Raw genomic sequence first — 230,686 nt, forward strand, 5'->3', positions numbered from 1 at the left:
ACAAGATAATGCGTTAATCATGGTGATTAATACTGACTAATCTCCAATTGTTAGGCTCAGCAGGTATGTTGAGCTTTTTTTTTCTTATTTTTTAACCTGGATAGCGTTATATAGCAGTGAAAGCGGTTGCTCAATAGTGAGTTCTGCGGTTAGATCATATCCATGGTTAAACTATGTCTATATACCCGTCATACTTCAAGTTGCATGTGCGTTGGCTGCACTCAATCACCCGAATCACTTACTCGTGTAAGCTCATCGGGATTTTCTCGCTTGCCGCCTTCCTGCTACTCGAATTATTTAGCGTACAGATATCTTAGTCTAACCTACAACATCACTTTACAGGGTAATAAGGGGTCAATGTGAAACTGGATGAAATCGCGCGCCTTGCGGGTGTTTCGCGCACTACGGCCAGTTATGTCATTAATGGCAAAGCGAAACAGTATCGGGTCAGCGATAAAACAGTAGACAAAGTTATGGCGGTTGTCAGGGAACATAACTATCACCCAAATGCTGTCGCGGCAGGGTTGCGCGCGGGCAGAACCCGTTCGATCGGCTTGGTTATCCCGGATCTGGAGAATACCAGCTACACCCGTATCGCCAATTATTTGGAGCGACAGGCTCGCCAGCGGGGTTATCAACTACTGATCGCCTGTTCTGAAGATCAACCAGATAATGAAATGCGCTGTATTGAGCACTTGTTACAGCGCCAGGTTGACGCCATCATTGTTTCGACCGCCTTGCCGCCGGAGCACCCGTTTTATCAGCGCTGGGCAAATGATCCATTACCGATAATTGCGCTGGATCGCGCACTTGATCGGGAGCATTTCATCAGTGTCGTCGGTGCGGATCAAGAAGATGCACAGATGTTGGCGCAAGAGCTGCGTTCTTTCCCGGCGGAGTCCGTCTTGTATCTGGGCGCACTGCCAGAACTGTCAGTCAGCTTCCTGCGGGAGATGGGGTTCCGTGAGGCGTGGAAAGATGATCCGCGGAAGGTCGATTTCTTGTATGCCAATAGCTACGAGCGCGACGCCGCGGGTGTGCTGTTCGCTGAATGGTTGAAGACCCATCCAATGCCACAGGCATTGTTTACCACCTCATTCCAGCTGTTACAGGGCGTTATGGATGTCACGTTAAAACAAAGTGGCCGTCTGCCTGCTAATCTGGCGATTGCTACTTTTGGTGATAATGAGCTATTGGATTTCCTCGAGTGCCCAGTATTGGCGGTGGCACAGCGCCACCGTGATGTTGCTGAGCGCGTGCTGGAGTTAGTATTAGCTAGCTTAGATGAACCTCATAAACCAAAACCGGGCTTAACCCGCATTCGCCGCAATCTGTTCCGCCGCGGCAGTTTAAGCCGCAAATAGTCTACATTTTAGCCAATCAGGGCCATCCTAGGCCCTGATTATTGTTTGCTTGTGTTATTCATCCCACTTTATACCCAATAGATTTCAAGATGCAGAAAAGCGGTAAGCAAGAAAATTCCGATGAGCTTACTGAAGTCGAGTGATTCTGGGCGCAAGCGCGACCAACACACCTGTAGCTTGAAAGATGACGGGGTTATCAGACATAGCCCGCGACACGGAATAACCTGCGGCAATACTCCAAAAAGTAACCATAAGCCACGCCCATTGCCATTGAAACCAAGGCGTTACTCGCAACCGCTGTGGTGATTTGCTCTAAATCAGCTCCGACCGACCATAAAATTATGGCATAAACCGGTGATTGGAAGCTGACATAGGCCAGTAAGTCGGCCAGACTTTTCGCCCAAAAATGCTCTCCCGCATGACTACGCGCAAAACGGATGAAAGCATCCCGATACACGCCGTAGGGCCAGGCAATAAGGATGTTGACTGGAATCGAAACCAGCCGCGAAGAGAGTGACTGCTGGAAAGTCATTCCCGAGATCACGATTTCAATTATCATGCCGATGACAAAACAATACACCACGAGTGCAAAAGTATCGGCTGCTGCACTACGCAGACGGGACTCAGTAGAAAACATTGTCATTAACTCCCTAATTGGGGGAAAAATCTGCCAGAATGGCAAACATTGAAATTAATAGCAGATTTTATATATTGCTCATCATGTAAAATGCAGGTGATTATGTTGCTATATTGCTTTTTGTGTAGTTTACAGTGCTATTACTGGTAATATAACCAGCTTAAAATTTTTATTTTTAACATTTGGCTGGTTTTTATACTTTGTACTGTGGAAAATTGGGCTTTTAGTGGTCTTTTAAATGGCGGGATACTCGTTTTTTGTTGAAAAACATAAGGTTAGCTATTTCATTGACTGGGAGGGAAACGCTATGCAGCAAGAGGCAAATTTAAAGTAATCGGAAGAAAGAAAATTTATTTACAGTCTTTTCCTAATTTAAGATTTATCTGTCTGAAGATATTCATATTTCATCAATACCTAAAAATAGGCACTAATAATTTATTTCAAAATAGATTAATCCCCATCGGTTAATTGAAGTAAAATGTCTGCCAGTTAACACTTGTTGTTATCAAGGATATTATTGTATTGCCGTCGGTTTTGCTGCTAACTTCCCTGCTTTTTCTCAGGAAACACCAGTGGCCGCGGGTTTTGTGCTCAAACTGTATAATATCAAACCGCACAATTTTTATACTAAAAATGAGACATTCCTTGCAGAAGGAAATAATGCGTCAATTAATTGACAATTTATTATTTATTTAAGTTGCTAGAATTACTGTTGGAAAAATAGCCCGTTTATCATGACGTTAATTTCTATTTCAACCCCGAAAATAGCCCCTTATACGAGATATATCTCAAAAATGACCCATAAATATTGTCAAAGCCCATCCTCTCTGGCTTGACAAGGTTTTCATACCATCCGTAAACTCTTTAATGTGGGGATTTGTGGGATAAAGTGGCGAATTAGGTCATGAGGGGGTAACTCAGTCATGTTTCGTGGGGCAACGATGGTTAACCTCGACAGCAAAGGGCGGCTTGCCGTACCTACCCGTTACCGGGATTTGCTGAATGAGGAATCGCAGGGCCAGATGGTCTGTACCATAGACCTTCACCAACCATGTCTGTTGCTTTATACACTCCCCGCATGGGAAGTCATTGAACAAAAATTATCTCGTCTGTCGAGCATGAACCCAGCTGAACGTCGAGTTCAGCGTTTGCTGTTAGGGCATGCCAGTGAATGTCAGATGGACGGAGCTGGGCGGTTACTGATTGCAGGAACATTGCGTCAGCACGCCGGGCTGAATAAAGAAGTGATGCTGGTTGGGCAGTTCAATAAGTTTGAACTGTGGGATGAACAGACCTGGTATCAACAAGTCAAGGATGACATCGACGCAGAACAGTCGACTCAGGAACCTCTTTCTGAGCGGCTACAGGACTTATCGCTATAAGCATGGTAGATAACAACAAAACTGTAGATAACAACTACAAGCATACAAGCGTATTACTGGATGAGGCGGTGAATGGCCTGAACATCCGTGATAACGGCATCTATATTGACGGAACTTTTGGCCGTGGTGGCCACTCGCGCCTGATTTTGTCCCAACTTGGGCCAGAAGGGCGTCTGATAGCAATTGATCGTGACCCACAAGCTATTGAAGCGGCAAAATCGATTACCGACCCCCGTTTTTCTATCGTGCACGGCCCGTTTTCTGATTTGGCCCATTATGTGCGGGAATTGGATTTAGTCGGCCGTATCGACGGTGTATTGCTGGACTTGGGCGTTTCTTCCCCCCAATTAGATGATCCAGAGCGCGGTTTCTCTTTCATGCGTGACGGGCCGTTAGACATGCGGATGGACCCAACTCGTGGGTTATCAGCGGCTGACTGGTTGATGAAAGCCGGTGCTGACGATATTGCTTGGGTGTTGAAAACCTTTGGTGAAGAGCGTTTTGCCAAGCGCTTAGCCAAGGCCATTGTTGAGCGTAACCTCACGCAGCCAATGACTCGCACCAAAGAGCTGGCTGATTTGATCGCTAATGCCAGCCCATTCCGCGAAAAGCATAAGCATCCAGCAACCCGCAGCTTCCAAGCTATCCGTATCTATATCAACAGTGAATTGGAAGAGATAGAGCGCGCATTGGATGGGGCGCTTGAAGTGCTAGCACCTGAAGGCCGCTTGTCCGTCATTAGCTTCCATTCTCTGGAAGACCGTATTGTGAAAAACTTTATCCGTCATCACAGCCGTGGGCCACAAGTGCCGGCGGGACTGCCATTGACGGAAGCACAGTTGCGCAGCATGGGTGGGCGCACCTTGAAATCCGCTGGCAAAATGATGCCTCCGGATGCCGAAGTGGCTGAAAACCCACGGGCGCGCAGCTCGGTATTACGTTTTGCCGAGAGGATTAAAGAGTGATAGGCAACGAACGCCACGGTTTAGTTGGGGTCATCGGCGGTGATTTAATCCGCAATGCGAAGATTCCATTAATTTTACTGATCGCGGTGTTAGTGTCTGCTGTTTTGGTTGTGACCACCGCCCACCGTACGCGCTTGCTCACTGCTGAGCGCGAGCAACTGGTGCTGGAGCGGGATGCGCTGGATATTGAGTGGCGTAACCTGATTCTGGAAGAGAATGCATTGGGTGATCACAGCCGAGTTGAAAGTATTGCGATTGACAAGCTTAAAATGCAACACGTTGATCCATCACAAGAAAACATTGTGGTTCAGTAATGGTTTTTTCCAATAAATAAAGGAATTTGTCGCCACCATGACTCTGAGTAGCCAAGGTAACGCATGAAAGCAGCGCGCCCCGGGAAGTTAAAGCGCCAGGAAGAACAAGCCAGCTTTATAAGCTGGCGTTTTGCGTTGTTGTGCGGCTGTATTTTGCTGGCATTAGTCGGCCTGATGTTGCGTACCGCTTATCTGCAAGTCATTAACCCCGATAAGTTGGTGCGCGAGGGCGACATGCGCTCATTGCGGGTACAGGAAGTTCCAACCGCCCGAGGGATGATAAGTGACCGCTCTGGCCGCCCATTGGCCGTTAGTGTCCCGGTTAACGCGGTTTGGGCGGATCCGAAAGAGTTAACCGAGCGCGGTGGCATTACGCTAGATACGCGCTGGAAAGCGTTGTCTGATGCGCTGGAAATCCCACTAGACCAACTGGCGACCCGCATTAATGCTAACCCGAAAGGGCGCTTTGTTTATCTGGCTCGTCAGGTTAATCCGGCGATTGGCGACTACATCCATAAGCTGAAATTACCCGGTATCTATTTGCGTCAAGAATCGCGCCGTTACTATCCAGCAGGCCAGGTGATGGCGCATATCATCGGTGTGACTAACATTGATAGCCAAGGTATTGAAGGCGTAGAGAAAAGTTTTGACCGGTGGCTCACCGGGCAGCCTGGCGAGCGTACCGTCCGTAAAGACCGCTATGGCCGGGTCATTGAGGATATTTCCTCTGTGGATAGCCAGGCGGCGCACAATCTGGTGTTGAGTGTTGATGAGCGCTTGCAGGCGCTGGTCTACCGCGAGCTGAATAATGCAGTGGCATTCAACAAAGCAGAGTCTGGTACCGCAGTGCTGGTGGATGTCAACACCGGCGAAGTGTTGGCGATGGCGAACAGCCCATCCTACAACCCAAATAACCTGACCGGTACGCCGAAAGATGCCATGCGTAACCGGGCAATAACCGATATTTTTGAACCCGGCTCGACAGTTAAGCCAATGGTAGTCATGACGGCATTGCAGCACGGCGTAGTGAAAGAAAATAGCGTGCTCAACACCTTGCCGTACTTTGTTAACGGTCACCAGATTAAAGACGTGGCCCGTTACGCAGAGCTATCCGTGACCGGGATCTTGCAGAAGTCGAGTAACGTCGGTGTTTCTAAACTGGCGTTAGCGATGCCATCCTCAGCTTTGGTAGATACTTACTCAAAGTTTGGGTTTGGGAAAGCGACCAATTTGGGGTTGGTCGGAGAAAGCAGTGGCTTATATCCTAAAAAACAACGGTGGTCTGACATAGAGAGGGCCACCTTCTCTTTCGGCTACGGGCTAATGGTAACGCCGTTACAACTAGCGCGAGTCTATGCAACCATCGGCAGCATGGGGGTTTATCGCCCACTGTCGATTACCAAAGTTGATCCGCCAGTGGCGGGTGAGCGTATCTTCCCTGAACCGCTGGTGCGTACCGTGGTTCATATGATGGAAAGCGTGGCACTACCTGGCGGCGGCGGCACTAAAGCCGCCATTAAAGGCTACCGTATCGCGATTAAAACCGGTACTGCCAAGAAAGTCGGCCCAGATGGTAAGTATATGGACCGATATCTCGCTTACACCGCTGGCGTTGCGCCCGCGAGTAACCCTAGATTTGCTCTGGTTGTGGTCATCAATGACCCGCAGGCAGGGAAATATTACGGTGGTGCGGTTTCTGCACCGGTGTTCGGTGCCATCATGGGCGGTGTCTTGCGAACCATGAACATTGAGCCAGATGCATTACCCACTGGTGATAAAAGCGAATTAGTGACTAATACAAAAGAGGGTTCAGGTGGCAGATCGTAACTTGCGCGACTTACTCGCTCCTTGGGGGCTAGACGTCCCGGAGCGTGCGCTACGGGAAATGACATTAGACAGCCGAGTTGCCGCTGCCGGGGATTTGTTTGTCGCCGTTGTCGGCCATCAGACGGACGGGCGTCGCTATATCCCGCAAGCTATCGCCCAAGGTGTGGCGGCGGTGGTCGCGGAAGCCGACGGTGTGGCACCGGATGCCAGTATGGTCGAGATGCATGGCGTTCCTGTTATTTATCTGCGTGATTTGAATCAGCACTTATCTAAGCTGGCGGGGCAATTTTACCATCAGCCGGGTGCCGCATTACGTTTGGTCGGTGTGACCGGAACCAACGGCAAAACCACGACCACCCAATTGTTGGCGCAATGGGCTCAGATGTTGGGCGAAACCAGTGCGGTGATGGGGACGGTTGGCAATGGCCTGTTAGGGCAAGTTATCCCCACTGAAAATACCACCGGCTCAGCGGTTGATATCCAGCATTTATTGCGCAACCTGGTGGAGCAAGGGGCGACTTTCGCCGCGATGGAGGTCTCTTCCCACGGTTTGATTCAAAACCGCGTAGCCGCATTGCCATTTGCTGCCGCAGTGTTCACTAACTTAAGCCGCGATCATCTGGATTACCACGGCAATATGGCGAGTTACGAAGCGGCCAAATGGCTGCTGTTCTCCACCCATCAATCCGAACACAAAATTATTAATGCTGATGACGAAGTCGGTCGCCGCTGGTTAGGGCAGTTGCCGCAAGCTGTCGCCGTCAGTATGGAAAACAATGTTCCTGCGGGCTGGAATGGCCCATGGTTGTCTGCCACTCAGGTTCAGTATCACGATAACGGCGCGAGCATCGCTTTTGATTCAAGCTGGGGCGTAGGCCAGTTAGAAAGCCGTCTGATGGGGGCATTTAACGTCAGTAACCTGCTGGTGGCGCTGTCAACGCTGCTCTCACTGGGTTATCCGTTAGCAGAATTATTAGCCGCAGCGCCTAATTTGCAACCGGTGTGCGGGCGGATGGAAGTATTTAACGCGCCAGGCAAACCGACGGTGGTGGTGGATTATGCCCACACGCCGGATGCATTGGAAAAAGCACTGGCGGCAGCCCGTTTGCATTGTAAAGGCCAACTGTGGTGTGTGTTCGGCTGCGGTGGCGATCGTGACAAAGGTAAGCGCCCACTTATGGGCGGTATTGCGGAGCAGCTTGCGGATAGAGTGGTCGTCACTGATGATAACCCGCGCAGTGAAGAGCCGCAGGCGATTGTCGCGGATATCCTCAGCGGTTTGCTGGATGCCGGACATGCGCAATCCATCCATGGCCGTGCTGAAGCGGTCACCAGCGCCATTATGCAAGCTAAAGCCGATGATGTAGTGCTGATCGCTGGCAAAGGACATGAAGATTATCAATTAGTTGGCAATCGCCGTCTGGACTACTCCGACCGTGTCACTGTCGCGCGCTTGTTGGGGGTGGTGGCATGATTAAGGTCTCACTGCATTTTCTGTCCACGCTGCTTAACGCTGAACTTATTGTCAGTGATAAACAGGGTGAAAACGTCGAGATAACCGAAGTGACCATTGATACCCGTCAGGTCACGCCGGGGTGTCTGTTTGTGGCGCTGAAAGGCGAACGTTTTGATGGACATGATTTTGCAGAAGATGCTGTTACCGCTGGTGCCGGAGCTTTGCTGGTAAGTAAACGCTTACTGGTGGGCGCGCCGCAATTAGTGGTTAAAGATACTCGCCTGGCTTTGGGGCAGCTTGCTGCCTGGGTTCGTGAACACGTTCCTGCCCGCGTGGTGGCGTTAACGGGGTCATCGGGTAAAACCTCGGTAAAAGAGATGGTTGCGGCCATTTTACGCCAATGCGGTAAGGTGCTGTATACCGCCGGTAACTTCAATAATGATATCGGCGTGCCGTTGACCTTGCTGCGTCTGACCCCCGAGTATGATTTTGCTGTCATTGAGCTTGGCGCTAATCATATCGGTGAAATTGCTTACACCGCCGATTTAAGCCGCCCAGAAAGTGCTTTGGTGAATAATTTAGCCGCCGCCCATTTGGAAGGTTTCGGCTCTCTGGCGGGTGTGGCGCAAGCTAAAGGGGAGATTTTTGCTGGGTTGCCTGCGAATGGCACTGCAATTATCAATGCTGACAGCAATGATTGGCCGCACTGGCAGGAAACTCTGCATAACAAACGGGTCTGGCGTTTTTCGCCTCATGGCGCAGAAGATATCGATTTTTTTGCCAGTGACGTGCGTATTACACCGAAAACGACCTATTTCACTTTGCATTCTCCCCTCGGTACTGTGGCTATCGAGTTACCGCTACCGGGGCGGCATAACATTGCCAATGCGTTGGCCGCCGCGGCATTAGCCATGTCGGTTGGCGCGGACTTAGCCGCCGTTCACGAAGGGCTGACACAGCTACAGGCCGTGCCGGGCCGCTTATTCCCCATAGAACTTGCCGCGGGTAAGTTGCTATTGGATGACAGCTACAACGCCAATGTCGGCTCCATGACCGCGGCTGCTCAAGTGCTGGCTGAAATGCCGGGCTACCGGGTGATGGTGGTCGGTGATATGGGCGAGTTGGGTGAAACCGCTGTCGATTGCCACCGTCAGGTTGGCGAAGCCGCGAAACAGGCGGGTGTCGATAAAGTGCTGAGTGTGGGCGTATTAAGCCAGGCGCTGAGTGACGCGAGTGAGTGTGGCGAGCATTTTCAGAATAAGGACACATTGGCAGCCCGAGTCAGTGAATTGCTGCTCGAACATCCGGTTATCACTGTTTTAATTAAAGGTTCACGTAGCGCCGCCATGGAAAATGTCGTGCGTGCGTTACAGGAGAAAGCATCATGTTAGTTTGGCTGGCTGAATACTTAGTAAAATTTTACTCGGGCTTTAACGTCTTTTCCTATTTGACGTTCCGCGCCATTGTCAGTCTGTTGACGGCATTATTTATCTCATTGTGGATGGGGCCGCACCTGATTGCCTATCTACAGAAGTTGCAAATTGGTCAGGTGGTGCGTAATGACGGGCCAGAGTCACATTTCAGCAAGCGCGGCACCCCCACCATGGGCGGGCTGTTGATCCTGTTCTCCATCACTATTTCGGTGCTGATGTGGGCTTATCCGTCTAACCCGTATGTCTGGTGTGTGCTGTTCATTCTTATTGGTTATGGGATTGTCGGTTTTATTGATGATTACCGCAAAGTGGTACGCAAAAACACCAAGGGCTTGATTGCCCGATGGAAATACTTCTGGCAGTCAATCATTGCGCTGGCTGCGGCTTTCACCATGTACAGCATCGGCAAAGATACGTCGGCCACCGAGTTGGTGGTGCCATTCTTTAAAGATGTCATGCCACAGCTTGGCCTGTTGTACATCCTGCTAGCTTATTTCGTGATTGTCGGCACCAGCAATGCAGTCAACCTGACCGATGGGTTGGATGGCTTGGCGATTATGCCAACAGTGTTTGTTGCCGCGGGTTTTGCATTGGTTGCCTGGGCGACCGGTAACATGAATTTCGCTGCATATCTGCATATTCCTTATCTGCGCCATGCCGGTGAGCTGGTGATTGTCTGCACCGCGATTGTCGGAGCCGGGCTGGGCTTTTTGTGGTTTAACACTTATCCGGCGCAAGTGTTTATGGGCGATGTCGGCTCCCTGGCATTGGGCGGCGCGCTGGGCACCATCGCGGTATTGCTGCGCCAAGAGTTCTTATTAGTGATTATGGGCGGGGTGTTCGTGGTTGAAACGCTGTCGGTCATCTTGCAAGTCGGTTCCTTTAAGTTACGTGGGCAGCGGATTTTCCGTATGGCCCCGATTCATCATCATTACGAACTTAAAGGCTGGCCGGAACCACGGGTGATCGTGCGCTTCTGGATTATTTCGCTGATGCTGGTGCTGATTGGCCTGGCGACGCTGAAGGTGCGGTAATTATGGTTGATTATCAGGGTAAAAAAGTGGTCATTATCGGGCTGGGGCTAACCGGCCTTTCCTGCGTTGATTTCTTTATGGCGCGCGGCGTTACGCCACGTGTTATGGATACCCGTATCAATCCGCCGGGTTTGGATAAATTACCCGAAAGTGTCGAGCACCATGTGGGTGACTTGAACCCACAGTGGTTATTGGATGCTGATTTGATTGTCGCCAGCCCCGGTATTGCGCTGGCACATCCTGCATTGAGTGAAGCGGCAGATGCGGGTGTCGAAATTGTCGGTGATATCGAACTGTTCTGCCGTGAAAATCAGGCACCAGTGGTGGCTATTACGGGATCTAACGGTAAAAGCACTGTGACCACGCTGGTTGGTGAAATGGCGAAAGCCGCCGGTTGGCAGGTTGGGGTCGGCGGTAATATTGGTGTTCCGGCGCTGACATTATTGCAACAGCTGACCACGCAAAAACAAGAAAATCAATTGGTGGTGTTGGAGTTATCCAGCTTCCAGTTAGAAACTACCGCCAGCCTGCGAGCTAGCGCTGCCACTATATTGAATGTCACGGAAGACCACACTGACCGTTATCCGTTCGGTTTGCAGCAATATCGCGCAGCTAAACTGCGAGTGTATGAAAACGCTAAAGTTTGTGTTGTGAATGCCGATGACGCGCTCACCATGCCAGTGCGTGGTGCGGATAGCCGCTGTATCAGCTTTGGGGTGGATGTCGGTGACTACCATCTGAATAAGCAGCAGGGCGAAATCTGGCTGCGGGTTCGCGGTGAGAAAGTGCTCAATACCCGAGAAATGAAATTGAGCGGGCGACATAACTACACCAATGCGCTGGCCGCACTGGCGCTGGCGGATGCTGTCGGTATTCCGCGCTCATCAAGTTTGACCGCGTTGACCACCTTCACCGGTCTGCCACACCGTTTCCAATTGGTGCTTGAGCGCAATGGCGTGCGTTGGATTAATGATTCCAAAGCCACCAATGTGGGCAGCACCGAAGCGGCACTGGATGGCCTACAAGTGGATGGCACTTTGCATCTGTTATTAGGTGGCGATGGGAAATCAGCGGATTTCTCTGGTTTAACTCGCTTCCTCCAGGGCGACCAGATCAAGATTTATTGCTTTGGCCGCGATGGTAAGCAACTGGCTGAGCTGCGCCCGGAAGTTTCTCAACTGACGGAGACCATGGAGCAGGCTATGGCACTGCTGGCGAAATCATTAGCACCGCGAGACATGGTGTTGTTGTCGCCCGCCTGCGCCAGTTTGGACCAATTCCGCAGTTTCGAGCAACGCGGTGATGAATTTGCTCGTCTGGCAGAGGAGTTGGGCTGATGCGTATGCCGGGGCTGGGGCTGTTCAATACCGTAAAACATTTTGTGATGGGGTCGCGCGAAAGCGATACCACCAGCATGGTGCTTTACGACAGAACCTTGCTGTGGCTGACATTTGGCTTGGCGATTATTGGTTTTGTGATGGTGACGTCGGCTTCGATGCCGATTGGTCAGCGTTTGGCCAGTGACCCCTTCCTGTTTGCTAAGCGCGATGCACTGTATCTTGTGCTGGCCTTCGGTTTATCGCTGGTGACTTTGCGCATCCCAATGGCGGTTTGGCAGCGCTACAGTAATATTATGTTATTGATTTCAATAGTGTTGCTGTTGGTGGTTTTGGTGGTGGGTAGCTCAGTCAACGGGGCATCACGCTGGATTTCACTGGGGCCGCTACGCATTCAGCCAGCTGAATTATCCAAACTGTCGCTGTTTTGTTATCTCGCCAGTTATCTGGTGCGTAAAGTTGAAGAGGTTCGCACTAACTTCTGGGGCTTCTGTAAGCCAATGGGCGTAATGGTTATTCTGGCGGTATTACTGCTGGCGCAGCCCGATTTAGGTACCGTGGTGGTGCTGTTTATCACCACGCTGGCCATGTTGTTTCTGGCTGGCGCAAAAATGTGGCAGTTCCTGGCGATTATCGGCTCGGGTATTTTTGCTGTTTGCCTGTTGATTGTGGCGGAACCTTACCGTATGCGCCGGGTAACTTCGTTCTGGAACCCATGGGAAGATCCTTTCGGCAGCGGTTACCAGCTGACCCAATCACTGATGGCTTTTGGTCGCGGTGAGTTTTGGGGGCAAGGGCTGGGGAATTCAGTGCAAAAACTGGAATATTTACCGGAAGCACATACTGACTTTATTTTCGCGATTTTAGGTGAGGAGCTCGGGTATTTCGGTGTGGTTCTTGCATTGTTAATGGTATTCTTCGTCGCTTTTCGTGCTATGTCCATTGGGCGTCGCGCTTTAGAGATAGATCAGCGATTTTCCGGCTTTTTGGCCTGCTCGATTGGCGTTTGGTTTAGCTTCCAGGCGCTGGTTAATGTTGGGGCTGCCGCTGGAATGTTGCCTACTAAAGGTTTGACTTTACCCCTGATAAGTTACGGTGGTTCGAGCCTGATTATTATGTCAACGGCCATCGTGTTGTTGTTACGCATTGATTTTGAAACACGTTTGGCTAAAGCCCAAGCGTTTGTAAGGAGTGCCCGATGAGTAGGGAAACCAAGCGTTTAATGGTGATGGCCGGTGGCACTGGGGGGCATGTCTTCCCCGGTTTGGCCGTGGCACATCATTTAATGGCGCAGGGCTGGCAGGTGCGTTGGTTAGGCACCGCAGATCGAATGGAAGCGTCATTGGTACCCAAAAACGGCATTGAGATTGATTTCATTGAGATTTCTGGTTTACGTGGCAAGGGGCTGATGGCCCAACTGACCGCCCCGGTGCGTATTTATCGCGCGGTGCGTCAGGCGAAGAAAATCATGCGTGATTACCAGCCAGATGTGGTGCTGGGAATGGGCGGTTATGTTTCTGGCCCCGGTGGTTTAGCTGCATGGCTGTGTGGCATCCCGGTGGTATTACATGAGCAAAACGGCATTGCGGGGTTGACCAACCGCTGGTTGGCCAGAATCGCGAAAAAAGTTTTACAGGCATTTCCAGGGGCATTTCCTCATGCCGATGTCGTGGGTAATCCGGTGCGCACCGATGTATTGGCGCTGCCATTACCGGCCGAGCGTTTGCATGGCCGTGAAGGGCCGATTCGGGTGTTAGTCATCGGGGGCAGCCAAGGTGCGCGGGTACTGAATCAAACCTTGCCGCAGGTTGCCGCGACATTGGGTGAGCAGATAACTGTTTGGCACCAAGTGGGTAAAGGCGCTTTGCCCGATGTCCTGCAAGCTTACCAGCAAGCAGGGCAGGGTGATAAGCACCAAGTTGTTGAGTTTATTGATGATATGGCCGCCGCCTATGCTTGGGCTGATGTGGTGGTTTGCCGTTCGGGCGCGTTGACGGTCAGCGAAGTGGCTGCGGCAGGGTTACCGGCGATTTTCGTCCCTTTCCAGCATAAAGACCGGCAGCAATATTGGAATGCATTGCCGTTGGAGAAAGCGGGGGCGGCGAAAATTATCGAGCAACCGCAATTTACAGCGCAAGTGGTCAGTGGCTTGTTGGCTGATTGGGATCGTGCAACTTTATTGACGATGGCCGAACGGGCAAGAACCGTGGCTATCCCAGATGCCACTGAGCGAGTGGCCGCCGAAGTGGTCGCTGCCAGTAAGTGATACTGAAAAGATAGTGACTAAAAAGATAGTTATCGCTCGCATTTATGCGGGCTGCGAATATGTAACAGACAAAAAAGTGAAGAAAAACGTGAATACACAACAATTAGCGAAACTACGAACTATCGTGCCCGAGATGCGTCGCGTCCGGCACATTCACTTTGTTGGCATCGGTGGTGCTGGCATGGGTGGTATCGCTGAAGTGTTGGCAAACGAAGGCTATCAGATTAGCGGTTCAGATTTGGCTCCCAACCCGGTAACTCAGCATTTGGCTTCATTGGGCGCACAAATTTATTTCCATCACCGTCCAGAAAATGTGCTGGATGCCAGTGTGGTGGTGGTTTCAACGGCAATTTCTGCGGATAACCCCGAGATTGTCGCAGCTCGCGAGGCGCGTATTCCGGTGATCCGCCGCGCAGAAATGTTGGCTGAACTGATGCGTTATCGCCATGGGATTGCTGTTGCTGGTACGCACGGTAAAACCACCACGACGGCGATGGTTTCCAGTATTTATGCCGAAGCGGGTCTGGACCCAACATTTGTCAATGGCGGTTTGGTTAAAGCGGCGGGCACCCATGCGCGTTTGGGCTCCAGCCGTTACTTGATTGCAGAAGCCGATGAGAGTGATGCGTCATTCCTGCATTTGCAGCCGATGGTCGCCATTGTTACCAATATCGAAGCCGACCATATGGATACTTATCAGGGCGACTTTGAGAACTTAAAGCAGACCTTTATTAACTTTTTGCACAACTTGCCATTCTATGGCCGTGCCGTGATGTGTATCGACGATCCCGTGGTGCGCGAGTTATTGCCGCGTGTTGGTCGCCATATTACCACTTATGGTTTCAGCGATGACGCCGATGTGCAGATTGCCAGTTATCGGCAAGAAGGCCCACAAGGGCACTTCACACTGAAACGTCAGGATAAACCGTTGATGACGGTGACCCTGAATGCACCGGGTCGTCATAACGCACTGAACGCTGCTGCAGCGGTTGCAGTAGCAACCGAAGAAGGCATCGAAGACGATGACATCCTGCGCGCGCTGGTCGGGTTCCAAGGGACAGGTCGCCGTTTTGATTTCCTCGGTAACTTCCCGCTGGCACCGGTCAACGGCAAAGAAGGCAGCGTTATGCTGGTGGATGACTATGGTCATCACCCAACAGAAGTGGATGCCACAGTTAAAGCGGCGCGTGCCGGTTGGCCGGATAAACGTATTGTGATGGTTTTCCAACCGCACCGTTATACCCGAACGCGTGATTTGTATGACGACTTTGCCAATGTGCTGTCGCAAGTTGATGTTTTACTGATGTTGGATGTGTACGCCGCCGGTGAACCACCGATCCCAGGTGCTGACAGCCGCTCGTTATGCCGTACTATCCGCAACCGTGGCAAACTGGACCCGATTTTGGTGTCAGACAGTGACACTGTCCCGGAAGTATTAGCGCAAGTGCTGAATGGCGATGACCTGATTCTGGTCCAAGGCGCTGGTAACATTGGTAAAATTGCTCGTAAATTGGCTGAGCTTAAATTGCAGCCACAGACAAAAGATGAGGAACATCATGGCTGATAAAGTTGCGGTACTGCTGGGTGGAACCTCTGCTGAACGTGAAGTTTCATTGCTATCGGGCCAGGCGGTTTTAGCCGGTTTGAGAGAAGCCGGTATCGACGCCCATGGGGTAGATACCAGAGACTTCCCGGTCACTCAATTGAAAGAACAGGGTTTTAATAAGGTCTTTATTGCTCTGCATGGCCGTGGTGGCGAAGACGGTACATTGCAAGGTGTGTTGGAGTTCCTGAAACTGCCTTATACCGGCAGCGGCGTGATGGCTTCGGCCCTGACCATGGACAAATTGCGCACCAAATTGGTGTGGCAAGCCTTAGGTTTGCCAATTTCGCCTTATGTGGCGCTGAACCGTCAACAGTTTGAAACACTTTCGTCAGAGGAATTAGCGGCATGTGTCGCTAAGCTTGGTCTGCCTTTAATCGTTAAACCAAGTCACGAAGGCTCTAGCGTGGGCATGAGTAAAGTTGACTGGGCTAGCGAATTGCATGCTGCTCTGGTTGAAGCTTTCCGTCATGACACCGATGTGCTGATTGAAAAATGGTTGAGCGGCCCGGAATTCACGGTCGCTATCCTTGGCGAGGATGTTTTACCGTCCATCAGGATTCAAGCACCCGGTGTGTTTTATGATTATGAAGCCAAGTATCTGTCTGATGAAACACAGTATTTCTGCCCAAGCGGTTTAAGTGTTGAGTTAGAGCAACAATTAGCAGAATTAGCATTACAGGCTTATCAGGCGCTAGGTTGCAGCGGTTGGGGCCGGGTTGATGTCATGCAAGACAGCGACGGCGGTTTTTATCTGCTGGAAGTGAATACTTCACCGGGGATGACCAGCCACAGTTTAGTGCCAATGGCAGCCCGCCAATATGGGTTGAGTTTTTCCCAGTTGGTGGCCCGAATTCTGACGTTGGCTGACTGATATGTCGCAAGCTGCTCTGAATGCGCGTGAACGCGCGGCTGAAAACAGCGCAGCCCGGCGCAGTAACGGAGGCCAATTAGCGGGGCTGATTTTCCTGCTGATGGTCTTGGGAACAATACTGTGGGGTGGTTGGGTCGTGGTGGGGTGGATGAAAGATGCCAGCCGATTACCCCTGTCGAAGCTGGTAGTGACGGGCGAGCGCCATTACACCACCAATGATGATATTCGCCAGGCGATTTTATCATTGGGCGCACCGGGTACCTTTATGACGCAGGATGTGAACATCATCCAGCAGCAGATTGAACGGTTACCCTGGATTCAGCAGGCCAGCGTACGCAAACAATGGCCGGATGAGCTGAAAATCCATCTGGTGGAGTATGTGCCTTTTGCCCGTTGGAATGATTTGCATATGGTTGATGAGCAGGGGCGGTCATTCAGTGTGCCGTCCGAGCGAGTCGGCAAACAGACATTGCCATTGCTGTATGGCCCGGAAGGCAGTGAACAGGATGTTCTGGAAGGCTACCGGGCAATAAATAAAGTATTAGCGGCCAATAAGTATCAGCTAAAAATGGTGGCGATGAGCGCCAGGCATTCTTGGCAGTTGGCCTTAGATAATGATGTTCGGCTGGAGCTGGGACGGGATAACCGGATGGGGCGTTTACAACGTTTTATTGAGTTATATCCGATGTTGCAACAGCAGCCAGATAAACGGGTCAGTTATGTTGATTTGCGATATGAGACAGGGGCAGCAATAGGTTGGGCTCCGGTATTTATCGGCAGTCAGGGTGGTGAGCCACCGGTAAATGGCCAGCAGAACAGTAATCCGCAACAGAATCAGGCACAGGCAAAACAACAATGATCAAGTCGACGGACAGAAAACTGGTAGTAGGTCTTGAGATCGGAACGGCAAAGGTCTCCGCATTGGTAGGGGAAGTTCTGCCCGATGGCATGGTCAATATTATTGGGGTAGGCAGTTGCCCATCCCGTGGCATGGATAAGGGTGGGGTTAACGACCTTGAATCGGTAGTGAAATGCGTACAGCGCGCTATCGATCAGGCAGAGTTAATGGCAGATTGCCAGATTTCATCTGTTTATTTGGCATTATCGGGTAAACATATCAGTTGTCAGAATGAAATAGGGATGGTTCCTATTTCAGAAGAGGAAGTAACTCAGGAAGATGTAGAGAACGTAGTGCATACCGCGAAGTCGGTACGTGTGCGTGATGAACATCGCATTCTGCACGTTATTCCGCAGGAATATGCCATCGATTATCAGGAAGGCATCAAAAATCCTGTCGGTCTTTCTGGCGTGCGGATGCAGGCCAAAGTGCACCTGATTACCTGCCATAACGATATGGCGAAGAATATTGTTAAAGCGGTGGAACGTTGTGGTCTGAAAGTGGACCAACTGATTTTCGCCGGTTTAGCCGCAAGTTATGCAGTATTGACCGAAGATGAGCGCGAGCTGGGTGTCTGTGTGGTCGACATCGGCGGTGGCACCATGGATATGGCGGTTTATACCGGTGGGGCGTTGCGCCACACCAAAGTTATCCCTTACGCCGGGAACGTGGTCACCAGTGATATTGCGTACGCTTTCGGGACACCGCCAACAGATGCGGAAGCGATTAAAGTTCGGCACGGCTGTGCGCTCGGGTCGATAGTCAGCAAGGACGAAAGTGTAGAAGTGCCAAGTGTTGGCGGACGTCCTCCTCGTAGTCTGCAAAGACAGACGCTCGCAGAGGTTATAGAACCACGCTACACCGAGTTGCTGAATTTAGTTAATGACGAGATTTTACAATTGCAGGAGCAACTGCGTCAGCAAGGCGTGAAGCATCATCTGGCAGCCGGTATCGTGCTGACGGGCGGAGCAGCACAAATTGATGGTCTGGCTGAATGCGCGCAACGGGTATTTCATGCCCAAGTGCGAATCGGCCAGCCGCTCAACATCACCGGGCTGACGGATTATGCACAGGAACCCTATTACTCCACTGCTGTTGGGTTATTGCATTACGGTAAAGAATCTCATCTCAGTGGTGAGTCAGAAGTAGAAAAACGTGCCTCAGTGGGCAATTGGTTTAAACGTATCAATAGCTGGCTGAGAAAAGAGTTTTAATGTTTCAACAAAGAGATCATGCTGAACATATTTTTTGATCTCGAAGCGACAGGCACAAAACGGAGAGAAACTATGTTTGAACCTATGGAACTAACCAATGACGCGGTGATTAAAGTCATCGGCGTCGGTGGTGGCGGTGGTAATGCCGTCGAACACATGGTGCGCGAGCGCATCGAAGGTGTTGAATTCTTCGCCGTTAATACAGACGCTCAAGCGCTGCGTAAGACGGCTGTTGGCCAAACCATCCAGATTGGTAGCGGTATTACCAAAGGTTTGGGTGCTGGCGCGAACCCAGAAGTGGGCCGCAATTCAGCTGAAGAAGACCGTGAAGCTCTGCGCGCAGCCCTTGAAGGCGCGGACATGGTCTTTATTGCAGCAGGTATGGGCGGTGGTACTGGTACTGGTGCTGCTCCTGTTGTTGCTGAAGTAGCAAAAGAACTGGGTATTCTGACAGTTGCCGTGGTTACTAAGCCTTTCAATTTCGAAGGCAAGAAGCGCATGGCATTCGCTGAGCAGGGTATTGCTGAATTGTCCAAGCATGTGGACTCACTGATCACTATTCCGAACGACAAGTTGTTAAAAGTTCTGGGTCGTGGCATCTCTTTACTGGATGCATTCGGTGCTGCTAACGACGTATTAAAAGGCGCTGTTCAGGGGATCGCCGAGCTGATTACCCGTCCAGGTCTGATGAACGTCGACTTTGCTGACGTGCGGACTGTGATGTCTGAAATGGGTTATGCCATGATGGGCTCCGGTGTGGCTTGCGGTGAAGATCGTGCGGAAGAAGCCGCAGAAATGGCGATTTCCAGCCCGTTGCTGGAAGATATCGACCTGTCTGGCGCCCGTGGCGTGTTGGTCAACATCACTGCTGGTTTCGATTTGCGTTTGGATGAATTCGAAACTGTGGGTAACACCATTCGTGCATTTGCGTCCGACAATGCGACCGTGGTTATCGGTACTTCGTTAGACCCAGAAATGAACGACGAACTGCGCGTAACTGTGGTTGCAACCGGTATCGGCATGGATAAACGCCCTGAAATTACGTTGGTTACCAACAAGCAGACTCAGCCTGTTATGGACCACCGTTACCAGCAGCATGGCATGTCACCTTTACCTCAGGAAGTTAAGCCTGCGGCTAAAGTGGTCAATGACCCAACTGCTCAAACCAATAAAGAGCCCGATTATTTGGATATTCCGGCGTTTTTGCGTAAGCAAGCCGACTAATTTCCGAAAAAATTGGAATCTCCGCTCTTTGTGCTAAACTGTCCCGCCGATCTTGTTATAAGCTTGGTCGGTAGGATGGATAACATTGCGAGATAAAACGATGATCAAACAAAGGACTTTAAAACGTATTGTTCAGGCGACAGGCGTCGGTTTGCACACCGGTAAGAAAGTCACACTGACAATGCGACCCGCGCCGGCTAACACCGGGGTCATCTATCGTCGCACTGACTTGAATCCACCGGTCGATTTTCCGGCAGATGCAAAATCCGTGCGTGATACCATGCTCTGTACTTGCCTGGTCAATGAGCATGACGTGCGTATTTCTACTGTTGAGCATCTCAACGCTGCTCTGGCAGGGTTAGGGATTGATAACATTATTATTGAAGTTAACGCTCCCGAAGTACCGATTATGGACGGTAGTGCCAGCCCATTCGTGTACTTGCTGCTGGATGCGGGTATCGAAGAGTTAAACTCTGCGAAGAAATTCCTGCGTCTGAAAGAGACTGTGCGGGTTGAAGACGGTGATAAATGGGCTGAATTGTCTCCATTCAATGGATTCCGTTTAGATTTTACCATTGATTTTAATCACCCGGCGATTGACTCCAGTACGCAGCGTTACCGTTTAGATTTCTCGGCCGATTCATTCGTCCGTCAAATCAGCCGTGCGCGTACTTTTGGTTTCATGCGCGATATCGAATATTTACAGTCCCGTGGTTTGTGCCTGGGCGGTAGTTTCGATTGTGCCATCGTGGTAGATGATTACCGCGTGCTGAACGAAGATGGCTTGCGCTTCGAAGATGAATTTGTTCGTCACAAAATGCTGGATGCCATCGGCGACCTGTTTATGTGCGGCCATAATATAATTGGCGCATTTACTGCGTACAAATCTGGTCATGCATTAAATAACAAGCTATTGCAGGCTGTTTTAGCTAAGCAAGAAGCATGGGAATTTGTGACGTTCCAAGACGAAGCCGAAATGCCATTGGCGTTCAAAGCTCCGTCTACGGTATTAGCTTACTAAAGCTACTTATCATTATCACTTTTGGTTGCGTTGGCACTCTCTCCGGCCAACGCAGCCAATCGTTCCAATATTGTCCTCAATTTCTCAGGGCTACGGCTCGCTAATCCTCTTAATTCCTTAGCGCTTTCCAAACTTAAATGACGTAATGGCGGCGATTTCTCAGGATTTTGCGATGACTTTGCGGCATCTTGCGTAATGTTATGGCCTTTGGCCATTAACGACGGATTAATCCTGATGTCGATTGAAGACAATGATGGTAGAATTTGTGCTCGTAGTGCGGAGAGTAAAGCGGGTTGTTCATAACGTAAGCGCATTAACCAGCTGGCGTTGGCGGTCTCTAGCACTAAAACACTCTGTCGATAGTTGGCAACACGGCACCACGGCTGCAATTGTGAAGGGAGCAATCCTTTTACCGCACGGTTAAGTTTTAACAGTGCAGTAGCGCGTTGTTGTACGTTATGCAGCGGCCCGTTTTCAGCTGCAATGGCATCATCGAACAGGACATCTAATAATTGTGGGCGGCTTTCACGCATTGACAAGGCTCCGGCGGATTTTAAACTCGTGATCGGTATTCTAAATCGTTGGCGACAATTTGGCAGACGTTATTTCTGGCCGCATCTCCTGTTGGGGATGGTCGCGGCGAGTCTTGGCGTGCCATCAAACCTGTCTGGCGTTCCAGATCAAGCAGCAATACCGAACACATCATCAAGCCAAAGCCGTCAGAATTACGGTGCGACAAACTTTAACAGTTTGGCATTGCTGCATGATATGCATCGTCGCCCTTCATTCAGCGTAGACTATTGGCAACAGCATGCACTGCGCACGGTTATTCGTCACCTTTCATTTGCATTGGCACCTCAAGCAGCCTACGCACGGGTACAAGAAGTAGCTGAAGCCGAACAAGTAGAACCATCACAAATTCAGCAGCTTGCACTATTGAATACGCTGAATGCGCTACTGACCCACGAGTTCAAACCTCCCACTATTATTCGCTATACTGAGCAGGTTAAACGGCCTGTTCTTTCGTTACATAAACCTGGGCTTTGGCTTGCGCAAGTGCAAGGTATCCGTGCCGGGCCTGCCAATCTAATTTATTTATCTTCTTGATTTATATAAATTTATACAACCTTTGGCCACCGGTTTGGTGGTCTTGTAAGAGATATTGAGAATCATGCTAATCAAATTATTAACCAAAGTTTTTGGCAGTCGTAACGATCGCACACTGCGCCGTATGCGCAAAGTGGTTGAGCTTATCAACCGCATGGAGCCTGAAGTTGAAAAACTGACAGATGCTGAATTACGCGCTAAAACTGATGAGTTTCGTGAGCGCTTGGCAAAAGGTGCCGTGCTGGAAACCCTCATCCCTGAGGCTTTTGCCGTTGTGCGCGAAGCCAGTAAACGTGTATTTGGCATGCGTCACTTCGACGTCCAGTTGCTCGGCGGTATGGTACTGAACGAACGATGCATCGCAGAAATGCGTACTGGTGAAGGTAAAACGCTGACTGCAACTCTGCCAGCTTACCTGAATGCATTGAGTGGCCGTGGCGTTCACGTGGTTACCGTCAACGACTATTTGGCTCAGCGCGACGCCGAAAATAACCGTCCATTGTTTGAGTTCTTGGGGCTGAGTGTAGGTATCAACTTGCCGAATATGGCAGCGCCAGCTAAGCGTGCTGCTTATGCCGCAGATATCACCTATGGCACAAACAACGAATTTGGTTTTGACTACCTGCGCGATAATATGGCCTTCAGTCCTGAAGAGCGCGTGCAACGCAAACTGCATTATGCGCTGGTGGATGAGGTCGACTCCATCTTGATCGATGAAGCCCGTACCCCACTGATTATCTCTGGCCCAGCTGAAGATAGTTCGGAGATGTATATTCGGGTTAACAAACTGATTCCAAAGCTGATTCGTCAGGAAAAAGAAGACTCAGATAGCTTCCAAGGTGAAGGCCATTTCTCTGTGGATGAAAAATCACGTCAGGTACATTTGACTGAACGCGGTTTGATAAAAATTGAAGAAATGCTGGTAGAAGCGGGCATTATGGAGGAAGGCGAATCTCTGTATTCACCGGCCAACATTATGTTGATGCACCATGTAACCGCCGCTTTGCGCGCCCACGTACTGTTTGCCCGTGATGTTGACTACATTGTGAAAGACGGTGAAGTTATCATTGTTGATGAACACACCGGCCGTACCATGCAAGGCCGCCGTTGGTCAGATGGTTTGCATCAGGCGGTTGAAGCAAAAGAAGGCGTGGAAATTCAGAACGAAAACCAGACGCTGGCTTCCATTACTTTCCAAAACTACTTCCGTCTCTATGAGAAACTGGCCGGTATGACCGGTACAGCGGATACCGAAGCATTCGAATTTAGCTCGATTTACAAACTCGATACCATTGTTGTGCCAACTAACCGCCCTATGATCCGTAAAGATCTGGCAGATTTGGTCTATATGACCGAACAAGAGAAAATCGGCGCAATTATCGAAGATATCCGTGAGCGGACTGCGAACGGCCAGCCGGTGTTGGTGGGTACCATCTCGATTGAAAAATCCGAAGTGGTCTCTGCTGAGTTAACTAAAGCGGGCATTGAGCATAAAGTTCTGAACGCCAAATTCCACGCAATGGAAGCGGAGATCGTTTCTCAAGCGGGTCAAGCGAGTGCAGTAACCATCGCCACTAACATGGCGGGTCGTGGTACCGATATCGTGTTGGGGGGGAGCTGGCAGAGTGAGATTGCTTTGCTGGAAGATCCAACTGAAGAGCAAATTACTGCTATCAAAGAGGCATGGCAGATTCGCCATGATGCGGTGCTGGCCTCAGGTGGCCTGCATATCATTGGTACCGAGCGCCATGAGTCACGCCGTATCGATAATCAGCTACGTGGTCGTGCGGGTCGTCAAGGTGATGCCGGTTCTTCACGCTTCTACCTGTCAATGGAAGATGCTCTGATGCGTATTTTTGCCTCTGACCGTGTGTCTGGCATGATGCGTAAATTAGGGATGAAGCCGGGCGAAGCTATTGAGCACCCATGGGTAACTAAAGCTATCGCCAATGCGCAACGTAAAGTTGAAAGCCGCAACTTCGATATTCGTAAGCAATTACTTGAATATGATGATGTCGCCAGCGACCAACGTCGGGCTATCTACAGCCAGCGTAATGAGCTGTTGGACGTGTCTGATGTGAGCGAAACCATCAATAGCATTCGTGAAGATGTATTCAAAACGGTTATCGACAGCTACATTCCAACCCAGTCACTGGAAGAAATGTGGGATATCGAAGGCTTGGAACAGCGTCTGAAAAATGATTTCGACCTGGATATGCCAATTGCTCAATGGTTGGAAGATGAGCCACAACTGCACGAAGAAACATTACGTGAACGTATTCTTCAAAGAGCAATTGAGGATTATCACCGTAAAGAAGAGGTTGTTGGCTTCGATATGATGCGCAGCTTCGAAAAGGGTGTGATGTTGCAAACGCTTGATTCCTTGTGGAAAGAACACTTGGCGGCGATGGATTATCTGCGTCAGGGGATCCATTTACGTGGCTACGCGCAGAAAGATCCTAAACAGGAATATAAGCGTGAATCTTTCGCAATGTTCGCGGCAATGTTGGAATCACTGAAATATGAAGTGATCAGCGTGTTGAGCAAAGTACAAGTGCGGATGCCTGAAGAAGTTGAAGCACTGGAAGTACAACGTCGCGAAGAAGCCGAACGTTTGGCTAAGCAGCAGCAACTCAGCCACGAATCTGATAACAGTGCGCTGATGTCGCAAGAAGAAGCCAGTGTTGCAGCTAGCCTTGAGCGCAAAGTTGGGCGTAATGATCCGTGCCCATGTGGTTCAGGTAAGAAATACAAACAGTGCCACGGTCGCCTGCAATAATATTTTAGGTAATGATTAGCATTGATGATGAGGGCGGCTTAAAAACCGCCCTTTATTTTGACCTTTTTTGTCCATCTATTTTAGGACGGATTATTTTAGAACAGATAAAAGAAGGGTGTTCCAGCCAGCATTTATGCACTGTTCAGGAGATAACAAATTGAAGCACTTACACATCGCGGTAGGGATTATTCGCAACGCCCAGCAAGAGATTTTTGTTACTCAGCGTGCTGCTGATTCCCATATGGCCGGTTTTTGGGAATTCCCTGGCGGCAAGATTGAGCAAGGTGAAACGCCGGAACTCGCCTTAAAACGTGAACTGTTAGAAGAAACTGGAATTGTGGTGAAAGAGGCTGTTTTGCTTAAAGTGTTGGAACACACTTTTACTGACCGTATCGTAACATTACATTTCTATATGGTCGAAATGTGGGATGGTGAACCCTTTGGTCGCGAAGGGCAGCCGATGCGTTGGGTGAAGCAATCTGAACTGTTGGCTGAGGAGTTTCCACCCGCGAATGTGGCTATTATTGAATTACTTACAGCATAGACCTTATGAATGAAGTGGAGCAAAACGCCGTTTGCTCCATCTGGTCAGGCCGTGATTATCAGTGCTGAAGAGGGTCTTCCTCACTCCATTCATCACTGTCAGATAATTCACCACTGCTGGAAATTCGTTTTTCTTCGTCTGCCCATTCACCTAAGTCAATAAGTTGACAGCGTTTGCAGCAAAATGGGCGATAAGGGCTTTGTTCACCCCAGATAACTAACTTCCCACAGGTGGGGCAGTTAACTTCAATAACTTCAGTTTCCATGTTTTCTCCTTATACCTTTCATCTTTCAAGTTGGCTGCACTCACTCACCCGAATCACTTACCGCTGTATGCTCATCGGGATTAATGAGCCTCATCCTTGAGGCTCACCCTAAGGGCTAGCATAAATGCTGTTCAAATCGGTTCCCGACCGATTTGTCTCTCGTTTGCCGCTTTCCTGCATCTTGAAATCTATTGGGTATAACAATTTTTATCTCAGCAACAGGCTAATTCAAACGATAAACGTGCCGGCACGGTACCATTTTCACTGTCGAGAGGTAAGAAGCGAATGGCATATCTGGTCTTATGACCGGAAATCTGGGGATAGAGCTGTGGGTCTAGCGGCAGACGTAATCTAAGTAAGTCCGCACCTTCTGCATTGTCTTGGAAGAAGCCATTCAAACTGATTTGTGCGCGCAGTGGGCCAGATTGGCGAATTAACTCCAAAATGATGGTCAGCGACTGATTGAGAGGCGTTAAGCTTTCAAGCAATTTACTAATATGCTGGTTACGCTGTTGCTCTGGCTGGTGCAGCCAGGTATGTAAAGTCGGTAAATCAAAGCTACAACAGCCGCCAGGAATACTCAGGCGTTGGCGAACAACACTGATTAAACGATCTTCTTTTAATGATTGCCCAATACGTGGCGCAGACATTAATACTGAGGCTCGGTTTTTTAACTGGCCGCGTAGAGAGTCCACCAGTGACATATCAACACCGGGCATATCACTCCATTGCTGTAACTTTTGTTGCTGGCGTTCAAGTTCTTTAAGTAAATCAGTGCGTACTTCACCGCGCTCAAGGACATCAATTAAATCAGATGCAGTACGGAAAAAGGTTAGTGCACTGGCAATATTATCTAACGAACGTTGGCTTTCTAATTGTTGTAGTAAAAACTCCATTCTCAGCCAGGTACGCATTTTTTCATTAAGCGGATGTTCAAAAAGTATTGTTGAGGTGAGGTCACTCATTGGTGTAGATCCTGTTGGGTCGCCGCTGCCAATTTTAAATACTGCTGGTGTAATGAAGCAACTTGCGGGGCGATAATTAATGGATCGCCGCTATTGTCAATAATATCATCAGCACAAGCCAGCCGTTGCTGCCGTGAAACCTGTGAAGCTAAAATATGTTCTGCCTGTTGGCGGGTAATACCATCTCTCGCCATCGTCCGGGCGAGTTGTATTTCAGGTGCAACATCTACTACTAACACACGATTGGCTCTGTGATGTAAACCATTTTCAACTAACAAGGGAACAACCCAAAGAACGTACGACTCATCAATACTGGCGAGTTGGCGTTGAGTTTCCTGTTGAATCAGTGGATGTAACAATGAATTTAACCATGCTTTTTCCTGCGGCTCACTGAAAATTTTCTCGCGCAATACAGCCCGGTTTAATGCGCCATCGGCCTGTAAAATCACTTCACCATAACGGGAAACAATAGCGGCTAATGCAGGCATGCCCGGTTCAACCACCTGACGGGCAATAATATCAGCATCAACACGAGGCACTCCGAGATTAGCGAATGCATCTGCTACAGTACTTTTGCCGCTGCCAATCCCGCCGGTGAGAGCCACAATATAGGTCATTGCCTAGCCTTGCATACTGTTAGTGAGTAGCAGAATTGTATCTGAAAGCAGGAGGAAAGGCATAGTAAGCTATGCATTCTGTTTGAGCTATATAGAAAAATAAGTGAAGTGAATACAGTGATAAAAAGAGTCATCGCTATTCTTCAGGTAATTTGTGGGATTGTAGCGTAAATAAAGGTGGATTCGCAGTCTTGTCGTAGAATTATTCATGCGTATGATAGCTTCACTGGGATGGCGTGATTTACGCCCGATCACATTTTGCGATCTATCGCCAATAACCAGGAAATAATAAGCCATGCGTATTGAAGAAGGTTTGAAGTTAGGCTTTAAAGATGTGTTAATCCGTCCTAAACGTTCAACACTGAAAAGCCGCTCGGAAGTGGAGCTGGAGCGCCAGTTTACTTTCAAACATTCAGGTTGGAATTGGTCCGGTGTACCTATTATCGCCGCTAATATGGACACTGTTGGCACCTTCCGCATGGCCGAAGTCCTGGCATCATTCGATGTTCTAACCGCAGTTCATAAACACTACACTGTTGAACAGTGGGGCGAGTTTGTGAAGCGTGTTCCTGAATCCGTGTTACGGCATGTCATGGTCTCTACCGGGACTTCCTCCGCCGACTTCGACAAAATGAAACAAATTTTAGCGTTATCACCCGCGTTGAAATTTATCTGCATTGATGTGGCTAATGGTTATTCAGAGCATTTTGTCTCTTTCTTGCAAAAAGCTCGAGAAGCTTGCCCTGATAAAGTGATTTGTGCCGGCAATGTTGTGACTGGTGAGATGGTAGAAGAGCTTATCCTCTCGGGCGCAGACATTGTTAAAGTTGGGATTGGGCCAGGTTCGGTTTGCACCACTCGCGTAAAAACAGGCGTCGGCTATCCACAGTTGTCAGCGGTTATCGAGTGTGCTGATGCAGCACATGGCTTGGGTGGACAGATTGTCAGTGATGGCGGTTGCTCAGTACCCGGTGATGTCGCGAAAGCGTTTGGCGGCGGTGCTGATTTTGTTATGTTGGGCGGTATGCTAGCTGGGCATGACGAGTGTGAAGGCCGAGTTGTTGAAGAGAATGGCGAGAAATTTATGCTGTTCTACGGTATGAGCTCTGAATCTGCTATGAAGCGTCATGTCGGCGGTGTTGCTGAGTACCGTGCCGCAGAAGGCAAAACGGTTAAATTGGCATTACGTGGCTCCGTTGATAACACCATTCGCGACATTATGGGTGGTTTGCGTTCTGCTTGTACTTATGTAGGGGCTTCGCATTTAAAAGAACTGACTAAACGCACCACTTTTATTCGTGTAGCTGAACAAGAAAACCGAGTGTTTGGCAGTAACTAATTCCGGGTTATTGAGCACAGCTAACGCATATTCAGCTTGAAGTATGACGGGCATATTTCTTGATATAAAAAGGGGTGTAAACCAACGCCTCTTTTTAATAAAATGACACTAGATAATCTTCTCTAATAGCATCATTTTACCCGATGACATCCCCTAACTGGAATATCGGTAAATACATCGCTATCACTAAAACCCCCACGATACTGCCAATAATTAGCATCAAAAGTGGTTCCAACATCTGAGTAAGATTGTCAGCCAAATCCTGTGTTTGCTGTTGGTGCCAACTGGCGAGTTTCTCTAACAGCACATCAAGTGCGCCAGATTCTTCACCTACACGAACCATTTGTTGGCATAGGGGGGGAAATAGAGAGTGCTGATAGAGGGTCAAATACAATGGAACTCCTTGATTGATTTGTTTTTGAATTCCTCTCAATGCTTGCTTATAACTGTCGTTATTGATGGCACGAAGTGCAGCATCTAATCCGGCCGTCAGTGGTAACCCTGCGTGTTGAGTAATAGCCAGTGTTTGGAAAATTTGGCTAAGACAACTGCCGCGTATCAATGCTGATATTAGCGGAAGGCGTAATAAAAGCTTTTGCTCCCATAGTTGGCAGTAAGTTCGATGTTTCCGTACATATAAATAGCTAATAAAAAATGATGTTAATAATATAGCGAGATATGGCCCATAAGCAGTAAGAAATGCCGATATTAACAGCAAGGTGGCAGTCAGCGCCGGTAATGGTGTGTCGAATGATTGATAGATTTGTGCAAACTCAGGGAGCACCAAAACTAGCATGATGATACTGACAGCTAATGCAATAACGCAGACAAACGCCGGATATTTAAGCGCTTTAATCACTTTCTTTTGTAATGCTTGTTGCTGTTCCTGATGCTGTACCAACTGAGTACAGCATTGTTCAAGATTACCCGTCAACTCCCCCATCGCAATGACGGGGGGATATAATTGAGGGAATGTGTGAGGATAATGCGCCATTGCTTCAGATAATGATTGCCCCTGTGAAACTTCCTGACTTATCTCCTGTAATAAACATTGCCAAGGTAAGGCATCCATTTCTTTCGCCAATAATTGCAAACAACTCACTAATGGTAAGCCCGCTTGCAACAACGTCGCTAATTGGCGAGTTACAGTGATCAGACGCTCTCCTCGCCAATAGCTCATCGATAACCGTTTCCCGCTTTTAATACCTAGTGGCTGTAATCCATGGCGGAACATATGTTCATAAACGATATTTTTTTCTGTTGCCAGTAATACACCTGTTTGCAACTGCCCCGAATTGTTAATTGCTTTCCAGCTAAATAAGCGTTGATAGTTCATGGCGTTGCCTCTGCTTCTGTCAAAAAACCGACAACACGATTAATTTCACTGAGAGTGGTCATGCCGCTTTCGACTAATGCCAAACCTGCCGAAAGTAATGTGATTTGTTTTTGTTCCTGTGCGATTTGGGCTAGCTCTGACGGGCTGACGTTATTGAGCAAAGCTTGTTGGATTGGTGGTGTTACATTTAACATTTCATAAATACCGATTCGGCCATAATAACCGGCGCAACAGTGTTCACAACCCACGGCAATATAGTGTTGCAGTGGGTTCTCCCACACATTTTTTGGAGCTTGGAAAGGGGCGGGTGATGTTTGGCGGCAATGTAGGCATAATTTGCGGACCAATCGCTGGGCGATGACTAATGTTAGGCTGGAGGCAATTAAATGGCGTGCTACGCCCATTTGTGTCAGACGTATCAGTGTTTCAGCCGTGGAATTGGTATGCAGTGTTGAAAGTACCAGATGCCCTGTTAGAGCCGCTTTAACCGCTATTTCTGCCGTTTCGTTATCCCGAATCTCACCTAGCATAATCACGTCGGGATCCTGTCGTAGCATCGCACGCAAGACACTGGAAAAATCTAACCCAATCTTACTGTTAGTTTGCGTTTGATTGATGCCATTAACCTGGATCTCAATAGGATCTTCAACACTACAGATATTTATCTGCGGCTGATTGAGTTGATCCAGGCTGCAGTAGAGGGTGACGGTTTTCCCGCTGCCAGTTGGCCCAGTGACCAAAATCAAACCCTGTGGGGCTGATAGCGCTTGGGTTAACTGTTGGTGGGCCGCGGGGGTTAGCCCCAACTTTTCCAGTGTAGGTTGTTGTTGCATATTGAGGATACGCAGCACGACTTTTTCACCGTATTGCACGGGGAGAGTCGCTATTCTCATCGAGTAGCGGATGCCGTCTAGCATTAGAGCCAATTGACCATCTTGTGCTAACCGTTTTTCAGCAATGTTCAGCTTGGACATAACCTTTAGGCAACTGCTAATACGACTGGATAATTCGACCGCTGGTGGCGGAGATTCATGTAATACACCATCAATTCTTAGGCGAATACGATAGTGATATTGGTAAGGTTCGAAATGGATATCTGATGCACGTTTCTGAATCGCTAGCCTAAGTGTTTGAGTTATAAATTGAACAACAGGTATATCACTTTCATTATCAAGTAATGTGTCATCCGAACCTTGTTGCTCTGGGTTTGGCGATAGTGATTTTTTCCGTTCTCTGTTTTGTTGGGATATGTCGTAATGGGCTTCTGTAGATTTTATTTTTTTACTTAAGCGGCCTTTTACTGATGGGGCCAAGTTTAATGATTGTTCAATCTTGGCTTCTGGCCAGTTTTCCACCTTGATTTTACGGCCACAAGCAAAACGCAACGCAGCTAATAACTCCTCATTTACGGGGCCAGATGACGCGATGGTTAGGCTTTTACCATCGAGTTTTAAGGCTATTGACCTATGGCGGCGGCAAAGCGTGTGTAATTCACTGTTTATTGTCTCAGATGGATACTTCATGAATTCAGTCATGAGTTAGTCCTTATCATTGAAACGAAACACTGCTTTGCAGTTATCAATAATACTGTCATTTGTTGCGGCACATGTTTTTGTCCAGACGATATTTCCACTCTTATTTATTGTTGGCGACATAACCAGAGTCAGATTGACGAGTGTTTGCTGGCCTGTAAATGTAATGATGCCTTTATCAATGGTCGTAGCGCTAATATAGCGGGATGATCCCCCCGTAGGAATGCCATGACTCCCGCCATTACAGCTATCAAGGCTGGCATGTTCCAGAGCACAAAGCTCTATTGCCATTTTGTAAGGAACCATGGTTTGTAACATATCGGTGAGCGCTGCTTTTTGGATATAACGCTGATAGGAAGGAATACCCACTCCACTGAGAACCGCAATAATGGCAATCGCAACCATCAATTCAATTAATGTAAAACCTCGTTGATTAGTCATTTGACACTCTCCATGTGTTTGAGAAAACGTGAGCAGAGTGCACTTTTTAAATGAGGGGCAATAGTGGGTTCAGCTCGATTTGCGAAGCATACTGTCGGATATTTAGGTTATTGCAGTGGAGTCACAGATAATTTCGGCGGTGCTCGCAGAACAGAATGATATTCTGCAATTGGTAGCTACCCGCCGAGAATAGTTTGATAGGATTATTTAAAGCGCATGGACAGGTCCAGGGCAGTAATATGTTTGGTGAGCGCACCGACTGAAATAAAGTCAATGCCTGTTTCAGCATAGCTACGCAAAGTTTCCAATGTTACGTTACCTGAAACCTCCAATTGTGCACTACTCTGGGTTTTGGCCAGTTCATCGCGCATTCTTACAGCATCACGCATCATTGGAATAGTGAAGTTATCTAGCATGATGATGTCGGCACCAGCTTCTAGTGCTTGCTGCAACTCATCAAGGGATTCAACTTCAACTTCTACAGGGACATCGGCATGGATCCAAAATGCTTTGGCTACAGCTTCTTTAATCGAACCGGCAGCAATAATATGATTTTCCTTAATAAGGAAGGCATCAGATAAACCCAGCCGATGATTATTGCCACCACCACAGAGGACGGCATATTTTAAGGCGGTACGCAGCCCAGGAACTGTTTTTCGGGTATCAAGTAATTGAGTATGCAATCCAGAAAGTTCGGCCACATAGTGGCTCACTTCGGTAGCGACACCCGATAAAGTTTGCAGGAAATTAAGTGCAGTACGTTCACCCGTCAACAGAATACGTGCGGGGCCAGTCAAATGGCAAAGAACCTGATCCGCTACCAGTTTATCTCCATCTTTAACTTTCCATGTGATAGATACCTGGGCACCAAGTTGAATAAACACTTCATTCAACCAGCGCTGACCACAAAAAATACCGGCTTCTCGGGTAATGATGGTGGCATCTGCCTGCTTATCCGCTGGCAGTAATTGTGCTGTAAGGTCGCGATCTGCATTGACCTCACCACCAAGGTCTTCACTCAAAGCCTGAGCAACAGTAGACGGGATATCGCGTTGAATTCGTTCCAATAGCTCGGCACGGCGGCTGTCGGCATTATAGCTGCGGGTCGGCATAGAAAACTCCGAAATGGCGGATAGATAGTTGTCCAAACATGCTACTCTGTTGCTGGTAGAAGTGCCATAAAAGAGCGGGTTGAAGTGTCACCATTAGGGGCTTAGGTAAACTATGCAGTTAGAAAATAGCGGACAGTTAGAAAATAACTGGCAGTTAAAGAATGGCTGGATTTCTGGGGTCAAACGGGTTGTGTCCCCACATTTTGATCAGCGGCCAGAAGGCGAAATTCCTTCTTTGTTGGTGATTCATAACATCAGTTTGCCTCCCGGTGAGTTTGGCGGCCCGTATATCGATCAATTATTCACTGGCACACTCAACGCCGATGAACACCCTTATTTTGCCGATATTGTTCATCTTAAAGTATCAGCCCATTGTCTGATTCGCAGGGATGGGGAAGTTATTCAATATGTTCCATTTGATAAACGGGCCTGGCATGCGGGAGTATCAACTTTTGCTGGGCGTGAGCGGTGTAACGATTTCTCTATTGGGATCGAGTTAGAAGGGACGGATGTGTTACCGTTTACGCCCGCACAATATTGCAGTTTGGCTGAAATTAGCGCGCTGCTATTTGCCGCTTATCCGATAACTGCAGAACTGGTTACGGGTCACAGTGATATTGCGCCAGGGCGTAAAACCGACCCAGGTCCCGCTTTTAATTGGGAATTGTATCAACAGAGTTTGGTGAAGTTATCTTTGCCATCGTAATACGAAAGTGATGCAATATTAACCTGAAGTCTATGGTAAGCGCGTATTAGCTTGTCACTTCGTCTGATATTGTCGTTCATGCATGCCGGGAGGCATATGCCCTGTTTCTGGGTGGGTTAAGTGCAAAGGGAGAGTAAGAGCTAATGACACTGTTTACGCTGTTGCTGGTGCTGGCATGGGAGCGCTTGTTTAAACTGGGCGAACATTGGCAGTTAGATCATCGTCTTGAAGTGGTATTTATGCGTTTACGCCACTTTTCATTGGTACAAACAATTTTACTGACCGCTGTGTGGATGCTGTTGGTATGGCTGATTTTACGGTTAGTGCAAAATATCTTGTTTGGCCTCCCTCTTTTACTGGTGTGGATACTTATTTGCCTGCTGTGCATTGGAGCGGGGGGAATACGCAAACATTATCGCGCCTACCTGAAAGCAGCACGTCAGGGTGATGCCCATGCTACCGATAAAATGGCCGAAGAATTAGCGCTCATCCATGGTTTACCGATGAATAGTGGTGAGAAAATCAGGCTGGAATCGCTGCAAAATGCATTGTTATGGATAAACTTCCGTTACTATTTAGCACCGATCTTCTGGTTTGTTGTATGTGTTAATTACGGCCCGGTAGCATTGGCGGGGTACGCAATGTTACGTGGATACCAGACGTGGCTAGCGCGACATAACACTCCGTTACAACGTTCTCAATCGGGTATTGACCGTATCTTGCATTGGTTGGACTGGATACCTGTGCGGTTAGTAGGTGTTGCTTACGCATTATTAGGACACGGTGAAAGAGCTTTACCAGCTTGGTTTGCTTCATTGGGTGACTTCCGTTCTTCGCAATACCAAGTGTTAACTCAGCTCGCGCAATATTCACTGGCGCGAGAACCTCATTTAGATCCAGTACAGACGCCAAGATCCGCCGTATCTTTAGCGCGAAAAGTGACGCTGACGGTGATTGTAGTGGTTGCTTTACTGACTATTTATGGCGCACTGGTATAGCGACTTTATTTATAGATCAGGTAGAGAAGCATAGCTCAGGTAGAGAAGCCCACTTCAGGTAAGAGCGGCCTCAATAACTCAGTCTCAATTCAATAAAATAAACGGGCCAGCACTGATGGCTGGCCCGTTAGCGACAATATTGTCAGCTTTCTAAAGATAATAAGATACTTTCTGCTATTAGGATTTTGCTCTTTGGTTGCGGTTTTTCAGGATATAACCGACAGCCAGTAGCACTAACCAGGCAGGAATCAACAGCACTGAGATCTGGATGCCCGGTGTCAGAGACATGATGACCAGAATGCCAGTCAAGAATAGCAAACACAGGTAGTTGCCGAACGGATACCAGAAAGCTTTGAATTGTGGAGTGACGCCCTGACGGTTTTTAGCAGCACGGAATTTAAGGTGTGCCAAGCTGATCATCGCCCAGTTGATCACCAGCGCTGAAACCACTAATGCCATTAATAATTCAAAAGCACGGCCGGGTATCAGATAGTTAATCAATACACAGAAAGCAGTCGCAAATGCGGAAACGGCGATAGCAAGAACCGGCACCCCGCGACCATCGACTTTCAGCAGTATTTTCGGGCCATTACCTTGCTTGGCTAAACCGAACAACATGCGGCTGTTACAGTAAACACAGCTGTTGTAGACCGATAATGCCGCGGTTAGCACCACAATGTTTAATACGGTGGCCACGACATTACTGTTCAATGCATGGAAGATCAGGACGAAGGGACTACCGCCTTCAACCACTTTGCCCCACGGGTAAAGTGACAGTAAAATTGCCAGCGAACCGATATAGAACAACAAGATACGATAGATAACCTGATTGGTTGCTTTCGGGATGCTTTTGGCTGGGTTTTCTGCTTCTGCCGCAGTGATGCCGACTAATTCAAGCCCACCGAATGAGAACATGATTACCGCCATTGCCATCACTAACCCCATGATGCCATTAGGGAAGAATCCGCCCTGAGCCCATAAGTTAGTAACCGTGGCTTCTGGGCCGCCTTGTCCGCTGAGTAATAACCACCCACCGAATAGAATCATGGCGATGATAGCGACTACTTTAATGATGGCAAACCAGAACTCCATCTCGCCATACACTTTCACGTTAGCCAGATTGATGGCGTTGATGGCGAGGAAGAAGACGGCGGCTGATACCCATGTTGGGATCTCCGGCCACCAATACTGTACATAGATACCCACGGCGGTGAGTTCCGCCATAGCGACTAACACGTACAGAACCCAGTAATTCCAGCCGGAAGCAAAGCCGGCAAAATTACCCCAGTATTTATAGGCAAAGTGACTGAAAGAACCGGCTACTGGCTCCTCGACCACCATTTCCCCTAACTGGCGCATAATCAGAAATGCAATAAAACCGCCGATGGCATACCCCAGTAACACTGAAGGCCCCGCCATTTGAATAGTCTGCGCGATACCCAGAAACAGTCCGGTACCAATAGCGCCACCTAAGGCAATAAGCTGGATGTGGCGGTTTTTAAGCCCCCGCTTTAGCTCCGCACCTTCCTGTTGAACACTCATTATTGCATCCTCTGTCGTTGTCACTTCTAGCTAGCAAACCCGTTGTCCTTACAATAAATCTATTGGGTATAAACGGGCGCCACATGCTATGCGTAAGATTTTGATTACATTATTTGTATTATTTTGTTTACGGTTGCTTTTTATGGAATTTTCTCCATTGGCTACCGTTTAAAAGAGAATAGTGCTAGGCAATAATTATTGCATCTGCTTTTTATTTTATCCGCTGAATTTTTAGGCAAAATGCCAATAAAAATGTTGATGCGTGATCAAGCTGTTGTTTTCAGAAAAAGCAGTAATAGGTGTTTGTTGCACAAAAATTCACCAGTCGACTATTTTTATTGTGGTCAAACCAGTATTTGGCTGGAAGGAGAGAGATAGACAGATTTTTCTTGTTTTGAGTTGAATTTAAATTCACAAAAATAGGATTTAAATTCACTAATAAAATAACTATAACGCTTCAGCTTGCCTAAATACGCGTTTCATAAAAGTTAAAACTCGCTGGCGTCAAGTAATGGTATTACCACCACTAGGTTATCACTTTGCATTGCTATATCAGTGAAGTTGTTAAAATGTGCTGGGTTTCATGATTTTGGTCAAGGTCCGTATGGACAGGTAGTGAATACTTTGTTACTTTATCGTCACGTTTTTGAAATTGGTATTACCAATTGACTCCGCGCTACTCGCAGAGACGATTCACTCAATACGGCACAGCGCAACTTACAACAAATTATGGCCTACAACAAAATACGTCAGCCCAAATTGTCAGATGTTATCGAGCAGCAGCTCGAGTACCTGATCTTGGAAGGGACGCTGCGTCCGGGAGAGAAGTTATTGCCTGAGCGCGAGTTGGCGAAGCAATTTGATGTTTCCCGACCTTCTCTGCGAGAAGCAATCCAGCGGTTAGAGGCTAAGGGGCTGCTGTTGCGCCGTCAGGGCGGTGGTACTTTCGTGCAAACCAATCTGTGGCAAAGCTTTAGCGATCCGCTGGCTGAACTGCTGGCCGACCATCCAGAATCACAATTCGATCTGTTAGAGACCCGTCATGCCCTCGAAGGTGTAGCAGCCTATTATGCTGCACTGCGCGGTACTGACGAAGATCTACAACGCATTCGTGAATGCCATACTGTTATTCAGCAAGCACAAGACCGCGGTGATTTGGATGCCGAGGCCGATGCTGTCATGCAGTATCAAGTTGCTGTCACAGAGGCTGCGCATAATGTGGTTTTACTGCATTTACTGCGCTGCATGGGGCCAATGCTGGAACAAAACGTTAAACAAAACTTTGAATTGCTTTACTCGCGCCGCGAAATGCTGGCAACGGTGAGCAGTCACCGCGCCGGGATTTTTGAGGCGATTGTGGCTCGTGAGCCAGAGAAAGCTCGCGAAGCCTCACACCGTCACTTGGCGTTTATCGAGGAAATTCTGTTGGACCTCAGTCGGGAGCACAGTCGCCGTGAGCGATCTTTGCGTCGGCTCCAGCAGCGCAAGGACTAAGAACTTATCCTGCATTTGGGTCGGTTCTATATGCTTATTTTGAGCACGAAACGCGGCAACTAAACCCAAAATAATTCGAGTTGCAGGTAGGCGGCAAGGGAGTGAATCCCCAAGAGCTTACTTGAGTAAGTGACTGGGGGGCAAGAGTGCAGCCAACACCCCAGCAGCTTGAAGTATGACGGGGAAAAACTGATGGGCCTATCTTCCGGTGTTTTCACCAGGGCACGTGCTTTAGCCTGAGGTTAAAGCACAGGAAGATAGGCTCCAAATAAACCATTAGAAACAGATAAGGAATACCACCATGTCAGAACGTTTAAATAATGACGTGGATCCGATCGAAACCCGCGACTGGCTACAGGCGATCGAATCGGTCATCCGTGAAGAGGGTGTTGAGCGTGCTCAGTATCTGATTGATCAGGTCTTGGGCGAAGCCCGTAAAGGTGGTGTGAGTGTTGCAGCTGGTTCAGCCAGCCGTGATTACATCAACACTATCCCGGTAGAAGACGAACCCGCTTACCCTGGCAACCTGGAGCTGGAGCGTCGTATTCGTTCAGCCATCCGTTGGAATGCCGTGATGACCGTGTTGCGTGCGTCGAAGAAAGATCTGGATTTGGGCGGCCATATGGCATCCTTCCAATCTTCCGCTACTTTCTACGAGGTTTGCTTCAACCACTTCTTCCGTGCTCGTAACCAAAAAGACGGCGGCGATCTGGTTTACTTCCAGGGCCACATCTCTCCGGGCGTTTACGCGCGTGCTTTCCTTGAAGGCCGCCTGACGCAAGAACAGATGGATAACTTCCGTCAGGAAGTTGACGGTAAAGGTTTGTCTTCTTACCCGCACCCGAAACTGATGCCTGAGTTCTGGCAGTTCCCGACGGTCTCTATGGGCCTTGGCCCAATCAGTGCAATCTATCAGGCTAAGTTCCTGAAATACCTGTCTCACCGTGGTCTGAAAGACACTTCAGCACAGACCGTGTACGCCTTCTTGGGCGACGGCGAGATGGATGAGCCAGAATCTAAAGGTGCGATCACCATCGCGACCCGTGAAAAACTGGATAACTTGGTCTTCGTTATCAACTGTAACTTGCAGCGCCTCGATGGCCCGGTTACAGGTAACGGCAAAATCATTAATGAACTGGAAGGCATCTTCAGCGGTGCTGGCTGGCAGGTTCTGAAAGTTATTTGGGGTAGTCGTTGGGATGAACTGCTGCGTAAAGATACCAGCGGTAAACTGATCCAACTGATGAACGAGACTCTGGATGGCGACTACCAGACTTTCAAATCCAAAGACGGCGCTTATGTGCGCGAACACTTCTTTGGTCGTTTCCCAGAAACTGCTGCATTAGTGAAAGACATGAGCGACGACGAGATCTGGTCTCTGAATCGTGGCGGTCATGATCCGAAGAAAGTCTTTGCTGCACTGAAAAAAGCACAAGAAACTACCGGTAAACCAACTGTTATCCTGGCCCACACCATCAAAGGTTACGGCATGGGCGAAACAGCTGAGGGTAAAAACATCGCCCACCAGGTGAAGAAAATGAACATGGAAGGGGTTCACCACTTCCGCGATCGTTTCAATGTGCCGGTTGCTGATGCTGATATCGAAAAACTGCCATACATCACTTTCGAGAAAGATTCCGAAGAGTCTAAGTATCTGCACGAACGCCGCCAGGCGCTGGAAGGCTACGTGCCAACTCGCTTGCCTAAGTTCACTGAAAAGCTGGAAATGCCAGCGTTGTCAGATTTCAGCTCTTTGCTGGAAGAGCAGAACAAAGAAATCTCTACCACTATCGCTTTCGTGCGTGTGCTGAACGTGATGCTGAAGAACAAGTCTATCAAAGACAGAATTGTTCCAATCATCGCCGACGAAGCCCGTACCTTCGGTATGGAAGGTTTGTTCCGTCAGATTGGTATTTACAGCCCGAATGGTCAGCAGTATACCCCGCAAGACCGTGAACAGGTTGCTTACTACAAAGAAGACGAAAAAGGCCAGATCCTGCAAGAAGGGATCAACGAGTTGGGTGCCGCTTCTTCTTGGCTGGCTGCTGCGACTTCTTACAGCACCAACGATCTGCCAATGATCCCGTTCTACATCTACTACTCCATGTTCGGTTTCCAACGTATCGGCGATCTGTGCTGGGCTGCGGGTGACCAACAGGCACGTGGCTTCTTGATCGGCGGTACTTCAGGTCGAACCACACTGAACGGCGAAGGTCTGCAACATGAAGATGGTCATAGCCATATTCAGTCACTGACTATCCCGAACTGTATCTCTTACGATCCAGCTTATGCATACGAAGTAGCCGTCATCATGCATGATGGTCTGCAACGTATGTATGGCGACGCGCAGGAAAACGTTTATTACTACCTGACCACGCTGAACGAAAACTATCACATGCCAGCAATGCCGCAGGGCGCAGAAGAAGGTATCCGTAAAGGTATCTACAAACTGGAAACTGTTGCAGGTAGCAAAGGCAAAGTGCAGTTGATGAGCTCAGGGGCAATTCTGCGTCACGTTCGCGAAGCAGCTCAGATTTTGGCTAACGACTACGGCGTAGGTTCTGATGTGTACAGTGTAACTTCATTCACTGAACTGGCGCGCGATGGCCAGGATTGTGAGCGCTGGAACATGTTGCACCCAACAGAAACTCCACGTGTACCTTATGTTGCTCAGGTTATGAATGACGCGCCAGCGGTTGCTTCTACTGACTACATGAAGTTGTTTGCTGAACAGATTCGTAACTTCATTCCTGCCAGCGAGTTCCGCGTTCTGGGTACAGATGGTTTCGGCCGCTCTGACAGCCGTGAGAACCTGCGTCACCACTTCGAAGTTGATGCTTCTTACGTGGTGGTTGCAGCTCTGGGTGAATTGGCTAAACGCGGTGATATCGACACCAGCGTAGTTGCAGAAGCAATTACTAAGTTTGGTATCGACGCCGATAAAGTTAACCCGCGTCTGGCATAAGAGGTAAAGAACAAATGTCTATCGAAATCAATGTACCTGACATCGGTGCGGATGAAGTTGAAGTCACCGAAATTATGGTGAAAGTGGGCGATACTGTTGAAGTTGAACAATCGCTGATCACCGTTGAAGGTGATAAAGCTTCTATGGAAGTCCCTTCACCGCAGGCGGGTGTCGTTAAAGAAATCAAAATTGCGGTCGGCGATACTGTGGCGACTGGCAAGCTGATGATGATCTTCGAAGCTACGGGTGCCGCTGCGGCACCTGCTCAAGCTGAAGAGAAACCAGCAGCTCCTGCTCAGGCAGCGGCTCCTGCGGCATCAGCGGCGAAAAATGTTGAAGTGCCAGATATCGGTGATGATGAAGTTGAAGTCACTGAAGTGATGGTTAAAGTGGGTGACACTGTTGCCGCGGAACAATCTCTTATCACTGTAGAGGGCGATAAAGCCTCTATGGAAGTACCTGCACCCTTCGCCGGTATCGTGAAAGAGATCAAAATCAGCACCGGCGACAAAGTGAAAACCGGTTCTCTGATCATGGTATTTGAAGTTGCAGGTGCAGCACCGGCGGCAGCTTCGGCTCCAGCACCACAAACTGAAGCTCCAGCCCAGCAAGCCGCTCCTGCTGCTGCGCCAGCTAAAGTTGCTGCGGCTCCAGCTGCAAGCAAAGGTGAGTTTGCTGAGAATGATGCCTATGTGCATGCCACGCCGGTTATCCGCCGTCTGGCGCGTGAATTTGGCGTTAACCTGGCGAAAGTGAAAGGAACTGGCCGTAAGGGCCGTATCCTGCGCGAAGACGTTCAGACTTACGTGAAAGATGCGGTCAAACGTGCTGAAACTGCCCCTGCTGCTGGCGGTGGTCTGCCAGGCATGCTGCCGTGGCCGAAAGTTGATTTCAGCAAGTTCGGTGAAATCGAAGAAGTGGAATTGGGCCGTATCCAGAAAATCTCTGGTGCTAACCTGAGCCGCAACTGGGTCATGATCCCGCATGTGACACACTTCGACAAAACCGATATCACCGATCTGGAAGCGTTCCGTAAGCTGCAGAATGACGAAGCTGCCAAGCGTAAGCTGGACGTGAAGTTCACCCCAGTGGTGTTCATCATGAAAGCGGTTGCTGCTGCTCTCGAGCAGATGCCACGTTTCAACAGCTCACTGTCAGAAGATGGTCAGAAGCTGACGCTGAAAAAGTACATCAACATCGGTGTCGCGGTAGATACGCCAAATGGTCTGGTAGTTCCGGTATTCAAGGATGTGAACAAGAAAAGCATCACTGAACTGTCCCGTGAACTGATGGCTATCTCCAAGAAAGCTCGTGATGGCAAGCTGACCGCTGGCGAAATGCAGGGCGGTTGCTTCACCATCTCCAGCCTGGGCGGTATCGGGACAACTCACTTCGCACCTATTGTTAATGCGCCGGAAGTGGCTATCTTGGGTGTCTCCAAGTCTGCGATAGAACCAGTCTGGAACGGTAAAGAGTTCCAACCGCGTCTGATGATGCCGATGTCACTCTCTTTCGACCACCGTGTGATTGACGGTGCTGATGGTGCACGCTTTATCACCATCATCAATAACATGCTGGCTGATATTCGCCGTTTGGTGATGTAATTGCTAAGGCCGGCTTCGCGCCGGCCTTGTTTTTACATAAGTCGACAAGGTTGTTGAGACCCTCGTCACGCGATGCGGCTTTTCAGGTTATTAACAATTCTGTAAACTGCACGCGGTGCAAGCGTCACGGTGGATGCGGGCGTTATGAGATTAATTAGCCAAAAAAATGGTGTCTGATCCGCCGGACAAACAATTAAGAGGTCATGATGAGTACTGAAATTAAAACTCAGGTCGTGGTACTTGGGGCAGGCCCAGCAGGGTACTCTGCTGCTTTTCGTTGCGCGGATTTAGGTTTAGAAACTATTCTGGTTGAGCGTTATGCCACTCTGGGTGGTGTTTGCTTGAATGTCGGTTGTATCCCGTCCAAGGCGTTGTTGCACGTTGCTAAAGTTATCGAAGAAGCCAAAGCATTGGCTGAACACGGTATCGTGTTTGGCGAGCCTAAAACTGACATTGATAAAGTACGTGTTTGGAAAGAGAAAGTTATCAATCAGTTAACCGGTGGTTTGGCAGGTATGGCTAAAGGCCGTAAAGTCAAAGTGGTTAACGGTCTTGGTAAATTTACTGGCGCGAACACTCTGGTTGTTGAGGGTGAAAACGGCCCAACCACAATTACTTTCGATAACGCGATTATCGCCGCAGGTTCTCGTCCAATCCAACTGCCATTTATTCCTCATGAAGACCCACGTGTTTGGGACTCAACTGATGCGCTGGCACTGAAAACTGTCCCAGAACGTCTGTTGGTAATGGGCGGCGGCATTATCGGTCTGGAAATGGGTACGGTTTACCATGCACTGGGTTCGAAGATTGATGTAGTCGAAATGGCTGACCAGGTTATTCCGGCGGCCGACAAAGACGTAGTGAAAGTATTCACCAAGCGCATCAGCAAGCAATTCAACCTGATGCTTGAAACCAAAGTGACGGCGGTAGAAGCCAAAGAAGACGGCATCTATGTCACCATGGAAGGCAAAAAAGCCCCAGCAGAACCACAGCGCTATGATGCAGTTCTGGTCGCTATCGGTCGCGTGCCTAACGGTAAGTTGCTGGATGCAGGTCAGGCTGGCGTTGAAGTTGACGAGCGTGGTTTTATCCATGTAGATAAACAACTGCGTACCAACGTGCCGCACATTTTTGCTATCGGTGACATCGTGGGTCAGCCAATGCTGGCACACAAAGGTGTTCACGAAGGCCATGTTGCTGCTGAAGTTATCTCCGGCATGAAACATTACTTCGATCCAAAAGTCATTCCATCTATTGCATACACTGAACCAGAAGTCGCATGGGTGGGTTTGACTGAGAAAGAAGCCAAAGAAAAAGGCATCAGCTACGAAACCTCCACCTTCCCGTGGGCGGCATCGGGCCGTGCTATTGCTTCTGATTGCGCAGACGGTATGACCAAACTGATTTTCGACAAAGAAACTCACCGCATCATTGGTGGCGCGATTGTCGGGACTAACGGTGGTGAACTGTTAGGTGAAATCGGTCTGGCCATTGAGATGGGTTGTGATGCTGAAGATATCGCCCTGACAATCCATGCTCACCCAACGCTGCATGAATCTGTTGGTCTGGCTGCGGAAATCTACGAAGGTAGCATTACTGACTTGCCTAACCCGAAAGCGAAAAAGAAATAATTTTCTGCTGACGCGGTATTTACAGATGCAACACTGAAGCGGCCCTTTTATCAGGGCCGTTTTTTATGGAAACAATAATTTTAATTAATGGTTACCGGTGGGGGGATAAATTCTGATTGCAAGCCTCTGAGAACGCGCATTTCTACTTCAATTGTTCCGTCGCCGATGACATCTATCTTAGTCACCAAAAAACGGCTGTGGGGCAGAAATATTCTGGTTTCTTCATTATTATCCAATAGGGCTGAAATATCGGTGCTGTAGGTCAAGCCTTTGGGGTAATGAATAGTGTATCTGACATTAACTTCGCCATCATTGAGATCGTCTGTATTAAAGTGTGTAATATATTCTTCATCTGAGGTGGTGCTAAAAAAACTATCATTATTGTAGATTTCTTCTTCTATTATTTGTGTTTCAAACTCAGCCTGGTTTCTGACTTCACCGCGATAAACCGTATCTGTATTTTCTGTGGTTAAATTTCTAAATGATTTATTCTTAAGTGAAGAGTTAACATCTGAATGACGCATGAGTGCATTGGTTAATTGATCTATTTCTATTTTAATATCTGGCGTAATATTTTTTCTTCGTATGGAATTATTAATTCTTTCGTATCCGTCTTCAGTGTAATCTCTTAAGGCAAAGTAATCTTGAAAGCTAATTTTTTCATTGGTGCGTAATTTATTATACTCTGAAATCTCATCCTTTATATCTAGCTGAGTGTCATGCCAAAACTTCTCACTATAAATACTTTTGATTTCCTCAAGGGCGACTTCTATTTCACTTTCTTGAATAGGGCTTCTCCGATGTATTATTGTGAATTTGCTTTTTTCGGGTTGCTGAGTGTTATCATTCTCCGCGTCAGATTCTTTTATACTGGATGAATCAGATTCGTTTGCACTGGATGAGTCTGATTCTGAACTGTCAATTCTTGCTCGTTTAAGTGGTGGTTCATCACTCAGAGTTGGTGCGTTTGGATCGCCTAAAAGATAACCCAATCTGCCATTCACTCTTCTTATTACACCTTTAGTTTTAGGCTTTGCTGTTGTCGATAGTAAGGGTATTCGTTCGCTGCTGGTGCTGAGTTTGGGCGTTGTTGGCACTTTTGCTGTCGGCTTAATAGGTAGCTTTCCTACCGAAAATTTAAATCCTTTCGGCTGTGGGGTCGGGCCGCCGGTTAATATTCCCAGACCTACATCCAGTGCAATTTCTTCACTGGTCGGTGGCGGTGTTTTCCCCTGGTCTTCGGGGACTTCTTTGCACGCCATGCGGTTTTCCCATTTACAATGTCTGGCTTGATATTGACTAAAACTCTCTTTATTTGATTGATATTTAGGTTCTACTGGGCGGGAGTGTGCTATTTTAATAGATATAATAATATAAATAAGTATTAATAGGGTGAGGTTTCCTTTCATAAAAACTCCATATTAACATTCGTTATTGTAGTTAATTACATTTTTTTAAATCGGGAGTGCGGTTAAATATTTAGCTAAAGTGAATGTTAAATCAAGATGAAAAATCTTATTGACGGTTTTATTTATATTTATGTTGTGACGATTAATAAATACCACTATTTTTTATATTAGTCGGAGTGAAATCTTATTGGCTGGATTAGTTAAAAAAACTGTCCAGTGCGTAATTGACTGGGAGAAATATTAAATATCCGCCGCAATGCGGTAGCGAAATTTGCCGGGCTAGTATAACCCGCAATAGTGGCGGCTTGATCAATACTGATCCCTTCTTTCTGAATAGCCAACATCGCGCGTTTTAAACGGCAATGGCGCAGATATTCAAACACCGTAATGTTGTAGCTTTCACAAAAACGCCGCTGCAAAGTACTTTGGCTCATATTCACCCGTTGGGCCAATTCACTCATTGAAAGATGGTCGGCTTCACCACTTTCCAGCCAGTCACGGACCTGTTGCACTCGGTTCATACCGCGTAATGATATTTTATTTTGCTGTAGCGCCTGCTGTTCCAGTGAACTGAATGCTTCAATAATCAGACCAATACATTGCGTTTCGCAGTGCAGGCGCTCCAATGGCGTTGAAAAGGGCGGCGCACTTGCTATTTTCTGAGCGATTGCTTGGGCATGAATTGATGGCCGCCATAAATGAATCGCCAAATGCTGCTGAGTGAAGTTGTATAAAGTATCCCAGGTGCCAGTCTGCGGCAGTAAATCGCCATATAACCATTCCCGATCAAATGTGAGGGTCAGAGTACGCTCATGGCTATTATTTTTACCGTGGCGAGTAAATAGCGTGTTTTCAGTGAGTGAAATCAGTGATGCATCGCTTTTCTCCTGCAAATGCAGGTGCTTACCACCAAATGAAATATGTGCGCTGCCACTGACCACAATCGCTAGCTTCAACGCTGGGTTGAGCTGATTCTGTGTCTTGATATCGGAAAGGTTGGTGACATTCGCGGTATGCAGGATCAGATGTGGATTCAGCCGCAATACCTGAAAATCGCCATACAATACAGGGTCGGTGGGCGCTAACTTAGTGCCGCTCAACTGATAATCACTGGCCACCAGATTTGACTGTTGCACAATTTGGTCGCGATAAATTGGTTTAGACGAGGGGGAGACATTGCGCAACTTGTTTTTCTTCACCACCGACATAATGAACTCTCCACTGATATTGACTTTATAACAAAGAGTTTTGCTGTTTACACAAACCTTTTTTCTGATTGCAAATGTAACAATTAGCCGCGTGAATTGATAATGAAAATAATTATCAATCTTGTTCGTTTTTGTTGCCCCATGAATAGATTGGTAGAGACTTTCCTCTGCTGACATTCGCTGTGGGCTTTTGCATCGGGGAAAGTGTAATGAAAGTAAAATGGCAGCGGCGCTCTCTGACGACCTTAGCGAGCTTGATTGGTATCTGTATTTCGACTCCGCTTTGGGCGCAGACACAAGATACCACTCAGGCAGGGTCTGATACAGACACGACACAACAACAAAAAACAACCGCGGCAGAAAGCAAAGCGGTAACTGGCGATACCTTGGTGGTCACGGCTCAGCAACAAGTCCGCCAAGCGCTGGGCGCATCGACTATCACCGCAGAAGATATCCGCAAGCGCCCTCCGGCGAATGATTTGTCCGAAATTATCCGAACTATGCCCGGTGTTAACCTTTCCGGTAACTCTGCCAGCGGCCAGCGCGGGAACAACCGCCAGATCGATATTCGTGGCATGGGGCCTGAAAACACCTTGATCATGATTGATGGCATTCCGGTTTCGAGCCGCAATGCGGTGCGTTATGGTTGGCGTGGTGAGCGCGATACCCGTGGTGATACCAACTGGGTACCGGCGAATATGGTCGAGAAAATCGAAGTATTACGCGGCCCTGCCGCTGCGCGCTATGGCAATGGTGCCGCGGGTGGTGTGGTGAATATCATTACCAAACAGCCGGACAAAGAGCTGCATGGTAGCTGGAATGCTTACATGAATATGCCGCAGCATAGCGAAGAAGGCGCGACTCGTCGCACCGACTTCAGCCTGTTGGGGCCATTAAGTGATACCGTCAATTTCCGCTTATACGGCGGATACAACAAAACTGATGCTGATGATTGGAATATTAACCAAGGCCATGAATCAGCCCGTACCGGAAATCAAGTAGGCACCTTGCCAGCCGGTCGTGAAGGGGTTCGTAATAAAGATATCAATGGGTTACTGAGTTGGGAGTTTGCTCAAGGTCAATCCCTGGCGTTCGAGGCGGGTTATAGCCGCCAGGGTAATATTTATGCCGGTGATACACAAAACACCAACAGCAATGCCATTGTGCGCAGCCTATATGGCGCAGAAACCAATGTAATGTATCGTGGTAATTTCTCACTGACACATCGCGGTTTTTGGGATAACGGCGTGAGCACCACCTCTTATGTCCAATATGAAAATACCCGCAACTCACGCATTAATGAGGGGCTGGCGGGCGGCACCGAGGGTATCTTCTCCAATAACAAATTCAGCACGATCAAATTGGACAACTATTTAGCCCATTCCGAGGTTAACCTGCCGTTTGAGTTAGGGGTTAATCAAGTGCTGACTGTCGGCGCGGAATGGAATGACCAGAAAATGAATGACCCGACCTCCAATACTCAGACCACGACTGAGGGCGGCAGTGTCAGTGGTTTGACGGGCGTCGGGCGAGATACGCGCACTTCAGCACAGATAGCCTCGGTATTTGTTGAAGACAATATCGAGTTGACGGAGACCACCATGCTCACCCCGGCGCTGCGTTTTGATCATCACAGCACTGCGGGAAGCAATTGGAGTCCGGGGATAAATCTGTCACAAGAACTGGGCGATTACTTCACCATGAAAATGGGGATTGCCCGCGCCTATAAAGCGCCAAATCTCTATCAAACCAACCCTAACTATCTATTATATAGCCGTGGTCAGGGTTGCTATGGTGCAGGGGGCAGTTGCTACCTGATGGGTAATGACGCGCTGTCAGCGGAAACCAGTGTCAACAAAGAGATAGGGTTCGAGTTCCATAACGACGGTATTATTGCCGGTATAACTTACTTCCGTAATGATTATCGTAATAAGATTGAGCCGGGTATCGTCTCCCTCGGAACGGCCAATGGCGGCACCGGCGCTTACACTAATTCTGATATATTCAAGTGGGAAAACGTACCGAAAGCGCTGGTTGAAGGGCTGGAAGGTAACTTGACCGTGCCATTCACCGACGCGGTGCAATGGAGCAGCAATCTGACCTACATGCTGGAATCGAAGAATAAAACCACCGGTGATTATTTATCAATCACGCCGAAATATACCTTGAACAGCTCACTGAGCTGGCAGGCAACAGATGATTTGTCCTTACTGTCGACAGTGACCTGGTATGGGCGTCAGAAGCCGAAGAAATATGACTATCAAGGTCTGCCGGTCACTGGCTCAGCGCGCAATGAAGTCAGCCCGTATGCTATCTTCGGCCTGAGTGGCAGCTATACATTGACTAAAAATGTCAGTGTCACCACTGGGATTGAAAACCTGTTCGATAAACGCCAGTTCCGCGCGGGTAATGCCCAAAGTGTGGCGGGGATCGCCGGGGCAGGGGCTGCCACTTACAATGAGTCAGGCCGGACATATTTTGTTAGCTTGAATACTCAGTTCTAAATGCCCTTCATACTTGGAGCATAGGATCTTTTGTTAAAGCAGAAACAGTCATTATCGGCTGTTTCTGCTTCATTTATCGCCACAATATCTTCCATTCGTTATTCCTCGTCCTAAAAATCCTACCGGCAGCACGAGATTCTCATTGCAAGATGGTGTCCATTCATTTAATAAGGTTATTATGCCGAGGTATTTTACGGATATTACCCTACTGCAAAGGGCTAACTGAGAGCCACTATCAATACGTCAGATGATTACACTGCGCTCAACGATTCAGCAAAAATTTAATGTTGCTTTTATGTGAACGAATTAACACTGAGTTCAAATACTGGTATGCTGGCTGAGCAAAACTGGGCATCTTACCTTACACCTGGTGCATCATGATGATGGCTGGTGGCTACTGATAGCCCAGAAAATATATGATAATTAAAGCGAGGAGAGAGTCGTGCTAGAAGAATACCGTAAGCACGTAGCCGAGCGTGCTGCTGAGGGTATCGTCCCCAAGCCATTAGATGCGTCACAAATGGCCGCGCTGGTTGAATCATTAAAAAATCCGCCTGCGGGCGAAGAAGAATTCCTATTAGATCTGCTGATTAACCGCGTACCGCCCGGTGTTGATGAAGCAGCCTATGTTAAAGCCGGTTTTCTGGCGGCGATTGCCAAGGGCGAAGCCCACTCTCCCCTGATTAATGCCGAAAAAGCGATTGAATTGCTTGGTACCATGCAGGGCGGCTATAACATTCATCCGCTGATTGATGCGTTAGATAATGAAAAGCTGGCACCAATTGCGGGCAAGACGTTATCTCATACCTTGCTGATGTTTGATAACTTCTACGATGTGGAAGAAAAAGCTAAAGCCGGCAACCCCCATGCCAGGAAAGTCATGCAATCCTGGGCAGATGCCGAATGGTATCTTTCCCGCCCAGCGCTGGCAGAAAAAATCACTGTAACCGTGTTTAAAGTGACCGGTGAAACTAACACCGATGACCTGTCTCCAGCTCAAGATGCTTGGTCTCGCCCTGATATTCCATTGCATGCTTTGGCGATGCTGAAAAATGCTCGCGAAGGTATTCATCCGGATCAACCGGGCAGTGTTGGCCCGATCAAACAGATTGAAGAACTGAACAAAAAAGGCTTCCCACTGGCCTATGTTGGCGATGTAGTCGGTACCGGTTCCTCCCGTAAATCTGCCACTAACTCCGTGCTGTGGTTTATGGGTGACGACATCCCTTACGTGCCAAACAAGCGCGGCGGCGGTGTGGTGCTGGGCAGCAAAATTGCGCCAATCTTCTTTAACACCATGGAAGATGCCGGCGCTTTACCTATCGAAGTGGATGTCAGCAACCTGAATATGGGCGATGTCATTGATATCTATCCATATCTGGGCGAAGTTCGCCTTCATGACACTGGTGAGATACTCGCCACTTTCGAGCTGAAAACTGAAGTGCTGCTGGACGAAGTCCGTGCTGGTGGGCGTATCCCGTTGATCGTCGGCCGTGGCTTGACCACCAAAGCCCGCGAATCTCTGGGCTTGCCGGTCAGTGAAGTCTTCCGTATTGCCAAGCCGGTTGCCAAAAGTAACAAAGGTTTCTCGCTGGCGCAGAAAATGGTTGGTCGCGCTTGCGGTGTTGCTGGTGTGCGCCCAGGTGAATACTGCGAACCTAAAATGACCTCGGTCGGTTCACAAGATACCACCGGCCCGATGACCCGTGATGAGCTGAAAGACTTAGCCTGTCTGGGTTTCTCGGCTGACTTAGTGATGCAGTCATTCTGTCATACGGCGGCGTATCCGAAGCCAGTTGACGTGACCACTCACCACACACTGCCTGACTTTATTATGAACCGTGGCGGTGTGTCGCTGCGCCCAGGTGATGGCATTATTCACTCATGGCTTAACCGCATGCTGCTGCCAGATACTGTCGGCACCGGCGGTGACTCACACACCCGTTTCCCTATCGGGATTTCTTTCCCGGCGGGTTCTGGTCTGGTGGCCTTTGCGGCAGCAACAGGCGTGATGCCATTAGACATGCCTGAATCTGTGCTGGTGCGCTTTAAAGGTAAAATGCAGCCGGGTATCACTCTGCGTGATCTGGTGCATGCAATTCCTTACTACGCGATTCAAGAAGGCCTGCTGACCGTTGAAAAGCAAGGTAAGAAGAATATCTTCTCTGGCCGAATTCTGGAAATTGAAGGTCTGCCAGAGCTGAAAGTTGAACAGGCATTCGAGCTGGCGGATGCTTCCGCTGAGCGCTCTGCGGCTGGTTGCACCATCAAGCTGGATCAAGCGCCGATCATTGAATATCTGCAATCCAACATTGTGTTGTTGAAGTGGATGATAGCTGAAGGTTACGGCGACCGCCGTACACTGGAGCGCCGTGTCAATGGCATGGAAAGCTGGTTGGCGAACCCGAATCTGCTGGAAGGTGATGCGGATGCGGAATACGCCGCAGTGATCGAAATCGATCTGGCGGAAATCACTCAGCCGATTCTTTGCGCGCCAAACGATCCTGATGATGCCCGCTTGCTGTCTGATGTGGCTAACAGCAAAATCGATGAAGTCTTTATCGGTTCCTGTATGACTAACATTGGCCACTTCCGTGCTGCTGGTAAATTGCTGGATCAGCACAAAGGCCAGTTGCCAACCCGCCTGTGGGTTGCACCACCGACCAAAATGGATGCCGCGCAATTGACTGAAGAGGGCTATTACAGCGTCTTTGGTAAGAGTGGCGCCCGCATTGAGATCCCAGGTTGCTCTCTGTGTATGGGTAACCAGGCGCGCGTGGCAGATGGGGCTACAGTGGTGTCGACTTCCACCCGTAACTTCCCGAACCGCTTAGGTAATGGGGCGAATGTTTATCTGGCTTCGGCTGAACTGGCGGCGATTGCATCACTGCTGGGGCGTCTGCCAACTCCGGATGAATATCAAACTTATATGGCTCAGGTTGATAAGACCGCAGAAGATACTTACCGTTACCTGAATTTTGATCAGTTAAGCCAATATACTGATAAAGCTGATGGCGTGATCTTCCAAACTGCTGTGTAAAAAGATATATTCCGCACCCGACGGGAGGCCAATGGCCTCCCGTATCTATTTTAAAACCCGTATCGAAGTGAAATTTTGCCGCTATTTGCCGGCTTTGCGAGTTTGCGCCAAGTCAGGTAGATAAATACGGTTACACTCATTAAAAGAGCATCAGGAAGGCATGCTATGGACTATGAATTCTTGCGTGATTTAACCGGACAAGTGCTGGTCAGATTCTCCATGGGGCATGAAGTAATCGGCCACTGGCTCAATGAAGAGATTAAAGGTGATTTGGCAAAACTGGATCAAATAGAAGCTGCGGCGGCTGAAGTCAAAGGCAGTGAGCGCCAGTGGCAACTGACGGGCCATGAATATACCTTGTGGTTAGATGGCGAAGAAGTGATGGTGCGCGCCAATCAATTAGATATTGAAGGCGACGAAATGGAAGAGGGGATGAATTACTATGATGAAGAAAGCCTCTGCTTGTGTGGCCTGGAAGACTTTCTTTTAGTTTTGAAAGGCTATCGTAACTTCATCATTTCTCAATAGCGGAGCGGCTGGCAGACCAGCACAGCAAAGAACCAGCGACCACCATCGCAACACCGGGCCAGAAAGCGGCTGACGGCAAGGTATTGAGCCACAAACTGGCAATCAATATCGATAACAAGGGTGTGAAGTAAGAGAGGGCGGCGACCAATGTGGCGTTGCCTTTTTTCATGGCAATATCCCAGCACAGATAGGCCAGCGCAGTATTGGCTCCCATCAGTAACAGCTCAAAAGTGGCGCGCTGAGTGAAATGCAACTTGCCGGGGGTCAGCATAAAAAACATCACCCACAGACACAGGGCGCAGGCGAGTAAAAAGAGTGGCAATGCCCCTGGCCCGTGGCTGTATATCCGCACCAAATTGGAATAACCTGCCCAGGTAAAGGCCGCAATTAGCGCCAGACTGTAAGCCAGCGGATTACTGCTGATATTAGTTTTCAAGATACTTACATCCAACCCATCTCCGCCACTCACCACCCAAATAACGCCAAACAGCGCCAAAGCAGCCCCCGGCCACAGCCACCAACGCGCCCGGAGTTTGAGTAAGGGCACCGCCAGCAGCAGAGTCAGACTGGGCCACAGATAATTAATCAGGCCGATTTCGAGCGTTTGCTGGCGGTCATTTGCCATCCCTATGGCTAAAGCAAAAGCCACCATATACACCACAAACAGCGCGCCACAACCATACAGATAAGCCGGATGCTGCCCGCGCAAAGTGGGTTTCCCGGCGACCAACCACACCAAAATTCCACTGACAGTGTAGATTGCCGCTCCGGCACCAAATGGCCCCAATGTCTCAGACAGCCCCCGCGTCAAGGCGACACTCATGCTCCAAAGCAGGATCGCAATAATGCCATACAGGGTAGGGAGGCGGTTCATGGGGCATTATCCTTATGCAACTTCAGACAGAAAAATAGGATCCTCTTATACATCGTCAGTCAGGATGATGGGAATAGTTGCAGCCAATTATTTGCTCAATGAGTCAGGGGTTAAAACAGTAAATCAGCCAAACTGCCATAATATCTTCACCTCAAATTAAGTAGGCTAGCCAGTGAGTTATTCTCTCTGGTTGACTTGCCGATTTCCTGTTAGGTGACAAATCAGCCGCGCATCCCTCACCACACCAGGAAGGTGATTTATGGCCGGATTTGCTTATCAACGTGTGCGTATACTGAGCTGAATACTGATTTATTTGACTGCGGTTCACCCTTTGCATCCGGCCATTGCAGCCGGTATTCAAGCCGCAGACCGCCAAACAACAGTGAAACTTTACGGCGAGATCCCGGTGGTCAATATTGCCACGCCCAACGCTGCTGGGGTATCTCATAACCGCTATCATGACTTTAATATTCCCCGTGCTGGGGCGGTGTTAAATAACGGCCAAGTGGATGTCAATTCGGAATTAATCGGCCATCTGGCGGCCAATCCACATTTAACGGGTGATAGCGCTCAGTTAATTATTAACGAAGTGACGAGCCGTCAGCCTTCATCTCTGGAAGGAATGCTGGCAATTTTTGGTCAAAAAGCCAATGTAATTATCGCCAACCCCAATGGCCTGATTGCCAATAATAGCTGGTTTAGCAAAATCGACACGATAACGTTAACCACCGGCACTCCGATACTGAATCGGCAAGGGGCGCTGGAGCAGCTAAATGTCGTGGGCGGTGCTATCACTATCGGTGATAAAGGATTCAATACTCTTAATCAGAATGATACTGCCATCATCAGTCGCACTCTAAAACTTGACGGTAAAATCTATGCAAATCAGCTTGATATTATTCTGGGTGTTAATCAGGTTGATTATCAGAATGGGCATATTCAACCTTTACCTGCGGCAGGAACTGCCCCTGCGCTGGCGATAGATACCCGCGCTCTTGGTGGAATGTATGCTGATCGTATCCGTTTGGTATCAACGGAAAAAGGCGTGGGCGCTAACCTTAAAAATACTTTCAGTACCAAAGGAGATATCAATATTGATGTCGCGGGCAATGTGACATTAGGTGATATTCGAGCGAACAAAGATCTGAATATTGTCGGAAAGACAATTACCCTCGCGGAGGGAAGTACATTATTCAGTATACGCGATACTACATTGGTCAGCCAACAATTTAATAATTCCGGAGAGGTATTTTCTGATCGTGATATACGTATATTTGGTGATCAAGTACGTAATACCGGTCAGCAAGCAAAACTTCTTGCGTGGAATAATCTCTGGATACAAAAAGATGCCGAGGGGAATAAAAATACTCTGGTTGAAAATAAGTCCGGTGCCATTAAAACAATAAATGGTGATTTAATTATTCGCACCGAAAAACTGGAAAATAGCCGCCCGATAGTGACTGCCGGGTGGCAGAAATTAATTCCGGATTCGCGCCAACTTAATGATTACGATGACGATAGCGATTCGCCGGGCAAAGTTATCATCACATTAGAATACGACTGGCCCACCCGAGATCTGCCCGAAAAATGGTTTGGTGCCATCGAAACCGGTGAATGGCAAAGCGGTGTCTGGCGGATCAACACTGAAAAAAGTGTTTGGCAACTAAATTCATCATCACCGGCTGCCACCCTGTATTCAGGGAATAATTTGTATATTAATGCCAGCCAGTTAGAGAATAAAAACAGCCACATCAGTGCCACGAAAGATATTTTCCTGACCGGTAATGATTTTTTAAACAGCAGCGCCAGTGACTGGGTAAAAGATGAATTTCGTTATTATAAAGTGGATTATCATGGGCCGGATTATTATGTTTTTCATGACAAACGATTGCTTTACCAGTTAACTGAGGCTGAAAAATACAGTGCGACAATCACGGCGGGTGGAAATATCGTGCTGGACTTTAACAACAATATTCAGTTACAGCGTCTGGTGCCGGAGTTAGATAAAGCTGCTCCCTTATCATTATCCGACTTCACACCGCCGGTATTAAAAGGCCATAATATTTTACTGCATGGTAAGACTATTTCCAGCAGTGATTTAATACAGGCCAGTGGTGATATTACCATTATTGCAGAAGACAGTATTGCATTAGCTAACAGCAGTTTGCGTGGTCAGGATATTTCACTGACAGCACTGAATGATATTGACTCATCATCAAGTGAGTTTTTGGGGCGAAACATTTTATTACTGAGCCGTGAGGGGAATATTAAAACAAACTCACCTGATATTTCTTCGCGTCAGCCAGATGATGCGCGGGTATTTAATCGCATTAAAGCCAGCCACTATTTTACTGCCATTGCAGGTAAAGATATTCAATTAATCGACACCCTTATCCATCCGACAGCTAATATTAGCTTATCGGCCGGACATGATATTAATATTTCACATATACTCAAGCCCGAAGAAATCCTAATTACCGATGGTTTTTTGGATCCAGATAAATATGTGGAAAATATTAACCAACTATTATCGCTATCAAATCGATTAACCAGTAATAGCGACATTACACTGAATGCCGGTAATAACCTGATGTTACAGGGGATCAAGCTAAACGCCGGACAGGATATTAACTTGCACGCTGCTCGTGATATTGAACTGGAACCTTATAATATAACTGTCTGGTCAGATCTTATGGAGCGTTATAATAACAACCATTCAGGCTCTGTATATTATAATATATTCCCTCGCTCCCAAACCCCTGATTATACAGTTCAGATAAATGCCAAAGGAAATACCTTAATTAATGCCGGTCGCGATATTCTGACCCGGGGCAGCAATATTAATGCGGACAATAATCTCACCTTATTAGCCGGGCAACATATTCAACTGGCGGTGCTGCCATACACTGGTATTGATTGGGCTGATGACTCACGCTACACCCGCCACGCCGCTACTCGCCTGAAAGCTGGCAACACTCTGAATGCGCTGGCCAATCATCAGCTTATCACCCAGGGTGCAGAACTCGCCGCTGGCGGTGATATGACACTGACTTCCGGCGGCGATATGCGCTTTGAATCGGTGTTGAACGAGGATCATTATGGCGGTGGCGATAATTCTAGCTACAGAAAACTCCAGCAATCCACTCAGCTTAATAGCGGCGGCACACTGACGTTGATATCAAACGGCAGCATCTTGTTTCAGGCCACCCAGCTGGTGGCCAAAAAAGTGATGGATATTGCGGCTGAGGGCGGCTATCTATTCGCCCAGGCAATGGAAGAAACCAGCCATGCCGAAGAGCGCTGGAGTACCCGTAAGTGGTGGGGGCGGAAAAAATCGCACCATAATGTCCAGCATGCGGCAATCAATAAAGTGACGGAATTCACGGCTGACGGTGATATCAGCCTGTTAAGCCGCGATGACAGCACCTATCAGGCCAGCAAAATTGCCGCAGGGCAGAACGCCAAACTGACCAGTACCCAGGGTAAAGTGATTTTCGAAGCGGTCAAAAACACCACATTTGAGCAAAAAACCAGCTTATCGAAAGGTTTTTACATCAAAAACACCGATAAAGGATATCAGGAAGATAAATGGGTGCTGCCCAGTGTGCAAACGGGGGGCGAGTTTAGGGTAAATGCTGCTGATGGGATTAGCGCGGATGTTAAAGCGCAAAATAACCAATCGGTACAGGCGGCGATTAATGAGCTGGCCACCATTCCCGGCAATGAATGGTTAAAAGACTTACATCGGCGTGATGACGTGCAGTGGCAAAAAGTGATGGATGCCTATCATAGCTGGGATCTCAAAAGCGAGCACCTGAACCCGGTGGTGGCGGCATTGATTGCCATTGGTGTGGCGGTGGCCACTTCTGGCTCAAGTTTGGTTGCCAATGTCAACATTGCTGTTGGTGGTGGGGTAGCTGGCGGGGCGGTCACCGCGGGTATGTCATCGCTGGCCGCACAGGCGGCGGTGGCGTTAGTTGAACATAAAGGCGATTTATCTAAAACATTCAGCACCTTGGGCAGTAAAGAGTCGGTGAAATCCCTGGTGACTTCAATGGCAGTGGGGGGCGCATTGAGCGGGTTTGATTCCCTGATGGGCTTTGATACCGCCGCCGACGGTGTCAGTGCGGCTAAATTACCGCGCCTGAGCAATGGAGACTGGAGCAAGGTCGCGCAGCGGGTAGCTGGCCAGTCACTTATCAGTTCCAGCCTGAATACCGGCATCAACGGCGGCAGTTTTAAAGATAATTTTACCACCGCACTGTTAGCCAATATAGGCGGTCAGTTACATGCCGAAGGGGCGAACCTTATCGGTGACAATGGCCGCGTATTGGGGGGCGCGGGTAAAGCGCTGAGTCATGCAGTCGTGGCGGGCGTGGCGGCTGAAATTGGTGGTGGTGATGCGAAAGGTGCGGCGGCCGGGGCACTGGCCGCCGAGCTGGCCGGTGCGGTGATGGGCGAGAACTTTATCGGCTCACAAAACTGGCAGGAGAAATCTGAACGTCAGGCTCAGTTATCCCGATTCTTAGGGGGTGTGGCGGGCGCGGTGTTTACTGGCAAAGCCGAGGGGGCATACAGCGGCGCTAATGCTGCCGAAACCACTTTTCGTTATAACTATCTCAGCCATCATCAACAAAAGTTGATGGAAGCTGAAATGAACGCTGCGAGGACAGTGGCGGATAAAGGTAAAGTTTTTATTCGCTGGGGAATGACCAGCGGCAGTCAGGACGGTGCTTTTGCGGCGGGTATTGTGACTGGTGTGCCGGAAGGGCTGTATGACAGTAGCATTGAATTACTGGGGGTATTAAAAGAGCCAAAACAGGCATTTATGGCGCTCAGAGAGCTGGTTAACAGTGATGATGTGGCGGGCACTGTGGCGCAAAGTGTCAAGCGGGACTGGCTGGCACGGATTGACAGAATGGAGGCTCATTATCAGCGGGCGGGCGCAGGAGGAGCCTATGACTCAGGGCGAGAAGCGGGTAAACTGCTGGTTGAGTATGGCGGTTATGTTGCCGGCATTGGCGCGGTAGCAAAAAGCAGCGCACGGCTTGCCGCAGGGCAGGTGAGGAAGTTTGCGGTGCCAAGGATTGCGACGGTAAGCCAGTCGACAACCGGCATTAAATGGGGGCAAGGTATTAGCCAGCAAGGAATGCCGTGGGAGAATTATGTCGGGACACAATTGCCACAAAACTCACGGTTACCGGTAAACTTTAAAACCTTTGATTACTATAATCGCATCTCCCGCACGGCCATCAGTGTAAAAACTCTGGATACCACCACCGCCGCCAGAGTGGCGAATCCAAGGCAAATCTACAATTCGCTGAAAGGGAATATAGATACGGTTGCGAAGTTTCAGGAATATAGTCTTTCAAAGCGGAAACTCGATTCTTCAATGATTTCCAGCAAAGAAATCCAATTAGCCGTGCCTGCCAATACTACCAAAGTACAGTGGGCTGAGATAAATCGGGCAATCGAGTATGGGAAAAGTCAGCGGGTAAACGTTAGGGTAACTCAGGTGAAATGATGAAATTTAACCAAAATCAGGATTATTGGGTCAGTTGCTATTGTACTAATCAGTTTTTGAGTATTGAGACTGATTCTGGCCTTGGTATGGTGGGGAGCGATCCACTTTTTCCCCCGCATCTATTACCACCAGATGCAGATGATCAAAGTATCGGTGAAGCTGTGCTTGTTGCGTTATCAAACAGCCGGACATTATCACTTGAAGAGTCTGCTGAGTTTTTTGATCTTGAAACAGGCAAAGAGCAATATGCTGCCTGGATAGCGATGCTGATGCAGAAATACGGTTATAAAACCAAGCGGGCATTATTTAAGGATATGAAAAAATGCTCTATTCATTGTCTTAATGATGTGATCACCATCTCCCCAAGCCGCCATGAAAAACTGGAGGCATGGGGGGGAACGGGGCGCGGCGGAAGCGATAAAGTTATTCTACCCGTTAATAGCCCTCCTGGTGAAATCGGTGCCGCATTGCGATTAGCCCTCAGTCGCTGCAAAGGCTAATAGTTAACATCTTACTTACCCAACTACCTTAATCAAAAATCCCGGTCAAAAGCCGGGATTTTAAACCTGATTTTACCTTTGCTCCATCACACTTCTGGCACATTGCGGCCATAGTAGATTTCCTGCATCTCTTTGTATAGCAGGCGGGTAATTCGCTCTCTTTCTGCGGCGCTCAGCTCTTCTGGTTTGGCGTTAAACAGATAATGCTTCAAATCGAAATCTTTCAGCATCATCTTGGTATGGAAGATGTTTTCTTGATAAACATTGACATCCATCATGTGATACAGCGATTTCATATCGTCAGACATAAAGTTCTGAATCGAATTGATTTTATGATCGATAAAGTGTTTAACGCCGTTGATATCACGGGTAAAACCGCGCACCCGGTAATCCATGGTAACGATATCGGATTCCAATTGGTGGATAAGGTAATTCAGTGCTTTCAGTGGTGAAATGACGCCACAGGTAGAGACTTCAATATCTGCACGGAAAGTGCATAACCCTGCTTCAGGGTGGCTTTCCGGATAGGTATGGACGCAAATATGGCTCTTATCCAGATGGGCGACCACTGCATTCGGTAGTGGGCCGGGGTGCTCGGAGTTATCAACATCGCGCGGATCAACTGGCTCTTCGCTGACCAAAATGGTGACACTCGCTCCCTGAGGATCGTAATCCTGACGGGCAATATTCAAAATATTCGCGCCAATAATCGAGCAAGTTTCAGTCAAGATCTCGGTCAGGCGGTTGGCATTATACTGTTCGTCAATGTAGGCGATATAGCCATCGCGGTCGTCTGCGGTTTCGGCATAACAAATATCGTAAATACAAAAACTCAGGCTTTTCGTCAGGTTGTTGAAGCCGTGTAGTTTAAGCTTGGACAATTTAGTTCACCTCCTTACGGATTATCAACATTTGGCGGTTAAGGCATCCAGCAAATACTGCGGCAAGGCAAAGCTGCCGACATGAATCGCGGGGTTATAGTAGCGGCAGGTCAGGCCCGCTTCGACAAAACGCTGTTGTAGCGTGGCTATATCTAATTGGCGCAACTGTGGGTTTTGTGTCGCCCAAGCGAAAGTCATGATACCGCCGTAATAGGTCGGAATGGCGGCCTGATAAAAACTGACATCTTTAAAATAGTGGCTAAGCTTGTTATGGCTGTCGACCGCTTCATCTTGTTGCAGGAAGCACACGCCGTTTTGCGCCACAAAAATGCCGCCCTCATTCAAACTAAGGGCGCATCCCTCATAGAAAGCAGAGGTAAACAGACTTTCTCCTGGTCCAATGGGGTCAGTGCAGTCAGAGATAATGACATCGAATTTTTCGTGCGTTTGATTAACGAAATTGACGCCATCATCAATCACTAATTTGAAACGAGGGTCATCATAAGCACCCGCATTATGATTCGGGAGATACTGGCGGCAGAATTCGACAACACCGGCGTCAATTTCCACCATGGTAATCTGTTCGATATTTTTGTGGCGGCTGACTTCACGTAGCATCGCGCCATCGCCGCCGCCAATGATCAGCACTTTCTTTACCTGACCGTGGGCCAACAAAGGGACGTGTGTCATCATTTCGTGATAGATAAATTCATCGCGCTCAGTGGTTTGCACCACGCCATCCAACGCCATTACCCGACCCAGCACCGGGTTCTCAAAAATCACCAAATCCTGATGCTCGGTTTTTTCGCGGTACAGTACATTTTCTACTGAAAAATACTGACCGAAGTTGGCATGTAATGTTTCATACCATAGTTCTTTCTGTGACATGTTCGGGGCTTCTCCTTCGCAGTAACAGCCATGAAAAATGGGGGCAACATCATAGCCAACTCTGGCTGAGGTTGCACGGTTGAATTTCAGACTGATAGGGTAAATGCGGGGTCGCTAGTTAGCGTAGGCCAATAAACTTAAAGAGTCACGAGCCAGAGATTTGCATTTGGTCGGAACGGGGAGCGCAATACCACGTAGGTCGCGATAGCTCTCTTCACCCAACGCATTCATATTGAAGCTACTGTAGTTACGCAGGTCCCAGCGATTTTGTTGAGCAAAATAGACAATTGCTCGTTTGATTTCATTATTAGGTAATTCCTTATAGCCGCAATCATTTTTCAGATAAACGAATACCGCAGTCAGATCGGCAAGATCTTCTGCTTCAGATTCACTTAATGCAGAACTGGCAGATGAGAATCCGCACAGGGCAAGCAGCAGCATAACTAATGTTGTTCTTTTCATCGCGGAAATAGGCTTATTCATTGTTAACAGACGTTATCACACTGTGATGGTTCAGAGTAAATTTTATTATGTCCTTAGTGTGGGCATATACGGAGGTTGATTCACAAAGTGATTGATTACAGCTTGACCTTCCCTTTAGGGGAAGGTTTATGCTGGCGGATAATGCTGTTCTTGTGCTAAGCGAGCACTTACTCACGATAAGTCTTATCATTATCGACAATCAGAATGGAGACGACCATGCATCGCCGTGATTTTATCAAGTTAACGGCAGCTCTTGGAGCCGCCACTTCACTGCCTTTATGGAGCCGCGCGGCTTTAGCCGCAGATTTTTCACCTTTACCTATCCCGCCACTACTGCTCCCGGATGCCAGTGGCAATATTAATTTGAATATCCAAACTGGCACTATGGCCTGGTTGCCCTCCGCCGCCACGCAAACTTGGGGCTATAACGGCAACTTATTAGGGCCAGCTATTCGTTTGCAGCGCGGCAAGCCGGTTACTATTCACATAACAAATTCCTTACCGGAAGCCACGACGGTGCACTGGCACGGCCTGGAAATCCCCGGCGATGTTGACGGAGGGCCGCAAGCACTGATTCAGCCAGGAGCAAAACGCCAGGTGGCATTGACGGCAGAACAGCCCGCCGCCACTTGTTGGTTCCATCCCCATACCCACGGTAAAACCGGCCGTCAGGTCGCGATGGGGCTGGGCGGATTGGTGCTAATAGATGATAGTGACAGTGAAAAACTGCCGCTGCCAAAACAGTGGGGCGTGGATGACATTCCGGTCATTTTGCAGGATAAATTGCTGGGTAAAGATGGCCAGGTTGACTATCAACTGGATGTGATGACGGCGGCGGTGGGCTGGTTTGGTGACCGGATGCTCACTAATGGTGCCAGCTATCCGCAGCAGATTACGCCGCGCGGTTGGGTGCGCTTGCGGTTATTGAATGGGTGCAATGCGCGTTCCCTGAATCTCGCCCTCAGTGATGGCCGCCCAATGTATGTGATTGGCAGTGACGGCGGATTACTGGCAGAGCCGGTCGCGGTGCGCGAGTTGCCGATATTGATGGGCGAACGTTTTGAGGTGCTGGTGGATACTTCCGACGGCAAAGCACTTGATTTGGTCACTTTGCCGGTCAAACAAATGGGCATGACATTGGCTCCGTTTGATAACCCCTTGCCGGTATTACGCATTCAACCCTCATTGACTGCGGGCAGTAAAACATTGCCGGATTCTCTGGTCATCGTGCCGCCGCTGGTGGAGGTCACCGCTTTGCCAGAGCGCTGGTTCCAACTGATGATGGACCCCAAATTGGATATGTTGGGTATGCAGGCGCTAATGAGCCGCTATGGTATGCAGGCCATGGCGGGCATGAGCATGGACCACGGCAATATGGGAGGAATGGATAATGGTGCTATGGGCGGTATGGATCACAGCAATATGAAAGGCATGAACCATAGCGCGATGACAGCGGCTCCGGCTTTTGATTTCAGTCACGCCAATATGATTAATGGCAAAGCATTCTCAATGACCGACGCGGCGTTTGATGCCAAGCAGGGCAAATACGAGAAATGGACTATTTCCGGTGAGGGCGACATGATGCTCCATCCATTCCATGTCCACGGCACGCAGTTCCGTATTTTGAGTGAGAATGGCAAACCGCCAGCAGAGCATCGCCGTGGTTGGAAAGATACGGTGCGAGTGGAAGGCGCGCGCAGTGAGATATTAGTGCGCTTTAATCATCTGGCCCCGGCCAGTACCCCTTATATGGCCCATTGCCACCTGTTGGAGCATGAAGATACCGGCATGATGCTGGGCTTTACCGTCAGCGCTTAAGTCACTCCCCGGCGAGTTGGTCGGGGAGGTTTTCTTTTTTATACTTTTAGCAGTTCAGTCAAGGCGGGTTGGAGGATCTGATTACCGTTTTTATCTTTCTTAATGATATATCCCTGATAATAACTAAAACCCTCTCTCGGTATTTCTTCTATCAGCCATTCTGCACGTTGGAGTGCGAGTAGACTTTTGATGGTCAGCCATATCTTGCTGATAAGAAAGCAGATAATCACTATCGCCAATCCTATTGTCACCCATAGCATATACGGGGTATCGGAAGGGGGAAGTTCAACGGTTTGTTTGAGGGCTAAATACAAAGTTACAGCTTGCAGCAACAGTTTGATGATCAGAAAACGTCGAAAGAAAGATGCCAAACGCGCGGCACTGATAAAACAGGGGTTTTTTAAGGACGTACGCGTTTCTTGCACCGGGATCCCCCGGACATAAACCATCCATTGTGTTTTTTCAGTAATCAGATAAATAGTCCCTTTCTCTGCCATTTGGTGCAAATGTAATGAAACCCAGACGCTGAAGACCAAACCGACAATAAAGTAGTAAAAGATTGGGACACTCAAGCCAAAAAAGGCGACAAACAAGCTGATGGCGGCGATTACCGTAAAAGTGACGGAATAAAGCCAGATACTGGTTGACTGATAATTCATTAAAACATTCCTTGTCGAGGGCTATCCACAGGCAATATCTGAGCCAAATTTATGGCGCTAGTATATCTCTCAATACGTCTGCTGTTTATCTTTGTTATACTTTTGCCCGGCTATTCAGCGGGGAGAGTGGCCGGATGTCCTTTGAATTGTGTTAAACTAGGGGCATCAATCTGTATCATTGAGGCTATCTGCACTGGCTGCTCATTGATATAAAATCAATAAATTTAAATAGGTATGTTGGCTGTGAAGCACACTGTAGAAGTCATGATTTCCGAACAGGAAGTCAAAAACCGGATTGTCGAATTAGGCCGCCAAATCTCCGAACATTATCGCGACAGTGGCAGTGAAATGGTGTTGGTGGGGTTGCTCCGTGGTTCATTTATGTTTATGGCTGATTTATGTCGCGCGATAGACGTTTCCCATGAAGTCGATTTTATGACCGCCTCGAGCTATGGCAACGGCATGAGCACTACCCGCGATGTGAAAATCCTGAAAGATTTGGATGAAGATATCCGTGGTAAAGACGTGCTGATTGTCGAAGATATTATCGATTCCGGTAACACGCTAAGTAAAGTTCGTGAAATTCTGCAACTGCGTGGGCCAAAATCATTGGCGATCTGTACGCTGCTGGATAAACCTGAGCGTCGTGAAGTACAAGTTCCCGTAGAGTGGGTCGGTTTTACCATTCCTGATGAGTTCGTAGTGGGTTATGGTATCGATTATGCTCAGCGTTACCGGCACTTGCCGTATGTCGGCAAAGTTGTGATGTTTGACGAGTAATCGGCTACTGCGCGTCGTCATTTTGAGATTACGCAGTACTCAGAATCCTCACGTACTATGTGTACGCTCCGGTTCTTGCGTGCTGGGCGCACTCAAACTGACTTAGCTCGCTACGCCTTATTTGCAGATGATCACTGTACGTTAATATTTTGAGTTCGAGTGTCTTTAGCAGCATTTACGGATGGGAGAGGGTGCGTTTTAACACCCTCCCATAGGACTCATTAGTTTTGTCTGTTTGGTTGCAGTATTTTAGCCATTGCTTCGCGGTACTTGATTTCCAGTTCGCTGAGACTGGTGCTAGAAATATTTAAATCCGTCAGTTTGCCGTCTTCAATACCATAGACCCAGCCGTGAATCATCGCTTTCTGCCCGCGCTTCCAGGCGGAGCGAACAATAGTCGAATGACCCAAGTTATAGACTTGCTCTACCACGTTGATTTTACATAACATATCGCTGCGTTCTTCGGCTGGCAGTTCACCCAGCAGAGTGCTGTGTTTGAACCAAAGATCCCGAATGTGCAGTAACCAGTTGTCAATAAGCCCTAATTCAAGGTCTTTTTTCATTGCGGCTTCAACACCACCACAGCCAAGGTGACCGCAGATAATGATATGCTCGACCTGTAAAACGTCGATGGCGTATTGCACCACGGACAAACAGTTCAGATCCGTATGGATAACCAGATTGGCAACATTGCGGTGAACAAACAATTCCCCAGCTTTCAGGCCGGTTAACTGTTCAGCAGGAACGCGGCTGTCTGAACAACCAATCCACAAAAATCGAGGTTTCTGGGCTTCCGCCAAGTGTTCAAAAAAACCAGGATCGTCTTTACTGATGGCTTTTGACCAGAGGTCATTGTTCGCGAGGAGCTTCTCTATTTCTTTCATTAATGTAAATAGCCTGTAATGAACGGATTGCGATAGGATAATATACGACAAGGATCACGATTTTAAAATCGGAACAGTGACTTTGTTGAATGCATATTTTTTGTCCGCACAACATCTTCTCTGTATCTAACTGCTTCCCTTTGCCTCCGCAACTGACCCCGACAGTGAGGGGGAAACAAGTCACGGACATGCTGTGACCGCTGGGAACTCATAGAATAAGGTTCTTTTTTACTTATGACATATGCACTGGAAATAACGCAACTGACCAAAACCTATGCAGGTGGCGTTCAGGCATTGCGTGGCATTGATCTGCACGTAGAAGCAGGCGATTTTTATGCACTACTTGGGCCTAATGGGGCGGGTAAATCCACCACCATTGGTATTATCAGTTCATTGGTGAATAAAACCTCTGGCAAGGTGAAAGTCTTTGGCTACGACATCGACCAAGATATCGTGAATGCCAAACGCCAGCTTGGGCTAGTGCCACAAGAATTTAACTTTAACCCGTTTGAGACGGTATTGCAGATTGTGATTACTCAAGCGGGATATTACGGCGTCACACGGCGAGAGGCCCTGCAACGAGCAGAAAAATATCTCAGCCAGCTAGACTTATGGAGCAAACGTCATGAGCGCGCTATCCGCCTATCCGGTGGGATGAAGCGCCGTTTGATGATTGCCCGCGCTCTGATGCATGAACCTAAGTTACTGATTCTGGATGAGCCGACAGCAGGGGTGGACATCGAGCTGCGCCGCTCCATGTGGGGCTTCCTCAAAGAGCTGAATGCGCAGGGAACGACCATCATTCTGACGACTCATTATCTGGAAGAGGCGGAAATGCTGTGCCGCAACATTGGCATTATCCAGAATGGTGAGTTGGTGGAAAATACCACTATGAAGCAGTTACTTGGCAAGCTTGAATCAGAAACATTTATTTTTGATTTGGGTATTAAAAGCCCACTGCCGAAGCTGGAAGGCTATAGCTATCGTCTGACGGACACCTCAACGTTGGAAGTTGATGTTAAACGTGAACAGGGCCTAAATGGTCTATTCAGTCAACTGAACGCTCAGGGAATTCAGGTACAAAGTATGCGCAACAAGGCTAACCGTCTGGAAGAACTATTTGTCACCTTGGTTAATGGCAACGGGGGAGAAAAAGTATGACCCGCCTGTATTGGGTAGCATTACAGAGTATCTGGATCAAAGAAATCACCCGTTTTGCGCGCATTTGGATTCAAACTCTGGTGCCGCCAGTGATTACTATGTCGCTCTATTTCGTTATTTTCGGCAACCTGATTGGCTCCCGAATTGGTGATATGGGGGGCTTTGATTATATGCAGTTTATTGTTCCCGGCCTGATAATGATGGCGGTGATAACAAACTCATATGCTAACGTCGCGGCCTCCTTTTTTGGCGCAAAATTCCAGCGCAGCATCGAAGAGTTGTTGGTCGCCCCTGTACCCACTCATATCGTGATTGTTGGCTATGTAGGCGGTGGTGTGGCGCGCGGGATCTGTGTCGGTATTCTGGTGACGATTATTTCGCTGTTCTTTGTGCCGCTGCATGTCCACTCTTGGTCAATGATCGCACTGACATTAATGCTGACGGCAATATTATTTTCTCTCGGCGGATTGTTGAATGCTGTTTTTGCCAAGACTTTTGATGATATCAGTCTGGTGCCGACTTTTGTGCTGACACCACTAACCTATCTGGGTGGGGTATTTTACTCGTTAGCCTTGCTTCCTCCTTTCTGGCAAGCGGTGTCAAAACTTAACCCTATCGTGTATATGATCAGTGGGTTCCGTTACGGATTCCTCGGAATTACTGATGTGCCGTTGGTCTTTACCATTGGTGTGCTAGTGGTGTTTATCGCGGTATTTTATGCTTGGGCTTGGTATTTGATTGAGCGTGGGCGCGGCCTACGCACCTAATCCCCTGCGGCCTTGGCGCTACAGCGGTGTTGGCTACGTCCACTTACCCGAATCACTGACTAATGTAAGCTCATCGGGATGCGTTGACTTGCCGCCTTGCTGTAACACCAATGACTTTTGGGATGTTTTTCGGCCTGGACGTTGCAGCGGTGTTGGCTGTATTCACCTCTGCAACGTCAGTGACTTTGGATCGGATTTTAAGTGCTATTCGTAAATTATTAGTAAGTTAATTGTTGTTAATACTAGAATTTAATCGTAATAAATAATGTCCCCGTCTAATATCATCTTTCTCAACCTCGGGTGTCTCGTGCTATGCTGGCGCACCAGATTTTTCCCTTTTCAATTCAGCGCCGAATGCGCATAAGTAGAACGATAATGTGGCATAAAAACAGAATAGCTATTGGGATGCTACTCGGTATTGTCATGTCGGTAATGATGCCGGCAACCCATGCAGACCTCCTGCCAGACGAAGCGGTTCTTACCCCTAAATATATGGTTACAGACCGCGATAGCGAAATGTATTCATTGGTTGGCGATCAGGTCATTCCTGTCGGTGAGATTAAAGAAGATCAACTTATCCAGGTTTTGCCCGCGGCGGCAGAATATTATGAATTCAAGTTTGGTAACGGTATCGGCTTTATTGATAAAGACGATTTACGCGATATCAATAAAGTACGAAAAAACAATGATATATTGGGGGACTTGAATAAGCCTCTGCCAAATCAAAACATTATTATCAAACGCGAGACCCCGGTTTATTTAGTCGCAGATGTCGATGGCGAGCAATTTGCTACCTTAGCAGAAAACTTACGCTACCCGATTGTAGGTAAATTGAAAGACCGGCTAGGCAACACCTGGTATCAGGTGAATATTGGCGATCGTCTGGGATATGTCAGTAGCACTGATGCTGAAATAGATAACGGCATTCCTATTCTGACTTATCACCATATGTTGAAAAATGAGGAAAATAAACGCTTCCTCAATACCTCAACAACAACCTCTGATGCCGCGTTTAGCAACCAGATGACTTATCTCAAGCAGACCGGTTACGACACCATTTCTCTTTATCAGCTTGAAGGTTATCTCAATAACAAAATTAACCTGCCCGCGAAAGTTGTGGTGCTGACATTCGATGACGGCCTTAAATCAGTCTATCGCTATGCTTATCCGATTCTGAAAGAGAATGGCTTCCGGGCAACGGCATTTATTATTTCATCGCGCATTAAACGTCATCCTCAGAAATGGAATCCTGACACATTACAGTTTATGAGTATTTCTGAATTAAAAGCCATTCAGGATGTATTTGATATTCAGTCTCATACGCACTTTTTACACCGGACTGACAATAAACGTAATCCAATTTTATTGAGTCGTTCTTATCATAATATTGTTTTTGATTTTGAACATTCTCGCCGGGCTTTGTCGCAGTTTAATCCACACGTGATTTTTCTGTCATATCCGTTTGGTGGCTTTAACCAAACCGCGATTGATGCGGCGAAAAACGCGGGTTTCCATCTGGCGGTGACGACTATGCAGGGCAAGGTTAAACCCGGCGATAATCCGTATACCCTCAAGCGGCTTTATATTTTGCGAACCGATTCAATTCCTACAATGGCAGAGCGTATCGCCAATGAACCTGGTCAGCCGGTTGCCGCCGCACCTGCGGTGATGGAGTCTGATTAGCTATTTCATTGTATAATATGAATATTGTGTAATATGAAGATAGGAAAAAGGCGCTTTAATTATAAGCGCCTTTTTTATTGTGCGGCTTCAAGGATGAAAGGTATTACCCAAAGTCATTGACGTTGCAGGTAGGCAGCAAGTAACGCATCCCGATGAGCTGACTGAAGTCAGTGATTCGGGTAAGTGAACGTAGCTAACACCCCTGCGGCTTCAAGGATGAAAGGTCATTACGCCACTTGAACGGGCACTGCTTTAGCCTTGCGCTGTAGCTGATTTTCACCTTCAAAATACGCCACTTTTGGGTGGTGCAGGCGGGCATCAGCATCTGACATCTGGACATAGGAACAGATGATCAATTTGTCACCAACACAAGCACAACGTGCTGCTGCGCCGTTCACTGAGATAATTCGTGAACCTCGTTCGGCGGCGATAGCATAAGTCGAAAAACGCTGACCATTATCAACGTTATAAATATCAATGGCTTCATATTCCAGAATACCTGCGGCTTCCAGAAAATCCTGATCAATAGCGCAGGAACCTTCATAGTGCAAATCAGCTTGAGTGACTTTCACCCGGTGCAGTTTGCCTTGCAACATAGTGCGTATCATAACTCTTACCTTTGACCCCGGTTATAGCCCAGAATAAGTCTGGCACCCGCCCCATCATCGACCGATTTAGGGAGAAGCGCTCAGTTTTGCTGATTTTATATCAGTTGTCTATGACTGACTTTATCTCCCCTGAGCCAATCTACAACTCAGATTTCTTTGGGGAGATTCAAGGCAATCGACATCATTGACATTAGCTTTGTAAATCAACTTGTTGATTATCAATTAGTCGAGCTTTACCCAGCCATGCGGCCATCAGTATCACGGCTTGTTTGCTGTCAACCGTCAACGGCTGTAAGGTTTGGGCATCACGGATAAACAGCTCATCCGGTGTAAAACCAGCACTGCGTAATTGTTCTGCGGTGTCCGCCAGTAGATTATCAATCTGCCGTTCACCCATGACAAGCTTCTCGGCTAACGCCTGCATTATCTTATAAAGCTGCGGCGCAATTTTGCGCTCTTCAGCGGTCAGATAACCGTTACGGGAACTGAGTGCCAGGCCATCTTTGGCGCGAACAATGGGCACGCCGACAATATTGATGTCATAGCCCATATCCGTCACCATTTTGCGAATCAGCGCCAATTGCTGATAATCTTTTTCGCCAAAACAGGCGACATCCGGCTGAACCAGATTGAACAGCTTGCTGACAATCGTGGATACGCCACGGAAATGGCCGGGGCGGCTGGCACCCTCCAAAATGGTCGACAGTGCAGGGACGTCAACATAGGTCTGGTTGTCCAAACCCGCGGGGTAAACATCCGCCGCCGCCGGGGCGAACACTAAATCCACACCGTGACGGGTCAGCTTCTCACAATCTTCCTGCAAGGTGCGCGGGTAGCGGGCTAAATCATCCGGGCGCTCGAATTGCAGTGGATTGACAAAAATACTAACGACTACAACATCGGCACGAGTTTTGGCATCTTCCACCAATGTCATATGCCCTTCGTGCAGGTTACCCATGGTGGGAACCAAAGCAACTCGTTTACCTTCATGCCGCCAGCGGCGAATTTGCTGGCGTAATAGTGGTAAAGTTTCAATAATCAGCATCCCAATTCCCCTGAATATTTATCAACCAAAACTTACTGGAAAGTATGTTCTTCAGCGGGATAGTCGCCGCTCTCAACTTCTTGAATATACAGCTTAATGGCGGCACGAATATCTCCCCCACTTTGCGCCAGGAAATTTTTGCTGAATTTCGGCGTATGTCCACCAGTAATGCCCAATGCATCATGCATGACCAGAATTTGTCCGTCGGTAACATTCCCCGCGCCAATACCAATCACCGGGATTGCCAGTGCTTCAGTCACACGCTGCGCCAGTTCCACGGGAACACATTCCAGTACCAGCAATTGTGCGCCCGCATTTTCAAGCGCCTGAGCATCTTTCAACAGTTGGTTCGCCGCGACTTCTTCACGGCCTTGCACTTTGTAACCGCCGAAAATATTGACTGATTGTGGGGTTAACCCCAAGTGCCCACACACTGGAACAGCCCGTTCTGCCAGCATGCGAACGGTATCGCACAACCAGCTACCGCCCTCCAGTTTGACCATGTTGGCCCCGGCCCGCATCAGTTCGGCGGCATTGGCAAATGTTTGCTCTGGTGTGGCATAGCTCATAAATGGCATGTCTGCTAATAATAGGCAATGAGGCGCACCACGGCGCACAGCACGGGTGTGATAAGCCACATCCGCAGTTGTGACCGGCAATGTCGAGTCGAAGCCCTGTAACGTCATACCGAGCGAATCACCCACCAGCAGAACCTCAATTCCCTGTTCGACGAATAATTGCGCAAAGCTGGCATCATAGGCAGTCAGTGTGGCGAACTTACGCTTCTCGAGTTTCCATTGGCGCAAATGGCTCATGGTGGTGGCTTTCATCACTCTTTCTCCTGAGACGGTAGGTTAAAATGGGGGAATATCAGAGAGGTATATTATGTGTTGGATTTAGCAAACAAGCACCCTTACCAAGGTACCAGGCCATTTTTATCTACAAGTTTAAGGCGGTCTGACAGCGATTCGCCATCGGGGAAAATAAGATCAGGGGCAATATCGGCCAGCGGGTAGAGCATGAACTCGCGCTCTTTCAAACCATAATGCGGCACAATGAGGCGATCAGTTTTTATCACTTGATCGCCATACAACATAATATCGAGATCCAGTGTCCGTGGCCCCCAGCGCTGTTCTTTCCTTACCCGCCCCTGATTGCGTTCGATGGCTTGGGTGCTGTCTAACAGTTGTTCCGGGGGCAGGGAGGTATCTAACGCTACGACCGCATTAAGAAAATCCGGCTGATCCTGAGGGCCTAACGGTTTAGTGCGATAAAAAGGCGAGCATGCCACCAACTGGGTGCGCGGCAGATGCTCCAGCGCTTCCAGTGCGGTTTTAACCTGTTGCAGTGGCATAGACTGATTACTGCCTAACGCGATATAGACCCGGATCATGGTGCGTATTATGCCCCTTCGTTACGTGGTGCTGGCTTACGTGGGCGGCGAGGACGAGAGCGACGCGGTGCCGGATCGGCCCCTAAAGTATTCAGCATATTTTTTTGCTGTAGCGGTGTGGCTTCCTGGAATTCTCCCCACCACTGTGTAAGACGCTGTAATTCATGGTTATTTTCGACTTCAGCACGCAGTGCCAGCAAGTCGTAAGCTGCACGGAACTTTGGATGCTCCATCAGCTTATGCGCACGTTTACCCTGACGGCGTGACAGCCGCAGTTGCAGCAACCAGATATCTCGCACCAATGAAGTTATACGTTTTGGAATTGCCAGTGAACGGCACTCTTCATCCAATACATCATTCATTGCCAGTGCGAAAGCATCGTAATAGGCCAGACCACTTTCTTGCGTCAGCTTCTGCGCATGTTCAATCAGCGGATACCAAAGCATAGCGGCAAATAAGAATGCTGGATTGACGCGCTTATCATTATGCAAACGATAGTCAGTATTTTTCAGAACCTGAACCAAAATACGTTCCATCGGCGAGTCATGATGCTCGGTAAAATGGCGGGCAATCAGTGGGAATAACGGCTGGAAAAGCTGATATTCACACAGTTTTAAATAAGTTTTATAGCCGTAGCCGGATTGCAGTAGTTTGAGTGACTCTTCAAACAGACGCGCGGGTGGGATCTCGTGCAGCAGCGAGGCCAGGCGCGGGATCGGCTCCGCAGTTTCCGAGCTGATCGTCATATCCAGTTTAGCGGCAAAACGAACTGCCCGCAGCATCCGCACCGGATCTTCACGATAGCGGGTTTCAGGATCGCCAATCAGGCGAATAATACCTTCTTTCAGATCACGCAAACCGCCGGTGTAGTCGCGTAGCGCAAAATCAGAAATGCCGTAATAGAGGCTATTAATCGTGAAGTCTCGGCGCTGGGCGTCATCTTCAATGGTGCCGAAAATATTGTCGCGCAACAGCATGCCATTTTGTGCTTGCTGAGAAGAGTTTTTGTCGCTGTCTTCCGCTTGCTGCTGTTCGTGGTGACCACGGAAAGTGGCGACTTCAATAATTTCCGGGCCAAACATGACATGGGCCAGACGGAAACGGCGACCGACCAGGCGGCAGTTGCGGAATAACTTTCGCACTTGTTCTGGCGTGGCGCTGGTGGTGATATCAAAATCTTTTGGTTTTTTGCCCAACAATAGGTCACGGACACCGCCGCCAACCAGATAGGCTTCGTAACCTGATTTATTCAGGCGATAGAGAACCTTCAGCGCATTATCGCTGATATCTCTACGGGAAATATTGTGCTGATCTCGTGGAATAATCGTCATCGCACTTTGCTGTGAAGAAAGCTGTTGTGAAGTCGGCACCGCATGATTCTTGCGGCCAGTATTCGTTCTGGCAGGCCTTTTCTCTTTGCGGGCCACGTTATCTTCACCGGGCACTTTATCTTTACGGGCACTGCTATCACGAGCCGTGTCATCACGGACAGCTTTGCTATCGCCAGCTGATTTATTATCGCGAATCAGTACCTTACGGCAGAAATTGGCTACTCGGGTAAAAATGGTACACCTCGATAGTGGCTAATAAATTACAGAACAACAGAAAAACAGCGTCTAATCATAGCTCACCGTGCTGTCTTTGAGAATGCCGTTGTGTTTTCACTGGCTATCTCCGCCCCGTGATGCGGAATGGTTGCCAATGTCCAATTGTCGACGGCAAAGCGTAATAATAACGGTAAATCAAGATCTTGCCAGCATTCTGGTATCGGTTGACGCAAAAACTTTAGAGCTTCGACTAAAATCGGACGCGGACAGCCATTGGGCAGCGACGGCGCATGATTTTGTTTAGAGAGCTTATTACCATTATGATTCAGCGCCAGCGGTAAGTGCAAATAGCGGGGCACCGGTTGCTGTAACTGCTGGTAGAGCGCTATCTGACGCACTGTGGGTTCGATTAAATCGGCTCCGCGTACAATCTCGGTCACCCCTTGAAAGGCATCATCGACCACCACCGCCAGATTATAGGCAAATAAGCCATCTCGACGACGAATAATAAAATCTTCTTCAGCCAGTGCGGGCACGGCGTGCAACTCACCGAGTAATTTATCACAAAAGGTATAAACCGGATGAGTTTGGCGTAAGCGAATGGCTGAGTTCTGGGCTGGTAAATGGCGGTCACGGCAATAACCGTCATATAAACCACCGATTTGCTGGATGCGGCTACGGGTGCAGGCGCAGTAATAGCTCAGCCCTTGTTGCTCCAGCCAGTCTAAGGTGGCGCGATAGGCTTCATGGCGCTGAGATTGATAAATAACCGGGCCATCCCAATGGAGGCCATAGTGGTCCAGTGTCGCTAAAATACGGTCTGCAGCGCCAGGGATTTCACGGGGGGGATCAATATCTTCGATGCGAACTAGCCAGCTCCCACCTTCAGCGCGGGCTTGCAAGTAACTTCCCAATGCAGCAATCAGCGAACCGAAATGCAAATCACCAGACGGGGAAGGTGCAAAACGCCCAACATATGGGGTTTGCATAAGCGCAGTTTGCTCGGTAATGATATCTTTGGACATAAATCCAGTGTGGTAAATGCGGTGCCGGAGATGGCTCTGGCACCGTGTCATACCCTTTGTACTTGGAGCTGTAGGGTTGTTAGCTACACTATCTCACCCGAATCACTTACTTGAGTAAGCTCAGCGGGATTACGAGCCTCATCAGAGGCTCACCCTACGGGCCAACGCAAGCGCTGTTCAAAATGGTTTACAACCAATTTGTCTCTCACTTGCTGCTACCTATAACCCCAACGTCTTTGGATATACAGATTATTACTGTGTTAGCCTGCCATCTGCTTTTCGCGGATTTCGGCGAGGGTTTTACAGTCAATACACAAATCTGCAGTTGGTCGTGCTTCCAGACGGCGAATGCCAATTTCTACGCCACAAGACTCGCAGAAACCGAAATCCTCATCCTCGACTTTCTTCAGGGTTTTCTCGATCTTTTTAATCAGCTTACGCTCGCGGTCGCGGTTACGAAGTTCAAGGCTAAACTCTTCTTCCTGCGCAGCACGGTCTACCGGATCGGGGAAATTAGCAGCTTCGTCTTGCATGTGCGATACAGTACGGTCTACTTCGTCCCTGAGCTGGTTGCGCCATGCTTCAAGAATCCGCTTGAAATGCAACAGCTGGGCGGCATTCATATACTCTTCGCCAGGCTTCACTTGGTATGGTTCTACCCCAGCTATGGCGAGAATGCTCAAGGACGAGGTTTTACGTTTTTGCCCTTCTTGCATGATGCTTCTCCTACATTCATACGCACTATCAAAATCCCCAATAGGGGAAAAAATCAGGCCGCTATAAATAACAGAAGGAAGGAAGGTTAGCAATTATTCCTGTCGCCTGCTTGACAATGGTGTGAGGGCAGGCGTATTTGGCGAGCAACTTCATCCAATCATCGCTTTTTTATTCAGCGCTATGGATGGGGCATTTCGTCCAGTAATAACGGTAGGCGTGCATCAAGCGCAATACCGTCAGGCGATAGTTGAAAACCGTAGCAGATAATCTCCACTCCTGCTTGCTGAGCCTGGGCCAGCAATTCTGCATAGCGTTTGTCAATGTGTCGGGCAGCGGCGACCTGCCTGATGCCCGTATGCAATACGGCAAAAAAAAGTACAGCCCGGTGACCATTGGCAACCATGTTTTTTAACTCCCTGAGATGCTTCTGACCCCGCAGGGTGACGGCATCCGGGAAGTACCCACATTGTTGCTGTAATAAAGTAACCGACTTGACTTCAATATAGCAGTTAGGCCTATTTTCTGCCTGCAATAACAAGTCTATACGGCTATTTTCACCCCCATACTTAACCTCTCTTTTGACAGAAATGTAACCGGATAATTCAAAAATATAATTATTCTCTATTGCCGCACTGACTAACTCATTGGCACGCAAGGTATTTACGCATATCCAATCATCGGTTTGGGTCTGAGTTAACTCCCAACTATGGGGATACTTGCGTTTTGGGTTATCCGAGGTCGAATACCAGACCCTATCCCCTGGCGTGGCACAACCGGTCATTGCTCCGGTATTAGCGCAATGAATAGTTAATGTTTCTCCCTCGGGCGTCACAATATCAGCTAAAAAGCGTTTATACCGCAGGATAAGTGTGGCGGGCTGTAATTTGGGGTTAAAAGATAATAACCGAGGGGCCAAAGCCGGTAACTGGGAATTAGATGGCATCAGGTTTCCTTTCAGTGCTAGCCAATGGCCAGCTTTGTACAATGTTATAACGGGTGCGGCCGCGTGTGAATACCGATTCATATAACGAAAAAAAGTCTGCCCGAAAGCTTTCGTTGGGAGCTTTCGCCGGTATGGCGACTGGGCGAATAGCCCCACGGAATAACGTCACATGGGGATGAAATGGCAGCGGTGTTTGGTAACAACCACTGCGCGCCGCTTGGGACCGCAATAACTGGGCCAATTGCAACAGCCCGCGCGGGGGATTTTTACATCCGAGCCATATCACTCCGGAATTAGGCCAGTGGCCAATATCATCCAGCGTTATGTTAAAACCTGACTGACTAATGCGCCCGGCTTGTTCCTGCAAGACTTGAGCTTTAGCGTGACTAACCTCGCCGAGAAACGCCAGTGTCAGGTGAAGATTCACGGCAGCAATAGGGCGGCCAGCCTCGGGCGGGAAGTTATCTGCTCGCCATGGCACAATAGTCTGTTGCAGGGCATCAGGCAGGGCCAGCGCAAAGAACAGACGGCGAAAGCTGGTTTTATTAACGATAGTTTTATCGGCGGTTTTAATCATTAGATTGGCATAATCACTCGGCTAAATACGCTATACGGCCATGATGTTACAATGGCTGACGATGAAAGTAGAGAGTGTGGGGAAGAATGTGGTGGTAAGTCAGAGAGAAAGTGATGCGCAGGGGGCTGCTTTGCCGGTAGGTGAAGTGCTCAGTGAGATATTGTCTGCGTTGCAAACCTCACCGCAAGTCTTGCTCCACGCCCCAACCGGTGCCGGTAAATCGACCTGGTTACCGCTGCAAATTTTGCGTCTGGCGGGCTTGCCTGGCCGGATTATCATGCTGGAACCTCGGCGGCTGGCGGCGAAAAATGTCGCTTACCGGTTGGCCCAACAATTGGGTGAACAGCCGGGGCAGACGGTGGGCTATCGGATGCGCGCCGAAAGCAAAAGTGGGCCGGAGACACGGCTGGAGGTGGTGACCGAGGGCATTCTGACTCGGATGCTCCAGCAAGATGCCGAGTTGACGGGGGTGTCTTTGGTCATCCTTGATGAGTTCCACGAGCGCAGTTTACAGGCCGATTTGGCGCTGGCGCTCTTGCTGGATGTGCAGCAAGGGCTACGTGATGACCTCAAACTGCTGATAATGTCGGCGACATTGGATAACCAGCGGCTTTCCGCGCTGTTGCCCTCCGCGCCAGCTATTGTCTCCGCTGGGCGCAGCTTCCCGGTCGAGCGCTGCTATCAACCTTTATCGGGCCATGAGCGGCTGGAGGATGGGGTTGCCAATCGCGTTAAGCGCTTATTAAATGAGCAAAGGGGTTCTTTGCTGCTATTTTTACCCGGTGTGGGGGAGATTCATCGTGTGATGGAGCGGCTACAAGGCGAGGTTGCCAGTGATACTGACCTCTGCCCGCTGTATGGTGCTTTACCGCTCAGTGAACAGCAAAAAGCCATTCAACCGGCCCCTATTGGGCGGCGTAAAGTGGTGCTGGCGACCAATATTGCGGAAACCAGTTTGACCATTGAGGGCATCCGGCTAGTGGTCGACAGCGGACTGGAACGTGTCGCGCGTTTTGATGTCAAAAACGGCCTGACTCGGCTGGTGACTCAGCGCATCAGCCAAGCTTCCATGGTGCAACGCGCCGGGCGTGCCGGGCGACTGGAACCGGGGATCTGCTGGCATCTGTTTGCTAAAGAGCAGGCCGAACGGGCCGCGGAATACAGTGAACCAGAAATTCTTAACAGCGATTTATGCAGCTTGTGGCTGGAGTTGCTGAACTGGGGATGCCAGGATGAGGCACAACTCAGTTGGCTTGATAGGCCGCTGCAAGTTGCATTGGCTGTAGCTCGCGACTTATTGCAGCGTTTAGGGGCTATTGATTCATCGGGGCAACTCACCCGCATGGGGCGCAGCATGGCTAGTTTGGGCTGTGAACCCCGGTTGGCCGCGATGTTGTGTTTTGCCGCCGAGCAAAGCCCGGACGCGTTAGCCACGGCGGGGTTATTAGCGGCGATTCTGGAAGAGCCGCCGCGATCCGGTCAAATTGATTTACACGATTGGCTCAGCCGCCCACAACCGCACTGGCAGCGGCGGGCGAGGCAATTAACACAAAGAATTAATGCTCGTGTGGGCGCGGTTGACAGTGATATTGCCGGTCAATTGCTGGCGTTGGCTTATCCGGATCGCATCGCGCAGCAACGTGGGCAGGATGGGCGCTATCTGTTAGCTAACGGTATGGGCGCCGCTATGGCGCAAGACGAGGCGTTGTCACGTGCGCCTTGGCTGGTGGCTGCCAGCTTATTACAAAGCAGCAGTGGGCCGGATGCGCGCATTTTACTGGCGTTGCCGATTAAGATTGAACCGCTGGCGCAGCAACTTCCCCGCTTGGTCGAAGAGCGGACAGTGGTCGAGTGGGATGATGAAAAAGGCACTTTACGCGCCTGGCGGCGTTGGCAAATTGGACGTCTGACTTTACGGGCCCAGCCCTTAGCGAAACCGAGTGATGAAGCGTTGCAATTCGCGCTGCTAAACTGGGTGCGCGAACAAGGGCTGCAAGTGCTCAATTGGGATGAAAATGCCGAACAATTGCGCACCCGCTTACATTGTGCCAGCCGTTGGCTGCCCGAAGAACAATGGCCTGTGGTAGATGACGACAATTTACTGGGTAAACTTGAGCTGTGGTTGCAGCCGTCTCTGTCCGGGGTACGGGATTTACGTGGTCTGCGGCAAGTGAATATTGTGGAAGCACTGACTCGCCTGTTGAGCTGGCAGTTACGTCAACGGCTGGATACTGAGCTGCCAACTCATTACACTGTGCCGACCGGTAGCCGCCTACCCATCCGTTATTATGTCGAGAGGCCACCGGTATTAGCGGTGCGTTTGCAGGAAGTTTTTGGCGAACAGCACAGCCCGATGCTAGCAAGTGGGCGGGTGGCAGTGGTGCTTGAGTTACTTTCACCGGCACACCGGCCGCTACAGATTACCGGTGATTTGGCCGCTTTCTGGCAGGGAGCATATCGCGAGGTACAAAAAGAGATGAAAGGGCGCTATCCCAAACATGTCTGGCCGGACGACCCCGCGAATACCCGCCCGACTCGCCGGACTAAAAAGTACCAAGATAAATAAGATCACATGGTCAACAGCCAATAATTTCAGATGTTTCTCCTTTCTATCCGATGAATTGGGGAACACATTAAGCCGCAATAATCGCCAATGCGCGTGGAGAAAAAGACATGTCTGGGGATGACCGCGAGCCAATAGGGCGCAAGGGCAAGAAAGCCCAACCCAAAGTCGCATCAAAACGGCCATTGCGCCGGCGGCGTGATGAAGATGAATACGAAGAAGAAGACTATTTAGATGATGAAGACCACGGCGATGATGATTACGATGATGACGAGGAAGAACCGATGCCAAGAAAGGTAGCATCACGTCCCCCGCGCAAAAAACGCCGTTGGCTTGGGTTATTCATCAAACTGTTCCTGGTGGGCGCAGTGGTGTTGGCAATTTATGGGGTTTACCTCGATTCGCAAATCCGCAGCCGGATTGATGGCAAGGTTTGGCAACTGCCCGCCGCCGTCTATGGCCGCATGGTGAGCCTTGAACCGGGGATGTCCTACAGCAAGAAAGAAATGATCGATTTGCTGGAAGGGATGCAATACCGCCAGGTCACTCGGATGACTCGCCCTGGCGAGTTTACCGTGCAGGGCGACAGTATTGATATCTTGCGCCGCCCATTTGATTTCCCTGACGCGAAAGAAGGTCAAATCCGCGCGCGTTTGGTGTTTAAAAATGACAGTTTGGCGCAAATCCAAAACCTGGATAATCAGCGCGACTTCGGTTTCCTGCGTCTTGATCCCAAGCTGATCACCATGTTGCAATCTCCTAATGGTGAGCAGCGCTTGTTTGTGCCGCGTGCTGGCTTCCCTGATTTGCTGGTCGATACCTTGCTGGCAACAGAAGACCGCCATTTCTATGAGCATGACGGCATCAGCCCGTATTCTATTGGCCGCGCGATGTTGGCTAACCTCACTGCTGGTAAGGCGGTGCAGGGCGGCAGTACCTTGACGCAGCAGTTGGTTAAAAACCTGTTCCTGACTAACGAGCGTTCACTGTGGCGTAAAGCCAACGAGGCCTATATGGCCCTGCTGGTAGACTACCGTTACAGCAAAGATCGGATACTGGAATTGTATCTGAACGAAGTGTATCTCGGCCAAAGCGGCAGTGACCAAATTCGCGGTTTCCCTTTGGCGAGCCTGTATTACTTTGGTCGTCCGGTGAATGAACTGAGCCTCGATCAGCAAGCTATGCTGGTGGGCATGGTGAAAGGAGCGTCGCTGTATAACCCATGGCGTAACCCGACACTGGCACTTGAGCGCCGCAATTTGGTGCTGCGCTTGTTGCAGAATCAGGGTGTGATTGATGCAGAGCTGTACACCATGCTCAGCGCCCGGCCATTGGGCGTGCAGCCGAAAGGCGGGGTTATCACACCACAGCCAGCATTTATGCAGATGGTGCGTCAGGAGTTACAGCAGAAACTGGGCGACAAAATTAACGATTTGTCCGGTGTGAAAATCTTCACTACCCTTGATCCGGTTTCACAGGATGCGGCAGAAAAAGCCATCGAAGATGGAATTCCGGCACTGAAAGCGGCGCGCCATCTGGATGATTTGGAAGCGGCGATGGTGATTGTCGACCGTTTCAGTGGTGAAGTTCGTGCCATGGTCGGGGGCGCGCAGCCGCAATTTGCCGGCTTTAACCGCGCAATGCAGGCTCGCCGCTTGGTGGGTTCACTCGCTAAACCACCGACCTATCTGACTGCCCTGAGTGAGCCGGATAAATACCGCCTTAATACCTGGCTGGCGGATCAACCGCTGTCGATTAAATTGCCCAACGGCTCATCATGGCAGCCGAAAAACTATGATCGCCAGTTCCGTGGTCAGGTGATGCTAATTGATGGTTTGGCGAACTCGCTGAATGTGCCGACGGTTAATCTGGGAATGTCCGTCGGGTTGGATCAGATAAGCGCCATGCTGCAACGTTTGGGTATTCCGAAAAACGTTATCAACCCCGTTCCAGCGATGTTGCTGGGGGCGATTGACTTGACCCCGGTTGAAGTCGCGCAGGAATATCAGACTATCGCCAGTGGTGGGAATCGTGCGCCATTGTCCGCAGTGCGCTCGGTAATTGCTGAAGATGGCACCGTGCTGTATCAGAGCTTCCCGCAGGCGGAGCGCATGGTACCGGCACAGGCGGCTTATCTGACCCTTTACGCCATGCAGCAAGGGGTCGCCCGCGGGACATCCCGTTCATTATCAGTGAAATTATCAAAATACAATCTGGCTGCCAAAACCGGTACCACCAACGACCTGCGCGATAGCTGGTTTGCCGGTATTGATGGCAAAGAAGTGGCGATTGCCTGGGTAGGGCGTGACAATAACGGCCCGGCCAAGTTGACCGGAGCTAACGGCGCGCTGACTCTGTATCGCCGCTATCTTGAGAATCAAACCCCATTGCCGCTGGTATTGCAGCCACCGGAGGGGATTAGCCAGATGAATATTGATTCGGCTGGGAATTTTGTCTGTGGTGATGGCGGCGGTATGCGCTCAATCCCGGTTTGGACAGAAAACCCGCAAAGCTTGTGCCAAGCTGCTCAACCTGCGGGGCAAGCTAAACCTGATGGCGATGGCGTCGCGGGTTGGATCAAAGATATGTTTGGCCAGTAATACTCAAAAAATTGGCACGGTTACTGTTATCGTGCCAATTTTTCGTTTCCCCGCACTTAAATTCCCCACAGCCATCTTCAGGTAATCAGCAGGCTTTGCGCTTGCAGTTCGCCGTGAGTTACGCATAAACTAGCTGCTTTGATAATTATTATCGTTTCGATTCACTTTCTCGTTATTTGTCGATAACGTTTGGGTCACAGTAACGGTTAAAGTTGCTAACATTCAATCGCAGGGTACTATCTTGGACCAACAGGCAAGCCAATCCAGCGTGTTTTCACTCCGTGAGTTGAGTTTTTCGGTTCCTGGCCGAATCTTATTGCACCCCTTGTCACTGACCTTTCCACAAGGGAAAGTCTGTGGGCTTATCGGCCATAATGGTTCCGGTAAATCGACACTGTTAAAAATGCTGGGTCGCCACCAACCGCCCGCCAGTGGCGAAGCGTTACTCAATAATGTGCCATTACCACAGTGGGACAATAAAGCTTTTGCCCGTGAAGTTGCTTATTTGCCACAGCAATTACCGGCAGCTGAAGGGATGACAGTGCGCGAGTTGGTGGCGATTGGCCGTTACCCATGGCATGGCGCGCTGGGGCGTTTTCGTCAAGAAGACCGCGAACAGGTGGAAGAGGCTATTGCGCTGGTGGATTTAAAGCCGCTGGCGAACCGGTTGGTCGACAGTTTATCCGGCGGCGAGCGCCAACGCGCTTGGTTGGCGATGATGGTGGCACAAAATAGCCGCTGTCTGCTGCTCGACGAACCGACTTCAGCACTGGATATTGCCCATCAGGTCGAAGTCTTGGGGCTGATTCAGCGGCTTAGCCGTGAGCGAGGCCTGACCGTTATTGCGGTATTACACGATATCAATATGGCGGCCCGTTATTGCGACCATTTGGTGGCATTACGCGCGGGCGAGATGATAGCGCAAGGCCCAGCGGACAGCTTAATGCAGGGGGCGGTACTGGAGGAAATTTACGGCATTCCTATGGGAATATTACCGCATCCAGCCGGCGGTGCGCCGGTAAGTTTCGTGTATTGATGAAAATGCCTTTTCCCATAGCAGCGGTGCGCCCGAACCTGACTCGGCGTAGATTGCTCGCCGCATTAGCCTTATCGCCATTATTATATTCATTGCCCGGATGGGCGGTGAATCCCCCTAAAATTGATGTTAGCGGGGGCGTTGCTCTGGATAGGATCGTTGCACTGGAATGGTTGCCCGTAGAATTATTGCTGGCGCTGGGAGTCACGCCATATGGTGTGGCAGATACTCATAATTACCGGTTATGGGTCGAAGAACCGGCATTACCTGCCAGTGTCATTGATGTTGGTCTGCGCACTGAACCTAATTTGGAATTGCTGCAACAAATGGCACCGTCATTGATTTTGATGTCAGAAGGTTTTGGCCCCTCACCAGAGAAACTCGCGCCTATCGCCCCATCGATGAGTTTTGCTTTTAGCCAACAGGGGCTTTCGCCGCTCGCCGTCGGTAAAAGTTCATTGCGTGCATTAGGTCAGCGGCTGGGGTTGGAGGCCGCGGCTGAGCAGCATATCGCCGATTTTAACCATTTTATGCAAGCCGCTCGCCAGCGGATATTTAATACCAGCAATACGTCATTATTGATGTTTTCTCTGTTGGATGCTCGCCACGCCTTGGTCATCGGCCAAGGCAGTCTGTTCCAGGATGTATTAAACGAATTGAATATTAAGAATGCCTGGCAGGGTGAAACCAATGTGTGGGGCAGCGCGGTGGTGGGCATCGAACGTTTAGCGACAGTAAAACCGGGGCGGGCAATGTGCTTCGTCCAGGGTAATAGTGAAATACTACAACAGGTTACCCGCACACCATTATGGCAATCCATGTCATTTGTGCGCCAAAATCAATTACAGATAATGCCCGCGGTGTGGTTCTATGGCGCAACATTGTCAGCCATGCGATTCGTACGTCTATTAGAATCGGCGTGGGATAAATCCCGATGATGACAAAGACCCCGCGTAAAATCTGGCTTTTGCCTGCCAGCTTACTGAGTTTATTGCTGATTTTTTCGGTGTTGCTGACACTGTACAATTTTAGTCAGACATTACCGGCCCCGCTCTGGGGGACCGCGCTATGGCAACCTGACGGCGATGACGTGCGCCAAATGTTATTTCATTACAGCCAACTTCCCCGCTTGGTCGTGGCATTGCTAACCGGTGCTGGATTGGGACTGGTGGGGGTTTTGTTCCAGCAAGTCTTGAGAAATCCATTGGCTGAACCCGCCACTTTGGGGGTCGCAGCAGGCGCTCAGCTTGGCTTAACCATTGCGACGTTGTGGATGCTACCCGGCGGTGAATTGACCCGCCAACTGGCAGCAATGGCCGGTGGGATAATTATTGGTGTGCTGGTATTTGGTGTGGCTTGGGGCAAACGAATGTCGCCAGTGACACTGATACTGGCGGGGTTGGTTCTCGGCCTTTACTGTAGTGCAGTCAGCAACTTGCTGGCGTTATTTAATTATGACCAACTGCAAGGATTGTTCCTGTGGAGTAGTGGCGCTCTGAACCAACAAGATTGGATCACGGTACAGTTTTTGCTACCTCGTTTGCTGATAACCGGTGTATTGGCGGCTTTATTGATTCGCCCATTAACCTTGCTCGGGCTGGATGATGGTGTCGCCCGTAATTTAGGTCTAGGGCTGTCATTGGCTCGGCTAAGTGCGCTGGGGATAGCCATATTGTTTAGCGCAATGTTGGTTAATGCGGTCGGCGTCATTGGTTTTATTGGTCTTTTTGCTCCTCTGTTGGCAAAAATTTTAGGTGCTCGCCGGCTATCGCAACGGCTAATGTTGGCTCCGGTATTAGGCGCATTGCTGTTGTGGGTAACGGACCAAGGGCTTATCTGGTTGGCTCAAGTCTGGCAAGAAATTCCGACCGGTGCGGCCACCGCGCTGATTGGTGCTCCGTTGCTATTATGGTTGCTGCCCCGCTTACACAGTGCGATGGCACCGAGTATGGATTTTGGCGACCAGGTTTCCGCTGAGCGGCAAAATTTGGGTATTTGGATCAGTGGAGGTTCGCTGGTACTGCTGGCCGGTTTGGCGGTGGCGCTGATGTTTGGTCGTGATAGCCATGGCTGGAGTTGGATTAGCGGCAATGATATCCAGGCATTATTACATTGGCGCTGGCCGCGAGTATTTGCTGCATTGGCGGCCGGAGTGATGCTGGCGGTGGCGGGAACATTAATTCAAAAGCTGACGGGCAATCCGATGGCCAGCCCCGAGGTGTTGGGGGTCAGTTCCGGCGCATCTTTCGGTGTCGTGATTATGATGTTTATCGTGCCAGGCAATGCGCTAGCATGGTTGTTGCCTGCTGGGAGTTTAGGTGCGGCGGCGACATTATTGTTGATTCTGGTGGTTGCAGGACGAGGGGGGTTCTCTCCCGGTAGAATGTTATTAGCAGGAATTGCACTGAGCACCGCCTTTACCACGGTAATTACCATGTTACTCGCAAGCGGCGACCCCAGAATGCGCGGTTTGCTGACATGGATTTCTGGCTCTACCTATGCCGTTGATGCTCCACAAGCACTGAGCACCGGTGTTATCGCCCTGATTCTGATTGCATTAGCTCCGCTGTGCCGCCGTTGGCTAATGATTTTACCTTTGGGCAGCGTGACGGCCAGAGCATTAGGTGTGGCGCTGGCACCTAGTCGGTTAGCTATTTTGTTACTGGCAGCCACCATGACAGCAGCAGCTACATTGACGGTTGGGCCATTAAGTTTTGTCGGCCTGATGGCACCTCATATGGCTCGTATGTTGGGCTTCCGCCGAGCTATTCCACAGCTATTTATCGCGGCTATTTTAGGTGGTTTATTGATGGTATTTGCTGATTGGTGCGGCCGGATGTTGCTATTCCCAAATCAGATCCCCGCTGGGTTGTTAGCGACGTTTATTGGTGCGCCATATTTTGTTTATTTATTGCGTAAGCAAGGGCGGTAGTTAGATTTTAACCATCTCCCAGCATAGGGAGATGGTTAAGTAATTGATATTAAAGCTGTGCGAAGCACCGACGAGCGGCATCCACCGTTTTCTGAATATCTTCTTTGCTGTGCGCCACAGACATAAAGCCAGCTTCAAAAGCAGATGGAGCCAGATAAATACCTTCTTCCAGCATCAAATGGAAGAAACGTTTGAAACGCTCAACATCGCAATTCATCACATCCTGATAGCAAGTCACAGTTTCAGCATCAGTAAAGAAAATGCCGAACATACCGCCGACATGGTTAACGACCAATGGGATATTTTCTACTTTAGCTGCGTGCAGCAGGCCGCTTGCCAGTGAATCGGTTAATTCGGTCAGGGTTTCATGGATACCCACCTGTGCAACTTCGGTCAGACAAGCAAAACCGGCAGCCATGGCAATTGGATTACCGGACAACGTACCCGCCTGATAAACCGGGCCAGTGGGTGCCAGTGCATCCATCACATCACGACGGCCACCGAAAGCACCTACTGGCATCCCGCCGCCGATGATTTTACCCAGACAAGTTAAGTCAGGGACGACATTGTAGTAATCTTGCGCACCAGCTAATGCCACACGGAAACCGGTCATAACCTCATCAATAATCAGCAGTGCTCCAAATTCGTCACACAGTGTACGCAGGCCGGGTAGGAACTCCGGTAGTGGCGGAACGCAGTTCATGTTACCGGCGACTGGCTCGACAATGATACAGGCAATATCTTGTGGATATTGTTCGAAAGCCTCACGTACTGAATCCAGATTGTTATAAGTGCAGGTCAGAGTGTGTTTAGCAAAATCAGCGGGTACGCCCGGAGAGTTTGGTTGCCCAAGAGTCAGAGCACCGGAACCTGCTTTGACCAGCAAGCAGTCGGCGTGACCATGGTAGCAGCCTTCAAATTTGATAATTTTATCGCGGCCAGTGAAACCACGGGCCAGACGAATCGCACTCATGGTCGCTTCAGTGCCGGAGTTGACCATTCGCACCATATCCATCGTTGGGACTAAATTGGTGACCAATTCAGCCATTTTGACCTCCATCTCCGTGGGGGCACCAAAGCTCAGGCCGCGCTCGACAGCTTCAATGACAGCTTGACGAATTGCCGGGTGATTATGCCCTAAGACCATTGGCCCCCAAGAGCCAACATAGTCAATATAAGCCTTGCCATCGACATCAAACAAATATGCGCCATCAGCACGTTCAATAAATAATGGGCTGCCACCAACGCCGGTGAATGCACGCACCGGAGAGTTAACCCCGCCTGGGATCAGCTCTTTTGCTTGGGCATACAGACTTTCGGATTTACTCATAAACGGCTCCTGAATTAGGCGATATTAACATTGGCAACATCAGCCTTGGCAATCAACAATGCTGCTTATTCTAAAGGACTGGCTGCGGTTATCAAATGATTGGGCATATTTAGCAGACAGCTTGCGCGGCATGCCGCAAAATTTGAGAAAAAGTCTTTTCTGAGCAAGATCATTTCATGGACATTTAATCAGGCACATTATTAATGTGTAAGCTAAACTCATATTGCTCATTTGTATTACTTATTATTTAACTGGCAAGCATACAAACCATGACTGATTCAACGCAAAATATACCCGATGAAGGCATTTCTGCAGTTAAACGTGGCCGTTTTATTCATGCATTAGTTAACCGCGATACAACACCCTTAGTTATTCTTATCATGGCCGCTGTCGTTGGGGCAGTCACCGGTTTGTTGGGGGTTGCATTTGATCTCGGTGTCGATTGGATCCAGCAAGCAAGGTTAGCGACCATTGCTAAGGTTGCTGATAATGCAATTTTAGTCTGGCCGCTGGCTTTTATTATGTCGGCACTATTGGCTATGTTGGGGTATTTTCTGGTACGCCGTTTTGCGCCCGAGGCGGGTGGCTCTGGGATACCCGAAATAGAAGGGGCAATGGAAGAAATGCGCCCCGTTCGCTGGTGGCGGGTCATTCCGGTCAAATTCATTGGTGGGCTTGGTACTCTCGGGGCTGGCATGGTGTTAGGCCGGGAGGGGCCAATGGTGCAAATGGGGGCGAACAGTGGGCGGATGATTGTCGACATCTTCCGTTTGCGCAGTTCAGAAGCACGTCATTCATTATTAGCGACCGGTGCAGCGGCGGGGCTTTCAGCCGCTTTTAATGCTCCATTGGCCGGAATTTTGTTTGTTATTGAAGAGATGCGTTCGCAGTTCCGCTATAGCTTAGTCTCCATCAAAGCGGTATTTGTGGGCGTCATCACTTCAACCATTGTTTACCGCTATTTTAATGGTGAGCGTGCGATTATTGATGTAGGAAAACTCAGTGATGTTCCACTGAATACCTTATGGCTCTATCTGTTGCTGGGCATTATTTTTGGTGCTGTGGGAGTGATGTTTAATGCGTCGATATTTCGTACACAAGATCTATTTATGCGTTTCCACGGCGGCGACTGGCGAAAATTGGTATTAATCGGTGGTCTGTTGGGGGGGATGTGCGGCTTACTGGCATTGATTCATGGTGAAGCAGTCGGCGGTGGTTTTGCCCTAATTCCCATTGCAGTCGCTGGTAATTTCAGTATTGGGATGTTGCTCTTTATTTTTATTGCGAGAGTCATTACCACGTTACTGTGTTTTGGCTCTGGTGCACCTGGTGGGATATTTGCCCCCATGTTGGCTTTGGGGACCATTCTGGGAACCGCTTTTGGCCTGTCCTGCGCGCATTTTTTCCCACAGTACAGTATTGATGCTGGCACTTTTGCTATTGCCGGAATGGGGGCGCTGTTTGCCGCCTCGGTACGTGCTCCATTAACCGGGATAGTGTTGGTGCTGGAAATGACCGATAATTATCAACTTATTTTGCCGATGATTGTGACTTGCTTGGGGGCGACCTTAATAGCGCAGTTTCTGGGGGGTAAGCCCTTGTATTCAGCTATTTTAGCCCGCACATTACAAAGACAAGAGCAGGCTGCAAAGGTAGCGGAACAACAGGCCGCAGTTGAAAGTGGCACTCAAACAGGTAGATAATATATAACATTAGGCCACAATACTTGAATGAATTACTCGGGTATTGGATAATCAAAAGATAGATCAGGCTGCCATTGTAGTAACCTGCACCTCGAACACCGGTTGGGAGTGATGAGTATGAGCGATGAAACAGTACTGCCCCTGCAGTTTACTGAGGCAGCGGCAAAAAAAGTGAAGCTGTTGATTTCTGATGAGGAAAATCCGAATCTGAAACTGCGGGTTTACATTACCGGTGGCGGATGCAGCGGGTTCCAGTATGGCTTTACTTTTGATGATCAGATCAACGACGGCGATATGACCATTGAAAAGCAAGGTGTTGAGCTGGTCGTGGATCCAATGAGCCTGCAATATTTGGTTGGTGGCGCAGTGGATTACACCGAAGGGCTGGAAGGCTCTCGCTTTATCGTGACTAACCCGAACGCGAAGAGTACTTGTGGGTGCGGTTCTTCTTTCAGCATCTAACCTACCCTCCAACCCTGATGCTACAGCTATGTTAGCGGCACTCATGCACCCGAACTACTTACTTGAGTAAGCTCATCGGGATTTGCTCGTTTGCGGCCTTGCTGTAATACCAATGTTTTGGGTATAGAATCACCGAATATTTTGATAAAAAAAACCGCAACTTTCATAGTCGTGGTTTTTTTTTATCTGAATATTACCATTCAACAGTAATCAATTGCGCCATCTGGTCGGCACTGGTTTTGCTAACATGTAGGCCATTTGATGCAATAAAAGAATGGCTGATTCTAGGTTCCGTAACCAATCCATTTCCTCTATGACACTGTATTTCTGGATAATTCATTTTTGGGTCATTCACTACGTGTTCATTTTTATTCGACAATTGTACCTGACAAGATGGCACGATAGTCAGATGTAAATCTATTGTGCCGCTTAGCCCCTGGGCTAGCGACGGGCTGGCAAGAAAGACCAGCCAAAACATCAACAAAAAACATTTCATAATTTATAACTGCATTTTTAGCTGCCACTATCTGGTTCAGGCAGCGATGACTCTAGGTATCCGACAATTATTTAAAAACTTGAAGATTTAATTCGTACTTATCTCCATGTTTCATTCTAATGAATAAAGCTTGTAAAGCCGGTGAGAGTCTACAAGCAAGGTATATTGTACAAAACACAGGCTTTTATTGGCAATCAGAATGATGAATAGTTATTAGTGCTCTATTTCAAATGTTGGTAGTTTTAAGCGCCAGCGAATAGCGGCAAGTCTGATACCCAAGGTTATCACCATGCCCAGCATCATTGCTTGTTGCAGCGGCATACCAAAAGTATAAAACGCTGTAGCATGCACAATACCGCCAATGATACAGGCAGTTGCATAGATTTCAGTACGCAGGATCATCGGAATCTCGCGTGCGAGTACATCACGGATAATCCCCCCTCCGACACCGGTTATAACCCCCATACAGATAGCAACTAGCGGGCTGGCACCCGCAGCAAAGGCTTTATTGACCCCGATACCCACGAATACCGCCAGACCAATGGCATCTAGCACGGGTAGAATCCATTTAGGCGTCCGCCGTGGTTGCCGTACCAGTAAGATAGTTGCCAGGCAAGTCACCATCGCGACCACTAAATCGGTGGGGTCTTTCACCCAAAATACAGGGCCATTGGCTAAGGCCATATCGCGAATTGTGCCGCCACCAACGGCAGTCACCACCCCCAAAACCAATACGCCAAAGGGGTCCATGCGCAACTTCCCCGCCAGCAATACACCAGAGATAGCAAATACCGCAGTACCTAAAATATCCAGCCAATAGACCAGCATTAATGTGACTCCGCCACAGGGGATGGAAGACTGGCCATTTGCTGGCACAGCTGTTTAGCGGCCAGCAGAATACGTGGGCCAGCACGATTAAACCAGTCCTCATTCAGGGTTATCACAGGAACAGTAAATTGGGGCCGCCAAAAGGCGTGGATATTATCTGTCTGGGACTTATCACCACTCACCACGATAACCTGCGGTTGGCGGGTCATGACTTGTTCACGACTGACTTGCGGCCAGGGAACTCGGCTACCAGCAAAAATATTTTCCCCACCGCAGAGAGAAACAACTTCACTCTGTAACGTATGTCCGGAACTGGTAAACAGCGGTTGAGTGCCAAATTGTAGGAAAGTGCGTAACGGCTGGTTGCGCGTATTCTGGCGACGTAACTCGGTAACCTCATGACGCAGCTGAACCGCCGCCTGGCGTGCTTGCTCTGGATGTGGGCTATATTGGGCCAATTTATCCAGATCATCTGCGATTTGATCAATATTCATCGGATCAGAATAGAAAATCGGGATACCAAAAGACGCTAATTGATCCAGCGGACGTTGTGGATTCCCTCCGCGCCAGGCGAGGATCAAATCAGGTTTTAATGCCAGAATACGCTCGACATTCACCCCTTGCCATGAGGCAACATGCTCCAGTTTTTTAGCGGCTTCTGGATAGTCAGAGTAAGCACTTACTGCAATCAGTTTATCGCCGAGTCCAGCAGCATAGGCCAATTCTGTGGTACTGGGTGATAAACTGATAACCCGCTCAGCCGCCAGTGAGGATGAGGTAAATAGGCTGAACAACAATAACATCGCTGCTTGAGGCAGGATTATTGCTGCTCGTGCCAAGAGGGTAATATTAAGCCGCATCATTAATCGCGATGAGCCAGTGTGGTTAACATTGCTTCAATCATTAATGTCGACTGCTGAGCGGCGACCACCAAAAACTCGTCAAAGCTCAGGTGAGATTCCTGATCGGCGACATCAGAAATAGCGCGAACGACAACAAAGGGGGTATTGAACAGGTGGCAAACATGGCCGATAGCCGCAGCTTCCATTTCAACAGCAGCAACGGTCGGGAAAGTAGCGCGAATGCGAGCCAGAGGAGCGGCGCCATTAATAAAAGCATCGCCACTGCAAATCAGGCCACGAACTGCATTTAAATTCAATTCTTTGATGCAACTTTCAGCCAGTTCAATCAGCTTAGGAGAAGCGCTGAAAGCCGCCGGACAGCCCGCCATCTGCCCAGGTTCATAGCCAAACGCAGTGACATCTGCGTCGTGATAGCGAACTTCAGTAGAAACCACAATATCGCCGACTTTTAGGCTAGGAGCCAAACCACCCGCCGAACCCGTATTGATAACAATATCTGGCTGATAATGCTCTAATAATAGAGTGGTGCCCATTGCCGCAGACACTTTACCGATACCGGATTTGAGCAGGGCGACATCTACGCCATTGAGTTGGCCGGTGTAAATCTCACAACCAGCACGAGCCAAAGTTTGGCGATTTTCAATTTTGTCACGCAGCAACGTAACTTCTTGCTCCATTGCACCAATAATTCCTACTTTCATATGGATACCTGCCGATTTTAAAGAATAGATTAATCTGTAATTATCAATGCACAGTTTATCAGGTAAGTGAGATAGTCGGGTAGTTCACCCAAGATAATGCGTAATGTGCCGCAGTTCATACCTAATCAATTGCATCTTCTTCCGAGAGTGGGTATCACTGTATTTAGATGAATGCTCAGGGGGCAACATGTCCGGGATTGACTTTAAACAGAAAATTAGTTTTCAACGGCCATTTGGTAAACCCAGTTCGGCTGAAGATGAATATGAGATTATCCGCGTTTTTGAAAGTGATCGCGGGCGGATTGTAAACTCCGCGGCTATTCGGCGTTTACAACAAAAAACACAAGTTTTCCCCTTGGAGCGCAATGCTGCTGTTCGCAGCCGTTTGACCCATTCACTGGAAGTTCAGCAGGTTGGCCGTTATATCGCCAAAGAGATCCTCAATCGCTTTAAGCAAGATAAAAAAATCAGTGCCTATGGGCTGGATAAGCTGCTTGATCCTTTTGAAAGTATTGTAGAAATGGCGTGTCTGATGCATGACATTGGTAACCCGCCTTTTGGGCATTTTGGCGAGTCAGCAATCAATAATTGGTTTACTAAACAAATGGATCCTAATGGCGGTGGTGCTGAGCCACGGGGCAAAGATCAATGTCGGGTTAATGTATTAAAGATACGAGAGGGGGAAACTGATCTCAATATTTTGCGTAGTAAAATTCGCCATGACTTGAGCCAGTTTGAGGGTAACGCGCAAGCAATTCGCTTGGTTTATAGCTTATTAAAGTTGAACCTCACCTATGCTCAGGTTGGCTGCATTCTTAAATATACCAAACCGGCTTATTGGTCAGGTGATATTCCTGCTTCCCATCATTATTTAATGAAGAAACCAGGGTTTTATCTCGCGGAAGAGGATTATGTTAAAGATTTACGTCGTGAACTCAATATGGGAGAGTTTAACCGTTTTCCGCTGACCTATATTATGGAAGCTGCGGATGATATTTCTTATTGTATTGCCGACTTGGAAGACGCGGTTGAAAAGAATATCTTCAGTGTTGAACAACTTTATGATCATATGATGCAAGAGTGGGGCAATGTTGCTCATGGCGATTTGTTTGATAAGGTGGTTGGCGGTGCATTTCGCCAATTAGGGCGCGGGCAAGGGCGGCGCAGTTCGGAAGACCAATTCTTTATGTATTTACGGGTTAATACCGTAGGGAAATTAGTTCCCCATGCAGCACAGCGTTTTATTGATAATCTTCCTGCTGTATTTGCAGGCTCGTTTAACCAAGCTTTATTAGAAGATTCCAGTGCGGCGTGTAAATTACTGCAAATATTTAAAAAAGTCGCCGTGAAACACGTATTCAACTACCCGGAAGTAGAACAGCTTGAATTACAAGGGTATAGAGTTATTAGTGGGTTGCTTGATATATATAGTCCGCTATTAGCTATGCCACAAGCAGCGTTTACACAATTAGTGGCAGAAGACAGCCATCGTCAGTACCCGATTGAGACCCGTTTGTTCCATAAATTGTCGACTAAACATCGTTTAGCTTATGTGGAGTCAGTCGAGCGGCTAAGCAATTTATCGCCAGAACAACATGAGATATATGAGTATTATTATCGTGCGCGTTTAATTCAAGATTATATCAGTGGTATGACAGATCTTTATGCTTATGATGAATATCGACGTTTAATGGCTGCGGAATAGTATGCAAAAAAATAAAATGTCCGTTTAATTAGCTGTAGTTTTGTAAAGACGGACAATATTTTTTACTTTTTCAATTATTGGCTCTCTGAACTTCATCCCCCATATTTAATCTTACTATGCAAGACGACTATATTCTTCTTACTTGAAATTGCTGTGGTGTTAGCGGTTCGCATTCACCCGATTAACTAAATTGAGTTAGATTATCGGGTTTGCCAGCATGACCCGCAGCAATATCAAAATTGATGGGATAAGTCTGTTATACACCATTTATTGACTCATTATTAATTGTATAGCGAGAACCAGAATACATGAAAAAAACAACTTTAGTGTTAAGTGCATTGGCATTGAGCATCGGTTTAGCCATGGGGCCGGTTTCTTCCGCCATTGCGGCAGAGACGGCTGCTTCCAGCAGCCAGCAGCTCCCTAGCCTGGCGCCAATGCTAGAGAAGGTAATGCCTTCAGTTGTGAGTATTAATGTGGAGGGGAGTGCCCTGGTCAGTAATGCCGGTGCTGGCGGCGTACCACCACAGTTCCAGCAATTCTTTGGTGATGACTCACCATTCTGCCAGGACGGTTCTCCGTTCCAAGGTTCGCCGATGTGTCAGGGGGGGCCTGGTAGTAAGGGGGGAGCCCCAAACAAGCAAGATTTCCGTGCACTGGGTTCAGGTGTAATTATTGATGCAGCTAAGGGTTATGTCGTAACGAATAACCATGTGGTTGATAATGCGACTAAAATCAATGTTAAGTTGAGCGACGGTCGCAGTTTTGATGCGAAAGTGATTGGTAAAGACCCACGTACTGATATTGCATTGTTACAGCTGAAAGATGCGAAAAACCTGACAGCGATTAAAATTGCCGATTCTGACCAACTGCGTGTCGGGGATTATACCGTCGCTATCGGTAACCCGTATGGCCTGGGTGAAACCGTCACTTCTGGTATTGTGTCGGCGTTGGGTCGTAGTGGTTTGAATGTGGAAAACTATGAAAACTTTATCCAGACTGATGCGGCAATTAACCGTGGTAATTCTGGTGGTGCACTGATCAACTTGAACGGTGAACTGATTGGGATCAACACGGCTATCCTGGCACCGGATGGTGGCAACATCGGTATCGGTTTCGCTATCCCAAGTAACATGGTGAAAAACCTGACCTCGCAGATGGTTGAATTTGGTCAGGTGAAACGTGGTGAGTTGGGTATCATGGGCACAGAATTGAATTCTGAGCTGGCGAAAGCTATGAATGTTGATGCTCAGAAAGGTGCCTTTATCAGCCAGGTGCTGCCAAAATCTGCTGCGGCCAAAGCAGGGATCAAGGCGGGTGATGTGATTGTTAGCATGAACGGCAAAGCCATTAACAGTTTCGCTGGCTTCCGTGCTGAAATTGGAACCCTGCCAGTCGGCAGCAAAATGACCTTGGGTCTGCTGCGTGAGGGTAAACCGGTCAATGTGGACGTCACATTAGAGCAGAGCAGCCAAACTCAGGTTGATTCCGGTAATCTCTACACCGGCATTGAAGGGGCGGAACTGAGCAACTCTGATGTGAATGGTAAGAAAGGCGTGAAAGTTGATAGTGTGAAACCTGGCACTGCTGCTGCGCGTATCGGCCTGAAAAAAGGCGATATTATCATGGGTATAAACCAGCAACCGGTTCAGAACCTGGCTGAGCTGCGGAAAATCCTTGATACCAAACCATCGGTATTAGCGTTGAGCATTCAGCGTGGTGATACTTCACTCTATTTGCTGATGCAGTAATCGTCACTGATACAGTAACCGGTGTTTATGTAGAAAAAGTATAAATATCGTAACAAAGGGCGCGGCTGTTTATTGCTGTGCCCTTTTTATTTATGCCCGATGCTGCGCTGATATTAGGCTACGCCCAAATAATTTCGGGCGGCGTAGCGAACGTTATCTATCTCATCTAACAATTCAAACCACTCAGGCTGCAAATCTTGTAAACTCGTTTGTTGGCGTAATTGTTGTTCAATCGTCATACACAATTGCCTCAATCGAGGTACACCGCTGCATGCGCAGCTGCCATGAAACTTATGAATTAGATTCAGAATATCATCATCATGAGTGCCAGCCAGAATCGCCTGTACGCGTTCGGCAACTTGTGGCGTGAACTCTAACAACATGGTTAAAAGGTCTTTGGCCAGCGTTTCTTTATTAGCTGCTTGTCTCACAGCTAATGGCCAGTCGATTGCCCCCTGACACTCAGATAGCTGCATTGAATGAGTGTTCGTTTCTACCCGAAATTCTTTTTTACAATCAGCTTGATAGCGCGAAAGTGTTTGTATTAGTCGAGCTTCATCAATGGGTTTTGCTAGATAATCTGCCATACCTAATTTTAATAATTGTTCTTGTTGTCCACGGACGGCATGAGCAGTGACGGCAATGATCGGTGTGTCTTGGTGATGTGACATTTGATGAATCACTTCACTGGCTCGAATGCCGTCGATTTCCGGCATTTGGATATCCATTAAAATGATGTCCAGTGTATTTTCGCGGGCGTAGGTTATGGCTTTTGCCCCGCTGTCGCATAACACGGTTTCTTCAACCAGTTCTTCCAGTAAGGTCCCTATTAATTTCAAGTTAGCCGGGTTGTCGTCCACGGCCATGACTTTAAATGGCAATTTTGGCAATTTACTGGGCTGTTCTGTCACGGCTAATTCGCTAAGAGGTTCTTCGCATAGTAATAAAGGAATCAATCGATTAGATGATAATGGTTTGATCAGGCAGGCCTTGGCACCAATTTGTTTAAGTTGCTCAGCTTCCACTTGTGACTGACTTGGCAATGCTAGAATGACTCGCTCAGCAATTTTCAGTGCAGCCACCAATTTATCCTGATGAACTGCCATATTATTGCGGAATGGAATGGGCACACCAACTAGCAGGAAATCATAATGTTGTAACGGCAATTGCGCTAATGTTTGGCTATGAGTGACCTGCAAAGGCGTAATGCTGAGAATATCCAGTGTTGCTCTTGCCGCAGTGGCATTGCGTTCAATATAGGCCAGCGTTTTCCCTTCCAGATACGACATATCGGGATGACGATAGGGAATGGCTTCATTGAGATCCAGGGTGAGATGGAACCTGAAAGTCGAACCCCGATCAACCTGGCTGTGGAAGCTAATATCGCCACCCATTTCTTTCACCAATCTTTCGGTGATAACCAACCCAAGCCCGGTTCCCCCATGCCGACGTGAAATACTGGCATCAGCCTGACGAAAAGCCTGGAATAACTGGGTTTGCTGAGATTCAGAAATACCAATGCCGGTATCGTGAATTTCTACCACCAAGGTCACTTGTTGCGGAGTTTTTGCCTGTATGGCCACCAGAATATCGATATTGCCCTGTTCGGTGAATTTAATCGCATTACCCAGCAAATTGGTGACTATTTGCTGTAAACGCATGGCATCACCAATCACTTGCTCCGGAACATCATTATTAACATGAAGGGTCAGCTCCAGACCTTTTTCATGGGCGGTATGTGCCAACAGAATAATGACTTCATCCAACGCACCACGCAGTGGGAATGGAATATGTTCAAGAACCAATTTTTCGGCTTCCAACTTAGAGAAGTCCAGTACATCATTAATGATGCATAACAGATTGTTGGCTGAGCGCTGGATGGTTTGTAGATAATCAGTTTGTGTCGGTGTCAGCGATGTTTTCAGTGTTTGACGGGTAAAGCCAATCACCCCATTCAGCGGGGTTCGTAGCTCATGAGACATATTAGCCAGAAATTCAGATTTAATCCGCGCGGCTTCCTGCGCACGTTTTTTCGCCAGCCCCAACTCAACGTTTTGGATTTCCATCTGTTCCAACGTTTCACGCAAATCTGACGTGGCTTGATCAATATTTTGTTGCATCTCTTCGTGATAGGCCGCCAGTGACATGGCCATTGAGTTGATGCCATTCTTCAGAATATTTAGCTCCCCGAGCATTTGCCCTTCAACTCGGCTGTCTAATTGCCCGCGGCGAATGCGGTCAACGGTATTCACCATGTTACGGATGGGGCCAGTGACATCACGCATCAGCCGATAAGCAAACAAAATTGCCACACACATGCAGAACAGCAGCAACAGAGTCGAAATAAAGATTTCTTTATATTGCTGCAAGCGAACTGATTGTAAATCCAAATCCATGGCGATATAGCCCAATGGCTGATTGGTGATATCGGAATCGGAAGTTCGATCACTGGATAGGTTGGATTCTGACACAATGGGCATCCGCAAAATCAGAGAATCACCGCGATAGGAAAGCATCAGTGAGGTGGGAATAGGGGTGCCTTTAGGCAATCTTAATTGTGAGGAATTGTAATTATAGTTAGATGTAACAAAAAGATGGTTATCTGCGTCAAAAACAGAAATTGACCGAACAATACTCGAATGACGGCGATGAAGTAGATTAATTAACTGCCGAACAGTATCGCGGTTGCGAAAGGTCATTCCATATTCGCTGGCCACCGCTAGCGGTTCAATAATATTCGTGCCGGCGTTAACCAGTTGTTTTTGCAACTCATTGTAACGATTGACCATAAAAGACGTGCTGAGTAACAGCCCAAGAAGCAGCGTGGGGGCCAAGATTAAAATCATCATGCGCGCGCGAAGACTGTATTTGGTCATGGTATTCCAATGTGGGAGAATCAGCAGCTTACAAAACCGATGTTTGATCAATCAACATGGCGTAATTCTACTCTCCAAACCGGCGTGTGACGACCAAACAAACGCTAACTGTGACAGTAAACTTGCTCGACCCGTTGAGTCAGAGGGTTGCGTACCACCAAGGCAAAGCTATCTTTATCCTTGGCGTTTTGCCCTGAGGGGAAATTGAAAATGTTACCGGTGGCGAGCGAGATGAGGTTGCCATCTATCTGGCTGGCGGTAATCATAGTCTGAAAAACTTATCGGTGCGGAACCCTATTACCCGATTTGGGGTCTATGTTTAGCGTTTCATTCGCAAGATTTGACTCAAGTCAATGAGGCGTTTTAACCAGTAAATGGTGGGGTAGGTTATAGCATGGCTGGATGTGCAGCCCGATGAGCTGAGGTTGGATTTACTCTGCGATAGGGATAATTTTATCTTTTCATTAGCAAAATTTACCGGCGAAGAGGTCGGTGTGGAAGGAGTTGCGGCGTGAGTAGCGAATGGGCAGTATAATGCATTGAATAACGCGTTGCCCAATGGGTCTTTTTTTCATGAAAATTTGGAATCCGACATCAATTGTCAGCCGTGGGCAACACACGTATTCGATAAAATATAGTTAGATCTCGCACGGATGCTGCTGGGGTCATGTCACATATAATTAAATACTAGTTAAACACATAATAGTTAAAAATATTTAGTTAAACTGGCGTCAATGCGGGTGGTGTATATTTCGTGTCATTCCACCACGCTGGCACGAAATAATCAGGTGTTATTAGCCGCCGGTTACCGTCTTGCTCAGGTGCGAATGTTAGATATGTTTCCCCACACCGGGCATCTTGAATCTATGGCGCTGTTGATGCAGGAGCCAGGGGTCGCAAAGTAGGGAGAAGTTATGGTTGCGGTACGAAGTGCACATTTGAATCCAGCGGGCGAGTTTGCTCTCGAAGATTGGATAGCCAGTTTGGGACTTTCTAATCCGCAGTCAGGTGAGCGATTAGCCGAGACTTGGCGCTACTGTGAGCAGCAGACGCAAAACCACCCCAATGCATCGCTATTGCTGTGGCGCGGCCTTGAAATGGTTGAGATTCTTTCCACCCTGAGCATGGATAACGACAGTATGCGCGCAGCGCTGCTGTTCCCGCTGGTGGATGCCAATGTGGTGGATGAAGCCACATTGACCGAACAATTCGGTAAAAGTATTACTTATTTGGTGCATGGTGTACGTGATATGGATGCCATCCGCCAGTTAAAAGCCACCCACAATGATTCCATGAGCTCTGAGCAAGTGGATAATGTGCGCCGTATGTTATTGGCGATGGTGGAAGATTTCCGCTGTGTAGTCATCAAGTTGGCAGAGCGTATTGCGCATCTGCGCGAAGTGAAGGATGCGCCGGAAGATGAGCGCGTACTGGCGGCCAAAGAGTGTTCCAATATTTATGCGCCACTGGCTAACCGCCTGGGTATTGGCCAGATCAAGTGGGAGTTGGAAGACTTCTGCTTCCGCTATCTGCACCCTGATGAATATAAGCAAATCGCCAAATTACTCCACGAGCGTCGTATTGATCGTGAGCAATTCATTGATGACTTTGTAGCTTCATTGCACGCAGCCATGGCGGCAGAGGGTATCAAAGCCGACATTTATGGTCGCCCCAAGCACATTTATAGCATCTGGCGCAAAATGCAGAAGAAGTCGCTGGCTTTCGATGAACTGTTTGATGTGCGCGCAGTGCGGGTGGTGGTGGAGCGCTTGCAGGATTGCTATGCCGCGCTTGGCATTGTTCATACCCATTTCCGTCATTTACCTGACGAATTTGACGACTACGTTGCCAACCCTAAACCCAATGGTTATCAATCGATCCATACGGTAGTACTGGGGCCGCGTGGTAAAACGCTTGAAATTCAAATTCGTACCCGTCAGATGCATGAAGATGCCGAATTGGGCGTTGCTGCGCACTGGAAGTATAAAGAGGGCGCGGTAGTCGCAGGTCGCTCTGGTTATGAAGGGCGGATTGCCTGGTTGCGTAAATTGATTGCCTGGCAGGAAGAAATGGCGGATTCCGGCGAAATGCTGGATGAAGTGCGCAGTCAGGTATTTGACGATCGCGTATATGTGTTCACGCCGAAAGGCGATGTCATTGATTTACCTGCCGGTTCTACACCGCTGGACTTTGCTTACCATATCCACAGTGATGTCGGTCACCGCTGTATTGGGGCCAAAATCAGTGGCCGGATAGTGCCGTTTACTTACCAGTTACAGATGGGTGATCAGATTGAAATTATCACTCAGAAGCAGCCTAACCCAAGCCGTGACTGGCTGAATCCTAACCTCGGCTATGTCACGACCAGCCGCGGGCGTTCTAAGATTCATAACTGGTTTAGAAAACAAGATAGAGACAAGAATATTCTTGCCGGCCGGCAGATGTTGGACGACGAGCTGGAGCACCTGGATATCAGCTTGAAAGAGGCTGAGAAGCTGCTGGTTCCGCGCTATAACATGAATTCTATGGATGAAGTGTTAGCTGCCATTGGTGGCGGTGATATTCGTCTGAATCAGATGGTCAATTTCCTACAAGGAAAATTGAATAAGCCGACGGCAGAAGAGGCGGATTTAGAGGCTTTACGCCATCTGAATAATAAACATCAGCCAGCGCCGCGTAATGCCAGCAAAGACAGCGGGCGCATTGTGGTCGAAGGCGTCGGTAATCTGATGCACCATATTGCTCGCTGCTGCCAGCCTATTCCGGGTGATGAAATTGTCGGTTTTATTACCCAAGGGCGGGGGATATCCATTCACCGTGCTGATTGTGAGCAGTTAGCTGAATTACAATCCCATGCGCCTGAGCGGATTGTTGATGCGGTTTGGGGCGAAAGCTATTCCAGTGGCTATTCGCTGGTGGTGCGAGTCACGGCCAATGATCGCAGTGGTTTGCTGCGTGATATCACCACCATTTTGGCAAACGAAAAAGTCAATGTGCTGGGCGTTGCCAGCCGTAGCGATACCAAAAAGATGGTAGCGACCATCGATATGGATATCGAGATCTACAACTTGCAGGTGCTGGGTAGAGTATTAGCCAAGCTGAATCAGTTGCCGGATGTTATTGACGCCCGTCGGCTACACGGCAATTAGTTTTTTTGATCTGGACGGCTACTGCGCTTTGGCATATTGATATTGGGCAGTGCTCGCCCTCCTCATGTACTACGTGTACATTCCGGGGGCAGTGCTCGCCCTCCTCATGTACTACGTGTACATTCCGGGGGCTGTGCGCTGGCCGCAATCAATCCGCCTGCGCTCGCGACGCCTCAAATTTTTTTAAAAAAAGTGAATAAATTCAGATGACCCAATCAGTGACTTCCCCTGGTACCACCGCTTTAGCGCTACAACGTTTGCTGGATATTATGCGCACCTTGCGTGACCCCGAGCACGGCTGTCCGTGGGATCGTAAGCAGACTTTTGACACTATTGCACCCTACACGCTAGAAGAAACTTATGAAGTACTTGACGCGATTCAGCGAAAGGATTTCGACGATCTTCGCGACGAATTGGGTGATTTACTGTTTCAGGTGGTGTTTTATGCGCAGATGGGGCAGGAGCAAGGGCTATTTGCCTTTGATGATGTTTGTCATGCCATCAGCGATAAATTAGTGCGCCGCCATCCACATGTGTTCCCTGATGCGCCGCAAAATGATTCAGACGCTATAATTAGCAGTGATACAGCATTGGCAGGGTGGGAGTCGCGTAAAGCCGAGGAACGGGCGCAGAAAGCGCTGTATTCGGCATTGGATGATATCCCTGACGCCCTGCCCGCTTTGATGAAAGCACATAAAATCCAAAAACGCTGTGCATCTGTGGGTTTCGATTGGGACACTCTTGGGCCAGTGCTCGATAAAGTCTACGAAGAGATCGATGAAGTGATGTTCGAAGCTCGGCAAGCTGTGGTGGATGAAGAAAAGTTGGGTGAGGAAATTGGCGATTTACTGTTTGCCACCGTTAATTTATCTCGCCATTTAGGGCATAAAGCTGAAAACGCCTTACAGGCGGCCAATCGCAAGTTTGAACGTCGTTTTCGTCAGGTAGAACAAATAGTTACAGCGTCAGGTAAAACCATGGAGAGCGCGACACTGGATGAAATGGAATCTGCCTGGCAGCAAGTTAAACAGCAAGAAACTGAAATGTAAGATGTTTTAATTCATTTAGTGAATGGTTGTTGAATTTTAATTGCGTTAATATATTGAATTATAACGGATAGCAAGACGATAATTCGCTCGATAAAAACGGCAAAAATGGCCACTCGTGCGGAGAGTGTTTGTAGCGAAACCAAGGTTCGGGTATACTACTTTCCCGTCTTGGTTCTTCCATCGTCTTTAAACCTAAACTCTCAGGTTCAGCATGACAACTAATTATATTTTTGTGACCGGCGGGGTCGTATCCTCTCTGGGTAAAGGCATTGCCGCAGCCTCTCTGGCGGCTATACTTGAAGCCCGTGGCCTCAACGTTACCATCATGAAACTGGACCCGTATATCAACGTGGATCCGGGCACCATGAGCCCGACTCAACACGGGGAAGTTTTTGTCACCGAAGATGGTGCTGAAACCGATCTGGATTTAGGACATTACGAGCGCTTCATTCGCACTAAAATGACTCGCCGTAACAACTTCACCACTGGCCGTATTTACTCTGAAGTTCTGCGCAAAGAACGCCGCGGCGACTATCTGGGTGCCACTATTCAGGTTATTCCTCATATCACCAATGCCATCAAAGAACGCATCATCGAAGGCGGCGAAGGCCACGATGTTGTCTTGGTTGAGATTGGCGGCACTGTAGGTGATATCGAATCCTTGCCATTCCTGGAAGCTATTCGTCAGATGGCGGTTGATGTTGGTCGCGAGCATACGCTTTACATGCACCTGACGTTGGTTCCTTACCTGGCCGCTGCGGGCGAAGTGAAAACTAAGCCAACGCAACATTCGGTAAAAGAGCTGCTTTCTATTGGTATTCAGCCAGATGTGCTGATTTGCCGTTCTGACCGCGCGGTTCCTGCTAATGAACGAGCTAAAATTGCATTATTCTGTAATGTGCCAGAAAAAGCGGTTATCTCACTAAAAGATGTTGATTCCATTTATAAAATCCCAGGGCTATTGAAATCACAGGGCCTTGACGATTATATTTGTAAACGATTCAGCTTAACTTGTCCTGAAGCAAATCTCGCAGAATGGGAACAGGTATTATACGAAGAGTCGAATCCAGGTGGCGAAGTGACCATTGGGATGGTCGGCAAATATGTAGAACTGCCGGATGCCTATAAATCTGTGATTGAAGCTTTGAAGCACGGCGGGCTGAAAAATCGTCTGACAGTGAATATCAAGCTAATTGATTCACAGGATGTTGAGACGCGCGGCGAAGAGATGCTGAAAGGATTAGATGCTATCCTCATTCCTGGCGGCTTCGGCTACCGTGGTGTGGAAGGCAAAGTTCTGGCCGCACGTTATGCTCGTGAACACAATATTCCTTATCTGGGCATTTGCCTGGGTATGCAGGTTGCACTGATGGAGTTTGCCCGCAATGTTGCGGGGATGGAAAACGCGAACTCCACAGAATTTGTGCCAGACTGTAAGTATCCGGTGGTTGCATTAATCACCGAATGGCGTGATGAAGACGGCAACGTTGAAGTACGCACGGAAGAGAGCGATTTGGGCGGTACCATGCGTGTGGGTGGGCAACAGTGCCACCTGACCGAAGGTAGCCTGGTACGTCAGATGTATGGCGAACCTACCATCGTTGAGCGTCATCGTCATCGTTATGAAGTCAACAACATGTTGTTGAAGCAGATTGAAGCCGCCGGGCTACGCATAGCAGGGCGTTCTGCGGATAACAAACTGGTGGAAATTATCGAGTTGCCAAATCATCCGTGGTTTGTCGCTTGTCAGTTCCACCCAGAATTTACTTCGACGCCACGTGATGGTCACCCGTTGTTCGCCGGCTTTGTGAAAGCGGCTGGTGAGTATCAGAAGCGCCAGGTGAAATAAAATATTTGGTAGAAGGGGCGGCAGCGATGTCGCCCCCTCTGTCTGGAGTTTTAGTTTAACTTGTACTGAGGAAAATCTAATGTCCAAAATCGTTAAAGTCATCGGTCGCGAAATCATCGACTCCCGTGGTAACCCAACTGTAGAAGCTGAAGTTCATCTGGAAGGCGGTTTTGTTGGTTTGGCTGCGGCACCATCAGGTGCATCTACCGGTTCCCGTGAAGCACTGGAACTGCGTGACGGTGACAAATCCCGTTTCCTGGGCAAAGGCGTTCTGAAAGCCGTTGCAGCAGTAAATGGCCCAATTGCTCAGGCAGTTATCGGTAAAGATGCTAAAGACCAGGCTAACATCGATAAAATCATGATCGATTTGGATGGGACTGAGAACAAGTCACAGTTTGGTGCTAACGCCATCCTGGCTGTTTCTCTGGCAGCGGCTAAAGCAGCAGCAGCATCTAAAGGCATGCCTTTGTACGAGCATATTGCTGAACTGAATGGCACCCCAGGCAAGTTCTCTATGCCATTGCCTATGATGAACATCATCAACGGTGGCGAGCATGCTGATAACAACGTTGATATTCAAGAGTTTATGATTCAACCAGTTGGCGCTAAAACTCTGAAAGAAGCCGTTCGCATCGGTTCTGAAGTGTTCCATACTTTGGCTAAAGTTTTGAAATCCAAAGGTATGAGCACTGCAGTAGGCGACGAAGGTGGCTATGCACCGAACTTGGGTTCTAACGCCGAAGCACTGGCCGTTATCGCTGAAGCGGTAAAACTGGCTGGCTACGAGTTGGGCAAAGACGTCACTCTGGCGATGGACTGTGCTGCATCTGAGTTCTATAAAGATGGCAAATATGTTCTGGCTGGCGAAGGAAACAAAGCTTTCACTTCTGAAGAGTTCACTCACTTCCTGGAAGACCTGACCAAACAGTACCCAATCGTATCTATCGAAGACGGTCTGGACGAATCTGACTGGGCTGGCTTCAAATACCAGACCGAAGTCCTGGGTGACAAAATCCAGTTGGTTGGTGATGATCTGTTCGTAACCAACACCAAGATCCTGAAAGAAGGTATCGAGAAAGGTGTTGCTAACTCTATCCTGATTAAATTCAACCAGATCGGTTCTCTGACCGAAACTCTGGCTGCTATCAAGATGGCGAAAGATGCAGGTTACACCGCGGTTATCTCTCACCGTTCAGGCGAAACCGAAGATGCTACCATTGCCGATCTGGCAGTAGGTACCGCAGCAGGCCAGATCAAAACGGGTTCTATGAGCCGTTCTGACCGTGTTGCTAAATACAACCAACTGATCCGTATTGAAGAAGCGCTGGGCGACCGCGCACCATTCAACGGTCTGAAAGAAGTAAAAGGCCAGTAATTACTGCGCTTTAGCTTTAATTAAAGTTGATTGAAAAACCCGCTTCGGCGCTGAGGGATCCCCACTAATTCAGCGCTAATAAACCAACACCATACTTCGGTAGGTTTTGGCGAGGTGATTAAGAACTGCATCCAGTGCTGTTCGCGTTAAAATTAGCGGAGAGTGTCGCAAGATATTCTCCGCTAATGTCAGATAAGATATAACCCGTCGTGACTTAAGGCTGTTAGCCTGATACCTCAGATGTAACCCTTTATTTTCAGCATGATAGCCACGTAACCATAATACTGCCGTGCTTAACGTTGCCAGAAGACTTAACATCAGTATACGCCCCGCTGTGCGGCTGTGACTGGCGCGAAGCCCAAAGCCAAAACGTTCACTTTTCTCATCGCGAAAATTCTGCTCTATCTGCATCCTGCGACTGTATAACTTCATGACTTCACGTGGTTTAAACTCTCTGTACTGCTAAAGATAAGCCACGGTTCTTTTGCTGCGGCGCGTCCGTCCCGCTCTTGCGAATAGCGAGATATCCGGCAACGGGCACGTTTATTCTGCCGCCCTTTGGGTTCCTTTTTATGCAGGTAAAAGTGACCATCACAGCGGGCATATTCTGCACGTGCGAGTGTCCCCGGCCCCAGATATTCAGGTTGGCCACTGGCCGATAATTCCTGCCGCCTGAACCAGTGCTCACCTTTTTTATCCAGCCGGAGCTGGATATTGCCTCTGACTCGCCCGATAAAATCCCAACCCAATGATTTAATATGGTGAAACCAGGCATTTTGAAAACCGGCGTCAGTGACGATGAGTACCTTTTTATCAGGCGCAATAGCGGTGGCGATAGAATTCAGGAACTCTTTTTGTATCAATGCATTCTGTTGGTTATGCGAGGGAACAATTTGGCTCATTAACGGGATGGAACGACCATCACAAATCAGGCTGGCGCGTAAGACGTGGAATGCCTGTGAGGGATAACCACTCCAGTCAACAGCAATAACACACCAGGGAAGTCGGCGCGTAAGTAACGAAGTAATATTACGAAATATCAGAGGGATGTCATGGTGAAGAGCCGTATTACCTAACAGCCGGTCAACCCGTTTTATCTTGTGTTTTACCTGAGCGGTTCCCGGCAGATGGCGTCCGATACTGGTCAGGGTCAGAGAAGCGCCACGCGTCAATGCGACGGTTGCATCAATCAGGGCATTTTGACGATATTGATGAAACGGGGCTAAAGCGCCCCGGAAAAAGTTCTGGCATACTTTACGGGCAGGCATAGAGTTGATCTCGCTGAATTGGTTGCACAATCAGTAGATCATATTTTCTCTATGCCTGTCCTTTTTTCTGGGGATTCACCAGCGCTGCGGCGGGTTTTTTATTGTTATCCCTAAACCACCTCCTGGGGGGAGGTGGTCTTTTACACTTGGAATGTCGCGAAAAAGTCATCTGATTAATTATAACCACTTTAAATTTATATCACTCAGTCATGTTACATAAATTTTTCTTATGAGTTAATTTTGATAATGTGATACTTATCACGAAATATTGTTTGCTGTCTAATTTTTTATTACTACAATTAATATTCATGGATTTGATGAATTTATACTCCTTATTTATTATCATGCTAATAATTAATATGCATAATTGATGCAGACATTATAGATATAGGAGAATTTTTATCTTGGTCTAATGGGGTAAAATTACATGCTCAATAGAATTGTTATTGTCGGTGGTGGCACTGGCGGTACTATTTTAGCTAATTTATTAGCAGCTAAATTGCATCGAGATATTCTTGATAATAAAGTTGAGTTAATACTTATTTCTGACTCTCCGATTCACTACTATAAACCCGCTTTTATGTATGTCGCTTTTAATTTGTTTTATAAGCAAGAGTTGGAACGTTCACAACAAAGTTTATTGCGGCCAGAAGTCAATTTCATTGTCGATAAAGCGGAGGATTTCGATTTATCTAAAAGAGAAATATCATGTCGCAGTGGGAAAAAATATAATTATGATTTTTTAGTGTTTGCAACAGGGTGTATCCCTCGCCCGAATAGAATTGAAGGCCTGGCTGAAGCGGGCGATCATTTTTATCAATATGCGGCTTCCCGTCAATTGGCTGATAAATTAGCTAAAATAGAGAAAGGCCGTATTCTTATCACGGTCTCATTCCCGCAAACACCTAATGTACCCCATCAATGTGGCATTGCTCCGATAGAAACTACACTGATGTTGGATGACTATCTCCGCCGTCGTGGGGTGCGTAATGCCATTGAAATTGCTTATACCTATCCCACAGTTTCTCAGCTTTTGCGTAATTGCCTTTTTTTACAAAGGCCTACGGGAGAAGTTCTACCCAATATTTTTGCAGCTAAAGATATCAAACATCAGCGCGGTTTTACGCTGCAAAAAGTCGACCCCGATAAAAAGATTGCCTATTCCGCCGAGGGAGACGAGCAACCCTTTGATATATTGATGAGTACTCCGCCGATTACGGCTGTGGATGTTGTGCGTAACACCGGATTGAGTGAATGGGATAACGGGGAGGGTTGGTTACCGACTGACCATCAAACTCTGCAAGTCTATGGGCAGCCGGGGGTCTATGTTATTGGTGATACCGTTGACTTGCCGATTAGCAAAGCAGGCGGTTCCTGTCATAATCAAGCGCCTGTTATTGCTGACAATATTGTCTCTGAACTGCGCATCGGCTATCCCACCAGTTACTATGATGGAAAAGTACAAGCACTGGCCCAAATGGGGCTGAATGCGGGTATGCCACTGTGGTACGACTACCGTAATGATGTGATGCCAACACCACCGACCAAGATGGGGGGAATGCTGCGTAATGGTTTTAACCGTGGCTTATATTGGGCCACTGTCCGTGGTCTTATTTAATAAGGGAAAATATGAGCGAACATCAATCAGATGAAAATCATGTTGATAAAGCAATAGCGCCTGAGGTCGATTTCACGGAATTGCTCAATAAGTTACAGCCCTTATTAGCGGGAGGACGGTTCAATAATGTAGTAGATATGTTGTCATTATTCTCTGATGTGATTGATATTGCAGATAATGCTTTAGTTGAGAAACTTTCTGGCATATTCGAAGGTATTGTTTCTGTCGGTTGGGAAAGTGGCAATGCATTAAGAATGGCAAATACTGAGCTGAGACTTAATCAAGAAACTGTTAATTATCGTTCGTTGTACTCTTTATTTCGTGATCGTGAAACGCTAGTCGGGATTACCTTATTATTACGGACGTTACAGATAATCGGTCAAAGAATTAATGCCACAAAAATACCGCCGCCATAAAATCATAAAACTGTTTTTATGAGGACATATTAATATCGATGCAATCAGAAAGTCTTTTTTTACCCGAGCTATACATTATGGTGATAATCCGCCAGAGAATTTAGGCGCATTACCGCCACCGGTTTATATAAGCGCTACATTTCCAAGCGCTGAATATGGCGGGGCTTGTTTTGCCGGAACAGAAAAAGGTTATTTTTACTCAAGAATCAGTAACCCAACATTATATTTATTGGAGCGCCGTATTGCCATACTGGAAGGCGGCATGGCGGCATGCCGGCGTGGGTCGCTTTTTTGAACGCGCTTCAGCTCATTTATCGTGCAGCCAACTTGGGCGACGGTGAAATATTAGCGCAGCATCCAGTCAGCATGATGCACTCCTCTTATACCCCCGAAGAGCGGCGTCAACATTTAATTAGCGATGGGTTAACCTGCTATTTTACAGATTAACCTATTGTTATCACTTGCTTATTTTGCCGAGAATAATCTGAATATCGCTTATAAGTCCCGCCTGAATCACATCTCTTGCACTGCTGCCGTGCAGATAACTTATCAGCCGTTATCCTTAATGATTACTTGAATGATTCAGCAACAATGCATAAAGGAAGATAACCAATGAAATTGAAATACTTACTGTTACCGGCGATGCTTTTCTCCAGCAGTTTATTGGCGGCAGATGTTACCGTCACATTGAATGAAGCTCTGCCAACTGGCAATGGAAAGGCGCTGGGTACTGTTACTGTGACCGAAACGCCTTATGGTTTACTGTTTACGCCAAATCTGACCGGGCTGGTTGCGGGTATTCATGGTTTCCATCTCCATGAGAATCCAAGTTGTGCTCCGGGGCAGAAAGACGGTAAAGCTGTTCCCGCATTGGCTGCGGGCGGCCATTTCGATCCGCAAAAAACCGGGACGCACCTTGGGCCTTATAGTGATAAAGGGCACTTGGGTGACTTGCCGGGGTTGGTGGTCAATGCCGATGGCACTGCGACTTACCAAGTATTGGCTCCACGTCTGAAATCGTTATCAGAGGTGAAACAGCATGCGCTAATGATTCATGCTGGTGGTGATAACTATGCCGACCATCCCATGCCTTTGGGGGGTGGTGGTGCGCGAATGGCTTGTGGTGTCATCGAGTAACGGCCTGATACAAACAAACTGGTAGCCTCGGTGTTGCCAGTTTGGTCGCAGCCAGGGAATCTGCGATAATCACGTATTGGTTTGAATGACGATAGAGATGCTAATGCAGTACCCGATTAATGAAATGTTCCAAACCTTGCAGGGCGAGGGTTACTTCACCGGCGTACCGGCGATTTTCGTGCGTTTGCAGGGTTGCCCAGTTGGTTGTAGCTGGTGCGACACCAAACATACCTGGGAAAAAGCGGCCGATCGGGAAGTCGATATGCAGCGCATCATGGTAAAAACGGCGGAAAGTGATGTTTGGGGAACGGCCAGTGAACAGCAGCTACTGGATATCTTCCGTCAACAAGGGTATACCGCTCGTCATGTGGTGATAACCGGCGGTGAACCGGCTATTTACGATTTGCTCCCTTTAACATCACAGTTGGAGCAAGCCGGTTACAGTTGTCAAATTGAAACCAGCGGTACTCATGAAGTGCAGTGTTCCGCCACCACGTGGGTGACGGTTTCGCCAAAAGTGAATATGCGTGGTGGCCTAAAAGTATTGCCACAGGCATTACAGCGCGCAGATGAAATTAAGCATCCGGTGGGGCGTTTACGGGATATCGAAGCACTAGAAGCACTGCTGGTAACACTGACGGATGACAAAAAGCGGATTATTGCTTTGCAGCCGATTAGTCAGAAAGAAGAAGCCACCAAGCTCTGTATTGAAACTTGTATCGCCAAGAATTGGCGGCTGTCGATGCAGACACATAAGTATTTAAATATCGCTTAATCCCCTTCGGCCTTGTCGCTGCAGCTGTGTTGCGGCGTTCATTTACCCGAATCACTGACTTATGTAAGCTCATCGGGGTTCATTTACTTGCGGCCTTGCTGTAACGCCAATGACTTTGGGGATCAATTTTATTCACCGCGATTTATTACCCGCGATAAACACAACCCGCCGAACAGGTCTCTTTTACCATGACGGCGCTGAGTTCTGGTAATTGCGGTTTAAGCTGTTGCCAAATCCAACAGGCCAGCACTTCACTGGTCGGATTCTCCAGACCGGGAATGTCATTCAGATAGTGATGATCCAAACGTTCCCAAATTGGCTTGAATGCAGCCTTGAGATCAGCAAAGTCCATCACCCAGCCGGAGTGAGCATCAACTTCACCTGTGACCTCAATACGGACCATAAATGAATGGCCGTGCAAACGACCGCATTTGTGGCCCTCTGGGACATGAGGCAACAAATGGGCGGCTTCAAACTGAAAATCTTTAAATAGGGTGGTGCTCATCATTCTGACCTTATTGACTCAAAAACCGCCGCATAGTACCCGAAAGCATGGATACTGGCTATGAATGCACGTAACTGTGTGCCCTATTGGCTTAGATGAATTTTGCTTGTCTTCACGTATTCCACTGATTTTTATACAGATATAATTAATTTGTGATGAGATGTCAGTGGGTGAAAATTTCCTAATAAGTTGAACACTTTAACTCATATCTATTACCTGAAAAACCACTTAGTCGTTTTGGTTATTTATTATTTCCATTGCTTCTTTAATTGTTATTATCGGGATGGTTAATCTTACAAACTATCAAGACTTTTGAGCGCAAACTGTTCGCACTAATAGCTGTCCGTGCCTACCGTGGCTAAGCATAAAGGAATTAGTACTGCAATGACGACTCAGGTTCCTCCTACTTCTTTACTCCCGTTATCGCCGGAGCAGTTGGCCCGCTTGCAAGCCGCGGTTGGTGAGTTTTCTCCCACCCAAATGGCCTGGTTATCTGGCTACTTCTGGGGCATGGTTAACCAACAACCTGGCGCGGTTATTGCTCCTGTTGTGGCCGCTCCAGCAACGGCGATTACCCTGATTTCTGCTTCCCAAACCGGCAATGCGCGGCGTTTGGCTGAACAGCTACGTGACGATCTTTTGGCCGCCAAGCTTAATGTCAATCTGGTTAATGCCGGTGATTATAAGTTTAAACAAATCGCGCAGGAACGTTTGCTGGTGATTGTTGCTTCCACCCAAGGTGAAGGCGAACCAGCCGAAGAGGCCGTGGCGCTGCATAAGTTCTTATTCTCTAAAAAAGCGCCTAAATTGCCAGAAACCGCCTTTGCGGTGTTTGGCTTAGGCGATACTTCCTATGAGCATTTTTGCCAGGCGGGTAAAGATTTCGACAACAAATTGGCTGAGTTGGGGGCGCAGCGGTTAGTTGATAGAGTGGATGCTGATGTGGAATATCAAGAATCAGCACAACAGTGGCGACAGCAGGTTGTTGCGGCCTTGCAAGCCAGAGTGCCAGCCCAATCAACAGCGGCGGCGGCGGCCACAAAAAGTGGTGTGGTCGATGAAATTACCTCTAGCCCTTATAGCAAAACCGCGCCACTTACCGCGCAGTTATCGGTACAGCAAAAAGTGACGGGGCGTCATTCTGAAAAAGATGTGCGCCACATTGAAATTGATTTAGGGGACTCCGGGCTGCGCTATCAGCCGGGTGATGCTCTGGGGGTCTGGTTTGATAATGACCCTGCATTGGTCGACGAGTTGCTGGCGCTATTGTGGCTTAAAGGTGATGAGCCGGTCAGTATTGATGGGCAGAATATATTGGTGTCGCAAGCGCTGCGTAGCCATCTTGAACTGACGCAAAATACCACGGTGATTGTCGATAAATACGCCGCACTGTCCCGTGATGAGAAATTGATTGCTTTGCTGGCGGATAAACCGGCGCTGCAACACTATGCGAAGAACACTCCGATTGTGGATATGGTGCGTCAGGCCCCCTCTGATCTCAATGCCGATCAATTGGTTGCACTGTTGCGGCCACTAACTCCTCGCCTCTATTCCATTGCTTCCTCACAAGCTGAAACTGAGAATGAAGTGCATATTACCGTCGGTGTGGTGCGCTATGAGATTGATGGTCGTCCACGTACTGGCGGTGCTTCGGGGTATCTGGCGGATAGATTGGCGATGGATGACGATATTCGCATCTTTATCGAACATAACGATAACTTCCGTTTACCGGCTAACCCAGAAACGCCAGTGATAATGATTGGGCCGGGAACCGGCATCGCGCCGTTCCGCGCCTTTATGCAGCAGCGCGAAGCCGATGGAGCCACAGGCAAGAATTGGCTACTTTTCGGTAACCCACATTTCACTGAAGATTTTCTCTATCAGGTTGAATGGCAGCGCTATGTCAAAGACGGCTTACTGACCCGCATTGATCTGGCTTGGTCGCGCGATCAAGCCCATAAAATATATGTACAAGACAAACTGCGCGAACAAGGTGCAGAACTGTGGGACTGGATCCAACAAGGTGCCCACATTTACGTCTGTGGCGATGCCAACCGCATGGCGAAAGACGTTGAGCAAGTTTTACTGGACGTGGTGGCTCTGCACGGCGCGATGGATGCTGAGCAGGCTGATGAATATTTAAGTGAGCTGCGCCTGGCGCGCCGTTATCAGCGGGATGTGTACTGATGAATGAAAAACACCCAGGGCCATTAGTTATTGCTGGAAAACAGGTCGTGACTGGAAAGCTTTCTGACGGCGAGCGCATGAAGTCACAGAGCAATTTCCTTCGCGGGACTATTGCAGAGGACTTGAATGACGGGCTGACCGGCGGCTTCAACGGCGATAACTTCCTGCTGATCCGCTTCCACGGAATGTATCAGCAAGATGACCGCGATATCCGCGCCGAACGGACGGAACAGAAGCTTGAACCTCGTCATGCCATGATGCTGCGCTGCCGTTTGCCCGGAGGGATTATTACCCCGCAACAGTGGCTAGGAATTGATAAATTTGCTGCGGATAACACTTTATACGGCAGCATCCGTATCACTAACCGCCAGACATTCCAGTTTCATGGCATTCTGAAAGGAAATGTGAAACCAGCCCACCAGTTGCTCAATCAATTGGGCTTGGATGCATTGGCGACGGCAAACGATGTTAACCGTAACGTACTCTGCACCTCGAACCCGGTGGAGTCAGTGCTCCATCAGGAAGCCTACGAATGGGCGAAGAAGATTTCTGAACATTTGTTACCACGTACCCGTGCTTACGCTGAAATTTGGCTGGATGCAGAAAAAGTCGCGACCACGGATGAAGAACCGATCCTCGGTGCGACTTATTTGCCACGTAAGTTTAAAACTACAGTCGTCATTCCGCCGCAAAATGATGTCGATCTCCATGCTAATGACCTCAACTTTGTTGCGGTGGCGGAGAAAGGTAAATTGGTCGGTTTTAACGTGTTGGTTGGCGGTGGGCTATCCATTGCTCACGGTGATAAGAATACTTACCCACGTAAAGCCAGTGAATTCGGCTATATCCCGTTGCAACATACTTTGGCTATTGCAGAAGCGGTGGTGACCACCCAACGTGACTGGGGCAACCGCACTGATCGTAAGAATGCTAAAACCAAATATACGCTAGAGCGCGTCGGTGTTGATGTGTTTAAGGCCGAAGTTGAAAAGCGCGCGGGTGTGAGTTTCTCTGCCATCAAACCTTACCAATTTACTGGCCGCGGTGATCGTATTGGCTGGGTAAAGGGCATCGACAAAAAATGGCATTTGACCTTATTTATCGAAAATGGCCGTTTGCTGGATTACCCCGGCCGCAGTCTGAAAACCGGCGTGGCGGAAATTGCTAAAATCCATCAGGGCGATTTCCGTTTAACTGCCAATCAGAACCTCATTGTGGCGGGGGTACCGGAAAAAGACAAAGCGCGCATTGAAGCATTGGCCCGTGAACACGGCTTGATGGATGACAATGTCAGCCCGCAGCGTGAAAATTCGATGGCCTGTGTTTCGTTCCCAACTTGCCCATTGGCAATGGCGGAAGCTGAACGTTTCTTGCCGGAATTTGTCACCCGTATTGAAGGTATTTTGCAGCAACATGGTTTGCCTGATGAACATATTGTGATGCGCGTCACCGGCTGCCCGAATGGTTGCGGCCGTGCTTTGCTGGCTGAAGTTGGGCTGGTGGGGAAAGCTATGGGCCGCTATAACCTGCATCTGGGCGGCAACCGCGAAGGCACGCGGATACCGCGCATGTATCGTGAAAACATTACCGAAGATGAAATCCTGGCGATTACCGACCAGTTAGTCGGGCGTTGGGCTAAGGAACGCCATACTGATGAGGGTTTCGGCGATTTTGTTATTCGTGTCGGTGTTATTGCTCCGGTGATAGATTCAGCCCACGACTTTTATGATGTTCAGGAGGCGGTGTGAGTCAATTCAATCTCAATGAACTTAATGCGCTGCCGAAAGCGGAACAAGCCGCGGCATTGGCGCTGGTTAATGGGCAACTGGAGCATTTAACCGCGCAAGAGCGCGTCAGTTGGGCATTAGAAAATCTGCCCGGTGAGTTTGTGCTCTCTTCCAGTTTTGGTATTCAGGCGGCAGTTTGTTTGCATTTGGTGACGCGGCAGCTCCCTGATATCCCGGTGATCCTCACGGATACCGGCTATCTGTTCCCGGAAACTTATCAGTTTATTGATTCTCTCACTGAAAAACTTCAGCTTAATTTGCAAGTGTTTCGTGCCCCTCAAAACCCCGCCTGGCAAGAAGCTCGCTATGGCAAATTGTGGGAACAGGGTGTTGAGGGGATTGAGCGCTATAACGACCTGAATAAAGTTGAGCCGATGAACCGCGCACTGGAAACTTTAGGCGCTCAAACTTGGTTTGCGGGCCTGCGCCGTGAGCAATCGGGCAGCCGGGCAAAGTTACCGGTTCTGGCGATTGCACGCGGTGTTTTCAAATTGCTCCCTATTATTGATTGGGATAACCGCCAAGTTTATCAGTATTTGACCCAAAATGGTCTGAGTTACCATCCATTGTGGGAGCAGGGTTATTTATCTGTCGGCGATACCCATACAACCCGTAAATGGGAGCCGGGTATGAGTGAAGAAGAAACGCGCTTCTTTGGCCTAAAACGTGAATGCGGTCTGCATGAAAGCTGAATGTGACAGAGAGATAAAAGGGCGCTCATAGCGCCCTTATTTTTTGCGGCAAAAAATTATTTTTTAGCGCCAGCTAACGTTTGTATCAGCGGCAACAATATCCGCACCGTGTTATGTGTGCGTTTAGTGATGCGGCCGGGCAAGAACTTGTCCAGATAGTTTAAGTTATCTAGTGGGCTTTGATGGCGGGTTGTTCCCTGTGGAAAATGTTTACTGATAGCCCGTTGTTGGCAACCATCCTTATGACCCAATGTGTAATTACTGGCTTCTACGGATAACACCGGTATTCCAGCGGCATCAAAGGCATTTTTCTCCGCCTTGCATGAGGCGGTCACTTGACCTTTTACTGTGGTGGCAGTAATGCCATAGCGGCGGGCCAGTGTCAGCGCTAGATCCTTTGCAGTAATGGCGGCGGGCTGATTATTGGCATTAAAATAGAGGCGATCGCCGGTGATCAAATTATCTAAATTGATCACCAGTAATGTGTTCGCTTTTTCAGCCTGGCTCATTCGTTGCAGATAATTTTCTGTTCCTTGCGCACCAATTTCTTCAGCACTGAGCGCGACAAAACGTAAATCATAGCGCAGCGGCGTTTTTTTGAGGCGCTCCGCCAGTTCCAGCATTACCCCTACACCCGCCGCATTATCATCAACACCTTGCAGTGTTAAACCACCCAGATTTTTATCTAAATCTTCGTCGCTTTGTGGGGTGTAAGTATCAAAGTGCGCCATGATGATTATCTGTTTTTGATCATCCGCTTTGTTGGCCGCATCCTCTTTATCTGTTGATATATTTCGGGCAGCAATCACTGAAGTGGCACTGATATTTCGCCAGTTTTGTTTACCATTTTTACTGGTATAGAGATAACGGGTATTAAACCCCCGCAAATTACTCTGATAGCCCATCTGCTGAAAACGGTGATTAATATATTCAGCAGCCAGCAATTCCGCTGGGCTGCCCGCCATACGGCCCGGAAAGTAGGTGCTGATGTGGCGAACTTGTTGTTCAGCTATTTGACCGATGGCTGGCGATGTCGCTGCCTGAAGTGGCAGGACGGCAGTTAAACTCAGTGTAAATGTTAAACTCAGCGTAAAGAGTGCCCACTTTAGGCGACGGCGGGAAAACATACTGAAATATCCTTGTTAAAGTCAGAGCCACACCTACTGGCATGGACAACGCGGTATAGTATGAAACTCTCCGGGGAAATAGACAATTTGTATACTTCCTAAAGTGCGGATATTTATGTCACCAGATAAGAAAATTAGTCACAGTGATGATCAACCAGCATAGCTGGGAACCCTGTCATCACGCCTATATATCATTATGGAACTTGTAATTACTTTTAGTCATTTCATAAGGCCATAACCCCCCCCTATAGTCACCCTACGCTTATTATGTAATTGAAGGATGCTGTGGACTATCTACCTCTTTTTGCCGACTTGAAACGCCGCCCTGTATTGGTTGTTGGCGGCGGTGAAGTTGCTGCGCGAAAAATTGACTTACTCCACCGCGCGGGCGCACAGGTGCGGGTAGTGGCACAGACTCTCTCATCTGAACTTGAACAACAATCTCAGGATGGCCGCATTCACTGGCTGGCATTAGATTTCTTGCCCGAGCAGCTGGATGAGGTATTTCTGGTGATTGCGGCCACAGACGATACTGCGCTGAATGCAGCGGTTTTCGCGGCGGCAGACAAGCGGCATCTGCTGGCGAATGTGGTGGATGACCAACCTCGTTGCTCGTTTATCTTCCCGTCGATTGTCGACCGCTCTCCGCTGGTGGTGGCGATTTCCTCCGCCGGTCAGGCACCGGTTTTGGCGCGTATCTTGCGCGAGAAATTGGAAGCCTTATTGCCCAGCAGTTTAGGTGAGATGGCGGCTATCGCCGGGCGCTGGCGTGGCCGGGTTAAGCTACAAATCGCTTCAATGGGTGAGCGCCGCCGTTTTTGGGAAAATGCTTTCAGTGGCCGCTTTGCCAGTTTTGTCAGTCGTGGTCAGTTAGCCCAAGCTGAAGAGGAACTGCAATTGTCATTGGAAGGGCAGAGCATCTCTCAGGGGGAAGTTGCCTTGGTGGGGGCTGGCCCCGGTGATCCTGGTTTATTGACCTTGCGCGGTCTGCAAGTGATTCAACAGGCTGATGTGGTGCTGTTTGACCATTTGGTCAGCCCGGAAGTGCTGGATTTAGTGCGCCGTGATGCTGAACGGATTTGTGTTGGCAAACGCGCGGGGGCGCATTCGGTCACTCAGGAAGAAACCAATCAATTACTGGTCACATTGGCACAACGCGGGAAACGGGTGGTGCGGCTAAAAGGCGGCGATCCTTTTATCTTTGGTCGTGGCGGTGAAGAGCTACAAGTTGTGGCGCGTGCGGGCATACCCTTTCAGGTGGTGCCAGGGGTGACGGCGGCGAGCGGGGCGACAGCTTATGCTGGAATTCCTCTGACTCACCGTGACCATGCACAAAGTGTGACATTTATTACCGGGCATTGCCGCGCCGATGGCGATGATTTGGATTGGCAGGCGCTGGCCCGTGGTCATCAGACTTTGGCCATCTACATGGGCACGGTGAAAGCGGCTGAAATCAGTCGGCAATTAATCACCCATGGCCGAGCCAGCACTACGCCAGTGGCAGTGATTGGCCGGGGCACCCGTGCTGATCAGCAAGTTCTGACCGGCACACTGGCAGAGCTTGAATTACTCGCGCATCAGGCCCCGACACCAGCCCTGCTGGTCATCGGGGAAGTGGTGGATTTACACCACCAAATTGCCTGGTTTGGGCAACAACCGCAGACTGAACAGGCCATCAGCCCGTCAGTCGTGAATTTGGCATAAAGGATCTGTTATGGACGAAAAACGACTCACTCATTTGCGGCAATTGGAGGCGGAGAGTATCCATATCATCCGTGAAGTGGCCGCTGAATTCGGTAACCCGGTGATGCTCTATTCCATCGGCAAAGACTCTTCTGTGATGCTGCATTTGGCGCGTAAAGCATTTTTCCCCGGTCATTTACCTTTCCCGTTATTGCATGTGGATACCGGTTGGAAATTCCGTGAAATGTACGAATTCCGTGACCGCACCGCCAAGGCATTTGGCTGTGAATTATTGGTGCATCGTAACCCGGAAGGGGTGGCAATGGGCATTAACCCCTTTATCCACGGTAGCGCCAAACACACTGATATCATGAAAACCGAGGGGCTGAAGCAAGCGCTGAACAAATACGGTTTTGATGCCGCTTTCGGTGGCGCGCGGCGGGATGAAGAGAAATCCCGCGCCAAAGAGCGTATTTATTCGTTCCGTGACCGCTTCCATCGTTGGGATCCAAAAAACCAGCGCCCGGAGCTGTGGCACAACTATAACGGCCAGATTAACAAAGGCGAAAGTATCCGCGTCTTCCCGCTGTCCAACTGGACTGAGCTGGATATTTGGCAATATATCTTCCTGGAAAAAATCGACATTGTGCCGTTGTATCTGGCGAAGCCCCGCCCTGTGGTGGAGCGCGACGGGATGCTGCTGATGGTGGATGACGACCGCATTGACCTACAGCCGGGCGAAGTGATTACTCAGAAAATGGTGCGTTTCCGAACCTTGGGCTGTTGGCCACTGACCGGCGCGGTAGAGTCTGAGGCGGAAACCTTGCCCGCCATTATCGAAGAGATGCTTATCTCGACCACCAGTGAACGTCAGGGTCGAATGATCGACCGCGATCAATCCGGCTCCATGGAGCTTAAAAAGCGTCAGGGATATTTCTGAGGAGCGCCCGATGAGCACAAAATTTCAAGATCAATCTGTATTTCAAGACCAATTGAAAACAGAAAATCAGTCGATTTTAGAAAGTAACTCGATGATTTTAAACAATACTTCTATCGCCCAGCAAATTGCTAATGAAGGCGGGGTAGAAGCTTATCTGCATGCCCAGCAGCACAAAACCATGTTGCGCTTTCTGACTTGCGGCAGCGTGGATGATGGCAAAAGTACGTTAATTGGCCGTTTACTGCATGATACCCGCCAGATTTACGAAGATCAGCTCACTACGCTGCACACTGACAGCAAGCGTATTGGTACACAGGGTGAAAAACTGGATCTGGCTTTGTTGGTGGATGGTTTGCAGGCCGAACGTGAGCAGGGCATTACTATTGATGTAGCTTATCGTTACTTCTCCACTGAACAGCGCAAATTTATCATTGCTGATACCCCAGGGCATGAGCAATACACGCGCAATATGGCGACCGGCGCTTCGACCTGTGATTTGGCGATTTTGTTAATTGATGCCCGTAAAGGGGTATTGGACCAAACTCGCCGCCACAGCTTTATTGCCACGCTATTGGGTATCCGCCATTTGGTGGTGGCAGTGAATAAGATGGATTTGGTCGATTATCAGGAAAGTGTCTTCGAGCAGTTTAAAGAAGATTACCTGAGTTTTGCTCAGCAGTTACCCACTGATTTAGATATTAAATTTGTCCCGCTATCGGCGCTGGATGGCGACAATGTGGCCTCGCCAAGTGAGAAAATGAATTGGTATTCCGGCCCGACGCTGCTTGAAGTGCTGGAAAGTGTTGATGTGGTGAATGCCAGTCGCCAACAGCCGCTGCGTTTCCCGGTGCAATATGTAAACCGACCAAATCTGGATTTCCGAGGTTATGCTGGCACCTTATCTGCCGGTATCGTGCGGGTCGGGCAAAAAATAAAAGTGCTGCCCTCTGGTGTGGAATCCACCATTGCACGGATTGTCACTTTTGATGGCGATTTGGCCCAGGCAATGCCCGGTGAAGCCATTACACTGGTGCTGACAGATGAAGTCGATATTAGCCGTGGTGATTTATTGGTTGATACCAGTGAAACCCTAAAAACGGCGCAAAACGCGCTGGTGGATGTGGTGTGGATGGCGGAGCAACCACTGGTGGTCGGGCAAAGCTATGACATCAAGATTGCCGGGAAAAAGACCCGTGCGCGGGTTGAAAATATCCAATATCAGGTCGAAATCAACTCATTGACCCAGCGGGTAGTCGAAAGTTTGCCGCTGAATGGCATTGGTTTGGTTGAATTGGCGTTCGATGAGCCGCTGGTGCTGGACAGCTATCAGCGTAATCGCGATACCGGCGGCCTGATCTTTATTGACCGGCTGAGTAATGTCACTGTTGGCGCAGGGTTGATCCGTGAAACGCTGGAGTCGGTCTATCAGGAAAACAAAGAATTCAGTGAGTTTGAATTGGAATTGAATGCATTGGTTCGCCGCCACTTCCCACATTGGGGTGCGCGTGACCTGTTAGGGGGGAAATAACGTGCATGCTGATCAGGTGACGCCAGCCGACGAAAATATCGTCTGGCACCCCCATGCCGTGACCCGAGAAGATCGTGAACAACAGCACGGGCATCAAGGTGTGGTGCTGTGGTTTACCGGCTTATCGGGTTCCGGAAAATCTACTTTGGCGGGGGCATTGGAGCAGGCGCTGTTTGCCCGCGGTGTTAGCACTTACTTACTTGATGGCGACAATGTACGCCACGGTTTATGTCGTGATTTGGGCTTTTCTGATAGCGACCGGCGCGAGAATATCCGCCGGGTCGGGGAAGTGGCTAAATTAATGGTGGATGCCGGTCTGGTGGTGTTAACGGCGTTTATTTCCCCTCATCGGGCAGAACGCCAAATGGTGCGAGATATGTTGGCATCAGGCCAGTTTATTGAGGTGTTTGTGGACACGCCATTGGCGATTTGCGAAGCCCGCGACCCGAAAGGATTGTATAAAAAAGCCCGTGCCGGAGAGCTGAAAAATTTCACCGGTATCGACTCTGTTTATGAATTTCCTGAGCATCCTGATACTCGCTTGCAAGGTGAACAATTAGTAACAAATTTGATTGAACAATTGTTAGACGTGCTGCGTGGTCGAGCTATTATCAAATCCTAATATAGCTGCTGGCAAAACGTCCTGAGAGCGTGCCGGTAAACTGTGCCCACAGGATTTGTATGCAAAATATCACCCAAATTATTATCGACGAACAGCAGGAACGGGAGGAACCGTCATACTCCTTTCTTGGCGGTGTTACTGGCTTTGTCTTCTATTGGTTGGCGTTCGCGATTCCATTCTTTGTTTACGGCCCCAATACTGTCTTTTTCTTGCTCTACACCTGGCCGTTTTTTTTGGCTTTGATGCCCGTTTCAGTGCTGATCGGCATTACGCTGAGTATGCTATCGCGCGGTAATGTGCTTATCACTGTAGGTGGGTCTGGGATTGCAGTGGTGTGCTTATTCTGGATGTTATTTACATTCCTCACCGGCTGGTGAGGGCTAAATCAGCGGGCTGTTTGGTTTGCTCCAATGACAACCCGCTACAAGTTCAATCTGCTTATCCTTGCGCAGAAAGTACCTTGCTAAGAAATGCTTGGGTGCGCGGGTTGGTTGGGGCAGTAAATATCTCTTCCGGTTTACCCTCTTCCTGAATAACCCCTTGATCAATAAACAATACCCGATCGGCAACATCACGGGCAAAGCCCATTTCATGGGTCACTACCACCATGGTCATCCCCTCCAGAGCCAATGCTTTCATCACCGCCAGCACTTCGCCCACCAGTTCCGGATCGAGCGCGGAGGTTGGCTCGTCAAACAGCATGATTTTCGGCTCCATTGCCAAAGCTCTGGCAATCGCTACCCGCTGCTGTTGTCCACCCGAAAGACTGCTGGGGTAAGCATCAATTTTGTCCAGTAAACCGACTTTGCGCAGCAATAATTCAGCCCGTTCAATAGCTTGTGCGCGGGACAGTTTTTTGACATCCATGGGCGCCATGATCAGGTTTTCCAGCACCGTCATATGCGGAAACAGATTAAAGCGCTGGAACACCATGCCGACACTTTCGCGCATGCGGTTGAGATCGGTTTTGGGGTTATGGATCTCAAAACCATTCACGGTGATTTCACCACCGGACAAGGTTTCTAGCGCATTAATACAGCGCAAAAAGGTACTTTTTCCGGAGCCAGATGGGCCAATTATGCAGACGACTTCTTTTGGCTGAATTTCGCATGAAATCCCCCGCAGCACATGGGTTTCGCCAAATTGTTTTTGCAGGTTATGTACGTGAATCACTTTTACCGAACCTCGTTTCCATATGCCGGACTAACAGCGAAAGTATGAATGTAATAACCCAATAAACCACCGAAATGACCAGGTAGGGTTCCCAATAAGTGGCATAGGCCCCGGAAACAGTGCGCGCGGCATAGGCTAAGTCTGCCAGCCCGATGGCAGATGCCAACGACGAATCTTTTACAATAGCAATGGCGTTGTTGCCCAGTGGCGGCAGCATACGGCGGAAAGCCTGCGGTAGGATAACCTTGCGCATGGTTTTGCCGTAGCTCATACCCAGGGAGCGGGAGGCTTCCATCTGGCCGCGATCAATAGATTGAATACCCGCGCGGAAAATCTCAGAAACATAAGCTCCGGCGTTCAATGTGATAGCCACGATACAAGATAAAAACGCGCCGTAATCAGAACGTAGCATTCTGGCAAAATCAGAGGACATAATGCCATTGGTGACCAGAATGCCATCCCGAGGGTTGATAAACAGCGGCACCAAAGCAAAGTGCACCACCATTATCTGCACAAAGAGCGGTGTCCCGCGAATGGCGCTGATATAGATACGCACCGGCCATTGAACAAAGTAATACAGTATTGGCTTCCAGATACCATGAGGTGCTTGCGCTAATCGCCCCAGACCGAGTGTTAATCCCCAGGTCGTCCCTAAAATCACACAAATAATGGTGCACTTTATTGTCATCCAGGCACCGTCCATAAACAGTGGGGCGTATTCCTGAATGATTTCCCAACGAAATCCCGACATAAGCAATCCAAATACCTTTATTCATTGGCGCTACAGCATGGTGACTGCTGTAACGCCAATGACTTTGGGTCTAAAAAGTGTATTAAAAAATGTATTAAAAAAGTTATTTTGTAGGCAGCGTCGGAACCTGAGCATCAAACCATTTTTCATAAATTTTGGCATAAGTGCCGTCAGCCACGATTTTTTGCAGGCCACTGTTGATTTTACTGCGTAATTCTTCGTTACCTTTCGCTACCGCGATGCCGAAGTATTGGCGCTCAAATTTATCATCAGCCACCAGTTCAAAAGCTTTTTCTGGGTGGGTTTTTAGGTAGAACTTGGCAACACCCACATCACCGACTGCGGCGGCGATACCATCTTCATATAACTCTTGCAGCATCAGCGGCGTATTATCAAAGCGCTTGATTGCGGTACTGTTTTTGCCCAGAACATCGGAAACTACGATATCCCCAGTGCTGGAATTCACGACGCCAACATTCAGGTTTTTCAATGCGGCAATAGAATCAACTTTAGAGCCTTTAGGAACCACAATGGTTTGTTCGGCCGGGAAGTAAGGGTCAGAGAAATCAACCATTTGCTTACGTTTATCAGTAATCGTGATACCGGAAATAATGATGTCGCGATCACCAGAACCTAAAGTGGCAAAAATACCTTCCCACGGTGTATTCACTAATTTGACCTGAAAACCTTCAGCTTTACCGATAGCTTTAATGATATCGATATCAAAACCTTCCAGTTGTTTTTGGCTGTTTTCATACTCAAATGGGCGATAGGTCCCCCCAGAGCCGACCACATAAGTGGGTTCAGCGGCAATAGCCGTACCCGCAGACAACACGGCTGCCAAGCAAGTCCCAACCAACATTAAACGTTTAAACATGTGAATCTCCCGGTTAAAAGGTAAAGATGAATGAAAGTATGATTTTTTATTTATGCAGTTTGAGTGCATAAAAATAAACTTTTATAACTGTAAACTCAACTATAATGGGGGTTATTTATTTATGGCGACATTAAATATGCATATTTAATTTGCTGACTGGCATAAGACAATGGAAAAAATACCTTTTCCAGTGTTTATCTCTGCGTGGTGTTGTTGTGTTATTAATCGACAATGGCGGGGGAAAGAATGCTGAAAATTAGCATTTAATGACATTTTGTCGAGTTACGTGGTATTTTTGCCGGAAATCGTCCTTAATCTGCGCCTTGTGGCCTATTTCCGTCACAGAGTGGAGTCCGACGAAAAGTTGTGGGATGATTATACCCGTCATACTTCAAGTTGCATGTGTGTTGGCTGTCTTCGTTCACCCCAGTCACTTACTTGTGTAAGCTCCTGAGGATTATGGGCCTCATTAGAGGCTCACCCTGCGGGCCAGCGCAGGCGCTGTTCAAATTGGTTTACAACCAATTTGTCGCTCAGTTGCTGCCTTCCTGCAACTCGAATTATTTACGGTATAGGCAGTTTTTCAGGGGGCGGGAATGGGAAAACTTACGCTACTATTGCTGATTTTACTTGGCTGGCTACAGTATTCATTGTGGTTGGGCAAGAATGGTGTTCATGATTTTGTTCGGGTTAAGGATGACGTGGCGCTCCAAGAGGGCAATAACGGCAAACTTAAAGCCCGAAATGATCAGCTATTTGCTGAAATCGATGATTTAAACGGTGGTCAAGAGGCTATCGAAGAACGCGCACGTAACGAGCTGGGTATGATTAAACCCGGCGAAAGTTTCTATCGTCTGGTTCCTGACCAATCCAGACGTAATGCGGGTATCCCTTCGACGCCAAATAACGCACAACAATAAATAATGAGTAATTTCGCAGTTTCCCTTTCTGACGTCGTTGCACCCGAAGCTATTGCGCCTGAAATTATAGCCATAGTACCGGCGGCGGGTATTGGCAGCCGCATGCAAGCTGATTGCCCTAAGCAGTATTTAATTGTGGGGGGCAAGACAATCATTGAACACGCAATTGTTTCTTTGCTGAGTCACCCACGAATTCAGCGGGTTGTTGTTGTCATACATCCGCAAGACACGCAATTCTCAAGGTTATCTATCGCCGGAGATCCTCGCATCAGTATTGTTCACGGCGGTGACCAGCGAGCTGATTCTGTGATGGCGGGTTTGCAGCAAGCAGGGCAGGCCGAATGGGCGCTGGTTCATGATGCGGCTCGCCCGTGTTTGCACCAAAGCGACCTTGAAAAATTGCTGGCAATTATTGAACACAGCAAGGTCGGTGGTATTCTGGCAGCGCCGGTTCGTGACACCATGAAGCGCAGTGAACCAGGTGTGCAAGCCATTGCTCATACTGTTGATCGCCAAGCGCTGTGGCATGCGCTGACACCGCAACTTTTCCCGCTTGAGTTATTAAAAATGTGCTTATCCCGCGCCCTACAAGACGGCGCGCTGGTCACTGATGAAGCTTCAGCATTAGAGCATTGCGGTTATCATCCGATACTGATTTCAGGGCGTTCGGATAATATCAAAGTGACGCGCCCAGAGGATTTGGCGCTGGCAGAATTTTATTTAACCCAACGGCAGTCCCCAAATTCATTGGAGTGCAATTAATGCGAATTGGTCATGGTTTCGATGTTCATAAATTTGGTGAAAATGGCAGCGGCCCACTGATTATTGGTGGGGTGCGCATCCCTTACGAAAAGGGTTTAGTGGCGCATTCAGATGGCGATGTTGCATTACATGCTGCCACCGATGCATTACTGGGGGCCGCCGCATTAGGTGATATCGGCAAGTTATTCCCCGATACTGACCCGGCCTTTAAAGGTGCTGACAGCCGCGCTTTATTGCGTGAAGCATACCGCCGCATTCTGGCTAAGGGGTACAAACTGGGTAATCTGGATATTACGATTATCGCCCAAGCCCCTAAAATGGCCCCCCATATCCCGCAAATGCGCGTTCATTTGGCGGAAGACCTACAATGTCATATGGATGATATCAACGTAAAAGCCACCACCACTGAACAGCTTGGTTTTACTGGCCGTGGTGAGGGAATTGCGTGTGAAGCCGTGGCGCTATTAATTAAAGTTGAGCAGGTTTAAGGCATAACTGATGGATATGGAAAATCTAACCTGGCTGCACGGCAAACCCAAGGCAAGTGGCATTTTAAAAGCCAATCCAGAAGACTTTGTGGTGGTCGAAGATTTGGGATTTGAGCCGGACGGTGAAGGCGAGCATTTATTGGTTCGTATCCGCAAAAATGGCTGTAACACCCAATTTGTTGCGGATTATCTGGCGCGTTTCGCCAAGATCCACCCGCGGTTGGTGAGTTATGCCGGTTTGAAAGATCGTCACGCCGTCACCGAGCAATGGTTCTGTTTGCACTTACCAGGTAAAGAAGCGCCGGATCTTGCTACTTTCGAACTGGAAGGCTGTGAAGTGTTGGAGTCGGTGCGTCAGAAAAGAAAACTGCGTATTGGCTCACTGAAAGGCAATGCTTTTACTTTGGTGTTGCGCCACATAACTGATAATCAGGACGTCGAACAGCGATTGCAGCAGATTGCCGCTCATGGTGTGCCGAACTATTTTGGTAGCCAGCGCTTTGGCCGCGGAGGCAATAATCTGGTGCAGGCGCGTTTGTGGGCGAATAATGAAATTCGAGTAAAAGAGCGCAGTAAACGCAGCTTTTACTTATCCGCCAGCCGTAGCGCGATGTTCAACCTGATTAGCAGTAGCCGTTTAGCTCAACAGCAGGCGACGACTGTACTGGACGGTGATGCCTTGCAGCTATCAGGGCGCGGCAGTTGGTTTGTGGCCGGGGCTGATGAATTGGCCTTGTTACAGCAGCGGGTCGATGCGGGCGAATTGAATGTAACCGCTCCGTTGCCTGGCGATGGTGAGCTGGGTACTCAGGGCGCGGCATTAGCTTTCGAACAAGCATGTTTAGCTGATCAAACCGAGCTATTGGCACTGATTAAGCGCGAACGTGTCGAAGGTGCGCGCCGGGCTATCTTACTCAAACCGCAAAATATGCAGTGGAACTGGTGGGATGAGGTCACTTTGGAACTCAGTTTCTGGTTACCCGCCGGTAGTTTTGCCACCAGTGTGGTGCGGGAAATCATGAATCAGGATAATGCCGATGCTGCGGATATTGCTGAGTAACGATGACGGAATTACTGCGCCGGGCATACAGACGTTGGCAGCCGCATTGCGGGAGTTTGCGCTGGTACAAATCGTAGCGCCCGATCGTAATCGAAGCGGCTCCTCCAATGCCTTGACGCTAGATAGCGCTCTGCGTATTACCACCTTATCTAATGGCGACATTGCAGTGCAGCAAGGTACGCCGACCGATTGCGTCTATCTGGGGGTCAATGCATTAATGCGTCCCCGACCAGATATTGTGGTTTCCGGCATCAATGCTGGCCCTAATCTGGGGGACGATGTTATCTACTCCGGTACCGTGGCGGCAGCGATGGAAGGGCGACATTTGGGTTTCCCTGCTTTGGCTGTCTCACTTAATGGGCATCAGCACTATGCAACGGCGGCAGCAGTCACTTGTCGTATCTTGCGCGCGTTACAACATAAACCGTTGCATACGGGCAAAATACTGAATATTAATGTACCTGATTTACCCTTATCTCAAATTAAAGGGATTCGGGTAACACGTTGTGGTAGCCGCCATCCAGCAGAGCAGGTATTTTGTCAACAAGACCCGCGCGGGCAAGATCTCTACTGGATTGGGCCTCCGGGGGAGAAGTTTGATGTGGCGGAAGACACTGATTTTGCAGCGGTTGAACAAGGCTATGTGTCTATCACGCCGTTGCAGGTTGATTTAACAGCCTATGGGGCTCAAAACGTGGTTGAAAACTGGTTAGCCAATGCAGAGGTTGACGGGGAATGGTAAATAAGCGCATGCAAACATTGTTGATGCTGTTACGTCAGCAAGGTATTCGGGACGAGCGCTTGCTACAGGCGATCGAAGCAGTGCCGCGCGAGCGTTTTGTTGATGAGGCACTGGCCCATAAAGCCTACGAGAACACAGCCTTGCCTATAGGTTCTGGGCAAACTATTTCTCAGCCTTATATGGTGGCGCGCATGACGGAGTTGTTGCAATTGACACCCACTTCGCGCGTATTAGAGATAGGCACCGGTTCGGGTTATCAAACGGCTATTTTGGCGCATTTGGTCGAACATGTATGCTCAGTTGAACGAATCAAAGGGTTACAGTGGCAGGCAAAACGTCGCCTGAAACAGCTGGATCTGCATAATGTCTCTACTCGCCATGGTGATGGCTGGCTAGGTTGGGCATCACGCGGGCCATTTGATGCGATCATTGTGACCGCTGCTCCACCAGAAATACCGAATGCTTTACTTGAGCAATTGGATGAGGGTGGGATATTGGTCCTGCCTGTGGGAGAACAGGCTCAAACCTTGAAATATGTGCAGCGCCGTCATAATGAGTTCCAGGTTGAGACGGTAGAAGCCGTGCGTTTTGTTCCTTTAGTTAAAGGGGAATTGGCTTGAAAAAATATCATTATTTCAGTCTTAACCTTTGACTAAAGTCGAAGTACAGTTTTCTTGTGCTAAAGATTGGACAAAAATCAGTAACATAAATTTTATGGTATGGCAGCGGCGCTATTGATAGCATGCGCGCATCTATATTGGATATATCGCTTAATATTGCTGTCATGGGGGAAGCATGAGCACGGGAAGCCCAATGATTACATTACGCCGGGTAGCGGCATGTACGGTTATGAGTTTATGGTTGGTTGGTTGTAGCAATGATAATACAACATCCGCGCCAATCAGCAGTGTCGGTGGTGATCGCTCTGGTACCATGCTAAGTGGTTCGGACACCAATAGTTCTGGTGAGCGCATCGTTTATAACCGTAGTTACGACAATATCCCCAAAGGAAGCTACAGCGGTAATACCTATACCGTTAAGCGTGGTGACACGCTGTTTTATATTGCCTGGATAACGGGGAGTGACTTCCGTGATCTGGCGGCAAAAAACAATATTGCAGAGCCTTATAGCCTGAATGTGGGGCAATCTATTCAGTTGGGTAATGGTTCTAGTGGTGGAATGTTAGCCGCGACTGATGCCACATCGAGTGGAATAGCAAAACCGCCTGCAAATATTCAGAACACAACTACAACGGTTGATTCTCAATCAACTAGCGCGTATTCTGAAAACTCGGGTAAACAGAATGTTGGCAAAATGTTGCCAGCGTCAGGCGCTGTTGTCGCTACAACTGCACCTGTTATCGCGCCGAGCAGTCCAATCAGTGACCCTACCAGCAATGGTAGTCCAGTCAGTAACTGGAAATGGCCAACTGAAGGTAAAACGATCGATAGTTTCTCTGCTTCCGAAGGGGGAAATAAAGGGATTGATATCGCCGGTTCCCGTGGGCAACCTATCTTCGCTACAGCAAATGGGCGAGTTGTGTATGCTGGGAACGCACTGCGTGGTTACGGTAATCTTATTATCATCAAACACAATGATGATTACCTGAGCGCCTACGCTCATAACGATACAATGCTGGTCCGGGAACAAGAAGAAGTGAAGGCGGGTCAAAAAATAGCAACCATGGGTAGCACCGGAACCAGTTCAGTAAGATTGCACTTTGAAATTCGTTACAAGGGGAAATCCGTAAACCCGCTGCGTTACCTTCCGCAGCGATAGATTGGGCAGAATACGCTGTATTCTGCTCGCCGGATTCACGGGTAGGAGCAGCATATGAGCCAAAATACGCTGAAAGTTAACGAGTTGCATGAAGATGCTGATTTTGATGAAAACAGTACGGAAACTGAAATTTTCGACGAAAAAGCATCAGTAGAAGATGAACCTACTGAAAGCGAGTTAGCAGAAGATGAGCTGTTGGCGCAAGGTGTTACCCAGCGAGTGCTGGATGCAACGCAGCTCTATCTTGGTGAGATTGGTTATTCACCGTTATTGACCGCAGAAGAAGAGGTTTATTTTGCCCGGCGTGCATTGCGCGGAGATGTGCCTTCACGCCGGCGTATGATCGAAAGTAACTTGCGGTTGGTGGTGAAGATCGCCCGCCGTTACAGTAATCGCGGTTTAGCGCTGCTGGATTTGATTGAAGAGGGTAACCTTGGCTTAATCCGTGCAGTGGAAAAATTTGACCCTGAACGCGGTTTCCGTTTCTCCACTTATGCCACTTGGTGGATACGCCAGACGATTGAACGGGCAATAATGAACCAAACCCGTACTATCCGTTTGCCTATTCATATCGTTAAAGAATTAAACGTTTATTTGCGTACAGCGCGAGAGCTTTCCCATAAGTTGGATCATGAACCGAGTGCGGAAGAGATTGCTGAGCAACTCGACAGACCGGTCGACGATGTGAGCCGTATGTTACGCCTTAATGAACGTATCACTTCTGTTGATACACCTTTAGGCGGCGACTCAGAGAAAGCCTTATTAGATATTCTGTCTGACGAAAATGAAAACGGCCCAGAAGATACGACGCAAGACGACGATATGAAGCAAAGTATCGTTAAATGGCTGTTTGAATTGAATGCAAAACAGCGCGAAGTTTTGGCCCGTCGTTTTGGTCTGTTAGGGTATGAAGCTGCAACATTAGAAGATGTTGGTCGTGAGATTGGTTTAACACGTGAACGTGTGCGCCAGATTCAAGTTGAAGGTTTACGTCGTTTGCGGGAAATTCTGCAAGCACAGGGCCTGAGCATTGAAGCATTGTTCCGCGAATAAGCGCAGTTGAGAAAACATAAAAACGGTGAACTGATGTTCACCGTTTTTTTATGGCTAAAATTAATAGCTGGCGGGGTTACACCATGTTTTTCAGGCGATAAATCCATTCAAGTGCCTGACGTGGCGACAGTGAATCTGGGTCCAGGGCTTCTAATGCTTCCACCGCTGGCGGTACCTCTTCATTTAACAGTGTCAGTTGTGAACCATCAATCTTACTTGCTGCTGCATTATTCGATAACGATTCCAATTCTTTCAGTTTTTGCCGCGCGCGTTTAATTACATCTCGTGGCACACCGGCCAAGGCTGCAACGGCTAAACCATAACTTTTACTCGCCGCGCCATCTTGCACACTGTGCATAAAGGCGATGGTTTCACCATGTTCCAGTGCATCAAGATGAACATTGACCACGCCTTCCATTTTTTCCGGTAGGGTCGTCAGCTCAAAATAATGAGTCGCGAATAGGGTCATGGCTTTGATCCGGCTAGCCAGATTTTCCGCACAAGCCCAAGCCAGTGACAAACCATCATAGGTTGATGTACCGCGGCCAATTTCATCCATCAACACCAAACTTTGCTCGGTAGCGTTATGTAGAATATTGGCTGTTTCTGTCATTTCGACCATGAAGGTAGAACGGCCAGATGCCAAGTCATCAGCGGCACCGACACGGGTGAAGATACGATCAACCGGCCCAATGGTGGCTTGATCCGCCGGAACGTAACTCCCCATATGCGCCAGCAACACGATTAACGCCGTTTGGCGCATATAAGTACTTTTACCGCCCATATTGGGGCCAGTAATGATCAACATGCGCCGCTGCGGTGACAAGGTTAGCGGGTTAGAAATGAAAGGTTCGCTGAGTACCTGTTCCACCACTGGATGGCGGCCCCCGATAATCTTGATCCCCGGTTTGTCACTCAAAACAGGGCAGCTATAGTTGAGTGTTTCCGCTCTTTCGGCCAAGTTTGCCAAAACATCCAGTTCAGCCAGCGCATTGGCGCTGATTTGTAATTCGGGTAGATGCGGCAGCAGCAGGTCGAAAATCTCTTCGTACAAACCTTTTTCAATCGCCAGAGCTTTGCCTTTAGAGGTCAGAACTTTGTCTTCATACTCTTTCAGCTCAGGAATGATGTAGCGCTCGGCATTCTTCAGGGTTTGTCTGCGAACATAATGGATTGGCACCAGATGGCTTTGGCCCCGACTGACCTGAATGAAGTAGCCATGAACGCCATTAAAACCTACTTTTAGTGTATCCAGACCCAGTTTTTCGCGCTCACGGATTTCCAACCGGTCCAAATAATCGGTCGCACCATCAGCCAACGCCCGCCATTCATCTAATTCTGCATTGTATCCCGGCGCAATAACGCCACCATCACGCACTAATACTGGCGGTGCTTCAACAATCGCGCGTTCCAACAAGTTTTGTAATTCATCAAATTGACCGACTTGTGACAGCAAATTTTGTATATGGGGAACATCCAGCGGTTGTAATAGCCGATGAATTTCAGGTAGTTGCTGGAATGCATGGCGCATTCTTGCCAAATCTCTCGGACGTGCGGTTCGCAGTGCCAGGCGAGCCAAAATACGTTCTAAATCACCAACCTGACGCAACGGCGTTTGCAGTTCAGCGGTAATATCTTGCAAGCCGCCAATGGCTTGTTGGCGATCGGTCAACACCTTAGTGTCACGGATTGGCATATGCAGCCAGCGTTTCAGCATGCGGCTACCCATGGCCGTCACACTGCAATCAAGGATAGCGGCCAGTGTATTTTCCATTCCTCCGGACAAATTCTGGGTCAGTTCGAGATTGCGGCGGGTCGCAGCATCCATAACAATGCCATCTTGCTGGCGCTCCATGGTCAAACCACGGATATGAGGCAGGGAAGTGCGCTGGGTATCTTTGACATATTGCAGCAGACAGCCCGCAGCCCGCAGTGCTTGATGGGATTGTTCAACCCCAAAACCAATTAAATCGCGGGTACCAAATTGCAGATTAAGCTGCTGTTTGGCTGTTTCCAGCTCAAACTCCCATAATGGGCGGCGGCGTAAGCCATGTCGATTTTCTATCAATGACATGGGCTCGAAATTTTCTGGATAAAGTAACTCTGCGGGATGGGTGCGTTGTAACTCGGCAGCCATAGTCTCAAGGTCTGCGGGTTCCGCAACTCTAAAACGGCCTGAACTGATATCCAGTGTTGCATAGCCAAATCCGCGAGCATCCTGCCAGATAGCTGCCAGCAGATTATCTTGCCGTTCTTGCAGCAAGGCTTCATCACTCACGGTGCCGGGGGTGACGATACGCACCACTTTGCGCTCAACTGGCCCTTTGCTGGTGGCCGGGTCGCCGATTTGCTCGCAGATAGCGGCTGATTCACCCAATTGAACCAGTTTTGCCAGATAGTTCTCTATTGAATGATAGGGAACACCGGCCATAGGAATAGGTTCACCGGCGGAAGAGCCCCGTCTCGTCAGTGAGATATCCAGTAACTGTGACGCGCGTTTGGCATCACTGTAGAATAGTTCATAAAAATCGCCCATCCGATAAAACAGCAAGATGTCAGGGTGTTGGGCCTTAAGCCGATGATACTGCTGCATCATCGGGGTGTGGGAATCTAGCTTATCAGTATTATTCATGCGGTTATGTTTTCTAGTTAAGTCCTTTTTCCAGCCGATATACTAGCCCAGCAGCCGGGAAACTGACATAGCTAAAAACTCGAGAAGACTCGCAAACAAAGCAGATTAGCCCCTAAACTCAGGGGCTATGCATTGATCTGTCAGCTTATTGGGTGGAGACTACCTGAATGCAGGATTTTGAGGGAACAGCGCGTGAGCGGTATCTCGCAGGTGCCTGGCCTGAGAGAGGTCATTTTGATATTGGGTAATCATGATAAGGCTTAGATAAACATTTGGATCATTATGCAATTGAATGTATTGCTCGGCCCATACGCGGAACTGAGTCAGTAACGCGGGATCAGGATTTTGGTTAAATTGCAGTAACAAATTGATGTGCCGAATGTATTGATACCTTTCCCACTGGATATAGGGATTTATCAGCTTATCTAACGGCTGCATGTCAACCAAACCACTCCTTTCACTCAGTGTCAGTACACGGCCAGTTTTGAAACCCGTCACCATAAAGATCAGGGTGCATAATGCGGATAGCACAATAGCGCCCTGTAGCCAGCGTCGCCATTGGGGTGGGGGGGAGATAATGGGTACCAACATGTTTTCTGGCACCATCAAGCGGCCCAGTAAAATCAACACCAGCCAGTGACCAGCAGATTGATAAAGAGGCAGCTCGGTCATCAGATGCAAAGCTATCGGCAAAGTTAGTACCCAGAGAGGGAAAACTGTCTTAGGTTGAATCAATAGTGGCTTTATATACCCGGCAGCCAATACTAGCATCCCAACTAAAGCCACGATGCCGCCCTCAACCCAGCCATAAAGCACTTCATTATGTGGATGAGAAGGGTAAACCGAGCCATCGAATACCAGCCCGTTCTGCACTAATTCGTGGGCAAAGGTAGATTCAAAGCTACCGTATCCCCAGCCCAGCCATGGACGTTGTTGTATCATCTGCCAGGTATATTCCAGCATTAGCCAGCGTTCTCGGTTGCTGGTGCCTTTTGATACCAGCATGCTGACGTTCATCTGTTCCTGTAGATAAAAGGCACCCAACAGACTGACCAGGCTGAATAGCCACAACCAAGCTATTTTTCGCTGACGCCAGTAATAGAAGGAAAGCAATGATAGGGTTATGACCCCGCCAACCCAGCCAATGCGCGATTGTAATAGCATTAATATACCGGGGAAAACCAGCAGCGTGAGGGTGCCTATGCCACGTATGATGCGATTGCCCGAGGCCATAAACAGGTAGGCCGCGATGCCATAGCCTGTTGCCAGATAACTGGCCAGCACATTGGTTTGCTGAAACATGCCATAGGGGCGCTCGGCAATATCAAATTCCATCCAGTTATCTGCTGTAAAAACAAACCATTGCAGTAAAGTTAGCATGGCCTGGCCCCAAGAAGACAACAGTATTAACAGTAACCATGCCTGTCGTGCATCGTGATTTAGTTTCAGCCGAAACAGCCCAAGCAGTAGTATTATCCCTCCCCACAAACCGAGCACTCGCGGTAACCAAGCATCTATATGCTGTAATGATGCGGGCCACAATCCTGGAAGTGTCAGCAGCAGCGCACCAAACAACAGCCACAGATGACTCGGAGCGGTCACTGAGTGGGCCTCTGCACTTTGTGGCCAATAGAGCATAATCACTAACAGTGCCATCATGGCCCAGATGACAATATTATGAGGAAGATGAAGCCCGGCACCACCTCGATTGATTTCATAGTGCATCATGGAAACAAACGTAATGACCATGAGCAGCAAAACAATAAGGTTAACTTTTCGTGTAGGAAAAGTGTTTTTTATCGATGTAAGAAAGAATAATTTCATTATTTTCAAATTGTTACTGTTTTGTGAGCTGTATTGGCGGTTAGCGGGTTAACTCATTATTTGGCGTATTGAGTCATAAATGCTCAATAAGAGTGGTTTCATTTATTTTTCAGTCGGATAAGCAATAAACCAGCGTAGTGAGTTCATTACTTTGGTTTCTGACATTCTGGCTCTATTCTCATCAACTAACTTCATTAATACCAATCTTGCCGTATAAATATCCAGCTGTGCTTTATCAGCCAGCTCTCTTGTCTTGGGCCAATTGATAACTGGGGGAAGTGATTCAGTAAACTGTTCCTTCAGAACATTACAGTGTTCTTCCAATATACCCATGACTTCTTCTTTACGTTGATCCTTAGGTTTCATTGATTAATTCCTCATGAAATTTATCTTGTTAAGAATATCTTATTTTCTATTTCTTATATTCTCACTGCGGGGTTTATATTTCATACATTCCACTAAGACGTTTCCTACAAATAAAAAGACTATTCATACAGATATTGGTGTTTTCTCTTATTTATTTTATATTGTTTTTGAAATCCTTATTTTAACTTTGGAAACTGGGTCGTGAAAACTTAACAATTAGGCCCAGCTAATGAGTCTGGTAACTATTTTATTAAATTCAATCGGTCAGTGAAATATCTTTCTTTATATCTAAAAAAATTATTGTGGTCTAAATAAAATTAGTCATTTATTTCAATAACTTAAATTTATAAGTATATAATAAAACCGCGCTTACCTCTGAAATTACCAAAAGTGTCATTAAGGTTTAAATGTATTATTACTAAGATTTTTCTGCTTTTTGTATTAAATTTATAAGGCTTTAATGTCGATTGTAATTTGACTTATGGAATAAGCAATCATTAATTTTGAAAAAATGACTTTTAGCGATCTAATGTGTCGATTTGCTCATTTTTGTAGTGGTATATGTCGAGAGTGCAATGTTTTTCGATCAAAGTTATCGATATTATTGTTTTAAATTGGTTAATTAAGATAAAGACTCTGAATTTTGATCTATTGAATTAAATAGCTATCAATTAGAGCGCTATGTTTGTATTATCTGCGTCGAACAAAAAGGGCTCTGTCGTTATTTAAATATTTTATTAAGGTGTAGGCGTTCTTAAATGTCTCCATTATGACTTTATAGCTCTAAGCAGTTCGCGGTTTATAATCTTGTATTTTCACAACAAGAAACCGCATGAAAATTTATGTTTAAAACAACTTCGATGCGGTATTTACCTTGATTTTATTAAGGTAAATCAGCGGGCAAAACTTTAATTGTGTATAAAGGAATTATGTAATGAAAATGAATAAAACGATTTTGGCTGCAGCTTTGGTATTGGGTTTTGCTTCTGTGGCTAACGCTGCTGACCAGGGTCAAGGTACTGTAACTTTCAATGGTTCTATCATTGATGCACCTTGCTCAATCGCTGCAGGTTCAGATGCACAGACTGTTGAAATGGGCCAGATCTCTAACGTGGCACTGCAGAATGGCGGCAAATCATCTTCACATAATTTCCAAATCAAATTGGAAAGCTGTGACATCGCTACCCTGAAAACTGTAACTACCACTTTCGGCGGTGCAGAATCAGCAGCAGTAGCTGGCCTGTTGGGTATCACTGGCGTAGCTGAAGGCGCTGGTATCGCAATCGTTGATGGTACTGGTTTACCTATTAAACTGGGTACTGCGACTAAGCCGCAGACTCTGGTTGTTGGTAACAACACCCTGGCATTCTCTGCTTACCTGCAGGGCAGCACTGTATCTGACGCTATCAAACCAGGTAGCTTCTCAAGCGTAGCTGACTTCACCCTAGCTTACCAATAAGCATCATTTTCTAATTCGACATGCGGATTTTTCCGCATGTCTTTTTCTCTTGAGAAAGATACGTGCTGGATGAGTTAGGTGATTTATGTCCAAGTCATTTTTTTTGATAGTGCCTCCTTCCTTACTGATGGCGTCATTGCTGAGTCTTCCGGTAATGGCTGATCCCATGAAAACAGATTGGGGCCGCGTGAGTATGGAAGGAAGTATTACTGATACCGCTTGCGCTATAGATCCGGGAAGTTTGGAACAAACCATTGATATGGCAATTCTGCCTATCGGTCAGTTGGTTCAGAACGGCGTTGGAGATGACCATCCCTTTGCGATCCGTTTGCTAGATTGCACGATAGTTCATCCCGATCCAGACAAATCGAACCGGCAGCATTTTGCCGTGACATTTGACGGCGCTGCGGACGGTAATAATTTTGCGGTTTACGGAGAAGCCGAAGGAGTCGCAATGCAAATCATTGATGATAAAGGCAATGCATCAACTCCAGGGGTAGCATCACCGGAAATAAATATCATCCCTGCTGATCTGAAACTCAATTATGCCCTGCGGTTAGTGGGCAATGGCAAGATGCTGCGTGCTGGAACTTATCATTCTAGCGTTCGTTTCAAATTGGATTATTACTGATTTCAATGAGTAAGGTGACATATCCCATGGTATCCGCTCGTTCCATTACCTCCGGTATTGCCTGTCGTGATTTATTGCGAATTCTGATTGCTGTTGCATTAAGTGGCAATGCGTATGGTGTGTTTGCTAGTGATGATATTCAGTTTAATACAGATGTGCTGGATACCAAGGATCGCGCTAACTTTGACCTGAGCCAGTTCTCCCAACGCGGTTATATCATGCCCGGGAGTTATAACTTATTGGTTAGTATGAATAAGCAGGAACTCAGTGAACAGCCGATTGTATTCTATGTTTCTGAGAAAGATCCCAAAAAAAGTGAGGCGTGTTTATCACCTCAGTTAATTGAATTACTGGCATTGAAAGAAGATAGCTTCAAAAAGCTAACCTGGTCGCGTGATGGGGAATGTCTGGATATCAGCAGCTTGCCCGGCTTGACTGTGGAGGGCGATTTGGCCACTTCATCGCTGCACCTGAGTGTGCCGCAAGCCTGGTTGGAATACAGCGAACCAGATTGGGATCCGCCATCTCGTTGGGAAGACGGTCTTCCCGGTGTGCTATTTGACTACAACCTGTTAGGCCAGTTGAACCGCCAGCAAAAGAGCAATACCAGCAATAACACCTTGAGCGGGAACGGAACCACCGGCGCTAACTTAGGTGCCTGGCGCCTGCGTGCAGATTGGCAGTCGCGTATCGATCAGAATTCTGATGCAGAGTCTAATCGCAAATGGGATTGGAGCCGTTATTACGCTTACCGTGCTATCCCGAATTTGGGTGCTAAGTTGACGTTGGGTGAAGATTTTCTGAACTCTGCCATTTTTGATAGCTTCCGCTTCAACGGCGCTAGCCTGGCGACAGATGACAATATGTTACCGCCGAATTTGCGTGGCTATGCACCTGAGATTACCGGTGTTGCCCGAACCAATGCGCGGGTCATTGTGAGTCAGCAAGGGCGTGTGTTGAGTGAAACACTGGTCGCTGCCGGTCCTTTCCGCATCCAAAACTTGAACAGTTTTGTTTCTGGGACGCTGGATGTACGAGTCGAAGAGCTTGATGGACAAGTCCAACGATTTCAGGTGAATACCGCCAGTATTCCTTACCTGACCCGCCCTGGTATGGTGCGCTACCGCGTGGCCGCAGGTAAGCCTTCGAGTATCGGGCATCGCTCTGAAGGGCCGGTATTTGGTACCGGGGAATTCTCTTGGGGGATCAATAGCGGTTGGTCATTGTTTGGTGGTGGGATCAGTGGCGAAAACGAATATCAAGCGGCATCCATGGGGATTGGCCGTGACTTGATGGAATTTGGTGCAGTGTCGGTTGATATGACCCAATCTTGGGCCACTTTACCCGATAAAGGCACTTTGAGTGGTGGCTCTTATCGAGTCAACTATTCGAAAAACTTTCAGGAAACAGGCAGTCAGGTGACGTTTGCTGGCTATCGCTTCTCTGAACGTAATTTTATGACTATGACGGAATATCTCGACACACGTTATCGCGGTAATACCGTGGGCGGTAATAAAGAGATGTACACCATCAGCTTCAACCAGCAATTTCAGGATCTGGGGCTGAGCGCGTATTTGAACTATAGCCATCAAACATATTGGGATCGCTCGGCGAATGACCGCTATAACCTGTCACTCTCGCGCTATTTTGATATTGGCAAAGTGAAAAACGTCAGTATGACATTCTCGGCTTTCCGCAACCGTTATAACGAAAGCAATGATGATGGGGTGTATCTGTCCTTGTCTATGCCGATTGGCAACACTGCAACGATCAGTTATAGCGCGTCAGTCAATGGCCGTGAAAACAGCCAGCGAGTGGGGTATTCCGATCGCATAGATGCTCATAACAACTACCAGATCAATACCGGCGTAGCACGTAGCGGCGCGTTGGTCAGTGGTAACTATAACCACATTGGTAGTAGTGCGGATATTAACGCCAATGCCAGTTATCAGGAAGGCCAATATTCTTCCGTTGGTGTCGGTGTTCAGGGCGGGGCCACTATCACGGCTGAAGGCGGGGCGCTACATCGGGTGAATACGCTTGGTGGAACCCGACTGTTACTTGATACCCAAGGGGTATCCGGTGTTCCAGTTCAGGGATATGGCTCGTCAATACGCACCAACCGGTTTGGTAAAGCGGTAGTCGGTGATGTGAATAGCTATTACCGCAACCGGGCCAGTATAGATATTGATAACCTGGCGGATGATGTTGAGGCCAGAGGAACCGTAGCACAGGTCACACTGACTGAAGGTGCTATTGGTTATCGCCGCTTTAATGTGATTTCCGGCGAAAAAGCGATGGCCATGATACGCATGGCAGATGGCACCTCACCGCCATTTGGGGCCACCGTATTAAATGAAAATAAGCAAGAGACCGGCATTGTTAACGACGACGGTTCCACTTATCTCAGTGGGATAAAAACCGGTGAAACTATGTCAGTAAACTGGAATGGGAAGGCGCAATGCAGCATCACCTTACCGAAAGCACTTTCTCCGGCAATACTGGCGAATCTACTGCTGCCTTGCCAGCCGATAGCGGCGGGGAATAAGCCCCCGGCATCAGAGTAGAAAGCTTGGGTAATGAACCTGCGGATAACCGCGGGTTCTAATAAGAGAAAATATTCGGTGCCACCAGGTTCTGACAAAATTAATTCGAAGGAAAAAGTAATGAAATTGAATAACAAACTGCGTATCACCACGATTTTGGTGACGGCACTTATGACTCAGCAAGCAACAGCAGCGATTGCACTGGATAGAACCCGGGCCATTCTTAATGGCGGCGATAAGTCCATTAGCTTGAATATCAGCAACCAGAATAAGGAATTGCCTTATCTGGCGCAGGGTTGGATTGAAGATGAGCAGGGTAACAAGATCAATTCACCATTGACGGTGGTTCCACCGGTTCAGCGGGTAGAACCCGGTGCAATGAGTCAGTTAAAAATACAGACATTGCCGGCAGTGAGTCAGTTACCGCAAGACCGGGAAACCGTGTTCTATTTTAACTTGCGTGAAATTCCACCGCGCTCGGACAAGCCCAATACTTTGCAAATTGCTTTGCAAACGCGCATCAAACTTTTCTACCGCCCAGTGGGCATCGTGCCCCAAAAGGCCGACATGTCGACACCTTGGCAGGAGAAGTTACAGCTGACTCGTCAGGGCGATAGTTATCAGGTTAATAACCCGACACCGTATTACATCACATTGGTCGATGCCAGTGAGAGCAAAACCGGGAAAACAGCTGCGGGCTTCAAGCCACTGATGATTGCGCCAAAAGCGCAGGGTATGTTGGAAGTCAGTGCCGCCGCATTGGGTAGTAAACCAGTGCTGACTTATGTCAATGATTTCGGTGGCCGGCCAAAACTGATATTTGGCTGCACGGGTAGCACCTGTTCTGTGGTTGAAAGCATCAAGTAACGGCGTATTTCTGGGCGCTGCATAAGAAGACAGGGCGGATGTCAGGCTGAACAATGAATAAGGAATATGGGATGACTGTTGTTTTTAGGGGAATAGTTACCCGGCTGACTCCGATGGCCATGATGCCCATCATTAAGATGACAGCCATTGTAGGGGCGGTGACCGCAGTGATGACATTATTGTTAAGCGGCTCTGCATGGGCGCTAACTAAGACTGCGACGGTCAATGTTTCGGTCACTATTTTTGCTGCACCGCCTTGTGAGATTAACAGCAACAACACGATTAACGTCAGTTTCGGCGATAGCGTCCTGACATCCAATATTGATGGAGTCAACTACAAGCAGCCGGTGAACTATACGCTGAACTGTACTGCGGCAGCATCTAATGCACTGAAAATAAGTATTAAGGGGAATGGTGCGACTTTTGATACCAGTCTCTTGAAAACCAGCAATTCAGGTTTGGGGATCAAATTGATGCGCGATGGGCAGCCACTTGCACTTAACGCGACATCCAATTTTACCTATCCCAATGTTCCTGCATTGCAGGCGGTACTGATCAAACAAACAAATGCGACGTTGAGCACCGGCTATTTTTCCGGCACAGCGACTCTGGTTGTGGAGTATCAATAATGAATATCAACTCGCTTATTTCGCGCTGTTCAGTTGCAGTAGTGCTGGTTGTTGGTAGTACGTTGGCCTATGCGGACAACATGCTGTTCTCGGGTACATTAATTAATCCCGCTCCTTGTGTCATTAATGGGGGCAAAATTATTGATGTACCTTTTGGGGAAAATCTGGGTGTGAACAAGATTGATGGCATCAATTATACCCAAGCGGTGCCTTACAGCATAATCTGTGAAACGGTCGGCAGCAGTTTGGAATTGGGTATCACGGTAGTGAGCGCATCTGTTGCTACATTTGATCCCGCAGCGATACAAACCAATGTTAGGGATTTGGGTGTCCGTATTCTAAAAAATGGCGTTTCTTTTCCGCTGAATACCCGTGTTGCCTATGACAAAAATAACCCGCCGGTACTGAAAGCCGTTCCTATTAAGGCGACGGGCGCAACATTAAGTGAAGGCAGTTTTGAGGCTACCGCCACGTTATTAGTGGATTATCAATAGGATCAAATGATGACTAATTTAAATCTGCTGATGCGCCGTGGGCGAACTATTTTAAGTATTCTGATTCTGAATATTTTTTGGGCTATACCTGCATCGGCTGCTGATAATATGCGTTTTCATGGCGCATTAGTTGCCGAACCTTGCACAATTCGCCCAGGTGATGAAGCCATTAGTTTGAATTTCGGTACGGTAGTCGACAAATATCTATATTCGAATCAGCGTACTTTGGGAAAACAATTCCAAATACACCTGGTTGATTGTGACATTAGTCTGGGTACCACGGCCAATATTAAGTTTACAGGGAATGATAATCTTAAATTACCTGGGTTATTAGCCGTCGATGGTAATGATGTCGGAATAGCCATTGGTCTTGAAACATTGGCAGGGAAAGCTTTGCCCCTTAATCAGTCAAGTGATGATATTGCGCTTGATACAGGTAACAACATTATTACCTTGAAAGCTTATGTTCAGGGTGAGCCAGATGCAATAACTCAACGCACGATTAAACGCGGTGAGTTCAGTGCCGTTGCAACATTTAATCTGCAATATTATTAATGGGTTCCCCCACTAATTTTATTTCAATAAGAATATTTCAATACTGAAATTTATTATCAACAGCTTAAATGCCGATATGCGGATAGAGACAATGGAACTTAAACGAATGACACAGCCTAATATGCGCTTAAGTAGTCAATATTTCTGGCTAATTGCTTGCGTGCTGTTTTTATTTCCACTTTATAGCCAGGCCAGTGCTTGGGTTTCGACACAAACGCGAGTAGGGCAACAATACCAAGGAACATTCTCTTGGCCGAGCGAAGAAATGCAGGGGGTACTTTGTACTGCTGCATCTTGTTCTGTGGCGATATGTCACTACTCGACGGCGGCCAATGCTGAAATATGTGGTAACCCATCCAATGCCTTGACGCGAGTTATTGTTCCTCAAGGGGCAACGGCAGAGGTGATGAGAGCAGCCTTTATTGCTAAAAATGGGGTGTCGGGAAGTTGGGGTACTGTGACACCTGACCCATTGCGTGCGGCTGGTAGCTGCTTTGGTGTGATGTATTGGCAAGGTTCGAATGATAATAATACCAGTGGTAGGGTTATTCCCGGCTCTTATTGTGGCGCTGTTCCACCGACCCCGGAAACCTGTGAAATCACCGGTGATGTCTATATCAATTATGGTTCACTTAATCAGCAAAGTGTTGATGGTGCAATAAAAAGTGAGCCATTAAACATCAAATGCACAGTCAGAACATCGCTGAAATTAACTCTGGTAGGTAGCAAAAGTATCAACCTTGGACAAAGCGGTAAACTGACCTCAACATTAAAAATGTCAGGGCAAGATCTATACAATGGTGTCACGATAAGCGCTGGTGTTGGGCAGACACCTTTCCCGATTGAATCAACACTTCATTCGGTGGGATTACCTGATGCGGGCACCTTTAGTGGTAGTGGAGTGGTTATTATGTCATACCTCTAAATACAGATTTATATGTACTCACTGGCTGAGTACATGATTAATATAAATATAAAATAGCGCTTTAAATTCGCTATTTTTATATTTGTATTTCGGGTCGTTTTACTGTTGTTTTATTATGGCAGTGGGTGCCCGTGGCATTTATTTGTGTTTTTTTGAAATTAAATAAATGTTATATTTTGGTTGTAATGCATTGCGTTAATATAGTATAAATTCACTGCGTTAGATTAATGAGGTGTTAGCAATAAACCTGAAATTAAAAACGCATACTTCAATGGGCTATTAAATAATAGGCTATAAATTTTTTATTTTCCTTTAAGGATTTTTCTCATGAAAAAAATGAACATGGCTGAAGCAAATACAATCGTTGGCGGTACTGGCGTAACTTGTAAAGATACTTACGAGTGGTTGTCAGGTAGCACTACTTTGACTTGCCAGGCTATTACTACTTGTACTGACAAGCACGGTACAGTGACTAGCCGTACAGCTACAGCTACCAACGTTGCTAACTGCAAATAAGATATAAATTAAATATTCGTTAATTCTTATCGATATTTAAAAGTATCCCAGGTAAGTGCGGGAGGGATTTCTGTACTTGCCTGATTTATTTCTTTAAATGTGTCACCGATGCTTAAATTCAAGAATTTTCGCATTAACTGAGTGTTAGAAAGACTATTTCGTGGGCATAAATGTTATTTAATTCTGTTTATGTCTTACCTGAACTCTGATTGTGAATAGAACTGAATCTATGTCTACTGAAAAAAATATGTTTAGGAGTAAGGGATTTTTTATAGGCTACACACTGTTAGTTATCCTTATTTCTTCATTGATAACAACGGCCTATTTCCACTATTTCGTTCTTAATCAGGATGAACAGGAAACCCTATTCGCTGTCAGCAGCAGTGAAGTTGAAAACAGCCCAATCAAAGACGATAAAACGATTATCGAGATCTTCTCTTATGGCTGCCATTACTGCGCCATCAATGAAGAGAATGTGACCCAATTAGAAAACCGCATGCCAGAAGGGACGCGTTTTGTCCGCCTACATATCAGCAGCGATAAAACCACCGGCTTGGGGCGTTTTGCACCTATTTTCGCGACCTTATCGGTCATGGGCATTGAACCGCAACATCGCCAAAGTGCTTACAAAGCGGTGCTTGAAGACAACATCGACCTGAGTGATAACAGCCAGCTCGAAACCTGGCTAAAAGCCAATGACATTGACGTTGCCAAATATCAGCAAGTGAGCCAGTCAGCTGAAGTGAAAGAGTTATTAGCTTATATGACGGCGGTAACCGCACATTACAAAGTTGACGCCACTCCGACCTTTATTGTCGGTAAAAAATGGATAGCGCTACAGGATCGTCAATTCCCGGCGTTCTCAGACCATCTCTTGTCATTACTCGAGCACGATAAGGCGCTGGAGAAATAATGAGGCTGTTAGCCGTATGGAGCTATTTCGCCTGGAGAAATCAGCTCGACAAACTGGCGTTTAGTGGGCGCTTACTCGCCCGCTGGCAGGGAAAAATAGCTATCTGGCTGTTGCGGCACGGTGATTATCGTTTCTTATTGATGCTCGGCGCTTTGCGCCGGGCTTTAGGTTTGGTTTCACGGCATCAGAAAAATCTGGCGCGGGTGGCGGCGGCGAATAGCCAGTGTTTATTGGGAAGCCACAATCGCCCATCGGTACAGAATTTTATTCGCACGGCACAGCGCCGTCAGGTGTTAGAGCTGGCCGCAACTTATGGTCAAAATCGGCGAATTTTAGCTCAGTTAGCGGCCTGTACTGAGCAGCTAGATAGCCAGGTGAGTGCGCTACATGAGGCCGGTTCGCCGGTTATTCTCGCGCCGCTGCACATGGTTTCTGATGTGCTCGCGGGCATGGTGGGCGCGGCGGCTTATCCGGGGCAGGCCACCGTGGTGGTTTCAGCCAGTGCCGAGGCTTATCAAGAGCAGGCGCGGCAAATGGGTGGAGTGAATATTTCCTATTGTTCTATCCATGCAGACAGCCGAGCCATCGCCGGTAACTTGATGGATGCCATCATGGAAGCCGCCGAACATAAGCGGAATATTATGATTTTTCCGGATATTACGCCGGATTACACCGTCAATAACCAGCCAGCAGAAACGGCAAAAATGTCCTGCCAGTTGTTTAACCGCCCTGCCAATTTGCACAGCGGGATTATTCGCCTTGCCAGAGCATTGTCAGCGCAGGTGGTTTTTTATTATCTGTATTACGACAAAGAAATAAAAATTCATATTTATCCTGCGTTTAGTGCGCGGGAAATAAAAAGTAAATTACCTGAATTGATTGAAACATCAATGACGCAGCATCCGCAAGATTGGCTGTTATGGCACTCACATTCATTATTTTTTATTAATGAATAATGTCACTTACAAAGAATAGTAGAAAATGGAAAAGATAATCCCAACGTTAGTTTTTCAAAGCGAAACCAATGAGTGTGGTTTGGCCTGTATTGCGATGCTGGCACAGACGCAAGGCATTAACGCACCACTGGAAAGCTTACGGGAGCGCTATCCTGCCTCTGCACACGGCACGTCACTGGCTACGCTTTGTACTATTTTATCTGAGTTGGCCATACCGGCTTATCCGGTGGTATTTGAACATCAGGAATTGTCGGCTTTACCGCTACCGGCCATTTTGCACTATGGCGCAAACCATTATGTCTTGCTCGCCTACCGTAAAGGCAATTACGTCTGTGTCATGAACCCGGCTATCGGGCAGCAATTATTGCCGATGGATGCATTAAAAGCAGAAATCAGCGGCTACGCACTGGTGCTTGACTCAGAAACACCTGCGGACCCTGAAGCGGCGAAGAAGATTGAACACAGCAAGCGGCTCAGTGCGCTCGACTGCATGAGTTTGAAAGAAACCGCCAGTGTTCGGGGTATTTACTGGCTGATGACGCTGGCATTTCTTATCTCCCTGACACTGTTTATTATGCCGACCATGGTCAGTAGCGCCATTAATGACGTGTTTTCTTCGGCGGGCGATAAAGATTTCCCTTATTTCTATTTTCTCCTGGCGTTTGTGGTGTCCACTTCACTCGCTTTTTGCGTGCGATACATCACCGAGCGTTATATCAAACACTTTGTGGTGCTTAACAGCGTCGCCGGTTTCTCCCGCTTACTAAGTCACTCGCTTAACTTCTTTGATAAGCGAGCGCCGGGTGACATCTTCAGCCGATTCTCGAACTGGCAGATGGCCGCAACCCAAAAAATAGAGCTGGATAACGGCCTGCGTACCGACTGGATAATCGGTGCCATCGCGCTGGCAGTGATGTGCTATATGAGCCCACTGTTGGCGATGGTGTCTGCTATCGGCGTTATGTTGATGGGGCTTATCAGTATTTGGGCCATCTATCGTGACCGCTATTACACTCAGCAGTTACAGGTGAAAAGTGCTGAGCAAAGTGATTTTATTCTGGAAACCATTCAAGGTTTTTCCACCATTAAATCTGCCGGTTTATCCAGCCAACGCCAAGGGATGTTTGCGGGCCTTGCGCTGTCATTGTTCACGGCGTTACAGAAAAAGAAAATCTACGATCAGGTTAAAAATAGCCTGTATCAGCTGATTGGCAGTCTGGAAATGGTGTTCTTTATGCTGCTGGCTTTGCCATTGTTGAAGCAGGGGACACTGAGCTTGGGCGAATTCTTTGCTTACAGTTTCGTGCGCGAGATTTTCACCTCGTACATCACCAAAATTTTCTACGCTATTTTGCAAAAAAACCAGTTGCACGTCATTGATATCCGCGCGCGTGACCTGTTCCCTGCCGGGCAGTCAACGCCGTCGGAGAAGAGTTCAGCAATCCCAACCGCGCCGCCCACATTTGCACATAAGTTGGTTTATCAGAATATTCGTTTTGCCTACGACGCCAGCCAGCCGGTATTGCGCGATTTGTCGTTGTCACTGACACGCGGGCAAAGTGTGGCGATCATCGGTGAGTCCGGTGCCGGGAAAAGTACCTTGCTGAAAGTGATGGCGGGATTGATGCCGCCACAACAAGGGCAGGTATTGGTCGATGGCGAAGCTGTCGATTTCCAGCAGGCCCATGCGCTGTTTTTCCTGCAAAGTCAGGAAGACATTCTGTTTAATGCCTCGGTATTACAAAACATCACTTTGTTTGATGGGAATCTGGACACCAATAAACTTCAACGTATCGAGCGCTCATTACAAGGGCTGCAATTAACGTCAGTTATCAATAAGTTGCCAGGCGGCCTCAGTGCGCTGGTGCGTGAAAGCCACGCCGCACTCTCTTTGGGACAACGCCAGCGGTTGTTACTGGCCCGCGCCATGTACAGCGATTGCCCGGTTTTGGTGCTGGATGAACCCACCGCCAATCTGGACGAAGACACCGCCCAGCAGGTGATGCAGGCTTTGTTGGCCCATTGCCGTGAATATCAGAAAACATTGATAACGGTGACCCACAGTGAAAGTGTCTTGCCGCTGTTTGATAAGGTTGTCCGCTTGGATGATGGCCAGTTGGCACATTTTACTCAGCCAGCGACGTCAAATCGCCTGACACCTGCGGCGGTTAACTGATGCGTATCACTATGACGAACAAGAAACTGCGTTTATCGCTGGCATTACTGTTGTTGCTGGTCATCGGCGGCGGGATTGCGCTGTCATTATCGGGCAATCAGCAGGATGCCCCGCAGCTCACCGAAACCATTGGGCGCGGTGATATTGAAAAGTACGTCATGGCGACCGGCAGTTTAAAACCGTCATTACAGGTCAATGTGGGCGCGCAGGTTAACGGGCAGTTAACCAAACTTTATGTCAAACAGGGCGACCGCGTGACCCGTGGTCAGCTGTTGGCGGAGATTGACCCGACCTTGCAGCAGAATGAATTGCGCAAGTCAGAAGCCGAATTACAAAGTGCGCAGGCGCAAAAACAAGTGGCTCAAGCTCTGCTACGCCAATATCAGTTGGAGTTGCGCCGTCAGCAAACATTGCTCGCGGAAAACGCGGGCGTGAAAAGTACGCTAGAGAAAGCGCAGGCGCAATACGAGAGTCAGGTAGCACAATTACGTGTTAACGAAGCTTTGATTGAGCAAAGTCAGGTCGCACGGGAAACGGCAAAAGCTAATTTAGCTTTTACTCGGATTATGGCGCCGATTGACGGCGAAGTGTTGGGCATCGTCACCAAAGAGGGGCAAACCATCGTTTCCTCACAGACAGCCCCGACCATTCTGGTGTTGGCGAATGTCGATACCATGACGGTCAACACCCGCATTTCAGAAACCGACATTCTTAAAGTCAGTGTTGGGCAGCCATTGTGGTTCTATGTGGTGGCTGACCCCGAGCGCCGCTATGAAAGCCAGATGGGGGCTATCCAGGCGGCCTCTACCGACAGTTTGCGCGAAGACAGCACCGTGCCACAGACAAACCAGCAACCTTCAGCGGTTTATTACAATGGCATATTCAATATCGCCAACAGTGAGCGGTTATTACGCACCTCAATGACTGCGCAAGTATTCATCATTACCGCACAGGCAAAAAATGTGCTGCGGGTGCCGCTGGCGGCTCTTGGTGAGCAACAGTCGGATAAACGCTATCGCGTCGTTGTGAGTCAAAATGGCGGCAGTAAAGGCCAGAAAACCACGGTGCGTTGGGTGTTGCTCGGCTTGCGTAATGACCAATATGCCGAAGTAAAAGAGGGGCTGGAACCGGGTGAACAGGTCGTGCTGACGGGGATGCCGTCGGGAGCTAACAATGCAGATTAATGCTGTTCATACCGCTGATGCTAACCGCAACCCATTGATTCAACTCAAGGGGATTTATCGTCATTTTACGTCCGGCACAGAGTCGGTGGCGGTGCTTAAGGATATTTCGCTGTCAATTCACAGTGGCGAAATGGTGGCGATTATTGGGGCTTCCGGCTCGGGTAAATCGACGCTGATGAATATCATCGGCTGTCTGGATAAACCGACGCAGGGCGAGATGTCAATCCACAACATCCCGACGCGGCAGGCCAGCAGTGAACAGTTGGCGCAATTACGCAGCCAATACATTGGTTTTATTTTTCAGCGCTATCATCTGATGCCGTATCTCACGGCAATGGAGAATGTGGTGATCCCGGCACTTTATACCGCGATGACCACCGCCGAACGTCAGGAGCGCGCAGCTTATTTGTTACGCCGTCTGGGGCTGGGCCAGCATTTGTTGCACAAACCGGCACAGTTGTCGGGCGGGCAACAGCAGCGGGTGAGTATTGCCCGCGCGCTGATGAATGGTGCCGGGATTATTCTGGCCGATGAGCCGACCGGCGCACTCGACAGCGCCAGCGGGCAGGAGCTGATGGGCATTTTGCACGGCCTACACCAGTCTGGCCACACCATTATTATCGTGACTCATGACCGCAATATCGCCAATCAGGCGCAGCGTATCATCGAGATTAGTGACGGTGAAATCATTGCAGATCGCAATAATGAGGCTATCGGCACAACCGCCATTCACGCCGCGTTACCTAACCCGGTTGCCACGGGCCGCCCACACTGGTGGTTGAGTGTGAGAGAAGCTATCAAGATGGCGTGGCGCGCCCTACTGGGTCACCGAATTCGCGCCTTTTTATCTATGCTGGGCATCATTATCGGTATTTCGTCGGTGGTTTCTTCCATGGCGGTCGGGGAAGGTGCTCGTCAGGAAATCCTGAGTGAAATCAGCCAGCTGGGTGTCAGTAACATGGAAATTCGCCCAGGACTTGGCTGGGATAAGCCGCGCCCTGATTTTGAGCGCGCCCTCAGTGTGGCGGATGTCGATTTACTCAGCCGCCAGCCCTATGTCGAGAACCTGTCGCCAGTGGTCAGTAAAACGGTGACGGCGATTCATGGGGACAAACAAGTGATGATTTTGCTCTCCGGGGTCGGCCAGGGTTTCTTCAAGGCGAGCGGGCTGAATATTATGACCGGCGATAGCCTTAGACAACAGCATGTTAATGCCCGCGAGCCGGTGGTTATTTTGCAACCCGAGCTTAGCGATACCCTGTTTGCTGCCGGGCAAAATCCTATTGGCGAAATTGTCCAACTGGACGGCATCCCCTTGCGGGTGATTGGTGTTGCTAAGCGCGCCGGTTCGTCCTATGGCGGATTATTGACGGCCTGGATGCCCTATACCTCTCTCTCTGAGCGTATTTCGGGTGATATTCCGCTGGAATCTATAGCTGTGCAGATTGGTGAAAACTACAGCTTGAATGAAGTGCAGCGCGATATCGAAAAGGTGCTGGACAGGGCGCATGGTCAGCGGGACTTTTTCATTCTGAGCAATGACCAGATGAACCGAGCGATTCAGAAAACCTCTGATTCGATGACGCTGCTGATCACCTCCATCGCCGCGATTTCACTGCTGGTGGGTGGGGTGGGCGTGATGAATATCATGTTGGTGTCGGTGACTGAGCGCACCCATGAAATCGGTATCCGCCTGTCGGTAGGTGCCCGCCCGAGTGACATCATGACCCAGTTCCTGATTGAGGCGGTGGTTATCTGCACCCTCGGTGGCTTGATTGGTATTGTTGGCTCCGCGTTGGCGGGGGTGGTTTTCTCGTGGGTTACCCAAGAATTCACCATGATTTTCACCTGGCCGCCGTTAGTGATGGCGTGCAGTTTCTCTGCACTTATCGGGTTAGGTTTTGGCTTTTTCCCAGCGCGCAATGCCGCTCGTTTGCACCCCACTGAGGCATTGGCACGAGAATGAAAAGATTAATTAACACCATGTTATTTAAAAGCTTAGTGCTAATGACCAGCTTGGTGCTAGCGGGCTGCGGCGCATTACTGAAAAGTGACTATCAGCGCCCGATGGTGTCAATCCCCGACGAATGGCGGATTAAAGACAGTGGCAGCAGTTACCTGCATCACAGTGTGCACTGGTGGGAAAATTTCGACGACCCACAATTGTCAGAAAGCATCAGCCGCATGTTGGTCAGTAATAATGACTTGACCACTGCGGGCTTGAAGTTACAGCAAGCGCGTTTGACGGCTGGGCTGACCAATACCAATATGACCCCGAATGTCACCTTGACTGGAGGGGGGAGTAACACCCGATCTCTGAATGAGAATACCGAGCCGCGTGAAAACTATAACACCTCGTTTGGGTTGAGTTACGAGCTGGATTTGTGGGGCAAACTGGCCCGCGCTCGTGAGCAATCCGCCTGGTTGGTCAATGCCACTGAACAGGATCGGCAGGTCACTGCCCTGTTATTGATTGGAACCACGGCCGATCTTTATTGGCAGATTGCGAAATTTAACCAGCAGTTAGGTTACCAACAGACGGCGCTGGCTATCTCGCAAGACACTCTCAAAATTGTGAGCGCGCGACTGAAGGCGGGGGATGCCAGTGAAATCGAGCTGTTGCAGGCGCAGCAAGCTTTGCTGGACAGGCAAAATCAGTATCAAAATATCGAGCAGCAGCGCGAAGTTGCGCGTAACGCCATGGCGTTGCTGTTTAACCGCGCCCCTAATTATCGTCAGGCGGAGCGCCAGTCATTGGATTTACAGCAACAGGTGCCGATTGCCGCCAGTTTACCGCTAGAAGTTATTGCCCAGCGCCCGGATGTACAGGCTGCCGAGTGGCGTTTGCGCGCCGCTTTAGCCGGGTCTGATGTGGCAAAACTGAATTTCTACCCGACACTTTCGCTGGGGGCCGCATTGGACGCCGGTAACTCGGTGTTTTCGCAATGGTTTAGTAACCCGAGCCGGACACTCAGTGTCAACAGTGCGCTGCCTTTCTTGCAGTGGAATACGGTGCAGCTCACCATCGACCAGTCAAAGCTGGATGTGAAATTAGCCGCTGTCGATTTCCGCACCAAAGTCTACAGCGCACTGAAAGATGTCGACGACGCCATGATAGGGCGGTTGAGTTATCAGCAACAAAAACAGAATCAGTGGCAGAACCTGCAACTCAGCCAGCGTCGGCTTAGCCTGACGAACAGCCAGTATCAAGCAGGTGCCGTTTCATTTCAGACCTTACTGGATGCGCAGGATGCCCTGCTGACCAGTGAAACCAGTTTGCTCGAACTTCAATATAACTATCTGAATGCCACCATGAAATTGTGGTTAGCATTAGGTGGCGGTGTTGATAACAGCAGGGACAGTAAAGGAATTAAATCATGACGAACACAGTTAAACAGCGCCGGGTTGTTGTCACCGGTTACGGCTCGGTAACTCCTCTGGGCATGACTGCGCAGCAAAGCTGGGCCGCCATTATGGATAACAAATTAGGTTATCGCTATTACGATAAATCCGAGCAGGGCATTAAATCGCGCTTTTTTGGCCTGTTGGATGCGGAACCCAATTTGAAGTCAGTTCCAGCGGCCATACGCCGCCGCCTGCCGCGCTATGCCCGGTTGGCATTGGCCGCTGCCCGCGAAGCGATGCAGATGGCGTTCGCTGAGAAATCTGTTGCAGATTATTATGATTTGCTCGATTGCGGCACCATTATCGGCAGCGGCTGGGCCGGGCAGGATGAAACCCACGATAACTATGAAGGCTATCTGGAAACCGGGCTGGGCACGCCGTTCGGCTGTTTCTTGTCGATGCCGAATGCCGGTACCGCCGCCTGTAGTTTGTACTGGGGATTGCGCGGCTATCAGAATTCCCCGATTGCTGCCTGTGCGACCGGCACCATTGCGATCGGCGATGCATTTGAAATCATCCGTAGCGGGCGAGCATCAATGATGTTGGCGGGAGCGGGTGAATCTCTACGCAGTGATGCAGCAGTGTGGAATATCGATATTTTAGGTGCATTGGCGCGCGAGCAAGAAGATGCCAGCAAAGCCAGCTGCCCATTCAGTTTGGACCGAAACGGCTTTGTATTATCCGAAGGCGCGGCGGTATTGTGTCTGGAAGAGCGGGAAGGGGCGATTGCTCGTGGTGCCAACATTCTCGGCGAAATTAAAGGTTACGGTAACTATTCCGATGCCTTTGATTTCACTGCACCGGCGGAAGACAGGGTTGCTCGGGTGAAAACTATTCAGCATGCCTTGCAGCAAGCGGGTTTGAGCGCCGACGAGATTGATTACGTGAACTTGCACGGCACCTCGACTCAGCTTAATGACCTGAATGAAACCCAATCCATTAAACAGGCCTTTGGCGCTGCGGCTTATACTACGCCACTGTCCAGCACCAAATCCTATTCCGGCCATTTGATTGCGGCGGCGGGCAGCTTTGAATCCATTATTTGTCTGCAAGCGTTGGCGCATCAGATAATGCCCGCGACTTGTAATCTGAAAAATGCTGACCCGCAATGTGACCTTGATTACATCAGCGAAGGGCATCGGCCAAAAGTTTTGCGCAACACGCTAAACCTGAGTTTCGGCTTTGGTGGCGCGAATGCCGCATTGGTTATCGGGTTGGATTAAGCATGACTGTTAACACGACGTTTAACTCGATTTTTAACTACAACTATAACTATAACCTCAGTGATGCGGAGCGTTGGGCGGAGTTTTCCGGCGATTACAACCCGATCCATTTTGATCTGCAACATGCACAGCATTTGGGGCAGGAACAACTGACTGTCCACGGGATGCGCGCCATGCTGGATATCAAGTATCAGCTCAGCACGGCGTTATTGCCGATATTGCCGCCAGTGGAGTTTCTACGTTTTAACGCCCGCTTACGTCAACCGGTACAGTGCCATATGCCGTATCAGCTACAAGTCAGTCAAATGCCAGAGCAGGTGAGTGGCAATCTGATTGATATTAGCAGCGGTGAGAATTGCTTTAACGGCAAGCTGCGCAGTGCGCCCGCACTGGTACAAACTGACAACGAACAGTGGGCATCTTTGTCTGCGGACGAGGTTTTCCAGTCAAGCCAGCAATTCCTGGGTGACGCATCACAACCGGCTGAATGCTGGGGATTTTTTGATGCCCTGCTATTTAAATTGCTGGTTGCCGCGCCGCAAACACTGGCCACCGCCAAACAGGTATTACCGGGGATTGAGGCGGAAACTTTGATTGATGTTTTCAAGTATGTGCCGGTTATCCAAACTCACCATGATGTGCATTTCAGTGCAGATTTACTGCGCATCAATAACCCGAATCTATTTGTCCGCAGTGCATTGCACTACGCCATCGAGCCGACACTGATTGTCGGCAACCCGACTGATGGCTGGGTATTGCGCGCGGCTATTGCGGCCCGTTCCGACTTAGGGCCATTAATTACCACAGCTGTAACATTGAAAACGTGGCCGTTAGCCGCGCATTAAAAAAGGATAAGATCATGGAAAAGTATCAACACGTTTATGACACTGTATGTGAAATGTTGTGTGACGCCAAAGACTTAGAGATGTCTGCATTATCACCTGAAATGCCACTGCATCAGTTAAAACTCGACAGTCTGGATTATGTCGAATTGATGGTGCTGGCAAAGCGCGAATTCGGCGCGACGCTGAATGCTGAAATGTTTATGGAAAATCCGGACATGACTTTAGGAGAGCTTTGCCAGAAGTTGGCCGAGCAAAAGAAATAATATTATGAGCAAGCAATGGGTGTTAATTACCGGCGGCAGCCGTGGTATTGGTCGCGCTTTGGTCGAAGAACTGGCTAAAGAGTGGAATGTGGTGTTTACCTGGCGCAATGGTGAGCAACAGAGCCGCGATGTTATCGACAGCTGTGAAGGGTTGCCCGGTAAGGTGACCAGCTATCGCTGTGACGGCAGCAATGAAGCGGATGTCGATGCACTTGCGCCGCAATTGTTAGAGAAGTATGGCCCACCCGGCGCGGTAATTCATAATGCCGGTATTACCGGTGACAGCTTACATATTCAGCAGAATGGTGATAACTGGCGCAATGTGCTGGATACTAATCTTAATGCGGTTTTCTACTGGAATAAGCATGTTTTGCCAGCAATGATGATGCAGGGCGAAGGTGCCGTGTTGCTGATGTCCTCAGTGACCGCGATAAAAGGCAATATCGGCCAGAGCGCTTATGGTGCCAGTAAAGCGGCGATGATTGGCCTTGGCCGCTCACTGGCGCTTGAGATGGGCCGCTTTAATATTCGAGTTAACTGCCTATTGCCGGGGGTGATCGACAGCGATATGACGCGCGACATGCCTGCCGATGCCTTAAAAGGATTGCGTAAACAAATACCTTTACGGCGTTTGGGAAGTGCGCAGGAAGTTGCTCGTGTCAGTGCTTTTATGGTCGGTAATGATAGCCGCTATATGACTGGCCAGACCTTGGTGTTGGATGGTGGGTTAACGGCGTGATGAAAGTTGCCATGGATGGCAATGTCATCAAAGTCATAGGCTATTGCCAGCCCATATGCGCTGGCAATCAAAAGTCGCTACTCGGATATATTCCATTTATGCGCTAATGTGGATTTTGTCTCACCTGCCAGCCACTGATTGACTTCTTTCAATAATGGCTGATTATCTTTCGCCATCATATACACTTTGTAGCTGCCGGTGCCGGGTAATATTTCCGGTGTTGCGACACAAAATACGCCAGGCTCTTTGCTCTGGTAATAATCCCCTTCGATTAAGTCAGTAAACATAATATCCGCACTTTGATCTCGGACTCCCTGCAAATTAGCCACGTTATCTTGGGTTCGGATGATTTGGGCTTGCTTGATATTGGCATCGACAAACGATTGATTGGTACCACCTGGATTGACAATAACTTTCACCGCTTCGCGATCAATCGCCGCCAATGTGGGGAATTTTTTGGATTGCTGGCAATTAGCTAAGGCAATTTTGCCGTTCTTCACCACCGGGCTGGATAATGAGAATTGCGCTGCGCGGCCGGGTGTTTCTGTGACGCCACCCATCGCGATATCAAACTTGTCTGCCGCTAAATCTTCAGAAAGTGTTGGCCAACTACTTGGTACAAAATTGACTTTAAGCTTCAGACTTTCGCCCAGGGATTTTGCCATATCAATATCGTAACCAATCAATTCCCCCTGTTTATTATGAAAGGCCAAAGGGGCGTAGTCACCGGGAACACCAATCCGTAATTCCCCACTTTGTTTTATTTCTTGCCAATTTTTCGCTAAAAGCGGTTGGCTGCTAATTAATGCTACGACCATAATTCCCAGAGGTAATTTCTTCATTTTATTCCTGCTTTTTTATAAAATTCAAAATGAGAATAACGTGATGTCTTATTTTTAATCAATGATTTTATGAGTGAAACATCCGTAGTTTATCGACACTACGGATGTTTTTCTGGATTGGCCGTTTTTTGATATTAATCACGACTATTGATGTGGAATATATTCCCCAGTTAGGCTTTCAAGGAAGGCGACGATATCTTTGACGTCTTGCGGTGGCAGGCTAGTCCCCACTTGATATTTCAACATCATTTCAACAGCCTGATTTAAATCTTCGGCTTGTGCATCGTGGAAATAAGGTGCTGTCAAAGCAATGTTCCGCAGGCCCGGTGTTTTAAAACGGTGCATATCACGGGGATCTTTAGTGACATTAAAACGTCCTTGGTCATCGGTTGTCAGCTCTTTTGAGCGATCTGCAAAGTAATTATTTTTTAATCCCATGAGGTCATAGGACTGCCCACCAATATTTTTACCCACGTGGCAAGTGTCACATTTATTTTGCTGGAATAAAGCTAGGCCGTTTTTTTGGCTGGCAGTCAGAGCATTAACATCGCCTTTCAAATAGCGATCAAAAGGACTATTCGGCGTGGTCAGCGTTTTCTCAAACTCAGCAATAGCATCAGTAATAGTGTGCTCGGAATAGCCTTGCGGATAAACTTGAACAAACTCCTGTGTTAATTGTGCATCCTGTTGCAGTTTATTAATAATGTCAGCCCACGAGGCTGATGCCATTTCCACCGGATTCAATGGTGGCCCACCAGCCTGTTGCTGTAAATCAACGGCGCGACCATCCCAGAATTGATTCACATTGAACACGGCATTGAAGACTGTTGGCGCATTTATTCCGCCTTTCTGACCATCAACGCCGGTTGAGGTCGCCAAATTATCGACCCCACCTTTAGAGAGCAGGTGGCAACTGGCGCAGGAGACGGTGTTATCGCTGGACAACCGTGGATCGTGGAAGAGGCGGGAACCCAATGCCACTTTTTGACTATCGATGGGCAAGGCATCTGGCAGCGGTTGTAATGTCAGATGTTGCATGTCGCTGCTGCTGGTGGAGGGGAAATGTTCCGCCCGCTGTGCTTTCACCCAATCAAGAATCTGATTTCTTTCTTCAACATTGAGACCTGAAGCCCAGTGTAAAACAGCAAAACGCTGTGGTGGCATTTGTTCGCGAGCAATGGCCGATTCGATTTTTGCTAAATCAGCCTCCGGTACTGCGTGATTTTCTTTAATCGCCAATAAGGTCGGTTCCAGTGAGAAATATTGGCTACCTTGTTGAATATCGTAATCCATTAATTGTTTCACGCCTGGGATCGCAGCATAAAAAGGCAGAGATGCACTGCTGGTATGGCAATAATCGCAACCCTTTTGATAAAACAGATTGCTGATTTGTTGGTTAGTTATTTTTGTATTGCTTGCCGAGGGGGATGTATCCTGAGATCGTTTTTTTTCCCCGTTGATTAATGTGTTACTGCGTGCGTTATCCGTCATGTAGATATAACCTGCTACGCCCAGATAACCTGCAATTACTAATATACCTCCGCCAATTAGCCATTTTCTTATCACAGCAGCACTCCTTTGTTGTGTGGAAAGCGGTATTCGCTTTCACATTTATGTATTTACCCTGCTAATAACCTTATTTATTTAATGGGATTATCTCTGGGTTGTGCTGAGGGATGGTTGACTTTTATCAAGCTACTGGAGCAGCTTTGCCTATCATTGAGATAGTCTTTGCCTATGGAATAAGAGAGCTGCTGGTAATTACTGAGCAAACGCCGAGTTATTGGCGCGGCACCGCACAGTACGGTTTTATGGAATGGCCGTATATTCCGGCGTTATTACAAGGCATTACTGATATGGATTGTCAGTTTGAACTGGATGATGTGACTTATTTTTCAGGTCATAAAACCATTGTGGGCCGTGAGGATGGCAGGTGATTACCCGCATTGGAACGGAGCAGCTTTGCTTTCATGGTCAGAAATTTCATTCATGTGACCAATTATTATCATCTGCCGAGTGATAAAGGGGTGGAGATCTGCCGCCGGGTTGCTATTTAGTTGATAATAAAGTGGCTCGCCAATAAAAAACCGCCAGCGGAAACATGATCCACTGGCGGCTTGGTTTGTTATTTTACATGTAGGGCAGAGTTAGGCTTTAGTGCCTCGTGCGGCAATAATGGCATCGGCCACATTACGTGGTGCTTCAGCGTAATGCTTGAATTCCATAGTATAAGTCGCGCGCCCCTGTGACATGGAACGCAACACGGTGGAATAACCGAACATTTCTGATAACGGCACTTCCGCCCGGATGATTTTCCCGCCACCGACCATCTCTTCCATGCCTTGCACCAAGCCACGGCGAGAGGAAAGGTCGCCCATCACATTACCGGCATATTCTTCTGGTGTTTCCACTTCGACGCTCATCACTGGCTCGAGGATCACCGGTGAGGCGCGCTTAACCGCTTCTTTAAAACCAAAGATGGCGGCCATTTTAAACGCCAGTTCCGATGAGTCCACTTCGTGATAAGAACCGAACGTCAAGGTCACTTTCACATCCACCACCGGATAACCGGCCAGAACCCCGGTATTGGTGGCTTCCAGTACGCCTTTTTCTACGGCACCGATATATTCACGCGGCACTACACCGCCTTTAGTCGCATCAACAAAAGCAAAGCCGCTGCCCGGAGCCTGCGGTTCGAGAGTAAAGACCACATGGCCGTATTGCCCTTTACCGCCGGATTGACGAACAAATTTGCCTTCAACATCTGTGACGGTCTTGCGCACGGTTTCGCGGTAAGTGACTTGTGGTTTACCGATATTGGCTTCCACACCGAACTCGCGTTTCATGCGGTCGACAATGATCTCCAGATGCAATTCACCCATGCCGGAGATAATGGTCTGGCCGGACTCCTCGTCAGTCCGGATACGGAATGACGGATCTTCCGATGCCAGACGTTGCAGTGCCAGCCCCATTTTCTCTTGATCGGCCTTGGTCTTAGGTTCAATCGCTTGTGAAATTACCGGCTCAGGGAATTCCATTCGCACCAGCGTAATTACCGCATCTGGGTCACACAGGGTTTCCCCAGTGGTGACATCCTTCAAGCCGACACAGGCGGCGATATCACCGGCGCGGATTTCATCCACTTCAATCCGGTTATTGGCATGCATCTGAACAATACGGCCAATACGTTCTTTTTTGCCGCGAATCGGGTTGTAAACACTGTCGCCTTTGCTCAATACACCTGAGTAGACGCGCACGAAAGTCAGCTGGCCGACATAGGGGTCGGTCATCAATTTGAACGCCAGCGCCGAGAATTTTTCATTATCATCGGCCTTGCGGCTCACTTCATTACCGTCTTCATCTGTGCCGCTGACCGGCGGAATATCTATTGGCGATGGCATCAGTTCAACCACTGCATCCAACATGCGCTGCACACCTTTGTTCTTAAAAGCACTGCCGCACATCATCGGTTGAATTTCACCGGCAATAGTCCGGATGCGCAGACCTTGGGTAATTTCATCCACCGTCAGGTCGCCGGTTTCCAGATATTCGGTCATCAGTGCTTCAGAAGCTTCAGCCGCCTCGGAGACCATTTTCTCGCGCCATTCATTGGCGGTCGCCAGCAAGTTTTCTGGGATGGGTTCATAGCTAAACGTCATGCCCTGAGAAGCTTCATCCCAGATAATGGCGCGCATCAGGCGCAAATCTACCACGCCGGTGAAGTGCTCTTCACTGCCGATGGGGATCACAATGGGCACTGGATTGGCTTTCAGACGATCAATCATCATCTGGCGGACGCGGAAAAAATCAGCGCCGGGGCGGTCCATTTTATTAACGAATGCTAAACGTGGAACACGATATTTATTGGCCTGACGCCAGACAGTTTCGGATTGTGGCTGCACGCCACCGACCGCGTCATACACCATGACCGCACCATCAAGCACCCGCATGGAACGCTCCACTTCTATCGTGAAATCCACGTGTCCGGGGGTGTCGATAATGTTGATGCGGTGATCGGGTAAGGTTCCGTCCATCCCTTTCCAGAAACAGGTCACGGCAGCCGATGTAATGGTAATGCCACGTTCCTGCTCCTGTGCCATCCAGTCAGTAGTCGCGCCGCCATCATGCACTTCACCCAGCTTATGACTGACGCCGGTATAGAACAAAATACGCTCGGTGGTGGTGGTTTTGCCGGCGTCGATGTGGGCGGAGATACCAATGTTGCGATAGCGCTCGATAGGAGTTTTACGTGCCATATTAAGTCCTTAATGATAATGGCAATTTCGGGGTGGGCGGTGTTATGCCCTACCGGGAAGTTGTGAGTTTGGTTTAAGTTCAGCATTGCTGCTAATGATCACTTGATCGCCACTAGTATAATCTCACTGTACGAATATACACGTACAATTTAATTATTTGTTCTGAAACTGTGCAATAATAGTGTTGAGCAATGGTTGAGGGGGGGGGGTCATCATTGCATTAGAATTTTTAGTAGGGCCAAAATGGAGTATAGGCTATATTGCCGCCCGCTAAGGGTCGTTTTATATGGTCGAATCTGGCAGTTTGACGGGGAATTTGTTCGTCGTCTGTGACTTATTAATAGGAACACTATGATTGCAAATCATCCTGAGCGTGAGCAGATCCGGCTGGAAAATGTGCTGACGGCTTTAGGTAATCCACTGCGGTTGGCGGTGGTGCGTAGATTGGCTGCGGGTGGTGAACATGCCTGTGGCACTTTGGTGCAAGGTTTATCTAAATCTACCCTGACACATCATTGGCGTGTATTGCGGGAAAGTGGTGTTATCTGGCAACGGCCTTGTGGTCGCGAGAGTTTGTTATCATTACGGCGCGATGATATTGATGCCCGCTTCCCCGGCCTGTTGGATGTGTTGCTCAATGCGGTAGCCAATGATGCGACTACCGATGAATCGACGGCAAAACATCTGCCGGAGTGAGTTGAGGGCGGTTATGATATCAACCGCCCTTGATTGGCAGGTTAAATCTCTTGGGCGTGCGCCAGGACAAAATCTTCGGCGGCTTTTGACCACAATCCATCAGTTTCGCGCAAAATGACTTGCAGTTCCTGTAATAACGGCGAATCTTGCTCGGTACTCATCAGTTCACTTAATGAGGTCAGGGGCATATTTTTGCCGGTATAAACCAACTTTTTACCGCCGATAATTTGCGGTAAATTCAAGGTGGTTTCCGCCGCATCATTTAGCCCGAGAATGTGAGATACCACTTTCCCCGCGTTCACTTTCTTCGCTTCAATTAACTTCACCGCTTCGCGCATGTCGTCGGTATTACCGCCTGAGGTGCCGACATAATGGGTAAAGGAGTAATGGAGGTCGTAGAAATTAACCGACGCCATAAAATTCTTATCCTGCGGGCCAGCAAAGAAATTAAAGCAGCCATCCGGAGCTAATAGGCTTGAAGCTAATGTGACCAACTCAGCTGAAGGGACGAAAACGAAGATATCGTCATAACCTTTGCCCTCCGTCAGTGCCATTAAACGTTCAAACTGATCATCAGTGTGTTTGGTATTCAGATAATGCACTTGAGTCTGCGGCTCGCTCGGATATAAGCGGGCGGCATAATCCAGCTTTTGCTGGTGGCGATCGGTAATAACCAATAATTGCGGATTAACGGGTCCATGCAACGCGTAATCAATGGCTAATAATCCCATCGGGCCGGTGCCACCCAGAATTAATACATTACCACCGGGTTTTATCCCCATTTTATGCTGATAAGTGCCGGGAACCAGATGGTAATTGGCATTAAATGCACCGATAACACAAGACAGTGGCTCTACCAATGAACCTTCAAAATAACTTTCGCCTTCATATGGCAGCAAGCAATCTTGCTCCATAACTTCATTGGGAATAACCACATGAGTGGCTTCACCGCCTACATAAGGGAAAGAATAGCCGGGACAATCTGGGCGGTCGGGTAATTGCAGATTAGCCTGAATCACATAACGGCTGCCGGGTTTGAATTTATGCTGCCACTTCTTACCAACTTGCAAAATATCGCCACAAAATTCATGACCAATAATAATCGGATTTTCTGCCACATTATCCGGCACTTTTTTATGGTCAGCGCCCAAATTGGCTTCTTTCCATGAAGAGAGACAAATACTGTCAGTCACGACAGTGGCCAGAATTTCATCATCGCCTATTTCCGGTAAGTCGAAGCTTTCCAGCCGCAGGTCATTCTTGCCATATAAACGCAGTGCTTTAGTTTTCATTTGGAACCACCTCAATTATTTGTAAATACAAAACAGCCGATCGAATAAAAAACTTCAAATAGAATAAAAAACCTCCCGGCATTAATCAGGAAAGAATGCCAAGCCATGAGCCCAAAATTCCGAGGCCAAACAGGGAGAAGATGAGCCAAATAGGGTTAATTTTGCGCTTGAGTAAACGCATCATTAACAGGGTAAGCCCCAGCGCCAGCAAACCTGGGCAAAGCTGATCCAGAATATTCTGCACCGTCATGGTCACAGTGGTGCCGTCGTGACCCGGCGTTTTCGATATCACCAGCGGCACATTGATACTGGTCCATTTGGTGACCAATACCCCCATGATAAACAAGCCCAAAATGGATGCGCCCTCGGTCAGTTTTTGCAGCAAATTCCCGCCAAGATCTTTGACGATATTGATGCCCTTGTTGAAACCGTATTGCAGACCGAACCATTTCAGCGCCAGGCGCACAGAATTAAAGGAAAGGAAGAACAGAATCGGCCCTAGCACATTACCACTCAGTGCCAGCGAGGCTCCCAAAGCGGCTGTGATTGGGCGCAAAGTCCCCCAAATCAACGGGTCACCGACCCCAGCCAGCGGCCCCATCAGCCCGATTTTCAAGCTATTGATTGCCCCTTCATCAATATCCGCACCATTGGCTCGCGCCTCTTCCATCGCGGCGGTGACGCCAATTACTGGCCCACAAACTGCTGGAGTGGTGTTAAAGAACACTAAATGGCGTTTCAGGGCGGCAATTTGGTCTTCTTTTAGCGGATACAAGCGCTTAATGGCGGGTACCATGTCGTAGCAGAAACCCAGGCCGTGAATACGTTCATAGTTAAAAGAGGCCTGTTGCAAGTTACTGCGTAAAAACATTTTAAACAGATCAGACCGGGTTAATCGTTTGTTTAATGTGGTCATGTCGGCGTCTCCTAATCTTCTAATTCATCAAGTTTGGCTTGGTTGGCTTGGGCTACAGCTGCTGCCGGTTTCTGATAAAGCGGGTTTAACTGGATATACAGCAAGGCAATAATCAGACCGATGCCGCCGAATGCGAGCAGGCTGAAACCGAGATAGCCTCCGACAATAAAACCGAGGAAGAAGAAGGGCATAAGGTATTTCACGCCCATCATGTTGAGCACCATGGCGTAGCCGACCACCACGATAAATCCGCCCGCAATTTGCAACCCATGGGTCACTACCGTTGGAATAGCACTGAGCATATGGCTAACGGTATCGGCGCTGACAAAGATAGACACGATCAATACCGGAATGGCAACTCGCATGGCCTGAACCAACAATGCCGATACATGCATAAAATCAATCATGGCGAAATTGGCTGTTTCCGCGGCTCGGTCAGCTGCGTGCTGGAACGCTACAGTGATGGTGCGGGCAAAGACCGTCAATACTTGGCCAGCAGCGGCTACCGGCAGGGCAATGGCGATCCCGGTGGCAATATTCTGATGGCCGACAATCACCAGAATGGTGGCGATAATACTGGCGAGCGCAGAGTCGGGAGATTGCGCGGCACCCACATTCATCCAACCAAGGGCGATTAACTCCAACGTACCGCCGAGGATAACGCCGGTGGTCATATCGCCAAGAATTAAACCAGTAATAGTGCAGGCGATTAATGGCCGGTGAGTTTGGAATTCATCCAGCACGCTGCCGATACCGGCAATGCATGAGAAAATAAAGATTAAGATTATTTGTAGTAAACTTATTTCCATGGTGGACCCCTTTGGACAATACAACGCGGTCATCACTGCTATAGTCGTGGACTATAATTAAATAGTTGTATTGCCCAGGTTAAGTAATAGGATTTAAATGTTTAATAAAACCTGAGTTATTATTTGTCTATTAATTGACGTGCCGTTATTTAGACTCCAACTCACGTAGTTTTTTAATCACATCCACATCAGGATCGGAAGTGACTACTCGTAAATCTAAATGAACACCACGTTCAGCTAATGCATAAAAGGCGTTAATATCATTTTTATCCACTGATACTGCTTTGGTTAATTGTGTTTTTCCTTGTTTAAAGGCCATGCCGCCAATATTAATCACGGAAATTTTCACGCCCTGATCTACCAATCGTAAAACATCATTTGGATTGGTGAATAAATAAAAAACTGTGTCGTTGATATAATTCGGGTTGTGATAAACTGCCACCGCCTTTTCAATATTAACGACATTCACTTTGATTCCCGGTGGTGCGGCCTGTTTTAATAATGTTTTCCGGATTTCATCGTTATAAACTTCGTCGCTACAAATAATAATACGCTCGGCTTTGGCTTCTTTGGCCCAAACCGTGGTGACCTGACCATGAATCAGCCGGTCGTCAATTCTTGCCAGATTGATTTTCATATAAAGTCGGCCTCTTCTTCTTCGCTATTTTGTTGGTGTCGGAATGACTGCACGCACTGTGTGCCGATATCGAGTAAATAGTCCGTCAGTTCTTCCGCCGCCATCACTTGCTGGTTATCAGCAATTTCCAATGCCAATGGCAAAGATAATCCGCTGATGACTTGAATTCGATTATCACTGAATGCCAGACGCGCGGCGGCGTTATAAGGGCTGCCACCTTGTAAATCCACCGCAATTAGCCAGGCGTCATTGTGATTTTTTGCCATGACATCCTGCATTTTCTTCACTAAGTCTTCGGCGTTTTCGCCTCGGTTAAATAGCAGCGGGGTAATATTCTGTGTTTCGCCATACACCATATTGACGGAGTTGAGCATTGAAACCGCTAAGTCACCGTGACCACAAAAAATGACATTAACCATTATGCCTCCTGTTAACCGCGAGTTTTGCCGCCGGCAATGTTATAGGTCACACCAGTGATATAGCTGGCGCGTTCGGATAATAGGTAAGTGACGAAATCAGCAATTTCAGAGAGTTTCCCTGCCCGGCCAATTGGAATGGCATTCTTGGTATAACCGTCGCGCAATTGTTCGACGGTGATATTGCGGGTGTAGGCCAGTGCTTCTTCATAATCGAGAGTGCGCAAACCGGTTTTTTCTAAAATGCCGGGTGCGACACCCACTACGCGGATACCGTATTTCCCCAGTTCTTTGGCCCATGAGCGGGTAAAGCTGTATAGCGCGGCTTTAGTCGCGGCATAGCAACTTTGGCCTTCTGAACCTTCCAATCCGCTTTCTGAGGTGAGGTTAATAATGACGCCGTTTTTATTTTCTATCATATTGCGTGCTACAGCTTGTGACATCAGATAGACCCCTTTCTGATTCACATTAACCATTTTTTCAAATTCATTATCTTTCAGTTCATATTGGCTATGACTTTGCTTGGGATCGACCAACAGTCGTGGGAGATTAATCCCCGCATTGTTGACCAGCGCATCAATATGCCCGTGTTGAGCCAAAATATTATCTATTGCGGCTTGTACGCTATTACGGTCAGAAATATCCAACTGAATAAAATTCAATTGCGGATTATTTTTAATCTCACCCTCAAGTGGATTAACATCAGCTAATTGTACTTTGGCTCCCGCCGTCAGTAATTCTTCTACAATGGCATAACCAATCCCTGACGCACCACCGGTGACAATAACCACTTTATCTTTTAAATTTAGCCAATCGCTCATAATATTCCCCTGTCTATCTAATTTTGGATAATACTCGGCCACATACCGAAAGTATGATTTGTTAAAGGGTCTTTAGGTATTAAGGGGGCGTTAACCCCATAGTCATTATTAATGAATAAATTACGCCGTGAGTTTTAATATCTCCTCGGCAGTTTCTTTGGTAGTCACCAGACTATTAATATACTTTCCTTTAATCGCGCCGATGATTCCGCTGATTTTATCGTGAGAGTGTGCAATTCCAATGGAATAACGGGCTTTCTTAATTTTGTCTAATTGAATAGTAATGGTTTTATCCGAGATATAAGTTTCTACCTGATTACCTTGTAAATCATAAAAGCGCGAGCAGATATCCCCGGCGACCTGCCGGTCATTAAAGTGGTCAATAACATCGCTACCATAAAAAGCGCGCCAGGTAGAGTTTCCCGAAATATTGGGAGAGCCAATACCGAATATAGCGATATCCAACCGCTGCCAATAATCAGCAATCGCCTGATAATGCTGAGATTGCACAATGCCATCGCGGATAACACTTTCTTCCAGAATGGCCGGGAAATCGATCAACAATGACTCGCCTTTTAATTTCATCGCAGCGCTGTAGACCAGCGTATTAACATGAAAGCGGCTTTCCAACTTACCTGAAGGGCCGCCAACCATAGGAATACAGGTTAATTGGCGCGATACCGACGAGGTATCCATCTGCTCAACCAGTGTGGCAATCGCACTGCCCCAGGAGAAGCCCAGAATATCGCCATTTTCAATAATTCTATTCAGTAATGCGCTGCACTGTTTTGCCATCAGTATTAGTTGATTTTCTGGCGATGAGTCCTGTTCGCAAGAAACAACAATTGCCTCACGTAATTTAAAGCGCGATTTCAACTGCTGTTCCAACAACAAATTTTCGTTATAGTTATAGTTGATTGAAATAGTGACAATGCCTTGTTCGCGTACTTTTTTGAGCATTCGGCTGATGCTGGTGCGGTAAATCCCCAGCGCCCGCGCTATCTCAGCTTGTGTGAAATTTTGCTCATAATACATTTGTGCAACTTTCACCATCAGGCGCAGATCATCGCTCTTTTCCATTTCAGCCTCTTGCACATTTGTGCAGATTTCATTAAGTTATCTATGACTTGATATAATCACTTTCTATTTTTTAAGTCAAAAGCATAAAATAATGAATCTCATTACAATAGTACAATAATCCACTAATTATCATCTTTAAATTAACTTCAGATATCGCACATCTGTGCAATTATCTTTAATGGTATGATTTATATTACATAATTGGAAAAGCGGTTTTTGTGTCGGTCTACTTTATTCCGAACAAATATTCGATTTTTATCACATTTTTATTTTGCGTAATAGTGTGGGATTTGCACATATGTGCAAATAAAGTCTATTGCAGAATAACTCCCGGCGATAATTAGCCGAGAGTTATCTGGGCAGAGGCTTAATTCAGCAGCGGTTTATAGTGATGGGGCTGGCGCATGGCGACCAAATCTTTACGGCGCACCACATTGGTAGGGTAGGGGCTGCCCGCGAGTGAGCGAGTATCAATTGTCTGTGTGACGGCTTGCGTTTCTTGCCAAAGCAGCCGCTCAAGCCGTGGAAAAGTAAAGGTTTCTGGCCCGAATACTCCGCTATATCCCCCGCGCTCATTGATGTCATCGACGACATTAGCAAAGGCCAGATAAAGATTATTTTCCCCTGCGCGGGTTCTGAATAAGTGCCAGTGCAGTGGGTCGGCTCCAGTCGGAATGGGGTAATTTTGCACCACAGCACTGCCCTTATGCGCGGCAGTAAAACCGGCCGGCAGGGCGGCGGAACAGGCGATAATATCGCAACCCATCAGGGCCAAAATGCGCGCTGATTCAGGTAACAAAGCATCATGGCCCAATAGCAATCCGACCCTGCCGAGCGCCGTATCAAACACCCGCCAGTATTCCCCTGCGCTGGCCCACTGTTGATTTTGTTGAGAAAGATGGATTTGCCGATAAGTGCCGATTATCCCCTCTGGCCCAAACAAAACCTGTGTGTTGTAGTTTTTATCCTGCTGTTTTTCGGCCATCCCCACCACCAGATAGACCCGCAATTTCATAGCCAGGCGAGCTAACGCCTGCACGGCTGGGCTTTCTGGTGTTTGAGCATCAGCCGCGCCTGCGTGATAGCCGGTCAGGGCTAATTCCGGGAAGACAATTAGTTCGCTACCTTGTTGTAAAACGGCGTTTTCTGTCATGGCGGTAATGGTCGCCAGATTGTCCTCTACCTGTTCAGTTGAGCAGAACTGCGCCACCGTGATGCGGCTCTGTTTGCCCGCAGGCAAAGGCTGCTGCCCGTAAAGCCCAAAGAAATCCTGCGGATTCCATAAAAAACTGTCACTTAATAGTGAGTGATAATAGTCAGGGCGGCGCTGCTCAAACACCAATTCGCCCAAGACCTGGCGCTGGCGGCTGCGGCTGATATCAACTTCGGCATAAGCTATTCCGTTGCCGTCATCCACCACTGCTGCAATGTTGCCATCAGGTTCAATAATGCAGCTACCGCCGCTAAATTGGACTCCGCGCTCTAGCCCCCAGCGATTGCTTTCCAGTAAATAGCAGCCATTTTCCATGGCTCGGCTGATCCAGTAAGGTGCGGGTGTGCGCTCCGCCAGCCAATTGCTGATATGGCAAATTACATCAGCGCCATCCAGCGCCAGCAAACGGGCGGTTTCGGGAAAGTGAATATCCATACAGACCAACATGCCAATACGCCCCAGCGGCGTATCAAACACTTGATGCCCGACATCCCCTGCTGCGGCCCATTTAGGTTCTGAAATATAAGGATGACTTTTGCGATGGCAACCAATGACCCCATGCGGCCCGATGAGTACCGCACTGTTGTAATACAGCGCGGTTTGCGGGTCTACCTCCGGCATTCCTAACACGATATAGCATTGATAACGTTGGGCTAATTCAGTGAATCGGGCGGTGCTTTCGCCGGGAACGGTTTCGACCATTGGCGCGATTTCCTGTCGGTCAAACCAACAGTAGCCGGTGGTCGCCATTTCGGGGGTAGTAATCAGGCGAGCACCTTTTTGTGCCGCCTGTTCTACCAATGCCAATAACTGCTGCACATTTGCCTCTTTGGCAAACATGAGGGGTTCAAACTGAATGGCGGCTGCAAGATAAGGGGCTATCGACATGATTATCCTCATAAATTCTTAATGATGTATTGGGGTGGCTCCGAATAATCGAAACTCAGTTTTTCCGGTTGTTGGCGGCTCCTGGGGTGGTCCAGGAGAAAATATCATTGGCCTGAATCAGTGCGCATGAAATCTCTTCGACGGTAATGCGTTTGTCCATGGCCTGATGGCGCAGGATCTCGTAGGCCTGTTCTTCACCAATGCTGTGCATCCGCATCAGGATGGCTTTGGCCTCACTGACCTGGCGGACTCCCAGCACTTTTTTCTCCAGCCGCTCAATACGTTCACTCATCTGTCGCTGCTGTTGGGCATGGTGCAAAGCAAACACCATCGCCGATAGCAAACCGGAGGCGCGCAGGGGGGTAGTGATTGTGGTATCCGCGCCCATTTTGAGTGCTTGGTCAATAAATGTGGGGTTTTCATAGGCGATAACCGCTATCAGAGCATGTTTGTTGGGAGCGAACCAGGAAACATCCGGTTCTGGGTTATCTGACTGTAATGCATAGAAAATTAAATCAGTGTCGGCGGGGAGTTGTTCGGGAATGGGCCAGAAAGCTTGAACTTTAAACCCCATCCGGCGCAAATGATTAGTCAGCGTTTCGCCATCATCGTCGTCGGGGTGTAACACGACACAGCGGACTCCGCGGCTGAGTAAGAGGGCGGTTGGGCTGATTCTGCTATCGCTAGGTCGCATGTGGATACCCCACTGTCGTGAGTTTGGTGACCCAATCGCCCTGAATCTGGTGGGTCATATAGGGGTCGGGTTCGACGATGCGGCGAGATTCCTGCACGATAGTAAATTGCCCACTTTCATTCGCCATACCAATGCGCGGATAAAGCCCAGTATGTTGATTCAGCGGATCAATACGAATGCGGCCTTGTGGCGCATCAAACTGGCTCCCGCGCAGGGCGGCAGAAAGCGGATAAATATGGTCACTGCCGCACTCCGCCATAGCTTTGGCGAATAAATGCACCTGACTGTAGGTGGCTTCCCAATTCATGTCGGTGGTGAGTTCCGGCCCGAACTGTTGATGAAATTGTTTGAGTGCTGATTGATTGGCTTGGGTGCCAATACTTTGGAAATAAGGGGCTGAACTGAAATGACCCTGTGCCACTTCCGCCCCCATAATGGCAATCTCTGTTTCTGATGTATTCAGGCTGCCAATAGGCATACGGGCAGGATCTAGCCCCGCGGCCTGATAAGCTTGATACAAGAAAGGGACAGTTTGTCCCACCACAGTGCTAAAGATGAAATCTGGCTGCTTTTTGCTTATTTCCTCAATGATGGGCAAGAAAGCTTCATAAGGGGCATTCAGATCAAGGTAGCGCTCGCCGATAACCGCACCATCATGGCGTTGCAGAATTAGCTCCTGCATGTTGCGGTTACATTCGTAGGGGTAAATATAGCGCGAGCCAATCAAATACACGCGCGCGCCAAACTGCCCAGTTAAATAATCCGCCAGTTGTACGCAGTTTTGATTGGGCGCAGCACCGCCATAGAAAATATTGTCAGAAAATTCAAAACCTTCATACAGTTGCGAATAGAACAGCAGCCGCCGATATTTTTCTACAATCGGCGACATAGCTTTGCGACTACTGGAGGTATAGCCGCCAAAAATCACATTAACCTCATGTTCGACAATGAGTTGCTCGGCCAAAGCACGGAACTGCGCATCATCAGATTGTGGGTCAAAATGAATCGCATTCAGCGGCCTGCCGTTGATGCCACCATGGTGGTTAATTTCAGCAATCGCCTGTGTCGCCCCACGCCATTGCGACAACTCTTGTGCCGCCGTCACTCCACTGAAAGAGTAGAGCAAGCCAATATTGACCGGGATATCTGAACTCATAGGCACCTGCTTTCACTATTAAAAGGATGATTGTGCGAATGCGCATAACCCCCCGGCGTATGCCGAGGGGTAGGGATTATTACGCTAAAAGTTCTTTGTTAAGCATCGCGCCGACGGTGTATTTCGGGTCAACCATATTGCCCAGCCGCACTTTGCCGCATTGGCTCAGTAGCATGTAGGCATCCCACTGTTCGAAGCCAAAATCGGCCACTAACCAGTAAATAAGGTCACGATAAGCAATGCGGGTGGCATCCTCTAATGGGCGTGCGCTGCCGATACTCATGATGGTTTCGGCGTTTTCCATCCGTGGCCAGGAGAGTTGCCAGTTTTTAATCAAATCCACTTTGATGGTGGTGATGGAGGCGAACTCCACCGCAGTGCCGCAAATCTCGCCATCCCCCTGACAAGCATGAGCATCACCAATAAACAGGCGGCCGCCGGGGGCGCGCACTGGCAGATAAGTAATGCTGCCCGGCCCGATGTCCGGCACGTCCATATTCCCGCCGTGATTATCCGGCGTTAGAGAATTGATAGAGTCAATTTCTGGCGACACACTCAGGGTGCCGATATGCGGCTTATAGGGCAGGGTATGGCGCTCGCTCCAGTAGACTTTTTCACTGTCGAGCTTAATCATGCGCACTTTTTCCGGCAGCGGGTCATTGAGCATGGCGGTCAAGTCGGTGCCGGTCAGCCCACCAAAGTGCGGGATCATGGCGCAGATGCCGTGCGGGTTAACCCCACGCGGTAACATGGATTCAATATAGACCGCAATAACATCGCCTTTCTCCGCACCATTGACCATGATTGGGCCATTCTGCGGGTTGAGAAACGGCATTTTGAGCAGTTGGCTTGGGATATCTTGCTCCGAACTAATCGCCCCTTCGAAAGCATCTCGCGTGTCCACAATCACCCGATCGCCCGGTTCAATGGTCAGCACCGGCGTTGAGTAAGGGCCGATAGTGTAGTGAAACTCTTTTTGCATCTCTTCCGTCAAATGGTGGGTTACCGGTTTACGTCCCGCACCGACACCGCGTTTGACCATGATTGATTCTTCCAGCCATTTCATTAGCAATTCTCCACGTAATTAGGGTATCCGGCTACAAAGCCAGGTGACGACGCATTAAAAGATCATCAGCAAGTTGTTGTTGTGAAAGGTTTTCTACCACCTGGCCTTTATCCATTACCGCACAACGTTGCGCGGCCCGCTGGATCATCGCGATATCCTGCTCGACCAGAATCACCGCCACATGCAGCTCGCGGGCAATGCGCACTAAAGTGTCGGCAATGATGTTGACGATAGAGGGCTGAACACCCTCAGAAGGTTCATCCAGCAATAACACTTTTGGCGATCCGACCAAGGCTCTGGCGATAGCTAACTGTTGTTGCTCGCCGCCACTCATGGTGCCGGCTTTTTGTTTGAGTCTTTGACGCAAAATCGGGAAGTAATCCAGTACCCGCTCCAGTAGGTCTTTGGCAAACTCGCGGTGTTCACGGACAAATTGCATGCCGACTTGTAGATTTTCTGCCACCGTCAGGCCCGCAAATACCTCCCGCCCTTGCGGCACATAGCCAATCCCCAACCGGGCGCGGCGCTGCGGCGAGGCCTGGGTGATGTCAATTTCCCCTAACAAAATCTGCCCTTTTTTCGCCGGAACTGCGCCAATCAACGTGCGCATTAAGGTGGTTTTCCCCACGCCATTGCGGCCAATCAACCCCAAGACTTCTGCCGCGTGCAATTGCAGCACGACGCCATTGAGCACTTGCCCGCCGCCATAACCGCCAGTCAGCCCCTCTATTTGCAAAACCACGTTATTCATACCGCTTTCCCCAAATAGATATCCGCCACATCCTCGCGCGCCAGCACCTCGGCGGCATTGCCGTCAGCAAAAACTTGTCCGCCATGCAGGACGGTGACCTGTGAAGCTATTTGCCGCACGAATGTCATGTCGTGCTCTACCACCATCAGCGTCAGGCCATCATTTTGCATCTGCTTGATAAGTTCGCCGGTGAGATAAGTTTCATCGATAGATAAACCGGCGACTGGCTCATCAAGCATCAGCAGAGTGGGCTGTAGCGACACCGCCATGGCAATTTCCAACCACTGTTTCTTGCCGTGAGATAAATTACCGGCCAGTTGGTGATATTCAGTGCTGAGCTTAAAGCGCTCTAATAGCTCATCGACACTGACCGCCTGCGAGCGAACTTCTGGGCGTAAGTGACTGAGTGATAACTGTAAATGTTGCTCAACAGTCAGTTCCGGGAAAATGCCGGGGATCTGAAACTTAATACTCATGCCCATGCGAATGCGCTGAAAGGGCGGCAGAGTATTCAGCCGCCGATTAAAGAAGCGGATATCCCCATCGCTTGGCGTATGTTCGCCAGTCAGCAATTTGAAAAAGGTACTTTTACCCGCGCCATTCGGGCCAATCACACAGCGGACTTCGCCACGGCGGATTTGCAAATCAACTTGATTGATAACCTGAATACCGCCAAAGCGTTTGCTTAGCCCACGGGTTTCGAGGATTAAATCTTGCGCTGTTTGATTCATAGCGATTCCCCTTTTTTCTGACGAGCGGCAGACCAACGGGTGATTTTCTCCGCCAACCAAGGCAAGAGGCCGTTGGGCGCGGCTAGCACCACAAACAGCAAAATGGCACCCAGCAAAATCATGGCGTATTCGCTGCCGTAAATAGCCAGCCATTGGGATAGCCACACCAGCAGGGCGGTGATGACCGCAGTACCAAAAATATTTTTACGCCCGGCGGTCGCTACCCAAATAACTGGCATTGCGGCGGCGGTCAGCCCCATGGAGGACGGCGTGATATAAGAACCCCATAAGGTATACAGCGCACCGGATAACCCGGAGAGCACACCGCCGAGCACAAACACCAGTAATTGGTAGCGGCGGATATCAATCCCCAGCATTTCTGCCCGGCGCGGGTTCTCGCGGATAGAGGCCAGTGTCAGGCCAAAATTAGAGCGCAATAACCGCCGAACCCCCCAGTAAACACCAGCAAGCAGCAGAATAATCAGGTAGTAAAAGGCATTACCTTCCAGTGCCAGCAATTTGCCGTCGAACCACGGCAGGGAGAGTGGCGGCATGCCGGACATGCCATTAAAACCATTCAGTCGCGCACTGCCGATAGTCCATTGCGGGCCAGCGGTCTGCGACATAAAAGTTTCCAGCACCAGAGTGAAAGACAGGGTCACGATGCCGATAAAAATGCCGGTCACTCCGCCGTAAAACATCAAGTAACCCAGTGCCGCAGCCACCGCAGCGGCCACCAGCAAGGCCATAATCAAGCCCGACCAGGTGGAGAGCACACCATCGCCGAAATTCAACGTCATCACGCCGTAGGTGTAACCGGCAAGGCCAAAGAAGGCGGTCTGCCCGAAAGATAAAATGCCGCCATGCCCCCACATTGCCGCCAACCCGATGGCACAGAATGTCCACAGGAGGAAGTAGGAAAAGTCGCCGATCATGGCGCTATCGACCACCAACGGCAGGGCGAGAGCGCCCGCCAGAATAAGCAGCGCAGCCAGCCGAGTGGTGGACGGCGTGCGTTGTTTTGCCGCCGATAAATGAACAGAAGTTGTTGTCACATGCAGCTCCTAGCGGTTACGGGTAAACAGGCTGCCAATACCGTTAGGTAATAAGCGGATAACCAAGACGGCGGTAACCAATAAGCCAACTTGCCCGGCTAATTGCCCATACCAGGAATTCAGCCCAGTTTGTATTGCGCCTAATGCAATCGCTGCAGGAATGGTGCCAACAAGTACATTTGCGCCCCCCACAACCACCGAAACAAAGGCTTGCACGATAAAACTGCTGCCCATGGTGGGGACGGCGGTCAGTGTTGGGGCATAAATGGCCCCTGCTAATCCAGCCAGCCCAGCCCCTAGCGCGAATGTCAGGGTATAAATCCGGTCAGTTTCCAAACCCAAACAAGAAGCCATGCGGGCATTTTGAATGGTGGCTCTGGCGCAAACACCGTAATTGGTGTGGAAAAATAGCCAATAGAGCACCATTAAAATGGCAATGGCGAAGAAGGGCAGTAATGCACGGTAAGTGGCAAACGAGTAGTCGCCGAGGGTGAAAGAGCCGAAAGGTGTCGACAACCCCTCCAGTGACGGGCCGGCAATCAGCAACATACTTTGCTGTACAATCAAACTGATAGCCCAAGTGGCGACCACGGAATCATACAAACGGCCATAGAGATGGCGCACCACCAGGCGCTCGACTACACCGCCGAAGAACGCCGCCGCCAAAGTGCCGGCCAGCATGGCAAAAGGCAGAGGCAAGCCCGCTTTATTCATCAGAATGGTGACATAAGCACCACACATAATGAATTCGCCGTGCGCCAGATTGATCACGCCCATCATGCCAAAAATAACCGCCAGCCCCAGTGCTGCCAGCACCAGATAGGCGAAGTTATCGCCAAACTGATAAATCACCGAATAGAGAAAGGATAGCGTTAACATTGTTTGGCAATCCTGGGTGTCCTGATTGACACCATTGAAAATGGAGAACACAGGGAAGCCCGCCTGAGGCGGCCACTTCCCGACAAAATGACTCTATTTAGGCTTTTTTCGGTGGAGATGATGGGGTGTATTGGCTGTTATCAGGTTTCACCGGCAAATCACAACCCGCTTCACCCAACCAATAAGGTTTGATGTCCGTCCACACTTTCGGGATTTCGATCGAGTGGTCGTCTTTCACATGAGCCAGATAGATGGTGTGGCTCAAATGATGACTTTTCGGATCGATACAGACTTTTCCTGAGGGGCCATCGGTACAAATATCACCGCTTTCCAGTGACTTACGCACTGCGTCCATATCTGTACTGCCCGCCTTTTCTACGGCTGCTTTGTACAGATAAACTGCATCATAAGCATTGGCTGCTTCCTGATTGATGTAAGGCTCATTCGGGAATTTGGCATGGAAACGCTGTTTGAAATCATTGCTGGCGGGGCTATCCACCTCTTCAATGTAGTTAGCCGTGATATACATATCTTTCAGTGCCGGAGCTTTAAAGCGCTTGTGCTCATAAGCCTGGCCGACACTCACCGAGCTGCCCATAGGTAAGTTCAGTTTTGCCGCCGCTTGCTGCTCGTAATAAGAGGATTGATTGGCTCCGACCAGCAAGGTCATCACGAAATCAGGTTTGGCTTTCTGGATGTTTTGAATGGTTTGACCAAATTGTGAAACACTCAGCGGGATAAACTCCTCGCCCACCATGGTGCCGCCATTTTCTTCGACAATTTTGCGCACCCATTCAGCCGAGATTTGCCCAAAGTTATAGTCGGCGGCAATGGTGTAAACTTTTTTGCCGTACTTCTCCATCATCCACGGGATCAAAGTGGAGAATTGCTGTTCAGGCACGGCACCGGTGACAAACACATTAGAGTCACACACCCCGCCTTCATACTGATTGTTATACCAATAGAGCTGCTTTTCGCGATCCATTATTGGGCGGATAGCTTCGCGCGAGGCACTGGAAAATGCCCCGAATATCACATCCACTTTGTCATTTTTAATTAAGCGACGAGCCATTTGTTGAAAGCGGGTGTTATCGGATTGCGTATCGTATTTGACCAGCTCGATTTGGCGTCCGAGTATGCCGCCTTTGGCATTAATTTCTTCTACAGCCAGCTCTGTGGCATGAATTTTGGGAATCACCGGTAAGGCAAAGTTACCGGATGCATCTTCCAATAAACCGATTTTCACCGGTGTTTCTGCCGCCATCGCCATACCTGAGTAGGACACGGCAAATGCAGCTGCCAGCGCAATTGACAGCGTGGTGTGATGACACTTTATTTTGGACCATTTTGTTCTGAACATAAGTACCCCGGCATTGGTTAAAAAGTGGGTCTGAAAAAAAGCCAAAAAAAAAGCCCGGCAAAGTCAGATGACATTGCGAGGGCTCTATTGCCATAACCACAAGCCGACAACGTTGGCGTTCTTGCGGAGAAGTCATGGCCACTATAAAAAGCATTTCGAGTGGTTGTCAACGAAGAATTTTCAATAAAAATCAAATAGTAAAATTGAAAATCGTTGCACTAAATCAGGGCTTTCTGTTGCACGAAAATAGCTCATTAATGCGCAAGCGCTAACGGCGGGTGAGGAAGAGCAAAGCGGTGAGATTAGCCAGGAAAAACTTGTGGAATATGGCGGTGGAGGTTAATAAATTGCACCAGTGGAGTGCTTAAAGTTTATTCAATATTTTGTCTGTTTTTATCGGTAAGATTTTTATTTGTCATCTTTTCATTTCTCATAAAGCCAACCCCGGCGAAATCACCGAGGTTGGCTTTTACTGTTAACCGCAGCGGTTACATTTCTCTGCCTGAATCTGTTGGAAGAAATCATTACCTTTATCATCCACCAGGATAAAGGCCGGGAAATCTTCTACTTCAATTTTCCAGATGGCTTCCATCCCCAATTCAGGATATTCCACACATTCCAGACTTTTGATGCTATTTTGCGCCAACACCGCCGCAGGGCCGCCGATACTGCCCAGATAGAAACCGCCGTGTTTGTGACAAGCATCCGTCACTTGTTGGCTGCGGTTCCCTTTCGCCAGCATGATCATGCTGCCGCCGTGGGATTGCAGCAGATCCACATAAGAATCCATGCGGCCCGCCGTGGTTGGCCCGAGTGAGCCGGAAGCATAACCTTCTGGTGTTTTGGCTGGCCCCGCGTAGTAAATCGGATGATCTTTAATGTATTGCGGTAAACCTTCGCCGTTATCCAGCCGCTCTTTTAATTTGGCATGGGCAATATCGCGGCCAACAATAATAGTTCCGGTCAATGACAAGCGGGTAGAAACCGGATACTGCGACAGCTCTTTTAAGATATCGGCCATCGGGCGATTAAGGTCGATTTTGACCACTTTGCCTTCAGTGCTGTTGCGCAGATGCTCAGGGATATATTTCCCCGGATTTTGCTCCAGTTTTTCCAGCCAGATACCTTTGCGGTTAATTTTGCCTTTGATATTACGGTCAGCAGAGCAGGAAACTCCCATCCCAACCGGGCAAGATGCACCGTGGCGTGGCAGGCGAACCACGCGCACATCGTGAGCAAAGTACTTACCGCCAAATTGTGCGCCCAGACCTAAGTCTTGCGCGGCTGCCAATAATTCTTGTTCAAGCTGAACATCGCGGAAAGCTTGCCCGTGCTCATTCCCCTCTGTCGGCAGGCCATCATAATATTTGGTGGAGGCCAGCTTGACGGTCTTGAGCGTGCTCTCAGCCGAGGTGCCGCCGATAACAAAAGCAATATGGTATGGTGGGCAAGCCGCCGTACCCAAAGTGCGCATTTTCTCAACCAGATAGTCTTTCAACTTACCCGGTGACAGCAGCGCTTTAGTTTCCTGATACAGATAGGTTTTGTTCGCTGAGCCGCCACCTTTGGTGACGAACAGGAATTTGTAATCTTCGCCCTCGGTGCTGTACAGATCGATTTGCGCTGGCAGGTTGGTGCCGGTGTTCACTTCTTTGTACATATCCAGCGCCGCGTTTTGCGAGTAGCGCAGGTTATCCTCAATAAAAGTGTTATACACGCCGCGCGACAGGGCTTCGGCATCGTTACCGCCAGTCCAGACGCGTTGACCTTTTTTGCCCTGGATAATGGCGGTGCCAGTATCCTGACAGGTCGGTAAAATTCCTTTGGCCGAAATTTCTGAGTTACGCAGGAATTGCAGGGCAACATATTTGTCATTTTCGCTGGCTTCGGGGTCATCCAAAATAGCGGCGACTTGCTTTTGGTGCGCGGGGCGGAGCAAGAATGAAGCGTCATGGAAAGCATGTTGGGCGAGGAGGGTCAGGGCTTCTGGCTCGACTTTCAGAATGTCGTGGCCTTCAAACTGTGTAACCGAGACGTGATTATTACTGACAAGGTAATACTCAGTATCGTCTTCCTTTAGTGGGAAGGGATCCTGATAGTGGAACGGTTTGTTTGACATATTTTTCTCACATTCAACATCTGTTAGCGAAAGTGTTCGATAACAGAAACAATCGTTAGTGGAACCATTAGCTGAGCCAAGTCGATATTTTTTTAACTCTGACTTTGGCGATGATCTTACTATAGATTGTTAACGCGAGGCGACGGCTCCAGCTCCTTAATAAAGGGTGGGTCTCATTTTCCGCACTTATCGATGGTTTTGGCAGGACGTTGGTGGGACACTGGCTGACCGCCAGTACATATCTTTCATACTTGAAGTCGCAGGGTTGTTGGCTGCGCTCACTCACCCGAATCACTTGACTTCAGTAAGCTCATCGGGATTCATTCGCTTGCCGCCTGCCTACAACTCCCATTATTTTGGCTATAGCACCGCTAAACTCTACCTGTTGATCCGCGCTTTTGGGTTCAATGACCCATTCTATAAATAAGGGTGTCTGTCACAAATTGGCCATAAAGCCATGGAGATAACGTCATCCTCAGAGCTTTATTGATACCAAACAACTCCCGCCCCACTCAAAAGAGGTAGGGTTGCTGGTGCGGGACGGGCTATTTATTATCCTAATTATAACAATTGCTGTCATTGGGCCACTGCGCTCAGTCTTAATCTCCCTCCCGCTGAATTACTCATTTTTTTGAATTAATCGGATTCCATCCCTTGGGGTGTTATCTATTTTCTGGAATGCAACCAAGTGGGCATCTTATGAAAGAGACCAATGAATCCCGGCTGTTTACGGCAGAAGTTTCTCGCCGAAAACTAGTCCAAACCACTCTTATCGGCGGCCTCGCCGTGGCGACTGGGGCATTTTCGTTACCCTTTTCGCGCACTGCCCGCGCGGTTCAATCTGCTATAAACCCGGCTAATGATGGCAAAGTGATATGGAGCGCTTGCACCGTTAACTGCGGCAGCCGCTGTCCATTACGCATGCATGTGGTTGATGATGAAATTAAATACGTTGAAACCGACAATACCGGTGACGACAATTTTGAAGGTTTGCACCAAGTGCGAGCTTGTTTACGTGGCCGCTCCATGCGCCGCCGGGTGTATAACCCTGACCGGTTGAAATACCCGATGAAACGTGTCGGCGCACGCGGGGAAGGCAAGTTCAAACGTATTTCATGGGATGAGGCTTTTGATACCCTCGCCGCCAGCATGAAAGGCATCATCAAGGAATATGGAAACGAAGCCATCTATCTGAATTACGGCACGGGTACACTGGGCGGCACCATGACCCGCTCGTGGCCGCCGGGTTCCACCTTATTGGCTCGGTTGATGAATTGCTGTGGCGGCTATCTCAATCATTATGGTGACTACAGCACAGCACAAATTGCTGCTGGCCTGAATTACACCTATGGCGGCTGGGCCGACGGTAATAGTCCTTCAGATATTGAAAACAGCAAACTGGTGGTGTTGTTTGGTAATAACCCCGGCGAAACCCGGATGAGCGGCGGTGGTGTGACTTATTATCTGGAGCAGGCAAGGGAGAAATCCAATGCCAAGATGATTGTGATTGACCCGCGTTATACCGATACCGCCGCCGGTCGTGAGGATGAATGGATCCCGCTGCGACCGGGGACGGATGCCGCACTCGCTTCTGCGCTAGCTTATGTGATGATCAGTGAGAATTTGGTGGATCAGCCGTTCCTCGATAAATACTGTGTTGGCTATGACGAGAAAACGCTACCGGAAAGTGCGCCGAAAAATAGCCATTATAAAGCCTATATTTTAGGGCAAGGTGCGGATGAAACCGCTAAAACACCGCAATGGGCGGAGGCCATCACCGGTATTCCGGCGGCGAAAATTATTAAATTGGGGCGCGAAATCGGCTCGGTCAAGCCCGCTTATATTGCGCAAGGCTGGGGGCCACAGCGCCATGCCAATGGTGAAACGGCCAGCCGTGCCATTGCCATGCTAGCGATCCTGACGGGCAACGTGGGGATCAATGGCGGTAATTCAGGTGCGCGTGAGGGGTCCTATAGCTTGCCGTTTGTCCGTATGCCGACTTTGGAAAACCCGGTTAAAACCAGTATTTCAATGTTCTTGTGGACTGATGCCATTGAGCGCGGCCCAGAAATGACCGCCACCCGCGACGGGGTGCGAGGCAAAGATAAACTGGACGTGCCAATCAAGTTCATCTGGAACTACGCCAGTAATTGCCTGATTAATCAGCATGCTGAAATCAACCGCACCCATGACATTCTGCAAGATGATAAAAAATGCGAAATGATTGTGGTCATTGATAACCACATGACTTCGTCAGCCCAATATGCCGATATTATCCTGCCAGACTGCACCGCCTCTGAGCAGATGGATTTCTGCCTTGATGCTTCCAGCGGCAATATGGCCTATGTGATTTTTGCTGATCAGGCCATCAAACCGCGCTTTGAATGCAAAAACATCTATGAAATGACCAGTGAGCTGGCAAAACGCATGGGGGTTGAGCAGCAATTTACTGAAGGACGCACGCAGGAAGGTTGGTTGCGCCATCTTTATCAGCAATCACAACAGGCTATTCCTGAGTTGCCTTCATTCGAGGAGTTTCGCGAGCAGGGCATTTTTAAAAAGCGCGATCCGGCAGGGCACCATGTTGCCTATAAAGCATTCCGCGCCGATCCCTTGGCTAATCCGTTAACGACTCCATCGGGAAAAATCGAAATTTACTCTGCCGAATTGGCACAAATCGCCGCCACTTGGGAGTTGCAGCCGGACGATATTATTGATCCATTGCCAGTGTACGCCGCGGGTTTCGAGAGTTTTGACGACCCGTTAAACCAGAAATATCCATTGCAACTCACCGGCTTCCATTACAAAGCCAGAACTCACTCGACTTATGGCAACGTCGATGTACTAAAAGCTTCCTGCCGCCAGGAAATGTGGATTAACCCACTCGATGCCAGAGAGCGCGACATCAAAAATGGCGATCTTGTGCGGATCTTCAATGGCCGTGGTGAAGTCCAAATTGATGCAAAAGTCACACCGCGCATGATGCCAGGTGTGGTGGCGCTAGGGGAGGGGGCGTGGTACAGCCCGGATAAAAACCGCATCGACAGGGCCGGCAGTATTAACGTATTGACCACACAGCGCCCCTCTCCGTTGGCGAAAGGGAATCCATCCCATACCAACCTCGTTCAAGTAACCAAGGCTTAAGGAGCTAACTGATGACGCAATATGGTTTTTACATCGACTCCAGCCGCTGCACGGGGTGCAAAACTTGCGAACTGGCTTGCAAGGATTTCAAAAACTTATCAACTGATGTCAGTTTCCGGCGCATTTACGAATATGCCGGAGGTGACTGGCAGCAGGATAACGGTGCATGGCATCAGAATGTGTTTGCTTACTATCTGTCTATCGCCTGCAACCATTGTAGTGATCCCGCCTGTACCAAAGTGTGCCCGAGTGGCGCGATGCATAAGCGCGATGATGGTTTTGTGGTGGTGAACGAGGATATTTGTATTGGTTGCCGCTACTGCCATATGGCTTGCCCGTACGGTGCACCGCAATATGACGAAGCAAAAGGGCATATGACTAAGTGTGACGGTTGCTACGAGCGAGTGGCAGCAGGTAAAAAACCGATATGTGTTGATTCCTGTCCATTGCGGGCGCTGGATATGGCCCCTATCGATGAATTGCGAGAGAAATATGGTGAGTTAGCCGAAGTCGCACCACTGCCAGCCGCGCATTTTACCTTACCGAATATTGTCGTGAAACCAAATGCCAACAGCCGCCCGGTCAGAGATACCACCGGTCATCTGGCAAATCCGAAGGAGGTATAACATGGGTATGGGATGGCATGAATGGCCACTAATGGTCTTTACAGTACTGGGGCAGTGCGTGGTCGGGGGCTTTATTGTCCTGGGGCTGACACTGCTATTTGGCGGCTTGAGCCGCGGGCAGCAACAGCGGGTTCACCGCAGTATGTTTGTCTTGTGGGTGCTAATGGCGCTGGCCTTTATCGCCTCGACGCTGCACCTTGGCTCGCCGATGCGGGCATTCAACTCATTAAATCGCATCGGAGAATCAGCACTGAGCAATGAGATAGCGGCCGGTTCGCTGTTCTTTGCCGTAGCGGGTTTTTACTGGTTACTGGCCGTATTGGATAAGATGCCCGCTGTACTGGGTAAGATCTGGCTAGTGGTGGCGATGATGTTGGGCGTGGTATTCGTTTATGCCATGTGCCGGGTTTATTCCATTGATACGGTTCCGACGTGGGATAATCTTTATACTCCGCTGAGTTTTGTGCTAACCGTCTTTATCGGCGGGCCGATTTTGGGTTATCTGCTGCTGCAATTGGCTGATATTCATGGGCGAGCAATGCTGCAATTGCCGATGATCAGTGTATTGGCGCTGATTATCAGTATCGCCAGTGTCATTATGCAGGCGGCGAGTTTGCCGCTGATTTACAGCTCAGTACAGCAAGCTTCCGAGCTTATTCCTCATTATGGCACCTTGATGGTCTGGCGCTTGGTATTGTTGGTATTGGGGTTGGGATGCTGGATTTGCCCGTTAATCCGAGGGCGCGCGCCCATGACTCTCGGAATGATTTTTGCCATGTTATTGATTATTATTGCTGAATTGATTGGCCGTGGCGTGTTTTATGGGCTGCATATGACGGTGGGAATGACATGATTTATCAGCAGGTTGAACTGACGGGGCGAGTCTTAGGTATATTGTTTTATTGTGAGCCAGATAGCCCTGAATGCAGTGATATTGTGGCGCAATTGAGCAATGGCTCATGGGCCGCACAGTGGCCTTATGGATCTGAAGAACAATTGCTGCCAATTGCGGCTTTATTGGCGCAATCGGCAGGTGAAGAAACACGAGAAGAAGCCTGGCAGCGGCTGTTTATTGGCCCTTATGCTTTGCCCGCGCCACCTTGGGGCTCCGTCTATCTCGATAAAGAAATTGTGTTATTTGGCGACTCCACCCTAAAACTGCGTAACTGGATGGCGCAAAAGCATGTAGAAGTCACATTGGAACAGGGAGAACCGGAGGATCAGTTCGGTTTAATGCTCATGATGGCCGCCTGGCTGGCAGAACATCAACCTGCTGATTTACCCGAGTTACTGGCAGATCATTTACTGCCATGGGGGTATCGTTATTTAGCTTTGCAGCAGTCTGCTGCGGGGCATCCGTTTTATCAAGGGTTGGCCGAGTTAGCCACTCTGACACTTACCCATTGGCAACATGAATTGCAGGTAACTCCAGCAGTGGTTGAGATATATCACTGAACAAGCTCATCTCTTCAAGCCCATCTTCTGATGGGTTTTTCTTATTAAAAACACCTTTTCTCCGTGTTCTTCTTTGTTGTTTTAGCTAATGTTTTCCTCAATCGACGCGTTTGTGACCTGCTACTGCTTTTCTTGCCGTCACTCCCCATGCCATCACCAGTATTATTACTGTTGAGAATTACCCTCAGGTGGGTTTTCTGTGGGTTCCTTTTCTGCTTCAGATTGATCGGGGGGCGGCATAATGTCGTGGATCAGTTGTTCATCAAAACTGGGATTTAGTGCTGGAGATAAAGGCGAACTGACCAAGCTGTCGGGGATTGCCATATGTGGCACCGGAGCATCGTTAACAAATTCGTCTTGATCTTGTTTAATCGTTCGGCTGAATGCTATCAGACTTAAACCGCACAGTGAGAAGAACGCATACAAAATATTGCCTCCCAGCGGTGCAATCAACGCCCCCACAGCAAGTGGGCCGATACTCGCGCCTACCCCGAATGACATCAGTAAACATGCGGCTAAAGAAACTCGCCGCTCTGGGGCAATCAGGTCATTGGCTAACGCAACGACCAACGGATAAAGGGTGAACTGCAACATACTGACTATAAAGCCTAAAACCAATAAAAAATGAAACGAGATATGAGGCACCAGCGCCAGCGGCAGTGCAGTCAATGCCAGCAATAATGCGTTAATACGGAGCAATAGTGTGCGGTTATAGCGGTCGGACAACCAACTGAGTGGGAGTTGAGCAACCAATCCGGCAAAAATAGATAACGCCATGAACAAACCAGTTTCTTGCGTTGAAAGCGATTGTAAACTGGCATAGACCGGTGCCAGGCCATAAAACGAACCGACAATCATGCCAATGACTAATGTTGAAGCCAGTATTTTGGGGATTGAGCTGATAAAGAATTTCAGCTCCATGGGGGCTGGTGACATCTGCTGGGCATTACTGCGAGTTGTCAGTGCAACCGGCACAAGACAAAGAGCAAAGAACAAAGCAATAATCATGAGTGTGCTTAAACCTAATTCAGGTTGAAGCATTAATACCACCTGGCCTAATGCCATACCGGCATAGGTTGCCGCCATATAAAAGCCAAATACTGTACCGCGCTGATTGGACTCGGCCTGATCATTAAGCCAGCTTTCCAGTACCATAAACTGGCACATCATACACAGGCCAATAATCAAGCGTAGAACCACCCAGGCAGGGATGTATTCCGTAAGCCCATGGCTCAAGACCGCTGCCGTAATAATACCTGCACAGGCTACATAGGCGCGTATATGGCCCACCCGAGCAATCAGGAAATGGCCTACCTTGCCTCCGATAACCAACCCAATATAGTTTGCGGCGATAATTGCCCCGATTAATGCGCCAGACACATGTATGGCGGTCAACCGTAACGAGATATAGGTGGTCAATAAACCTGAACCCAATAACATCAACACGGTTGCGCTATAGAGGGGGAAGAAGGCATTAAGAATTTTTTTCACTGCCACGTCCTTAGTTCATCATTCCGGATAAATTACCGGTACCACTGATATTACCAGCCGCATCTTCTTTATTTTGATACTAACAGCTGAGCCTCTGAGGTAAAGCTTTGTTAGAGAAAGCGCTTTTTTTCATTGTACCCTGCGAGGCGTTTCGCATAACTGACAGTGGTTGCCGTTACGGGCTAAAGAAGTGCTACTATCAGCACCAGAAGATTTAATAAGAGTAAGGGGCAACAATGAGCGAGAAACAATTACGTCAGCTCAGTATTGCAATTGGTCATAAGTTAAAGGCCCGAGGTGCTTGGGTGACCTGTGCTGAATCCTGTACTGGCGGCTGGGTCGCCAAAGCCTTGACGGATATTGCGGGCAGTTCAGCCTATTTTGACCGTGGCTTTGTCACATACAGCAATGTGGCAAAGCATGATTTACTGGGTGTAAAAGAAAGCACATTGGCACAATACGGTGCTGTTAGTGAAGCTGTTGTCCAGGAAATGGCACAGGGCGCATTGCATGCAGCTAGTGCGGACTTCTCGGTATCGATCAGCGGGATTGCCGGGCCTGATGGCGGCACAGCAGAGAAGCCAGTCGGTACCGTGTGGTTTGCTTTTGCTACGCGCGACGGTCAGGTCAGTGCTACAAAACAAATTTTTCCCGGTGATCGTGACGAGGTCAGGCTGCAAGCAGCTGTTTTCGCACTACAAACACTATTAGATGATTTTCTGCAAAATTAGTCTTGATACTGTATGATTGTACAGTATAATTAGTGGTAATTTCCTGCACAAAACAACATTCAGTGGTGATGATAGGGGCAATCCTGCATCCCAGAGAGGGAGTAAAAATGGCTATTGATGAGAATAAACAAAAGGCGTTAGCAGCAGCACTGGGCCAAATTGAAAAACAATTCGGCAAAGGCTCTATCATGCGCCTTGGCGAAGACCGCTCAATGGATGTTGAAACCATCTCTACCGGTTCACTTTCTCTTGATATCGCATTGGGGGCTGGTGGCCTGCCAATGGGGCGTATTGTTGAAATTTATGGCCCAGAATCATCAGGTAAAACAACACTGACTTTACAGGTTATTGCTTCCGCACAACGTGAAGGCAAAACTTGCGCATTTATCGATGCTGAACATGCACTTGACCCGATTTATGCCAAAAAATTAGGTGTAGATATTGATAACTTGCTGTGTTCTCAACCAGATACGGGTGAGCAAGCCCTGGAAATCTGTGATGCGTTGACTCGCTCTGGTGCAGTTGATGTCATTATCGTTGACTCCGTAGCCGCACTTACACCAAAAGCTGAAATCGAAGGTGAAATCGGTGATTCTCACATGGGCCTCGCGGCACGTATGATGAGCCAGGCGATGCGTAAGTTGGCAGGTAACCTAAAGAACGCTAATACCTTATTGATCTTTATTAACCAGATCCGTATGAAAATCGGCGTTATGTTTGGTAACCCAGAAACCACGACGGGTGGTAATGCCCTTAAATTTTATGCCTCCGTGCGTTTGGACATTCGCCGTATTGGTGCAGTAAAAGACGGTGATGTGGTTGTGGGTAGTGAAACTCGCGTTAAAGTGGTGAAAAACAAAATCGCAGCACCATTTAAACAAGCTGAATTCCAGATCCTGTACGGTGAAGGAATCAATATTAATGGCGAATTGGTTGATTTGGGTGTTAAACACAAACTGATTGAGAAAGCTGGTGCATGGTATAGCTATAACGGTGACAAGATTGGTCAGGGTAAAGCGAATGCCAGTAACTACTTAAAAGAAAACCCAGCGGTTGCCGCTGAGTTGGATAAGAAATTGCGTGAAATGCTTCTCAATGGCGGTAATGGCGAACAACCTGTAGCCACAGCAGTACTTGCTGATGAAGCAGATGAAACCAGCGAAGAGTTTTAATTTGTAAGGCCATCGGCCTGATTAGTAAATTAAGTAGTTAACATGCGGCTCACCTAATACGTGGGCCGTTTTAGTAAATGATGTATCCGTTTTAGTCAATCCTGGTGTGCGCAACAATCTGAATTTATGTTCATATCCAACATAATCGAAGTGGCAGCAAGTCTACAAACGAATGAATATATCAGTCAGTAATGAGGGGCAGCTTCTTATAGACAATTAGCGTTGGAGACTGAATTGAATAAGTTTGCAGTGGTGAGGCCACGGATAGGCTGAGTAATAAGTGTCGCTAACACTGCTGCGGCTCAAGTAAAAAGGATATTTATGAATGACCTATTAAGCCGTGCCATGAGACTCCTCTCCCAACGTGATCATAGTGAATCTGAACTGCGTCGCAAGCTTGCTGCACAACCATTTTCGGCAAAAGGAAATTGGGGAAAACGCACTGGTAGTGGGGATTGCGAACCTGCCGCAGAGATTGATCCGAAAGTTATTGAGCAAATTGTTGCTTATTGCTACCAACATAATTGGTTAGATGATTCCCGCTTTGCGGCCAGTTACATTAAGAGTCGTAGTCGTAAAGGATATGGCGCACAGCGTATCCGTTCTGAATTGATACAAAAGGGAGTTGATAAAGAACTCATTCAGGCTGCTTTTGAAATCAGTGAAATAGATTGGTGTTTACTTGCCAAAGAGATCGCGCAGCGTAAATTTAGTGAAGTTTTACCTGTTGAATGGAAAGAAAAGGCTAAGGTTCAGCGCTATCTGCTCTATCGTGGTTTTTTCCAGGAAGAAATTCAGTCGATTTACAATGATTTTGTCGAATGAATGCACACAGGATTTTACTTCCCCTCGAAGAAAATTTATCTTAGTCCCACTTTTTGTTCGTGAGCTTACCCTTTGTGTTGCTATTTAAAGTAACGCGATCCGCTCGCGGGCTATTCTTTTAGCTTGTTTCCGGGGCAATTATGAGCAAGAGCACCGCTGAGATTCGTCAAGCGTTTCTCGATTTCTTCCATAGCAAGGGACATCAGGTTGTATCAAGCAGCTCTTTGGTCCCTAATAATGACCCTACGCTGTTGTTTACCAATGCCGGGATGAACCAGTTTAAGGATGTTTTCTTAGGTTTGGATAAACGGGCATACTCCCGGGCGACAACCTCTCAGCGCTGTGTGCGAGCAGGTGGTAAGCATAATGACCTTGAAAACGTAGGCTATACCGCGCGTCATCATACATTCTTTGAAATGTTAGGTAACTTCAGCTTCGGCGATTACTTCAAACATGATGCCATCAGTTTCGCTTGGGAGTTATTAACTGGCGAACAGTGGTTTAATTTACCGAAAGAGAAACTGTGGGTAACCGTTTACGAAACCGACGATGAAGCCTATGAAATCTGGGCTAATGATATCGGGATCCCGCGTGAGCGTATTATCCGTATTGGTGATAACAAAGGCGGTGCATTTGCATCAGATAACTTCTGGCAAATGGGTGATACTGGCCCTTGCGGTCCATGTACAGAGATTTTCTTTGACCATGGTGACCACATTTGGGGGGGGCCGCCAGGATCGGCTGAAGAAGACGGCGATCGCTATATTGAGATCTGGAATATTGTCTTCATGCAGTTCAACCGCCAGTCTGATGGCACGATGCTGCCATTGCCTAAGCCATCGGTTGATACCGGTATGGGGCTTGAGCGTATTGCTGCGGTATTACAACATGTTAACTCGAACTACGAGATTGACCTGTTCCGCGATTTGATCAAAGCGGTAGCGGAAGTTACTGGTGCGACTGATCTTTCTAGCAAGTCGCTGCGAGTTATTGCTGACCATATCCGCTCTTGCGCTTTCCTTATTTCTGATGGTGTTATTCCGTCGAATGAAAACCGTGGTTATGTACTGCGCCGTATCATTCGTCGAGCTATCCGCCATGGCAATATGCTGGGCGCGAAAGAGACTTTCTTCTACAAACTGGTTGCTCCGCTGATTGCTGTAATGGGGTCTGCTGCTGATGAATTGAAGCAACAGCAGGCGATGGTTGAACAGGTTCTGAAAACCGAAGAGGAACAGTTTGCGCGGACATTAGAGCGCGGCTTAGCTCTGTTGGATGAAGAACTTAGTAAATTGACCGGTGATACCCTCGATGGCGAGACTGCTTTCCGCCTGTACGATACCTACGGCTTCCCGGTTGATTTAACCGCAGATGTCTGCCGTGAACGTAATCTGAAAGTGGATGAAGCCGGTTTTGAACAAGCAATGGAAGCGCAACGTCGCCGAGCTCGTGAATCCAGTGGTTTTGGTGCCGATTATAACAGCTTGATCCGTGTTGACAGAGCAAGTGAGTTCTCTGGCTATGATCATGCTCAGCAGCAGTCAACTGTGACCGCGTTGTTCCGCAATGGCGAAGCTGTTGATGAGATTCATGAAGGTGAAGAGGCTGTTGTTGTTCTGAGTCAAACCCCATTCTACGGTGAGTCTGGCGGCCAGGTTGGCGATAAAGGCGAACTGAAAAATGCGACTGCAACTTTTGCTGTGGCTGACACTCAGAAATATGGTCAGGCTATTGGCCATTTAGGGCAGTTAACTCATGGAACATTGCGAGTTAATCACAGCATTGATGCTCAGGTGGATGTTGCACGGCGTAACCGTATTCGTTTGAACCATTCTGCAACTCATTTACTGCATGCAGCATTACGCAAAACACTGGGCGAGCACGTTGCTCAAAAAGGCTCATTAGTTAATGATAAATACCTGCGTTTCGATTTCTCGCATTTTGAAGCAATGAAACCGGAACAGATTCGCCTGGTAGAGGACATAGTTAACGAGCAAATTCGCCGTAATATGCCCGTTCAAACCGAAGTGATGGAGTTGGATGCGGCGAAAGAAAAAGGCGCGATGGCTCTGTTCGGCGAGAAGTATGATGACCAGGTGAGAGTCTTGACCATGGGTGATTTCTCAACCGAGCTATGTGGTGGTATTCATGCTAACCGTACCGGTGATATCGGCTTGTTCCGTATTTTGTCTGAATCAGGTACTGCCGCCGGAATTCGCCGTATTGAAGCAGTCACTGGCGAGGGGGCTATCGAGCTACTACACCAGCAGAGTGACCTGCTTTCGGATGTTGCTCATTTGGTTAAAGGTGATACCCATAATCTAGCCGATAAAGTTCGTGCGGTGCTGGATCGCAGTAAAATGCTCGAGCGTGAACTCCAGCAATTGAAAGATCAGCAAGCTGCTCAGGAAAGTGCTTCATTATCGTCTAGTGCGAAATTGATCAATGGTGTGAAACTTTTAGTTAGCCAGTTGGATAATGTTGAGCCAAAAATGTTGCGTACTATGGTTGATGATCTTAAAAATCAACTGGGTTCTGCAATTATTGTGCTGGCAACTACCGCAGATGATAAGGTCAGCCTAATCGTTGGTGTAACCAAAGATCTCACCGGTAAAGTAAAAGCGGGTGAGTTAATCGCCGATATTGCCCAGCAGGTCGGCGGTAAAGGCGGTGGGCGCCCTGATATGGCTCAGGCGGGTGGTACCGATGTGCAAGCATTGCCATCAGCGTTAGCCAGTGTTGAAGCATGGGTAGCATCCCGATTATAAGTCAGTAATGGCCTATTAAATCAATACGCCATATCTGTATGTTGGGTATGGCGTTTTTCAATTTTCCTGTCATAGTTCGAAAACAAAGTTAAACGCAAAGTTGTTTGCTTCAGCTAAACTTGTATTAGTTAGAGACTTGACCAAGCTACTTACATTTTATGTGAATGTGATAGCTTACGTTTTCACGGTGTATGATGGATAATGGCGGGGAAACTGAGAGACCCGACTCTTTTAATTTTTCAAGGAGCAAAGAATGCTTATTCTGACTCGTCGAGTTGGTGAAACACTCATGATTGGCGATGAGGTTACGGTTACTGTATTAGGGGTTAAAGGCAACCAAGTCCGTATTGGTGTAAATGCTCCGAAAGAGGTTTCTGTTCACCGTGAAGAAATCTACCAGCGTATCCAAGCAGAAAAGTCTCAACCGACGACTTACTGATTTTGAAGAAGCGTCTCGTGTTACACGAGGCGCTACTGCTGTTTATTCTCCCCCTCATTTCGCTCTTCATCCCCTTTTTGTGTTCTTATTTCTGTAATAATTATCTGCTCACGACTAATCTAATGGGGTGAACAGGATAATTTCTTTTTTCTCGCTCTCTAGCTACACCACAATAAACGCTATCTTCCCTGTTGATAAAACACTCTTTTTGACGTGAAACTGCCCATGTTGTGTGTGAATTGTGCAAATGAACGTGAGTTAGGAAAAATTGTTTGACTTATAAGTGCGGGAAAGTAATATGTGCGCCACGCAGTGCCGATGAGCTTCTTCAAAAGCAAGTTAGGCACAATTCGAAAGAAGCGTATGGTGAGGTGGCCGAGAGGCTGAAGGCGCTCCCCTGCTAAGGGAGTATACGGTCAAAAGCTGTATCGAGGGTTCGAATCCCTCCCTCACCGCCATTTACTATGCACCCATAGCTCAGCTGGATAGAGTACTCGGCTACGAACCGAGCGGTCGGAAGTTCGAATCTTCCTGGGTGCACCATATTTTGCAGTATGGTGAAATAGTCAAATGAACATCAGGTAGTGTCAAAGAATTAATTGCACCCATAGCTCAGCTGGATAGAGTACTCGGCTACGAACCGAGCGGTCGGAAGTTCGAATCTTCCTGGGTGCACCATCTTCTAGGTCATCAATCTTGTTGTTAAGTTTCACTCACTGAAACACCCTCGTAAAATTAGAAATAAAAAATTGCACCCATAGCTCAGCTGGATAGAGTACTCGGCTACGAACCGAGCGGTCGGAAGTTCGAATCTTCCTGGGTGCACCATATTAAGAAACCTCGCTACGGCGCTGGTGAATCCCCAGAAAAAAGGACAGGCATAGAGAAAATATGATCTACTGATTGTGCAACCAATTCAGCGAGATCAACTCTATGCCTGCCCGTAAAGTATGCCAGAACTTTTTCCGGGGCGCTTTAGCCCCGTTTCATCAATATCGTCAAAATGCCCTGATTGATGCAACCGTTGCATTGACGCGTGGCGCTTCTCTGACCCTGACCAGTATCGGACGCCATCTGCCGGGAACCGCTCAGGTAAAACACAAGATAAAACGGGTTGACCGGCTGTTAGGTAATACGGCTCTTCACCATGACATCCCTCTGATATTTCGTAATATTACTTCGTTACTTACGCGCCGACTTCCCTGGTGTGTTATTGCTGTTGACTGGAGTGGTTATCCCTCACAGGCATTCCACGTCTTACGCGCCAGCCTGATTTGTGATGGTCGTTCCATCCCGTTAATGAGCCAAATTGTTCCCTCGCATAACCAACAGAATGCATTGATACAAAAAGAGTTCCTGAATTCTATCGCCACCGCTATTGCGCCTGATAAAAAGGTACTCATCGTCACTGACGCCGGTTTTCAAAATGCCTGGTTTCACCATATTAAATCATTGGGTTGGGATTTTATCGGGCGAGTCAGAGGCAATATCCAGCTCCGGCTGGATAAAAAAGGTGAGCACTGGTTCAGGCGGCAGGAATTATCGGCCAGTGGCCAACCTGAATATCTGGGGCCGGGGACACTCGCACGTGCAGAATATGCCCGCTGTGATGGTCACTTTTACCTGCATAAAAAGGAACCCAAAGGGCGGCAGAATAAACGTGCCCGTTGCCGGATATCTCGCTATTCGCAGGAGCGGGACGGACGCGCCGCAGCAAAAGAACCGTGGCTTATTTTTAGCAGTACAGAGGAGTTTAAACCACGTGAAGTCATGAAGTTATACAGTCGCAGGATGCAGATAGAGCAGAATTTTCGCGATGAGAAAAGTGAACGTTTTGGCTTTGGGCTTCGCGCCAGTCACAGCCGCACAGCGGGGCGTATACTGGTGTTAAGTCTTCTGGCAACGTTAAGCACGGCAGTATTATGGTTACTTGGCTATCATGCTGAAAATAAAGGGTTACATCTGAGGTATCAGGCTAACAGCCTTAAGTCACGACGGGTTATATCTTATCTGACATTAGCGGAGAATATCTTGCGACACTCTCCGCTAATTTTAACGCGAACAGCACTGGATGCAGTTCTTAATCACCTCGCCAAAACCTACCGAAGTATGGTGTTGGTTTATTAGCGCTGAATTAGTGGGGATCCCTCAGCGCTACGGCGGGGTTTTCTGCTTTTTAGACCTTACGCCGCACTGCCATTTGAATGTTTTCAGCCTCTTATCTTTTATCCCTTTCAGCTCATTGATTTTCACTATGTGTTATAGCGCTATTTCCTTTTGGGAATGATATTTTTTTGATTAAATTCAATTGATTATACAGTGAGCGACAATTTAGTTAGTTTGCGATAAAGTAGCTTTTCATTTTTTCCCTGGTCGTGGGGTCACGATGTACGATCGCTATGAAGGCCTGATTTTTGATATGGATGGCACCATCCTGGATACCGAGCCCACGCACCGTCAGGCATGGCGGCAGGTACTGACGCCTTATGGTATGGCTTTTGACGAGCAGGCCTTGGTCGCTTTGAATGGCGCACCTACGTGGCAAATTGCTAGCGTAATTATTGCTAATCATCAAGCGGATCTGGATCCCCATTTGTTGGCTGCTGAAAAAACCGCATTGTTTAAATCACTGTTGATGGATAATGTGAAGCCTCTGCCGCTCATAGGCGTGGTTAAAGCCTATCATGGGCGTAAACCTATGGCTGTTGGCACTGGAAGCGAACACGCCATGGCAGAGCTGCTTTTACGCCACTTAGGATTACGTGACTATTTTGATGTCATTGTCGGTGCCGATGATGTTACTCAACATAAGCCAGCGCCTGAGACATTCTTGCGCTGCGCGCAGTTACTCGGTGTGCCTGCACAGAAGTGTGTGGTCTTTGAAGATGCTGATTTTGGTGTTGAGGCGGCAAAAAGAGCCAATATGGCAGTAGTTGATGTGCGTCTACTGTGAGTAGTACGCTAGCTATTGCTTCATTATTTGGGAGTAGCTTTCTTAGCGCAACGCTCTTACCGGGAAATTCGGAAATTCTGTTAGTCACCCTCTTAACGGCAGGGAGTGCGCCGGCCATGATGCTGGTGTTGTCTGCTACCGTCGGAAATACCCTTGGGGGGCTAACTAATGTTGTTATAGGCCGCTTACTACCGGAACTAAAGCCACAGCGCGGGATGAGTACAGCTCTTGGCTGGCTTCAACGTTTTGGCCCGGCAGCTTTATTATTGAGCTGGTTACCGGTGGTGGGCGATTTGATGTGTGTGTTAGCAGGCTGGTTGCGTATGCCCTGGGGTCTTGTGGTTTTTTTTCTGTGTCTGGGAAAAGCATTGCGTTATATCGTGTTAACGGTAGTCACGCTACAAGGAATTGCCTGGTGGCAGTAAAGAGTGTGACAAACTTACATAGTCACATCTATGCAGTTTCAGTATGCTGGCGAGTTATGGTTTTCAAGAGCGGGAGGTCGATTTGATCCCGGATGTATCACACGCGCTAACTTGGCTGGAAGCGCACCCTAAAGCCCTGAAAGGTATCCGTCGTGGTATCGAGCGGGAAACATTGAGAGTGACTGCCGATGGCCAATTAGCCTCGACGGGCCATCCAGAGTCATTGGGTGCCGCATTAACACATCAGTGGATTACCACCGACTTTGCTGAGGCATTGCTGGAATTCATTACACCGGTAGATGGCGATATTGACCATCTGCTGGCTTTTTTGCGCGATATCCATCGCTATACCGCCCGTAAGTTGGGTGATGAGCGCATGTGGCCACTGAGCATGCCTTGCTTTATTGGTGCAGAGCAGGATATTGAGCTGGCTAAATATGGTTCTTCTAATATTGGTCGTTTCAAGACACTTTACCGTGAGGGTTTGAAAAATCGTTATGGTGCCTTGATGCAAACGATTTCAGGTGTGCACTATAATTTCTCTTTGCCGCTAGAGTTTTGGCAGGCATGGGCGGGTGTTACCGATGAAAAAAGTGGCAAGGAAGAAATTTCCGCCGGATATTTCCGCCTGATCCGCAATTATTATCGTTTTGGCTGGGTTATCCCTTATCTGTTTGGTGCTTCACCGGCAATTTGCGCGTCATTCCTGCAAGGGCGTGAAACTGCCTTGCCGTTTGAACGCAATGATAAAGGAATGTGTTATCTGCCTTATGCCACCTCATTACGCTTGAGTGACTTGGGTTATACCAATAAATCACAGAGTAATTTGGGTATTACGTTTAATGACCTGCATACCTATGTTGCTGGGCTGAAGCGCGCAATTAAAACGCCATCAGAAGAATATGCAGCATTGGGGCTAAAAGATGGTGAGCGTCATCTGCAACTGAACACCAATGTGTTACAGATTGAAAATGAACTCTATGCCCCAATTCGGCCTAAGCGAGTGACTCGTGCTGGCGAATCCCCCTCTGATGCTTTGTTGCGCGGTGGGATTGAATATATTGAAGTTCGCTCTTTGGACATTAACCCATTCTCACCTATCGGTGTTGATGCCGTACAGGCGCGGTTCCTCGATTTATTCTTGATTTGGTGTGTGTTGGCTGATGCGCCTGAAATGAGCAGTGACGAATTACTGTGTACTCGGAAAAACTGGAATCGGGTCATTTTGGAAGGGCGTAAACCCGGTCAGACTATCGGTATGGGTTGTAATGATACCCGTGAGCCGCTGGAGAAAGTGGGTAAAGATCTGTTTGCCGACTTGCGCCGTGTTGCCGAAGTATTGGATGGTAAAGATAGCACTGAATATCAACAGGTTTGTGACGAACTTGTCGCGTTCTTTGATGATCCGAGTTTGACGTTCTCAGCGCGTATTTTGCAAGCAATGAAAGAAGGTGGTATTGGTGGTGTTGGTCTTGAGTTAGCCGAACGCTACCGGGAAATGCTGCAAACAGAACCTTTGGAATTGCTAACTGAAGAGCAATTATCTGAAGAGGGCACAGCCTCTTGGGTGCGTCAACGTGAGCTGGAGTCGAAAGATAAGCTAAGCTTTGAAGAGTATTTGGCGCTTCACGGCGGCCAATAAAAAAGAAAAGGCCACATTGCTGTGGCCAAATTAACATCTCTGAAAACAGGGATGATGATAACAAATGCGCGTCTTTCACATATTAAGACGTGCGGGATACCAAAAAGTTTCACCGGTTGCGAAAAAAAGATCGAATAAAAATTATTTTTTTATGAGGAGGTAACTAAATGCCATTATTGGATAGCTTTACCGTAGACCATACCATTATGAAAGCTCCGGCTGTACGCATTGCTAAGACGATGAAAACCCCTCATGGCGACGAGATAACGGTATTCGATTTACGTTTCTGTGTGCCAAATAAAGAAGTGATGCCAGAACGAGGGATTCATACACTTGAGCACTTGTTTGCCGGTTTTATGCGTAACCATCTCAATGGTAATGGCGTGGAGATTATCGATATCTCCCCAATGGGATGCCGTACTGGTTTCTATATGAGCCTGATAGGTACGCCAGATGAGCAACGCGTTGCTGATGCCTGGAAAGCGGCAATGGCTGATGTATTGAAAGTGACCGACCAGCGAAAAATTCCTGAATTGAACGAATATCAGTGTGGTACTTACCATATGCATTCGCTGGAAGAGGCGCAGGAGATTGCCAAAGGGATTATCGACCGCGGCGTGCGTATCAATCACAACGAAGAGCTGGCATTGCCGAAAGAAAAACTGACTGAATTACATATCTAGTTTTCAGTTGTCGATTTTGATGTTCGGTAGATAAATGCAAAAAAGACGCTGCAAAGGCGTCTTTTTTATGTCCGTCGATATCACCGAGTCGTGGGATTACCCAACATGATTATCCGGTAGGATAGGTGTCACTCGCACCCGCTTAATCATGTTTTCTTGTACATCCAGCACATCAATCAGATAGTTTCCAATACGAACCTGAGCATCTATCTGGGGAATATCCTCCAGCTCCTCCAATAACATGCCATTGATAGTGCGGGCGTCCACTGGGAGTGACCAGTTGAATGCTTTATTCAGTCCACGCACATTGGCGCTACCATCAATCAGTACTGAGCCATCACTTTGTGGATTAACCTCTTCTGCCAGGCTAGGTGACATGGATGTGGTAAAATCGCCGACGATCTCTTCCAGAATATCTTCCACTGTCACTAATCCTTGAATATCACCATACTCGTCGACGATCATGCCGACTTTCTCTTTATTACGTTGAAATTTCACCAGTTGTACATTCAATGGTGTGCCTTCGGGAATGAAATAGATTTCATCAGCCGCCCGCAACAGATTTTCTTTATTGAATTCTTTCTTCTCTGTCATCAGCCGGTAGGCTTCCCGCACCCGCAGCATACCGATAGCATCATCCAATGATTGACGATACAACACAATGCGACCATGCGGCGAGTGTGTTAGCTGCCGCATGATTGATTTCCAATCATCATTGATATCAATGCCGACCACTTCATTACGCGGCACCATAATATCGCTGACAGTGACTTTTTCCAGATCCAGCACTGATATCAACATATCTTGATTACGACGAGAAATTTGTGAGTGTGATTCATTCACAATACTGCGTAATTCATCCTGACTGACCGCATCACTGCGGTGTACATTTCCGCGAATGCCACACAGGCGCATCAGTCCACGGGTGATGGTATTGAGTAACCATACCAGTGGCAGCATGATTTTTTGTAATGGGGCCAGTAAAACACTGCTGGGGAATGCAACGCGCTCAGGATAAAGGGCGGCGATAGTTTTCGGCATAACTTCAGCAAAAATTAGGACCACAAAAGTTAATACGCCAGTGGCGATAGCAACCCCAGCATTGCCATAGAGCCGGATGCCAACAATTGTTGCCAGTGCTGAGGCTAAAATATTGACCAGATTATTGCCGATTAAGACCAAACTTATCAGGCGGTCAGGGCGGCGCAGCAGCTTTTCAACCCGCCGTGCGGCACGGTTACCCTGTTTGGACAAATGGCGTAATCGATAGCGATTAAGCGTCATCATGCCGGTTTCGGAGGCAGAAAAATAAGCCGAAACCACGATCATAATGACCAGGATGATGATCAGCGTGCTAGTGGAAACATGATCCAACACAGTGTTCCTTTAATGATATGAAGGCCCTGCTAGTTCAGTTCAACAAGGTCATGTGCGGATGGTTACGGCTAAGAGATCATAATTTCCTGCAGTAAGCGGCTGCCAAAATAGGCCAAAGTTAGCAAAAATGCGCCTGCAAAACTGAACCAAATTACTCTACGCCCGCGCCAACCTTCATGGTAATGGCCCCACAATAAGACAATATAGACAAACCAGGCCATGATTGATAACACCGCTTTATGGACGTTTTCTTTACTGAATATATCATCCATATAAAGCAGGCCAGTACACAGCGTTAGGGTCAGCAAGACCACCCCAATTTGGGTGATATGAAACATTTTGCGTTCAATGCTCATCAAGGGCGGCATATCAGCATTAAAGGTGACTTTCTTATTTTTTAATTGATAATCAAGCCAAGCTAATTGCAGGGCATACAGTGCTGCGATGATAAGTGTTGCATAGGCAAAGAGGGCTAGCCCAATGTGGACAAAAATGGCAGGGCTGGCTTCCAAATGGGTAATGAATTCACCTGGCAACAAACTGGCAAGTGCCAGATTAATCATGGCAAAGCTGTAGACAATCGGCAACAAGAACCAACCACGCCCCTGTGAGGCGACGATAGTCATAATAGTGCAGATCATCAGCCCGACAATGGAGCCAATATTCAATAAAGTCAGATTTTGACCGCCGCCGACATCAAAAATCTGATGCTTCAGAGCAATAGCATGGCACACTAGCGCCACGACGGCAGAAATCAGCGCCAGGCGCCGGTAAGCACTATTTTTCTGCACCAGACTTGGGACAATCAAGCCCAGACTGAGTGAGTAAGCGATCAAAGCCAAAATGGAGAACACGGGCATAGCGGTATATGGGCATCGGCTAAGTGAATTAGATAGCCAGTATAGCGTTGAGAGCGTCCCTCTCCAACCGTTCTCCGATGTGAGAGCAGAGATCGTTTAAGCTTCGTGTTATAATCCCCCCATTGTGTCGCCAGAGCGGCCTGTTTCCACGTTGAGTATGAGACAATGTTTGAGAACTTAACTGATCGATTGTCGCGCACACTGCGCAATATCAGCGGCCGTGGCCGGCTGACAGAAGAAAATATTAAAGAAACGCTACGTGAAGTACGCATGGCGTTATTGGAGGCTGACGTAGCTCTGCCGGTGGTTCGTGACTTTATTAACCGGGTAAAAGAGCGTGCTGTCGGGCATGAGGTGAACAAAAGCCTCACGCCGGGTCAGGAATTCGTCAAAATCGTTAAGAATGAACTTATTGCCGCCATGGGCGAGGTCAATAACGAACTGAATCTGGCAGCGCAACCGCCAGCAGTGGTGTTAATGGCTGGCCTACAAGGTGCGGGTAAAACCACCAGTGTGGCTAAACTGGGTAAGTTCCTTAAAGAAAAACAGAAGAAAAAAGTGCTGGTGGTGTCTGCCGACGTTTATCGCCCTGCGGCGATCAAACAGTTGGAAACTCTGGCTGAAGGTGTTGGCATTGATTTCTTCCCGTCTGATGTACAGGAAAAACCGATTGATATTGTCAATCGGGCTCTGCAACAGGCGAAACTTAAGTTTTATGATGTCCTGATTGTCGATACTGCCGGTCGTTTGCACGTTGATGAAGCGATGATGGACGAAATCAAACAAGTTCATGCCGCGATTAATCCGGTTGAAACCTTGTTTGTTGTTGATGCCATGACCGGTCAGGATGCCGCCAATACAGCGAAAGCATTCAATGAAGCGCTGCCACTCACCGGTGTGGTGTTAACCAAAGTTGATGGTGATGCTCGTGGTGGTGCTGCGCTGTCTATCCGCCATATTACCGGCAAGCCGATTAAATTCCTCGGTGTTGGCGAAAAGTCAGATGCACTTGAACCGTTCCATCCCGATCGCGTGGCTTCACGTATTTTGGGAATGGGCGATGTTCTGTCGCTGATTGAAGATATCGAAAGCAAAGTTGACCGCGTACAAGCGGAAAAACTGGCAACTAAGCTGAAAAAAGGCGATGGCTTTGATCTTAATGACTTTCTTGATCAGCTAAAACAAATGCGCAATATGGGCGGCATGGCCAGCATGCTAAGTAAAATGCCGGGCGCAGGTCAGTTGCCAGATAACGTGAAGTCGCAGATGGATGATAAGGTAACCGTGCGGATGGAGGCTATCATCAACTCGATGACGCTGAAAGAGCGCGCCAAGCCAGAAATCATTAAAGGCTCACGTAAGCGCCGTATCGCCACTGGTTCTGGTGTGCAAGTGCAGGATGTTAACCGCTTGCTGAAGCAGTTCGATGATATGCAGCGCATGATGAAGAAAATGAAAAATGGCGGTTTGGCCAAAATGATGCGTGGCATGAAAGGTATGATGCCACCGGGTTTCCCAGGCCGTTGATGGTCATACCCAAAGTGATTGGGGTTGCAGGTAGGCGACAAGCCAACAATCCTGCGGTTTCAAGTACGAAGGGTATATTTCACGCTGTGATGTTAACCGGTGTGAAATGAGTAAAGATTTCCCGCTGAAAACAGCGGTAAACGAAGAAAATTGTGCTTATTAAAAAACTGGCGCATAGGAATCTACGCTTTAGATTGCTTTTTGCGCCAAAATGAGTAAAATTTTCGGGCTTTTTATATTGCAACTGGACCCCGTTCCCCGATGGGGTCCAGTTGTTTTATTAACTAAAGAGGATGTTATGGTAACAATTCGTTTGGCTCGTGGCGGCGCTAAAAAGCGTCCGTTCTATCAAGTAGTAGTGACTGACAGCCGTAATGCTCGTGACGGCCGTTTCATCGAACGTGTAGGCTTCTTTAACCCGATCGCATCTGGTCAGGCTGAAGCTCTGCGTTTGGACCTGGACCGTATCGAACATTGGATTGGCCTGGGCGCAACCGTTTCTGATCGCGTATCTGTGCTGATCAAAGACGCTAAGAAAGCAGCTTAATCTGTCGCGGTGGTGGTTATTATGAGCAAGCAACTCAATCCAGTGGTTCCCGAACAGCCGATTGTTCTCGGTAAAATGGGTTCAACTTACGGCATTCGCGGTTGGCTCAGAGTATTTTCATCCACCGAGAACGCCGAAAGTATTTTTGATTACCAGCCGTGGTTTATCCAGCAGGGTGGTAAGTGGCAGCATGTCGAGTTGGAAGACTGGAAGCGCCACAGTCAGGATCTGATCATCAAGGTAAAAGGCGTTGATGATCGGGATGCCGCGAATTTACTGACTAATTGCGAAATTATCGTAGATTCCCAACAACTACCTGAACTGGAAGAGGATGATTACTACTGGAAAGACCTTATGGGCTGTCAGGTAGTAACAACCACGGGTTACGAACTGGGTAAAATCATCGATATGATGGAAACCGGTTCTAACGATGTGATGGTAGTAAAGGCAAACCTGAAAGATGCATTCGGTATGAAGGAGCGGTTGGTCCCGTTTCTTCATGGGCAGGTTATCAAGAATGTCGATCTCACTGCTCAACGTGTTGAAGTAGATTGGGATCCTGGTTTTTGACCTCCGAATTAAACGGCAAAGATGAGTGGAACAAAACAATGTGGATCGGTGTTATTAGCCTATTTCCCGAGATGTTCCGCGCAATAACCGATTACGGGGTAACTGGCCGGGCAGTAAAAAATGGCCTGCTGAGCGTGCAGTGTTGGAGTCCTCGTGATTTCACCTACGACCGGCATCGTACCGTGGATGACCGCCCATATGGCGGTGGCCCGGGAATGCTGATGATGGTGCAACCGTTAAGGGAAGCCATTCATGCAGCAAAAGCAGCGGCAGGCGAGGGAGCAAAGGTGATTTATCTGTCACCTCAAGGACGCAAACTGGACCAACAGGGTGTTTGCGAACTGGCGACCAACCAGAAGATGATTCTGGTGTGTGGTCGGTACGAAGGAGTTGATGAGCGCGTAATCAAAACTGAAATTGATGAAGAATGGTCAATTGGCGATTACGTTCTCAGCGGTGGCGAGCTGCCGGCAATGGCTCTGATAGATTCAGTATCCCGTTTTATCCCGGGCGTGCTGGGTCATCAGGCCTCAGCAGAGGAAGATTCCTTTGTTGATGGGTTGCTGGATTGCCCACACTACACTCGTCCTGAGGTGTTAGAAGGGATGGAAGTTCCGCCAGTTTTACTGTCGGGCAACCATGCCGAGATTCGTCGCTGGCGCTTAAAGCAGTCGCTGGGCCGTACCTGGCTTAGAAGACCTGAACTTCTAGAAAGCCTAGCTCTGACTGACGAGCAAATGGTGTTGCTGGCTGAGTTCCAACGGGAACACAAGCCCTGAGCAACAGAACTATGAAAGGAACGTTGTGCCGTGTGCCAACTTCCTGATATATCAGTTTACCTAGGGTAAGAGACTTATTATGAGCAATATTATCAAGCAAATCGAACAAGAGCAGATGAAGCAAGACGTGCCTGCATTCCGTCCGGGTGATTCCGTGGAAGTTAAGGTATGGGTTGTTGAAGGTTCTAAAAAGCGTCTGCAGGCATTCGAGGGCGTGGTTATCGCTATTCGTAACCGCGGTCTGCATTCTGCGTTCACCGTTCGTAAAATTTCCAACGGCGAAGGTGTTGAGCGTGTATTCCAAACTCACTCCCCAGTAATCGACAGCATTACTGTGAAACGTCGTGGTGCCGTTCGTCAAGCGAAACTGTACTATCTGCGTGAGCGTACTGGTAAGTCTGCTCGTATCAAAGAGCGTCTTAACCGCACTAACTAAGGTACAGCTCAGGCTTCATCCAAAAGTTAATAGTTATGAAGGGGTTAGCCATTGGCTGACCCCTTTTTTTATTTCTATACTCGTCATACTTCAAGCTGCATATGCGTTAGTTGCTTTCCTACAATTCGAATTATTTAGGGTATAGAAGATAAATAGAAGGGATATCAGAGGGGAATTAGCGTGGCATCACACCACGCTATGGATATTGAATAAATGATTACAGGCCGTAAACCAGAGTCACTGATGTTGTAGTATCAGTATTTTTTGGTGCGCTGGCTGGTGGCTTGGTGTTATAGGTCACAACATAGGCTAAACGCAATGCGAAGCTTTTATTGATAGCAACATTCAACGCCGTTTCTGAGTTCAATGTTGTTTCTTCGTTTGCCAGTGCTGAAACCCCTTCACTGAACACGGTGTTGTCAGTCAGTTGGTAAGTATAGTTACCACCCGCATAAGCTAAGGCTCTCGTCGAGCGGCCACCTTGATAATATTCATCGTGACGGACACCTGGACCAAATTCCACTCGCAGATTGTGCAGCGGAGTGGTCATAATCTGACGACCATAACCTGTGGTTAAAACAGAGCGGGAATCAAAACCGTTATAGCGATCATTTAACCAACCGGCCTGCCCAAATAAATAGTTTCTATCCGTCAGATTATATCGAGTACGGCCACCCAATTGATAACGTTCAGAAGAGCGTTGATCATTAGAACTGGTATTCCGCGCCGCCCCCCACAAACTATAAGCAGTATTAGGCTGGAACCAGGTCAACGTTGAGTTAGCCGTCAATGTTGAGTTGTTGGTATTGCCTGATTGTGCGGTATAACCTGCTTCAACGGTTCCATCGAAGCTCTTTTTGGCCGTGGCAGGATCGTCTAAAGCAGTAAAAACAGTTGCGTCAGCAAGAACAGCGGTACTGACGAGAGATAATGCGAGTGTGCTGATATAAAACGGCAACGCCCTGGTATGACGCAAAGAAAACATAATAGGCCCATGGTGAAAAAAGATGGTTTTTGTGATGCGGCCCGCATTGTAGCAGTTGTGATCCTACTTACTCATAAGATCTTTCAGATTGAATAATTAATTATAATAAGAGGGATTTTTTGATGAGTTCATTCTTAAAATGTCATAAATAGAAATGAATTTGTATTTGAATACTGGCGAAAAGAAAAAATGAAAAGAGCCAGAATTGCTCTGGCTCTTAGCTCAACTGTTACTCATTAACTACATAAAAGTGGTTACCAGCAGGTAGCCAGTGATGCACGAACAGACGACACCGATAAGGCCCGGAATGATAAAGCTATGATTAATAATGAATTTACCAATCTTAGTAGTGCCCGAGCGGTCAAAGCCGATACAAGCAAGGTCACTTGGGTAAGTTGGTAAAACAAAGTAGCCATAAGCTGCAGGGAAGAAAGCAATGAGCATTTTAGGTTCAACACCGAGCTGCAAACCCATGGGGGCGATTGCTGCCAATGCTGCGGCTTGGCTATTGACCAACTTGGAAACTAAGAACAACACAATGGCATAAGTCCAAGGTTGGCTTTTTACCACGTCTTCCAGTACCAGTTTTAAGTCGCCCATGTGGGCTTGGAAGAAGGTATCGCTCATCCAGGCAACACCGAATACAGAGAATATGGCGACCATACCGGCTTTGAATACGGCGCCATTAGAGATATCGCTGGGTTTAACTTTACAGCCAATAAGAATAACTGCACCAGCAATCAGCATCATCATCTGAATAACCAGGTTCATTGATAATGACTGCATTTTGCCTTTAACTTCAAAAGCAGGGCGCAGGTCTGCAAATGCACCCAGTAATACCACCAGTATGATAGCCGCGAAAAATATCCAGGTAGACCAATAAGCTTGTTTCGGGAAAACCTGATTTAACAATGTATCAGTTGAGCCATAGATAAAGTCGCGCTGCTCAGGATCTTTGATTCTTGCCTGGAAATCAGGGTCTTTATCGAGATCTTTACCGCGGCGTAGGCTCCATAAGGCGGCTACCAGTACACCGACAAGTGAAGCTGGGACAGAAACTGCCAAAATTTCTAGAATGCTATAAGCATGGCCTATACCGTGATTGGCACCAATAATTGATACCAATGACACTACCGCCACCGAGACCGGGGAAGCTGTAATCGCCATTTGCGAGGCAACAGATGCCACCGCCATTGGGCGCTCTGGACGAATACCTTTTTTAATCGCAATATCAGAAATAATCGGGAACATGGTATAAACAACATGTCCAGTGCCGCATAAAAAGGTTAATGACCAAGTAGTAAATGGTGCAAGTAGCGTAATATGCTGAGGATGTCGCCGTAATAATCTCTCAGCAAATTGCATCATTACATTTAATCCGCCAGCAGTTTGTAATACAGCAGCACAACCAATAACGGCTAATATTGTGAGCATGACATCGACTGGTGGTTTTCCGGGTTCGAGGCCAAAGATAAAGGTCAGAATAAATAAGCCAATACCACTTATTAACCCCAGCCCCATGCCCCCATAGCGTGTACCGACTAATAGACAGAGAATTATAATTATAAATTGTAGTGTTATCATGACTTTACCTTGCTTCCAATATGAATAAAATTCGGTTGTATATTGGCTTTTTTAAGCAATGAACATGGCTCATACTCGTTTTATCTATCAGAGCACAATTGGCATTGATTAAAAACTTGCGAATATCAAGGCTATATTGTTCAGTTATGTAACTAATTAAATCTGAGATCTGCCTCTATTTTTATATCAGCCCGGACTTTTCTAACTAATTAAAGTGGAATGGAACGGTATTAATAGAATATAAAATCTGGTTGTGAAAGTAATGTATTAATATTGTTTTTAAAAAACTCACCAATAGCACAATGACGCAACATATAAATATATTCCAGGCCCAAATAGCTTTTAGTTAATACCCAATTTCTCCTTTAAGGGTTTTAAGTAACGGCGACTCACGGGGATATGTTTACCACTGCGGGTGATTACTTCAGCAGAACCATTATCCATCAATTGTATCTCACCCAACTGTTCAGTATTGACCATATATTGTCGATGACAGCGGACAAAGGGTGTTTTCTCTTCCAACGTTTTGAGTGATAACTGGGTATAGCCAGATTGTACGGTTCCGATAACATGCACTCCACTGAGTTCAGAACTGAGATATTCTACTTCTTCAATTTTCAGTAAAAAAATGCGGTTGTGACCAGAGCAAGGGATATGACGCAACATCGGCTCTGCTATTTTATGTAAATTATTATTTACACCAACACCTCTTCTTAAGCGAATTAACGTTTTTTCTAACCGTTGATGGTCGAGAGGTTTTAGCAGATAGTCAAAAGCATGCTCTTCAAAAGCTCGGATGGCATATTCATCGTAAGCCGTGACAAACACGATGTGCGGCATGCTTTCTGGATTTAGCATTGAGGCTAATTCCAGGCCATTAATTCTTGGCATTTGGATGTCGAGAAATATCACATCGGGTTGCAGGCGCTGTATTGCGGGGATTGCTTCTAGTGCGTTGCTACATTCGGCGACGATCTCAATATCATGTTCTTCAGTTAATCTTTCGCGTAAATCTTCACGCGCAGGTTGTTCATCGTCGACAATGATGACTCTTAACATACAGCCTCCACAAATTTTCCGCATTTTATCATGGCCTCAGAGGGAGGTTAGGACCATCTGCAGAAACTGAGACTTACCGCAAAAGTCAGATATAAATGCGCCTGTAAAATTAGTGGTAATTATTTATTTACACATATGGATTGAAAACTTTACACGGCATGATATTGTGGTGCTCTCAAACGATAAATACGCTAAACGACATCCGCTAAACAGAGATAGGTAAAGAATATGATCATGCAAAAAGATGCGCTCAATAATGTCCATATCAGTGCCGAACAAGTATTGATAACCCCGGAAGAACTGAAGAACCAGTTTCCATTGAGCGAAAATGATCAGTATGCGATTGAAGCTGCCCGCAAAACCATTGCTGATATTATTCAGGGACATGATCCACGTTTATTAGTGGTCTGTGGCCCCTGTTCTATCCACGACGTGGATGCTGCTCTGGATTATGCGCGTCGTTTGAAAACTCTTTCTGCAGAATTGAGTGACAGCCTGTATATCGTTATGCGTGTCTATTTTGAAAAACCCCGCACGACTGTGGGTTGGAAAGGCTTAATCAATGACCCGGCAATGGATGGCTCTTTCGATGTGGAAAGAGGATTACATATTGCTCGTCAATTATTGCTGGATTTAGTGGGCATGGGCCTACCTCTGGCAACCGAAGCTCTGGACCCGAACAGCCCGCAATACTTAGGCGACTTATTTAGCTGGTCAGCTATTGGTGCGCGTACCACTGAATCACAAACTCACCGTGAAATGGCTTCCGGTTTGTCCATGCCGGTTGGGTTTAAAAACGGCACTGATGGTAGTTTGGGTACGGCAATCAATGCTATGCGCGCTGCTGCTATGCCGCACCGCTTCATGGGGATTAATCAGTCGGGCCAGGTTTGCTTATTGCAAACTCAGGGGAATCCGCACGGCCATGTGATTTTACGTGGCGGCAAAACCCCTAACTACAGCGCGCAAGATGTCGCTCAGTGTGAAAAACAGATGCAGGATGCGGGACTCGTTCCATCCTTAATGATAGATTGCAGCCATGGTAATTCGAATAAAGACTACCGTCGTCAGACTGCGGTCGCTGAATCTGTGGTTGAACAGATCAAGGCTGGCAATCGTTCTATCACTGGTGTGATGCTGGAAAGTAACATTCATGAGGGCAATCAATCATCTGAGCAACCACGCGCCGATATGCGCTACGGTGTTTCGGTGACCGATGCCTGCATTGATTGGGAAAGCACCGAAACCCTGTTACGTGGCATGCATCAGGAATTACGTTCAGCGCTGGCGGCCCGGACTGTAGAGGAAAAGTAAGTTATGGTGGCTGAACTGACCGCTTTGCGCGATCAAATTGATGAAGTGGATAAAGCACTGCTGGATTTGTTGGCAAAGCGCCTGCATTTGGTGGCTGAAGTAGGTGAAGTTAAAAGCCGTTATGGTTTGCCTATTTATGTTCCGGATCGTGAGGCGGCGATGTTAGCCTCACGCCGACAGGAAGCCGAGGCTTTAGGTGTCCCGCCTGATTTGATTGAAGATGTATTGCGTCGGGTAATGCGAGAGTCTTACACCAGCGAGAATGACAAAGGGTTTAAGACGCTGTGCCCTCAGTTGCGCCCGGTGGTTATCATCGGCGGTGACGGGCAGATGGGGCGGTTATTCAGCCGAATGCTCACTCTGTCCGGTTATCAGGTAAAAACGCTGGAACAAGAGGACTGGCCGCAGGCTGAATCTATTCTGGCAGATGCCGGGATGGTGATTGTCAGTGTGCCCATCCATATCACTGAAGAAGTGATAGCCCGATTACCAAAATTACCGCCAGATTGTATTTTGTTGGATCTCGCTTCTGTCAAAAATAAGCCATTGCAAGCTATGCTCGCCGCCCATGAAGGGCCGGTTGTCGGCTTACATCCGATGTTTGGGCCAGATGTTGGCAGTTTGGCAAAGCAAGTTGTGGTGTATTGCGATGGTCGTTCCCCACAAGCATATCAGTGGCTACTCGAACAGCTACAGGTATGGGGAGCAAGGTTACATCGTATCAGTGCGGTTGAACATGACCAGAATATGGCGTTCATTCAAGCATTGCGCCATTTTGCGACCTTTGCGTATGGATTACATTTAGCAGAGGAGAATGTGCAGCTTGAACAGCTATTAGCGCTGTCTTCGCCGATTTATCGTTTGGAATTGGCAATGGTGGGGCGGCTGTTTGCGCAAGATCCACAGCTTTATGCCGACATTATTATGTCATCAGAAGATAATTTGGCGCTGATTAAACGCTATTACAAACGTTTTGGCGAGGCGATCACTTTGTTGGAACAAAGTGACAAACAAGCCTTTGTGCAAAGTTTCCAGAAAGTTGAGCACTGGTTTGGTGATTATGCGGAGCGTTTCTTGGTGGAAAGCCGTTCATTATTGCGTCAGGCGAATGACAATCGTCAATAACTGCCATCTATAACTTATCTGTTTTCCCCAAGCCACCCCGGCAGTGTCGAGGTGGCTTTTGACTATTAAGGTCAAGAGGCTGGTTAACTTGGATTGACTGGCACCACGTTTTCACTTGGGTAGCAGCCTAATACTTTCAATGACCGAGTTATCGGTGTTAAATCTGCCAGCGCTTTTTGCATAGATTCAGAACGCAAATTGGCCTGCACATCGATATAAAACATTTCTTCCCACGGATTACCATTAATTGGCCGTGATTCAAGTTTGGTCATGACGACCCCGTGATCTCTCAGCACGAGTAGCGCCTCCACTAATGCCCCTGATTGCTGCCCGGTCGCCATAATTAACGTGGTTTTGGCCGGGATTTGCTCAGATACATCAATGGATTTACGGGCTAGAATAATAAAGCGAGTGATATTCTGCTGCTGGTTCGCCAAATTGTGTTCCAGCACCTGCAAGTTATAAAGCGCGCCACCCGCTTCACTCCCTAATGCCGCCGCTTGCGGAGAGTTCAACTGCGCTACTTTTTCCATCGCGGCAGCCGTACTCTCACAATACTCAATTTTCCAATGTGGGAAACGGTTAATGAACTGGCTGCATTGCTGGAAAGGTTGTGGATGGCTGTAAACGGTCTTAATTTGGTTCAGATCAGTTTCGGTGGCGACCAATACACAGTGGTCAATAGGATTGGTTATTTCCCCGACAATCGACAAACTGGTGTGTTGCAGTAAGTCATATACGTCATTGATGGAACCTGAGCTGGTATTCTCTATGGGTAATACGGCGTAATCCGCTTGACCTGTTTCTACCTGAGTAAAAATATCCTGGAATTTTTGGCAACCACACTCAATCAATTGTTCAAAGTGACGAGCAGCATATTGGCGCGCGGCTAAATGTGAGTAAGAGCCTTTGGGGCCAAGAAAGGCGATACGGGCAGAGTGTTGGGCGGTTTGATTAAGCTGATGCTGCAACAGTGCCTGCTGAGTCAATACTGAATCTTCAATAATCAGTTGGAACAGACGGGTGATATAAAATCCATCCAGGTCATAAGGTTTTGCGGCGGTGATAAGTGCATCCAGCAAATCACGTTCACGTTCTTTATCGCGAATCGGGCGATGATGGAGTTGTTTGGCTTTAGCCACATCCACCGCCAATTCACGCCGTTCTGCCAGCAACGCCAGCAGTTTTAAGTCTAGTGCGCTGATGCGCTCACGTAGCACCAGTAATGGATTATCGGTCATAGGGGTTGGCCTTATTATTTTTTCTAAATAAAAAAAGCCTCCCGGCTTGGGAGGCTTTGTTGTTCGTCTTCGCATTATTTATCACACGACGAAACGCCTCCCAATCAGGGGAAGGTAAAAAAGAATGCGAAGAAAAACACTTTATTGATCATCGTTGCTGGTTACCTGTTGTTGATGCTGACGGAAATAACATGTTATAGCCAAAACAAACATAACCGCCAGTCTGAATTGCTGTCAATAAAAAAACGCGCCCGAAAGCGCGTTAGATCCGAAATGAGATGGATTGTCCCGGCTATTGTTCCTGCTCGGACTCTTCTTCGACATCTACTGAATCTGCTGACTCCAAATTAGCCTCTTTAACACTGCTTGCTGCGCGGCGAGCTTCACCTTTGTGTTGAACTTTATTTAATTGGCGTTCTAGTTTGGTGATAAGTTCATTAATTGCAGCATACATATCATCATGTTTAGCACTGGCAACCAAGGGCCCCATCGGTGTACTGATAGTTGCATCGGCAACGAATCCTTGTGGATCTTTAGACAGTACAATATGTGGGTTTATTAACTGGGCCTGCCATTTATCCAGTTTGGTGAGACGGTCTTCAACATGCTTGCGAATTGCTGGGGTGATATCCATTTGCTTACTGGTAATGTTGACTGTCATATGACTTACCTCTCTGTCTGCTCCGTCTTGGATAACTTCAGCATACCTCTCTTTTTCACAAAATGTATGATCAAGATCACTTATTTTTGTCACTTTTTGCAAAGGTCATGGGAACTGTGATTTAACGTCAGGAATGGGTGTCGGGGGCTTGAATCATTGATTGTAATGCCGCATTATCGATAAGTTATATTGCCTGGATATAGTTATAAAACGCATTATTTTTGCATTTTAGATAGGATCTCAGCGCGATAACCTAACGACATGAATCTCATCGTTTTGTGGCGATAAAGCAGAATTGAAAACGGCAGCTTGAGCTGCCGTTTGTTATTTTATCGTTCCAGACCTATTTTCGTTACAAACAGTATCAGGCTGGATTCGCCGCAATTATCTTGGCAACTTTGTCTGCCTCAGCATTGAGTTGCAATTGCTTATAAGCATTTTCCATCAACGGCAACGCATCGCGAGTGGCTTGAGTATCAGGATAATCTCTTAGCATTTGTTCAACACGGTTAACTACCGCGACGTAAGCGCCTCGTTTAGTGTAATATTGCGCCACGGCCAGTTCATGCTTGGCCAGACGGTTTTTCAGGAATATTAGGCGTTTTTGCGCATCAGTTGCGTATTGGCTGTTCGGATAGCTTTGAATCAACTGGTTAAAATCGCTGAAAGCGGCTTTAGCATGTTGCGGATCGCGGTCTGAACGATCAATCCCGAAGAAGCCTTGCAATGCACTGTCATCCAGAGCCATGTCAGTCAAACCACGCATATATAAAACGTAATCGATGTTAGGATGTGTGGGATTGAGGCGCATAAAGCGATCAATTGAGGCTTGCGCCAACGGCAGATCAGCAGATTTATAATACGCATAAATCAAATCAAGCTGAACTTGTTGAGAGTAAGGCCCGAAAGGATAGCGGTTATCTAACGCTTCTAGTTGCGTAATGGCTCCCTTAAAGTTACCGTCCTGCAGTTTTTGCTGAGCGGTAGCATAGAGCTCAGAAGGCGGGTTATCGGGAACCACGTCCTTGTTACTGGAGCAACCGGTCAGCACCAGGCTCAACGTGGCGGCAGCCACCAGATATTTCATACGCGTCATGACGTTTTGATTATCCTCGAAGTGTTATTCCGGGAGACTGTCCGTTAAGCTCCCGATAAAGATCTAGATACAATAGCACATTATATTAAACGGCATCGCCGTCAAAACCCAACGTTAACGAACAAGAAGCTGCATATGGCACAACAAGTACAACTCAGCGCAACGGTGGCCGAATCACAACTCGGTCAACGGTTAGATCAGGCTTTGGCCGAATTGTTCCCTGATTATTCAAGATCTCGCATAAAAGAATGGATCTTGGAAGACCGAGTCACTGTCGACGGTAAAACAATTAACAAACCTAAAGAAAAAGTGTTGGGTGGCGAGCTCGTCGCAATTGACGCGCAAATTGAGGAAGATGCCCGCTGGGCGCCTCAAGAAATCCCACTGGATATCGTCTATGAAGATAACGATATTCTGGTTATTAATAAACCCCGCGGTTTAGTGGTGCACCCTGGGGCCGGTAATCCAGATGGCACAGTTCTGAATGCATTGCTCTATTATTATCCAGAAATCATGGATGTACCACGGGCAGGTATCGTACATCGCCTGGATAAAGATACCACCGGCTTGATGGTGGTGGCGAAAACTGTTCCGGCTCAGACTCGCTTGGTTGAAGCACTGCAAGCACGCGAAATTACCCGTGAATACGAAGCTGTGGCCATCGGCAATATGACCGCTGGCGGCAGAGTTGACGAGCCTATTTCTCGTCACTCCACCAAGCGGACACACATGGCGGTGCATCCGATGGGTAAACCGGCGACAACTCACTACCGTATTATGGAGCACTTCCGTGCCCATACTCGTCTGCGCTTACGTTTAGAGACGGGCCGTACGCACCAGATCCGCGTGCATATGTCCCATATCAACCATCCGCTGGTGGGTGATCAGCTTTATGGTGGCCGCCCGCGCCCACCACGCGGCGCATCGGACTCCTTTATTGCTATTTTGCGTGGCTTTGACCGCCAGGCGCTGCATGCAACTATGCTGCGTTTGTATCATCCTATCAGTGGCATTCAAATGGAATGGCATGCGGCATTACCAGACGATATGGTTGAGCTGATTAATGCGCTGAAAGCTGATACCGAAGAATTCAAAGATCAGATGGATTGGTAATGAACAAGCTGATACTCCCCGATTGGCCATTGCCTGCTGGCGTTAAGGCATGTAGCACGACTCGTCATGGTGGTATCAGCGAATTCCCTTATGATTCATTAAATCTTGGTACCCATGTAGGGGATATCGCGGCGAGTGTAGCTGCAAACCGCCAATATTTAGTGGAACAAGCGGGATTGCCGCAAATGCCCGTTTGGCTTGAACAGGTACACGGCACTCGTGTCCTGCATCTGGATGGCAAGGCTGTTTCTGATGTACAGGCTGATGCGGTCTACAGCCATGTTATTGGGCAAGTTTGTGCGGTAATGACAGCCGATTGCTTGCCTGTGCTGTTTTGCTCGTTGGCGGGTGATGAAGTGGCCGCAGCTCATGCGGGGTGGCGTGGCCTCTGTGCCGGTGTTCTGGAACAAACGCTCACTCAGTTCAATGCAAATCCTTCTTCTATTATTGCCTGGTTAGGCCCGGCCATTGGTCCGCAGCAGTTCGAAGTGGGCGAAGAGGTTAAACAGGCCTTTATCAATTTTGACGCGCAATCCGCTGTTGCATTCACACCTTCCGGCTCTAAATATCTCGCCGACATCTATTTATTAGCTCGATTACGGCTACAGGCTGCGGGGGTTCACGCTATTTATGGTGGAGACCATTGCACTGTGACTGAAAATCAGCAATTTTTCTCTTATCGGCGCGATGGAATTACCGGGCGTATGGCAAGTTTAGTCTGGTTGATATAACCTATTGAATTAAGACGATCCATTGGCGCATAACATTTCATTTTGAATATTTAGTGTCAAAATAACCTTGAAAATTTGAGGGATGACCTCATCTAATCTCCAGTAGCAATTTTGACCAATATTGGAGGTGTTATGCGTCTGGATCGTCTTACTAGCAAATTCCAGCTTGCCCTCGCCGATGCCCAATCTTTAGCTCTTGGGCGCGACAACCAATTTATTGAACCGTTACATTTGATGAGCGCACTGCTCAATCAGGATGGGGGGACGGTTCGCCCATTGTTGACCTCAGCGGGGGTTAATGTCGCCAATTTGCGCAGCGACATTGAGCAAGCGTTAGGTCGTCTTCCACAAGTTGAAGGGACTGGCGGTGATGTTCAACCATCAAACGAGCTGGTTCGTGTATTGAATCTCTGTGACAAATTAGCGCAAAAACGTGCAGATAAATTTATCTCGTCAGAACTGTTTGTGCTGGCGGTACTTGAAAGCAGCGGCACCTTGACTGACATGTTAAAAGCAGTCGGTGCAACAAAAGATAAAATAAATAAGGCAATTGAAGATATGCGTGGTGGTGACAAAGTTGATGACCAAGGTGCCGAAGACCAGCGCCAGGCATTGAAAAAATTCACTATCGACCTGACTGAGCGTGCGGAGCAAGGCAAGCTCGACCCGGTTATTGGCCGTGACGAAGAAATTCGCCGCACTATCCAGGTATTACAACGCCGGACCAAAAATAACCCAGTGTTAATTGGTGAGCCTGGTGTTGGTAAAACGGCCATTGTTGAAGGTCTGGCACAGCGAATCGTCAACGGCGAAGTGCCGGAAGGCTTGAAACATAAACGTGTGCTTTCATTAGATATGGGCGCACTGATTGCGGGTGCGAAGTATCGCGGTGAGTTTGAAGAGCGCTTGAAAGGCGTGTTGAATGATTTATCAAAACAAGAAGGCAGTGTGATCTTGTTCATTGATGAATTGCATACCATGGTCGGCGCAGGTAAAGGCGACGGGGCGATGGATGCGGGCAACATGCTCAAACCTGCATTAGCGCGCGGTGAATTACATTGCGTTGGTGCAACGACACTCGACGAATATCGTCAATATATAGAGAAGGATGCGGCGCTGGAGCGGCGTTTCCAGAAAGTGTATGTGGCGGAGCCGACTGTTGAAGACACTATTGCCATTCTACGCGGGCTGAAAGAGCGTTATGAACTGCATCACCATGTGCAGATAACCGACCCGGCAATTGTGGCTGCGGCAACGCTGTCGCACCGCTATATCTCGGATCGTCAGCTACCGGATAAAGCCATCGACCTTATTGACGAGGCCGGTTCCAGCATCCGTATGCAGATGGATTCAAAACCAGAATCATTGGATCGCCTGGAACGGCGAATTATCCAGTTGAAACTGGAACAGCAGGCGCTGAAGAAAGAGTCTGATGACGCCAGCAAAAAACGTCTCGAAATGCTCAACACTGAGTTAGAGCAGAAAGAACGTGAATATTCCGAGTTAGAAGAAGAGTGGAAAGCGGAAAAAGCTGCCCTCACGGGTACTCAGAATATTAAAACTGAACTGGAACAAGCCAAAATCACTTTAGAGCAGGCTCGGCGTGTGGGTGATTTGGCTCAGATGTCAGAACTTCAGTACGGTAAAATTCCTGAGCTGGAAAAACAGCTAGCGGCGGCAACGGCGCTTGAAGGGAAAACCATGAAGTTGCTGCGTAACCGGGTAACTGAAGCAGAGATTGCAGAAGTGCTGGCGCGTTGGACGGGTATTCCAGTATCTCGCATGCTGGAAAGTGAACGCGATAAGTTGCTGCGCATGGAGGATGATCTGCATAAACGCGTGATTGGACAGGATGAAGCGGTTGAAGCTGTCTCCAATGCTATCCGTCGTAGTCGTGCTGGGTTGTCAGATCCGAATCGGCCGATTGGTTCTTTCTTATTCTTAGGGCCAACAGGGGTCGGTAAAACCGAACTGTGTAAAGCGCTGGCAATGTTCTTGTTCGACAGTGACGATGCCATGGTGCGTATCGATATGTCCGAGTTTATGGAAAAACATTCTGTTTCTCGGTTGGTTGGTGCGCCTCCAGGCTATGTAGGCTATGAAGAAGGTGGGTATTTGACGGAAGCTGTACGCCGTCGTCCTTATTCTGTCATTCTGCTGGATGAAGTGGAAAAAGCGCATCCGGATGTATTCAACATACTCTTGCAGGTGTTGGATGATGGGCGCTTGACTGACGGGCAGGGCAGAACGGTCGACTTCCGTAATACAGTAGTCATCATGACCTCGAATCTCGGTTCAGATTTGATTCAGGAACGTTTCGGTGAAAGAAGTTATGCCGAAATGAAAGAAATGGTGATGGAAGTTGTTACTCATCACTTCCGCCCTGAATTTATCAACCGTATAGATGAGGTTGTTGTCTTCCATCCGTTAGGTCGCGCGCATCTGGCTTCTATTGCCAGCATCCAACTGGCGCGTCTATACAAACGTCTGGAAGAACGTGGCTATCAGGTCACCATTACTCAGCCTGCGTTGGAGTTCTTGGGTGAAACTGGTTTCGACCCTGTTTATGGTGCGCGGCCATTGAAACGCGCTATTCAACAGGAAATCGAGAATCCATTGGCGCAACAGATACTTTCCGGCAAATTAATACCGGGAGTTCCAGTAACTCTGGATGTAGAAAATGGGCATATCATTGCTAAACAGTAATGGTTAATGCTTGAGGGGGCGAGAAATCGCCCCCTTTTTGTTGTCTTTTTCGCCGTAATTGGTGTTTTTGCCGTATTAATGAGCGGTTGAAAAGTTTTTTCAAATTAGGGGTTGCAGCCTGTCAGGAACTCCCTATAATGCGCCTCCACTGACCGGGAACAACGAAACACACTTCGCCGGGTCAGGAAGAGAAAAGAATGATTTTGACTTCGAAAGAAAACAAATAAATCCTTGACTCTTCAGCGGGAAAGCGTATTATCTGCCTCCCGCGTTACCGTAAGATTCGCCGAAAGGCAAACGGGTAACGAACGCTCTTTAACAATTTATCAGACAATCTGTGTGGGCACTCGCAAGACGATATCGAAGCCTGTTTCGACAGGCAGAAGAAATATCAAAGTCTTGAAGAGTGACCAAAGCAGTACACATTTGAACTTCGGTTCGAATGCATATTTGCAGAAAGTAATCTTTGAGCATCGCTATGTTAACTCATAGCAAATCAAACAAATCTTAAATTGAAGAGTTTGATCATGGCTCAGATTGAACGCTGGCGGCAGGCCTAACACATGCAAGTCGAGCGGCAGCGGGAAGTAGTTTACTACTTTGCCGGCGAGCGGCGGACGGGTGAGTAATGTCTGGGAAACTGCCTGATGGAGGGGGATAACTACTGGAAACGGTAGCTAATACCGCATGACCTCGCAAGAGCAAAGTGGGGGACCTTCGGGCCTCACGCCATCGGATGTGCCCAGATGGGATTAGCTAGTAGGTGGGGTAATGGCTCACCTAGGCGACGATCCCTAGCTGGTCTGAGAGGATGACCAGCCACACTGGAACTGAGACACGGTCCAGACTCCTACGGGAGGCAGCAGTGGGGAATATTGCACAATGGGCGCAAGCCTGATGCAGCCATGCCGCGTGTGTGAAGAAGGCCTTCGGGTTGTAAAGCACTTTCAGCGAGGAGGAAGGCAGTCGTGTTAATAGCACGATTGATTGACGTTACTCGCAGAAGAAGCACCGGCTAACTCCGTGCCAGCAGCCGCGGTAATACGGAGGGTGCAAGCGTTAATCGGAATTACTGGGCGTAAAGCGCACGCAGGCGGTTTGTTAAGTCAGATGTGAAATCCCCGCGCTTAACGTGGGAACTGCATTTGAAACTGGCAAGCTAGAGTCTTGTAGAGGGGGGTAGAATTCCAGGTGTAGCGGTGAAATGCGTAGAGATCTGGAGGAATACCGGTGGCGAAGGCGGCCCCCTGGACAAAGACTGACGCTCAGGTGCGAAAGCGTGGGGAGCAAACAGGATTAGATACCCTGGTAGTCCACGCTGTAAACGATGTCGACTTGGAGGTTGTGCCCTTGAGGCGTGGCTTCCGGAGCTAACGCGTTAAGTCGACCGCCTGGGGAGTACGGCCGCAAGGTTAAAACTCAAATGAATTGACGGGGGCCCGCACAAGCGGTGGAGCATGTGGTTTAATTCGATGCAACGCGAAGAACCTTACCTACTCTTGACATCCACAGAACTTAGCAGAGATGCTTCGGTGCCTTCGGGAACTGTGAGACAGGTGCTGCATGGCTGTCGTCAGCTCGTGTTGTGAAATGTTGGGTTAAGTCCCGCAACGAGCGCAACCCTTATCCTTTGTTGCCAGCACGTAATGGTGGGAACTCAAGGGAGACTGCCGGTGACAAACCGGAGGAAGGTGGGGATGACGTCAAGTCATCATGGCCCTTACGAGTAGGGCTACACACGTGCTACAATGGCAGATACAAAGTGAAGCGAACTCGCGAGAGCAAGCGGACCACATAAAGTCTGTCGTAGTCCGGATTGGAGTCTGCAACTCGACTCCATGAAGTCGGAATCGCTAGTAATCGTAGATCAGAATGCTACGGTGAATACGTTCCCGGGCCTTGTACACACCGCCCGTCACACCATGGGAGTGGGTTGCAAAAGAAGTAGGTAGCTTAACCTTCGGGAGGGCGCTTACCACTTTGTGATTCATGACTGGGGTGAAGTCGTAACAAGGTAACCGTAGGGGAACCTGCGGTTGGATCACCTCCTTACCTAACGATACGCATTGCGTAGTGTCCACACAGATTGTCTGATGAATGTAAATGAGCAAGAGCACCTGTTGATGTCGTGAGTTTCGACTCATGCTGATGCGAAACGGTTAGATTTCGGTTTAATCGGAACTTCGTGTCCCCATCGTCTAGAGGCCTAGGACACTGCCCTTTCACGGCTGTAACAGGGGTTCGAATCCCCTTGGGGACGCCAATCCGATAATGTGTGAAAGACATTATCAACTGAATATCTTAAAGATGACTTTACCAAGTCGTGTTTAAGATATTGCTCTTTAACAATCTGGAACAAGCTGAAAATTGAAACAATACAGCTGAAACTTATCTCTCCGTAGATGTACTGAGATAAGGATTAACCTGTATTAGAGTCTCTCAAATAATCGCAATGCAAGTTGTCTGCAAAGACACCTTCGGGTTGTGAGGTTAAGCGACTAAGCGTACACGGTGGATGCCTAGGCAGTCAGAGGCGATGAAGGGCGTGCTAATCTGCGAAAAGCGTCGGTAAGGTGATATGAACCGTTATAACCGACGATACCCGAATGGGGAAACCCAGTGCAATTCGTTGCACTATTGCATGGTGAATACATAGCCATGCAAGGCGAACCGGGGGAACTGAAACATCTAAGTACCCCGAGGAAAAGAAATCAACCGAGATTCCCCTAGTAGCGGCGAGCGAACGGGGAGGAGCCCAGAGTCTGAATCAGTTTGTGTGTTAGTGGAAGCGTCTGGAAAGTCGCAGGGTACAGGGTGATACTCCCGTACACAAAAACACACTTGCTGTGAACTCGATGAGTAGGGCGGGACACGTGACATCCTGTCTGAATATGGGGGGACCATCCTCCAAGGCTAAATACTCCTGACTGACCGATAGTGAACCAGTACCGTGAGGGAAAGGCGAAAAGAACCCCGGCGAGGGGAGTGAAATAGAACCTGAAACCGTGTACGTACAAGCAGTGGGAGCACCTTCGTGGTGTGACTGCGTACCTTTTGTATAATGGGTCAGCGACTTATATTTTGTAGCAAGGTTAACCGAATAGGGGAGCCGTAGGGAAACCGAGTCTTAACTGGGCGTCTAGTTGCAAGGTATAGACCCGAAACCCGGTGATCTAGCCATGGGCAGGTTGAAGGTTGGGTAACACTAACTGGAGGACCGAACCGACTAATGTTGAAAAATTAGCGGATGACTTGTGGCTGGGGGTGAAAGGCCAATCAAACCGGGAGATAGCTGGTTCTCCCCGAAAGCTATTTAGGTAGCGCCTCGTGAACTCATCTTCGGGGGTAGAGCACTGTTTCGGCTAGGGGGCCATCCCGGCTTACCAAACCGATGCAAACTCCGAATACCGAAGAATGTTATCACGGGAGACACACGGCGGGTGCTAACGTCCGTCGTGAAGAGGGAAACAACCCAGACCGCCAGCTAAGGTCCCAAAGTCATGGTTAAGTGGGAAACGATGTGGGAAGGCATAGACAGCCAGGATGTTGGCTTAGAAGCAGCCATCATTTAAAGAAAGCGTAATAGCTCACTGGTCGAGTCGGCCTGCGCGGAAGATGTAACGGGGCTAAACCATGCACCGAAGCTGCGGCAGCGACACTCAGGTGTTGTTGGGTAGGGGAGCGTTCTGTAAGCCGTTGAAGGTGACCTGTGAGGGTTGCTGGAGGTATCAGAAGTGCGAATGCTGACATAAGTAACGATAATGCGGGTGAAAAACCCGCACGCCGGAAGACCAAGGGTTCCTGTCCAACGTTAATCGGGGCAGGGTGAGTCGACCCCTAAGGCGAGGCTGAAAAGCGTAGTCGATGGGAAACAGGTTAATATTCCTGTACTTGGTGTTACTGCGAAGGGGGGACGGAGAAGGCTAGGCTAGCCGGGCGACGGTTGTCCCGGTTTAAGCATGTAGGCGGAGCGACTTGGTAAATCCGGTTGCTTATCAACGCTGAGGTGTGATGACGAGCCACTACGGTGGTGAAGTAGTTGATGCCAAGCTTCCAGGAAAAGCCTCTAAGCATCAGGTAACATTAAATCGTACCCCAAACCGACACAGGTGGTCAGGTAGAGAATACTCAGGCGCTTGAGAGAACTCGGGTGAAGGAACTAGGCAAAATGGTGCCGTAACTTCGGGAGAAGGCACGCTGGCATTAGGTAAAGGGACTTGCTCCCGGCGCCGAAGCCAGTCGCAGATACCAGCTGGCTGCAACTGTTTAATAAAAACACAGCACTGTGCAAACACGAAAGTGGACGTATACGGTGTGACGCCTGCCCGGTGCTGGAAGGTTAATTGATGGGGTCAGCCGCAAGGCGAAGCTCTTGATCGAAGCCCCAGTAAACGGCGGCCGTAACTATAACGGTCCTAAGGTAGCGAAATTCCTTGTCGGGTAAGTTCCGACCTGCACGAATGGCGTAATGATGGCCAGGCTGTCTCCACCCGAGACTCAGTGAAATTGAACTCGCTGTGAAGATGCAGTGTACCCGCGGCAAGACGGAAAGACCCCGTGAACCTTTACTATAGCTTGACACTGAACATTGAGCCTTGATGTGTAGGATAGGTGGGAGGCATTGAAGTGTGGACGCCAGTCTGCATGGAGCCAACCTTGAAATACCACCCTTTAATGTTTGATGTTCTAACTCGGCCCCGTAATCCGGGGTGAGGACAGTGTCTGGTGGGTAGTTTGACTGGGGCGGTCTCCTCCCAAAGAGTAACGGAGGAGCACGAAGGTTAGCTAATCACGGTCGGACATCGTGAGGTTAGTGCAAAGGCATAAGCTAGCTTGACTGCGAGAGTGACGGCTCGAGCAGGTACGAAAGTAGGTCTTAGTGATCCGGTGGTTCTGAATGGAAGGGCCATCGCTCAACGGATAAAAGGTACTCCGGGGATAACAGGCTGATACCGCCCAAGAGTTCATATCGACGGCGGTGTTTGGCACCTCGATGTCGGCTCATCACATCCTGGGGCTGAAGTAGGTCCCAAGGGTATGGCTGTTCGCCATTTAAAGTGGTACGCGAGCTGGGTTTAGAACGTCGTGAGACAGTTCGGTCCCTATCTGCCGTGGGCGTTGGAAGATTGAGAGGGGCTGCTCCTAGTACGAGAGGACCGGAGTGGACGAATCACTGGTGTTCGGGTTGTCATGCCAATGGCATTGCCCGGTAGCTAAATTCGGAAGAGATAACCGCTGAAAGCATCTAAGCGGGAAACTTGCCTCGAGATGAGTCTTCCCTGGGGCTTTAAGCCCCCTGAAGGAACGTTAAAGACTATGACGTTGATAGGCTGGGTGTGTAAGTGCAGCGATGCATTGAGCTAACCAGTACTAATGATCCGTGAGGCTTAACCTTACAACACCGAAGGTGTTTTGGTGATTTGAGAGAAATTAAGATTTTCAGCGAAGTTCCGAGATTGGATTAGCTGGCTGTGTGATATTGCATAGCGGGTTAATTGAAACAGAATTTGCCTGGCGGCCATAGCGCGGTGGACCCACCTGACTCCATGCCGAACTCAGAAGTGAAACGCCGTAGCGCCGATGGTAGTGTGGGGTCTCCCCATGCGAGAGTAGGACACTGCCAGGCATCAAACACGAGTTATCAGAATGACATCTGGTGACTAACAAAATCGCCAAAGGCGGTTTTGCATAGCGCGGAGCGCTGGCCCTGTAGAGGGTAAGTATCGGGAAGATACACGTAAAAGAATCGGTGGAGCGGTAGTTCAGTTGGTTAGAATACCTGCCTGTCACGCAGGGGGTCGCGGGTTCGAGCCCCGTCCGTTCCGCCACTTATTGCAAAGACCCTGAATCCTAGATTCAGGGTCTTTTTGCATTCCAACAGTTGTTAATATTTTTTGCCTCTTCCTCTCTAGATTTCCACTCCTAAGTATTCTCTTATCTTAGTCACTGAATATCCCACTTATGCAATGGCCACATAACTCCGTTTAACTGAATACATTTAGCTTATTGAGTGTGATATTTGATTTATAATCATAAGTATTATGCTTAATACCCCATTTTTTGTTGGTAAAACTCTTGTCATAATTAATTTAGTTTTTCATCAGCCCCATGATTTACGACGGCATGAAAATTCTTAATTACTTTTCAAGATACACTTACCATCAAAAAAATAAGGAATGATAATGAGCATACCTGTATTCGGGCTTGGAACTTTTCGTCTTCAAGATCAAGTGGTTATAGATTCAGTTAACCAAGCATTGAAATTAGGTTATCGTGCAATCGATACAGCACAAATATATGAAAATGAAGCTGCAGTTGGTCAAGCTATCGCAGAAAGTGGGGTAAAACGTGATGAGTTGTTTATCACGACCAAGATTTGGGTGGCGAATTTAGCGCAAGGGAAATTAATTCCAAGCCTGCAAGAGAGTTTACAGAAGCTGAAAACTGATTATGTAGATTTAACATTGATTCACTGGCCGTCACCAAATGATGAAGTCTCTGTTGCTGAGTCTATGGCTGAGCTAATGAAAGCCAAAGAATTGGGATTAACGCGCCAGATTGGTATCTCTAACTTCACCATTGATTTAATGCGGCAGGCTATAGCAGCAGTGGGGGCTGAGGAAATCGCAACTAACCAAATTGAATTATCCCCATTATTGCAAAACCGTAAGGTTGTTGAGTTCGCTCAGATAAATGGCATTGCAATAACTTCTTATATGACATTGGCTTATGGCAAGGCATTAGAAGAGCCGATCATCAAGACCATTGCTGAGCAGTGCGGTGCTACACCTGCACAGGTTATTTTAAGCTGGGCAATGCAATTGGGCTACAGTGTTATTCCTTCATCAACGAAAGTGGCTAATTTAGCCAGCAATCTGTTAGCTCGTGATTTACACCTAAGCGCAGAAGATATGGCGCTAATTGCTACGCTAGATCGCGAGGAGCGTTTGGTTAGCCCTGATGGTCTGGCACCAAAGTGGGACTAACTACAGCAATAAACTGAGCCACCTCACATGGGGTGGTTTTTTATTTTGTAGAGCTGATTGATATCAGGCGATCATTGATAAAATCAATAAAACAGCGCAGCCGATTACTGACAGCCTGGTCACTGTAATACACGGCATTAATCGGCATTGCGACTGGCAAAGTGTGCTCTTGAAGTATCGGTATCAAATCTCCACGTTGTAGATCCTGCTGGATCATGAAATCTGATAGGCAGGCAATACCATTCCCCTCAAGACACAGGCGGCGCTGAGTTTCTCCATTATTTGATGTCAAATCTGAATTAATTTCATAAAGTTGCCCATCAGCTCCAGCTAAAGGCCAGCGATTTAATGCGGGTAAGTCATTAAACCCTAAGCATAAATGATACTGTAAATCCGCTACTGTCTGTGGCGTACCATGCTGCTTCAAGTATGCCGGTGAGGCCAGAATATGGCGATAACTGGTCATTAGTTTTCTGGCTCGCAAAGTTGAGTCCTGTAAAGTCCCCACCCTGATAGCAATATCTACTTTTCTCTCGATAAGATTGATGAATGTTTCAGATGAAACCAGCGATAAAGTCACCAAAGGATAGCGCTGACGAAACTCAGCCATCAATGGCGCGATAATATGCAGTACTACTGGAGTAGAGGCATCAATACGAAGTAATCCTTTAGGATTCAATTGATTATCTAGGATTTCATTCTCTGCTGTCGCCATCTCACGCAAAATATTTTGTACCCGCCGAAAATAGTGCTCACCTTCTTGAGTCAGACTGATTTGCCTAGTGGTGCGATTGAGTAAAGTGACACCCAGCTTATTCTCCAACTTCTTTACTGTTCGGCTTACTACTGAATTTGCTTGTTCAAGCTGCTCTGCTGCACGGCTGAAGCTGCCACATTCCACCACTGTTACAAAGGTAATCAGTTCATCTGAGTTTGCTTTCATTGTTGCCACTCCAGCAAAAATATTTTGATATTTTGAGCATTTTTGTCATTTAAACATAGGCACATAATAGCCGCTATCAAATTGACTTGTTTTTCATTAACTGTTTTCTGGAGTCGATAATGCCGCTCGCTTTACTGGCACTGACCATCAGTGCATTCGCTATTGGTACCACAGAATTTGTTATTGTCGGATTGGTGCCGACGATCGCCGAACAACTGGGCGTTTCTGTCCCTTCCGCCGGTTTATTAGTCTCAATTTACGCATTGGGGGTGGCGATTGGTGCTCCGGTGCTGACTGCATTAACAGGGCGAATTCCGCGTAAAATGTTATTGATTGGTCTTATGGTTTTGTTCACGTTAGGCAACTTATTAGCATGGCAATCACCGGGTTATGAATCATTGGTTATCGCTCGTTTATTAACCGGCTTGGCGCACGGGGTATTTTTCTCAATAGGGTCGACTATTGCAACCAGTCTGGTGCCCAAAGAGAAGGCCGCCTCGGCTATCGCTATTATGTTTGGCGGCTTGACTGTAGCACTGGTGACTGGGGTTCCATTAGGGACATTCATTGGGCAGTATTTTGGCTGGCGTGAAACTTTTCTTGCAGTATCACTGATTGGGATTATTGCCATTATCGCCAGTGCTATTTTGGTGCCAAGTAATATTCCCAATAAAGCTTCAGCCACGATAAAACAACAGTTTCAGGTAGTTACCCACCCACGTTTATTGTTGATTTATGCTATTACGGCATTAGGATACGGCGGTTTCTTTGCCATGTTTACTTTCCTTGCTCCGGTCATGCAAGAGTTGGCTGGCTTCTCGGCTGCCGCTGTGAGCTGGATTTTGTTGGCGTATGGGGTGTCAGTCGTGTTTGGTAATATCTGGGGGGGGAAACTGGCCGATCGCTATGGCGCAGTGCCTGCTTTGAGCTTTATTTTTACTGCATTGGCTGGTTTGTTATTTGTTTTCCAGTTCAGTGCCAACCACAGTGTTGCAGCACTGATTACCTTGCTAATTATGGGGATTTTCGCTTTCGGTAATGTCCCCGGTTTACAGGTTTATGTGGTGCAAAAGGCGGAGGAATATACACCATATGCGGTTGATATCGCCTCTGGTTTGAATATCGCAGCATTTAACATAGGTATTGCGTTAGGGTCAATTCTTGGTGGGCAGGCGGTTACTCGAGTTGGTTTAGCGCAGACACCATGGATCGGTGGAGTTATCGTCATCGCTGCATTATTACTGGTAAGACTAAGTGGTGAGCTGGATAAAAAACACTCAAGTCAGGTTGCTACAAACTAGTTTCCACATTAAGCCCGCCTTGCGCTGAGGGATCCCCACTAATTCAGCGCTAATAAACCAACACCATACTTCGGTAGGTTTTGGCGAGGTGATTAAGAACTGCATCCAGTGCTGTTCGCGTTAAAATTAGCGGAGAGTGTCGCAAGATATTCTCCGCTAATGTCAGATAAGATATAACCCGTCGTGACTTAAGGCTGTTAGCCTGATACCTCAGATGTAACCCTTTATTTTCAGCATGATAGCCAAGTAACCATAATACTGCCGTGCTTAACGTTGCCAGAAGACTTAACATCAGTATACGCCCCGCTGTGCGGCTGTGACTGGCGCGAAGCCCAAAGCCAAAACGTTCACTTTTCTCATCGCGAAAATTCTGCTCTATCTGCATCCTGCGACTGTATAACTTCATGACTTCACGTGGTTTAAACTCTCTGTACTGCTAAAGATAAGCCACGGTTCTTTTGCTGCGGCGCGTCCGTCCCGCTCTTGCGAATAGCGAGATATCCGGCAACGGGCACGTTTATTCTGCCGCCCTTTGGGTTCCTTTTTATGCAAGTAAAAGTGACCATCACAGCGGGCATATTCTGCACGTGCGAGTGTCCCCGGCCCCAGATATTCAGGTTGGCCACTGGCCGATAATTCCTGCCGTCTGAACCAGTGCTCACCTTTTTTATCCAGCCGGAGCTGGATATTGCCTCTGACTCGCCCGATAAAATCCCAACCCAATGATTTAATATGGTGAAACCAGGCATTTTGAAAACCGGCGTCAGTGACGATGAGCACCTTTTTATCAGGCGCAATAGCGGTGGCGATAGAATTCAGGAACTCTTTTTGTATCAATGCATTCTGTTGGTTATGCGAGGGAACAATTTGGCTCATTAACGGGATGGAACGACCATCACAAATCAGGCTGGCGCGTAAGACGTGGAATGCCTGTGAGGGATAACCACTCCAGTCAACAGCAATAACACACCAGGGAAGTCGGCGCGTAAGTAACGAAGTAATATTACGAAATATCAGAGGGATGTCATGGTGAAGAGCCGTATTACCTAACAGCCGGTCAACCCGTTTTATCTTGTGTTTTACCTGAGCGGTTCCCGGCAGATGGCGTCCGATACTGGTCAGGGTCAGAGAAGCGCCACGCGTCAATGCAACGGTTGCATCAATCAGGGCATTTTGACGATATTGATGAAACGGGGCTAAAGCGCCCCGGAAAAAGTTCTGGCATACTTTACGGGCAGGCATAGAGTTGATCTCGCTGAATTGGTTGCACAATCAGTAGATCATATTTTCTCTATGCCTGTCCTTTTTTCTGGGGATTCACCAGCGCCTTGCGGGCTTCTTTGTTAATAGAAGTCTTATTAGTGCATTATGAATAACATAGATTGAATCTATCCTTGAGCATCCCAATATCAAAAAAGCAATATAGGTAAAAGACATTACTGACCGGAACATCTGAGCGTATAATCAGTGAACTATCCACTGCGGTTATCTTACAAGCCAGAGTGATTTCGAATAAGGAATAGGCCATCAAAGTGCCGAAACGAACATATGCAATGCGGTATGTTGCAGGTCAACCGGTTGAACAGATTTTCCCTGGCTCTACTAAATTATTGGGGCAAGGGTTACCTCCAGGCACCCCTTTGCCGACCACGGAATTTCTACGGGTGATGGTGTGGAATATCTTTAAGCAACAGCGGGCTGAATGGCTGTCTGTGCTCAAAGAGTTCGGGCGTGATGCGCAACTGATGCTACTGCAAGAAGCACAAACAACACCCGAGCTGGTGAGGTTTGCTACGTCCCATTATCAAGCGGCAGATCAGGTTCCAGCCTTTGCGCTACCTCAGCACCCCTCTGGCGTGATGACGTTAGCGGCCACTCACCCAGTCTACTGTTGCCCATTGCGAGAGCGAGAACCACTGCTGCGCTTGTCTAAGTCGGCACTAGTCACTGTTTATCCCATTCATGATGGCCGATTATTGATGGTCGTGAATATTCATGCTGTGAATTTCAGTCTTGGTGTCGATGTTTACAGTAAACAGTTAGAGCCGATTGGAGAGCAAATAGCTATGCACCGTGGCCCGGTTATTCTGGCTGGGGATTTCAATGCCTGGAGTCGCCAGCGGGTTAACGCATTAC

At 48.3% G+C, this 230,686-nt stretch carries 193 protein-coding genes, 6 tRNA genes, 3 rRNA genes, 3 pseudogenes and 1 other annotated feature (2 of these 206 only partly in view); of the genes and pseudogenes, 131 read left to right on the forward strand and 74 right to left on the reverse strand.

Annotated elements, in window-relative coordinates:
• On the forward strand, window positions 1-17 hold the final stretch of the coding sequence (gene ilvN / locus DXZ79_RS03760; protein ID WP_038636316.1) for an acetolactate synthase small subunit. The gene continues 478 nt to the left of window position 1, outside the view; 17 of the gene's 495 nt are visible here — the last part of the coding sequence; its start codon lies off the left edge, out of view; its stop codon occupies window positions 15-17.
• A gap of 342 nt (window positions 18-359) precedes the next feature.
• Window positions 360-1,364 (forward strand): catabolite repressor/activator, encoded by a 1,005-nt coding sequence (gene cra / locus DXZ79_RS03770; RefSeq protein WP_004388987.1) that lies wholly within the window; start codon window positions 360-362, stop codon window positions 1,362-1,364.
• 196 nt (window positions 1,365-1,560) lie between these two features.
• On the opposite strand, the gene DXZ79_RS03775 is transcribed toward cra, so the two are convergent.
• A complete protein-coding gene (locus DXZ79_RS03775) occupies window positions 1,561-2,001 on the reverse strand; it encodes an L-alanine exporter AlaE (protein WP_038636313.1) in 441 nt (146 codons plus the stop codon).
• Between the two features lie 923 nt (window positions 2,002-2,924).
• Here DXZ79_RS03775 and mraZ point away from each other — a divergent pair.
• The 16 genes from mraZ (at window position 2,925) to lpxC (ending at window position 20,849) form a co-directional block, all read left to right on the forward strand.
• Complete coding sequence (mraZ, locus tag DXZ79_RS03780; RefSeq protein ID WP_005167064.1) at window positions 2,925-3,383, forward strand: division/cell wall cluster transcriptional repressor MraZ; 459 nt, start codon at window positions 2,925-2,927, stop codon at window positions 3,381-3,383.
• 2 nt (window positions 3,384-3,385) lie between these two features.
• A complete protein-coding gene (gene rsmH, locus DXZ79_RS03785) occupies window positions 3,386-4,348 on the forward strand; it encodes a 16S rRNA (cytosine(1402)-N(4))-methyltransferase RsmH (protein ID WP_038636306.1) in 963 nt (320 codons plus the stop codon).
• Window positions 4,345-4,662, forward strand: coding sequence for a cell division protein FtsL (gene ftsL, locus DXZ79_RS03790; RefSeq protein ID WP_032819138.1), 318 nt, complete (start codon window positions 4,345-4,347; stop codon window positions 4,660-4,662). Before rsmH ends, ftsL begins: the two co-directional genes overlap by 4 nt.
• A gap of 63 nt (window positions 4,663-4,725) precedes the next feature.
• A complete protein-coding gene (locus DXZ79_RS03795; RefSeq protein ID WP_038636303.1) occupies window positions 4,726-6,489 on the forward strand; it encodes a peptidoglycan glycosyltransferase FtsI in 1,764 nt (587 codons plus the stop codon).
• On the forward strand, window positions 6,476-7,963 hold the full coding sequence (murE, locus tag DXZ79_RS03800) for a UDP-N-acetylmuramoyl-L-alanyl-D-glutamate--2,6-diaminopimelate ligase (RefSeq protein WP_038636300.1): 1,488 nt from the start codon (window positions 6,476-6,478) through the stop codon (window positions 7,961-7,963). Before DXZ79_RS03795 ends, murE begins: the two co-directional genes overlap by 14 nt.
• Window positions 7,960-9,336 carry a UDP-N-acetylmuramoyl-tripeptide--D-alanyl-D-alanine ligase gene (murF, locus tag DXZ79_RS03805; protein WP_038636297.1) on the forward strand — a complete coding sequence of 459 codons (1,377 nt, stop codon included), beginning with the start codon at window positions 7,960-7,962 and terminating at the stop codon, window positions 9,334-9,336. Before murE ends, murF begins: the two co-directional genes overlap by 4 nt.
• Entirely contained in the window at window positions 9,330-10,412 is a 1,083-nt protein-coding gene (gene mraY / locus DXZ79_RS03810; RefSeq protein ID WP_050291600.1) for a phospho-N-acetylmuramoyl-pentapeptide-transferase, read from the forward strand. Before murF ends, mraY begins: the two co-directional genes overlap by 7 nt.
• Before the next feature lie 2 nt (window positions 10,413-10,414).
• Window positions 10,415-11,749: a UDP-N-acetylmuramoyl-L-alanine--D-glutamate ligase gene (gene murD / locus DXZ79_RS03815; RefSeq protein ID WP_038636291.1), complete on the forward strand. Its 1,335-nt coding sequence runs from the start codon at window positions 10,415-10,417 to the stop codon at window positions 11,747-11,749.
• The gene (gene ftsW / locus DXZ79_RS03820) at window positions 11,749-12,951 is read left to right on the forward strand and encodes a cell division protein FtsW (protein WP_038636288.1); all 1,203 of its coding nucleotides are present in this window, start codon (window positions 11,749-11,751) and stop codon (window positions 12,949-12,951) included. Before murD ends, ftsW begins: the two co-directional genes overlap by 1 nt.
• Window positions 12,948-14,015 (forward strand): undecaprenyldiphospho-muramoylpentapeptide beta-N-acetylglucosaminyltransferase, encoded by a 1,068-nt coding sequence (gene murG / locus DXZ79_RS03825; protein ID WP_050291601.1) that lies wholly within the window; start codon window positions 12,948-12,950, stop codon window positions 14,013-14,015. The genes ftsW and murG overlap by 4 nt, the downstream gene beginning before the upstream one ends.
• An 88-nt stretch (window positions 14,016-14,103) precedes the next feature.
• On the forward strand, window positions 14,104-15,579 hold the full coding sequence (gene murC, locus DXZ79_RS03830) for a UDP-N-acetylmuramate--L-alanine ligase (protein WP_038639821.1): 1,476 nt from the start codon (window positions 14,104-14,106) through the stop codon (window positions 15,577-15,579).
• On the forward strand, window positions 15,572-16,492 hold the full coding sequence (locus tag DXZ79_RS03835; protein WP_038636282.1) for a D-alanine--D-alanine ligase: 921 nt from the start codon (window positions 15,572-15,574) through the stop codon (window positions 16,490-16,492). Before murC ends, DXZ79_RS03835 begins: the two co-directional genes overlap by 8 nt.
• A gap of 1 nt (window position 16,493) precedes the next feature.
• The gene (gene ftsQ / locus DXZ79_RS03840) at window positions 16,494-17,351 is read left to right on the forward strand and encodes a cell division protein FtsQ (protein ID WP_038636280.1); all 858 of its coding nucleotides are present in this window, start codon (window positions 16,494-16,496) and stop codon (window positions 17,349-17,351) included.
• On the forward strand, window positions 17,348-18,604 hold the full coding sequence (gene ftsA, locus DXZ79_RS03845) for a cell division protein FtsA (protein ID WP_002210431.1): 1,257 nt from the start codon (window positions 17,348-17,350) through the stop codon (window positions 18,602-18,604). Before ftsQ ends, ftsA begins: the two co-directional genes overlap by 4 nt.
• Before the next feature lie 72 nt (window positions 18,605-18,676).
• A complete protein-coding gene (gene ftsZ / locus DXZ79_RS03850; RefSeq protein WP_004389003.1) occupies window positions 18,677-19,828 on the forward strand; it encodes a cell division protein FtsZ in 1,152 nt (383 codons plus the stop codon).
• Window positions 19,829-19,928: 100 nt separating this feature from the next.
• Window positions 19,929-20,849, forward strand: coding sequence for a UDP-3-O-acyl-N-acetylglucosamine deacetylase (gene lpxC, locus DXZ79_RS03855; protein WP_004389005.1), 921 nt, complete (start codon window positions 19,929-19,931; stop codon window positions 20,847-20,849).
• 2 nt (window positions 20,850-20,851) lie between these two features.
• On the opposite strand, the gene DXZ79_RS03860 is transcribed toward lpxC, so the two are convergent.
• A complete protein-coding gene (locus DXZ79_RS03860) occupies window positions 20,852-21,382 on the reverse strand; it encodes a DUF721 domain-containing protein (protein ID WP_038636277.1) in 531 nt (176 codons plus the stop codon).
• A gap of 28 nt (window positions 21,383-21,410) precedes the next feature.
• On the opposite strand from DXZ79_RS03860, the gene secM reads away from it, so the two are divergent.
• From secM to mutT, 3 genes are all read left to right on the forward strand, one after another.
• Window positions 21,411-21,956 carry a secA translation cis-regulator SecM gene (secM, locus tag DXZ79_RS03865; RefSeq protein WP_120011119.1) on the forward strand — a complete coding sequence of 182 codons (546 nt, stop codon included), beginning with the start codon at window positions 21,411-21,413 and terminating at the stop codon, window positions 21,954-21,956.
• Between the two features lie 64 nt (window positions 21,957-22,020).
• Complete coding sequence (gene secA / locus DXZ79_RS03870) at window positions 22,021-24,735, forward strand: preprotein translocase subunit SecA (RefSeq protein WP_050291603.1); 2,715 nt, start codon at window positions 22,021-22,023, stop codon at window positions 24,733-24,735.
• A 157-nt stretch (window positions 24,736-24,892) separates the two neighbouring features.
• The gene (gene mutT / locus DXZ79_RS03875; RefSeq protein ID WP_038636270.1) at window positions 24,893-25,279 is read left to right on the forward strand and encodes an 8-oxo-dGTP diphosphatase MutT; all 387 of its coding nucleotides are present in this window, start codon (window positions 24,893-24,895) and stop codon (window positions 25,277-25,279) included.
• Window positions 25,280-25,337: 58 nt separating this feature from the next.
• On the opposite strand, the gene yacG is transcribed toward mutT, so the two are convergent.
• From yacG to coaE, 3 genes are all read right to left on the reverse strand, one after another.
• Window positions 25,338-25,544, reverse strand: coding sequence for a DNA gyrase inhibitor YacG (gene yacG / locus DXZ79_RS03880; protein ID WP_038636268.1), 207 nt, complete (start codon window positions 25,542-25,544; stop codon window positions 25,338-25,340).
• Window positions 25,545-25,756: 212 nt separating this feature from the next.
• Window positions 25,757-26,509 (reverse strand): cell division protein ZapD, encoded by a 753-nt coding sequence (zapD, locus tag DXZ79_RS03885; protein WP_038636266.1) that lies wholly within the window; start codon window positions 26,507-26,509, stop codon window positions 25,757-25,759.
• Complete coding sequence (coaE, locus tag DXZ79_RS03890; protein WP_038636264.1) at window positions 26,506-27,126, reverse strand: dephospho-CoA kinase; 621 nt, start codon at window positions 27,124-27,126, stop codon at window positions 26,506-26,508. The genes zapD and coaE overlap by 4 nt, the downstream gene beginning before the upstream one ends.
• 295 nt (window positions 27,127-27,421) lie before the next feature.
• Between coaE and DXZ79_RS03900 the strand changes: the two genes are divergently transcribed.
• Entirely contained in the window at window positions 27,422-28,465 is a 1,044-nt protein-coding gene (locus tag DXZ79_RS03900) for a GMP reductase (protein ID WP_038636263.1), read from the forward strand.
• Window positions 28,466-28,601: 136 nt separating this feature from the next.
• Here DXZ79_RS03900 and hofC read toward each other — a convergent pair whose 3' ends face one another.
• From hofC to nadC, 4 genes are all read right to left on the reverse strand, one after another.
• Window positions 28,602-29,801, reverse strand: a complete 1,200-nt coding sequence (gene hofC, locus DXZ79_RS03905; protein ID WP_038636261.1) for a protein transport protein HofC — start codon at window positions 29,799-29,801, stop codon at window positions 28,602-28,604.
• The gene (gspE, locus tag DXZ79_RS03910; RefSeq protein ID WP_050291604.1) at window positions 29,798-31,336 is read right to left on the reverse strand and encodes a type II secretion system protein GspE; all 1,539 of its coding nucleotides are present in this window, start codon (window positions 31,334-31,336) and stop codon (window positions 29,798-29,800) included. Before gspE ends, hofC begins: the two co-directional genes overlap by 4 nt.
• A 3-nt stretch (window positions 31,337-31,339) precedes the next feature.
• Window positions 31,340-31,774 (reverse strand): prepilin peptidase-dependent pilin, encoded by a 435-nt coding sequence (gene ppdD, locus DXZ79_RS03915; RefSeq protein ID WP_038636257.1) that lies wholly within the window; start codon window positions 31,772-31,774, stop codon window positions 31,340-31,342.
• Window positions 31,775-31,977: 203 nt separating this feature from the next.
• Window positions 31,978-32,886, reverse strand: coding sequence for a carboxylating nicotinate-nucleotide diphosphorylase (gene nadC, locus DXZ79_RS03920; RefSeq protein WP_038636255.1), 909 nt, complete (start codon window positions 32,884-32,886; stop codon window positions 31,978-31,980).
• A 112-nt stretch (window positions 32,887-32,998) separates the two neighbouring features.
• Between nadC and ampD the strand changes: the two genes are divergently transcribed.
• A complete protein-coding gene (gene ampD, locus DXZ79_RS03925; protein WP_038636253.1) occupies window positions 32,999-33,592 on the forward strand; it encodes a 1,6-anhydro-N-acetylmuramyl-L-alanine amidase AmpD in 594 nt (197 codons plus the stop codon).
• Window positions 33,593-33,735: 143 nt separating this feature from the next.
• A complete protein-coding gene (ampE, locus tag DXZ79_RS03930; RefSeq protein WP_038636251.1) occupies window positions 33,736-34,590 on the forward strand; it encodes a beta-lactamase regulator AmpE in 855 nt (284 codons plus the stop codon).
• Between the two features lie 177 nt (window positions 34,591-34,767).
• Here ampE and DXZ79_RS03935 read toward each other — a convergent pair whose 3' ends face one another.
• On the reverse strand, window positions 34,768-36,132 hold the full coding sequence (locus tag DXZ79_RS03935) for an amino acid permease (protein WP_038636249.1): 1,365 nt from the start codon (window positions 36,130-36,132) through the stop codon (window positions 34,768-34,770).
• A 729-nt stretch (window positions 36,133-36,861) separates the two neighbouring features.
• Here DXZ79_RS03935 and pdhR point away from each other — a divergent pair.
• From pdhR to lpdA, 4 genes are all read left to right on the forward strand, one after another.
• Window positions 36,862-37,626 carry a pyruvate dehydrogenase complex transcriptional repressor PdhR gene (pdhR, locus tag DXZ79_RS03945; RefSeq protein WP_038636247.1) on the forward strand — a complete coding sequence of 255 codons (765 nt, stop codon included), beginning with the start codon at window positions 36,862-36,864 and terminating at the stop codon, window positions 37,624-37,626.
• Window positions 37,627-37,927: 301 nt separating this feature from the next.
• The gene (gene aceE, locus DXZ79_RS03950; protein ID WP_038636245.1) at window positions 37,928-40,591 is read left to right on the forward strand and encodes a pyruvate dehydrogenase (acetyl-transferring), homodimeric type; all 2,664 of its coding nucleotides are present in this window, start codon (window positions 37,928-37,930) and stop codon (window positions 40,589-40,591) included.
• A 14-nt stretch (window positions 40,592-40,605) separates the two neighbouring features.
• On the forward strand, window positions 40,606-42,195 hold the full coding sequence (gene aceF, locus DXZ79_RS03955) for a pyruvate dehydrogenase complex dihydrolipoyllysine-residue acetyltransferase (protein WP_038636243.1): 1,590 nt from the start codon (window positions 40,606-40,608) through the stop codon (window positions 42,193-42,195).
• Window positions 42,196-42,401: 206 nt separating this feature from the next.
• The gene (lpdA, locus tag DXZ79_RS03960) at window positions 42,402-43,826 is read left to right on the forward strand and encodes a dihydrolipoyl dehydrogenase (RefSeq protein WP_005156808.1); all 1,425 of its coding nucleotides are present in this window, start codon (window positions 42,402-42,404) and stop codon (window positions 43,824-43,826) included.
• Window positions 43,827-43,906: 80 nt separating this feature from the next.
• On the opposite strand, the gene DXZ79_RS03965 is transcribed toward lpdA, so the two are convergent.
• Both DXZ79_RS03965 and DXZ79_RS03970 read right to left on the reverse strand, forming a co-directional pair.
• Window positions 43,907-45,235: an ADP-ribosyltransferase gene (locus DXZ79_RS03965; RefSeq protein WP_120011120.1), complete on the reverse strand. Its 1,329-nt coding sequence runs from the start codon at window positions 45,233-45,235 to the stop codon at window positions 43,907-43,909.
• A 200-nt stretch (window positions 45,236-45,435) separates the two neighbouring features.
• Window positions 45,436-46,443 carry a helix-turn-helix domain-containing protein gene (locus tag DXZ79_RS03970; protein WP_120011121.1) on the reverse strand — a complete coding sequence of 336 codons (1,008 nt, stop codon included), beginning with the start codon at window positions 46,441-46,443 and terminating at the stop codon, window positions 45,436-45,438.
• Window positions 46,444-46,652: 209 nt separating this feature from the next.
• On the opposite strand from DXZ79_RS03970, the gene DXZ79_RS03975 reads away from it, so the two are divergent.
• The 3 genes from DXZ79_RS03975 to yacL all read left to right on the forward strand — a co-directional run bounded on the left by DXZ79_RS03975 (window position 46,653) and on the right by yacL (window position 52,515).
• Entirely contained in the window at window positions 46,653-48,947 is a 2,295-nt protein-coding gene (locus DXZ79_RS03975) for a TonB-dependent siderophore receptor (RefSeq protein WP_038636239.1), read from the forward strand.
• 442 nt (window positions 48,948-49,389) lie between these two features.
• Window positions 49,390-51,987 (forward strand): bifunctional aconitate hydratase 2/2-methylisocitrate dehydratase, encoded by a 2,598-nt coding sequence (acnB, locus tag DXZ79_RS03980; protein ID WP_038636238.1) that lies wholly within the window; start codon window positions 49,390-49,392, stop codon window positions 51,985-51,987.
• A 165-nt stretch (window positions 51,988-52,152) separates the two neighbouring features.
• The gene (yacL, locus tag DXZ79_RS03985; RefSeq protein ID WP_038636236.1) at window positions 52,153-52,515 is read left to right on the forward strand and encodes a protein YacL; all 363 of its coding nucleotides are present in this window, start codon (window positions 52,153-52,155) and stop codon (window positions 52,513-52,515) included.
• On the opposite strand, the gene yddG is transcribed toward yacL, so the two are convergent.
• Entirely contained in the window at window positions 52,502-53,389 is an 888-nt protein-coding gene (gene yddG / locus DXZ79_RS03990; protein WP_038636234.1) for an aromatic amino acid DMT transporter YddG, read from the reverse strand. The genes yacL and yddG overlap by 14 nt on opposite strands.
• A 313-nt stretch (window positions 53,390-53,702) precedes the next feature.
• Between yddG and DXZ79_RS03995 the strand changes: the two genes are divergently transcribed.
• The gene (locus DXZ79_RS03995; protein ID WP_280524502.1) at window positions 53,703-58,913 is read left to right on the forward strand and encodes a DUF637 domain-containing protein; all 5,211 of its coding nucleotides are present in this window, start codon (window positions 53,703-53,705) and stop codon (window positions 58,911-58,913) included.
• On the forward strand, window positions 58,913-59,413 hold the full coding sequence (locus DXZ79_RS04000; protein WP_050291610.1) for a contact-dependent growth inhibition system immunity protein: 501 nt from the start codon (window positions 58,913-58,915) through the stop codon (window positions 59,411-59,413). The genes DXZ79_RS03995 and DXZ79_RS04000 overlap by 1 nt, the downstream gene beginning before the upstream one ends.
• Window positions 59,414-59,499: 86 nt before the next feature.
• Here the strand turns inward: DXZ79_RS04000 and speD are convergent, their stop codons facing one another.
• The 3 genes from speD to DXZ79_RS04015 all read right to left on the reverse strand — a co-directional run bounded on the left by speD (window position 59,500) and on the right by DXZ79_RS04015 (window position 61,644).
• A complete protein-coding gene (gene speD / locus DXZ79_RS04005) occupies window positions 59,500-60,294 on the reverse strand; it encodes an adenosylmethionine decarboxylase (protein ID WP_038636230.1) in 795 nt (264 codons plus the stop codon).
• 24 nt (window positions 60,295-60,318) lie between these two features.
• Window positions 60,319-61,182: a polyamine aminopropyltransferase gene (gene speE / locus DXZ79_RS04010; protein WP_038636228.1), complete on the reverse strand. Its 864-nt coding sequence runs from the start codon at window positions 61,180-61,182 to the stop codon at window positions 60,319-60,321.
• Between the two features lie 114 nt (window positions 61,183-61,296).
• Window positions 61,297-61,644: a YacC family pilotin-like protein gene (locus DXZ79_RS04015; RefSeq protein WP_038636226.1), complete on the reverse strand. Its 348-nt coding sequence runs from the start codon at window positions 61,642-61,644 to the stop codon at window positions 61,297-61,299.
• A 237-nt stretch (window positions 61,645-61,881) separates the two neighbouring features.
• On the opposite strand from DXZ79_RS04015, the gene cueO reads away from it, so the two are divergent.
• Window positions 61,882-63,483, forward strand: coding sequence for a multicopper oxidase CueO (cueO, locus tag DXZ79_RS04020; RefSeq protein ID WP_038636224.1), 1,602 nt, complete (start codon window positions 61,882-61,884; stop codon window positions 63,481-63,483).
• 38 nt (window positions 63,484-63,521) lie between these two features.
• On the opposite strand, the gene DXZ79_RS04025 is transcribed toward cueO, so the two are convergent.
• On the reverse strand, window positions 63,522-64,142 hold the full coding sequence (locus DXZ79_RS04025; protein ID WP_038636222.1) for a hypothetical protein: 621 nt from the start codon (window positions 64,140-64,142) through the stop codon (window positions 63,522-63,524).
• 234 nt (window positions 64,143-64,376) lie between these two features.
• Here DXZ79_RS04025 and hpt point away from each other — a divergent pair, with 234 nt between their 5' ends.
• Window positions 64,377-64,922, forward strand: a complete 546-nt coding sequence (hpt, locus tag DXZ79_RS04030) for a hypoxanthine phosphoribosyltransferase (protein WP_172667610.1) — start codon at window positions 64,377-64,379, stop codon at window positions 64,920-64,922.
• A 221-nt stretch (window positions 64,923-65,143) separates the two neighbouring features.
• Here hpt and can read toward each other — a convergent pair whose 3' ends face one another.
• Window positions 65,144-65,806: a carbonate dehydratase gene (gene can, locus DXZ79_RS04035; protein ID WP_038636219.1), complete on the reverse strand. Its 663-nt coding sequence runs from the start codon at window positions 65,804-65,806 to the stop codon at window positions 65,144-65,146.
• Between the two features lie 234 nt (window positions 65,807-66,040).
• Here can and DXZ79_RS04040 point away from each other — a divergent pair, with 234 nt between their 5' ends.
• The 3 genes from DXZ79_RS04040 (at window position 66,041) to DXZ79_RS04050 (ending at window position 69,417) form a co-directional block, all read left to right on the forward strand.
• A complete protein-coding gene (locus DXZ79_RS04040; RefSeq protein ID WP_038636217.1) occupies window positions 66,041-66,967 on the forward strand; it encodes an ABC transporter ATP-binding protein in 927 nt (308 codons plus the stop codon).
• On the forward strand, window positions 66,964-67,734 hold the full coding sequence (locus DXZ79_RS04045) for an ABC transporter permease (protein WP_023160237.1): 771 nt from the start codon (window positions 66,964-66,966) through the stop codon (window positions 67,732-67,734). Before DXZ79_RS04040 ends, DXZ79_RS04045 begins: the two co-directional genes overlap by 4 nt.
• Before the next feature lie 375 nt (window positions 67,735-68,109).
• Complete coding sequence (locus DXZ79_RS04050; protein ID WP_050291614.1) at window positions 68,110-69,417, forward strand: polysaccharide deacetylase family protein; 1,308 nt, start codon at window positions 68,110-68,112, stop codon at window positions 69,415-69,417.
• 227 nt (window positions 69,418-69,644) lie between these two features.
• Here DXZ79_RS04050 and panD read toward each other — a convergent pair whose 3' ends face one another.
• The 9 genes from panD to thpR all read right to left on the reverse strand — a co-directional run bounded on the left by panD (window position 69,645) and on the right by thpR (window position 77,272).
• On the reverse strand, window positions 69,645-70,025 hold the full coding sequence (gene panD / locus DXZ79_RS04055) for an aspartate 1-decarboxylase (protein ID WP_005156780.1): 381 nt from the start codon (window positions 70,023-70,025) through the stop codon (window positions 69,645-69,647).
• 190 nt (window positions 70,026-70,215) lie between these two features.
• A complete protein-coding gene (gene panC / locus DXZ79_RS04060) occupies window positions 70,216-71,070 on the reverse strand; it encodes a pantoate--beta-alanine ligase (RefSeq protein WP_038636212.1) in 855 nt (284 codons plus the stop codon).
• A gap of 32 nt (window positions 71,071-71,102) precedes the next feature.
• Complete coding sequence (gene panB / locus DXZ79_RS04065) at window positions 71,103-71,900, reverse strand: 3-methyl-2-oxobutanoate hydroxymethyltransferase (RefSeq protein ID WP_038636210.1); 798 nt, start codon at window positions 71,898-71,900, stop codon at window positions 71,103-71,105.
• Window positions 71,901-71,983: 83 nt separating this feature from the next.
• Window positions 71,984-72,463 carry a 2-amino-4-hydroxy-6-hydroxymethyldihydropteridine diphosphokinase gene (folK, locus tag DXZ79_RS04070; RefSeq protein ID WP_038636208.1) on the reverse strand — a complete coding sequence of 160 codons (480 nt, stop codon included), beginning with the start codon at window positions 72,461-72,463 and terminating at the stop codon, window positions 71,984-71,986.
• A gap of 8 nt (window positions 72,464-72,471) precedes the next feature.
• Window positions 72,472-74,028, reverse strand: coding sequence for a polynucleotide adenylyltransferase PcnB (pcnB, locus tag DXZ79_RS04075; RefSeq protein ID WP_071841740.1), 1,557 nt, complete (start codon window positions 74,026-74,028; stop codon window positions 72,472-72,474).
• A 62-nt stretch (window positions 74,029-74,090) separates the two neighbouring features.
• Complete coding sequence (gluQRS, locus tag DXZ79_RS04080; protein ID WP_425330478.1) at window positions 74,091-74,999, reverse strand: tRNA glutamyl-Q(34) synthetase GluQRS; 909 nt, start codon at window positions 74,997-74,999, stop codon at window positions 74,091-74,093.
• A 296-nt stretch (window positions 75,000-75,295) separates the two neighbouring features.
• Complete coding sequence (gene dksA / locus DXZ79_RS04085; protein WP_038636200.1) at window positions 75,296-75,751, reverse strand: RNA polymerase-binding protein DksA; 456 nt, start codon at window positions 75,749-75,751, stop codon at window positions 75,296-75,298.
• Window positions 75,752-75,930: 179 nt separating this feature from the next.
• A complete protein-coding gene (gene sfsA / locus DXZ79_RS04090) occupies window positions 75,931-76,695 on the reverse strand; it encodes a DNA/RNA nuclease SfsA (RefSeq protein ID WP_072103584.1) in 765 nt (254 codons plus the stop codon).
• On the reverse strand, window positions 76,685-77,272 hold the full coding sequence (gene thpR, locus DXZ79_RS04095) for an RNA 2',3'-cyclic phosphodiesterase (RefSeq protein ID WP_042562600.1): 588 nt from the start codon (window positions 77,270-77,272) through the stop codon (window positions 76,685-76,687). The genes sfsA and thpR overlap by 11 nt, the downstream gene beginning before the upstream one ends.
• Window positions 77,273-77,315: 43 nt before the next feature.
• Between thpR and hrpB the strand changes: the two genes are divergently transcribed.
• The 5 genes from hrpB (at window position 77,316) to fhuB (ending at window position 86,403) form a co-directional block, all read left to right on the forward strand.
• Entirely contained in the window at window positions 77,316-79,838 is a 2,523-nt protein-coding gene (gene hrpB / locus DXZ79_RS04100) for an ATP-dependent helicase HrpB (protein WP_120011606.1), read from the forward strand.
• Window positions 79,839-79,945: 107 nt separating this feature from the next.
• Window positions 79,946-82,435, forward strand: coding sequence for a bifunctional glycosyl transferase/transpeptidase (gene mrcB, locus DXZ79_RS04105; RefSeq protein ID WP_120011123.1), 2,490 nt, complete (start codon window positions 79,946-79,948; stop codon window positions 82,433-82,435).
• A 241-nt stretch (window positions 82,436-82,676) separates the two neighbouring features.
• Entirely contained in the window at window positions 82,677-83,471 is a 795-nt protein-coding gene (gene fhuC, locus DXZ79_RS04110; RefSeq protein ID WP_072089069.1) for a Fe3+-hydroxamate ABC transporter ATP-binding protein FhuC, read from the forward strand.
• The gene (fhuD, locus tag DXZ79_RS04115; RefSeq protein WP_038636191.1) at window positions 83,471-84,409 is read left to right on the forward strand and encodes a Fe(3+)-hydroxamate ABC transporter substrate-binding protein FhuD; all 939 of its coding nucleotides are present in this window, start codon (window positions 83,471-83,473) and stop codon (window positions 84,407-84,409) included. Before fhuC ends, fhuD begins: the two co-directional genes overlap by 1 nt.
• Window positions 84,406-86,403 carry a Fe(3+)-hydroxamate ABC transporter permease FhuB gene (gene fhuB, locus DXZ79_RS04120; RefSeq protein WP_038636188.1) on the forward strand — a complete coding sequence of 666 codons (1,998 nt, stop codon included), beginning with the start codon at window positions 84,406-84,408 and terminating at the stop codon, window positions 86,401-86,403. The genes fhuD and fhuB overlap by 4 nt, the downstream gene beginning before the upstream one ends.
• A gap of 49 nt (window positions 86,404-86,452) precedes the next feature.
• Here fhuB and hemL read toward each other — a convergent pair whose 3' ends face one another.
• Window positions 86,453-87,733 carry a glutamate-1-semialdehyde 2,1-aminomutase gene (gene hemL, locus DXZ79_RS04125; protein WP_038636185.1) on the reverse strand — a complete coding sequence of 427 codons (1,281 nt, stop codon included), beginning with the start codon at window positions 87,731-87,733 and terminating at the stop codon, window positions 86,453-86,455.
• Between the two features lie 269 nt (window positions 87,734-88,002).
• On the opposite strand from hemL, the gene clcA reads away from it, so the two are divergent.
• Both clcA and erpA read left to right on the forward strand, forming a co-directional pair.
• Window positions 88,003-89,436 carry a H(+)/Cl(-) exchange transporter ClcA gene (gene clcA, locus DXZ79_RS04130; RefSeq protein WP_038636182.1) on the forward strand — a complete coding sequence of 478 codons (1,434 nt, stop codon included), beginning with the start codon at window positions 88,003-88,005 and terminating at the stop codon, window positions 89,434-89,436.
• A 117-nt stretch (window positions 89,437-89,553) separates the two neighbouring features.
• A complete protein-coding gene (gene erpA / locus DXZ79_RS04135; RefSeq protein ID WP_004706254.1) occupies window positions 89,554-89,898 on the forward strand; it encodes an iron-sulfur cluster insertion protein ErpA in 345 nt (114 codons plus the stop codon).
• Between the two features lie 193 nt (window positions 89,899-90,091).
• On the opposite strand, the gene DXZ79_RS04140 is transcribed toward erpA, so the two are convergent.
• The 4 genes from DXZ79_RS04140 to mtnN form a co-directional block, all read right to left on the reverse strand.
• Window positions 90,092-90,394 (reverse strand): hypothetical protein, encoded by a 303-nt coding sequence (locus tag DXZ79_RS04140; RefSeq protein WP_071841739.1) that lies wholly within the window; start codon window positions 90,392-90,394, stop codon window positions 90,092-90,094.
• A 213-nt stretch (window positions 90,395-90,607) separates the two neighbouring features.
• A complete protein-coding gene (locus DXZ79_RS04145; protein WP_019211026.1) occupies window positions 90,608-91,222 on the reverse strand; it encodes a TRIC cation channel family protein in 615 nt (204 codons plus the stop codon).
• Window positions 91,222-92,085 (reverse strand): vitamin B12 ABC transporter substrate-binding protein BtuF, encoded by an 864-nt coding sequence (gene btuF, locus DXZ79_RS04150; protein WP_038636177.1) that lies wholly within the window; start codon window positions 92,083-92,085, stop codon window positions 91,222-91,224. Before btuF ends, DXZ79_RS04145 begins: the two co-directional genes overlap by 1 nt.
• Window positions 92,085-92,786, reverse strand: coding sequence for a 5'-methylthioadenosine/S-adenosylhomocysteine nucleosidase (gene mtnN, locus DXZ79_RS04155; RefSeq protein WP_038636174.1), 702 nt, complete (start codon window positions 92,784-92,786; stop codon window positions 92,085-92,087). The genes btuF and mtnN overlap by 1 nt, the downstream gene beginning before the upstream one ends.
• Before the next feature lie 187 nt (window positions 92,787-92,973).
• Here mtnN and dgt point away from each other — a divergent pair, with 187 nt between their 5' ends.
• Window positions 92,974-94,491, forward strand: a complete 1,518-nt coding sequence (gene dgt / locus DXZ79_RS04160; RefSeq protein WP_038636172.1) for a dGTPase — start codon at window positions 92,974-92,976, stop codon at window positions 94,489-94,491.
• Window positions 94,492-94,799: 308 nt separating this feature from the next.
• The gene (gene degP / locus DXZ79_RS04165) at window positions 94,800-96,242 is read left to right on the forward strand and encodes a serine endoprotease DegP (RefSeq protein WP_038636169.1); all 1,443 of its coding nucleotides are present in this window, start codon (window positions 94,800-94,802) and stop codon (window positions 96,240-96,242) included.
• 113 nt (window positions 96,243-96,355) lie between these two features.
• On the opposite strand, the gene barA is transcribed toward degP, so the two are convergent.
• Together barA and DXZ79_RS21285 are read right to left on the reverse strand one after the other, a co-directional pair.
• Entirely contained in the window at window positions 96,356-99,118 is a 2,763-nt protein-coding gene (barA, locus tag DXZ79_RS04170; RefSeq protein ID WP_050291619.1) for a two-component sensor histidine kinase BarA, read from the reverse strand.
• A 104-nt stretch (window positions 99,119-99,222) separates the two neighbouring features.
• Window positions 99,223-99,384: a hypothetical protein gene (locus tag DXZ79_RS21285; RefSeq protein ID WP_390613897.1), complete on the reverse strand. Its 162-nt coding sequence runs from the start codon at window positions 99,382-99,384 to the stop codon at window positions 99,223-99,225.
• 474 nt (window positions 99,385-99,858) lie between these two features.
• On the opposite strand from DXZ79_RS21285, the gene DXZ79_RS20900 reads away from it, so the two are divergent.
• From DXZ79_RS20900 to eno, 5 genes are all read left to right on the forward strand, one after another.
• On the forward strand, window positions 99,859-100,023 hold the full coding sequence (locus DXZ79_RS20900; RefSeq protein ID WP_230852369.1) for a hypothetical protein: 165 nt from the start codon (window positions 99,859-99,861) through the stop codon (window positions 100,021-100,023).
• Window positions 100,024-100,032: 9 nt separating this feature from the next.
• Window positions 100,033-102,267, forward strand: coding sequence for a GTP diphosphokinase (gene relA, locus DXZ79_RS04180; protein WP_038636162.1), 2,235 nt, complete (start codon window positions 100,033-100,035; stop codon window positions 102,265-102,267).
• Window positions 102,268-102,473: 206 nt separating this feature from the next.
• Complete coding sequence (gene mazG, locus DXZ79_RS04185) at window positions 102,474-103,316, forward strand: nucleoside triphosphate pyrophosphohydrolase (RefSeq protein ID WP_038636159.1); 843 nt, start codon at window positions 102,474-102,476, stop codon at window positions 103,314-103,316.
• A 211-nt stretch (window positions 103,317-103,527) separates the two neighbouring features.
• Window positions 103,528-105,165, forward strand: coding sequence for a glutamine hydrolyzing CTP synthase (gene pyrG, locus DXZ79_RS04190; RefSeq protein ID WP_038636156.1), 1,638 nt, complete (start codon window positions 103,528-103,530; stop codon window positions 105,163-105,165).
• 79 nt (window positions 105,166-105,244) lie between these two features.
• Window positions 105,245-106,540, forward strand: coding sequence for a phosphopyruvate hydratase (eno, locus tag DXZ79_RS04195; protein ID WP_038636153.1), 1,296 nt, complete (start codon window positions 105,245-105,247; stop codon window positions 106,538-106,540).
• Between the two features lie 75 nt (window positions 106,541-106,615).
• Here the strand turns inward: eno and DXZ79_RS04200 are convergent.
• A pseudogene (locus DXZ79_RS04200) lies at window positions 106,616-107,808 on the reverse strand (IS4 family transposase).
• A gap of 427 nt (window positions 107,809-108,235) precedes the next feature.
• On the opposite strand from DXZ79_RS04200, the gene DXZ79_RS04205 reads away from it, so the two are divergent.
• The 6 genes and pseudogenes from DXZ79_RS04205 (at window position 108,236) to queE (ending at window position 111,754) form a co-directional block, all read left to right on the forward strand.
• A complete protein-coding gene (locus DXZ79_RS04205) occupies window positions 108,236-109,426 on the forward strand; it encodes an NAD(P)/FAD-dependent oxidoreductase (RefSeq protein ID WP_038636151.1) in 1,191 nt (396 codons plus the stop codon).
• A gap of 11 nt (window positions 109,427-109,437) precedes the next feature.
• Complete coding sequence (locus DXZ79_RS04210; RefSeq protein ID WP_120011124.1) at window positions 109,438-109,842, forward strand: hypothetical protein; 405 nt, start codon at window positions 109,438-109,440, stop codon at window positions 109,840-109,842.
• A 34-nt stretch (window positions 109,843-109,876) separates the two neighbouring features.
• Window positions 109,877-110,113: pseudogene (locus DXZ79_RS04215) on the forward strand (PLP-dependent transferase); the annotation flags it as partial.
• Window positions 110,113-110,289, forward strand: coding sequence for a PLP-dependent transferase (locus tag DXZ79_RS21290; RefSeq protein ID WP_120011125.1), 177 nt, complete (start codon window positions 110,113-110,115; stop codon window positions 110,287-110,289). The pseudogene DXZ79_RS04215 and the gene DXZ79_RS21290, both read left to right, overlap by 1 nt.
• A gap of 165 nt (window positions 110,290-110,454) precedes the next feature.
• Window positions 110,455-110,979 (forward strand): superoxide dismutase family protein, encoded by a 525-nt coding sequence (sodC, locus tag DXZ79_RS04225; RefSeq protein ID WP_038636149.1) that lies wholly within the window; start codon window positions 110,455-110,457, stop codon window positions 110,977-110,979.
• Between the two features lie 103 nt (window positions 110,980-111,082).
• Window positions 111,083-111,754, forward strand: a complete 672-nt coding sequence (queE, locus tag DXZ79_RS04230) for a 7-carboxy-7-deazaguanine synthase QueE (RefSeq protein WP_038636146.1) — start codon at window positions 111,083-111,085, stop codon at window positions 111,752-111,754.
• Between the two features lie 145 nt (window positions 111,755-111,899).
• Here the strand turns inward: queE and queD are convergent, their stop codons facing one another.
• Window positions 111,900-112,259 carry a 6-carboxytetrahydropterin synthase QueD gene (gene queD, locus DXZ79_RS04240; protein WP_050292267.1) on the reverse strand — a complete coding sequence of 120 codons (360 nt, stop codon included), beginning with the start codon at window positions 112,257-112,259 and terminating at the stop codon, window positions 111,900-111,902.
• A gap of 384 nt (window positions 112,260-112,643) precedes the next feature.
• Between queD and cysJ the strand changes: the two genes are divergently transcribed.
• From cysJ to DXZ79_RS04255, 3 genes are read left to right on the forward strand one after another with little or no spacing between them, the layout of a single operon-like run.
• Window positions 112,644-114,446, forward strand: coding sequence for an NADPH-dependent assimilatory sulfite reductase flavoprotein subunit (gene cysJ / locus DXZ79_RS04245; RefSeq protein WP_050292265.1), 1,803 nt, complete (start codon window positions 112,644-112,646; stop codon window positions 114,444-114,446).
• Window positions 114,446-116,194, forward strand: coding sequence for an assimilatory sulfite reductase (NADPH) hemoprotein subunit (cysI, locus tag DXZ79_RS04250; RefSeq protein ID WP_038636138.1), 1,749 nt, complete (start codon window positions 114,446-114,448; stop codon window positions 116,192-116,194). Before cysJ ends, cysI begins: the two co-directional genes overlap by 1 nt.
• The gene (locus DXZ79_RS04255) at window positions 116,191-116,925 is read left to right on the forward strand and encodes a phosphoadenylyl-sulfate reductase (protein WP_038636136.1); all 735 of its coding nucleotides are present in this window, start codon (window positions 116,191-116,193) and stop codon (window positions 116,923-116,925) included. The genes cysI and DXZ79_RS04255 overlap by 4 nt, the downstream gene beginning before the upstream one ends.
• Before the next feature lie 56 nt (window positions 116,926-116,981).
• Here DXZ79_RS04255 and DXZ79_RS04260 read toward each other — a convergent pair whose 3' ends face one another.
• Window positions 116,982-118,052, reverse strand: coding sequence for an aminopeptidase (locus tag DXZ79_RS04260; RefSeq protein ID WP_120011127.1), 1,071 nt, complete (start codon window positions 118,050-118,052; stop codon window positions 116,982-116,984).
• 285 nt (window positions 118,053-118,337) lie between these two features.
• Between DXZ79_RS04260 and cysG the strand changes: the two genes are divergently transcribed.
• From cysG to DXZ79_RS04285, 5 genes are read left to right on the forward strand one after another with little or no spacing between them, the layout of a single operon-like run.
• Window positions 118,338-119,756 (forward strand): siroheme synthase CysG, encoded by a 1,419-nt coding sequence (gene cysG, locus DXZ79_RS04265; protein ID WP_050292261.1) that lies wholly within the window; start codon window positions 118,338-118,340, stop codon window positions 119,754-119,756.
• 10 nt (window positions 119,757-119,766) lie between these two features.
• A complete protein-coding gene (cysD, locus tag DXZ79_RS04270) occupies window positions 119,767-120,675 on the forward strand; it encodes a sulfate adenylyltransferase subunit CysD (protein ID WP_038636128.1) in 909 nt (302 codons plus the stop codon).
• A 10-nt stretch (window positions 120,676-120,685) separates the two neighbouring features.
• A complete protein-coding gene (gene cysN / locus DXZ79_RS04275) occupies window positions 120,686-122,203 on the forward strand; it encodes a sulfate adenylyltransferase subunit CysN (protein WP_186377389.1) in 1,518 nt (505 codons plus the stop codon).
• 1 nt (window position 122,204) lies between these two features.
• Entirely contained in the window at window positions 122,205-122,825 is a 621-nt protein-coding gene (gene cysC / locus DXZ79_RS04280; RefSeq protein WP_120011128.1) for an adenylyl-sulfate kinase, read from the forward strand.
• Between the two features lie 59 nt (window positions 122,826-122,884).
• Window positions 122,885-123,202 carry a DUF3561 family protein gene (locus DXZ79_RS04285; protein WP_038636120.1) on the forward strand — a complete coding sequence of 106 codons (318 nt, stop codon included), beginning with the start codon at window positions 122,885-122,887 and terminating at the stop codon, window positions 123,200-123,202.
• Between the two features lie 61 nt (window positions 123,203-123,263).
• On the opposite strand, the gene DXZ79_RS04290 is transcribed toward DXZ79_RS04285, so the two are convergent.
• From DXZ79_RS04290 to DXZ79_RS04300, 3 genes are all read right to left on the reverse strand, one after another.
• Complete coding sequence (locus DXZ79_RS04290; RefSeq protein WP_038636117.1) at window positions 123,264-123,998, reverse strand: amino acid ABC transporter ATP-binding protein; 735 nt, start codon at window positions 123,996-123,998, stop codon at window positions 123,264-123,266.
• A complete protein-coding gene (locus DXZ79_RS04295; protein WP_004389104.1) occupies window positions 123,982-124,749 on the reverse strand; it encodes an amino acid ABC transporter permease in 768 nt (255 codons plus the stop codon). Before DXZ79_RS04295 ends, DXZ79_RS04290 begins: the two co-directional genes overlap by 17 nt.
• Window positions 124,750-124,852: 103 nt before the next feature.
• Window positions 124,853-125,626 (reverse strand): basic amino acid ABC transporter substrate-binding protein, encoded by a 774-nt coding sequence (locus DXZ79_RS04300; protein ID WP_038636115.1) that lies wholly within the window; start codon window positions 125,624-125,626, stop codon window positions 124,853-124,855.
• A 596-nt stretch (window positions 125,627-126,222) separates the two neighbouring features.
• On the opposite strand from DXZ79_RS04300, the gene ftsB reads away from it, so the two are divergent.
• The 8 genes from ftsB to rpoS all read left to right on the forward strand — a co-directional run bounded on the left by ftsB (window position 126,223) and on the right by rpoS (window position 132,430).
• On the forward strand, window positions 126,223-126,546 hold the full coding sequence (gene ftsB / locus DXZ79_RS04310; RefSeq protein ID WP_038636113.1) for a cell division protein FtsB: 324 nt from the start codon (window positions 126,223-126,225) through the stop codon (window positions 126,544-126,546).
• A gap of 3 nt (window positions 126,547-126,549) precedes the next feature.
• The gene (gene ispD / locus DXZ79_RS04315; RefSeq protein ID WP_038636111.1) at window positions 126,550-127,308 is read left to right on the forward strand and encodes a 2-C-methyl-D-erythritol 4-phosphate cytidylyltransferase; all 759 of its coding nucleotides are present in this window, start codon (window positions 126,550-126,552) and stop codon (window positions 127,306-127,308) included.
• Entirely contained in the window at window positions 127,308-127,796 is a 489-nt protein-coding gene (gene ispF, locus DXZ79_RS04320; RefSeq protein WP_038636109.1) for a 2-C-methyl-D-erythritol 2,4-cyclodiphosphate synthase, read from the forward strand. Before ispD ends, ispF begins: the two co-directional genes overlap by 1 nt.
• Window positions 127,797-127,806: 10 nt before the next feature.
• Window positions 127,807-128,856, forward strand: a complete 1,050-nt coding sequence (truD, locus tag DXZ79_RS04325; RefSeq protein ID WP_120011129.1) for a tRNA pseudouridine(13) synthase TruD — start codon at window positions 127,807-127,809, stop codon at window positions 128,854-128,856.
• Entirely contained in the window at window positions 128,834-129,598 is a 765-nt protein-coding gene (surE, locus tag DXZ79_RS04330; protein WP_042562601.1) for a 5'/3'-nucleotidase SurE, read from the forward strand. Before truD ends, surE begins: the two co-directional genes overlap by 23 nt.
• A complete protein-coding gene (locus DXZ79_RS04335) occupies window positions 129,592-130,218 on the forward strand; it encodes a protein-L-isoaspartate(D-aspartate) O-methyltransferase (RefSeq protein ID WP_038635969.1) in 627 nt (208 codons plus the stop codon). The genes surE and DXZ79_RS04335 overlap by 7 nt, the downstream gene beginning before the upstream one ends.
• 193 nt (window positions 130,219-130,411) lie before the next feature.
• Entirely contained in the window at window positions 130,412-131,377 is a 966-nt protein-coding gene (gene nlpD, locus DXZ79_RS04340; RefSeq protein ID WP_038635967.1) for a murein hydrolase activator NlpD, read from the forward strand.
• 54 nt (window positions 131,378-131,431) lie between these two features.
• On the forward strand, window positions 131,432-132,430 hold the full coding sequence (gene rpoS / locus DXZ79_RS04345) for an RNA polymerase sigma factor RpoS (protein ID WP_038635964.1): 999 nt from the start codon (window positions 131,432-131,434) through the stop codon (window positions 132,428-132,430).
• 76 nt (window positions 132,431-132,506) lie between these two features.
• Here the strand turns inward: rpoS and mutS are convergent, their stop codons facing one another.
• The 3 genes from mutS to DXZ79_RS04365 all read right to left on the reverse strand — a co-directional run bounded on the left by mutS (window position 132,507) and on the right by DXZ79_RS04365 (window position 137,252).
• The gene (gene mutS / locus DXZ79_RS04350) at window positions 132,507-135,062 is read right to left on the reverse strand and encodes a DNA mismatch repair protein MutS (RefSeq protein WP_120011130.1); all 2,556 of its coding nucleotides are present in this window, start codon (window positions 135,060-135,062) and stop codon (window positions 132,507-132,509) included.
• A gap of 159 nt (window positions 135,063-135,221) precedes the next feature.
• Complete coding sequence (locus DXZ79_RS04355) at window positions 135,222-136,811, reverse strand: PglL family O-oligosaccharyltransferase (RefSeq protein WP_280524503.1); 1,590 nt, start codon at window positions 136,809-136,811, stop codon at window positions 135,222-135,224.
• Window positions 136,812-136,988: 177 nt separating this feature from the next.
• Complete coding sequence (locus DXZ79_RS04365) at window positions 136,989-137,252, reverse strand: faeA-like family protein (RefSeq protein ID WP_038635955.1); 264 nt, start codon at window positions 137,250-137,252, stop codon at window positions 136,989-136,991.
• A 934-nt stretch (window positions 137,253-138,186) separates the two neighbouring features.
• Here DXZ79_RS04365 and DXZ79_RS04370 point away from each other — a divergent pair.
• From DXZ79_RS04370 to DXZ79_RS04460, 19 genes are all read left to right on the forward strand, one after another.
• On the forward strand, window positions 138,187-138,711 hold the full coding sequence (locus DXZ79_RS04370; protein WP_038635952.1) for a fimbrial protein: 525 nt from the start codon (window positions 138,187-138,189) through the stop codon (window positions 138,709-138,711).
• Between the two features lie 127 nt (window positions 138,712-138,838).
• Entirely contained in the window at window positions 138,839-139,342 is a 504-nt protein-coding gene (locus DXZ79_RS04375; protein WP_042562677.1) for a fimbrial protein, read from the forward strand.
• Between the two features lie 26 nt (window positions 139,343-139,368).
• The gene (locus DXZ79_RS04380; protein ID WP_038635949.1) at window positions 139,369-141,909 is read left to right on the forward strand and encodes an outer membrane usher protein; all 2,541 of its coding nucleotides are present in this window, start codon (window positions 139,369-139,371) and stop codon (window positions 141,907-141,909) included.
• Window positions 141,910-142,008: 99 nt separating this feature from the next.
• Entirely contained in the window at window positions 142,009-142,755 is a 747-nt protein-coding gene (locus tag DXZ79_RS04385; protein ID WP_162928728.1) for a fimbria/pilus periplasmic chaperone, read from the forward strand.
• 71 nt (window positions 142,756-142,826) lie between these two features.
• Window positions 142,827-143,384 carry a fimbrial protein gene (locus DXZ79_RS04390; protein WP_050292255.1) on the forward strand — a complete coding sequence of 186 codons (558 nt, stop codon included), beginning with the start codon at window positions 142,827-142,829 and terminating at the stop codon, window positions 143,382-143,384.
• Window positions 143,384-143,878, forward strand: coding sequence for a fimbrial protein (locus DXZ79_RS04395; RefSeq protein WP_038635939.1), 495 nt, complete (start codon window positions 143,384-143,386; stop codon window positions 143,876-143,878). The genes DXZ79_RS04390 and DXZ79_RS04395 overlap by 1 nt, the downstream gene beginning before the upstream one ends.
• A 9-nt stretch (window positions 143,879-143,887) precedes the next feature.
• Complete coding sequence (locus DXZ79_RS04400; protein ID WP_038635936.1) at window positions 143,888-144,433, forward strand: fimbrial protein; 546 nt, start codon at window positions 143,888-143,890, stop codon at window positions 144,431-144,433.
• A gap of 106 nt (window positions 144,434-144,539) precedes the next feature.
• Window positions 144,540-145,358, forward strand: coding sequence for an MrpH family fimbial adhesin (locus DXZ79_RS04405; RefSeq protein WP_038635933.1), 819 nt, complete (start codon window positions 144,540-144,542; stop codon window positions 145,356-145,358).
• Window positions 145,359-145,685: 327 nt separating this feature from the next.
• The gene (locus tag DXZ79_RS04410; protein WP_038635930.1) at window positions 145,686-145,874 is read left to right on the forward strand and encodes a DUF4762 family protein; all 189 of its coding nucleotides are present in this window, start codon (window positions 145,686-145,688) and stop codon (window positions 145,872-145,874) included.
• Between the two features lie 229 nt (window positions 145,875-146,103).
• Window positions 146,104-146,787 carry a DsbA family protein gene (locus DXZ79_RS04415; protein WP_244942317.1) on the forward strand — a complete coding sequence of 228 codons (684 nt, stop codon included), beginning with the start codon at window positions 146,104-146,106 and terminating at the stop codon, window positions 146,785-146,787.
• The gene (locus DXZ79_RS04420) at window positions 146,787-147,743 is read left to right on the forward strand and encodes a lysophospholipid acyltransferase family protein (protein ID WP_050292254.1); all 957 of its coding nucleotides are present in this window, start codon (window positions 146,787-146,789) and stop codon (window positions 147,741-147,743) included. Before DXZ79_RS04415 ends, DXZ79_RS04420 begins: the two co-directional genes overlap by 1 nt.
• 25 nt (window positions 147,744-147,768) lie before the next feature.
• Window positions 147,769-149,919, forward strand: a complete 2,151-nt coding sequence (locus DXZ79_RS04425) for a peptidase domain-containing ABC transporter (protein ID WP_038635925.1) — start codon at window positions 147,769-147,771, stop codon at window positions 149,917-149,919.
• The gene (locus tag DXZ79_RS04430) at window positions 149,919-151,103 is read left to right on the forward strand and encodes an efflux RND transporter periplasmic adaptor subunit (protein ID WP_050292252.1); all 1,185 of its coding nucleotides are present in this window, start codon (window positions 149,919-149,921) and stop codon (window positions 151,101-151,103) included. Before DXZ79_RS04425 ends, DXZ79_RS04430 begins: the two co-directional genes overlap by 1 nt.
• Window positions 151,093-153,069, forward strand: coding sequence for an ABC transporter permease (locus DXZ79_RS04435; protein ID WP_050292251.1), 1,977 nt, complete (start codon window positions 151,093-151,095; stop codon window positions 153,067-153,069). Before DXZ79_RS04430 ends, DXZ79_RS04435 begins: the two co-directional genes overlap by 11 nt.
• The gene (locus tag DXZ79_RS04440; protein ID WP_230852402.1) at window positions 153,066-154,484 is read left to right on the forward strand and encodes an efflux transporter outer membrane subunit; all 1,419 of its coding nucleotides are present in this window, start codon (window positions 153,066-153,068) and stop codon (window positions 154,482-154,484) included. The genes DXZ79_RS04435 and DXZ79_RS04440 overlap by 4 nt, the downstream gene beginning before the upstream one ends.
• Window positions 154,481-155,731: a beta-ketoacyl-[acyl-carrier-protein] synthase family protein gene (locus DXZ79_RS04445; protein WP_038635916.1), complete on the forward strand. Its 1,251-nt coding sequence runs from the start codon at window positions 154,481-154,483 to the stop codon at window positions 155,729-155,731. Before DXZ79_RS04440 ends, DXZ79_RS04445 begins: the two co-directional genes overlap by 4 nt.
• A gap of 2 nt (window positions 155,732-155,733) precedes the next feature.
• On the forward strand, window positions 155,734-156,576 hold the full coding sequence (locus tag DXZ79_RS04450; protein ID WP_038635913.1) for a MaoC family dehydratase: 843 nt from the start codon (window positions 155,734-155,736) through the stop codon (window positions 156,574-156,576).
• Between the two features lie 14 nt (window positions 156,577-156,590).
• Window positions 156,591-156,839 (forward strand): acyl carrier protein, encoded by a 249-nt coding sequence (locus DXZ79_RS04455; protein WP_038635910.1) that lies wholly within the window; start codon window positions 156,591-156,593, stop codon window positions 156,837-156,839.
• A 4-nt stretch (window positions 156,840-156,843) separates the two neighbouring features.
• Window positions 156,844-157,578, forward strand: coding sequence for an SDR family NAD(P)-dependent oxidoreductase (locus DXZ79_RS04460; RefSeq protein ID WP_038635906.1), 735 nt, complete (start codon window positions 156,844-156,846; stop codon window positions 157,576-157,578).
• 77 nt (window positions 157,579-157,655) lie between these two features.
• On the opposite strand, the gene DXZ79_RS04465 is transcribed toward DXZ79_RS04460, so the two are convergent.
• Window positions 157,656-158,420, reverse strand: coding sequence for a transporter substrate-binding domain-containing protein (locus tag DXZ79_RS04465; protein WP_038635902.1), 765 nt, complete (start codon window positions 158,418-158,420; stop codon window positions 157,656-157,658).
• Between the two features lie 144 nt (window positions 158,421-158,564).
• Complete coding sequence (locus tag DXZ79_RS04470) at window positions 158,565-159,986, reverse strand: cytochrome c peroxidase (protein ID WP_038635899.1); 1,422 nt, start codon at window positions 159,984-159,986, stop codon at window positions 158,565-158,567.
• A gap of 110 nt (window positions 159,987-160,096) precedes the next feature.
• Between DXZ79_RS04470 and DXZ79_RS04475 the strand changes: the two genes are divergently transcribed.
• On the forward strand, window positions 160,097-160,357 hold the full coding sequence (locus tag DXZ79_RS04475) for a KUP/HAK/KT family potassium transporter (protein WP_038635896.1): 261 nt from the start codon (window positions 160,097-160,099) through the stop codon (window positions 160,355-160,357).
• 210 nt (window positions 160,358-160,567) lie between these two features.
• On the opposite strand, the gene fusA is transcribed toward DXZ79_RS04475, so the two are convergent.
• Window positions 160,568-162,676 (reverse strand): elongation factor G, encoded by a 2,109-nt coding sequence (gene fusA, locus DXZ79_RS04480; protein ID WP_120011131.1) that lies wholly within the window; start codon window positions 162,674-162,676, stop codon window positions 160,568-160,570.
• A gap of 351 nt (window positions 162,677-163,027) precedes the next feature.
• On the opposite strand from fusA, the gene DXZ79_RS04485 reads away from it, so the two are divergent.
• The gene (locus tag DXZ79_RS04485) at window positions 163,028-163,372 is read left to right on the forward strand and encodes an ArsR/SmtB family transcription factor (RefSeq protein ID WP_038635891.1); all 345 of its coding nucleotides are present in this window, start codon (window positions 163,028-163,030) and stop codon (window positions 163,370-163,372) included.
• Window positions 163,373-163,413: 41 nt separating this feature from the next.
• On the opposite strand, the gene DXZ79_RS04490 is transcribed toward DXZ79_RS04485, so the two are convergent.
• The 17 genes from DXZ79_RS04490 to fumA form a co-directional block, all read right to left on the reverse strand.
• Window positions 163,414-164,664: a zinc-binding dehydrogenase gene (locus DXZ79_RS04490; RefSeq protein ID WP_004389155.1), complete on the reverse strand. Its 1,251-nt coding sequence runs from the start codon at window positions 164,662-164,664 to the stop codon at window positions 163,414-163,416.
• A gap of 85 nt (window positions 164,665-164,749) precedes the next feature.
• A complete protein-coding gene (locus DXZ79_RS04495) occupies window positions 164,750-165,580 on the reverse strand; it encodes a PTS system mannose/fructose/sorbose family transporter subunit IID (protein ID WP_032819211.1) in 831 nt (276 codons plus the stop codon).
• Between the two features lie 11 nt (window positions 165,581-165,591).
• Window positions 165,592-166,389, reverse strand: coding sequence for a PTS mannose/fructose/sorbose transporter subunit IIC (locus DXZ79_RS04500; RefSeq protein WP_004389157.1), 798 nt, complete (start codon window positions 166,387-166,389; stop codon window positions 165,592-165,594).
• 145 nt (window positions 166,390-166,534) lie between these two features.
• On the reverse strand, window positions 166,535-167,026 hold the full coding sequence (locus DXZ79_RS04505) for a mannose/fructose/sorbose PTS transporter subunit IIB (protein ID WP_032819212.1): 492 nt from the start codon (window positions 167,024-167,026) through the stop codon (window positions 166,535-166,537).
• Window positions 167,023-167,445: a PTS sugar transporter subunit IIA gene (locus DXZ79_RS04510; protein WP_004389159.1), complete on the reverse strand. Its 423-nt coding sequence runs from the start codon at window positions 167,443-167,445 to the stop codon at window positions 167,023-167,025. The genes DXZ79_RS04505 and DXZ79_RS04510 overlap by 4 nt, the downstream gene beginning before the upstream one ends.
• Before the next feature lie 11 nt (window positions 167,446-167,456).
• The gene (locus tag DXZ79_RS04515) at window positions 167,457-168,263 is read right to left on the reverse strand and encodes an SDR family oxidoreductase (protein ID WP_032819215.1); all 807 of its coding nucleotides are present in this window, start codon (window positions 168,261-168,263) and stop codon (window positions 167,457-167,459) included.
• A 120-nt stretch (window positions 168,264-168,383) separates the two neighbouring features.
• Complete coding sequence (locus tag DXZ79_RS04520) at window positions 168,384-169,343, reverse strand: sugar-binding transcriptional regulator (protein ID WP_038635887.1); 960 nt, start codon at window positions 169,341-169,343, stop codon at window positions 168,384-168,386.
• A gap of 367 nt (window positions 169,344-169,710) precedes the next feature.
• The gene (locus tag DXZ79_RS04525; protein WP_038635884.1) at window positions 169,711-171,444 is read right to left on the reverse strand and encodes a nitrilase-related carbon-nitrogen hydrolase; all 1,734 of its coding nucleotides are present in this window, start codon (window positions 171,442-171,444) and stop codon (window positions 169,711-169,713) included.
• 55 nt (window positions 171,445-171,499) lie between these two features.
• Window positions 171,500-172,138, reverse strand: coding sequence for an ANTAR domain-containing response regulator (locus DXZ79_RS04530; RefSeq protein ID WP_038635881.1), 639 nt, complete (start codon window positions 172,136-172,138; stop codon window positions 171,500-171,502).
• The gene (locus DXZ79_RS04535; RefSeq protein WP_038635878.1) at window positions 172,128-173,294 is read right to left on the reverse strand and encodes a transporter substrate-binding domain-containing protein; all 1,167 of its coding nucleotides are present in this window, start codon (window positions 173,292-173,294) and stop codon (window positions 172,128-172,130) included. The genes DXZ79_RS04530 and DXZ79_RS04535 overlap by 11 nt, the downstream gene beginning before the upstream one ends.
• Before the next feature lie 79 nt (window positions 173,295-173,373).
• On the reverse strand, window positions 173,374-174,360 hold the full coding sequence (locus DXZ79_RS04540) for an acetamidase/formamidase family protein (RefSeq protein WP_038635875.1): 987 nt from the start codon (window positions 174,358-174,360) through the stop codon (window positions 173,374-173,376).
• A 31-nt stretch (window positions 174,361-174,391) separates the two neighbouring features.
• Window positions 174,392-175,111 carry an ABC transporter ATP-binding protein gene (locus tag DXZ79_RS04545; RefSeq protein WP_038635872.1) on the reverse strand — a complete coding sequence of 240 codons (720 nt, stop codon included), beginning with the start codon at window positions 175,109-175,111 and terminating at the stop codon, window positions 174,392-174,394.
• Window positions 175,108-175,842: an ABC transporter ATP-binding protein gene (locus DXZ79_RS04550; RefSeq protein ID WP_038635870.1), complete on the reverse strand. Its 735-nt coding sequence runs from the start codon at window positions 175,840-175,842 to the stop codon at window positions 175,108-175,110. The genes DXZ79_RS04545 and DXZ79_RS04550 overlap by 4 nt, the downstream gene beginning before the upstream one ends.
• Window positions 175,839-176,897, reverse strand: coding sequence for a branched-chain amino acid ABC transporter permease (locus DXZ79_RS04555; RefSeq protein WP_038635865.1), 1,059 nt, complete (start codon window positions 176,895-176,897; stop codon window positions 175,839-175,841). The genes DXZ79_RS04550 and DXZ79_RS04555 overlap by 4 nt, the downstream gene beginning before the upstream one ends.
• Window positions 176,898-176,906: 9 nt before the next feature.
• Entirely contained in the window at window positions 176,907-177,776 is an 870-nt protein-coding gene (locus tag DXZ79_RS04560; protein WP_038635863.1) for an ABC transporter permease subunit, read from the reverse strand.
• A 97-nt stretch (window positions 177,777-177,873) separates the two neighbouring features.
• On the reverse strand, window positions 177,874-179,040 hold the full coding sequence (locus DXZ79_RS04565; protein ID WP_172667624.1) for an urea ABC transporter substrate-binding protein: 1,167 nt from the start codon (window positions 179,038-179,040) through the stop codon (window positions 177,874-177,876).
• 571 nt (window positions 179,041-179,611) lie between these two features.
• Complete coding sequence (fumA, locus tag DXZ79_RS04570; protein ID WP_038635860.1) at window positions 179,612-181,255, reverse strand: class I fumarate hydratase FumA; 1,644 nt, start codon at window positions 181,253-181,255, stop codon at window positions 179,612-179,614.
• Window positions 181,256-181,954: 699 nt separating this feature from the next.
• On the opposite strand from fumA, the gene dmsA reads away from it, so the two are divergent.
• From dmsA to dmsD, 4 genes are read left to right on the forward strand one after another with little or no spacing between them, the layout of a single operon-like run.
• Complete coding sequence (dmsA, locus tag DXZ79_RS04580) at window positions 181,955-184,399, forward strand: dimethylsulfoxide reductase subunit A (RefSeq protein WP_038635857.1); 2,445 nt, start codon at window positions 181,955-181,957, stop codon at window positions 184,397-184,399.
• An 8-nt stretch (window positions 184,400-184,407) separates the two neighbouring features.
• Window positions 184,408-185,025, forward strand: a complete 618-nt coding sequence (locus DXZ79_RS04585) for a DMSO/selenate family reductase complex B subunit (RefSeq protein ID WP_032819231.1) — start codon at window positions 184,408-184,410, stop codon at window positions 185,023-185,025.
• Window position 185,026: 1 nt separating this feature from the next.
• Window positions 185,027-185,878 (forward strand): dimethyl sulfoxide reductase anchor subunit family protein, encoded by an 852-nt coding sequence (locus DXZ79_RS04590; RefSeq protein ID WP_038635854.1) that lies wholly within the window; start codon window positions 185,027-185,029, stop codon window positions 185,876-185,878.
• Window positions 185,875-186,480, forward strand: coding sequence for a Tat proofreading chaperone DmsD (dmsD, locus tag DXZ79_RS04595; protein WP_038635851.1), 606 nt, complete (start codon window positions 185,875-185,877; stop codon window positions 186,478-186,480). The genes DXZ79_RS04590 and dmsD overlap by 4 nt, the downstream gene beginning before the upstream one ends.
• 165 nt (window positions 186,481-186,645) lie before the next feature.
• Here the strand turns inward: dmsD and DXZ79_RS04600 are convergent, their stop codons facing one another.
• Window positions 186,646-187,971 carry an MFS transporter gene (locus tag DXZ79_RS04600; RefSeq protein ID WP_032819236.1) on the reverse strand — a complete coding sequence of 442 codons (1,326 nt, stop codon included), beginning with the start codon at window positions 187,969-187,971 and terminating at the stop codon, window positions 186,646-186,648.
• Window positions 187,972-188,207: 236 nt separating this feature from the next.
• Here DXZ79_RS04600 and pncC point away from each other — a divergent pair, with 236 nt between their 5' ends.
• The 14 genes from pncC (at window position 188,208) to luxS (ending at window position 199,609) form a co-directional block, all read left to right on the forward strand.
• On the forward strand, window positions 188,208-188,702 hold the full coding sequence (gene pncC / locus DXZ79_RS04605) for a nicotinamide-nucleotide amidase (RefSeq protein ID WP_050292242.1): 495 nt from the start codon (window positions 188,208-188,210) through the stop codon (window positions 188,700-188,702).
• A 107-nt stretch (window positions 188,703-188,809) separates the two neighbouring features.
• Window positions 188,810-189,874 (forward strand): recombinase RecA, encoded by a 1,065-nt coding sequence (gene recA / locus DXZ79_RS04610; protein WP_038635844.1) that lies wholly within the window; start codon window positions 188,810-188,812, stop codon window positions 189,872-189,874.
• A 321-nt stretch (window positions 189,875-190,195) separates the two neighbouring features.
• Window positions 190,196-190,699 (forward strand): recombination regulator RecX, encoded by a 504-nt coding sequence (recX, locus tag DXZ79_RS04615; protein ID WP_004389188.1) that lies wholly within the window; start codon window positions 190,196-190,198, stop codon window positions 190,697-190,699.
• Window positions 190,700-190,839: 140 nt separating this feature from the next.
• Complete coding sequence (gene alaS, locus DXZ79_RS04620; RefSeq protein WP_050292241.1) at window positions 190,840-193,467, forward strand: alanine--tRNA ligase; 2,628 nt, start codon at window positions 190,840-190,842, stop codon at window positions 193,465-193,467.
• Window positions 193,468-193,720: 253 nt separating this feature from the next.
• Entirely contained in the window at window positions 193,721-193,906 is a 186-nt protein-coding gene (gene csrA, locus DXZ79_RS04625; protein ID WP_002209449.1) for a carbon storage regulator CsrA, read from the forward strand.
• Window positions 193,907-194,271: 365 nt separating this feature from the next.
• Window positions 194,272-194,364, forward strand: a tRNA-Ser gene (locus tag DXZ79_RS04630).
• Between the two features lie 8 nt (window positions 194,365-194,372).
• Window positions 194,373-194,449: transfer RNA gene (locus DXZ79_RS04635), tRNA-Arg, on the forward strand.
• A gap of 58 nt (window positions 194,450-194,507) precedes the next feature.
• A tRNA-Arg gene (locus tag DXZ79_RS04640) sits at window positions 194,508-194,584 on the forward strand.
• 73 nt (window positions 194,585-194,657) lie between these two features.
• Window positions 194,658-194,734 (forward strand) — tRNA-Arg (locus DXZ79_RS04645).
• A gap of 105 nt (window positions 194,735-194,839) precedes the next feature.
• Window positions 194,840-196,033: an IS4 family transposase gene (locus DXZ79_RS04650; RefSeq protein WP_120011132.1), complete on the forward strand. Its 1,194-nt coding sequence runs from the start codon at window positions 194,840-194,842 to the stop codon at window positions 196,031-196,033.
• A gap of 259 nt (window positions 196,034-196,292) precedes the next feature.
• Window positions 196,293-196,859, forward strand: a complete 567-nt coding sequence (yqaB, locus tag DXZ79_RS04655) for a fructose-1-phosphate/6-phosphogluconate phosphatase (RefSeq protein WP_038635837.1) — start codon at window positions 196,293-196,295, stop codon at window positions 196,857-196,859.
• The gene (locus DXZ79_RS04660) at window positions 196,856-197,284 is read left to right on the forward strand and encodes a YqaA family protein (RefSeq protein WP_038635833.1); all 429 of its coding nucleotides are present in this window, start codon (window positions 196,856-196,858) and stop codon (window positions 197,282-197,284) included. Before yqaB ends, DXZ79_RS04660 begins: the two co-directional genes overlap by 4 nt.
• A gap of 43 nt (window positions 197,285-197,327) precedes the next feature.
• Window positions 197,328-198,926 carry a glutamate--cysteine ligase gene (gshA, locus tag DXZ79_RS04665; RefSeq protein WP_172667622.1) on the forward strand — a complete coding sequence of 533 codons (1,599 nt, stop codon included), beginning with the start codon at window positions 197,328-197,330 and terminating at the stop codon, window positions 198,924-198,926.
• 167 nt (window positions 198,927-199,093) lie between these two features.
• Window positions 199,094-199,609 carry an S-ribosylhomocysteine lyase gene (gene luxS / locus DXZ79_RS04670; protein WP_038635831.1) on the forward strand — a complete coding sequence of 172 codons (516 nt, stop codon included), beginning with the start codon at window positions 199,094-199,096 and terminating at the stop codon, window positions 199,607-199,609.
• Window positions 199,610-199,705: 96 nt separating this feature from the next.
• Here the strand turns inward: luxS and DXZ79_RS04675 are convergent, their stop codons facing one another.
• Complete coding sequence (locus DXZ79_RS04675; protein ID WP_162472789.1) at window positions 199,706-200,983, reverse strand: HlyC/CorC family transporter; 1,278 nt, start codon at window positions 200,981-200,983, stop codon at window positions 199,706-199,708.
• 71 nt (window positions 200,984-201,054) lie between these two features.
• Window positions 201,055-201,846, reverse strand: a complete 792-nt coding sequence (locus DXZ79_RS04680) for a cytochrome C assembly family protein (protein WP_004393421.1) — start codon at window positions 201,844-201,846, stop codon at window positions 201,055-201,057.
• Window positions 201,847-202,011: 165 nt separating this feature from the next.
• Here DXZ79_RS04680 and ffh point away from each other — a divergent pair, with 165 nt between their 5' ends.
• The 5 genes from ffh to rplS all read left to right on the forward strand — a co-directional run bounded on the left by ffh (window position 202,012) and on the right by rplS (window position 205,705).
• Window positions 202,012-203,373, forward strand: coding sequence for a signal recognition particle protein (ffh, locus tag DXZ79_RS04685; protein WP_038635825.1), 1,362 nt, complete (start codon window positions 202,012-202,014; stop codon window positions 203,371-203,373).
• A 298-nt stretch (window positions 203,374-203,671) separates the two neighbouring features.
• Complete coding sequence (rpsP, locus tag DXZ79_RS04690) at window positions 203,672-203,920, forward strand: 30S ribosomal protein S16 (protein ID WP_002209458.1); 249 nt, start codon at window positions 203,672-203,674, stop codon at window positions 203,918-203,920.
• Window positions 203,921-203,941: 21 nt separating this feature from the next.
• The gene (gene rimM, locus DXZ79_RS04695) at window positions 203,942-204,490 is read left to right on the forward strand and encodes a ribosome maturation factor RimM (protein WP_038635823.1); all 549 of its coding nucleotides are present in this window, start codon (window positions 203,942-203,944) and stop codon (window positions 204,488-204,490) included.
• 38 nt (window positions 204,491-204,528) lie between these two features.
• Window positions 204,529-205,269: a tRNA (guanosine(37)-N1)-methyltransferase TrmD gene (trmD, locus tag DXZ79_RS04700; RefSeq protein ID WP_038635821.1), complete on the forward strand. Its 741-nt coding sequence runs from the start codon at window positions 204,529-204,531 to the stop codon at window positions 205,267-205,269.
• 79 nt (window positions 205,270-205,348) lie between these two features.
• Window positions 205,349-205,705 carry a 50S ribosomal protein L19 gene (gene rplS, locus DXZ79_RS04705; protein ID WP_004393427.1) on the forward strand — a complete coding sequence of 119 codons (357 nt, stop codon included), beginning with the start codon at window positions 205,349-205,351 and terminating at the stop codon, window positions 205,703-205,705.
• Window positions 205,706-205,922: 217 nt separating this feature from the next.
• Here the strand turns inward: rplS and DXZ79_RS04710 are convergent, their stop codons facing one another.
• The 3 genes from DXZ79_RS04710 to btsR all read right to left on the reverse strand — a co-directional run bounded on the left by DXZ79_RS04710 (window position 205,923) and on the right by btsR (window position 209,333).
• Entirely contained in the window at window positions 205,923-206,690 is a 768-nt protein-coding gene (locus DXZ79_RS04710) for a DUF481 domain-containing protein (protein ID WP_038635819.1), read from the reverse strand.
• 240 nt (window positions 206,691-206,930) lie between these two features.
• Window positions 206,931-208,274: an anaerobic C4-dicarboxylate transporter gene (locus DXZ79_RS04715; RefSeq protein WP_038635816.1), complete on the reverse strand. Its 1,344-nt coding sequence runs from the start codon at window positions 208,272-208,274 to the stop codon at window positions 206,931-206,933.
• 342 nt (window positions 208,275-208,616) lie between these two features.
• A complete protein-coding gene (gene btsR, locus DXZ79_RS04720; RefSeq protein ID WP_038635813.1) occupies window positions 208,617-209,333 on the reverse strand; it encodes a two-component system response regulator BtsR in 717 nt (238 codons plus the stop codon).
• Between the two features lie 234 nt (window positions 209,334-209,567).
• Between btsR and DXZ79_RS04725 the strand changes: the two genes are divergently transcribed.
• Both DXZ79_RS04725 and tyrA read left to right on the forward strand, forming a co-directional pair.
• Complete coding sequence (locus DXZ79_RS04725) at window positions 209,568-210,647, forward strand: 3-deoxy-7-phosphoheptulonate synthase (RefSeq protein ID WP_038635810.1); 1,080 nt, start codon at window positions 209,568-209,570, stop codon at window positions 210,645-210,647.
• 3 nt (window positions 210,648-210,650) lie between these two features.
• Window positions 210,651-211,772 (forward strand): bifunctional chorismate mutase/prephenate dehydrogenase, encoded by a 1,122-nt coding sequence (gene tyrA / locus DXZ79_RS04730; protein WP_038635807.1) that lies wholly within the window; start codon window positions 210,651-210,653, stop codon window positions 211,770-211,772.
• An 83-nt stretch (window positions 211,773-211,855) separates the two neighbouring features.
• Here tyrA and pheA read toward each other — a convergent pair whose 3' ends face one another.
• The 3 genes from pheA to bamD form a co-directional block, all read right to left on the reverse strand.
• Window positions 211,856-213,013, reverse strand: coding sequence for a bifunctional chorismate mutase/prephenate dehydratase (gene pheA, locus DXZ79_RS04735; RefSeq protein ID WP_038635804.1), 1,158 nt, complete (start codon window positions 213,011-213,013; stop codon window positions 211,856-211,858).
• A 27-nt stretch (window positions 213,014-213,040) separates the two neighbouring features.
• Window positions 213,041-213,166, reverse strand: a sequence feature (Phe leader region).
• A gap of 139 nt (window positions 213,167-213,305) precedes the next feature.
• Window positions 213,306-213,674, reverse strand: a complete 369-nt coding sequence (gene raiA / locus DXZ79_RS04745) for a ribosome-associated translation inhibitor RaiA (protein ID WP_038635800.1) — start codon at window positions 213,672-213,674, stop codon at window positions 213,306-213,308.
• Between the two features lie 364 nt (window positions 213,675-214,038).
• Window positions 214,039-214,770, reverse strand: a complete 732-nt coding sequence (gene bamD / locus DXZ79_RS04750) for an outer membrane protein assembly factor BamD (protein ID WP_120011133.1) — start codon at window positions 214,768-214,770, stop codon at window positions 214,039-214,041.
• A 135-nt stretch (window positions 214,771-214,905) separates the two neighbouring features.
• Here bamD and rluD point away from each other — a divergent pair, with 135 nt between their 5' ends.
• From rluD to dkgB, 9 genes are all read left to right on the forward strand, one after another.
• The gene (gene rluD, locus DXZ79_RS04760; protein WP_038635793.1) at window positions 214,906-215,883 is read left to right on the forward strand and encodes a 23S rRNA pseudouridine(1911/1915/1917) synthase RluD; all 978 of its coding nucleotides are present in this window, start codon (window positions 214,906-214,908) and stop codon (window positions 215,881-215,883) included.
• Entirely contained in the window at window positions 215,883-216,614 is a 732-nt protein-coding gene (yfiH, locus tag DXZ79_RS04765; RefSeq protein WP_038635790.1) for a purine nucleoside phosphorylase YfiH, read from the forward strand. Before rluD ends, yfiH begins: the two co-directional genes overlap by 1 nt.
• Before the next feature lie 132 nt (window positions 216,615-216,746).
• Window positions 216,747-219,320, forward strand: coding sequence for an ATP-dependent chaperone ClpB (clpB, locus tag DXZ79_RS04770; protein WP_038635787.1), 2,574 nt, complete (start codon window positions 216,747-216,749; stop codon window positions 219,318-219,320).
• Window positions 219,321-219,829: 509 nt separating this feature from the next.
• Window positions 219,830-221,372, forward strand: a 16S ribosomal RNA gene (locus tag DXZ79_RS04780).
• A 135-nt stretch (window positions 221,373-221,507) separates the two neighbouring features.
• Window positions 221,508-221,583: transfer RNA gene (locus DXZ79_RS04785), tRNA-Glu, on the forward strand.
• A gap of 225 nt (window positions 221,584-221,808) precedes the next feature.
• Window positions 221,809-224,715: ribosomal RNA gene (locus DXZ79_RS04790) — 23S ribosomal RNA — on the forward strand.
• 115 nt (window positions 224,716-224,830) lie between these two features.
• Window positions 224,831-224,946, forward strand: a 5S ribosomal RNA gene (gene rrf, locus DXZ79_RS04795).
• Together the 16S, 23S and 5S rRNA genes with 2 tRNA genes alongside form the textbook arrangement of a ribosomal RNA operon.
• 125 nt (window positions 224,947-225,071) lie before the next feature.
• Window positions 225,072-225,148: transfer RNA gene (locus tag DXZ79_RS04800), tRNA-Asp, on the forward strand.
• Between the two features lie 354 nt (window positions 225,149-225,502).
• Window positions 225,503-226,306, forward strand: a complete 804-nt coding sequence (dkgB, locus tag DXZ79_RS04805; protein WP_038635784.1) for a 2,5-didehydrogluconate reductase DkgB — start codon at window positions 225,503-225,505, stop codon at window positions 226,304-226,306.
• Window positions 226,307-226,346: 40 nt separating this feature from the next.
• Here dkgB and yafC read toward each other — a convergent pair whose 3' ends face one another.
• The gene (gene yafC / locus DXZ79_RS04810) at window positions 226,347-227,249 is read right to left on the reverse strand and encodes a DNA-binding transcriptional regulator YafC (protein ID WP_038635781.1); all 903 of its coding nucleotides are present in this window, start codon (window positions 227,247-227,249) and stop codon (window positions 226,347-226,349) included.
• 119 nt (window positions 227,250-227,368) lie between these two features.
• On the opposite strand from yafC, the gene DXZ79_RS04815 reads away from it, so the two are divergent.
• A complete protein-coding gene (locus DXZ79_RS04815) occupies window positions 227,369-228,550 on the forward strand; it encodes an MFS transporter (protein ID WP_038635777.1) in 1,182 nt (393 codons plus the stop codon).
• A 49-nt stretch (window positions 228,551-228,599) separates the two neighbouring features.
• Here DXZ79_RS04815 and DXZ79_RS04820 read toward each other — a convergent pair.
• A pseudogene (locus DXZ79_RS04820) lies at window positions 228,600-229,792 on the reverse strand (IS4 family transposase).
• A gap of 311 nt (window positions 229,793-230,103) precedes the next feature.
• On the opposite strand from DXZ79_RS04820, the gene DXZ79_RS04825 reads away from it, so the two are divergent.
• Window positions 230,104-230,686, forward strand: the 5' portion of a protein-coding gene (locus DXZ79_RS04825; RefSeq protein ID WP_038635774.1) for an endonuclease/exonuclease/phosphatase family protein. 179 nt of this gene lie beyond the right edge of the window; only the first 583 of its 762 coding nucleotides appear in the window; the start codon lies at window positions 230,104-230,106; its stop codon lies beyond the right edge, outside the window.

Source organism: Yersinia rochesterensis (assembly GCF_003600645.1).
Classification (GTDB): Bacteria; Pseudomonadota; Gammaproteobacteria; order Enterobacterales; family Enterobacteriaceae; genus Yersinia; species Yersinia rochesterensis.

Coding starts and splice junctions, on each gene's coding strand:
- DXZ79_RS03775 (WP_038636313.1), bottom strand. CDS start 2,001: ATGTTTTCTACTGAGTCCCGTCTGCGTAGTGCAGCAGCCGATACTTTT.
- mraZ (WP_005167064.1), top strand. CDS start 2,925: ATGTTTCGTGGGGCAACGATGGTTAACCTCGACAGCAAAGGGCGGCTT.
- rsmH (WP_038636306.1), top strand. CDS start 3,386: ATGGTAGATAACAACAAAACTGTAGATAACAACTACAAGCATACAAGC.
- DXZ79_RS03795 (WP_038636303.1), top strand. CDS start 4,726: ATGAAAGCAGCGCGCCCCGGGAAGTTAAAGCGCCAGGAAGAACAAGCC.
- murF (WP_038636297.1), top strand. CDS start 7,960: ATGATTAAGGTCTCACTGCATTTTCTGTCCACGCTGCTTAACGCTGAA.
- mraY (WP_050291600.1), top strand. CDS start 9,330: ATGTTAGTTTGGCTGGCTGAATACTTAGTAAAATTTTACTCGGGCTTT.
- murD (WP_038636291.1), top strand. CDS start 10,415: ATGGTTGATTATCAGGGTAAAAAAGTGGTCATTATCGGGCTGGGGCTA.
- ftsW (WP_038636288.1), top strand. CDS start 11,749: ATGCGTATGCCGGGGCTGGGGCTGTTCAATACCGTAAAACATTTTGTG.
- murG (WP_050291601.1), top strand. CDS start 12,948: ATGAGTAGGGAAACCAAGCGTTTAATGGTGATGGCCGGTGGCACTGGG.
- DXZ79_RS03835 (WP_038636282.1), top strand. CDS start 15,572: ATGGCTGATAAAGTTGCGGTACTGCTGGGTGGAACCTCTGCTGAACGT.
- ftsQ (WP_038636280.1), top strand. CDS start 16,494: ATGTCGCAAGCTGCTCTGAATGCGCGTGAACGCGCGGCTGAAAACAGC.
- ftsA (WP_002210431.1), top strand. CDS start 17,348: ATGATCAAGTCGACGGACAGAAAACTGGTAGTAGGTCTTGAGATCGGA.
- ftsZ (WP_004389003.1), top strand. CDS start 18,677: ATGTTTGAACCTATGGAACTAACCAATGACGCGGTGATTAAAGTCATC.
- lpxC (WP_004389005.1), top strand. CDS start 19,929: ATGATCAAACAAAGGACTTTAAAACGTATTGTTCAGGCGACAGGCGTC.
- DXZ79_RS03860 (WP_038636277.1), bottom strand. CDS start 21,382: ATGCGTGAAAGCCGCCCACAATTATTAGATGTCCTGTTCGATGATGCC.
- secA (WP_050291603.1), top strand. CDS start 22,021: ATGCTAATCAAATTATTAACCAAAGTTTTTGGCAGTCGTAACGATCGC.
- yacG (WP_038636268.1), bottom strand. CDS start 25,544: ATGGAAACTGAAGTTATTGAAGTTAACTGCCCCACCTGTGGGAAGTTA.
- zapD (WP_038636266.1), bottom strand. CDS start 26,509: ATGAGTGACCTCACCTCAACAATACTTTTTGAACATCCGCTTAATGAA.
- coaE (WP_038636264.1), bottom strand. CDS start 27,126: ATGACCTATATTGTGGCTCTCACCGGCGGGATTGGCAGCGGCAAAAGT.
- DXZ79_RS03900 (WP_038636263.1), top strand. CDS start 27,422: ATGCGTATTGAAGAAGGTTTGAAGTTAGGCTTTAAAGATGTGTTAATC.
- hofC (WP_038636261.1), bottom strand. CDS start 29,801: ATGAACTATCAACGCTTATTTAGCTGGAAAGCAATTAACAATTCGGGG.
- gspE (WP_050291604.1), bottom strand. CDS start 31,336: ATGACTGAATTCATGAAGTATCCATCTGAGACAATAAACAGTGAATTA.
- ppdD (WP_038636257.1), bottom strand. CDS start 31,774: ATGACTAATCAACGAGGTTTTACATTAATTGAATTGATGGTTGCGATT.
- nadC (WP_038636255.1), bottom strand. CDS start 32,886: ATGCCGACCCGCAGCTATAATGCCGACAGCCGCCGTGCCGAGCTATTG.
- ampD (WP_038636253.1), top strand. CDS start 32,999: ATGCAGTTAGAAAATAGCGGACAGTTAGAAAATAACTGGCAGTTAAAG.
- ampE (WP_038636251.1), top strand. CDS start 33,736: ATGACACTGTTTACGCTGTTGCTGGTGCTGGCATGGGAGCGCTTGTTT.
- DXZ79_RS03935 (WP_038636249.1), bottom strand. CDS start 36,132: ATGAGTGTTCAACAGGAAGGTGCGGAGCTAAAGCGGGGGCTTAAAAAC.
- pdhR (WP_038636247.1), top strand. CDS start 36,862: ATGGCCTACAACAAAATACGTCAGCCCAAATTGTCAGATGTTATCGAG.
- aceE (WP_038636245.1), top strand. CDS start 37,928: ATGTCAGAACGTTTAAATAATGACGTGGATCCGATCGAAACCCGCGAC.
- aceF (WP_038636243.1), top strand. CDS start 40,606: ATGTCTATCGAAATCAATGTACCTGACATCGGTGCGGATGAAGTTGAA.
- lpdA (WP_005156808.1), top strand. CDS start 42,402: ATGAGTACTGAAATTAAAACTCAGGTCGTGGTACTTGGGGCAGGCCCA.
- DXZ79_RS03965 (WP_120011120.1), bottom strand. CDS start 45,235: ATGAAAGGAAACCTCACCCTATTAATACTTATTTATATTATTATATCT.
- DXZ79_RS03970 (WP_120011121.1), bottom strand. CDS start 46,443: ATGTCGGTGGTGAAGAAAAACAAGTTGCGCAATGTCTCCCCCTCGTCT.
- DXZ79_RS03975 (WP_038636239.1), top strand. CDS start 46,653: ATGAAAGTAAAATGGCAGCGGCGCTCTCTGACGACCTTAGCGAGCTTG.
- yacL (WP_038636236.1), top strand. CDS start 52,153: ATGGACTATGAATTCTTGCGTGATTTAACCGGACAAGTGCTGGTCAGA.
- yddG (WP_038636234.1), bottom strand. CDS start 53,389: ATGAACCGCCTCCCTACCCTGTATGGCATTATTGCGATCCTGCTTTGG.
- DXZ79_RS04000 (WP_050291610.1), top strand. CDS start 58,913: ATGAAATTTAACCAAAATCAGGATTATTGGGTCAGTTGCTATTGTACT.
- speE (WP_038636228.1), bottom strand. CDS start 61,182: ATGTCACAGAAAGAACTATGGTATGAAACATTACATGCCAACTTCGGT.
- DXZ79_RS04015 (WP_038636226.1), bottom strand. CDS start 61,644: ATGAAAAGAACAACATTAGTTATGCTGCTGCTTGCCCTGTGCGGATTC.
- cueO (WP_038636224.1), top strand. CDS start 61,882: ATGCATCGCCGTGATTTTATCAAGTTAACGGCAGCTCTTGGAGCCGCC.
- DXZ79_RS04025 (WP_038636222.1), bottom strand. CDS start 64,142: ATGAATTATCAGTCAACCAGTATCTGGCTTTATTCCGTCACTTTTACG.
- hpt (WP_172667610.1), top strand. CDS start 64,377: ATGTTGGCTGTGAAGCACACTGTAGAAGTCATGATTTCCGAACAGGAA.
- can (WP_038636219.1), bottom strand. CDS start 65,806: ATGAAAGAAATAGAGAAGCTCCTCGCGAACAATGACCTCTGGTCAAAA.
- DXZ79_RS04040 (WP_038636217.1), top strand. CDS start 66,041: ATGACATATGCACTGGAAATAACGCAACTGACCAAAACCTATGCAGGT.
- DXZ79_RS04045 (WP_023160237.1), top strand. CDS start 66,964: ATGACCCGCCTGTATTGGGTAGCATTACAGAGTATCTGGATCAAAGAA.
- DXZ79_RS04050 (WP_050291614.1), top strand. CDS start 68,110: ATGTGGCATAAAAACAGAATAGCTATTGGGATGCTACTCGGTATTGTC.
- panD (WP_005156780.1), bottom strand. CDS start 70,025: ATGATACGCACTATGTTGCAAGGCAAACTGCACCGGGTGAAAGTCACT.
- panC (WP_038636212.1), bottom strand. CDS start 71,070: ATGCTGATTATTGAAACTTTACCACTATTACGCCAGCAAATTCGCCGC.
- panB (WP_038636210.1), bottom strand. CDS start 71,900: ATGAAAGCCACCACCATGAGCCATTTGCGCCAATGGAAACTCGAGAAG.
- folK (WP_038636208.1), bottom strand. CDS start 72,463: ATGATCCGGGTCTATATCGCGTTAGGCAGTAATCAGTCTATGCCACTG.
- gluQRS (WP_425330478.1), bottom strand. CDS start 74,999: ATGCAAACCCCATATGTTGGGCGTTTTGCACCTTCCCCGTCTGGTGAT.
- dksA (WP_038636200.1), bottom strand. CDS start 75,751: ATGCAAGAAGGGCAAAAACGTAAAACCTCGTCCTTGAGCATTCTCGCC.
- sfsA (WP_072103584.1), bottom strand. CDS start 76,695: ATGCCATCTAATTCCCAGTTACCGGCTTTGGCCCCTCGGTTATTATCT.
- thpR (WP_042562600.1), bottom strand. CDS start 77,272: ATGATTAAAACCGCCGATAAAACTATCGTTAATAAAACCAGCTTTCGC.
- hrpB (WP_120011606.1), top strand. CDS start 77,316: ATGTTACAATGGCTGACGATGAAAGTAGAGAGTGTGGGGAAGAATGTG.
- mrcB (WP_120011123.1), top strand. CDS start 79,946: ATGTCTGGGGATGACCGCGAGCCAATAGGGCGCAAGGGCAAGAAAGCC.
- fhuD (WP_038636191.1), top strand. CDS start 83,471: ATGAAAATGCCTTTTCCCATAGCAGCGGTGCGCCCGAACCTGACTCGG.
- fhuB (WP_038636188.1), top strand. CDS start 84,406: ATGATGACAAAGACCCCGCGTAAAATCTGGCTTTTGCCTGCCAGCTTA.
- hemL (WP_038636185.1), bottom strand. CDS start 87,733: ATGAGTAAATCCGAAAGTCTGTATGCCCAAGCAAAAGAGCTGATCCCA.
- clcA (WP_038636182.1), top strand. CDS start 88,003: ATGACTGATTCAACGCAAAATATACCCGATGAAGGCATTTCTGCAGTT.
- erpA (WP_004706254.1), top strand. CDS start 89,554: ATGAGCGATGAAACAGTACTGCCCCTGCAGTTTACTGAGGCAGCGGCA.
- DXZ79_RS04140 (WP_071841739.1), bottom strand. CDS start 90,394: ATGAAATGTTTTTTGTTGATGTTTTGGCTGGTCTTTCTTGCCAGCCCG.
- DXZ79_RS04145 (WP_019211026.1), bottom strand. CDS start 91,222: ATGCTGGTCTATTGGCTGGATATTTTAGGTACTGCGGTATTTGCTATC.
- btuF (WP_038636177.1), bottom strand. CDS start 92,085: ATGATGCGGCTTAATATTACCCTCTTGGCACGAGCAGCAATAATCCTG.
- mtnN (WP_038636174.1), bottom strand. CDS start 92,786: ATGAAAGTAGGAATTATTGGTGCAATGGAGCAAGAAGTTACGTTGCTG.
- dgt (WP_038636172.1), top strand. CDS start 92,974: ATGTCCGGGATTGACTTTAAACAGAAAATTAGTTTTCAACGGCCATTT.
- degP (WP_038636169.1), top strand. CDS start 94,800: ATGAAAAAAACAACTTTAGTGTTAAGTGCATTGGCATTGAGCATCGGT.
- barA (WP_050291619.1), bottom strand. CDS start 99,118: ATGACCAAATACAGTCTTCGCGCGCGCATGATGATTTTAATCTTGGCC.
- DXZ79_RS21285 (WP_390613897.1), bottom strand. CDS start 99,384: ATGATTACCGCCAGCCAGATAGATGGCAACCTCATCTCGCTCGCCACC.
- relA (WP_038636162.1), top strand. CDS start 100,033: ATGGTTGCGGTACGAAGTGCACATTTGAATCCAGCGGGCGAGTTTGCT.
- mazG (WP_038636159.1), top strand. CDS start 102,474: ATGACCCAATCAGTGACTTCCCCTGGTACCACCGCTTTAGCGCTACAA.
- pyrG (WP_038636156.1), top strand. CDS start 103,528: ATGACAACTAATTATATTTTTGTGACCGGCGGGGTCGTATCCTCTCTG.
- eno (WP_038636153.1), top strand. CDS start 105,245: ATGTCCAAAATCGTTAAAGTCATCGGTCGCGAAATCATCGACTCCCGT.
- DXZ79_RS04205 (WP_038636151.1), top strand. CDS start 108,236: ATGCTCAATAGAATTGTTATTGTCGGTGGTGGCACTGGCGGTACTATT.
- DXZ79_RS04210 (WP_120011124.1), top strand. CDS start 109,438: ATGAGCGAACATCAATCAGATGAAAATCATGTTGATAAAGCAATAGCG.
- DXZ79_RS21290 (WP_120011125.1), top strand. CDS start 110,113: ATGCCGGCGTGGGTCGCTTTTTTGAACGCGCTTCAGCTCATTTATCGT.
- sodC (WP_038636149.1), top strand. CDS start 110,455: ATGAAATTGAAATACTTACTGTTACCGGCGATGCTTTTCTCCAGCAGT.
- queE (WP_038636146.1), top strand. CDS start 111,083: ATGCAGTACCCGATTAATGAAATGTTCCAAACCTTGCAGGGCGAGGGT.
- queD (WP_050292267.1), bottom strand. CDS start 112,259: ATGAGCACCACCCTATTTAAAGATTTTCAGTTTGAAGCCGCCCATTTG.
- cysJ (WP_050292265.1), top strand. CDS start 112,644: ATGACGACTCAGGTTCCTCCTACTTCTTTACTCCCGTTATCGCCGGAG.
- cysI (WP_038636138.1), top strand. CDS start 114,446: ATGAATGAAAAACACCCAGGGCCATTAGTTATTGCTGGAAAACAGGTC.
- DXZ79_RS04260 (WP_120011127.1), bottom strand. CDS start 118,052: ATGTTTTCCCGCCGTCGCCTAAAGTGGGCACTCTTTACGCTGAGTTTA.
- cysD (WP_038636128.1), top strand. CDS start 119,767: ATGGACGAAAAACGACTCACTCATTTGCGGCAATTGGAGGCGGAGAGT.
- cysN (WP_186377389.1), top strand. CDS start 120,686: ATGAGCACAAAATTTCAAGATCAATCTGTATTTCAAGACCAATTGAAA.
- DXZ79_RS04285 (WP_038636120.1), top strand. CDS start 122,885: ATGCAAAATATCACCCAAATTATTATCGACGAACAGCAGGAACGGGAG.
- DXZ79_RS04295 (WP_004389104.1), bottom strand. CDS start 124,749: ATGTCGGGATTTCGTTGGGAAATCATTCAGGAATACGCCCCACTGTTT.
- DXZ79_RS04300 (WP_038636115.1), bottom strand. CDS start 125,626: ATGTTTAAACGTTTAATGTTGGTTGGGACTTGCTTGGCAGCCGTGTTG.
- ftsB (WP_038636113.1), top strand. CDS start 126,223: ATGGGAAAACTTACGCTACTATTGCTGATTTTACTTGGCTGGCTACAG.
- ispD (WP_038636111.1), top strand. CDS start 126,550: ATGAGTAATTTCGCAGTTTCCCTTTCTGACGTCGTTGCACCCGAAGCT.
- ispF (WP_038636109.1), top strand. CDS start 127,308: ATGCGAATTGGTCATGGTTTCGATGTTCATAAATTTGGTGAAAATGGC.
- truD (WP_120011129.1), top strand. CDS start 127,807: ATGGATATGGAAAATCTAACCTGGCTGCACGGCAAACCCAAGGCAAGT.
- surE (WP_042562601.1), top strand. CDS start 128,834: ATGCTGCGGATATTGCTGAGTAACGATGACGGAATTACTGCGCCGGGC.
- DXZ79_RS04335 (WP_038635969.1), top strand. CDS start 129,592: ATGGTAAATAAGCGCATGCAAACATTGTTGATGCTGTTACGTCAGCAA.
- nlpD (WP_038635967.1), top strand. CDS start 130,412: ATGATTACATTACGCCGGGTAGCGGCATGTACGGTTATGAGTTTATGG.
- rpoS (WP_038635964.1), top strand. CDS start 131,432: ATGAGCCAAAATACGCTGAAAGTTAACGAGTTGCATGAAGATGCTGAT.
- mutS (WP_120011130.1), bottom strand. CDS start 135,062: ATGAATAATACTGATAAGCTAGATTCCCACACCCCGATGATGCAGCAG.
- DXZ79_RS04355 (WP_280524503.1), bottom strand. CDS start 136,811: ATGGTCATTACGTTTGTTTCCATGATGCACTATGAAATCAATCGAGGT.
- DXZ79_RS04365 (WP_038635955.1), bottom strand. CDS start 137,252: ATGAAACCTAAGGATCAACGTAAAGAAGAAGTCATGGGTATATTGGAA.
- DXZ79_RS04370 (WP_038635952.1), top strand. CDS start 138,187: ATGAAAATGAATAAAACGATTTTGGCTGCAGCTTTGGTATTGGGTTTT.
- DXZ79_RS04375 (WP_042562677.1), top strand. CDS start 138,839: ATGGCGTCATTGCTGAGTCTTCCGGTAATGGCTGATCCCATGAAAACA.
- DXZ79_RS04380 (WP_038635949.1), top strand. CDS start 139,369: ATGGTATCCGCTCGTTCCATTACCTCCGGTATTGCCTGTCGTGATTTA.
- DXZ79_RS04385 (WP_162928728.1), top strand. CDS start 142,009: ATGAAATTGAATAACAAACTGCGTATCACCACGATTTTGGTGACGGCA.
- DXZ79_RS04390 (WP_050292255.1), top strand. CDS start 142,827: ATGACTGTTGTTTTTAGGGGAATAGTTACCCGGCTGACTCCGATGGCC.
- DXZ79_RS04395 (WP_038635939.1), top strand. CDS start 143,384: ATGAATATCAACTCGCTTATTTCGCGCTGTTCAGTTGCAGTAGTGCTG.
- DXZ79_RS04400 (WP_038635936.1), top strand. CDS start 143,888: ATGACTAATTTAAATCTGCTGATGCGCCGTGGGCGAACTATTTTAAGT.
- DXZ79_RS04405 (WP_038635933.1), top strand. CDS start 144,540: ATGACACAGCCTAATATGCGCTTAAGTAGTCAATATTTCTGGCTAATT.
- DXZ79_RS04410 (WP_038635930.1), top strand. CDS start 145,686: ATGAAAAAAATGAACATGGCTGAAGCAAATACAATCGTTGGCGGTACT.
- DXZ79_RS04415 (WP_244942317.1), top strand. CDS start 146,104: ATGTCTACTGAAAAAAATATGTTTAGGAGTAAGGGATTTTTTATAGGC.
- DXZ79_RS04420 (WP_050292254.1), top strand. CDS start 146,787: ATGAGGCTGTTAGCCGTATGGAGCTATTTCGCCTGGAGAAATCAGCTC.
- DXZ79_RS04425 (WP_038635925.1), top strand. CDS start 147,769: ATGGAAAAGATAATCCCAACGTTAGTTTTTCAAAGCGAAACCAATGAG.
- DXZ79_RS04430 (WP_050292252.1), top strand. CDS start 149,919: ATGCGTATCACTATGACGAACAAGAAACTGCGTTTATCGCTGGCATTA.
- DXZ79_RS04435 (WP_050292251.1), top strand. CDS start 151,093: ATGCAGATTAATGCTGTTCATACCGCTGATGCTAACCGCAACCCATTG.
- DXZ79_RS04440 (WP_230852402.1), top strand. CDS start 153,066: ATGAAAAGATTAATTAACACCATGTTATTTAAAAGCTTAGTGCTAATG.
- DXZ79_RS04445 (WP_038635916.1), top strand. CDS start 154,481: ATGACGAACACAGTTAAACAGCGCCGGGTTGTTGTCACCGGTTACGGC.
- DXZ79_RS04450 (WP_038635913.1), top strand. CDS start 155,734: ATGACTGTTAACACGACGTTTAACTCGATTTTTAACTACAACTATAAC.
- DXZ79_RS04455 (WP_038635910.1), top strand. CDS start 156,591: ATGGAAAAGTATCAACACGTTTATGACACTGTATGTGAAATGTTGTGT.
- DXZ79_RS04460 (WP_038635906.1), top strand. CDS start 156,844: ATGAGCAAGCAATGGGTGTTAATTACCGGCGGCAGCCGTGGTATTGGT.
- DXZ79_RS04465 (WP_038635902.1), bottom strand. CDS start 158,420: ATGAAGAAATTACCTCTGGGAATTATGGTCGTAGCATTAATTAGCAGC.
- DXZ79_RS04475 (WP_038635896.1), top strand. CDS start 160,097: ATGGTTGACTTTTATCAAGCTACTGGAGCAGCTTTGCCTATCATTGAG.
- fusA (WP_120011131.1), bottom strand. CDS start 162,676: ATGGCACGTAAAACTCCTATCGAGCGCTATCGCAACATTGGTATCTCC.
- DXZ79_RS04485 (WP_038635891.1), top strand. CDS start 163,028: ATGATTGCAAATCATCCTGAGCGTGAGCAGATCCGGCTGGAAAATGTG.
- DXZ79_RS04490 (WP_004389155.1), bottom strand. CDS start 164,664: ATGAAAACTAAAGCACTGCGTTTATATGGCAAGAATGACCTGCGGCTG.
- DXZ79_RS04495 (WP_032819211.1), bottom strand. CDS start 165,580: ATGACCACATTAAACAAACGATTAACCCGGTCTGATCTGTTTAAAATG.
- DXZ79_RS04500 (WP_004389157.1), bottom strand. CDS start 166,389: ATGGAAATAAGTTTACTACAAATAATCTTAATCTTTATTTTCTCATGC.
- DXZ79_RS04505 (WP_032819212.1), bottom strand. CDS start 167,026: ATGAAAATCAATCTGGCAAGAATTGACGACCGGCTGATTCATGGTCAG.
- DXZ79_RS04510 (WP_004389159.1), bottom strand. CDS start 167,445: ATGGTTAATGTCATTTTTTGTGGTCACGGTGACTTAGCGGTTTCAATG.
- DXZ79_RS04515 (WP_032819215.1), bottom strand. CDS start 168,263: ATGAGCGATTGGCTAAATTTAAAAGATAAAGTGGTTATTGTCACCGGT.
- DXZ79_RS04520 (WP_038635887.1), bottom strand. CDS start 169,343: ATGGAAAAGAGCGATGATCTGCGCCTGATGGTGAAAGTTGCACAAATG.
- DXZ79_RS04525 (WP_038635884.1), bottom strand. CDS start 171,444: ATGTCGATAGCCCCTTATCTTGCAGCCGCCATTCAGTTTGAACCCCTC.
- DXZ79_RS04530 (WP_038635881.1), bottom strand. CDS start 172,138: ATGCGACCTAGCGATAGCAGAATCAGCCCAACCGCCCTCTTACTCAGC.
- DXZ79_RS04535 (WP_038635878.1), bottom strand. CDS start 173,294: ATGAGTTCAGATATCCCGGTCAATATTGGCTTGCTCTACTCTTTCAGT.
- DXZ79_RS04540 (WP_038635875.1), bottom strand. CDS start 174,360: ATGAAATGGCTGGAAGAATCAATCATGGTCAAACGCGGTGTCGGTGCG.
- DXZ79_RS04545 (WP_038635872.1), bottom strand. CDS start 175,111: ATGAATAACGTGGTTTTGCAAATAGAGGGGCTGACTGGCGGTTATGGC.
- DXZ79_RS04550 (WP_038635870.1), bottom strand. CDS start 175,842: ATGAATCAAACAGCGCAAGATTTAATCCTCGAAACCCGTGGGCTAAGC.
- DXZ79_RS04560 (WP_038635863.1), bottom strand. CDS start 177,776: ATGTTAACGCTATCCTTTCTCTATTCGGTGATTTATCAGTTTGGCGAT.
- DXZ79_RS04565 (WP_172667624.1), bottom strand. CDS start 179,040: ATGGCGGCAGAAACACCGGTGAAAATCGGTTTATTGGAAGATGCATCC.
- fumA (WP_038635860.1), bottom strand. CDS start 181,255: ATGTCAAACAAACCGTTCCACTATCAGGATCCCTTCCCACTAAAGGAA.
- dmsA (WP_038635857.1), top strand. CDS start 181,955: ATGAAAGAGACCAATGAATCCCGGCTGTTTACGGCAGAAGTTTCTCGC.
- DXZ79_RS04590 (WP_038635854.1), top strand. CDS start 185,027: ATGGGTATGGGATGGCATGAATGGCCACTAATGGTCTTTACAGTACTG.
- dmsD (WP_038635851.1), top strand. CDS start 185,875: ATGATTTATCAGCAGGTTGAACTGACGGGGCGAGTCTTAGGTATATTG.
- pncC (WP_050292242.1), top strand. CDS start 188,208: ATGAGCGAGAAACAATTACGTCAGCTCAGTATTGCAATTGGTCATAAG.
- recA (WP_038635844.1), top strand. CDS start 188,810: ATGGCTATTGATGAGAATAAACAAAAGGCGTTAGCAGCAGCACTGGGC.
- recX (WP_004389188.1), top strand. CDS start 190,196: ATGAATGACCTATTAAGCCGTGCCATGAGACTCCTCTCCCAACGTGAT.
- alaS (WP_050292241.1), top strand. CDS start 190,840: ATGAGCAAGAGCACCGCTGAGATTCGTCAAGCGTTTCTCGATTTCTTC.
- csrA (WP_002209449.1), top strand. CDS start 193,721: ATGCTTATTCTGACTCGTCGAGTTGGTGAAACACTCATGATTGGCGAT.
- DXZ79_RS04650 (WP_120011132.1), top strand. CDS start 194,840: ATGCCTGCCCGTAAAGTATGCCAGAACTTTTTCCGGGGCGCTTTAGCC.
- yqaB (WP_038635837.1), top strand. CDS start 196,293: ATGTACGATCGCTATGAAGGCCTGATTTTTGATATGGATGGCACCATC.
- gshA (WP_172667622.1), top strand. CDS start 197,328: ATGCTGGCGAGTTATGGTTTTCAAGAGCGGGAGGTCGATTTGATCCCG.
- luxS (WP_038635831.1), top strand. CDS start 199,094: ATGCCATTATTGGATAGCTTTACCGTAGACCATACCATTATGAAAGCT.
- DXZ79_RS04680 (WP_004393421.1), bottom strand. CDS start 201,846: ATGCCCGTGTTCTCCATTTTGGCTTTGATCGCTTACTCACTCAGTCTG.
- ffh (WP_038635825.1), top strand. CDS start 202,012: ATGTTTGAGAACTTAACTGATCGATTGTCGCGCACACTGCGCAATATC.
- rpsP (WP_002209458.1), top strand. CDS start 203,672: ATGGTAACAATTCGTTTGGCTCGTGGCGGCGCTAAAAAGCGTCCGTTC.
- rimM (WP_038635823.1), top strand. CDS start 203,942: ATGAGCAAGCAACTCAATCCAGTGGTTCCCGAACAGCCGATTGTTCTC.
- trmD (WP_038635821.1), top strand. CDS start 204,529: ATGTGGATCGGTGTTATTAGCCTATTTCCCGAGATGTTCCGCGCAATA.
- rplS (WP_004393427.1), top strand. CDS start 205,349: ATGAGCAATATTATCAAGCAAATCGAACAAGAGCAGATGAAGCAAGAC.
- DXZ79_RS04710 (WP_038635819.1), bottom strand. CDS start 206,690: ATGTTTTCTTTGCGTCATACCAGGGCGTTGCCGTTTTATATCAGCACA.
- DXZ79_RS04715 (WP_038635816.1), bottom strand. CDS start 208,274: ATGATAACACTACAATTTATAATTATAATTCTCTGTCTATTAGTCGGT.
- btsR (WP_038635813.1), bottom strand. CDS start 209,333: ATGTTAAGAGTCATCATTGTCGACGATGAACAACCTGCGCGTGAAGAT.
- DXZ79_RS04725 (WP_038635810.1), top strand. CDS start 209,568: ATGCAAAAAGATGCGCTCAATAATGTCCATATCAGTGCCGAACAAGTA.
- tyrA (WP_038635807.1), top strand. CDS start 210,651: ATGGTGGCTGAACTGACCGCTTTGCGCGATCAAATTGATGAAGTGGAT.
- pheA (WP_038635804.1), bottom strand. CDS start 213,013: ATGACCGATAATCCATTACTGGTGCTACGTGAGCGCATCAGCGCACTA.
- raiA (WP_038635800.1), bottom strand. CDS start 213,674: ATGACAGTCAACATTACCAGTAAGCAAATGGATATCACCCCAGCAATT.
- bamD (WP_120011133.1), bottom strand. CDS start 214,770: ATGACGCGTATGAAATATCTGGTGGCTGCCGCCACGTTGAGCCTGGTG.
- rluD (WP_038635793.1), top strand. CDS start 214,906: ATGGCACAACAAGTACAACTCAGCGCAACGGTGGCCGAATCACAACTC.
- yfiH (WP_038635790.1), top strand. CDS start 215,883: ATGAACAAGCTGATACTCCCCGATTGGCCATTGCCTGCTGGCGTTAAG.
- clpB (WP_038635787.1), top strand. CDS start 216,747: ATGCGTCTGGATCGTCTTACTAGCAAATTCCAGCTTGCCCTCGCCGAT.
- dkgB (WP_038635784.1), top strand. CDS start 225,503: ATGAGCATACCTGTATTCGGGCTTGGAACTTTTCGTCTTCAAGATCAA.
- yafC (WP_038635781.1), bottom strand. CDS start 227,249: ATGAAAGCAAACTCAGATGAACTGATTACCTTTGTAACAGTGGTGGAA.
- DXZ79_RS04815 (WP_038635777.1), top strand. CDS start 227,369: ATGCCGCTCGCTTTACTGGCACTGACCATCAGTGCATTCGCTATTGGT.